This window comes from Mesorhizobium sp. P2_F8, from assembly GCF_056403655.1.
The window spans coordinates 54235-282320 of sequence record NZ_JBFUFB010000006.1 but is presented as its reverse complement, the minus strand read 5'-3'; the positions used below and the strand labels follow the sequence as shown (position 1 = coordinate 282320).

Annotated in this window: 212 protein-coding genes, 2 tRNA genes, 4 pseudogenes and 1 riboswitch (2 of these 219 only partly in view); of the genes and pseudogenes, 132 read left to right on the top strand and 86 right to left on the bottom strand. The window is 62.6% G+C overall.

All coding sequences use genetic code 11. The features are described 5' to 3' along the window. The 4 genes and pseudogenes from AC1DZP_RS16915 to AC1DZP_RS16900 all read left to right on the top strand — a co-directional run. Positions 1–119 carry the final stretch of a GDYXXLXY domain-containing protein gene (locus AC1DZP_RS16915; protein WP_477227402.1) on the top strand. 466 nt of this gene lie to the left of the window's left edge, so only the last 119 of its 585 coding nucleotides appear in the window; its start codon lies off the left edge, out of view; its stop codon occupies positions 117–119. A gap of 67 nt (positions 120–186) precedes the next feature. Then, positions 187–1635, top strand: a complete 1449-nt coding sequence (locus AC1DZP_RS16910; RefSeq protein ID WP_477303901.1) for an aromatic amino acid lyase — start codon at positions 187–189, stop codon at positions 1633–1635. A 457-nt stretch (positions 1636–2092) separates the two neighbouring features. Then, a pseudogene (locus tag AC1DZP_RS16905) lies at positions 2093–2182 on the top strand (SEC-C metal-binding domain-containing protein); the annotation flags it as partial. Positions 2183–2221: 39 nt separating this feature from the next. After that, positions 2222–3742 (top strand): hypothetical protein, encoded by a 1521-nt coding sequence (locus AC1DZP_RS16900; protein ID WP_477304195.1) that lies wholly within the window; start codon positions 2222–2224, stop codon positions 3740–3742. A gap of 255 nt (positions 3743–3997) precedes the next feature. On the opposite strand, the gene AC1DZP_RS16895 is transcribed toward AC1DZP_RS16900, so the two are convergent. Continuing rightward, a tRNA-Leu gene (locus tag AC1DZP_RS16895) sits at positions 3998–4080 on the bottom strand. Between the two features lie 375 nt (positions 4081–4455). Here AC1DZP_RS16895 and tig point away from each other — a divergent pair. The 6 genes from tig to AC1DZP_RS16865 all read left to right on the top strand — a co-directional run bounded on the left by tig (position 4456) and on the right by AC1DZP_RS16865 (position 9762). Then, entirely contained in the window at positions 4456–5931 is a 1476-nt protein-coding gene (gene tig / locus AC1DZP_RS16890) for a trigger factor (protein WP_457154085.1), read from the top strand. Between the two features lie 161 nt (positions 5932–6092). Next, positions 6093–6617 carry a hypothetical protein gene (locus AC1DZP_RS16885; RefSeq protein ID WP_457154086.1) on the top strand — a complete coding sequence of 175 codons (525 nt, stop codon included), beginning with the start codon at positions 6093–6095 and terminating at the stop codon, positions 6615–6617. 193 nt (positions 6618–6810) lie between these two features. Next, positions 6811–7191, top strand: a complete 381-nt coding sequence (locus AC1DZP_RS16880; protein ID WP_184873768.1) for a c-type cytochrome — start codon at positions 6811–6813, stop codon at positions 7189–7191. 33 nt (positions 7192–7224) lie between these two features. After that, positions 7225–8202: a heme o synthase gene (locus tag AC1DZP_RS16875; RefSeq protein WP_457154088.1), complete on the top strand. Its 978-nt coding sequence runs from the start codon at positions 7225–7227 to the stop codon at positions 8200–8202. A 294-nt stretch (positions 8203–8496) separates the two neighbouring features. Then, positions 8497–8727, top strand: a complete 231-nt coding sequence (locus AC1DZP_RS16870; protein ID WP_477303899.1) for a GDCCVxC domain-containing (seleno)protein — start codon at positions 8497–8499, stop codon at positions 8725–8727. A 222-nt stretch (positions 8728–8949) separates the two neighbouring features. Continuing rightward, on the top strand, positions 8950–9762 hold the full coding sequence (locus AC1DZP_RS16865; RefSeq protein WP_457155255.1) for a DUF2189 domain-containing protein: 813 nt from the start codon (positions 8950–8952) through the stop codon (positions 9760–9762). 56 nt (positions 9763–9818) lie between these two features. Here AC1DZP_RS16865 and AC1DZP_RS16860 read toward each other — a convergent pair whose 3' ends face one another. The 7 genes from AC1DZP_RS16860 to AC1DZP_RS16830 all read right to left on the bottom strand — a co-directional run bounded on the left by AC1DZP_RS16860 (position 9819) and on the right by AC1DZP_RS16830 (position 16048). Then, the gene (locus AC1DZP_RS16860) at positions 9819–10292 is read right to left on the bottom strand and encodes an aminoacyl-tRNA deacylase (RefSeq protein WP_457155256.1); all 474 of its coding nucleotides are present in this window, start codon (positions 10290–10292) and stop codon (positions 9819–9821) included. Positions 10293–10334: 42 nt separating this feature from the next. Further along, on the bottom strand, positions 10335–10736 hold the full coding sequence (locus AC1DZP_RS16855; protein WP_477227394.1) for a cytochrome C oxidase subunit IV family protein: 402 nt from the start codon (positions 10734–10736) through the stop codon (positions 10335–10337). A 9-nt stretch (positions 10737–10745) separates the two neighbouring features. Further along, positions 10746–11465 (bottom strand): heme-copper oxidase subunit III family protein, encoded by a 720-nt coding sequence (locus AC1DZP_RS16850; RefSeq protein WP_184873772.1) that lies wholly within the window; start codon positions 11463–11465, stop codon positions 10746–10748. 13 nt (positions 11466–11478) lie between these two features. Next, positions 11479–12183, bottom strand: a complete 705-nt coding sequence (locus AC1DZP_RS16845) for a cytochrome c oxidase subunit 3 (RefSeq protein WP_477303898.1) — start codon at positions 12181–12183, stop codon at positions 11479–11481. Next, complete coding sequence (gene ctaD, locus AC1DZP_RS16840; protein ID WP_477303896.1) at positions 12180–13949, bottom strand: cytochrome c oxidase subunit I; 1770 nt, start codon at positions 13947–13949, stop codon at positions 12180–12182. Before ctaD ends, AC1DZP_RS16845 begins: the two co-directional genes overlap by 4 nt. 21 nt (positions 13950–13970) lie before the next feature. Then, on the bottom strand, positions 13971–14855 hold the full coding sequence (locus tag AC1DZP_RS16835) for a cytochrome c oxidase subunit II (RefSeq protein ID WP_477227391.1): 885 nt from the start codon (positions 14853–14855) through the stop codon (positions 13971–13973). A gap of 290 nt (positions 14856–15145) precedes the next feature. Beyond that, positions 15146–16048, bottom strand: a complete 903-nt coding sequence (locus AC1DZP_RS16830; RefSeq protein WP_477303895.1) for a LysR family transcriptional regulator — start codon at positions 16046–16048, stop codon at positions 15146–15148. A gap of 191 nt (positions 16049–16239) precedes the next feature. Between AC1DZP_RS16830 and AC1DZP_RS16825 the strand changes: the two genes are divergently transcribed. Both AC1DZP_RS16825 and AC1DZP_RS16820 read left to right on the top strand, forming a co-directional pair. After that, positions 16240–17526: a serine hydrolase domain-containing protein gene (locus tag AC1DZP_RS16825; protein WP_477303893.1), complete on the top strand. Its 1287-nt coding sequence runs from the start codon at positions 16240–16242 to the stop codon at positions 17524–17526. 38 nt (positions 17527–17564) lie between these two features. Next, positions 17565–18425, top strand: coding sequence for an NmrA family NAD(P)-binding protein (locus AC1DZP_RS16820; protein ID WP_457153539.1), 861 nt, complete (start codon positions 17565–17567; stop codon positions 18423–18425). 94 nt (positions 18426–18519) lie between these two features. Here AC1DZP_RS16820 and AC1DZP_RS16815 read toward each other — a convergent pair whose 3' ends face one another. The 3 genes from AC1DZP_RS16815 to map form a co-directional block, all read right to left on the bottom strand. After that, entirely contained in the window at positions 18520–19242 is a 723-nt protein-coding gene (locus AC1DZP_RS16815; RefSeq protein WP_457153540.1) for a hypothetical protein, read from the bottom strand. A gap of 417 nt (positions 19243–19659) precedes the next feature. Then, positions 19660–20418 (bottom strand): RadC family protein, encoded by a 759-nt coding sequence (radC, locus tag AC1DZP_RS16810; RefSeq protein WP_477303890.1) that lies wholly within the window; start codon positions 20416–20418, stop codon positions 19660–19662. 47 nt (positions 20419–20465) lie between these two features. Then, positions 20466–21293, bottom strand: a complete 828-nt coding sequence (gene map, locus AC1DZP_RS16805; protein ID WP_095087741.1) for a type I methionyl aminopeptidase — start codon at positions 21291–21293, stop codon at positions 20466–20468. Between the two features lie 199 nt (positions 21294–21492). On the opposite strand from map, the gene AC1DZP_RS16800 reads away from it, so the two are divergent. The 8 genes from AC1DZP_RS16800 (at position 21493) to AC1DZP_RS16765 (ending at position 25996) form a co-directional block, all read left to right on the top strand. After that, the gene (locus AC1DZP_RS16800) at positions 21493–21915 is read left to right on the top strand and encodes a hypothetical protein (protein WP_477303888.1); all 423 of its coding nucleotides are present in this window, start codon (positions 21493–21495) and stop codon (positions 21913–21915) included. A 111-nt stretch (positions 21916–22026) separates the two neighbouring features. After that, positions 22027–22266, top strand: a complete 240-nt coding sequence (locus AC1DZP_RS16795) for a hypothetical protein (protein ID WP_477303886.1) — start codon at positions 22027–22029, stop codon at positions 22264–22266. Between the two features lie 133 nt (positions 22267–22399). Further along, on the top strand, positions 22400–22696 hold the full coding sequence (locus tag AC1DZP_RS16790; RefSeq protein ID WP_477303884.1) for a DUF982 domain-containing protein: 297 nt from the start codon (positions 22400–22402) through the stop codon (positions 22694–22696). Positions 22697–22761: 65 nt separating this feature from the next. Beyond that, a complete protein-coding gene (locus AC1DZP_RS16785; RefSeq protein WP_245331165.1) occupies positions 22762–23148 on the top strand; it encodes a DUF6074 family protein in 387 nt (128 codons plus the stop codon). Positions 23149–23373: 225 nt separating this feature from the next. Continuing rightward, a complete protein-coding gene (locus tag AC1DZP_RS16780) occupies positions 23374–24603 on the top strand; it encodes a pilus assembly protein TadG-related protein (protein WP_477303881.1) in 1230 nt (409 codons plus the stop codon). A gap of 5 nt (positions 24604–24608) precedes the next feature. Next, positions 24609–25049 carry a TadE/TadG family type IV pilus assembly protein gene (locus AC1DZP_RS16775; RefSeq protein WP_184873804.1) on the top strand — a complete coding sequence of 147 codons (441 nt, stop codon included), beginning with the start codon at positions 24609–24611 and terminating at the stop codon, positions 25047–25049. Next, positions 25039–25443, top strand: a complete 405-nt coding sequence (locus AC1DZP_RS16770) for a TadE/TadG family type IV pilus assembly protein (protein WP_477303879.1) — start codon at positions 25039–25041, stop codon at positions 25441–25443. The genes AC1DZP_RS16775 and AC1DZP_RS16770 overlap by 11 nt, the downstream gene beginning before the upstream one ends. 307 nt (positions 25444–25750) lie before the next feature. Beyond that, entirely contained in the window at positions 25751–25996 is a 246-nt protein-coding gene (locus tag AC1DZP_RS16765; protein WP_477303878.1) for a hypothetical protein, read from the top strand. Between the two features lie 87 nt (positions 25997–26083). Here AC1DZP_RS16765 and AC1DZP_RS16760 read toward each other — a convergent pair whose 3' ends face one another. The 5 genes from AC1DZP_RS16760 to phaC form a co-directional block, all read right to left on the bottom strand. Next, positions 26084–26515, bottom strand: coding sequence for a pyridoxamine 5'-phosphate oxidase family protein (locus AC1DZP_RS16760; protein WP_477303876.1), 432 nt, complete (start codon positions 26513–26515; stop codon positions 26084–26086). A gap of 97 nt (positions 26516–26612) precedes the next feature. Continuing rightward, on the bottom strand, positions 26613–27131 hold the full coding sequence (locus AC1DZP_RS16755; protein WP_477303874.1) for a hypothetical protein: 519 nt from the start codon (positions 27129–27131) through the stop codon (positions 26613–26615). A 169-nt stretch (positions 27132–27300) separates the two neighbouring features. Further along, positions 27301–27375 (bottom strand) — tRNA-Glu (locus AC1DZP_RS16750). A 295-nt stretch (positions 27376–27670) separates the two neighbouring features. Further along, positions 27671–28921, bottom strand: a complete 1251-nt coding sequence (locus AC1DZP_RS16745; protein WP_477303872.1) for a YcbK family protein — start codon at positions 28919–28921, stop codon at positions 27671–27673. A gap of 213 nt (positions 28922–29134) precedes the next feature. Further along, positions 29135–30970: a class I poly(R)-hydroxyalkanoic acid synthase gene (gene phaC, locus AC1DZP_RS16740; RefSeq protein ID WP_477303870.1), complete on the bottom strand. Its 1836-nt coding sequence runs from the start codon at positions 30968–30970 to the stop codon at positions 29135–29137. Positions 30971–31068: 98 nt separating this feature from the next. Between phaC and AC1DZP_RS16735 the strand changes: the two genes are divergently transcribed. The 8 genes from AC1DZP_RS16735 to recJ all read left to right on the top strand — a co-directional run bounded on the left by AC1DZP_RS16735 (position 31069) and on the right by recJ (position 38254). Next, the gene (locus AC1DZP_RS16735; protein ID WP_477303868.1) at positions 31069–31446 is read left to right on the top strand and encodes a hypothetical protein; all 378 of its coding nucleotides are present in this window, start codon (positions 31069–31071) and stop codon (positions 31444–31446) included. A 59-nt stretch (positions 31447–31505) separates the two neighbouring features. Next, positions 31506–32723, top strand: coding sequence for an LL-diaminopimelate aminotransferase (locus tag AC1DZP_RS16730; protein WP_095087834.1), 1218 nt, complete (start codon positions 31506–31508; stop codon positions 32721–32723). Between the two features lie 46 nt (positions 32724–32769). Continuing rightward, positions 32770–34083 (top strand): homoserine dehydrogenase, encoded by a 1314-nt coding sequence (locus tag AC1DZP_RS16725; protein ID WP_477303866.1) that lies wholly within the window; start codon positions 32770–32772, stop codon positions 34081–34083. A gap of 137 nt (positions 34084–34220) precedes the next feature. Next, positions 34221–34577, top strand: a complete 357-nt coding sequence (locus AC1DZP_RS16720; RefSeq protein WP_477303864.1) for a hypothetical protein — start codon at positions 34221–34223, stop codon at positions 34575–34577. A 63-nt stretch (positions 34578–34640) separates the two neighbouring features. Further along, positions 34641–34808: a Thivi_2564 family membrane protein gene (locus AC1DZP_RS16715; protein ID WP_095087838.1), complete on the top strand. Its 168-nt coding sequence runs from the start codon at positions 34641–34643 to the stop codon at positions 34806–34808. A 203-nt stretch (positions 34809–35011) separates the two neighbouring features. Continuing rightward, positions 35012–35995: a class II fructose-bisphosphatase gene (gene glpX / locus AC1DZP_RS16710; RefSeq protein WP_477303862.1), complete on the top strand. Its 984-nt coding sequence runs from the start codon at positions 35012–35014 to the stop codon at positions 35993–35995. Between the two features lie 96 nt (positions 35996–36091). Next, positions 36092–36316: a DUF6434 domain-containing protein gene (locus tag AC1DZP_RS16705; protein WP_477303860.1), complete on the top strand. Its 225-nt coding sequence runs from the start codon at positions 36092–36094 to the stop codon at positions 36314–36316. Positions 36317–36469: 153 nt separating this feature from the next. Continuing rightward, the gene (gene recJ, locus AC1DZP_RS16700) at positions 36470–38254 is read left to right on the top strand and encodes a single-stranded-DNA-specific exonuclease RecJ (protein ID WP_477303858.1); all 1785 of its coding nucleotides are present in this window, start codon (positions 36470–36472) and stop codon (positions 38252–38254) included. 114 nt (positions 38255–38368) lie between these two features. Here recJ and AC1DZP_RS16695 read toward each other — a convergent pair whose 3' ends face one another. The 3 genes from AC1DZP_RS16695 to folE all read right to left on the bottom strand — a co-directional run bounded on the left by AC1DZP_RS16695 (position 38369) and on the right by folE (position 40556). Then, positions 38369–39340, bottom strand: a complete 972-nt coding sequence (locus AC1DZP_RS16695) for a patatin family protein (protein ID WP_477303856.1) — start codon at positions 39338–39340, stop codon at positions 38369–38371. A gap of 84 nt (positions 39341–39424) precedes the next feature. Continuing rightward, a complete protein-coding gene (gene hisI / locus AC1DZP_RS16690) occupies positions 39425–39886 on the bottom strand; it encodes a phosphoribosyl-AMP cyclohydrolase (RefSeq protein WP_095087844.1) in 462 nt (153 codons plus the stop codon). A 34-nt stretch (positions 39887–39920) separates the two neighbouring features. Beyond that, positions 39921–40556 (bottom strand): GTP cyclohydrolase I FolE, encoded by a 636-nt coding sequence (gene folE / locus AC1DZP_RS16685; protein ID WP_477227371.1) that lies wholly within the window; start codon positions 40554–40556, stop codon positions 39921–39923. A 238-nt stretch (positions 40557–40794) separates the two neighbouring features. Between folE and AC1DZP_RS16680 the strand changes: the two genes are divergently transcribed. After that, positions 40795–41241 (top strand): iron-sulfur cluster assembly scaffold protein, encoded by a 447-nt coding sequence (locus AC1DZP_RS16680; protein ID WP_477303854.1) that lies wholly within the window; start codon positions 40795–40797, stop codon positions 41239–41241. Positions 41242–41247: 6 nt separating this feature from the next. Here the strand turns inward: AC1DZP_RS16680 and AC1DZP_RS16675 are convergent, their stop codons facing one another. After that, on the bottom strand, positions 41248–42144 hold the full coding sequence (locus tag AC1DZP_RS16675; RefSeq protein WP_477303852.1) for a LysR substrate-binding domain-containing protein: 897 nt from the start codon (positions 42142–42144) through the stop codon (positions 41248–41250). Between the two features lie 415 nt (positions 42145–42559). Here AC1DZP_RS16675 and yidD point away from each other — a divergent pair, with 415 nt between their 5' ends. Continuing rightward, complete coding sequence (yidD, locus tag AC1DZP_RS16670) at positions 42560–42928, top strand: membrane protein insertion efficiency factor YidD (RefSeq protein ID WP_477303850.1); 369 nt, start codon at positions 42560–42562, stop codon at positions 42926–42928. A gap of 133 nt (positions 42929–43061) precedes the next feature. After that, positions 43062–43280, top strand: a pseudogene (locus tag AC1DZP_RS16665) (class D beta-lactamase); the annotation flags it as partial. Here AC1DZP_RS16665 and AC1DZP_RS16660 read toward each other — a convergent pair. Further along, positions 43258–44106 carry an SAM-dependent methyltransferase gene (locus AC1DZP_RS16660; protein WP_477303848.1) on the bottom strand — a complete coding sequence of 283 codons (849 nt, stop codon included), beginning with the start codon at positions 44104–44106 and terminating at the stop codon, positions 43258–43260. The pseudogene AC1DZP_RS16665 and the gene AC1DZP_RS16660 sit on opposite strands and share 23 nt — an antisense overlap. Positions 44107–44354: 248 nt before the next feature. On the opposite strand from AC1DZP_RS16660, the gene thrS reads away from it, so the two are divergent. Continuing rightward, entirely contained in the window at positions 44355–46331 is a 1977-nt protein-coding gene (thrS, locus tag AC1DZP_RS16655; protein ID WP_477303846.1) for a threonine--tRNA ligase, read from the top strand. A gap of 84 nt (positions 46332–46415) precedes the next feature. Continuing rightward, positions 46416–47354 (top strand): lysophospholipid acyltransferase family protein, encoded by a 939-nt coding sequence (locus AC1DZP_RS16650; RefSeq protein WP_477303844.1) that lies wholly within the window; start codon positions 46416–46418, stop codon positions 47352–47354. Positions 47355–47378: 24 nt separating this feature from the next. On the opposite strand, the gene AC1DZP_RS16645 is transcribed toward AC1DZP_RS16650, so the two are convergent. After that, complete coding sequence (locus AC1DZP_RS16645) at positions 47379–48344, bottom strand: hypothetical protein (protein WP_457151898.1); 966 nt, start codon at positions 48342–48344, stop codon at positions 47379–47381. Between the two features lie 158 nt (positions 48345–48502). Between AC1DZP_RS16645 and AC1DZP_RS16640 the strand changes: the two genes are divergently transcribed. Continuing rightward, positions 48503–49087 (top strand): nitroreductase family protein, encoded by a 585-nt coding sequence (locus AC1DZP_RS16640; protein ID WP_477227366.1) that lies wholly within the window; start codon positions 48503–48505, stop codon positions 49085–49087. A 1-nt stretch (position 49088) separates the two neighbouring features. After that, a complete protein-coding gene (locus AC1DZP_RS16635) occupies positions 49089–49697 on the top strand; it encodes a flavin reductase family protein (RefSeq protein WP_095087866.1) in 609 nt (202 codons plus the stop codon). Here the strand turns inward: AC1DZP_RS16635 and AC1DZP_RS16630 are convergent. Continuing rightward, positions 49694–50575 carry an HpcH/HpaI aldolase/citrate lyase family protein gene (locus tag AC1DZP_RS16630; protein WP_477303843.1) on the bottom strand — a complete coding sequence of 294 codons (882 nt, stop codon included), beginning with the start codon at positions 50573–50575 and terminating at the stop codon, positions 49694–49696. The two genes, AC1DZP_RS16635 and AC1DZP_RS16630, sit on opposite strands and share 4 nt — an antisense overlap. Further along, a complete protein-coding gene (locus tag AC1DZP_RS16625; RefSeq protein WP_095087868.1) occupies positions 50575–51027 on the bottom strand; it encodes a MaoC family dehydratase in 453 nt (150 codons plus the stop codon). The genes AC1DZP_RS16630 and AC1DZP_RS16625 overlap by 1 nt, the downstream gene beginning before the upstream one ends. Positions 51028–51179: 152 nt before the next feature. Here AC1DZP_RS16625 and AC1DZP_RS16620 point away from each other — a divergent pair, with 152 nt between their 5' ends. Then, on the top strand, positions 51180–52301 hold the full coding sequence (locus AC1DZP_RS16620) for a DUF2336 domain-containing protein (RefSeq protein WP_477303840.1): 1122 nt from the start codon (positions 51180–51182) through the stop codon (positions 52299–52301). On the opposite strand, the gene AC1DZP_RS16615 is transcribed toward AC1DZP_RS16620, so the two are convergent. Both AC1DZP_RS16615 and parE read right to left on the bottom strand, forming a co-directional pair. Beyond that, the gene (locus AC1DZP_RS16615) at positions 52298–54364 is read right to left on the bottom strand and encodes an FUSC family protein (RefSeq protein ID WP_477303839.1); all 2067 of its coding nucleotides are present in this window, start codon (positions 54362–54364) and stop codon (positions 52298–52300) included. The two genes, AC1DZP_RS16620 and AC1DZP_RS16615, sit on opposite strands and share 4 nt — an antisense overlap. Positions 54365–54408: 44 nt before the next feature. Then, positions 54409–56463: a DNA topoisomerase IV subunit B gene (gene parE, locus AC1DZP_RS16610; protein WP_477227360.1), complete on the bottom strand. Its 2055-nt coding sequence runs from the start codon at positions 56461–56463 to the stop codon at positions 54409–54411. A gap of 237 nt (positions 56464–56700) precedes the next feature. Here parE and cpaB point away from each other — a divergent pair, with 237 nt between their 5' ends. The 9 genes from cpaB to AC1DZP_RS16565 all read left to right on the top strand — a co-directional run bounded on the left by cpaB (position 56701) and on the right by AC1DZP_RS16565 (position 66107). Continuing rightward, positions 56701–57627: a Flp pilus assembly protein CpaB gene (gene cpaB, locus AC1DZP_RS16605; RefSeq protein ID WP_477303837.1), complete on the top strand. Its 927-nt coding sequence runs from the start codon at positions 56701–56703 to the stop codon at positions 57625–57627. Positions 57628–57659: 32 nt separating this feature from the next. Continuing rightward, positions 57660–59105 (top strand): type II and III secretion system protein family protein, encoded by a 1446-nt coding sequence (locus AC1DZP_RS16600; protein WP_477303835.1) that lies wholly within the window; start codon positions 57660–57662, stop codon positions 59103–59105. Positions 59106–59109: 4 nt separating this feature from the next. Continuing rightward, positions 59110–59379 carry a hypothetical protein gene (locus tag AC1DZP_RS16595; RefSeq protein WP_477227358.1) on the top strand — a complete coding sequence of 90 codons (270 nt, stop codon included), beginning with the start codon at positions 59110–59112 and terminating at the stop codon, positions 59377–59379. A gap of 32 nt (positions 59380–59411) precedes the next feature. Then, complete coding sequence (locus AC1DZP_RS16590) at positions 59412–60626, top strand: CpaE/TadZ family protein (RefSeq protein ID WP_477303833.1); 1215 nt, start codon at positions 59412–59414, stop codon at positions 60624–60626. Further along, positions 60623–62044 carry a CpaF family protein gene (locus AC1DZP_RS16585; protein ID WP_477303831.1) on the top strand — a complete coding sequence of 474 codons (1422 nt, stop codon included), beginning with the start codon at positions 60623–60625 and terminating at the stop codon, positions 62042–62044. The genes AC1DZP_RS16590 and AC1DZP_RS16585 overlap by 4 nt, the downstream gene beginning before the upstream one ends. Before the next feature lie 4 nt (positions 62045–62048). Then, the gene (locus tag AC1DZP_RS16580) at positions 62049–63014 is read left to right on the top strand and encodes a type II secretion system F family protein (RefSeq protein WP_477227356.1); all 966 of its coding nucleotides are present in this window, start codon (positions 62049–62051) and stop codon (positions 63012–63014) included. Position 63015: 1 nt separating this feature from the next. Next, positions 63016–63981 (top strand): type II secretion system F family protein, encoded by a 966-nt coding sequence (locus AC1DZP_RS16575; RefSeq protein ID WP_477303829.1) that lies wholly within the window; start codon positions 63016–63018, stop codon positions 63979–63981. 200 nt (positions 63982–64181) lie between these two features. Then, positions 64182–64652, top strand: coding sequence for a tetratricopeptide repeat protein (locus tag AC1DZP_RS16570; protein ID WP_095087887.1), 471 nt, complete (start codon positions 64182–64184; stop codon positions 64650–64652). A 279-nt stretch (positions 64653–64931) separates the two neighbouring features. Beyond that, the gene (locus tag AC1DZP_RS16565) at positions 64932–66107 is read left to right on the top strand and encodes a GGDEF domain-containing protein (RefSeq protein ID WP_477303827.1); all 1176 of its coding nucleotides are present in this window, start codon (positions 64932–64934) and stop codon (positions 66105–66107) included. Here AC1DZP_RS16565 and gcvP read toward each other — a convergent pair whose 3' ends face one another. The 3 genes from gcvP to gcvT are packed head-to-tail and all read right to left on the bottom strand — an operon-like array spanning position 66108 to position 70410. Beyond that, entirely contained in the window at positions 66108–68918 is a 2811-nt protein-coding gene (gene gcvP, locus AC1DZP_RS16560; protein ID WP_477303825.1) for an aminomethyl-transferring glycine dehydrogenase, read from the bottom strand. It abuts the gene before it with no gap. Between the two features lie 17 nt (positions 68919–68935). Next, positions 68936–69304, bottom strand: a complete 369-nt coding sequence (gene gcvH / locus AC1DZP_RS16555; RefSeq protein ID WP_477303823.1) for a glycine cleavage system protein GcvH — start codon at positions 69302–69304, stop codon at positions 68936–68938. A 5-nt stretch (positions 69305–69309) separates the two neighbouring features. Next, positions 69310–70410 carry a glycine cleavage system aminomethyltransferase GcvT gene (gene gcvT / locus AC1DZP_RS16550; RefSeq protein WP_477303821.1) on the bottom strand — a complete coding sequence of 367 codons (1101 nt, stop codon included), beginning with the start codon at positions 70408–70410 and terminating at the stop codon, positions 69310–69312. Positions 70411–70559: 149 nt separating this feature from the next. After that, positions 70560–70646: riboswitch (glycine riboswitch) on the bottom strand. Between the two features lie 240 nt (positions 70647–70886). Here gcvT and AC1DZP_RS16545 point away from each other — a divergent pair. Beyond that, positions 70887–71889: pseudogene (locus AC1DZP_RS16545) on the top strand (hypothetical protein). Between the two features lie 57 nt (positions 71890–71946). On the opposite strand, the gene AC1DZP_RS16540 reads toward AC1DZP_RS16545, so the two are convergent. From AC1DZP_RS16540 to AC1DZP_RS16515, 6 genes are all read right to left on the bottom strand, one after another. Next, positions 71947–72738: a molybdopterin-binding protein gene (locus AC1DZP_RS16540; protein ID WP_477303819.1), complete on the bottom strand. Its 792-nt coding sequence runs from the start codon at positions 72736–72738 to the stop codon at positions 71947–71949. A gap of 1 nt (position 72739) precedes the next feature. Next, on the bottom strand, positions 72740–73621 hold the full coding sequence (locus AC1DZP_RS16535) for a cytochrome b/b6 domain-containing protein (RefSeq protein ID WP_477303817.1): 882 nt from the start codon (positions 73619–73621) through the stop codon (positions 72740–72742). Between the two features lie 97 nt (positions 73622–73718). Then, complete coding sequence (locus tag AC1DZP_RS16530) at positions 73719–74396, bottom strand: DUF1345 domain-containing protein (protein WP_477303815.1); 678 nt, start codon at positions 74394–74396, stop codon at positions 73719–73721. A gap of 27 nt (positions 74397–74423) precedes the next feature. After that, the gene (locus AC1DZP_RS16525; protein WP_477303813.1) at positions 74424–74891 is read right to left on the bottom strand and encodes a YaiI/YqxD family protein; all 468 of its coding nucleotides are present in this window, start codon (positions 74889–74891) and stop codon (positions 74424–74426) included. Positions 74892–74958: 67 nt separating this feature from the next. Then, positions 74959–75528: an S-(hydroxymethyl)glutathione synthase gene (gene gfa / locus AC1DZP_RS16520; protein WP_477303811.1), complete on the bottom strand. Its 570-nt coding sequence runs from the start codon at positions 75526–75528 to the stop codon at positions 74959–74961. Between the two features lie 67 nt (positions 75529–75595). Further along, positions 75596–76723: an S-(hydroxymethyl)glutathione dehydrogenase/class III alcohol dehydrogenase gene (locus AC1DZP_RS16515; RefSeq protein WP_477303809.1), complete on the bottom strand. Its 1128-nt coding sequence runs from the start codon at positions 76721–76723 to the stop codon at positions 75596–75598. Between the two features lie 197 nt (positions 76724–76920). On the opposite strand from AC1DZP_RS16515, the gene AC1DZP_RS16510 reads away from it, so the two are divergent. The 3 genes from AC1DZP_RS16510 to AC1DZP_RS16500 all read left to right on the top strand — a co-directional run bounded on the left by AC1DZP_RS16510 (position 76921) and on the right by AC1DZP_RS16500 (position 83441). Beyond that, positions 76921–78933: an acetyl-CoA carboxylase biotin carboxylase subunit gene (locus AC1DZP_RS16510; protein ID WP_477303807.1), complete on the top strand. Its 2013-nt coding sequence runs from the start codon at positions 76921–76923 to the stop codon at positions 78931–78933. Positions 78934–79105: 172 nt separating this feature from the next. Next, entirely contained in the window at positions 79106–82600 is a 3495-nt protein-coding gene (gene dnaE, locus AC1DZP_RS16505; RefSeq protein ID WP_477304185.1) for a DNA polymerase III subunit alpha, read from the top strand. Positions 82601–82652: 52 nt separating this feature from the next. Continuing rightward, complete coding sequence (locus AC1DZP_RS16500; protein ID WP_477303805.1) at positions 82653–83441, top strand: potassium channel family protein; 789 nt, start codon at positions 82653–82655, stop codon at positions 83439–83441. A 42-nt stretch (positions 83442–83483) separates the two neighbouring features. Here AC1DZP_RS16500 and AC1DZP_RS16495 read toward each other — a convergent pair whose 3' ends face one another. After that, entirely contained in the window at positions 83484–83942 is a 459-nt protein-coding gene (locus AC1DZP_RS16495; protein WP_457153417.1) for a hypothetical protein, read from the bottom strand. Between the two features lie 140 nt (positions 83943–84082). Further along, positions 84083–84964 (bottom strand): DMT family transporter, encoded by an 882-nt coding sequence (locus tag AC1DZP_RS16490; RefSeq protein ID WP_095088135.1) that lies wholly within the window; start codon positions 84962–84964, stop codon positions 84083–84085. Positions 84965–85157: 193 nt separating this feature from the next. Here AC1DZP_RS16490 and AC1DZP_RS16485 point away from each other — a divergent pair, with 193 nt between their 5' ends. Further along, positions 85158–85664, top strand: a complete 507-nt coding sequence (locus AC1DZP_RS16485; protein ID WP_477303803.1) for a hypothetical protein — start codon at positions 85158–85160, stop codon at positions 85662–85664. A gap of 154 nt (positions 85665–85818) precedes the next feature. Here AC1DZP_RS16485 and AC1DZP_RS16480 read toward each other — a convergent pair whose 3' ends face one another. Then, entirely contained in the window at positions 85819–87147 is a 1329-nt protein-coding gene (locus AC1DZP_RS16480; protein WP_477303802.1) for a DNA polymerase IV, read from the bottom strand. A 65-nt stretch (positions 87148–87212) separates the two neighbouring features. Here AC1DZP_RS16480 and AC1DZP_RS16475 point away from each other — a divergent pair, with 65 nt between their 5' ends. Together AC1DZP_RS16475 and AC1DZP_RS16470 are read left to right on the top strand one after the other, a co-directional pair. After that, positions 87213–87788: a GNAT family N-acetyltransferase gene (locus AC1DZP_RS16475; RefSeq protein ID WP_477303800.1), complete on the top strand. Its 576-nt coding sequence runs from the start codon at positions 87213–87215 to the stop codon at positions 87786–87788. Between the two features lie 201 nt (positions 87789–87989). Further along, positions 87990–89516, top strand: a complete 1527-nt coding sequence (locus AC1DZP_RS16470) for a hypothetical protein (RefSeq protein ID WP_477303798.1) — start codon at positions 87990–87992, stop codon at positions 89514–89516. A 74-nt stretch (positions 89517–89590) separates the two neighbouring features. Here the strand turns inward: AC1DZP_RS16470 and AC1DZP_RS16465 are convergent, their stop codons facing one another. Together AC1DZP_RS16465 and AC1DZP_RS16460 are read right to left on the bottom strand one after the other, a co-directional pair. After that, a complete protein-coding gene (locus AC1DZP_RS16465; protein WP_477303796.1) occupies positions 89591–90244 on the bottom strand; it encodes a hypothetical protein in 654 nt (217 codons plus the stop codon). Beyond that, positions 90241–90540 (bottom strand): DUF3572 domain-containing protein, encoded by a 300-nt coding sequence (locus AC1DZP_RS16460; protein ID WP_477303794.1) that lies wholly within the window; start codon positions 90538–90540, stop codon positions 90241–90243. The genes AC1DZP_RS16465 and AC1DZP_RS16460 overlap by 4 nt, the downstream gene beginning before the upstream one ends. Before the next feature lie 225 nt (positions 90541–90765). Here AC1DZP_RS16460 and AC1DZP_RS16455 point away from each other — a divergent pair, with 225 nt between their 5' ends. From AC1DZP_RS16455 to AC1DZP_RS16410, 10 genes are all read left to right on the top strand, one after another. Then, positions 90766–91137, top strand: a complete 372-nt coding sequence (locus tag AC1DZP_RS16455) for a response regulator (RefSeq protein ID WP_095088146.1) — start codon at positions 90766–90768, stop codon at positions 91135–91137. Between the two features lie 33 nt (positions 91138–91170). After that, a complete protein-coding gene (locus tag AC1DZP_RS16450) occupies positions 91171–92544 on the top strand; it encodes a PleD family two-component system response regulator (RefSeq protein ID WP_477303792.1) in 1374 nt (457 codons plus the stop codon). A 563-nt stretch (positions 92545–93107) separates the two neighbouring features. Further along, a complete protein-coding gene (locus AC1DZP_RS16445; protein WP_477303791.1) occupies positions 93108–94583 on the top strand; it encodes an FAD-dependent monooxygenase in 1476 nt (491 codons plus the stop codon). 125 nt (positions 94584–94708) lie between these two features. Further along, the gene (locus AC1DZP_RS16440) at positions 94709–95443 is read left to right on the top strand and encodes a FadR/GntR family transcriptional regulator (RefSeq protein ID WP_457153576.1); all 735 of its coding nucleotides are present in this window, start codon (positions 94709–94711) and stop codon (positions 95441–95443) included. After that, entirely contained in the window at positions 95440–96627 is a 1188-nt protein-coding gene (locus AC1DZP_RS16435; RefSeq protein WP_477303789.1) for a PLP-dependent transferase, read from the top strand. Before AC1DZP_RS16440 ends, AC1DZP_RS16435 begins: the two co-directional genes overlap by 4 nt. A gap of 29 nt (positions 96628–96656) precedes the next feature. Beyond that, complete coding sequence (locus AC1DZP_RS16430; RefSeq protein ID WP_477303787.1) at positions 96657–97934, top strand: ABC transporter substrate-binding protein; 1278 nt, start codon at positions 96657–96659, stop codon at positions 97932–97934. A 180-nt stretch (positions 97935–98114) separates the two neighbouring features. Beyond that, the gene (locus tag AC1DZP_RS16425; RefSeq protein ID WP_477303785.1) at positions 98115–99038 is read left to right on the top strand and encodes a carbohydrate ABC transporter permease; all 924 of its coding nucleotides are present in this window, start codon (positions 98115–98117) and stop codon (positions 99036–99038) included. Further along, positions 99038–99886, top strand: a complete 849-nt coding sequence (locus AC1DZP_RS16420) for a carbohydrate ABC transporter permease (protein WP_095085142.1) — start codon at positions 99038–99040, stop codon at positions 99884–99886. Before AC1DZP_RS16425 ends, AC1DZP_RS16420 begins: the two co-directional genes overlap by 1 nt. A gap of 4 nt (positions 99887–99890) precedes the next feature. Next, positions 99891–100958: an ABC transporter ATP-binding protein gene (locus AC1DZP_RS16415; RefSeq protein ID WP_477303783.1), complete on the top strand. Its 1068-nt coding sequence runs from the start codon at positions 99891–99893 to the stop codon at positions 100956–100958. A gap of 52 nt (positions 100959–101010) precedes the next feature. Then, positions 101011–101694 carry a DJ-1/PfpI family protein gene (locus AC1DZP_RS16410; RefSeq protein ID WP_477303781.1) on the top strand — a complete coding sequence of 228 codons (684 nt, stop codon included), beginning with the start codon at positions 101011–101013 and terminating at the stop codon, positions 101692–101694. Between the two features lie 85 nt (positions 101695–101779). Here the strand turns inward: AC1DZP_RS16410 and rpmG are convergent, their stop codons facing one another. The 8 genes from rpmG to AC1DZP_RS16370 all read right to left on the bottom strand — a co-directional run bounded on the left by rpmG (position 101780) and on the right by AC1DZP_RS16370 (position 110846). Beyond that, positions 101780–101947: a 50S ribosomal protein L33 gene (gene rpmG, locus AC1DZP_RS16405; protein WP_006201775.1), complete on the bottom strand. Its 168-nt coding sequence runs from the start codon at positions 101945–101947 to the stop codon at positions 101780–101782. 154 nt (positions 101948–102101) lie between these two features. Continuing rightward, positions 102102–102560: a YqfO family protein gene (locus AC1DZP_RS16400; RefSeq protein ID WP_477303779.1), complete on the bottom strand. Its 459-nt coding sequence runs from the start codon at positions 102558–102560 to the stop codon at positions 102102–102104. A 119-nt stretch (positions 102561–102679) separates the two neighbouring features. Continuing rightward, the gene (locus tag AC1DZP_RS16395) at positions 102680–103858 is read right to left on the bottom strand and encodes an MFS transporter (RefSeq protein WP_457152722.1); all 1179 of its coding nucleotides are present in this window, start codon (positions 103856–103858) and stop codon (positions 102680–102682) included. A gap of 23 nt (positions 103859–103881) precedes the next feature. After that, positions 103882–104622: an NUDIX hydrolase gene (locus AC1DZP_RS16390; RefSeq protein WP_477303777.1), complete on the bottom strand. Its 741-nt coding sequence runs from the start codon at positions 104620–104622 to the stop codon at positions 103882–103884. Between the two features lie 86 nt (positions 104623–104708). Next, complete coding sequence (locus AC1DZP_RS16385; protein ID WP_477304183.1) at positions 104709–105143, bottom strand: DUF983 domain-containing protein; 435 nt, start codon at positions 105141–105143, stop codon at positions 104709–104711. Between the two features lie 11 nt (positions 105144–105154). Continuing rightward, positions 105155–107461 (bottom strand): ribonuclease R, encoded by a 2307-nt coding sequence (gene rnr / locus AC1DZP_RS16380; RefSeq protein WP_477303775.1) that lies wholly within the window; start codon positions 107459–107461, stop codon positions 105155–105157. A gap of 6 nt (positions 107462–107467) precedes the next feature. Next, the gene (gene topA / locus AC1DZP_RS16375; protein WP_477303773.1) at positions 107468–110104 is read right to left on the bottom strand and encodes a type I DNA topoisomerase; all 2637 of its coding nucleotides are present in this window, start codon (positions 110102–110104) and stop codon (positions 107468–107470) included. Between the two features lie 364 nt (positions 110105–110468). Further along, the gene (locus AC1DZP_RS16370; protein WP_477303771.1) at positions 110469–110846 is read right to left on the bottom strand and encodes a COG4315 family predicted lipoprotein; all 378 of its coding nucleotides are present in this window, start codon (positions 110844–110846) and stop codon (positions 110469–110471) included. 180 nt (positions 110847–111026) lie between these two features. Between AC1DZP_RS16370 and AC1DZP_RS16365 the strand changes: the two genes are divergently transcribed. Together AC1DZP_RS16365 and glmU are read left to right on the top strand one after the other, a co-directional pair. After that, a complete protein-coding gene (locus tag AC1DZP_RS16365) occupies positions 111027–111773 on the top strand; it encodes a cytochrome c biogenesis CcdA family protein (protein WP_184873922.1) in 747 nt (248 codons plus the stop codon). Positions 111774–111926: 153 nt separating this feature from the next. Beyond that, positions 111927–113303, top strand: coding sequence for a bifunctional UDP-N-acetylglucosamine diphosphorylase/glucosamine-1-phosphate N-acetyltransferase GlmU (gene glmU / locus AC1DZP_RS16360; RefSeq protein WP_477303769.1), 1377 nt, complete (start codon positions 111927–111929; stop codon positions 113301–113303). Here glmU and AC1DZP_RS16355 read toward each other — a convergent pair whose 3' ends face one another. After that, on the bottom strand, positions 113304–113672 hold the full coding sequence (locus AC1DZP_RS16355) for an ADP-ribosylation/crystallin J1 (protein ID WP_477303767.1): 369 nt from the start codon (positions 113670–113672) through the stop codon (positions 113304–113306). Positions 113673–113881: 209 nt separating this feature from the next. On the opposite strand from AC1DZP_RS16355, the gene glmS reads away from it, so the two are divergent. Continuing rightward, a complete protein-coding gene (gene glmS / locus AC1DZP_RS16350; protein WP_477303765.1) occupies positions 113882–115705 on the top strand; it encodes a glutamine--fructose-6-phosphate transaminase (isomerizing) in 1824 nt (607 codons plus the stop codon). Between the two features lie 180 nt (positions 115706–115885). Further along, entirely contained in the window at positions 115886–116638 is a 753-nt protein-coding gene (locus tag AC1DZP_RS16345) for a DUF502 domain-containing protein (protein ID WP_095085130.1), read from the top strand. Here AC1DZP_RS16345 and recG read toward each other — a convergent pair. Next, positions 116590–118698 (bottom strand): ATP-dependent DNA helicase RecG, encoded by a 2109-nt coding sequence (gene recG / locus AC1DZP_RS16340; protein ID WP_477303764.1) that lies wholly within the window; start codon positions 118696–118698, stop codon positions 116590–116592. The genes AC1DZP_RS16345 and recG overlap by 49 nt on opposite strands. 92 nt (positions 118699–118790) lie before the next feature. Between recG and AC1DZP_RS16335 the strand changes: the two genes are divergently transcribed. The 3 genes from AC1DZP_RS16335 to AC1DZP_RS16325 all read left to right on the top strand — a co-directional run bounded on the left by AC1DZP_RS16335 (position 118791) and on the right by AC1DZP_RS16325 (position 124231). After that, complete coding sequence (locus AC1DZP_RS16335; protein ID WP_457153368.1) at positions 118791–119078, top strand: succinate dehydrogenase assembly factor 2; 288 nt, start codon at positions 118791–118793, stop codon at positions 119076–119078. 71 nt (positions 119079–119149) lie between these two features. Continuing rightward, positions 119150–122641, top strand: coding sequence for a transcription-repair coupling factor (gene mfd, locus AC1DZP_RS16330; protein ID WP_477303762.1), 3492 nt, complete (start codon positions 119150–119152; stop codon positions 122639–122641). Between the two features lie 216 nt (positions 122642–122857). Continuing rightward, positions 122858–124231: a class II 3-deoxy-7-phosphoheptulonate synthase gene (locus AC1DZP_RS16325; RefSeq protein WP_477303760.1), complete on the top strand. Its 1374-nt coding sequence runs from the start codon at positions 122858–122860 to the stop codon at positions 124229–124231. A gap of 119 nt (positions 124232–124350) precedes the next feature. Here the strand turns inward: AC1DZP_RS16325 and AC1DZP_RS16320 are convergent, their stop codons facing one another. After that, positions 124351–125421, bottom strand: a complete 1071-nt coding sequence (locus tag AC1DZP_RS16320; RefSeq protein WP_477227331.1) for a GGDEF domain-containing protein — start codon at positions 125419–125421, stop codon at positions 124351–124353. A gap of 423 nt (positions 125422–125844) precedes the next feature. Here AC1DZP_RS16320 and AC1DZP_RS16315 point away from each other — a divergent pair, with 423 nt between their 5' ends. From AC1DZP_RS16315 to AC1DZP_RS16305, 3 genes are all read left to right on the top strand, one after another. Then, entirely contained in the window at positions 125845–126261 is a 417-nt protein-coding gene (locus tag AC1DZP_RS16315; protein ID WP_477303758.1) for a GFA family protein, read from the top strand. Positions 126262–126342: 81 nt separating this feature from the next. Then, a complete protein-coding gene (locus tag AC1DZP_RS16310) occupies positions 126343–126702 on the top strand; it encodes a diacylglycerol kinase (RefSeq protein WP_095085124.1) in 360 nt (119 codons plus the stop codon). A 102-nt stretch (positions 126703–126804) separates the two neighbouring features. Continuing rightward, positions 126805–127392, top strand: a complete 588-nt coding sequence (locus AC1DZP_RS16305) for a hemerythrin domain-containing protein (protein WP_477303756.1) — start codon at positions 126805–126807, stop codon at positions 127390–127392. A gap of 61 nt (positions 127393–127453) precedes the next feature. Here the strand turns inward: AC1DZP_RS16305 and AC1DZP_RS16300 are convergent, their stop codons facing one another. Both AC1DZP_RS16300 and AC1DZP_RS16295 read right to left on the bottom strand, forming a co-directional pair. After that, a complete protein-coding gene (locus tag AC1DZP_RS16300; protein WP_477227329.1) occupies positions 127454–128041 on the bottom strand; it encodes a DedA family protein in 588 nt (195 codons plus the stop codon). Then, on the bottom strand, positions 128038–128601 hold the full coding sequence (locus tag AC1DZP_RS16295) for a DUF1003 domain-containing protein (RefSeq protein WP_457154852.1): 564 nt from the start codon (positions 128599–128601) through the stop codon (positions 128038–128040). The genes AC1DZP_RS16300 and AC1DZP_RS16295 overlap by 4 nt, the downstream gene beginning before the upstream one ends. A gap of 192 nt (positions 128602–128793) precedes the next feature. Between AC1DZP_RS16295 and AC1DZP_RS16290 the strand changes: the two genes are divergently transcribed. The 6 genes from AC1DZP_RS16290 to gltX all read left to right on the top strand — a co-directional run bounded on the left by AC1DZP_RS16290 (position 128794) and on the right by gltX (position 136946). Continuing rightward, positions 128794–129513 (top strand): DNA-3-methyladenine glycosylase I, encoded by a 720-nt coding sequence (locus tag AC1DZP_RS16290; protein ID WP_477303754.1) that lies wholly within the window; start codon positions 128794–128796, stop codon positions 129511–129513. Positions 129514–129626: 113 nt separating this feature from the next. Continuing rightward, positions 129627–131303 (top strand): NAD+ synthase, encoded by a 1677-nt coding sequence (locus tag AC1DZP_RS16285; protein WP_477303752.1) that lies wholly within the window; start codon positions 129627–129629, stop codon positions 131301–131303. Between the two features lie 52 nt (positions 131304–131355). Further along, positions 131356–131766: a GNAT family N-acetyltransferase gene (locus AC1DZP_RS16280; RefSeq protein ID WP_477304181.1), complete on the top strand. Its 411-nt coding sequence runs from the start codon at positions 131356–131358 to the stop codon at positions 131764–131766. A gap of 391 nt (positions 131767–132157) precedes the next feature. Continuing rightward, entirely contained in the window at positions 132158–133963 is a 1806-nt protein-coding gene (locus AC1DZP_RS16275; protein ID WP_477303750.1) for an ABC transporter ATP-binding protein, read from the top strand. A 265-nt stretch (positions 133964–134228) separates the two neighbouring features. Then, complete coding sequence (locus tag AC1DZP_RS16270; protein WP_477303748.1) at positions 134229–135410, top strand: hypothetical protein; 1182 nt, start codon at positions 134229–134231, stop codon at positions 135408–135410. Positions 135411–135572: 162 nt separating this feature from the next. Continuing rightward, positions 135573–136946: a glutamate--tRNA ligase gene (gene gltX / locus AC1DZP_RS16265; protein WP_477303746.1), complete on the top strand. Its 1374-nt coding sequence runs from the start codon at positions 135573–135575 to the stop codon at positions 136944–136946. Here gltX and AC1DZP_RS16260 read toward each other — a convergent pair. Beyond that, positions 136864–138069 (bottom strand): DUF2865 domain-containing protein, encoded by a 1206-nt coding sequence (locus AC1DZP_RS16260; RefSeq protein ID WP_477303744.1) that lies wholly within the window; start codon positions 138067–138069, stop codon positions 136864–136866. The genes gltX and AC1DZP_RS16260 overlap by 83 nt on opposite strands. A gap of 210 nt (positions 138070–138279) precedes the next feature. On the opposite strand from AC1DZP_RS16260, the gene AC1DZP_RS16255 reads away from it, so the two are divergent. Then, positions 138280–138900, top strand: coding sequence for a DUF1287 domain-containing protein (locus AC1DZP_RS16255; RefSeq protein WP_477303742.1), 621 nt, complete (start codon positions 138280–138282; stop codon positions 138898–138900). Here the strand turns inward: AC1DZP_RS16255 and AC1DZP_RS16250 are convergent, their stop codons facing one another. Then, positions 138901–141225, bottom strand: coding sequence for an NADP-dependent malic enzyme (locus tag AC1DZP_RS16250; RefSeq protein ID WP_095085105.1), 2325 nt, complete (start codon positions 141223–141225; stop codon positions 138901–138903). Positions 141226–141400: 175 nt separating this feature from the next. Beyond that, positions 141401–142180: an SDR family oxidoreductase gene (locus AC1DZP_RS16245; RefSeq protein WP_477303740.1), complete on the bottom strand. Its 780-nt coding sequence runs from the start codon at positions 142178–142180 to the stop codon at positions 141401–141403. Between the two features lie 120 nt (positions 142181–142300). On the opposite strand from AC1DZP_RS16245, the gene AC1DZP_RS16240 reads away from it, so the two are divergent. Together AC1DZP_RS16240 and AC1DZP_RS16235 are read left to right on the top strand one after the other, a co-directional pair. Next, positions 142301–143116, top strand: a complete 816-nt coding sequence (locus AC1DZP_RS16240) for a UDP-2,3-diacylglucosamine diphosphatase (RefSeq protein ID WP_477303738.1) — start codon at positions 142301–142303, stop codon at positions 143114–143116. Positions 143117–143221: 105 nt separating this feature from the next. Then, positions 143222–144436 (top strand): MFS transporter, encoded by a 1215-nt coding sequence (locus tag AC1DZP_RS16235; RefSeq protein ID WP_477303736.1) that lies wholly within the window; start codon positions 143222–143224, stop codon positions 144434–144436. On the opposite strand, the gene dgcA is transcribed toward AC1DZP_RS16235, so the two are convergent. Further along, entirely contained in the window at positions 144407–145390 is a 984-nt protein-coding gene (gene dgcA / locus AC1DZP_RS16230; RefSeq protein WP_477303734.1) for an N-acetyl-D-Glu racemase DgcA, read from the bottom strand. The genes AC1DZP_RS16235 and dgcA overlap by 30 nt on opposite strands. A 78-nt stretch (positions 145391–145468) precedes the next feature. Between dgcA and AC1DZP_RS16225 the strand changes: the two genes are divergently transcribed. The 4 genes from AC1DZP_RS16225 (at position 145469) to AC1DZP_RS16210 (ending at position 149555) form a co-directional block, all read left to right on the top strand. Continuing rightward, the gene (locus AC1DZP_RS16225) at positions 145469–146656 is read left to right on the top strand and encodes an MlaE family ABC transporter permease (RefSeq protein WP_477303732.1); all 1188 of its coding nucleotides are present in this window, start codon (positions 145469–145471) and stop codon (positions 146654–146656) included. A 1-nt stretch (position 146657) separates the two neighbouring features. After that, entirely contained in the window at positions 146658–147479 is an 822-nt protein-coding gene (locus AC1DZP_RS16220) for an ABC transporter ATP-binding protein (protein ID WP_477303730.1), read from the top strand. Positions 147480–147493: 14 nt separating this feature from the next. Further along, on the top strand, positions 147494–148867 hold the full coding sequence (locus AC1DZP_RS16215; protein WP_477303728.1) for an MlaD family protein: 1374 nt from the start codon (positions 147494–147496) through the stop codon (positions 148865–148867). Between the two features lie 79 nt (positions 148868–148946). Beyond that, positions 148947–149555, top strand: a complete 609-nt coding sequence (locus tag AC1DZP_RS16210) for an ABC-type transport auxiliary lipoprotein family protein (protein WP_425352293.1) — start codon at positions 148947–148949, stop codon at positions 149553–149555. A 158-nt stretch (positions 149556–149713) separates the two neighbouring features. On the opposite strand, the gene AC1DZP_RS16205 is transcribed toward AC1DZP_RS16210, so the two are convergent. Beyond that, on the bottom strand, positions 149714–156193 hold the full coding sequence (locus tag AC1DZP_RS16205; RefSeq protein WP_477303726.1) for a kinesin: 6480 nt from the start codon (positions 156191–156193) through the stop codon (positions 149714–149716). Between the two features lie 271 nt (positions 156194–156464). Between AC1DZP_RS16205 and AC1DZP_RS16200 the strand changes: the two genes are divergently transcribed. From AC1DZP_RS16200 to AC1DZP_RS16190, 3 genes are all read left to right on the top strand, one after another. Then, positions 156465–156833 (top strand): Hpt domain-containing protein, encoded by a 369-nt coding sequence (locus tag AC1DZP_RS16200; protein WP_457150771.1) that lies wholly within the window; start codon positions 156465–156467, stop codon positions 156831–156833. A gap of 99 nt (positions 156834–156932) precedes the next feature. Then, positions 156933–157253, top strand: a complete 321-nt coding sequence (locus tag AC1DZP_RS16195) for a 2Fe-2S iron-sulfur cluster-binding protein (protein WP_095085095.1) — start codon at positions 156933–156935, stop codon at positions 157251–157253. A 186-nt stretch (positions 157254–157439) separates the two neighbouring features. Continuing rightward, positions 157440–158468 (top strand): NAD(P)/FAD-dependent oxidoreductase, encoded by a 1029-nt coding sequence (locus AC1DZP_RS16190; protein ID WP_477303724.1) that lies wholly within the window; start codon positions 157440–157442, stop codon positions 158466–158468. Positions 158469–158501: 33 nt separating this feature from the next. Here AC1DZP_RS16190 and AC1DZP_RS16185 read toward each other — a convergent pair whose 3' ends face one another. Continuing rightward, a complete protein-coding gene (locus AC1DZP_RS16185) occupies positions 158502–159980 on the bottom strand; it encodes an MDR family MFS transporter (protein WP_477303722.1) in 1479 nt (492 codons plus the stop codon). 217 nt (positions 159981–160197) lie between these two features. Beyond that, positions 160198–160836 (bottom strand): DUF922 domain-containing Zn-dependent protease, encoded by a 639-nt coding sequence (locus AC1DZP_RS16180; protein WP_457150768.1) that lies wholly within the window; start codon positions 160834–160836, stop codon positions 160198–160200. Between the two features lie 119 nt (positions 160837–160955). Between AC1DZP_RS16180 and folP the strand changes: the two genes are divergently transcribed. Genes folP through folK form a run of 3 tightly spaced genes read left to right on the top strand, consistent with a single transcriptional unit; the run spans position 160956 to position 162666 of the window. After that, positions 160956–161807: a dihydropteroate synthase gene (folP, locus tag AC1DZP_RS16175; protein ID WP_457150774.1), complete on the top strand. Its 852-nt coding sequence runs from the start codon at positions 160956–160958 to the stop codon at positions 161805–161807. Between the two features lie 3 nt (positions 161808–161810). After that, entirely contained in the window at positions 161811–162170 is a 360-nt protein-coding gene (folB, locus tag AC1DZP_RS16170; RefSeq protein ID WP_095085091.1) for a dihydroneopterin aldolase, read from the top strand. Then, positions 162154–162666 (top strand): 2-amino-4-hydroxy-6-hydroxymethyldihydropteridine diphosphokinase, encoded by a 513-nt coding sequence (gene folK, locus AC1DZP_RS16165; protein ID WP_477303720.1) that lies wholly within the window; start codon positions 162154–162156, stop codon positions 162664–162666. The genes folB and folK overlap by 17 nt, the downstream gene beginning before the upstream one ends. A gap of 28 nt (positions 162667–162694) precedes the next feature. Here folK and AC1DZP_RS16160 read toward each other — a convergent pair whose 3' ends face one another. Together AC1DZP_RS16160 and AC1DZP_RS16155 are read right to left on the bottom strand one after the other, a co-directional pair. Beyond that, positions 162695–163240 carry a DUF924 family protein gene (locus AC1DZP_RS16160; protein ID WP_477303718.1) on the bottom strand — a complete coding sequence of 182 codons (546 nt, stop codon included), beginning with the start codon at positions 163238–163240 and terminating at the stop codon, positions 162695–162697. A 14-nt stretch (positions 163241–163254) separates the two neighbouring features. After that, positions 163255–165090, bottom strand: coding sequence for a monovalent cation:proton antiporter-2 (CPA2) family protein (locus tag AC1DZP_RS16155; RefSeq protein ID WP_477303716.1), 1836 nt, complete (start codon positions 165088–165090; stop codon positions 163255–163257). A gap of 247 nt (positions 165091–165337) precedes the next feature. Between AC1DZP_RS16155 and AC1DZP_RS16150 the strand changes: the two genes are divergently transcribed. Beyond that, positions 165338–165604: a hypothetical protein gene (locus AC1DZP_RS16150; RefSeq protein WP_095085087.1), complete on the top strand. Its 267-nt coding sequence runs from the start codon at positions 165338–165340 to the stop codon at positions 165602–165604. Positions 165605–165681: 77 nt separating this feature from the next. On the opposite strand, the gene AC1DZP_RS16145 is transcribed toward AC1DZP_RS16150, so the two are convergent. The 4 genes from AC1DZP_RS16145 to AC1DZP_RS16130 all read right to left on the bottom strand — a co-directional run bounded on the left by AC1DZP_RS16145 (position 165682) and on the right by AC1DZP_RS16130 (position 169511). Continuing rightward, a complete protein-coding gene (locus AC1DZP_RS16145; RefSeq protein WP_477303714.1) occupies positions 165682–166236 on the bottom strand; it encodes a hypothetical protein in 555 nt (184 codons plus the stop codon). 135 nt (positions 166237–166371) lie between these two features. Further along, complete coding sequence (locus AC1DZP_RS16140) at positions 166372–167469, bottom strand: YcjF family protein (RefSeq protein ID WP_477303712.1); 1098 nt, start codon at positions 167467–167469, stop codon at positions 166372–166374. Next, entirely contained in the window at positions 167466–168944 is a 1479-nt protein-coding gene (locus AC1DZP_RS16135; RefSeq protein WP_477303710.1) for a YcjX family GTP-binding protein, read from the bottom strand. The genes AC1DZP_RS16140 and AC1DZP_RS16135 overlap by 4 nt, the downstream gene beginning before the upstream one ends. A gap of 63 nt (positions 168945–169007) precedes the next feature. Beyond that, positions 169008–169511 (bottom strand): SixA phosphatase family protein, encoded by a 504-nt coding sequence (locus tag AC1DZP_RS16130; RefSeq protein ID WP_477303708.1) that lies wholly within the window; start codon positions 169509–169511, stop codon positions 169008–169010. 340 nt (positions 169512–169851) lie between these two features. Here AC1DZP_RS16130 and dksA point away from each other — a divergent pair, with 340 nt between their 5' ends. Next, a complete protein-coding gene (dksA, locus tag AC1DZP_RS16125) occupies positions 169852–170268 on the top strand; it encodes an RNA polymerase-binding protein DksA (RefSeq protein WP_095085082.1) in 417 nt (138 codons plus the stop codon). Positions 170269–170399: 131 nt separating this feature from the next. Here the strand turns inward: dksA and AC1DZP_RS16120 are convergent, their stop codons facing one another. Next, positions 170400–171146, bottom strand: a complete 747-nt coding sequence (locus tag AC1DZP_RS16120) for a hypothetical protein (protein WP_477303706.1) — start codon at positions 171144–171146, stop codon at positions 170400–170402. A 222-nt stretch (positions 171147–171368) separates the two neighbouring features. Here AC1DZP_RS16120 and cckA point away from each other — a divergent pair, with 222 nt between their 5' ends. Further along, positions 171369–173942 carry a cell cycle histidine kinase CckA gene (gene cckA / locus AC1DZP_RS16115; RefSeq protein ID WP_477303705.1) on the top strand — a complete coding sequence of 858 codons (2574 nt, stop codon included), beginning with the start codon at positions 171369–171371 and terminating at the stop codon, positions 173940–173942. 88 nt (positions 173943–174030) lie between these two features. Further along, positions 174031–174741: a purine-nucleoside phosphorylase gene (locus tag AC1DZP_RS16110; protein ID WP_457150759.1), complete on the top strand. Its 711-nt coding sequence runs from the start codon at positions 174031–174033 to the stop codon at positions 174739–174741. Here AC1DZP_RS16110 and AC1DZP_RS16105 read toward each other — a convergent pair. Beyond that, complete coding sequence (locus tag AC1DZP_RS16105) at positions 174738–175043, bottom strand: ribbon-helix-helix domain-containing protein (RefSeq protein ID WP_457150773.1); 306 nt, start codon at positions 175041–175043, stop codon at positions 174738–174740. The two genes, AC1DZP_RS16110 and AC1DZP_RS16105, sit on opposite strands and share 4 nt — an antisense overlap. A gap of 230 nt (positions 175044–175273) precedes the next feature. On the opposite strand from AC1DZP_RS16105, the gene AC1DZP_RS16100 reads away from it, so the two are divergent. The 3 genes from AC1DZP_RS16100 to AC1DZP_RS16090 all read left to right on the top strand — a co-directional run bounded on the left by AC1DZP_RS16100 (position 175274) and on the right by AC1DZP_RS16090 (position 177986). Continuing rightward, positions 175274–175669, top strand: coding sequence for a VOC family protein (locus AC1DZP_RS16100; RefSeq protein WP_095085077.1), 396 nt, complete (start codon positions 175274–175276; stop codon positions 175667–175669). A 169-nt stretch (positions 175670–175838) separates the two neighbouring features. Further along, on the top strand, positions 175839–176369 hold the full coding sequence (locus AC1DZP_RS16095) for a Twin-arginine translocation pathway signal (RefSeq protein WP_095085076.1): 531 nt from the start codon (positions 175839–175841) through the stop codon (positions 176367–176369). 45 nt (positions 176370–176414) lie between these two features. Beyond that, positions 176415–177986 carry a GMC family oxidoreductase gene (locus AC1DZP_RS16090; RefSeq protein WP_477303703.1) on the top strand — a complete coding sequence of 524 codons (1572 nt, stop codon included), beginning with the start codon at positions 176415–176417 and terminating at the stop codon, positions 177984–177986. Positions 177987–178095: 109 nt separating this feature from the next. On the opposite strand, the pseudogene AC1DZP_RS16085 reads toward AC1DZP_RS16090, so the two are convergent. After that, a pseudogene (locus AC1DZP_RS16085) lies at positions 178096–179933 on the bottom strand (PhoX family protein). Positions 179934–180055: 122 nt separating this feature from the next. After that, positions 180056–180463: a hypothetical protein gene (locus AC1DZP_RS16080; protein ID WP_477303701.1), complete on the bottom strand. Its 408-nt coding sequence runs from the start codon at positions 180461–180463 to the stop codon at positions 180056–180058. 300 nt (positions 180464–180763) lie between these two features. Between AC1DZP_RS16080 and urtA the strand changes: the two genes are divergently transcribed. The 6 genes from urtA (at position 180764) to AC1DZP_RS16050 (ending at position 187108) form a co-directional block, all read left to right on the top strand. Further along, complete coding sequence (gene urtA / locus AC1DZP_RS16075; protein WP_477303699.1) at positions 180764–182074, top strand: urea ABC transporter substrate-binding protein; 1311 nt, start codon at positions 180764–180766, stop codon at positions 182072–182074. Between the two features lie 116 nt (positions 182075–182190). Beyond that, the gene (urtB, locus tag AC1DZP_RS16070) at positions 182191–183807 is read left to right on the top strand and encodes an urea ABC transporter permease subunit UrtB (protein ID WP_477304179.1); all 1617 of its coding nucleotides are present in this window, start codon (positions 182191–182193) and stop codon (positions 183805–183807) included. Then, entirely contained in the window at positions 183804–185036 is a 1233-nt protein-coding gene (urtC, locus tag AC1DZP_RS16065) for an urea ABC transporter permease subunit UrtC (protein ID WP_477303697.1), read from the top strand. Before urtB ends, urtC begins: the two co-directional genes overlap by 4 nt. Before the next feature lie 6 nt (positions 185037–185042). Continuing rightward, positions 185043–185789, top strand: a complete 747-nt coding sequence (urtD, locus tag AC1DZP_RS16060; RefSeq protein ID WP_477303695.1) for an urea ABC transporter ATP-binding protein UrtD — start codon at positions 185043–185045, stop codon at positions 185787–185789. A gap of 69 nt (positions 185790–185858) precedes the next feature. Then, positions 185859–186554: an urea ABC transporter ATP-binding subunit UrtE gene (urtE, locus tag AC1DZP_RS16055; RefSeq protein ID WP_352599218.1), complete on the top strand. Its 696-nt coding sequence runs from the start codon at positions 185859–185861 to the stop codon at positions 186552–186554. 377 nt (positions 186555–186931) lie between these two features. Then, entirely contained in the window at positions 186932–187108 is a 177-nt protein-coding gene (locus AC1DZP_RS16050) for a hypothetical protein (protein WP_111546440.1), read from the top strand. A 75-nt stretch (positions 187109–187183) separates the two neighbouring features. On the opposite strand, the gene AC1DZP_RS16045 is transcribed toward AC1DZP_RS16050, so the two are convergent. The 9 genes from AC1DZP_RS16045 to AC1DZP_RS16005 all read right to left on the bottom strand — a co-directional run bounded on the left by AC1DZP_RS16045 (position 187184) and on the right by AC1DZP_RS16005 (position 195766). Then, positions 187184–188332 (bottom strand): GGDEF domain-containing protein, encoded by a 1149-nt coding sequence (locus AC1DZP_RS16045; RefSeq protein WP_477303692.1) that lies wholly within the window; start codon positions 188330–188332, stop codon positions 187184–187186. 176 nt (positions 188333–188508) lie between these two features. Beyond that, positions 188509–189315: a DUF72 domain-containing protein gene (locus tag AC1DZP_RS16040; RefSeq protein WP_477303690.1), complete on the bottom strand. Its 807-nt coding sequence runs from the start codon at positions 189313–189315 to the stop codon at positions 188509–188511. 25 nt (positions 189316–189340) lie between these two features. Then, positions 189341–189811 carry a GNAT family N-acetyltransferase gene (locus AC1DZP_RS16035; RefSeq protein ID WP_477303688.1) on the bottom strand — a complete coding sequence of 157 codons (471 nt, stop codon included), beginning with the start codon at positions 189809–189811 and terminating at the stop codon, positions 189341–189343. A 33-nt stretch (positions 189812–189844) separates the two neighbouring features. Then, the gene (uvrA, locus tag AC1DZP_RS16030) at positions 189845–192766 is read right to left on the bottom strand and encodes an excinuclease ABC subunit UvrA (RefSeq protein ID WP_477227310.1); all 2922 of its coding nucleotides are present in this window, start codon (positions 192764–192766) and stop codon (positions 189845–189847) included. A gap of 720 nt (positions 192767–193486) precedes the next feature. Then, positions 193487–193789: a hypothetical protein gene (locus tag AC1DZP_RS16025; protein WP_477304177.1), complete on the bottom strand. Its 303-nt coding sequence runs from the start codon at positions 193787–193789 to the stop codon at positions 193487–193489. An 80-nt stretch (positions 193790–193869) separates the two neighbouring features. Further along, positions 193870–194475: an ATP-dependent Clp protease proteolytic subunit gene (locus tag AC1DZP_RS16020; protein WP_095085064.1), complete on the bottom strand. Its 606-nt coding sequence runs from the start codon at positions 194473–194475 to the stop codon at positions 193870–193872. A gap of 26 nt (positions 194476–194501) precedes the next feature. Beyond that, positions 194502–195002: an SRPBCC family protein gene (locus AC1DZP_RS16015; RefSeq protein ID WP_477303686.1), complete on the bottom strand. Its 501-nt coding sequence runs from the start codon at positions 195000–195002 to the stop codon at positions 194502–194504. Between the two features lie 14 nt (positions 195003–195016). Beyond that, positions 195017–195331, bottom strand: a complete 315-nt coding sequence (locus AC1DZP_RS16010) for an ArsR/SmtB family transcription factor (RefSeq protein ID WP_095085062.1) — start codon at positions 195329–195331, stop codon at positions 195017–195019. A 45-nt stretch (positions 195332–195376) separates the two neighbouring features. Next, positions 195377–195766, bottom strand: coding sequence for a cupin domain-containing protein (locus AC1DZP_RS16005; RefSeq protein ID WP_477303684.1), 390 nt, complete (start codon positions 195764–195766; stop codon positions 195377–195379). Positions 195767–195977: 211 nt separating this feature from the next. Here AC1DZP_RS16005 and AC1DZP_RS16000 point away from each other — a divergent pair, with 211 nt between their 5' ends. Genes AC1DZP_RS16000 through AC1DZP_RS15990 form a run of 3 tightly spaced genes read left to right on the top strand, consistent with a single transcriptional unit; the run spans position 195978 to position 197411 of the window. Next, a complete protein-coding gene (locus tag AC1DZP_RS16000; RefSeq protein WP_095085060.1) occupies positions 195978–196496 on the top strand; it encodes a single-stranded DNA-binding protein in 519 nt (172 codons plus the stop codon). Positions 196497–196523: 27 nt separating this feature from the next. Next, the gene (locus tag AC1DZP_RS15995) at positions 196524–196937 is read left to right on the top strand and encodes a DUF2306 domain-containing protein (RefSeq protein WP_477303682.1); all 414 of its coding nucleotides are present in this window, start codon (positions 196524–196526) and stop codon (positions 196935–196937) included. Positions 196938–196985: 48 nt separating this feature from the next. Continuing rightward, on the top strand, positions 196986–197411 hold the full coding sequence (locus tag AC1DZP_RS15990; RefSeq protein ID WP_477303680.1) for an OsmC family protein: 426 nt from the start codon (positions 196986–196988) through the stop codon (positions 197409–197411). A 26-nt stretch (positions 197412–197437) separates the two neighbouring features. Here AC1DZP_RS15990 and AC1DZP_RS15985 read toward each other — a convergent pair whose 3' ends face one another. The 3 genes from AC1DZP_RS15985 to AC1DZP_RS15975 form a co-directional block, all read right to left on the bottom strand. Then, positions 197438–198067, bottom strand: coding sequence for a MarC family protein (locus tag AC1DZP_RS15985; protein WP_477303678.1), 630 nt, complete (start codon positions 198065–198067; stop codon positions 197438–197440). 161 nt (positions 198068–198228) lie between these two features. Then, positions 198229–198606, bottom strand: a complete 378-nt coding sequence (locus tag AC1DZP_RS15980) for a VOC family protein (protein WP_477303676.1) — start codon at positions 198604–198606, stop codon at positions 198229–198231. Positions 198607–198638: 32 nt separating this feature from the next. Continuing rightward, entirely contained in the window at positions 198639–199175 is a 537-nt protein-coding gene (locus AC1DZP_RS15975; RefSeq protein WP_477303674.1) for a hypothetical protein, read from the bottom strand. 85 nt (positions 199176–199260) lie between these two features. On the opposite strand from AC1DZP_RS15975, the gene AC1DZP_RS15970 reads away from it, so the two are divergent. Beyond that, positions 199261–200160, top strand: a complete 900-nt coding sequence (locus tag AC1DZP_RS15970; RefSeq protein ID WP_477303672.1) for a helix-turn-helix transcriptional regulator — start codon at positions 199261–199263, stop codon at positions 200158–200160. Here AC1DZP_RS15970 and AC1DZP_RS15965 read toward each other — a convergent pair. Both AC1DZP_RS15965 and AC1DZP_RS15960 read right to left on the bottom strand, forming a co-directional pair. After that, the gene (locus AC1DZP_RS15965) at positions 200124–200744 is read right to left on the bottom strand and encodes a ParB-like protein (RefSeq protein ID WP_477303670.1); all 621 of its coding nucleotides are present in this window, start codon (positions 200742–200744) and stop codon (positions 200124–200126) included. The two genes, AC1DZP_RS15970 and AC1DZP_RS15965, sit on opposite strands and share 37 nt — an antisense overlap. Beyond that, positions 200741–202441 carry a SulP family inorganic anion transporter gene (locus AC1DZP_RS15960; RefSeq protein WP_477303668.1) on the bottom strand — a complete coding sequence of 567 codons (1701 nt, stop codon included), beginning with the start codon at positions 202439–202441 and terminating at the stop codon, positions 200741–200743. Before AC1DZP_RS15960 ends, AC1DZP_RS15965 begins: the two co-directional genes overlap by 4 nt. Before the next feature lie 210 nt (positions 202442–202651). Between AC1DZP_RS15960 and gyrA the strand changes: the two genes are divergently transcribed. Beyond that, a complete protein-coding gene (gyrA, locus tag AC1DZP_RS15955) occupies positions 202652–205450 on the top strand; it encodes a DNA gyrase subunit A (protein WP_477303666.1) in 2799 nt (932 codons plus the stop codon). Positions 205451–205519: 69 nt separating this feature from the next. On the opposite strand, the gene AC1DZP_RS15950 is transcribed toward gyrA, so the two are convergent. Continuing rightward, the gene (locus AC1DZP_RS15950) at positions 205520–205672 is read right to left on the bottom strand and encodes a hypothetical protein (protein ID WP_095085054.1); all 153 of its coding nucleotides are present in this window, start codon (positions 205670–205672) and stop codon (positions 205520–205522) included. 194 nt (positions 205673–205866) lie between these two features. Between AC1DZP_RS15950 and coaD the strand changes: the two genes are divergently transcribed. The 8 genes from coaD (at position 205867) to AC1DZP_RS15910 (ending at position 211246) form a co-directional block, all read left to right on the top strand. Beyond that, a complete protein-coding gene (coaD, locus tag AC1DZP_RS15945) occupies positions 205867–206367 on the top strand; it encodes a pantetheine-phosphate adenylyltransferase (RefSeq protein WP_477288833.1) in 501 nt (166 codons plus the stop codon). Between the two features lie 16 nt (positions 206368–206383). Then, on the top strand, positions 206384–206971 hold the full coding sequence (locus tag AC1DZP_RS15940) for a peptidylprolyl isomerase (protein WP_095085052.1): 588 nt from the start codon (positions 206384–206386) through the stop codon (positions 206969–206971). Positions 206972–207011: 40 nt separating this feature from the next. Further along, positions 207012–207524 carry a peptidylprolyl isomerase gene (locus tag AC1DZP_RS15935; RefSeq protein ID WP_095085051.1) on the top strand — a complete coding sequence of 171 codons (513 nt, stop codon included), beginning with the start codon at positions 207012–207014 and terminating at the stop codon, positions 207522–207524. A 12-nt stretch (positions 207525–207536) separates the two neighbouring features. Continuing rightward, on the top strand, positions 207537–207986 hold the full coding sequence (locus AC1DZP_RS15930; RefSeq protein WP_477303664.1) for a DMT family transporter: 450 nt from the start codon (positions 207537–207539) through the stop codon (positions 207984–207986). Next, positions 207986–209074 carry a tRNA preQ1(34) S-adenosylmethionine ribosyltransferase-isomerase QueA gene (queA, locus tag AC1DZP_RS15925; protein ID WP_477303662.1) on the top strand — a complete coding sequence of 363 codons (1089 nt, stop codon included), beginning with the start codon at positions 207986–207988 and terminating at the stop codon, positions 209072–209074. The genes AC1DZP_RS15930 and queA overlap by 1 nt, the downstream gene beginning before the upstream one ends. Beyond that, positions 209064–209333: a hypothetical protein gene (locus AC1DZP_RS15920; protein ID WP_477303660.1), complete on the top strand. Its 270-nt coding sequence runs from the start codon at positions 209064–209066 to the stop codon at positions 209331–209333. The genes queA and AC1DZP_RS15920 overlap by 11 nt, the downstream gene beginning before the upstream one ends. Next, the gene (gene tgt / locus AC1DZP_RS15915; RefSeq protein ID WP_477303658.1) at positions 209326–210456 is read left to right on the top strand and encodes a tRNA guanosine(34) transglycosylase Tgt; all 1131 of its coding nucleotides are present in this window, start codon (positions 209326–209328) and stop codon (positions 210454–210456) included. Before AC1DZP_RS15920 ends, tgt begins: the two co-directional genes overlap by 8 nt. A 64-nt stretch (positions 210457–210520) precedes the next feature. Then, on the top strand, positions 210521–211246 hold the full coding sequence (locus AC1DZP_RS15910) for an SDR family NAD(P)-dependent oxidoreductase (RefSeq protein WP_477303656.1): 726 nt from the start codon (positions 210521–210523) through the stop codon (positions 211244–211246). 11 nt (positions 211247–211257) lie between these two features. On the opposite strand, the gene AC1DZP_RS15905 is transcribed toward AC1DZP_RS15910, so the two are convergent. Then, positions 211258–211677 (bottom strand): DUF4864 domain-containing protein, encoded by a 420-nt coding sequence (locus AC1DZP_RS15905; RefSeq protein WP_477227299.1) that lies wholly within the window; start codon positions 211675–211677, stop codon positions 211258–211260. Positions 211678–211918: 241 nt separating this feature from the next. Here AC1DZP_RS15905 and AC1DZP_RS15900 point away from each other — a divergent pair, with 241 nt between their 5' ends. The 15 genes from AC1DZP_RS15900 to glpK form a co-directional block, all read left to right on the top strand. Continuing rightward, on the top strand, positions 211919–212155 hold the full coding sequence (locus tag AC1DZP_RS15900) for an Lrp/AsnC family transcriptional regulator (RefSeq protein ID WP_095085044.1): 237 nt from the start codon (positions 211919–211921) through the stop codon (positions 212153–212155). 272 nt (positions 212156–212427) lie between these two features. Next, a complete protein-coding gene (locus AC1DZP_RS15895) occupies positions 212428–213840 on the top strand; it encodes a circularly permuted type 2 ATP-grasp protein (protein WP_167392123.1) in 1413 nt (470 codons plus the stop codon). Between the two features lie 21 nt (positions 213841–213861). After that, positions 213862–214803 carry an alpha-E domain-containing protein gene (locus AC1DZP_RS15890; protein ID WP_095085042.1) on the top strand — a complete coding sequence of 314 codons (942 nt, stop codon included), beginning with the start codon at positions 213862–213864 and terminating at the stop codon, positions 214801–214803. Positions 214804–214855: 52 nt separating this feature from the next. After that, positions 214856–215650, top strand: a complete 795-nt coding sequence (locus tag AC1DZP_RS15885; RefSeq protein ID WP_477227297.1) for a transglutaminase family protein — start codon at positions 214856–214858, stop codon at positions 215648–215650. 156 nt (positions 215651–215806) lie between these two features. Further along, positions 215807–216538, top strand: a complete 732-nt coding sequence (locus tag AC1DZP_RS15880) for a proteasome-type protease (protein WP_095085040.1) — start codon at positions 215807–215809, stop codon at positions 216536–216538. A 109-nt stretch (positions 216539–216647) separates the two neighbouring features. Beyond that, on the top strand, positions 216648–218060 hold the full coding sequence (locus AC1DZP_RS15875) for a pyridoxal phosphate-dependent decarboxylase family protein (RefSeq protein WP_477303654.1): 1413 nt from the start codon (positions 216648–216650) through the stop codon (positions 218058–218060). A 127-nt stretch (positions 218061–218187) separates the two neighbouring features. Next, the gene (locus AC1DZP_RS15870; RefSeq protein ID WP_095085039.1) at positions 218188–218955 is read left to right on the top strand and encodes a DeoR/GlpR family DNA-binding transcription regulator; all 768 of its coding nucleotides are present in this window, start codon (positions 218188–218190) and stop codon (positions 218953–218955) included. Between the two features lie 126 nt (positions 218956–219081). Further along, positions 219082–220602 carry a glycerol-3-phosphate dehydrogenase gene (glpD, locus tag AC1DZP_RS15865; RefSeq protein ID WP_477303652.1) on the top strand — a complete coding sequence of 507 codons (1521 nt, stop codon included), beginning with the start codon at positions 219082–219084 and terminating at the stop codon, positions 220600–220602. A 42-nt stretch (positions 220603–220644) separates the two neighbouring features. Then, positions 220645–221724, top strand: coding sequence for an ABC transporter ATP-binding protein (locus tag AC1DZP_RS15860; protein ID WP_477303650.1), 1080 nt, complete (start codon positions 220645–220647; stop codon positions 221722–221724). 9 nt (positions 221725–221733) lie between these two features. Continuing rightward, the gene (locus AC1DZP_RS15855; protein WP_095085036.1) at positions 221734–222801 is read left to right on the top strand and encodes an ABC transporter ATP-binding protein; all 1068 of its coding nucleotides are present in this window, start codon (positions 221734–221736) and stop codon (positions 222799–222801) included. Beyond that, entirely contained in the window at positions 222802–223668 is an 867-nt protein-coding gene (locus AC1DZP_RS15850) for a carbohydrate ABC transporter permease (protein WP_477227293.1), read from the top strand. A gap of 1 nt (position 223669) precedes the next feature. Continuing rightward, entirely contained in the window at positions 223670–224584 is a 915-nt protein-coding gene (locus tag AC1DZP_RS15845) for a carbohydrate ABC transporter permease (protein WP_477303648.1), read from the top strand. 2 nt (positions 224585–224586) lie between these two features. Further along, positions 224587–224874 (top strand): DUF2160 domain-containing protein, encoded by a 288-nt coding sequence (locus AC1DZP_RS15840; RefSeq protein ID WP_095085033.1) that lies wholly within the window; start codon positions 224587–224589, stop codon positions 224872–224874. 79 nt (positions 224875–224953) lie between these two features. Continuing rightward, complete coding sequence (locus AC1DZP_RS15835) at positions 224954–226681, top strand: ABC transporter substrate-binding protein (RefSeq protein WP_095085032.1); 1728 nt, start codon at positions 224954–224956, stop codon at positions 226679–226681. 93 nt (positions 226682–226774) lie between these two features. After that, positions 226775–228086, top strand: the 5' portion of a protein-coding gene (gene glpK, locus AC1DZP_RS15830; RefSeq protein ID WP_477303646.1) for a glycerol kinase GlpK. The gene runs 182 nt beyond the window's last position; 1312 of the gene's 1494 nt are visible here — the first part of the coding sequence; its start codon is at positions 226775–226777; its stop codon lies beyond the right edge, outside the window.

Below are 228086 nucleotides of genomic sequence, written 5' to 3'. Positions count from 1 at the left end.
AGAACGACATGCGGGTGCGCCCGTTCGGCATCCGCCTCGCGCTGGCCGGCGACGGCACCGCGCAGATCAAGGCGCTGGTGGACGGCGACAAGATACTGTTCGAGGAACCCCTCTACTAAACCAATGATGTCGATCGGGACGGTCGACGGACGCCCTCGGCGGTCTCCTACTTGGACGGTAAGAAGCATGCCAATCACCCTGTCGACGCGTGAAGACATCAACCTCGACACGGTTTTTCGTGTCGCCTGGAAGAAAGAGACGGTGGAGATCGGCGAGAAGGCGTTGCAGCGCATCGCCGAATGCCGAGCCTCGTTCCTCAGGCTTATCGAATCCGATCCGCCGCCGGTCATCTATGGCGTAACCACCGCCATGGGGGAGTTGGCGAGCCGCAAGCTCGAACTTGACGAGCGGGATCGCCATGCGCGCATCAAGGCGTTCGCCGCCGCCACCTCGTTCGGCGATCCTTTGCCCGATCGGGTGGTCAGGGCGATCGCGCTTGCCCGCCTGACCAACTTCATCGAGGGCAACGCAGCCACCACGCCACGCATCGCGCTCGCCGTCGCCGCGATGCTCGACGGTGGCCCGATGCCAACGGTACCGGCCTCCGGCCAGGGCGGCGCCGGCGAGATCCTGGCGCTCTACCCGCTGTTTGCCGAGCTTTCGGCGCGCTTCGACCTCGAGGTCAAGGAGCGGGGCTCGCTGATCAACGGCTCGCCCTGCGCCGCCGCGCTGGTGGCCGATGCGGCGCTCGCCGCTCGCCGCCGCATCCGCATGGCGCACAAGGTGTTCGCACTGTCGATCGAAGCGTTTCGCGCCCCGCTCGAGCACTACGACGCGGCGCTCGATACGCTCTGGGGTGACGACCATGAAGCGGCGGCCCTCCAGGGGTTGCGGGAATTTCTGGTCGGCGCCGGAGACGGCCGGCGCAATTATCAGGCGCCGGTCAGTTATCGCATCGTGCCGCGCGTTCTCGGCCATGCGCATCGCGCTCTGTCGTCCGCCGAGCGGGCGGCTACCGTCTCGCTGGCCGCGATATCCGACAATCCGGTCTACATCCCGCCGGACGACGCACATCCGCTCGGCCGCTGCATCTCGACCGGCGGCTATCACAACGCCATGGCAACGCCGGCGCTGGACGACCTGGCGGCGATATGGGCCGATATCTGCTTGCTCTGCGACCGTCATGCCTCCAAGCTTCTGAACGGCAAGGTGTCGCTGCTGCCTGATCTTCTGATGACCGGGCGGCATTGGGCCGACAGCGATGGCCACGGCAGTGTCGGCTATGTGCCGATGGCGATCACCGGCTATCTCGAGCAGGCCAAGCTTGCCGCTCAACGCACCTTCATTCCGGGAACGGAATCAGCCGGTGCCGGACAGGACGACGTCGCCACCACGGCGTTCTTCGCATGGACCAAGGAGGCGACAGCGGGCCGCTGTGTCGATGCGGCAATGGCGATGCTGGCGATGATGGCCTCGCAGGCGCTGCACGTCACCGAACGCGCGCCGCCGCCGGCGCTGCGGCCGTTCGTCGATGACATCAGGGGCATCGTGCCGCCTGTCGGCGACGATCGCGTGCTGGGGCCTGAACTGGCGAACCTGGCCGCATGGTTCACAGGTAGAGCGTTCGAGGCGTAGGCACCGATGCCGGCAAGGAGTCGTGGCCGGTGAATTGGTGCGGATGAAGGGCTCACAAAATCGGCTAACCATTTGATTTTTATAAAGGTTTGGTGCGGACCTTCGGTGTTTTGTGCCCCAAATTGTGCCACTGTATGTGCCACAATTTTTCGCAACTTTCAGCCTGCGGCACGCGCCCCATGTTATTGATATAGTTTGGTTTTTTGGGTTTCCCTAAGTCGATACCGATCGGGTTCGAGTCCGATGTAATTAGATTTTGCCAATCGGGTTCGAGTCCTCCTGCTAGCGGGTTCGATGCGGAAGAACCACAGCGTCCGCCAGACTGAACAACAGACGACAACTTCCGGAATTAGGTAGCAGATGCACCTAGGGCCACACTCCAGCATTGACGTGACTTTTTCCTTGTCCGTAATGTCTTATGCGATGTGACTACGGTGCGATCTGTTAGACTTTTCGCATGACTGGTGAGTCGTCAAAGTTCATTGGTATTGCAAGAAACGCTCCGTGCCCGTGCAATAGCGGCAAACGCTTCAAAAATTGCCACGGAGCGTTCAAGCCCGCGCGGCCTGTGATCTTGGATGCCGAGGTGGCCGAAGCCATTCGGAAGCGCGAGGCCGAAGAAATGATGAGAGCACGGCATCAAGGCTATGGAAAGCCGCTCATCACCTTCGTGTTGAAGGACACCCGCTTCGTCGCTATCGGCTTGCGGGTCATGTATTCCAACCGCTGGCGTTTCTTTGCCGACTTCCTGCTCGATTACTTAAAGGACGTGCTGGGTCGCGAATGGGGCGCGAGCGCGATGAAGGCGATACCTGACCTGCCGCTGTTTCGATGGCTTCGTCGTTTTCAGCAGGCGAGGAACGAGGTTGGCCCGGGCAAGCCGCTCCCCTACCGAGGCTATCTTGCGGCCCTGAACCGCCTGGGCTACGCGCTTTATCTCATCGAGCATAACGACAAGCCGTCGAAGAGTTTGATCGCTCGGCTCAAGCATCCGAACACTTTCGACGCCGCTGCCTACGAGGCTCTCGTGGCGTCGGCTTGCGCCTTGGCGAGTGCGTCTATCGACGGTGTTGAGGATGAGAAGGGGAACAAGCCCAAGCCAGAGTTCTTCGCCACGTTCAAGTTCGGGAGGCGATATGCTGTCGAGGCGAAGCGAAAGCAGAAGTGGACTGCGCCGTTCGATCTAGAAAGCGAGGAGTTCATTACCGAACTGCGGAAATGGATGCGCGGTAAGCTGCATGCAGCCTCGAGCAAGGAATTGGTGAACCCGGTCTACTGGTTCGAACTCGGCATAGGCGCAACGCTAGATCAGAAATCAGCGCGCCGGCTTGGGGACTTGATCGGCGAGTCGATTGCCCATGCCGAAGATATCACAGTCAACAAACAGCCGGCCAAGCCGGCCTACGTGGTAGTCACGAACAACAGCGACTTCGCCGATGACGACTCGACTGGCGGTGCGATGTTCGCGCTGTTCCAAGGCTTCCGCATGGAAGATTTCCGAGAGGACATCGTCGAGTTGGAAGAAGCTATGGACCGTCACGACAAGCACCGCGACATTCGCCGGGTGCTGGAGCGTCTTGAAGAGGTGCAACAGGTGCCGACCAACTTCGATGGCGTGCCTGACGAACTACTTGACGAGCATGGGCAACCCTTCACCACTTTCAAGATCGGCGACTCTTTGGACTACACGAGAAAGGACGGCACCAAGGCGGTGGGACGTATCACCGAGGTGACAGCCAATGGAAACGAGGCTCTCGCTGCGGTATATGACGATGAAACCAACGAGTCGTTCATAGTCAAAGTGCCGCTCTCCGAACGCGAGGCCAAGGCAGCAGCTAAGCTCGGTGATGTGATCTTCGGCAAGCCCGTTGGGCCTCACCAGGTCATCACAGATCCGATGCGCTTTTATGACCGCATGTTGGAGACCCACGCGAAATACCAGCGACCGTATCTGCTACGGCAGCTTGAGAAGCATCCGGACTTCCAAGCTTACCAAGAGTTGCCGGATGACGAGCTTCGGGTTCGGGTTGCACGGGAGATGACAAGGCGGATCGTTACGGTGGCTGACCGGAATTCTGAAACGGCGAAGGCTGGAAAGGCAGCGTAGTCTGCATCCCATGTCCCTTGCGACAGGGCCGCTCCGCAAGGTCGCGACGATGGAGCCGGTACCGATAGCCAAGCCGATGCGCACAACTCGGACGGTCAGTTCTGGCCCGGGTTCTTTCCCTTGATCCTGTCGAGCGGATGGGCATGGCTCATGTTTCGCCGTTTCAATTCGGTCTTCAAGATGCCCGCGGATGAAGGGACTCGACCCCCCACGCCTTTCGGCACTGGAACCTAAATCCACTACCGGGTGGGACGGTGGTGCGGGTAGAGGGACTCGAACCCCCACGATTGCTCGCCAGAACCTAAATCTGGTGCGTCTACCAGTTCCGCCATACCCGCATGGACCGGCAATCCCATGTAGCCATCATTCTGTCAATGTCGGGAACAAGTGTTGGGGTCAGGAACAAGGTCGGGTCGGGGCCAAAATGTTGGTTGTTCGCCGAAATGCGAAGATGGTTGAAAAATAGCCCCGCCTGTGACAAAAGGCGTGTCGAATGTGACGGGACGCGACGATCCGCTTCTGCAAAATGTGATAAGAAGTAGGAAAAACAAGAACTTATTCACATTTTGGAACGCAGTTTGGAAGAGTTTGAGCCGTATTTTCGGTCAAATCGCCAGGTTCCGTACCAAAAGCCATTCCCGGCAAGATTATACCGGCAGGCTGTGAGCGGCAGAGGCCGTGGCAGTCTCATTGGTGAAAACAAAGGTTTTACGATGCAGGTCACCGAAACACTCAACTCCGGTCTCAAGCGCGAGATCAAGGTCACCGTGCCGGCCGGTGACATGGAAGCCAAGCTGATGGCGCGGCTTTCGGACGCCAGGAACAAGGTCCGCATCAACGGCTTCCGCCCCGGCAAGGTGCCGGTGCAGCACCTGCGCAAGGTCTACGGCAAGTCGTTCATGGCCGAAGTGGTCAACGAAATCCTCAATGATTCGACCCGCACGATCATTACCGGGCGTGGCGAAAAAGCTGCCATGCAGCCCGAAGTCATCATGACCGAGGACGAGAAGGAGGCCGAGAAGATCCTGGCCGGCGGCGCCGACTTCGAGTTCCGCCTCAACTACGAGATCATTCCGGCGATCGAGATCAAGGATTTCTCCGACATCAAGGTGACGCGCCAGGTGTTCGACGTGCCGGACACCGAGATAGACGAGCAGGTCCAGCGCGTTGCCGAATCGGCACGCAGCTACGAGCCGAAGACCGGCAAGGCCGCCAATGGCGACCGCGTCACCATCGACTATGTCGGCAAGATCGACGGCGAGGCCTTCAATGGCGGCGCCGGCACCGATCAGCCGCTGGTGCTGGGCTCGAAGGAGTTCATCCCGGGCTTCGAGGATCAGCTGGTCGGCGCCAAGGCCGGTGACGAAAAGCAGATCACCGTAACCTTCCCGGAGAACTACCAGGCGGCGCATCTTGCCGGCAAGGAAGCGACCTTCGACGTCACCGTCAAGGAAGTGTCCCAGCCCGGCGAACTGGAAATCAACGACGAGACCGCCAAGAACCTTGGCCTGGAATCGCTGGAGCGCCTGCGCGACGTCGTGCGTGGCCAGATCGAAAACCAGTTCGGCGCCATGACGCGCCAGAAGGTCAAGCGCCAGTTGCTCGACCAGCTCGACGCGTCCTATTCGTTCGAGGCGCCGTCGAAGCTCGTCGACGCCGAGTTCAACAACATCTGGGCCCAGGTCAATCGCGACCTGGAAGCGGCCGGCCGCACCTTCGCCGACGAAGAGACGACGGAAGAAGAGGCACGTGCCGAATATCTGCGTCTTGCTGAGCGCCGCGTGCGTCTTGGCCTGGTGCTGGCAGAAATCGGCGAGAAGGCCGGCGTCACGGTATCGGACGAGGAGCTGCAGCGCGGCCTGTTCGAGCAGGTCCGCCGCTATCCGGCCAACCAGCAGCAGGAAGTCTTCGAGTTCTACCGCAGCAACCCGGAAGCGTTGAACACGCTGCGGGCGCCGATGTTCGAGGAGAAGGTGGTCGACCATCTGCTCGGCCAGATCTCGGTCACCGATGTCAAGGTCAGCAAGGAAGAACTGATGGCCGACGACGAGGAGGCCGATACCGCCGTCAAGGCGAAGCCGGCGAAGAAGGCCGCCGCCAAGAAGGCTGACGACAAGAAGGCCGACGACGCGGAAGAGCCCAAGAAGAAGGCCGCGCCGAAGAAGAAGGCCGCCAAGGACGCCGAATAAGCCCGGCGCTCCGTAGAATCGACGAAGGCCGCCCTCTGAGGCGGCCTTTTTCGTTGCTAAACTGCAACAGCCGGAACGCTTCGCGGGTGGTGGCCAGTGGTGATACGAAGCTTTGATGATTATCTTCTATCGCAAGCCGCTTGGGTCGTCGGAGACGCGCGTTGAGACTGTTCGTCGAAGTGGGACACGCCTCGGCAATCGCGCTGGTCCTCGTTTCGGTCTGCGGTATTGCCCGCGCCGATACGGTGCTTGACAATTGGCGGTTCGACACGGCCGAGGACGGTCTCGTCACGGCATCGCTCTATGCCACCAACAAGCTGATCACAGGCGGCGGCGCGTTGAGCTACAGCCCGATCCTGACCATTGGTTGCCGGGCAGACAGCGAACCGCGCTGGACCGAATGGCTGCAACTGAACGACACCGTTTCGGCCAGCCGGAAGATCACCGTGTCGGTCACGCTCGACCAGGGCGGCAAGTTCGATGAAAGCTGGTCGGTCGGGCCGCGCGGCCGCAGGCTGATGCGCGACGGCGCCGACGGCATCAAACGGCTCGGCGCCGCAAACCGACTCCAGCTTTCCTGGCGGTTCGGGTTGCTGTCGGGGCGAGGGGAGGCCGATTTCAACCTCGCGGGGTTCGATGAAGCCGTCAGCCAGGTTGCCGGCAGCTGCAACACGAATGTACCCTGAGCCGCTGCAGACGACCTAAACCTTTGCGCGGCCGACCTCTTCTACCCGCCGGCCAGAATCCGTGGTACATAGGTGCCGTAATTCCATTTGGGGGAGAATCCGATAATCTGTTCTGCCGTGCAAGGCGCGTCGCCGGCGGCCCCGGTATGTGCAGATTATCTCAGGCACATTTGACGATCAGGGAGGAAAAGTCATGCGTTTGGTCGCGTTTTTCGCCGTCGTGTCTGTTGCAACCTTCGTTGCCAATCCATCGCAGGCTCAGGATGCTGCGGCTGGCGAGAAGGTCTTCACCAAATGCAAGGTCTGCCACGTCGCAGACGAGGACAAGAACAAGATCGGTCCATCGCTGCATGGCGTCATCGGCCGCGTCGCCGGCACGCATCCGGATTTCAAATATTCCGATGCCATGATCGCGGCCGGCAAATCCGGCGTCAAATGGGACGAACCAACACTGACCACCTATCTTCACGATCCCAAGGCCATGGTCAAAGGGACCAAGATGGCGTTTCCCGGCCTCAAGAACGATGCAGACGTGGCCAACGTCATTGCCTATCTGAAAACGTTCTCCAAGTGACCTGGCTCGCTCGCGCGCATCCATCGGTCCGAGATGTCGACTAGGGAAAACCGCCTCAAGGATACCGGCATCCGTCTCTCGGAAGCGACGGCGGGTGATTTCTTCGCGCTTTTGAAGCCGCGGGTCATGGCGCTTGCCGTATTCACCGCCTTCGTTGGCCTGATGGCGGCGCCTGGCGCGATGAACCCGGTCATCGCGGTGATTGCAATCGGTGCGATCGCGATTGGAGCAGGAGCGGCCGGGGCCCTTAACATGTGGTACGACGCGGACATCGACGCGCTGATGTCGCGCACATCAAAGCGGCCGGTGCCGTCGGGCCGCGTCACGCCGGGTGAAGCTCTCGGCTTCGGCCTGGTGCTCTCCGCGCTTTCGGTCATGACGCTCGGCGTGCTGGTGGACTGGCTTGCCGCATCGCTGCTGGCCTTCACCATCTTCTTCTACGTCGTCATCTATACGATGTGGCTGAAGCGCTCGACGCCGCAGAACATTGTCATCGGCGGCGCGGCGGGTGCCCTTCCTCCTGTCATTGGCTGGGCGGCTGCAACCGGCGCCGTCAGCGCTGAAAGCGTCATCCTGTTTCTGATCATCTTTCTGTGGACGCCGCCGCATTTCTGGGCGCTCGCGCTGTTCAAGGTCGGCGACTACGCCGCTGCCGGCATCCCGATGATGCCGAACGTGGCCGGTCAGGCCTCGACCAGAAAACAGATGTTTGCCTATTCACTGCTGCTGGCGCCAATTGGCGTGCTGCCCTGGGCGTTCGGATTCGCGAGCGGGTTATATGGAATTGCCTCGGCCGCATTGGGCGCGGGGTTCATCTGGCACGCATGGAAGGTTCTGGTGGTTCCCGACAAGGAGATGAAGCCTGCAAAGGCGCTGTTTGCCTTCTCGATTTTTTATCTTTTCGCGATCTTTGCCATACTGCTTGCCGACACCATCGCAACGCGAGCGTTCATGTCAGCTGAGGTTGACGGCATAAAGGAAACCCGCCGGATCGATATGGCCGAACTGTAATTGCTGCATTGAAGACGTTGCAGACCAGGGCCTGCCCGAACATCACGATGGTATTGCGCAGAATCCCAGGATCAGCAGGGCCACTATGCCAAGGCCGAGTATGAGAAGCGTCCTTCCGTCCATGACCTTCAACCTTTGCGCGGCCAAAAAGGGCGCGCGGCGCTGTATCAGAATAGCGAAAAAGGCCTAACAGAGCTAGTCAGACCGCTCGAGGGTAGTGGCTCAGTTTGAAATTTGACGCCGCGTTTGTCGCATCAGACCCTGACCTGCTTCGTGCAATGCATGGGAGTGGCAATGAAGCTTGAGAGCACCCTTACTTGCCCAGAGTGCGGCCATCAGTCTGTGGAAACGATGCCGACCGACGCTTGCGTTCACTTCTACGAATGCAAAAACTGCGGCGTACTCTTGAAGCCGTTAGCGGGTGATTGCTGCGTTTTCTGCTCATATGCCGATCTGCCATGCCCGCCGCTTCAGGAGAATAGCCAAGCCAACCGCACTAAAAGCCAGAAGCGCCCGCCGATGTGATCGGGCAACGTCGTCCGCGTTATGCGCATCGCCGCCGGCGAGGAGGCCGACGACATCAAACTGAGACGCTACCCGCCGGAGCTCTTCTGACAAAGGGCGACAAGTCCCTGGCAAGAGAGTATGTTGATTCCGGTGCAGGTCGCGGTTTTGCGTGGCCAGTCTCGCAGAACGACAGCACCGCTAAACCGCGACCTTACCGGACCTGGTCTGGAGGGAATGGTCATGGCAAGCTTTCATGTGATCGCAGGCGCCAGCGAAACGCTGGAACATACCAAAATTCGAAAAATCGGTGTTTCCGACCTTTTCGACGCGCTCAAACGGGGCGTCGACGATTTCATGGTCAAACCATCGCACATCGTTTTTCTCTGCCTGATCTATCCGCTCGTGGGTGTCGTGCTCGCCGCCTGGACTTCGGGCGCCAATGCGTTGCCGTTGTTGTTTCCGCTGGTCTCCGGTTTCGCGCTGATTGGCCCCTTCGCGGCGATCGGCCTCTATGAAATCAGCCGCAGGCGGGAAGTCGGTCTCGACACCTCCTGGAGACACGCTTTCGAGGTCAGGAATTCTCCGGCGCTGCCGGCCATCGCAGCGGTCGGAATCATGCTGTTTGCAATCTTCATCGCCTGGCTTTTGACGGCGCAGATGTTCTACCAATATCTTTTCGGCCCGGCGCCGCCGGAATCGATATCCGGCTTCATCAATGAAATATTTGCCACCGGCCGCGGCTGGACGCTGATCATCCTTGGGCACGTCATCGGCTTCGTCTTCGCAGTGGTGGTGTTGTGCACAACGGTCGTCGCCTTCCCATTGTTGCTCGACCGCGACGTCGGCGCCTACGAAGCCATCCACACCTCGGTGCGTGCGGTGCTGGCGAACCCGATCACCATGGCTGTCTGGGGACTGATCGTCGCCGTTGCCCTGATCATCGGCTCGCTGCCGGTGTTCGCCGGACTGGCCGTCGTATTGCCGATCCTCGGTCACGCCACCTGGCATGTCTACCGCAAGGTCGTGGAGTCGCCCGCCAGACCGGCGAGTTGAGGAAGGTTCTGCCGGACTGCACCGGCCGGGGTGCCGGTGCAGTTTGATCGAAGCCGTCAATAAGCCGGGTGGCTGAAGCTGGCCTGGTATGCGCCCATGGTCAAGCTGCGGAAATCCTTGCCGCTGACATGCACCAGCGTTCTATGGTCGCCGCCTTCGAAGTAGATATCGGCAGCATCGCCAAGGCTTTCATCGACAATCACCGGGACATCATAGGCTGCGCCGATCGGCGGGATGGCTCCGGTGTCGCAATCACCGAAGAGCGAAATCACCTCGTCTTCAGAGGCGAGTCCGAGACGTTTGTCCATGACGTCTTGCAACCTGCCAAGTTCGATCCTGTGGGTGCTTGGGACCACGGCCAGCGTGTAGCCAAGCTCGTGGTGAACGACCACGGATTTTGCCATGATGCTACCGGGCACATGCGCGGCTATGGCCGACTGCCGGCTTGTTGACGTGCGATGATGAGCGACGGTGTCGTAGGAAATACCCTTGCCGTCGATGAAGTCTTTCAGCCTGGTTGCGATCGTCATCTTGGCCTCCTTGCCGGAGTTCGCGACGCACGGGTTTGCGCGTCAGTGCCCGGATCCGAAAAACGCCAGCCTGGTGAAAAGGGTGTAGTCGGCTTCGAAGACCATCATTGTCGTGAACACCAGCACCAGTATCGGCGGCAGGATGATCGCGTAGGCCAGCGCCAGCCGCTCCCAGGCCATGTGCATGAAGACGGCCACGATCAGCCCTGCCTTGAGGATCATGAAAATCAGGATCAGCGACCATCTGAGATAGCCCTGCAGGCCGAAATAATCGACCAGGTAGGAGCAGGTGCTGAGGATGAACAGCCATGCCCAGACCACCAGATAGAGCTTGATCGGATGTTCCTGATGCTCGTCGGCGTGGGCGACGGCCGCCGGCGCCTCATGTGCATGACCAGCATGCAGCGCGTGTTGTCCGAGGCCGTTTGCGGTTGCTTCTGCCATGTCTGCCTCTCACCAAAGATAGAAGAATGCGAAGATGAACACCCAGACCAGGTCGACGAAGTGCCAGTACAGCCCCATGATCTCGACGTTCTCGTAGCGGCCCGTGCGGCTGGTGAAGAAGCCGCGCCGTCCGGTGTCGAAATCGCCGCGCCAGACCTTTCGCGCCACGATGATCAGGAAGATCACCCCAATCGTCACATGAGTGCCGTGGAAACCGGTGATCATGAAGAAAGACGAACCGAATTGTGCCGCGCCCCAGGGATTGCCCCAGGGCCGCACCCCTTCAGTGATCAGCTTGGTCCATTCGAAGGCCTGCATGCCGACAAAGGTCGCGCCGAGTGCCGCGGTCAGAAGCATGAGGATTGCCGTCTTGCGGCGGTCGCGGCGATAGCCGAAATTGACAGCCATGGCCATCGTTCCGCTGCTTGAGATCAGCACGAAGGTCATGATGGCAATCAGGATAAGCGGGATATCCGAGCCGCCGATGCGAAGCGCAAAGACTTCGCTCGGATTGGGCCACGGCACGCGTGTCGACATACGCGCGGTCATGTAGGAGAGCAGGAAGCAGCCGAAGATGAAGGTGTCGCTGAGCAGGAAGATCCACATCATGGCCTTGCCCCAGGACACGTTCTTGAACGCACGCTGATCCGAGGACCAGTCGGCGGCAATGCCTTGCCAGCCTGAGGGCCGCGGCTCCGTCTTGCCGATCTGCGTCAGTGTCTCTGCCATCCGCTTGATCCCTTCAGGTCAGCAACTGTCGGCAAATGTCGATGAACGTAGCGGCCCAGCCGGCCAGCAGGGCAAAGATGGCGAGCCAGACGAAGAGCAGGAAATGCCAGTACATGGCGCACAGTTCGACGCCGAGGCGAAGCCGCTCGGGTCGTGCTCCGTTCCATGCGCCGACAGTTGTTCTGCCCAGGCCCACCAGCCCGCCCAGTATGTGCAGGCCATGCATGCCGGTGATCAGGTAGAAAAAGCTGTTGGCCGGATTCGAGCTCAGCAGATAGCCGTCGTCGGTCATCTGCCGCCATGCCATGAGCTGTCCGATCAGGAAGGCAAGCGCCGTGAGCCCGGCCGTCGCAAGGCCGAGCCTGACCATGTCGATCTGACCGTTGCGTGCCGCCACCACGGCGCATTGCAGCGCGATGCTGCTCAGGACCAGCACGCCCGTGTTCAGCCAGAGCAGGCGCGGCAGCGGCAGAGGCCGCCAGTCCGACAGGCCCATGCGCATGAAGTAAGCGCTGGTGAACAGCGAAAACAGGCAGCCGACGACGGCGAGGAAGACGCCGAGGCCGATCTTGGCGGTGGGCAGCGCCGACCGGTCGAGGCCGACAAAATCGCCGGCCAGACCTTGTTCTAGCCATGGCTTGGCGGTCAGCCGCTGGTGCGAAAGCCACCATCCGGCAAACCCGGCAATGACGAGCAGGAAGACCAGGATGACGCTCATGCCGGCTCCCTCGAGGGGCCGAAGGTGCCCGGCATGTTCTGCGGGATGAAATCCTCCTTGGCGCCCGGTACGCTGTAGTCATAGGGCCAGCGATAGACGATCGGCAGGTCCTTGCCGAAATTGCCGTGCGTCGGCGGTGTATGCGGCGTCTGCCATTCGAGGGTCGTGGCCCGCCACGGATTGCCGCCGGCCTCGCGGCCATGGCGGATGCTCCAGATCAGATTGAACAGGAACACCATTTGGGCAAAGCCGACGATGAAGGCCATGATGCTGATGAACGAGTTCAGGTGGTGGGCCGACTCCGTCATGATGGTCATGTCGGTCAGTTCAGCGTAGCGCCGCGGCACGCCGATCAGGCCGAGGTAGTGCATGGGGAAGAAAATCAGGTAGGCGCCGAGGAAGGTGACCCAGAAATGGAACCGGCCCAACGTCTCGTCGAGCATCCGGCCGGTGACCTTCGGGTACCAATGGTAGATCGCGCCAAAAACCACGAGGATCGGGGCGACACCCATGACCATATGGAAATGGGCGACGACGAACATCGTGTCGGACAGCGGAACATCGACGACGACATTGCCGAGAAACAACCCGGTCAGCCCGCCATTTACAAAGGTGACGATGAACGCCAGGGCAAAGAGCATGGGTATGGTGAGATGGATGTCGCCCCTCCATAGGGTCAGCACCCAATTGTAGACCTTGATGGCGGTCGGAACGGCGATGATCAGCGTCGTGGTGGCGAAGAAGAAGCCAAAATAGGGGTCCATGCCGCTGACGTACATGTGGTGCGCCCAGACCACGAAGCTCAGCGCGCCAATGCCGACGATGGCCCAGACCATCATCCGGTAGCCGAAGATGTTCTTGCGTGCATGGGTGCTGATCAGGTCGGATACGATGCCGAACGCCGGCAGCGCCACGATGTAGACCTCGGGATGGCCGAAGAACCAGAACAGGTGCTGGAACAGGATCGGGCTGCCGCCATTGTGCTGCAGTTGCTCGCCCATCTCGGAGATCGCCGGCATGAAGAAGCTGGTGCCGAGGGCGCGGTCGAGCAGCATCATCACGCAGGCGACGAACAGCGCCGGAAAGGCGAGCAGGGCCATGACGGTCGCGGTGAAGATGCCCCAGACGGTCAGCGGCAGGCGCATCATTGTCATGCCGCGCGTACGGCCCTGCAGCACAGTCACCACATAGTTCAGGCCGCCCATCGTGAAGCCGATGATGAACAGGATCAGCGAGGACAGCATCAGGATGATGCCCCAGTCCTGGCCGCCAGGTGTGCCGCTCATGATGGCCTGCGGCGGGTAGAGCGTCCAGCCGGCCCCAGTCGGTCCGCCTGGCGCAAAGAAGCTCGACACCAGAACCAGCACGGCGAGAAGGTAGATCCAGTAGCTCAGCATGTTGACATAGGGAAAGACCATGTCACGCGCGCCGACCATCAATGGGATCAGATAGTTGCCAAAGCCGCCGAGGAAGAGGGCGGTGAGCAGGTAGATCACCATGATCATGCCGTGCATGGTGATGAACTGGTAGTAGGCTTCCGGAGTGATGAAGTCGAACGTACCGGGGAAGCCGAGCTGCAGCCGCATCAGCCAGGACAGCACCAGGGCGACCAGGCCTATCCCCGTCGCTGTCGCCGAATATTGGATGGCGATGACCTTGGCGTCCTGCGAGAAGACGTATTTCGTCCACCAACTGTGCGGATGGTAGAGTTCCACCTCCGCGACTTCGGCCGGCGGGATGCCATCTGCAGGCGTGATGTCGACCATAGGAACACCTCCGTGTCCTTTTCAGCGAGACCCGACCGTTTCGAGCTTTGCTGCAATTTTCAAACCTGACGCCGTCGTCTTGCCCGGCGCCTGGTCTGCCGAGCCCGTTTGCTGGGGTGCCGACAACTGGGCGAAAGTCTGCTGCTGGCCAAGCCATGCCAGATAGTCTTGCTGGGTGTCGACCATGACCACACCATGCATCAAAGGATGGCCTTGGCCGCAAAGTTCGGCGCACAAGACCTGAAAGGTTCCGGTCTTGGTCGGGGTGAACCAGAAATAGGTGACCGAGCCCGGGATCATGTCCATCTTGGCGCGGAATTCCGGCACATAGAAATCGTGCAGCACATCGATCGAGCGGAGCAGCATCTTGACCGGCTTGCCGACCGGCAGATGCAGATCAGCCGCCTCGACCACGACATCGTCCTGACCATTGGGATCGCTGGCGATCACGCCCAGCGGATTGTCAGCGGTGACGTCACGGGTGTCGGATGTGCCAAGCTTGCCGTCCTTGCCCGGCAGGCGGAAACTCCACTGCCACTGCTGGCCGACGACTTCGACGTCGGTTGCGTCGCTCGGGACGTTGACAAACCGGCTCCAGACGAACAGGCCGGGAACCAGCAACGCCGTGACCCCAACCGCGGTGACGATCGTCAGCCACGATTCGAGCCGTTTGTTCTCCGGTTCGTAGGCAGCCCGGTTTCCGTCCCGATGACGGAAGCGGAAGACGCAATAGGCCATGAACAGAACCACCGCGGAGAAGACGACGCCGGTGATCCAGAAGGTGATGATGATGGTGTTGTCGATATAGCTCCAGTTCGAGGCAATCGGCGTCCACCACCATGGGCTCAGGAGGTGAAACAACACCGAGCCCACGACGACCAAAACGAGTACAAGCGCTACGGCCATGTCCCGTCCTCCCGGCATTCGAGGGCGCGCGAAGCTGTCCCGGCGAATGCCAAGGTCATCATGCTTGATTTGCGATCGAAATTCCAGAGCCGACTATCTTGACGGGAAAAATGCGCCCTTTTGCCGCCGCGACCTTTCGAAAAGGCCGTTTCCAGGCCCTCATGCTGGATTGGCCTTTCCGCCTGATGGTTGCCGGCAGTTGCAACACCGATTCGCCCCAGATCCGCAGCGCCCGCGTGAATGGCGCTCAAATCAGTTGCAGCGCCGGCAGCCACAACCGTGCGGATCGGTTACGCGCCGACAGCAATCTCCTGGATGAAATCCAGAAGCGCCCTGACCTTCGCCGGCGGGAGGTGGCGCGAGGGGTGATAGGCATAGAGCGGATAGAGTTCCTCCGACCATTCCGGCAGGATCTGAACAAGCTCACCTCGCGACAGTAGAGGCGCCAAGCCGATCGCGAGGCTCTGGAAAATGCCTTGACCGGCCAGGCAAGCGGCGATCGCGACCGAAGGGTCATCCATCACCAGACGACTGGAGACCTTGACCTCCTTGACCTCCCCGCCGCGCCGGAACTCCCAGGGAAAGGGCAGGCCGGTCTGGGGATCGCGGAAGAGAAGCGCTTCGTGTTGGACGAGATCATCGGGTGATCGCGGCTCGCCGTGCTTTTCGAGATAGGCCGGAGCGGCGACCGTCAGGATACGGGTCTCCAGCAGCTTGCGCACGATGAGGGATGACTCATCGGGAGGCCCGAAGCGCACCGCCACGTCGACGCCAGTCATCATCTCCTGGCGATAGTTGCTGGTCAGGAAATCGACCGAAAGCAGGGGATAGCGAACCAGAAACGCCTGCAGCTTCGATGCAAGCACCATACGCGCGAACCACGGGTCCACCGAGACGCGCAGCCGGCCGCGCACGACCGCCGCCGCGCCGGCGGCTTCGGCGGCCGCCTCATCCAGGCCAGCCAGAAGCGGCAGCACCTGCGTGTGGAAGCGGCGGCCTTCCTCGGTGAGGCTGACCTCGCGTGGATTGCGATCGAAAAGCCGCACACCAACCCGCGCTTCCAGGCGCGCGACGGCCCGGCTCACCGCCGACGGCGTCAGGCCGAGCATCTCCGCGGCGCGGGCGAAATTCCCTGCCTCCGTTACCGCTGCCAGGACACCGACACCGGTCAGAAGCCGTGTATCGAAAGCCATTCGATCTCCCTTCGCCCTGCAGGTCTCCGCCGGAGCCTAACGCGATGAGCAGTGAATCTGAGTCACTTTAACACTGATCCTTATGCGCGTGAATCACGTCATGGCACGACTTACAAGGGTGACGTCCTGGCAACGCCGGGGCGAACGGCCGAGCAGATCGGATTTCCTTCGATCCGGAAAGGAGGTTAGCCATGGACCACCTCACACGCAGGACGATGCTTCAGCGCGGCGGAATGCTGGGAGCCATTCTGGCTCTCGATACGGTCAGCCCCGCTTTGGCCAGAACAACGGCGGCCGGTTCGTCCGTGCGGTTCAAGGCGATCGACGCCGCCTTGCGGGAAGGCGTCTCAAAGAACGACGTGGCCGGCGTCATCGCCGTCGCGGCGACACCGAAAGGCATTATCTACGAGGGTGCCTTCGGCAAGGCGAACGTCGCAACGGGCGCACCGATGACGCTCGACACGGTGTTCTGGCTGCTGTCGATGACCAAGGCCTTCACGGCGACGGCCTGCATGCAGCTGATCGAGCAGGGCCGCCTGCATCTGGATGACGACGCGGCGAAATACCTGCCAGAACTGGCCGCGCCGCAGGTTCTCGACGGCTTTGCCGAGGACGGAACGCCGCGGCTGCGGCCGGCCAGGCGTGCGATCAAGGTGCGTCATCTGCTGACGCATACCTCCGGCTACACCTACTCGATCTGGAGCGAGGCTCTGACCCGCTACGAGAAGGCGACGGGCATGCCCGACATCGCGACCTGCAAGAATGCTGCCTTCGCGGCTCCGCTCGAATTCGAGCCTGGCGAGCGGTGGGAATACGGCATCAGCATGGACTGGGTCGGCAAGCTGGTCGAGGCGGTGTCGGATCAGTCGCTCGAGATCTACTTTCGCGAGAATATCTTCGCGCCGCTCGGCATGAAGGATTCAGGCTTTCTGATCGGGGCCGGGCAGAAGCGGCGCGTCGCTACCTTCCACAATCGCCGCGCCGACGGCGGGCTGGAGCCGGCGCCCTTCGAGATGCCGCAGCGGCCGGAGTTCTTCATGGGCGGTGGCGGTGCTTTCTCGACGCCGCGAGACTACATGGCGTTCCTGCAGGCGCTGCTGAACGGAGGCGCGCTGCATGGCGTCCGAATCCTGCGTCAGGAGACGGTCGCCATGATGATGCAGAACCAGATCGGCGAGCTGAACGTCCAGCAGATGCGCTCGGCGCAGCCGTCCTATTCCCGCAGCTTCGACCAGTTCCCGGGACAGTCGCATAAATGGGGCCTGTCTTTCGATATCAACACGCAGCCGGGACCGAACGGGCGCTCCGCCGGCAGCATCGCCTGGGCAGGCCTGCTCAACTGCTACTTCTGGCTCGACCCGGTGAAGCACATCACCGGCGCGCTGTTCACCCAGGTCCTGCCCTTTTTCGACGAGCGGATCGTCGCGCTCTACGGCGAATTCGAGCGCGGTCTCTACCGCGGGCTCGATCTCGCCTGATCCACTACCCCAGACAAACGAGAGATTGGAAAACGACGATGTATGCCATCACCGGAATCACTGGAAAAGTCGGCGGAGCGCTCGGCCGCGCGCTGCTGGAACAGGGCCGGCCTGTCCGCGCCGTGGTCAGGGACGCCAACAAAGGTGAAGAATGGGCGGCACGCGGCTGCGAGGTCGTACTTGCCGGACTTGAGGACGCCGAGGCGCTGACAGCTGCGTTCACCGGCGCCGAGGGGGTCTTCATCCTGCCCCCATCGGAGTTCGACCCCGAGCCCGGCTACCCCGAGGCTCGCAAGGTCATCGACGCCATCGTCGAAGCGCTGAAGGCCGCGCTGCCGGACAGAGTGCTTTGCCTGTCGACGATTGGAGCCGATGCAGCGCAGGACAACCTCTTGTCGCAGCGCACGATGCTGGAAGAGGCGCTCTCGGCGCTCCCGCTGCCGGTGACCTTCCTGAGACCGGGTTGGTTTCTCGAAAACGCAATGTGGGATGTCGCCTCCGCACGCGACACAGGTGTGATCTCGAGCTTCCTGATGCCTGCCGACAAGCCGTTCGCGATGGTCGCGACGAGCGATGTGGGGCGGATTGCGGCAGACCTGATCCAGGAGCATTGGACGGGCAGGCGCGTGGTCGAACTCGAAGGCCCGCGCCGTGTCTCGCCCAACGACCTGGCGATCGCCTTCACCAAGGCGTTGGGACGGCCGGTGCGGGTCGAAACGGTGCCTCGGGACACTTGGGAGGGCCTGTTCCTCTCCCAAGGCATGAAAAATCCGGGCCCGCGCATGCGCATGCTGGACGGCTTCAACGAGGGCTGGATCGACTTCGCCAATCAAGGCGCAAGTGCTGTCAAGGGACGCATTGGCCCCGAGGAAATTATCGCGACGCTTTGTTCAACGTGAAAGTCGAGACCAGAAACAGCAACGCCGCCAGGCAGGCCCGGCGGCGTCTTCCTAGACTGCTGTTTTGCTAGACTGCTGTTTTGGGTCGCGATACCTACGGTGTCCCCGCCTTCTGGAGCGCGTCGGCCATTTGGTCGATCTTGCCGGCAAGGACGCCCTCGGCCCAATCCGTGACATCGGCGTCGACCGGCTTGTTGGCCATGTCCGTCAGCGCCGCGTCGAGCGATGCCTGATCGGTGCCGACCGTTGCAGCGTCAGCTGCCGCCTGGGCCTGGGCGGCCGTCGCGTTGTCGGCGGCGACAACGGCCTGCTGAGCAGCGATCTGATCGTTCAGGTCCTGGATTTGTTCAGGCGTGGCGGACGGGTCCGCCTGCAGCGTGGTCATCTGCGCATTCAGGGCATTCAGCTTATCCTGGGCGTCGTCCGCCGCCGCGGCCGCCTCGTCAGCCGCGATCTGGGCGTTCTTGGCTATCGCGGACTGCGTCACGAAGGCCTGAATGCCGGCGAACTTCTTGCTCTTGGAGTTCATGTAGGCGTTGATGTTGCGCTGCAGCGAGTTCAGCCTGCCAAGCTTGGCATGGATGTTCTTGTCCTTGTGCACGGACTTCGTATTGACCGTGGTGTCGGTCGTTGTGTCCGTTACCGTCTTGGCCGCCCGCCCCGGGGCCGACGCAGACTTGCCATGCGAAGCCCCGCTCTTGCCGTTGCCGCCGGCGTGGCCGTGCCCGTTGCCGTTGCCTCCACCATTGCCGCCAGCATTGCCACCGCCGTTGCCGTGCCCGTTTCCGGCGAGCGCCGGAGACGCCAGAAGCGCCAATGCGGCGAGCGCCGCGAACAGAGTTTTTCGGTTTGTCATGATATCTCCTCCTTGAGGAACCTCCGCCCAACCGCTAGAGCAGCGTCATATGAGGATTCACTAATCGTGCGCAATAAACTTTAGACAAATACGGTTTCACTGCGCGAGCCTGACAACCAACGAACTCCATAACCATTTGATATTACAATATAAATCAGCGCTATGAGACCGTCGCGGCACTGAAGTCCCATACCGGCCAGACCATGGTCCTAGTCTGCCCACCAGCGGCACGGTAACAGTCGTCGAGTGGTTGTCGGAAAGGCGTTGAAACAAGGGAAGTCGGTGGGTGCGATCCAGTGCGGCGCCACCCGACGCGTCACGCGCGAACGCCTAGCTTCTCGCGGCGTACACGACTTCGCGAGCGTGTAGCTCATCGCACTAGATCAGCAGCAGGCCCTTCATGCTGGAATAGCCTTTGCGCCCGATGATGATGTGGTCATGCACGGCGATGCCCAGCCGCTTGGCCGCGTCGACGATCTCCTTCGTCATCTCGATGTCGGCGCGCGATGGCGTCGGATCGCCTGACGGATGGTTGTGCACCAGAATGATCGCGGTCGCCGAGAGGTCGAGCGCGCGCTTGATCACCTCGCGTGGGTAGACAGGCGTGTGGTCGACGGTGCCGACCTGTTGCACCTCGTCGGCGATCAGCGCGTTCTTCTTGTCGAGGAACAGGATGCGGAACTGCTCGCGCTCCTCGAAGGCCATTGCCGAGCGGCAATAGTCGAGAAGCTGCGTCCATGAGGAGAGGACCTCGCGGCCATGGACCTCGCCGCGCGCCATGCGCTGCGCGGTCGCCGCGACGACCTTCAGGTCGAGCGCCACCGCGGGGCCGATGCCCTTGACCTCCTGCAGCAATGCAAGCGATGCGCCAAGCACTTCGGCCAGCGTGCCGAAGCGCGCCAGAAGCGCCTTGGCGACCGGTTTGGTGTCGGCGCGGGGGATCAGGCGAAAGAGTAGAAGTTCCAACAATTCGTAGTCGGGCAGGGCCTCCGGACCGGCCGTGGCAAAGCGCTCGCGCAAGCGGTCGCGATGGCCGAGATAATGCGGCTTGTCGTTGAGCGCCTTTGCTTTCGCCGCTGGCCGGACCGGCACTTCGGAGAAGAAGCCTCGCTCGTCGTCGTCGCTTCCGGTCCCCACGAGCTGCTCCGCATTTTCCTGGGCCGGAAAGAACCGGCAAAACAAGGCTAGGCCGGCAGGCCGGGGCGGTCGAGCTTGTTGGGCGACAGGGTGAAAATCTCGCAGCCGGTGTCGGTGACGCCGATCGTGTGTTCGTACTGTGCCGACAGCGAGCGGTCGCGTGTCACCGCGGTCCAGCCATCCGACAGCACCTTCACATGCGGCCGGCCGAGATTGATCATCGGCTCGACGGTGAAGATCATGCCTGGACGCATCTCGACGCCCTCATTGGCGCTGCCATAGTGCAGGATGTTGGGTGCGTCGTGGAAAAGCTGGCCGACGCCGTGGCCGCAGAAATCGCGCACCACCGAGCAGCGCTCGGCCTCGGCATAGGTCTGGATGGCGGCGCCGATGGCGCCAGTGCGTGCGCCGGGCCTGATCGCCGCAATGCCGCGCATCAGGCATTCATGGGTGACCTCGAGCAAGCGCTCGGCGGCGCGCTTGATCGTGCCGACCGGGTACATGCGCGAGGAATCCCCGTGCCAGCCGTCGAGGATATAGGTGACGTCGATGTTGACGATGTCGCCATCCTTGAGCGGCTTGTTGTCGGGAATGCCATGGCAGACGACATGGTTTATCGAGGTGCAGGACGATTTCGTGTAGCCGCGATAGTTGAGCGTTGCCGGCAGCGCGCCGTGGTCCATGCCGAATTCAAAGACGAAGCGGTCGATGGCTTCTGTGGTGACGCCAGGCTCGACCATCGGCACCAGTTCGTCGAGGCAGCGCGCGGTGAGATCGCATGCCTTGCGCATGCCGGCAAAGCCTTCCTCGCCATAGAGGCGGATCTGGCCGGTGTTTCTGAGTGGTGCGGTGGCGGCGTCGAGATAGGTGACCATTTTGTCCGTGTAGCCGGGTAGGCCCTGCGAGAGGCCGACGTGAAAATCTCCCCAGATTTGGCACTTGGAGGCAAAAGGTTCAAGGACGAACTGCTTGATGCAGCCGCGCACCTCGGGATATTCGCCCTGTATCAGGTGATGACTTGCCGGTTTTCGCCGGCTTGCTTTCCTTTCCGGCCATCGTGCGTTAGGGCGGGTGATGTTTTCGAGACCGGGTCCCTTCACGGCGGCCAAGCGCACCAGATTGCTCGAAGCGCCGCTGACGACAGTCTGCTCATGCCTGATGGGCATGGTGCTGCTGGCGATGCTGTGCCTCGGCCGCCCGGACGTGCCAGCTTTCGCGGATGCTGCATCGGGCGGCGCCAGCATCGGCCTGGAACGGTCTGGAGAGGCGGCGGCGCTGCTGCGTGTCACCGGCAAGGCGCAAGTGCTGGAGGTTCGCGCCGGGCGGCCGTCCCTGGTCAAGTTCGCCAGCGGCCATCCCGCTTTGCCGGTTCTCGACGCCGTCTTTTCTTGGCTTGAGCGGACTTCGCCGAAGGCGGCTGTTTCGGGATACGAAGCGCCCCCGGGGTCCAGGGCAAATGCCCATCAGCCGCGCGCGCCGCCGACCTTCGCGGCCTGAGCGGTCCACGACCGCAGCTTCACCCCTGATCTATCCCTGTTCGCGTCGTGACGTGCGGCGGCTGTCGGCCGTGCACCGGTCGCGCGGCGCGTCGTTTCCGGAACCATTTCAATGCAACAACGCATCAAGACATTCAAAACCCTGTCGCGCGCTGCCTCGGCTGCCGCGTTTCTCTCCGTCCAGGCGCTCATCTGCATCGGAACCGTCTATTGGGCGGTTGCCGAGACGCTCGGGCTGTCGGAAATGGCGGCACTTGTCCTCGGGGGCCTCTTCGCCGTGCCGACCGTATTTGTGCTGATCGCCACCACCCGCATGGCTTTCGACGCTGAGACGGATCCGGCGAACCAGTAAGCCTGGCGGCCCTTGGCGCGGTCGCGATCACAAAGGGGTCGCGACCGCAGTGACGACACATTTCTGCGCCAAAGGCGGTCGAAGCAATTTTTGACGACGAACAGCGTTGGGACGCCGGTTCGGGAGTAGGGACATGGACAGACTGCAATTCGAGGTTCCGGTGCGCATAGCACCCGCGCCCGGCCTGCCAGTCGAGGAGATCTACAGCGTCGAACAGGCGCTCGATATTCTTCAGGGCTGGCCTGTGCGCCGTCAGGGCCCGATCTATCAGAAGGCATTCAACGCCTGCTTTGGCGCCACGGTGGACGTGGTCAAGACCGAAGATGCCTGCCGGGCGTTCATGGCGTTTTGTCGGGCGAGCGGACTGATAGCCAGGGACATGATGAGGCCGCGCAAGCGTGGCGGCGAGGCGAGAACGCTGCAGGCTTGAAGGCCGCCGCCGTTTTCACCTGCCCCAATTGAAATGCCGACGATCGCGTTTGAACGGACACGGCGATGCCGTGGGCGGATCTGGACGCGTCAATGCCAGCGCCGTTAAGCTTCCGTTTCCACATTCGCGGCTACGCCATTGCTTGTTCAGCAATGGTTGATTCGTTGCGTCAGTTCATGGTTCGGAAGATGTCCCCAGAAAAAGTCCGCGCATTCCCGATTGATCGTCAAACAGTGTTGGTGAGGGAAGTCGCCGCCAAACTCGACAACCTGCATGGCGATACTGCCACTTCGTTCTGGAGGGCCAAGGCGTCGGAGTTGCTCGATCTCGTTGTCGGATCTGGCAGAGACAAAATAGCGGCTAGCGATGAAGTGCGCAGATTCTTCCTTGCCGTACAGCGCGAGATGTCGGCCAGAGCGGCCGCCGGGTCGACACCAATTCTATCCGCTTGAAGTCCGGGCCATCCGGCAAGCAGGGGCACGTGTAACTCGCTGCGCAGTTGCCCTATTAGCAAATGGTAAACTATCTCCGGGCGCGAGCTTTTTGCTCACCGAGCTGTCCTGTGCGCGTTGATTAGCCAACAAACAGCTCGTTTTGGAAGCCAATAGATCACTGCTCAAAAATGAACCGAACTTTTTAGCCCTTCGTTCATATATGCATGTTTTCTAATCTATTTCATGACCCTCAGTTGCTTTACCCGAGTTCGGCTTAGAGCGAACGGCTTTTGCCGGGGTACGAGCGCAAATGTCGCCACCATCTTCGCCCTGACCTTGCCGATCGTCGTCGGTGCTGCAGGCTTAGGGGTGGAAACCTCCTACTGGTACTACAACAGCCTGAGGCTGCAGGCGACCGCCGATGCCGCTGCCTATGCCGGCGCGCTCGAACAGATCTCAGGTTCCGACAAGCCGACGATCGTCGCGGCCGCAACCCAGTCGGCCGCATCAAATGGGCTGGGCTCCGGTACGATCGTCGTCAATACGCCGCCAGCATCCGGGCCGAACACGGCGAAGAAGGCGGTCGAGGTCATCGTCGGCCAGAACCTCGACCGGATGTTCACCTCGCTCTTCACGCAGGGCCAGGTTCCCGAACAGGCGAGGGCGGTGGCCCTCATCACCAATGCTTCGAAGGCCTGCGTGCTCGCGCTCGATCCGTCGGCTTCGCAGGCGGCACTGTTTTCAGGCAACACCAGCGTCAAGCTCATCGGCTGCTCGGTCATGTCCAACTCGATCGCGTCTGACGCCATCAAGCTTCAGGGCTCGGCGGGGCTCCAGGCCGATTGCCTTATAACGGCGGGCGGCGTCTCTCTCAGCAATCCCGTCACGACGGTCTGCGCGGCCCCGATCACCCAGGCATTGCCTGCCGGCGATCCATTTGCCGACCTGCCGGCCCCCGCGGCCTCGAACCCTTGCCAGAACGCCAACAAGTCGACGCTGAAACCCGGTACCTATTGCAGCGGGCTCAGCCTCAGCGGCACTGTTACGCTGCAGCCCGGCGTCTATGTCATCCAGAGTGGCGATTTCAAGGTGAATGCGAACGCCAATGTCTCCGGTGACGGCGTCACCATTTACCTCGCTGGCTCCTCGCGCGTGTCGATGAACGGTAACGCCAACGTCTCCCTGAGCGCACCGACGTCCGGTACCTATTCCGGTGTGCTGATGTATGGTGACAGAACGAGCATAGGCGGACAGAGCACCTTCAACGGCACGGCGACTTCGCTGCTGACGGGCGCGCTTTATTTCCCCAAGCAGCAGGTCAACTATCTCGGCAACTTCTCCGGCCAGAACGGATGCACCCAGGTCGTTGCGGACACGATCCAATGGTCGGGCAACTCAACCATCAATCAGGATTGCACCAGCCTCGGAATGCGCGACATTCCGGCCACGCAGTCCGTGGCGCTGGTCGAGTAGCCTCCATGGAACGCCGATCGATGCCGATGCTGCGCGATAAAGCCGGGGTTGCCGCGGTAGAGTTCGCGATGGTCCTGCCCTTCCTGTGTGTGGCGCTGCTCGGCATCGCCGATGGCTGGTCCTATATGACGAACTCGATGTCGATGCGCGCCGGCGTGAAGACCGCCGCGAACCTGGTCATGGGAGGATCGACCAATGATACGGCGACCCAGGCCGTTGCCATTTCGAGCTGGGAGAAGCGGCCCTCGGATGGCCAGGTCACGCTAAGCCGGATTTACATGTGCGGGACGACCGTGGTCGACGCTTCGGCCTTGTGCAGTGGGCCGAAGGTGCCATCGGTCTATGTTCAGATCCAGGCATCGGCCACCTGGGTGCCGCCCTTCACCTTCGGCGTTTTTTCCGGCTCCAGCGTCATCGGCCACTCGGAGGTTATCCGTGTCCGCTAGGGCAGGCGCATTCAGACGGGATCGATCGGGTGGCGCCGGGTTGGAATTCGCGCTGATCGCGCCCTTTCTCATCATGCTGCTGTTCGGCATCTTCGCCTTCGGCTGGGCGATGAACTCGGTGTCCAGCGTTCGCTATACGTTGGAGACATCATCGCGCTCGCTGCAGCTTCAGAACACATTAACCCAGGCCGACATCCAATCCATCGCCACACAGAAATTGCAGGCCCTGGGTTTGAAGGATGTGAACGTCACGATCGCCATCGATCCGGTGAGCGGCGGCTTCCGCATGGCGCATCTAACCGCCACCTATGCCTTCGTCATCAACTTCCCCTACTTCAGCGATTTCCCGATCAACTACGCGACCACCGTTACCGTGCCGCTGGTCGGCAGTTAGGCGCGTGGCCTGCCTGGCTATGGGCTTTTGGCGTGACGCAAGCCGATACGAATCTCGGGGCTATTGCGTCAAGGCGCACGCGATTGATTGGTGTCACAGCGGCGAGCAGCACGATACCGACTTCAACGAGCAGCAGACGACAAACATACGCCCTGCGCAGCAGATCGTTCGAACGCTGCTGGTGATCTGATCAAAATTCCCGATGAGAATAGGTGAAGCCCGCTGCCTCTGGTGGCGGGCCTTCCGCATGGTAAGTCTCGCAACAGCCATGGCAGATACCATCATATCCTCACCAAAGGAGGGAGCTATGGTTTCGGCTATTGCAAGTCAGCATCGGCAGGTACCTGACACTCAACTGAAAGCGACAAAGCCAGAAACAGGCGAAGGATTCGCGCCAGGCAAGAGCGCCGACAGCGTAGGACATCGCGCTAAGGCAATGGTTGCCGAAACAGGCGACACAGATCCTAACGCGCAGGGTGGCGCTGCATCGAGGATCGCCAGAATGGACATCACCGTGTTGACACCGCCGCCCGAAGAAACGCTTGCGGAGTAAAACTAGGCTGGGGGCGGCCCTCCATCATGCCGGTTGCCTGCCTCATTGTGGCGGGCTTTCTGACTGGGGCCGGATCATTCCCCAAACCTACAAGTCGCCGCCGGTAAGCTCAAACACGATTGGTTCGCCCCGGAAATCAGAGTAGCGGATCCAGCGGGGCAGAATTGTGAATAGTTGTGCCCCTTGCTTCAGAAACTCTGCTTCAAGCGGACAGTTCGCTATGTGAACGTCCCTTAACCGCTGTTCTTCGTCAGCCTTGGCAGGCCGGGCCCGGCCCTCAATTTGAACGGTGACGTTTTCGTCCCAACCGATCACCATGGCGATCCGGCTGTCTCGTTCGATATTTGCCAGCTTCCGACTTCCAGGAAAACTGTCGAACACGATGTTGAGATCCTCGCCCAACGTCACCTGTATGACGGCTGCCTCTGGAGACCCATCCGGATTTACAGTGCTGATAGCCCCGAGTTGATGCCTAGCCAGAAAATCGCGAACAAGTTGCCATCGATCGTCCCTGTGCATTTTGACACGTCCTCCGCGCGAATGGCCGCGACCCTATCATCGGCACCCAAGCCATAATAGCTGTGCGCCCGCTGCCTCACGGTGGCGGGCTTTGGCTTTACAGTTTGAGAGCGACCCTGGTCAGTTCATGTGCCTTCGCGACATAGCCGAGATACATGGCTAAAAACTTCTCCGAGATGTCCACGCTCTTTTTGCCCCAAGCAAACTGCTGATCCTTTCCCGACAGTCCGTAGTGTACCCGTCTTGTCACGTCGCCCTCAGTGATCGACTCGGGCGCATTCCGCTTGGTGCCAAACAAACGGTCATCCAGATGCTCGAAGTGATTGCGAGCGTCTTTGTAGTCTTCGAAATTTATGGTGGCGACAAATTTAGCGACATCTCCGCCGAGCCTCTCAGCCACGATTGTCAGGCCATCGTTCATCCGGTCAAGCGAGATGAGGAAGAAGTGCAGTTGAGCTAGGGCTTGAATGAAATCCTTCGCACGCCATGCAGCGAAGATGAGGCCGTGCTGGCGAGAAAGTGCCTCCCGGTATTTCTCGATGAGGTCTATCCCGTGGTCAAGCTTCCCGGTCGGATCGGCCTTCGATGCAGCGACAAACCATTCACCTGTCAGCATCCGATCCTCCTGGCCTGCTCTTCATGTCACATCCATGTCGCCCGGACCTACCGATAGTCGCAGGAACGTCGGTGGAATCAATCAGGGTGCCGTCCACGCAAATTCGCGGACGTTTATTCGGCGGATATTCGACGGAAGAGGGGGAGAGCCACTAAGTGCTTGAAATGTCTGGTACGCCCAAGGGGAATCGAACCCCTGTTACCGCCGTGAAAGGGCGGTGTCCTAACCGCTAGACGATGGGCGCGCTCAGACGAAGCGGCTTATACTGGCGTTGTGCCCAACCGGCAACCCGTCAGGTGCCGCCTTGGACAACTTTTTTCCAGCCTGCCAAAACAGGGATGTTGTCGCGCCTGGCAGGGCGCCGGTGTGCTGCCAATTATGCCGAGTGGCGGCCCTGCCAAAGTGGGCAAGGGCAAGGGAGGGAAGACTTTGGTCCGCGCAGGGTACATGCCTTGGCGATCGGCGGAGACGCCTATCGCGCTTCGTCATCCACGGGCGGAGCAAGGAGCGAAGCGACGCGGCGCCGCTGCACGGCGCGACTAGCCGTCGCCGCCACCACTGCGCCTACGGCAGCGCCAGTTCCAGTCGCGCTCGGGGCCGACGTCGACGTGGACGGATTCGGTGTGGCAGTAGGTGCCGACGCCGCCGCGGCCCGGCATGCTTCTGATGTAGTTCGCCAGTTCCCATTTCGAAACGCCGGGAACCTGGATGTCGGCGGCGGCGCAGTACATGTGCAGCGAGTTCTTGGCGCCATTGGCGCGGCGGTTGCGGGCCGGATCGCGATAGCCTGATGTCACCATCATCTTGCGGCCGTAGTGGCCTTCGATCGTCTTCAGCACGCGGACCAGCGACGGCTTCAGGCAAGCCACATCGACGCTCTCGTTCTGCTTGAGCAAGCCGTTGGGCGCCAACCGCGCCATCCCGGCGGCGGACGCGACCTGATAGGAGCCGCCGATTGGACCCTCGTCCTCGTTGAGGTCGACGTCGCTCTCGTCATCGAGGCCGGATTTGCGCTTGATTTCGAACAGGGCTGTCTGGCGCACGCCGGGCAGCGCATCGCTACCAGTGATGTGGCCGCTCTCGCCACCGGTCGAGGCCAGTTGCAGCGGCTTTGCCGTGGAATCAGCCGAGGCCAGCGTGATGATCGGTTTTACGGCTGCTGGCGCCGGCTTGGCTTGCGCCGCGGGCTGGTCGCCCGACCTCGTGTTGATGAGCGGCGAAGGCGCGGCCGAGGCGGGCGTGGCGCCAAACATCGAGGCCAGGAAGCCTTTTTTCTTCGGCGCGTCGGCCTGCGGCATCTCGCCTGCCGTCACGTAGACCGCATTGTCCAACACTGGCGCGGCAGACGGTTTCGGCGCGTTTACGCCGGCATCGGCGGCGGCGATCTGCTGGGCAACCGCGTCGTTCTGCTGCGCCGTCTGCGCCGGCTGCTGCAGGGACTGCGGGGTTTGTCCCGCGATCGTCTCGGTGCCAGCCGGCGTGGTCAGCGGAAAGGCGGCCTGCGGCTTGGCCACGGGCACATAGGCGACCTTTTCAGGGAGTGCCGTATCGCGTGCCGTCATCACGGTCGTTTGCTCGGTCGTGGTCTGCGTCGAATCGACGACGGTGGTCGACTTGCCATTCGAGGCAGCGCTTATGTCCGATGCGGTGGCATTGTAGCCGGGCATTCCAACCGACATCGTCGGGTCGCCGGCAGAGGTGCAGGAGGCCAGAAGCAGGGAGCAGAGCGCTGCCACGACGGCGCGGCTTTCTCCCTTTGCGAGGCTCCATCCTGCTGATTTCAAAGTCAAATTCCCCCTCGATGTCCGGTCGGTATATCCTTGGCGCGGCCCTGATATCGGTGCCAAGTGACCGTTGTCTCCGATCCGGAAACGAGACCTGTGTCAAATCCGCAAGCCTGGAAGTATTTTTGCAGTTATTGCCGAATTACGGCCGCGCGGTGGTTGACGACACCATTTCGCCCGCTTTTGCCGGTCCGTCAACTCACCAGACATTACAGTCCGTTACACACGCACTTTCACATAGGTGCCGGGGGCATCGCCCAAGGTTTTCATATGCTTGCCGGGTTTGCGGGCCGGAACGCGGGTGTTGTCCTTGGCCTCTATCCAGCTTTGCCAGTGCGGCCACCACGATCCGGGATGGTCGGTGGCCTTGGCTATCCACTCACCGAAATCGCCCGTCGGCGTCCCTCCGGTCCAGTACTGGTATTTGTTGGATGCCGGCGGATTGACGACCCCGGCGATATGGCCCGACCCCGCCATGACGTATTCGACCTCGCCGCCGAAGTATTTCGAGCCGAGGAACACCGAAAGCGCCGGCGCGATGTGATCTTCCTTGGAGGCGAGGTTGTAGATCGGGATGGTGATATCGCCGAGCGAGACCGTGTGGCCCGCCAGTTCCATCATGCCTTGCGAGAGGTTGTTCTCCAGGTAGCAGTTGCGCAGGTAGAACGAATGATTGGCCGCGCCCATGCGGGTGGAATCGGCATTCCAGTAAAGCAGGTCGAAGGGCAGGGGATCCTTGCCGCGCATGTAGTTGTTGACGACATAGGGCCAGATCAGGTCGCCCGAACGCAGCATGTTGAAGGCGGTCGCCATCTTGGTGCCGTCGAGGTAGCCCTTTTCGCTCATCGACTTTTCCACCGCCGCGACCTGCTCTTCGTCGACGAACACTTTCAGGTCGCCGGCATAGGTGAAGTCGACCTGCGTGGTGAAGAACGTGGCCGACTTGATGCGGTCGTCGCCTTCCCGCGCCATCAGTGCCAGTGCCGCCGCCAAAAGCGTGCCGCCGACGCAATAGCCGATCGCGTTGACGTCCCGCTCGCCGGTGGCCTTCTCGACCATGTCGAGGCCGTATTGCAGGCCTTCGCGAATATAGGCTTCCCAGCCCTTGGCGCCGTGGCGCTCGTCCGGATTGATCCAGGAGATGACGAAGACGGTGTGGCCCTGTTCGATCGCCCAGCGGATGAAGGATTTCTGCGGGTTGAGATCAAGGATGTAGAACTTGTTGATCCATGGCGGGCAGATCAGCAGTGGCCGCTTGAGCACCGTCTCGGTCGCCGGATCGTACTGGATGATCTCGGCGACATCGCTGCGGCCAACCACCTTGCCGGGGGTGGTGGCGATGTTCCTGCCGATCTCGAAGGGCGAGTAGTCGGCCTGGCGCAGCTTCAGGTCGCCCTTGCCGGCGGCGATGTCCTCGGCCAGCATCTTCATACCGCGCACCAGGTTCTCGCCGTTCGAGGCGACGGTTTCGCGAAACAGTTCCGGGTTGGTCAGGATGAAATTCGACGGCGAGATGGCGTTGGCCACCTGCTTGACGTAGAAGCCGGCCTTGTGACGGGTGTGCTCGTCCAGACCGTCGGCGTGCTCGACCAGATCGGCCGCCCAGCGCGAGGTGACGAGATAGGCCTGCTTGAGAAAATCGAAGAAGGCGTTGCGGCCCCACTCGGGATCGAGGAAGCGCTTGTCGCCACGTTCCGGCTTCACGGCATCTTCGGTGGCTTCCGCGGCGTTGCTGGTGCGCTGAATGGCGTTGGCCCAGACGGTCATGTAGCCGGAGAACAGCCGCGTCTGCGCTTCCAGCGCGCGCTGCGGATCGGACAGCCAGTATTCGCTGAGCTTGGAGAAGGTCTTCACCATGTCGACGACAGGCTCGGCGACGTGATCGCGCACATCGCCTTTTTCGCGCGGCTCGGCCCATGCGGAGGCCGCTTTGCCGGCTTGCTCGATCATGCGCGCCATGTTCAGGGCGAAGCGTTCCGGGTCCTTCACCAGATATTGCTCGACGGTCGAAGGCTCGTCATCTTCCGCTTTGCCCGAATCGGGTGTCTTGGACATGGTTCGCGGGGTTCCTCCCGAAGCGTTTTCTTGACATATTAACATGGGACATCCGACGGGGTCCAATCTCGCTCTACCGCGGCTGCCAAGGAAACAATATGACGATTAACATTGGCGAGACTGTTTTTTTCGGTGCTGGACGTTTTTGCCGCATTGGCGCGGCAATCGTCCTCATTGGGATTGCCGGCTGCTCCAGCACCAGCGGCCCTGCGCCTGTGACGGGGGCGAAGGATACCGGCACCTTTCCGAACCTGAACATCAAGCCGCAGGTGGCGGCGCCGCAGTTCACCGACGCCGAGAAGAATGCCAAGCTCGCGCAATTGAAGGCCGATGAGAGCGCGCAGGCGGCAAAGAACGGCAAGCCCGATGTGGCCGACCAGGCGGCGCTCACGGATCTTGCCAAAAAGCATGGCGACGAAACGCTGAAGCAGATCGAAGGCAAATGCGATCCCGCCCTCGACCCTACCTGCAAATAAGTATATAGCGCGCGCCCAAAGCCCTTAGATATCTGGCCCCTTTGCTGTCTGGAACTGCCATGGAAGAATTTCACAAGGTTCGCCGGCTTCCGCCTTACGTCTTCGAGCAGGTCAACCGGCTCAAGGCGAGCGCCCGTTCGCGCGGCGCCGACATCATCGACCTCGGCATGGGCAATCCCGATCTGCCGACACCCAAGGCCATCGTCGACAAACTGTGCGAGGTCGTGCGCGATCCGCGTACGCATCGTTATTCCTCGTCTCGCGGCATTCCGGGCCTGCGCCGCGCCCAGGCCGCGTACTATGCCAGGCGCTTCGGCGTGAAGCTCAACCCCGACACGCAGGTGGTGGCGACGCTCGGCTCGAAAGAGGGCTTCGCCAACATGGCACAGGCGATCACCGCGCCTGGCGACGTGATCCTGTGCCCCAACCCGACCTATCCGATCCACGCCTTCGGCTTCATCATGTCGGGCGGCGTCATCCGCTCGCTGCAGGTCGAGCCGGACGACGGCTTCATCCCGGCGCTCGAGCGCGGCGTGCGTCACTCGATCCCGAAGCCGCTGGCGCTGATCCTCAACTATCCGTCGAACCCGACGGCACTGGTCGCTTCGCTCGATTTCTACAAGGACGTCGTCGCCTTCGCCAAGAAGAACGACATCATCATCCTGTCCGACCTTGCCTATTCGGAGATCTATTTCGACGGCAATCCGCCGCCGTCGGTGCTGCAGGTGCCAGGCGCGATCGACGTCTGTGTCGAATTCACCTCGATGTCCAAGACCTTCTCCATGCCCGGCTGGCGCATGGGCTTTGCGGTCGGCAACGAACGGCTGATCTCGGCGCTGACCCGGGTGAAATCCTATCTCGACTACGGCGCCTTCACGCCGATCCAGGTGGCGGCGGCACACGCGCTCAACGGCGACGGCGCCGACATTGCCGAGGTGCGCGACATCTACCACAAGCGCCGCGACGTGATGGTCGATGCCTTCGGACGCGCCGGCTGGACCATTCCGGCCCCCGCGGCATCGATGTTTGCCTGGGCGCCGATCCCGGAGCCGTTCCGTCATCTCGGCTCGCTCGAATTCTCCAAGCTGCTCATCGAACACGCCGACGTGGCGGTGGCGCCCGGTGTCGGCTTCGGCGAACATGGCGACGATTTCGTGCGCGTGGCGCTGGTCGAGAATGAGCACCGGATCCGGCAAGCGGCGCGCAACATCAAGCGCTTCCTATCGGCCAGCGCCAAGCAACCCAACAATGTGGTGCCGCTTTCCGCTCACCGGTAAGTTTGCCGCAGACAATTTCGATCTGACTTGAGGGACGTCGCCGGCCATGGCTGAAGCATTGCGTGTTGGAATTGCCGGTCTTGGCACGGTTGGCGCGTCCGTGGCGCGCGTGCTGCGCGACAAGGCGGCGGAACTGACCCGGCAATGCGGGCGCGACATCGTCGTCACTGCGGTTTCGGCGCGTGACCAGAAACGCGATCGCGGCGTCGATGTCAGCTCGGCAAAGTGGTTCGACGATCCGGTCAAGATGGCGCAGACAGCCGAAATCGACGTGTTCGTCGAACTGATCGGCGGCGACGAGGGGCCGGCGCGGTCGTCGGTGAAGGCGGCACTCGAAGCCAGCCGTCATGTCGTCACCGCCAACAAGGCGCTGCTCGCCAAGCATGGCGTGGCGCTGGCCGAGATCGCCGAGAAGCGCGGCGTGCTGCTCAACTACGAGGCGGCGGTAGCGGGCGGCATTCCCGTCATCAAGACCATGCGCGAGGCGATGGCCGGCAATTCGGTCAACCGCGTGTTCGGCATCCTCAATGGCACCTGCAACTACATCCTGACCCGCATGGAGGCCGAGGGTATCTCGTTCGACGCCTGCCTGAAGGACGCGCAGCGGCTCGGCTATGCCGAGGCCGATCCGACCTTCGACATCGAGGGCCACGACACCGCGCACAAGCTGTCGATCCTGACCAGCCTTGCCTTCGGCACAAAAATCGCTGCCAACGACATCTACATGGAAGGCATTTCCAACATTACCCAGGCCGACATCCGCGCGGCCGGCGATCTCGGCTACCGGATCAAGCTGCTGGGCGTTGCGCAGCGCACCGACAGCGGCATCGAGCAGCGCGTGCACCCGACCATGGTGCCGACCGCCTCGGTCATCGCGCAGGTGCACGGCGTCACCAATGCAGTGGCGATCGAGACCGACATATTGGGCGAACTGCTGCTCTCCGGCCCCGGCGCCGGCGGAAACGCCACCGCCTCGGCGGTCATCGGCGACATCGCCGACATCGCCAAGAGCCGGCCGGGCTTCCAGCACGGTCCGGTCTTCGGCCGGCCGGCGAAGGAACTGAAACCCTACAAGAAGGCGCAGATGCGCAGCCATGCCGGCGGCTACTTCATCAGGCTGACCGTGCATGACCGCATCGGCGTCTTTGCCGCGATCGCCAAGCGCATGGCCGACAACGACATTTCGCTGGAATCGATCGTCCAGCACGCGGTCAACGGCGAGGCGGCGGCGCAGAAGACAGTGATCCTGGTGACGCACGAGACGACCGAGGCCGCCGTACGCAAAGCCGTCGACGGGATCACCAAGGATGGCCATCTGACCGACAAGCCGCAGGTCATCCGCATCGAGCGGGCAGGGTAGCTTCCCTCTTCAGGGCGCCGCGCGGGACAGGAATTCCGCCGGTATTGCGCGTCCGTCTGGTGGCTAGCCGCCACGACCGACCGGAACGAATTCGCGTGGGCGCCGTTTCCTTGGTAAGCAACCAAAGGAACCGCTTCATGGCCGATACCAACAAGTCCGACAGCCCTCACATCGACGACATCCAGAAGACGCTGGAAAAGCAGATCGCCGAACTGCGCAAGGAGATCACCAAGATCAACAAGAGCATTTCGGCGCGGAGCGCGGAAATGCTCGACGACGCCAGCGAGCAGGCTTCGGATTTGTACGATACAGCCGCGGCCCGCGCGTCGCGAACCGCACATCAGTTGCGCAGCCAGGCGCAGGCGGTGTCGGATGTCGCGCGCGACAATCCCGGTACGACGACGGCTGTGATCGGCGTGATCGGCCTGCTCGGCTTTCTGGCCGGCCTCGCCATTGGCCAGTCGATGAACGACAACTCGCGCCGCTGGTATTGACCGCGGAGTGATGGAGCCGGCCTTGCCGGCTCATTTTCAGCATTTTATTGCCAGGAGGGCACCATGGCTTCATCGATGTTGATCAGCATCCTGATCACGTTCCTCGTCATCATCCTCGTTCTCTATCTGGTTCAGCGCTTGCCGCTGGACGCCCGGATGAGACAGATCGCCCAGATCATCGTCATCATCATCGGCATCATTTCACTGCTCAAATACCTTGCGGTTTTCTAGGCCGCAGCGGCGCGATCTTCCACTTTACAAGCCGGCCCGGTTCTTTGCGACCGGGCCGGCCTCGTTTCAAGAATGCAGTTTAATCGATTGATATTGCTGGCTATTCGATAAAACTCCCGCGAGGTCTTGCCGTTGTCATGCTCGTTTGACAAAAGAGACGCGCCTCCGGCGGGAGGCCGCATATCAACGAGGAAAATTGCCAGATGAATGTGGCCCAGAACATTGTCGCCGGCCTTGACCGGATACTCACCATGGAGCTGGTGCGCGTCACCGAACGCGCCGCAGTCGCGGCCGCCAGGCTGCGCGGGCGTGGCGACGAAAAGGCGGCCGACCAGGTCGCCGTCGATGCCATGCGCCAGGAGCTCAACCGGCTTGCCATCAGGGGCACGGTGGTGATCGGCGAGGGCGAGCGGGACGAGGCGCCGATGCTCTATATCGGCGAGGAAGTCGGGTCGGGCAAAGGCCCGGCGGTCGATATTGCGCTCGATCCGCTCGAAGGCACGACGATCTGCGCCAAGAACCTGCCCAATGCGCTCGCCGTCATTGCGATCGCCGAGAAGGGCAGCCTGCTGTTTGCGCCCGACGTCTACATGGACAAGATCGCCATCGGTCCTGGCTATGGCGACGGTGTCATCGACATCGACGCCTCGCCGGCCGACAACATCGCCAGCCTTGCCCGCGCCAAGGGCGTCGCAGTGTCGGACATCACCGCCTGTATCCTCGACCGGCCACGCCACACCAAGCTGATCGACGCCGTGCGCGCCACGGGTGCAGCGATCCGGCTGATCGGCGATGGCGATGTCGCCGGCGTCATCCACACCACCGATCCCGATGAAACCGGCATCGACATCTATCTTGGCACCGGTGGCGCACCGGAGGGCGTGCTGGCAGCGGCGGCGTTGCGTTGCACCGGCGGCCAGATGCAGGGCCGGCTGATCCTCGACACGCCGGAAAAGGTCGAACGCGCCGCCAAGATGGGTATTTCCGATCCGAAGCGGGTCTATCGGACGGAAGACATGGCGCGCGGCGACGTGCTGTTTGCGGCCACCGGTGTCACCGACGGCAATATGCTGGCCGGCGTCAAGTTCGGCCGCAACACCATCACCACCCACACGATCGTGCTGCGCTCGTCGTCGCGGACGGTGCGCGAGATCAAGGCCAGGCACCAGGATCTGGATAAGTTCTAGCTTTCTTCCCGTTGTTGGCTTGGGCGCTTGCGGACCAGCATCGCAGTTGTTAGCCCTGTGGCTGCGTCGGATGACGCTGGCCGCAAGGATTTGAGGATGAAACCGTTCGACTGGCATGCGGATGCGATTTCGCGTGCCACCGCTGTCACGAAGGCCTATCGCAACACACAGAACGTACGTCGCTTTTTCACCCGCGAATGTGGCGATGCGTTCAGGTTCGACCGGCCGTTCATGGCCTGGCTCAAGGACGGTGTGGACAAGACCATGGGCGATGTGGCCGACGAATGGCTTCGGCGCCAGGCTGAAAAGCGGAAAGCGTAGTTTTCTTGGCATCTCCCGCGACGGCGCATCACCGCGAACCGCTTGGCTTTGCCTGCTTTGGGCTGTTGCCTGTGCATGTCGTTGTCCCAAAACCGCTGCGCACTTTTGGGCGACATGCACTATCCTGCGGCCAACCATGAGTTGGCAAACCGCATGACCGGCGACAAACGCCTCTTCCTCGATGTCAGGCAGTCGGCCACCGGGGTTTCCTGGGAGCACCGGCTGACCGAGCGACAGGACATGGTCGCGCTCGCCATCGCGCAAGGCCACGGCGTGCCCGACATCGTCGCGCGGGTGCTTGCCGGTCGCGGCGTCACCGCCGAGCAAACCGAGCGGTTTCTTGACCCGACGATCCGCGACCTGCTGCCGGATCCGGCGTCGCTGACCGACATGGACAAGGCGGCGGCCCGTATCGCCGCTGCGGTGATGGCCAGGGAAAAGGTGGCGATCTTCGGCGACTATGATGTCGAYGGCGCTGCCTCGTCGGCSCTGCTGAAACGSTTCCTGGCGCATTTCTCGGTGCCGTCKGAAATYTACATYCCKGACCGYATTTTCGAGGGCTATGGTCCCAATCCGGAKGCSATGCGCGAACTTGTTTCGCGCGGCGCGACGCTGATCGTCACCGTCGATTGCGGCACCAACAGCGCCGTTTCCATCGACGCCGCCAATGCAGCCGGCGCCGATGTCGTCGTGCTCGACCACCATCAGGTCGGCGGTGCCTTGCCGGCGGCAGTTGCCGTCGTCAATCCCAATCGCGACGACGACCTTTCGGGACAGGGCCATCTTTGCGCCGCAGGCGTGGTCTTCCTCGCCCTTGTGCAGACGGCCAAGATCCTGCGCGGCCGGATAGCCGATGCCACGCCGCCGGACCTGCTTTCCCTGCTCGATCTAGCCGCACTTGCGACCATCTGTGACGTGGTGCCGCTGACCGGCGTCAACCGTGCGTTCGTGGTCAAGGGGCTGCAGATGGCGCGCCAGCAGAAGAACGAAGGCCTAGCTGCACTTGCACGGGTGTCGCGCATCGGCGAGCCGATCAGCACCTTCCATCTCGCCTATCTGATCGGCCCGCGCATCAATGCGGGCGGGCGCATCGGCGATGCCGCACTTGGCAGTCGCCTGCTTGCCACCGACGATCCGGTCGAGGCCCGCACCATTGCCGAGACGCTCGACCGGCTGAACCAGGAACGGCAATTGATGGAGCAGGAGATGCTGGCGGCGGCACGCGCCGAGGCCGATGCCGAGCTTGCCGGCGGCAACGGCCCGGCCATCGTCGTCACCGCCAGCAACAACTGGCACCCGGGCATTGTCGGCCTGCTCGCTTCACGGCTGAAGGACCATGCGCGCCGGCCGGCCTTCGCCATCGCCTTCAATGCCAGCGGCACAGGCACCGGCTCGGGTCGCTCCGTATCGGGCTTCGACCTCGGCCGGCTGGTGCGCGAGGCGGCCGATGCCGGGCTGATTATCAAGGGCGGCGGCCACGGCATGGCGGCCGGCATAACGGTGGAGCGGGCGAAGCTTGGCGAGCTCAGGGCGTTTTTCGAAGAGCGAGCGGCGGCCGATGTGTTCCGCCTGCAAGGCGAGGAAAGCCTGGCGATCGATGGGGCGCTTGCCGCCGAAGGCGCGACACTCGGCCTTCTCGACGCGCTGGAGAAAGCCGGCCCATTCGGCGCGGGGCATGCAGCGCCGGTCTTCGTGCTGCCGCGTCACCGGCTTGCTGATGCGCGGCCGGTTGGCACTAACCACATACGCGTCGAGCTGCAGTCGGAAAGCGGCGGCCGTATCCAGGCGATCGCCTTTCGCGCCGTCGATACCGCACTTGGAGAATTCCTGTTCAAGAACCGGGGCAAGACCGTGCATGTCGCCGGCTCGCTGTCGGGCAATTACTGGAACGGCAACCGCACGGTGCAGTTTCGCATCATCGACGCGGCGCGTGCGTAAGGTCACCGTGGGGCGGCCTAGCTAGGATCGAATTTGCTTCCGAAATTCGCCTGGCGCCATTCGCGTTGGTCGGCGCGCGTCAAGAGCCTGTTTCCTTGCCTTGGAAGACATGAATCAGGCGAGAACGGACTGCAGCCGTGTCAGTTCGCCGATCTGCGCCATCGTCGCTTGATAGCCGAGGCTGATCGCCTCGTCGGCGCGGTGGAATTCGGTCAGGCCGATATGGCTGAGCTTCGGCTGCAGCGACATGTCGGGCGGATCGCCGGCAAGCCTGGCGCGCGAGATGCGGTCCTGGATGATGTTGAAGGCCTCGACCATGACGCCGGTGATGCCGAGCCGCGTCTGATGCGAATGGTGCTCGGGATCGACCCGGCCCGGCCGCTGCGCATCCTTTTCGATGACCAGCTCGCCGGCGCTGTGCTTGATGACGGCGGCGCGGCCGAACAGATCGTAGTGGAGGTTGACCGCCACCACGAGCGGCTGCTCATAGGCGCGGCAGACCGAAACCGGCACCGGGTTGACCAGCGCACCGTCGACCAGCACGCGGCCGTTGCAATTCACCGGCTCGAACACGCCGGGCAGCGCATAGGAGGCGCGCATCGCGGTGATCAATGAGCCGCTCGAGAGCCAGATCTCGTGACCGGTGCGGATTTCGGAGGTGACTGCGACGAACGGTTTGGCCAGGTCCTCGAAACGAATGCCGGCCATGTGCTCGCGCAGCCGGGCGTCGAGCTTCATGCCGCCGAACAGGCCGCTGCCGCGCAGGTTGAGATCGAGCAAGCCAAAAATGCGTCGCTTGGTCAGGCTGCGGGCGAATTCTTCCAGTTCGTCCAGTTTGCCTGAGAGGTAGCAGCCGCCGACCAGCGCGCCGATCGAGGTGCCGGCTATCATCGAGACTTCGATGCCGGCTTCATCGAGCGCGCGCAGCACGCCGATATGCGCCCAGCCTCTGGCGCAACCGCCGCCCAGGGCGAGCGAAATGCCTGTCTTCCTTGGTGGTTTTGTTTCGGATGCGCCGCCCGACGAGGACAGGCCATTGGCCTCCCTGACATCTGGTTTGTTACGCAATGACGCCCACTCGAGCATCATGATCTCCCTTGTCCCACGGCTAATATAAGGGCGGGCCGTATCGAAATGGTGAATCTATGTGACTTGGGTCAGGCAGAAGGTTCAAGCTGATGGTTTCCGATACGTGGTTTCCGCATCGAACAACGGCTTGCTGCCGTCGTCAACAAGCGTCCCCTTGCCGTCGACCAGCCCCACCGTCCGATAAAAGCATGAACGTCGACCCGTGTGACAGGTTGCGTCGTGGCCCAACACTTTGACGCGCAGCCACAATGCATCCTGATCGCAATCGGTGCGCATCTCGACGACATGCTGAAAATTGCCTGACGTTTCGCCCTTTTTCCACAACGCGTTGCGCGAGCGGGACCAGTAGTGGGCGATGCCTGTCTCCAGCGTCAGCGCCAGCGCTTGCGCATTCATGTGCGCAACCATCAGCAGAACGCCGTCTTCGGCGTCGGTGACGACCACCGTGACGAGACCGGTCGCGTCGAAGCGCGGTGAAAACACCGCGCCTTCCTCCAACGCTTTCTTGTCCGAGGGAGCTTTCGGAAATTCCAGTGCCGACATCGCCGGTCCTTATCTGGCGATATTGGCTAGGGGTTTACACCCCGCCACCGCGCACCATGGTGACGAAACGAACCTGCTCTTCGGGCGTGTCCTTGAAGACGCCGGTGAAGGTCGAGGTGAGGGTGGTTGAGCCCTGCTTGCGGATGCCGCGCATGGCCATGCACATGTGCTCGGCCTCGATCATCACGGCGACGCCGCGCGGATTGAGCACATCCTGGATGACGCCGGCGATCTGCGCCGTCAGCGCCTCCTGGGTCTGCAGGCGATGGGCAAAGATATCGACCACACGCGCGATCTTGGACAGGCCGACGACCTTGCCGTCCGGCAAGTAGCCGACATGCGCCTTGCCGATGATCGGCACCATGTGGTGTTCGCAATGCGAGTGGAATTGGATGTCCTTGACGATGACCAAGTCGTCATAGCCGGCGACCTCCTCGAAGGTGCGACCGAGCTCTTCCGACGGGCACATGTCGTAGCCGCCGAACATTTCGCGGAAGGCCTTGGCTACCCGCTTCGGCGTATCGACGAGCCCTTCGCGGTCCGGATTGTCGCCGGTCCAGCGCAAAAGCGTGTGCACGGCGGCCTCGACTTCGGCTTCGCTCGGCCGGTCGGTAACCGGCTTCTCCATATAGGCTGACTGGGGCATGAGCTTCTTGATGACGGCATCCATAAAGGCGTCTCCCGTAGTCCCTCTCGGCGGAGGAACGAGTTGAACGGACCACGACCTTTCGGTGTCGGAAACTTGCCCGGTTTCCAGCCCGTAAGTGGCGTGAACTCCCCGGCAAGGACACTGGCTTTCGTTGTCTTGTCGATACCGGACTGCCAGCATTATATAAGGTCATGGCGCGCGAAAGGAAGACACGACAGCGGCAATCGCTGTTCGCTTGGCGGCGACGGATTGGAAAATAATGATCAACGATGTCTACAATGCGAAAATTCTCGGTTTTGCCGGAAACATCGCCCGCATCGGCCGCCTCGACCATCCTGACGCGACGGCAAAGGCGCATTCCAAGCTGTGCGGCTCGACCGTCACCGTCGACCTCACGATGGAGGACGGCGTGGTCACCGACTTCGCCCACGACGTAAAGGCCTGTGCGCTCGGCCAGGCGTCATCCTCGATCATGGCGCAGCATGTCGTCGGCGCGAGTGCCGAGGAATTGCGCGCGGTGCGCGACGCCATGCTGAAGATGCTGAAGGAAAATGGTGCCCCGCCTGACGGCCGCTTCGCGGACCTGAAATATCTGGAACCGGTGCGCGACTACAAGGCGCGGCATGCCTCGACCATGCTGACCTTCGACGCCGTGGTCGACGCGATCGGCCAGATCGAGAAGAAGCGCTCCGAAGAAGCGGCCTAGACTTCGCTATCCCTCGGTCCCGCGAAGCTCTTCGACGAGCCAGTCTGCAAAAATCTCCGCCTGTCGGCTGAGGCGCTGGAAATCGGGCGCGACAAGCCAATACGCGCCATAAGGGATTTCCATCTCAAATGGACGAACCAAGAGACCGGCCCGAAGGTCTGCGCCGTTCAGGATGCGGTCGCCCAAAGCGACGCCGTGCCCGAGTTTCGCAGCCTGCATGGCAAGCGCTGCGTCGGTATAAAGTGGTCCTCTCTGCTGGGCGAGATCTGGAAGGCCCAGTGCCTGAAACCATGTCGCCCAGCCATCGCGATTGTAGTCATGGAGCAAGGTATAGTGCCGCAGGTCGGCCGGCGATGTCAGAGGCACGCCCGACGAGAGCAACTCCTGTGCAAGGACCGGGGTGACCAGAACGTCGACCAGATGCCGCGCTTGAGTGCGCGGCCAAGACCGGGCATTGGCTCCGTATCGAATCGCGATTTCTGCTTCGTGTCCGCGAAACTCTATGAGCCGAGAGTCCGCGTCGACTGAAATGTCGATCTCCGGGTGGCGCTGCTGAAACGAATTCAGTCGCTGTATCAGAAATTCGCCAGCAAAGGACGGTTCGACGCTGACCCGCAAAGGGCTCTGGGCCGGCTTGCTGAGGACCTGTGATAGCCGGCGATCGATGTCGTCAAAGCTGGTGGTTAACTGAGTCAGGAGAGTTTGTCCTGTTTCCGTCAGTTCAACCCTGCGATGAAGCCGCTCGAACAGCGGCCTGCCGATCAGAACCTCTAGTTCTCTTATCTGCCGGCTTATCGCCGCCTGCGAGACGAAAAGCTCCTCGGCGGCCTTGCTGAAGCTCAGATGCCGGCCCGCCGCCTCGAAGCTCCTCAGTGCCGTCAGCGGCAGGCGTCCGCGCTTCATTCGCATAACCTTAGATTATCCGAAGTGGAAATTATACTCGTTTGAAGGCGAAGGCCAGCGGCGGTCTAATCCGAGTCAAAGGAGACACGGTCATGATCCAGATCCTGAGCATCTTCGGCGATGTCATGCGGATCGTAACGTTTCAATGGCGTGACGACAGACGGCATGCAAAGCGCTGCGAGGAGCCGGTCAGTCCTGATCGGTGGGCGCCTTCGGCCGGCCGGCAGCCGTTTCGTCGTTCCCGACCCTGATGGCATGGCGAGTGGGCAGAAGGGATTGCGTTCTCCAGCCGAAGCCCACATCTATCGCGTGGGAAACGTGATTATATCGAGCATGGTCCCTGGACAAACGGTTTCCGTTTGTCCGAGGAAACCAGTTCCCACTTTCGGGACTATGCTCTGGAGCGGAGACTGCGGTGGGGCACCAGCATGGGCGTATCGCCGGAGCGCCAAAGCGCGGTCGCAACTGGCCCGGTCCGTGGCGCAAGACGCCCGGCCGGGTCCTGGGAACGTCGCTTGTGCGCCTGTACCAGCTGACGCTGTCGGGCTTTATCGGCAATTCCTGCCGGCACCTGCCGACCTGTTCCGAATATGCGCATGAGGCGATCGCCCGCCATGGCCTGTGGGCCGGCGGCTGGATGGGATTTTTCCGGGTGTTGCGCTGTGGGCCATTCGGGACGCATGGCATCGACCTTGTGCCGGAGGTGCTGGTGGATCGCTACGTCTGGTTCGCACCCTGGCGGTATTGGCGGATCGGCAGCAAGCGCGGCCGGGCGCAGGGCTGATCGAGCTGCCAAGCTTTCTGTTTACGATCCGGTAGGGTTAACGCGAAGCTGCACAAACACTGCGCATTTGAGACAAAATCGAGACAAGAGACCTCGCTAAGCCGCTTGCGAACCCCTCTGGAGCGAGCATCAAATGCGTAATTTCGACCGTCTTCCCTTCATCCTTGCCGGAATCCTGTTCCTGCTTGCCTGGCTGCTGGGATTTCCGCTGCGCGCGCAATCGGCGCCGCTTGGGGATGTGCAGTGTACGCTGATCCTCGACGCCGCGAGCGGCAAGACGCTTCACCAGGATGGTGTGTGCGACCCGAGGTTCAACCCGGCTTCAACGTTCAGGGGGCCGCTGTCGCTGATCGACGCGCGCGGATGATGTGGCCGCCGGAGTCGGTTGGCGCTCGCCTTGGTGTCCTGGAAAAACGGACGGCGATATCGCTGCTTTCGAGATCTTCGATTTCATCGAATCCGAGATCGGAGAGTGATTTCGCCAGTTCGCCAGGGACGAAGAAGCTGATCCACGGCTCGCCGACAGAAGCGACGCGTGCCGCGTAGAAAGCCAGGGCGGCCTGTCCGGCCGCATCGCGATTCTGATACGGTTCGCTGTAGTCGAACACCACCTCCGAACCCGGGGTGGTGGCGATGTAGGACAGCGTGCTGAAGATCGCGCCTTTCGTCAGGTATGGCACGACCCCCAGCCAAATGAAGAAGCTTGGTTCATTCGATTTCAGTCCGGCCGATGCCAGTTCCTCGGGCAGACGCTGCCGCTCGAAATTGACCGGTACGAATGTGGTGGTGGGCGGTTCGGCAAGGCCGGCATCGGCGATGCACCTGCGCTTCCAGGCTTGGGTTGCCGGATGATCGACCTCGAATACCAAGAGATCCGGGTACGGATTGCGCAGCGAAAACGTGTCGAGGCCGGCACCGAGCACGACGAGCTGGCGGATGCCACGACGCACCGCCGCCGCCAGCCAATCCTCGGCTATGCGGGCGCGCGCCGCCACGAACAGGCGCATACGCTGGCTGTGGGTGTCCTCTTGCGCAAGCTGTTGCTCGGCGGGAGCACCTTCACCGAGAATCGCAATGGCGTATGGGTCGCGAAACAGTGCCGCCTCTGGTGAAATCTGATGGAGAGCCCTCAAGCGCGCGACGCGCAGGGCGGTTCGGCTGGGGGATGCGTCTTCCATGTCGGGGATTCCAAGCCATGCCGGCGATATTCGCAAGCCTTGACGACCGGCTGCGACGTCTCTGGCGACATTTCCTGACGGCCAGGCCAATCAGCGCTCTTTACCTGGCGCGACGCTGCCTCTAAAACCCGCCCACCGCCGGACGCATCCGGCTTTACCCCCATGCATGTCGCCCAAAGCGTTGCACACTCTGAACGACATGCAGTTGACCACCCGCGCTCGTTTGCGGGACTGGATAGGAGAACCACATGCTGAATTCCGTTTCCCTGACATTTCCTGATGGCTCCGTCCGCGAATATGACGCGGCGATGACCGGTGCCGGGCTTGCCGAGTCGATCTCGAAATCGCTGGCCAAGAAGGCGGTCGCCTACAGCATCGACGGCGTCGTGCGCGACCTCAGTGATCCGCTGGGCAAGTCCGGCAAGGTCGAGATCGTCACCCGCGACGATCCGCGCGCCCTGGAGCTCATCCGCCATGACACCGCACATGTGCTGGCGGAAGCCGTGCAGGAATTGTGGCCGGGGACGCAGGTGACCATCGGCCCGGTGATCGAGAACGGCTTCTATTATGATTTCGCCCGCAACGAGCCTTTCACGCCCGACGATTTCCCGGTGATCGAGAAGAAGATGCGCGAGATCATTTCGCGCAACAAGCCGTTCACCAAGGAAGTCTGGTCGCGCGACAAGGCGAAAAAAGTGTTTGCCGACAAGGGCGAGCGCTACAAGCTGGAACTGATCGACGCCATTCCCGAGGATCAGGACCTCAAGATCTATGCGCAAGGCGATTGGTTCGACCTCTGCCGTGGGCCGCACATGGCCTCGACGGGGCAGATCGGCAATGCCTTCAAGCTGATGAAGGTGGCCGGCGCCTATTGGCGCGGAGACAGCAACAATCCGATGCTGACGCGCATCTACGGCACGGCCTGGGCCGACCAGGCGCAGCTCGAGGCCTACCAGACAATGCTGGAGGAGGCCGAGAAGCGCGACCACCGGAAACTCGGCCGCGAGATGGACCTGTTCCATTTCCAGGAAGAGGGGCCCGGCGTCGTCTTCTGGCACGCCAAGGGCTGGAAGATGTTCCAGAACCTGGTCAACTACATGCGCCGCCGGCTCGACGAACAGGGCTATCAGGAGGTCAACGCGCCGCAGGTGCTCGACAAGAGCCTGTGGGAGACCTCTGGCCACTGGGGCTGGTACCGCGACGCCATGTTCAAGGTGACGGTTGCCGGTGACGATACCGACGACGACCGCGTCTTCGCACTGAAGCCAATGAACTGTCCGGGCCATGTGCAGATTTTCAAGCATGGGTTGAAGTCTTATCGCGATCTTCCCGTAAAGCTTGCGGAATTCGGCAATGTGCATCGCTACGAACCATCCGGCGCGCTGCATGGGCTGATGCGTGTGCGCGGCTTCACGCAGGATGATGCGCATATCTTCTGCACCGAGGAGCAGCTTGCGTCGGAGTGCCTTCGCATCAACGATTTGATCCTGTCGACCTATGCCGATTTCGGTTTCGACGAGATCAGCGTCAAGCTGTCGACGCGGCCCGACAAACGCGTCGGCACCGACGAGGCGTGGGACCACGCCGAGGCGATCATGGGCAGCGTGCTGGAGACGATCAGGACGCGGTCCAGCAATCGCATCAAGACCTCGATCAACCCGGGCGAGGGCGCCTTCTACGGGCCGAAATTCGAGTATGTGCTGAAGGATGCCATCGGCCGCGAATGGCAGTGCGGCACGACGCAGGTCGACTTCAACCTGCCGGAACGGTTTGGCGCCTTCTACATCGGCTCGGATTCGGAGAAGAAGCAACCTGTCATGGTGCATCGCGCCATCTGCGGTTCGATGGAGCGATTTCTCGGCATCCTGATCGAGAACTATTCCGGTCATTTCCCGCTGTGGTTTGCACCGCTGCAGGTGGTGGTGGCGACCATCACGTCGGACGCCGACGATTATGCGACCGAGGTGGTGGCTAAGCTCAAGGCCGCCGGACTGTTGGCGGAAGCGGATCTGCGCAATGAGAAGATCAACTACAAGGTCCGCGAACACTCGCTGGCCAAGGTTCCGGTGATCCTCGTCTGCGGCAAGCGCGAGGCGGAGGAGCAGACGGTCAACATGCGCCGGTTGGGCTCGCGCGACCAGGAATCGCTCGGCCTTGCCCAGGCGATCGCGCAATTGACCGAAGAAGCGATCACGCCGGACCGCAGGCGCAAGCGCGCTGCCTGATCTGCATGGTCCGGACGACATGGCGGTGGAGCGATCCACCGCCATTTTCATATCCCTGTCACGCCAACCTTGTAACGAGCCCTTATGCTCAAGCTGAAATTGCGCGAACGGTCCTTTCCCGAGCTTTCCTATGCCAATCCGCGCCAGCCGGCGCTGACGCGCTGGTTCATTCATTCGGTCGAAGGCCTGTCGGGCCGCGACCGCTACACCGCGCTTTATGATTTCTGGCGCCGCCAGGTCGTGCCGACCGGCGAGCGCGTTTTCAGCCGCATGCTCGACCTGATCGACGTCCGGGTGCGGACAGCGGATCAATGGCCGCCCGCGCAATTGCCGGATACACCGCTGGTGATCGTCGCCAACCATCCGTTCGGCATCGGCGACGGCATCGCCGTGCTGTCGCTGGCAGAGCAGCTGGGGCGGCCGTTCCGGGTGATGATCCACAAGGATCTGCTCAAGATCCGCGAGATGGAGCCCTATTCGCTGCCGATCGACTTTTCAGAGACCAAGGACGCGCTGAAGAACAACATGGCCGTGCGCCACGAGGCGGTGCGGCTTTTGAAAGAGGGCGTCACCATCGTGGTGTTTCCGGCCGGCGGCGTCGCCACCGCGCCGAAGGGCTTTGGCCGGGCGCGCGACCTGCCGTGGAAGATGTTTCCGGCCCGTCTCGTCCAGGACGCCAAGGCGTCTGTGATTCCCATGCATTTTTCCGGGCAGAACGGCCGGCTGTTCCATCTGGTCAGCGGCCCGATGAACATGGCCGAGAGCGATGGCCGCCTGGCGAAATTTGTCGGCAAGGCGTCGCTGACGCTGCGCACCTCGCTGCTCATCCGCGAATTCGCGCGATTGTCCGGCAAGGCGATCGAGGTGCGCGTCGGTGATGTGCTGAGCTGGAGCGAGGTGGAGCCACTGCGCGACCGCAAGGCATTGCTCGACCGCCTTTATCGCGGCGTGTTCGACCTGGCGCCAATCGTGGCGCGTCGCCGGCTTCCGTTCCTGCCGGCACGGACCAAGCTGGCGGCCTGAAGTCGGCAAGCCCGCGGCGGAAGGTTAATCAGCACCTTCTTCAGGATCAATCGCCGCGGCCTCGGTGGCCAGAACCTCGATTTCCTGGTTCTGTCCGGCAACGACCGTAAAATCCTTCTGGTAGATGCGGTCGCGGTTCTTGGCGATGATGGTGTAGTCGCCCTCGGCGAGCACCATCGAGGCGAAGGCGCCGACGGATTCCTTGATCGGATCGCCGGATTCGTTGAGCAGCGACCAGGACGTGTCGGCGATCGCCTCGCCACCGGTTTCGCGCACCAGCTTCATCGTGATCTCGGCGGCATGATGCTCGACGGTGGCTTCGGTCAGCTTGCCGGCCTCGACGCGGATGTCGGAGCGGATGACCGCGTTGACCGCGCCATAGGTCGAGACGACATGGTAGGTGCCGGCGTTGAGCCGCACGACGCTGTTGGGTTCGACATCGGGTATGATCAGCGCGCGCTCGCCATTCGGCGCAGCGGTGCCTTCGTAGATCGAGAAGCGCAGGTTCTTCGGTGGAATGCGCACCCCACCGGACAGAACAGCGTCGAGCTTGAGGCCGCCGGCGTCGAGCACGAGGCTTTCGCGCTTGGCGTCCTTGCCGACAACGGTGATGCGTTTGGTGGCGCCGGCCCGGCCATAGGAGGCATGAACCAGGTAACTGCCGGGTTCGAGCTGGAAGACAGCGGTGCCGCCATGCGCGGAGGCGACCATCGGCAATTTGCCGTTGACGGCCTCGGGCTTGAAGACGCGCCAGACGATGCCGCGGGTGATGTCGGCGCCCTTGTCTGTCAATTGGGCGGACAGGGTAATGGCGCCGCCGCTGCCGAGCGCCAGCGACCTCTCGCCTTTCGGCGTCGCGTAGCTCGAAATTCCGGGAAGCTTGAGATTGCTAACGCCATCCGCGGTCTGTGCCATGGCGAGCGAAACCGGCGCCATGAACAGCAAGGCGACCAACCAGACCAGGAAAAGACGCAGTGTCCCCTCAAACATGCCTTGCGTTGAAGCCCATGGCGGTGGCAATTTCAAGGCTTAAGAGTCCAACCGATACGACTCTTCCGTCCGGCGCGCCCCGCGCTATTGCCCGAGCCGCCCGAATTCCCGATGGTGCGCTCCAGCTCAAAACAGAATGTTTTAGGAGACTTGCGCCCATGGCGTCGCCGATCATCGACTTCCTGCTGACCCGAAACTCTGCACCGATCCCCGATTTGAAGGAGCCGGCGCCGAGCGATGCGGAGATCGCGACGATGATCACTGCTGCCTCGCGGGTACCCGACCATGGCAGGCTGGAACCCTGGCGCTTCATCCTCTATCGCGGTGACGCCCGCGTCGAGATCGGCAGGCAACTGGCAGCACTTGCCGAGCAGCGGGAGGGGCCGTTGCCGGAAGGCCGCCGCAACCAGGAACTGGCGCGGTTCTCGCGTGCGCCTTTGGTAATCGGCGTGGTGTCGATCCCCAGGGAGAATCCAAAGATCCCGCAATGGGAGATGTTCCTGTCGGGCGGCATGGCGGCGATGAACCTGATGATGTCAGCCAATGCTTTGGGCTATGGTACCAATATGATCAGCAACTGGTATTCGGATGTGCCCGAGGGTAGGGCGCTGCTGGGGCTGGCGCCGCAGGAGCGTGTCATTGGCTTCGTCCATATCGGCTCCTATTCCGGCCCGGCGCCGGAGCGGCCCCGGCCCGATCCGGCGAAGCTCTATGCCGATTATTCGGGGCCGTGGGCGGGCTGAAATGTTCTACGAACCTTCAAAGGGCCACGGGCTGCCGCACGATCCTTCCAAGGCGATCGTGGCGCCGCGTCCGATCGGCTGGATATCGACGCTGAACGGGGCCGGCGAGATCAATCTCGCGCCATACTCGTTCTTCAATGCCGTTTCGACGCGGCCCTTCATCGTCTGGTTTTCCTCCGAAGGTGAAAAGGACAGCGCCACCTTCGCGCAGGAAACCGGCGAGTTTGTCGCCAATCTGGTCAGCCGCGATCTCGCGGAAAAGATGAACCGCACGTCCGTCGACGCGCCGCGCGGCGTCAATGAGTTCGCCTATGCAGAGCTTGCCATGGCGCCGTCACGCCTCGTCGCGCCGCCGCGCGTGGCGGCAGCACCGGCCGCGCTCGAATGCCGGGTGACGGAAGTCTTTCGCCCAAAGGCGCTGGACGGATCGGCGACGAGCGCTGTCGTCGTCGCCGGCGAAGTGGTCGGCGTGTACATCGACGATGCCTTCCTGACGGATGGCCTGTTCGATATCACCAAGGCCGGCAATGTCGCTCGTCTCGGCTACATGGACTATGCGAGCGTTAACGAGGTGTTTCCGATGCGTCGGCCGCGCTGGAACAAGGACTAGGCTGAAATCCCGGCCGCCTTGGCCCGCGCCAGAAGCCTTTCGGCCAGTCGCAGATGCGGGCGGTCGACCATCTTGCCGTCGATGCCGACGACGCCGGGATTTCCCGCAGCCGCGAAAGCCGCGACGATTGCCGCCGATTGTCTCAAGGCTTCGGCCGAAGGCGTGAAAGCTGCGTTGATGACGGGCACCTGATCGGGGTGGATCGCCATCTTGCCGGTGAAGCCGTCGCGTTCGGCCTCGGCGCATTCCGCTTCGAAGGCCGCCATGTCGCGAAAATTCGGGAAGACGGTGTCGATCGCCGCAACCTCCGCCGCACCCGCGGCAAGGATGGTCATGGTGCGGGCCAGGCGGAACACGTCGGTGTAGCCGCCGCGCTCGTCGCGGGCCGTGCGCGCGCCAATCGCCGCCGACAGATCCTCGGCGCCCCAGGTGAGACCGACAAGCCGTGCGCTTGTCCCGGCATAGGTGGCCGCCGCCAGCACGCCTGCCGGGGTTTCGGTAATGATCGGAAGGATTTTGATTGCGCCGTCGGCAAGGCCACTTTCGGCCTCGTGAACCCTGAGCTTTGCCGAGAGATGCTGCACATCCTGGCCGCTGTTCGATTTTGGCAGCATGATGCCGTCGGGCCCGGCTGAAACAACAGCAGCCAGATCGTCATCCGTCATGCCGGTCGACAGATCGTTGACGCGCACATAGATCACTGAGCCGGTTTGCGCCCTGCGTTCGGCGATGAAGCGCGCCGCGATTTCGCGCGCCAGCGCCTTGTTGTGCGGCGCCACGGAATCCTCAAGATCGACGATGACCACGTCGGCGCCGGCGCCAAAACCCTTTTGCAGCTTCCGCTCGGAATCACCGGGGACGAACAGCAGCGAACGCATCAGCCCGCCTTCTTCAGCATCATCGCTTGCCTCGTGCATTTGGCGACGAGATCGCCGTTCTGATTGTAGGCCCGATGCTCGAATTCAACGATGCCGCGGTCGGGCTTCGACTTGGATTCGCGCACCGAAATCACCGTCGTTTCGACACGGATGGTATCGCCATGGAAGACCGGGTGCGGAAACACCGTTTCCTTCATGCCGAGATTGGCGACCGTGGTGCCGACGGTGATGTCGTTGACCGAGATGCCGATCATCAGGCCGAGCGTGAACAGCGAGTTTACGAGCGGCTTGCCCCATTCGCTCTTGGCGGCAAAATCGAAGTCGATATGCAGCGGCTGTGGGTTCAGCGTCATCACCGAAAACAGCATGTTGTCGCTCTCGGTGACGGTCTTGCGCAGCGTGTGCTGGAAGACATGGCCGACGACGAACTCTTCCAAATAAAGCCCGGCCATATCCCGCTCCTCTACTGCCTGTGGGGTTGATAGGCGCTGCATTCAGGGCTCGCAAGCCAGTTAATGAACATGGTGAACCGTTCGTAAACCTTTTCTGCCTACCGTCTGCATGGGGCCAGGAGCGTTCTGGCAGGGGGCGTAAGCAGGCGGCAATGGTTGTTTCGCATTTTTTGAGATGGATTTGCACCGCCAGGGTCTCGGAGCGCGCCGCCGCGGCCAATGCGCTGGCTCGGGCCTACGTCAATTCCGACCTGCCTTTCGAGGACCGCTGCGCCGCCGAGGCGGCGCTGACGCTGCTGCTTGACGACGCTTCGTCGAAAGTGCGGCTGGCGATGGCCGAAGCGCTGTCGATGAGCCAGCACGCGCCGTTGCAGATCATCAGCGCGCTGGCCTGCGACCAGCCGGAAGTCGCCGGCGTGGTGCTGGCACGTTCGCCGCTGCTTACCGACGCCGATCTGATCAACCGTGTGGCCAGCAGTCCGAAGGTGACGCAAAAATTGATCGCCGACCGGTCGTTCGTTTCGATGGCGCTGTCGGCGGCCATCGCCGAGATCGGCGAGGCGGAAGCCTGCGCCGTGTTGCTCGCCAACAGCGGCGCCGACATCGCCTTGCTCAGCTTCCGCCGCATGGCCGAACGCCACGGCCATCTGCCCTTGGTGCGCGAAGCCCTGATATCGGATGCCCGCCTGCCTGCCGACTGCCGGCACATGCTGCTCGTCAAACTCGGCGAGATGCTGAAAACGTCGCCGCTGGTCATGGCCTTGATGGGCGCGGCGCGAGCCGATCGCGTCATGCGCGACGCCTGCGTCAAGGCTTCGGTGACGCTGATCGAAGGCACGCGCCAGGAAGAACATCCTGCGCTGATCGAGCATCTCAGGCTGCGCGGCGATCTCACCGCAAGCTTCCTCATCCGCACCATCACGCATGGCAAGGTCGATTTCTTCGGCTCGGCGCTGGTCGCGCTCAGCCAGCAATCCGAACAAAGGGTGAGGGCGCTGCTGGCCGGCGGGCACGATGTGGCCTTGCAGGCGCTGTTTCGCAGCGCCGGCCTTGCCGCCGTCACGCATGCCATCATCCTGCGCGCGCTGAAAATCTGGCGCGAGGTGGCCAACGGCAAGCGTGTCGCCGGCGTTCAGGAGGTCAGCTGGCTGATGCTGAAGGAATTGGGCGGACAGTCAGCACAAAGCGATCTCGCCACGCTGGTCAAGTCGATCCATCTCGATGCGCTGCGTGAGAATGCGCGTGGTCACGCGCTGGCGATCGCCGCGGCCTAGCCTTTATCCCCCGCGAAGAAATCGGGAAAATCTTCCATCGCCGCGGCAATGATGCGCAGCGATGCCGCGATCTGCAGCATCTCGCTGGTGGCGTTGCGCTGCGCGATGCTCGTCGCATATTGCCGGGCGACGGCGATGGTCGACGTTTGCGGATCGCCGGGTGCGTGGAAGAGCAGTTCCCGCGCCAGCCCCCTCAGAAAGTTGGCGATCGAAAGCGCGGTCTCGGATGGGATGGCATGGCCCTGGCTTGCGTCGCGCAGCCGCAGGACTTCCAAGCCGACGGTGACGGCGGCGACGCCGCCGCCCAGAACCGCATCGCCTTTCCTGCCGGCATTCTGCACCAGGGGCATCAACTGGTTGATGCGGTCATAGGCGAGGCTCTCGAAGGCTGAACGCCTCGGCACGCGCTCATGTAGGCAAAGTCGCGCCAGATCTTCGCGCATGGCGCGCACGATGCGGTTGGCCGCAAGCCACGGATCGGCGGGCAGCACGAGGATGAAGACACCGATAGCCAGCAGGATGCCGACCAGGACCGACGCCGAACCTGCGAAGAACGGTGCGGGATCGTAGGCCATCGCCTGGTGCGGACTGAGGAAGGCGAGGAAGTTGATGGCGAAGGCCGTCGCCACGCCGACATGGCGCGGATTGGCCATGGCGAGCGCCGTCGGCACCAGGATCGGCACGACAAGCAGCATGAACCAGCCGAAGCCGGGCAAAGCGGGCAACGCGACCTGACCGACGAGAAAGGCAAAGGGAAGCGCCAGCAGCGTTCCCTTGAAGAAGCCCCAGGACACTTGCACGGGGTCGGGGCGAGCGGCAAACAGGCTCGACACGACGGCAACGAGAATGACCGTGCCTGCGGTTTCCGACCATTTCGTCGTTAGCCAGAAGGCCGTGACCAGCAAGGTGGCAAGAGCAGCGCGCACGGCATTGCGCGATGCGCCGGCGTAGTCACGGTGCACCACCAGCGCGGGTTGCCTGCTGCCCCGGACAGGACGGGTAACAGGCGCGCGCAAGGCGTCGAGGCCGCGCAGCACCTGCTTGAGCGCCTCGGCGAAATCGGCGGCGATGGTGAGGCGGGTGATGGTGCCGACCCTGTCGTCGCCCTGATCGGTCGAGGCATCGGGCATTTGCCGGGCCTTGACCGAGATCGCGTCGAGCCGGGCCACCCAGGGTGCGGTGTCGTCCAGCGCGCCGGGTTTGGCGGCCAGTTCGCTGACAAGGGCCTGCAACTCCGAGCGCACCGGAATGAGCGCTGCGTTCTTCGGGGCGGCGTGCGAATGCAGCGCGCGCGCCGCCGACAGGGCCGAGAGCAGTTGCCCAATAGTGCGCCGGACCGGATGGGCGCGCGGCGCGAAGCTCGCCGTTTCGAGCCTGGCGTAGGCGCGCATCTCGCCAAGCGTCTGGGTGTCGGCGACCAGCTTTCGGTGCATGCCCGACAGGATCGCCGGATCGCCGCCGGAGAATGCGCCGCCGGCATAGGTGGCAAGATCGAGGATGCAGCGTTTCAACCGCGAGATGATGGCGTCGCTGGCCAGTTTCGGCAGGATCAGCCGGCTGGTCAGGCCGGCGCAGACAATGCCGAGCACGATTTCGGCACAGCGCGCGACCGCGAGGTCGACGACGACGTGCGGCTGTCCGAAGGCAGGCAGGCCGATGATCATCGCGGTGTAGCCGGCAAGGGCGGCACCATAGGCTTCGGGATTGCGCAGCAGCGACGAGACGAAGGTGCAGATGCCGATCCAGACGGCAAGCACCGTCACCAGCACCCAGGGGCTGGTGCCGAAGATCGTGGTGATGCCGATCGCCGCTATGCCGCCGGCAAGCGTGCCGAGCAGCCGGTAGAAGCCTTTCGCCAGCACCATGCCAGCGACGGGCTGGGCGACGATGAACACCGTCATCATGGCCCACTGCGGGTGGTCGAGCTCAAGGGCGTAGGCGACCAGAAGCGCGATCAGGCCGGCCGAAACCGTGCGCAGCGAGAAAATCCAGTCCGAACGCGTCGGTTGCGTCAGCCCGGCCAAACTGGTTTCGAAATAGCCTTTCAGCCGCGCCCAGGTCACATGCCGGTCTCCGCAAGTCGAGCCTGTTATGGACCGGCTGGCGGCTAGATATCCAGCACTTCCGTCTCGGCGAATTCGGCGCGTTCCTGGATGAAGCGGAAGCGGGCTTCAGGCTTGGTGCCCATCAGCGCGTCGACCGCGTCCTTGGTCGCGGCCTCGGCGTCGATGACATCGATGCGAAGCAGCGTGCGCTTTTTCGGATCCATGGTGGTTTCCTTGAGCTGCGCGGCCATCATCTCGCCCAGACCCTTGAAGCGCCCAAGTTCGACCTTGCCGCGCCCGGTGAACTCGGTGCGCAGAAGCTCGTCCTTGTGTGCGTCGTCGCGGGCATAGGCGACCTTGCCGCCTTGCCGGATCGAGTATAGCGGCGGCACCGCCAGAAAGAGATGGCCGCCCCGCACCAGCGCCGGCATCTCCTGGTAGAAGAAGGTGATCAGCAGCGAAGCGATGTGGGCGCCGTCGACGTCGGCGTCGGTCATGATGATGACGCGGTCGTAGCGCAAATCCTCGTCGCGGTATTTCGACCGCGTGCCGCAGCCGAGCGCCTGGATCAGGTCTGAAATCTGCTGGTTGCCGGCAAGCTTGTCATTGCCGGCGCTGGCGACGTTGAGGATCTTTCCGCGCAGCGGCAACACGGCCTGGCTGGCACGGTCGCGTGCCTGCTTGGCCGAGCCGCCGGCCGAGTCGCCTTCGACGATGAACAGTTCGGCGCCGGCCGCGGCATTCTGCGTGCAGTCGGCGAGCTTGCCCGGCAGCCGCAATTTGCGCACCGCGCTCTTGCGCGACACCTCTTTTTCCTGTCGCCGGCGCACCCGCTCGTCGGCGCGCGCGATCACCCATTCGAGCAGCTTAGAGGCTTCCTGCGGATTGTCGGCCAGCCAATGGTCGAACGGATCGCGGATCGCGGTCTCGACAATGCGGATTGCCTCGATCGTCGCCAGCCTGTCCTTGGTCTGGCCAACGAATTCGGGCTCGCGGATGAACACCGACAGCATGCCCGCCGCCGAGATCATGACGTCTTCCGAGGTGACAATCGAGGCGCGCTTGTTGCCGACGAGATCGGCATAGGCGCGCAGGCCGCGCGTCAACACGTTGCGGAAGCCGGCCTCGTGGGTGCCGCCTTCGCCGGTCGGGATGGTGTTGCAGTAGGAATTAATGAAGCCGTCGCCGCCGAACCAGGTCACCGCCCATTCGAGCGAGCCATGGCCGCCTTGCCTGTCGCTCTTGCCGGCGAAGATTTCGCGCGTCACCTGGAATTCGTCGCCGAGCGATGCCTTGAGATAATCCTTGAGGCCGCCGGGAAAATGGAACTCGGCCTTGGCCGGCGTCTGGTCCTTTTCCTTGATCAGCGACGGGTCGCAGGTCCAGCGGATTTCGACGCCGCCGAACAGATAGGCTTTCGACCGCGTCATGCGGTAGAGCCGCGCCGGCTCGAACGCAGCGCCCTTGCCGAAAATCTGCTCGTCGGGGTGGAAGCGGATTTTTGTGCCGCGCCGGTTGTGAACCTCGCCCAACTGTTCCAGGCCAGTTACCGGGACGCCGCGCGAAAAGCGCTGGCGATAAAGCTGGCGGCCGCGCGCGACCTCGACCTCAAGATGGTCCGACAGCGCGTTGACCACCGAGACGCCGACGCCATGCAGGCCGCCTGATGTCTCGTAGACCTTCGAGTCGAACTTGCCGCCCGAATGCAGCGTCGTCATGATCACTTCGAGCGCCGGCTTCTTGAATTTCGGATGCGGATCGACCGGAATGCCGCGGCCGTTGTCGGTAACGGCGAGATAGCCGTCGGCAGAGAGCTCGACATCGATGAAGGTGGCATGGCCGGCAACCGCCTCGTCCATCGAATTGTCGATGACCTCGGCGAACAGGTGGTGCATCGCCTTGTCGTCGGTGCCGCCGATATACATGCCTGGCCGGCGCCGCACCGGCTCCAGCCCTTCCAGAACCTCGATGTCGGCGGCGCTATAGCCCTCACTGCCATCCTTGGTCGCGGCGGGACGCCTGGTCGCCTGCACCAGCGGATCCGCCGGGCGCGCCGGTGTGCGGACCGGTTGCGGCTGCTTGTCCAGATTGCCGAAAAGATCGTTGTTGTCGTCCATGCCTGCCATAGAGTCCGATGCTGCGAATCACCTCGCGATACTGGCACGCTTTTCAGCGCCAAGCGACCGAGGTTCCTGTTCCGTTCGGGGAATTGCCCGTCCTAGCCCAGAACCATTCGATAACCAATCCGGCGGAAATAGGTCAAATGCCACCGCGATGCATTCCTGATTCTTTAACAATGCCGCCTAGCATGAGCCCAACAAAACAAGAAACTGCGGGCATCAGGGGTTTCGGGCGTGAGGGGCAAGGCCATATCGATGATCGGCATCGCCGCCGTTTTTGGCGCGATATCGATCTTTGCCGCGGATTTCTGGGTCAAGAGCCAGGCCAGGGCAGATAGCGAAGCGAAGACGGCGTCGATCCCCGCGCCAGTTGCACCCAAGATCGAGTTCAAGACCATCGTGGTGGCCAATGCTCCGTTGCGCTATGGTATGGAGCTCGACCGCACGAAGCTCAGCGAAATTCCCTGGCCGCAGGATTCCCTGCCGCAGGGCGCCTTCCCGACCATTGATGGATTGCTTGGCGACGGCAATCGCGTGGTGCTGACGCCGATCGAGGTCAACGAGCCGGTGCTGCTCACCAAGCTGTCGGGGCCAAATGGCCGCGCGACGCTCTCCAACATGCTGACGCCCGGAATGCGGGCGGTGACCATCCGCACCGACGAGATTGCAGGTGTCGGCGGCTTCGTCACACCCGGCGACCGGGTTGACGTCGTGCTGACCCGCGATGCCGGCGAAATCCAGGAGGTGGCCAAGAACGCGCAAGGCGCCGCCGGTTCGACCATCACCTCCGAAATCGTCGTCTCCGACGCCAAGGTGCTGAGCGTCGGGCAGGGCGCCGACGAGCGCCAGACCACGCCGCAGATTGCCAATTCCGTGACCATCGAGGTGACCACCGAAGGCGCGAAGAAAGTGGCGCTTGCCCGCACCGTCGGCTCGCTGTCGCTGTCGCTTCGCTCCGCCAGCGAAGGCGATGACGGCAAGAACGGCGTCACCACCATCTCTTCGTTCGGCGGATCGGTCGCCTCCAACGTGCAGGCCGCGGCCAGTTCGTTGTTCAATGCCGTGGCGAAAGAGCCGGAGAAGCCGAAATTCAAGACGGTCATCGTGACGCGCGGCACGAAGGCAGAGGAATACCAGGTTCCTTCGCCGGACCAGAAATAGAAGCCAGTGGGGACTGGGTGAGGGACGGGACAATGTTCGGGCTGATCACATATCGGGTCATGGGGCGGTTGCGCGTTTTGCGCACCGTGGCTGTCGCGGCTTCGCTGGCTGCCGCAGGGATGCTGGCTTTCGGCACCTCGGCAAGGGCCGACAACGACATCGTCTATGTGTCGTCGACCAAGAATGCGTCGATCAAGGTGGCCAAGGGCAAGCCGAAGACGATCATGACCAGCGCCGCCTTCTACCAGATCGTCATCGGCGATCCGGAGATCGCCAACGTCAATCCGCTGACCGACAAATCCTTCTACGTGCTCGGTAACAACCTCGGCACCACCGGCATCGCGCTGTTCGATGAGAAGAAGCAGCTTGTAGGCACCGTCGATATCGAGGTGACGCTCGACACCGACCAACTGGCCAGCACCATCCGCGCCAGCGTGCCGGACGCCAGGATCAAGGTCGGCTCGGCCAATGGCCGTGTCGTGCTGTCGGGCGAGGCCGATGACGCGGTCGCCGCCGAAAAGGCAAACAAGATCGCGACGCGTTTTTCCGGCGCCGAGGAGGTGATCAACTCGGTCAACATCTCGTCGTCGCAGCAAGTCCAGCTCAACGTCCGCTTTGTCGAGATCAACCGCCAGGCGGGTCAGGACCTCGGCGCCAAATACAGCGCAAATTTCGCCTACGGCCTCGGCGGGCGCGACGTCACCATCGATCCGGGTGCCTTGCCGGGGGCCGGGACCGGCGAGATCATCGGCCGGTTGCTGTCGGACGGTGTGTCGATCGATATCGCCATCAAGGCGCTGGAAGAGCGCGGCCTGGCCCGCCGGTTGGCCGAACCGAACCTGATCGCCCGTTCCGGCCAAACGGCAAGCTTTCTCGCCGGCGGCGAATTTCCGATCCCGGTCTCCGAGGACAACGGCAAGATCTCGGTCAGCTACAAGAAATATGGCGTCAGCCTGGATTTCACGCCGACGGTGCTGAAGGACGGGTTGGTCAGCCTGGACATCGCGCCGGAAGTCTCTTCGATCGACGCGTCGGCCTCCTACAATATCGGCAACATATCGGTGCCCGGCTTCATCGTGCGCCGCGCCAGGACGTCGGTCGACCTGAAGAACGGCCAGAGTTTCATGATCGCCGGATTGCTGCAGTCGCAAAACGACATCACCACGTCGCGCATTCCCGGCCTTGGCAAAATGCCGGTGCTTGGGGCGCTGTTTTCGTCGAAATCCTATCAGCGGCGCGAGACCGACCTGGTCATGATCGTGACCCCCTATCTGGTCAAGCCGGTCGATCCGTCGAAGAAACTCATCGTGCCGACCGACGGTACGCAGGCGGCCAGCAACGCCGACTACTTTCTCAACAACACCGACGAAGTGAAGACGTCCGACGCCAATCGCGCGCTGGCGATGGCCGGCGGCACTGTCGCGCAGCCGGCTACCGTTACCACGGTCGGGCATTTCCTCGACCTACCGAAGGACTGAAACCATGCGTCTGGTCTTGAGATCGAGCATCGCCTTGCTGCTGGCCGGCTTCGCCGCCGGCTGCACCAGCGACGACTATGTGCGCACCGAAGGGGTGACGCCGGCCGCTGGCAATGCGCAAGCCGCCGACACCGTCATGCAGATGGTCGATCCCTGGAAATACGGTGTCCAGAACACAAAACTTCTCGTCCCAGCCCAGCGCGGCGACGCGGTGGCCATCACTCCCGATCAGGCGGCCGGCGCGAAAGCGTCGCAATCCACGACAGGCAACTGATCCAACAGGCGGCGACCGGACAGGCTGACAGAATGGCAAACGGCATCAAGACCAGGAAGATCCTGCTCGTTTCGACCGACAGGACCTTTGTGCAGGACACGCGGACCGCATTCGCCGCCTCCGAGGTCATCCAGCTGTCGACAGTGGAAAAGAATATCGCGGAGCTGCGCGGCGAGATCCAGGAGGCCGATTTCGGCGCCATCATCGTCGACATGGATGCGGCAAGGCTGGAGGAGGTCGAGTCGCTGCAGCGCATCATGCGCCGGCTGGAGGACAAGGTGCCGGTCGTCGTCGTCACCCAGGAGTTCAATGCCGCCGCAGTGCGCATACTGGTGCAGCTGAAGGTCGCGGATTTCCTGGTCAAGCCGATCACCACCGCCGACCTGGTGCGCTCCGTGGTGCGGGCGCTGCAAGGGCCCGGGCGCGAGGAAAACACCGAGTCGCAGATCTACACCTTCATGCCGGCCGCCGGCGGCGTCGGCACCACGACGCTGGCGCTGCAGACCGCCTTCCAGCTGCATCACTCGGTGACGCGCGGCGCGTCGACTTGCGTGGTCGACCTCAATTTCCAGCAGGGCGCCTGTGCCGAATATCTCGACCTCGAACCACGTTTCGACATCACCGAGATCGAGAACCAGCCCGAACGCCTCGACCGGCAACTGCTCGACGTGATGCTGTCGAAGCATGCCAGCGGGCTTTGCGTGCTGGCGGCGCCGACGCATCCGGCGGAAATGCGCTCGTTCAAGACCGATGTCGTGGTGCGCATGCTGGACCTCGTTTCGGCCTATTTCGACAATGTCGTCATCGACATGCCGCGCACCTGGTTCCCGTGGACGGAAACGGTGCTGCTCGGTTCCAACAAACTCTACATCGTCGCCGAAATGACTGTGCCGTGCCTGCGCCACACGCAGCGTCTGATCCAGGCGGTCTACGAGACTGCCGGCAAGGAAGTGAAGCCCAACGTCATCGTCAACCGTTTCGAGCAGAAGATGTTCGACAACGGTATCAAGCAGGCGGATGTCCAGGAGATCCTCGGCGAGCATTTCGTCGGCGGCATTGCCAACAACTACCGGCTGGTGCGCGAGGCGGTCGATCGGGGCGTGCCGCTGCACGAGATCGACCCGAACGCCAATGTCRTCAACGATCTGAAGAAGATCATCCTGCCGGAGGAAGCAGTCCAACCCCGGGCGAAATCGCGCTCGCTGTTTGGCATGGGCCGGGGATTGCTGAAGAGGAAGGCCGGATGACCAGCCGCTTTTCCACCCTGCAGAACCGCGATGCGCGTCCGCAGCGCGCCGCCGAGCCGGTGCCGGTCGCGCATCATGCCGTCGTCATTCCGACGAACCGAAAGGCTTTGACGGCAAAGCCGGAAGCCGCACCGGCAAAGAATGCCAACAAGGTGCTCGATGCGCGCGTGCGTATCCACCGGCTGCTGCTCGARGAGATCAACCTKGTCGCGCTGGAGCGYYTGCCCAAGGAWGARATGCGCCGGCARGTRYWKGAWTTCGTGTCGGAAAAGACCMRSCARGAGCGGATGGCGATCAACACCGTCGAGCTTGACGCGCTGGTTGACGACATCGTCGACGAGATGGTCGGTCTCGGGCCGCTGGAGCCGTTGCTCAAGGATCCCGACATCAACGACATCCTGATCAACGGCCACCAGAACTGCTTTGTCGAAAAGAAGGGCAAGCTGCAGCCGGTCCATATTCCGTTCAAGGACGAGGCGCATCTGCTGCGCATCGTCAACAAGATCGTCGCCGCGGTCGGCCGTCGTGTCGACGAATCGCAGCCAATGGTCGACGCACGCATGCTGGACGGCTCGCGTTTCAATGCGGCCATCCGCCCGGTTGCGGTCGACGGGCCGCTGGTGTCGATCCGCAAATTCTCCAAGAACAAGCTCGGCCTGCACAAGCTGGTCGAGTTCGGCGCCATCACCCAGAACATGGCCGAAGTGCTGGCGGCGGCCGTGCATGCCCGCAAGACGACGATCATTTCGGGCGGCACCGGCACCGGCAAGACGACCATGCTCAACGCGCTGTCGGCTTTCATTCCCGAAGATGAGCGGCTGATCACCATCGAGGACGCGGCCGAACTCCAGCTGCAGCAGCCGCATGTGGCGCGCATGGAGACGCGTCCCGCCAACATCGAGGGCCATGGCGAACTGAAGCAGCGCGATCTGGTCAAGAACGCGCTGCGCATGCGCCCAGACCGCGTCATCCTCGGCGAGTGCCGCGGCGAGGAGGCCTTCGACATGCTGCAGGCGATGAACACCGGCCACGAAGGATCGATGGCGACCATCCATGCCAACACGCCCCGCGACGCCATTTCGCGCCTGGAGCAGATGCTTGGCATGACCGGCATGCCGATGACGGTGCAGTCCATCCGCAGCCAGATCGCCAGCGCGCTCGACCTTATCGTGCAGCTGACGCGCCTGTCCGACGGCAAGCGCAAGGTGACCAGCGTCGCCGAGGTGACCGGCATGGAAGGTGATGTCATCCAGATGCAGGAGATATTCCGCTTCGTGCGCACCGGCATGGACGCCGACGGCAAGATCCTCGGCCACTACGAGGCGACCGGCATCCGGCCGCGCTTCCTCGAGGATTTGCGCGCCATGGGCATCGAGTTCCCCGGGCGATACTTCGAACCCGGCCGGCCGCAGGAGTAGTCAGGTGTTCGACGGGCTCAGCGCTATCTATGTCGTCTATGCCGCGGCGGCACTTACCGGCATCCTGATCGCCGAGGCCTGCTACCTGCTCTATGCCGGCCGCAGCGACAAGCGCACCGCCATCAACCGGCGCATGAAACTGCAGGAAAACACGATCAGCCAGGAGCAGGTGCTTGTGCAGCTGCGCAAGGAGCGCGGCCTTGACGCGGGTACGTCGCTGTTCTCGCCGGAACGGTTCCGCGCCTTGCGAACCCAGTCTGGCATGGTCATGCCGCTGCCGAAATTCCTGATGACCACCTGCGGCGCGGCATTCGCCGCGGCTCTGGCCGCCATGTGGTACGGCTTGCCGCCGCTGCTCGGGCTCGTCCTGTTTGTCATGCTTGTGCCGATCCTGCCGGTGATGACGCTGCGCTTCAAACGCGGCCGCCGGCTGAAGCGGTTCGGCACGCAACTGCCGGAGGCACTGGAACTGATCACGCGCGGCCTGAAGGCCGGCCATCCGGTGCCGGTAGCGGTCGCCATGGTGGCGCGCGAGATGCCCGACCCGATCGGCAGTGAATTCGGCGTCATCGCCGACGAGGTGACCTATGGATCGGACCTGGTTTCGGCCTTGAACTCGCTGTTCGACCGGGTCGGCCATGAGGACCTGCCGCTGTTCGTCACCGCCGTCTCGATCCAGAGCAGTTCGGGCGGCAATCTGCGCGAGATCCTCGACGGCCTGGCCTTGACGATCCGCGAGCGTGGCAAGCTGCGCCGCAAGGTGCGGGCCATTTCGACCGAAGGCCGCATGTCGGCCTACATTCTGACGGCGATACCAGCACTGCTGTTTGCCGCCATCATGGCGCTGATGCCAGCCTTCTACCGCAACGTCTGGGGTGAGCCGCTGACCTGGTACCTGATTGGCGGCTCTGTCGCCTGGCTAATGCTGGGCAATCTGATGATGTTCAAGATGTCGAATTTCAGGTTCTGACATGCAAGCCTTCATCGAATTCCTCGCCTCGCTTGCGCCGACCTCGTTGATGCCCGTGGCCATCCTGTTGCTGGCCGTGGGCGCCGCCGCGGTTGCCTGGCCGATGGTTGCGGCGAAGGGCGACCGCAACGACGTCATGCGCCGGCTCAAGGTGGATCACGGTCCGGTGGCCGCGAAGCCCGAGCCGGTGCCGAAGAAGAATACCAGCATCGTGCGCGAGAAGGCGGTGAAGAGGGCGCAGGAATTCTATGCCAAGAGCGATCCGGAAAATGTCGCCCGGCTGCGCATGACGCTCATCCAGGCGGGCTACATGGAGCCGCGCGCCGTCGGCATGTTTTTCCTCGTCCGGTTCATTGCGATGATCGGCACGGCCATCGGTGTCTTTGTGCTCAACCAATGGATGGCCAGTCCAGACGCGACGATGGCCAGCCGATGGACGTTCGTCATCCTGTCGGGAGCGGCCGGTTACTTCCTGCCTGGGCTGGTGCTGAGCCAGAAGGTGCGGGAAAAGCGGCGCGAATACCGCAACGGCTTTCCCGATTTCATGGACCTGATGATCGTCTGCTCGGATGCCGGCATGAGCATGGAGGCCGGCATCGAGCGCGTTTCCAAGGAACTCGCCAAGACCTATCCCGCGCTCAGCCAGAACCTGCAGCTTGTGTCGCTGGAGCTGAGGGCAGGGCGCAGCCTCGACGATGCGCTGAAGGCGCTTGCCGACCGCCTCAGCCTGGACGAGGTGCGTTCCTTCGCCACGCTTCTACAGCAGTCGAAGGAACTCGGCACCAGCCTGTCGGGCGCGCTGCGCGTCTTTTCCGATGAAATGCGCCACAAGCGCATGTCGCTGGCCGAGGAAAAGGCGCACGCCCTGCCGGCCAAGATGTCGGTGCCGGTAACGGTGTGCATCCTGCCGGTGGTGCTGATGATCGCCATCATCCCGATCATCGTCAAAATGATGACGGAGCGCTAGGAAGCGCGTCCCTCGAACGCCCAGTCCAAGCCGTGTCTTGCACGCGGCCCGGTCAAGATCCTCTGGCCTGCACCGGGTGGTTAATGGCTGGTGTGCCCAAAGCTTAATTTTGAGCGTGTTTCGGCACCGAAGTTTAATCGCCTTTCCTGTAATGTGTTTCCTGAAGAACGACCCGGCAAATCGGGCGATGAGGCAGGGGCATGCGTCACAGTAATTTCACGGCAATGGCTGCGGTGGCGGCCGTCTTAATGATGTCTGGTTGTACGACGAGTGGCGTCGACACCACCAAGACCACGGCCATCCAACCGGTGGCAAAGGACATCGATACTTCCGATCTGGCGCAAGGCAAGGCGCAGTTTCGCGACGCCAATTACGGCCTCGCCGAACAGCACTTCCGCAAGGCCGTCGAGTTGAAGGCCGACAATGCCGAAGCCTGGATGGGGCTCGCCGCTTCCTATGACGAACTTGGCCGCTTCGACTTCGCCGACCGAGCCTACGACCAGCTTCTGAAAGTCGCCGGCCGCAAGCCGCAGATCGTCAACAACATGGGGTATTCGCAACTGTTGCGTGGCAATCGCAAGAAGGCCAAGGCGCTGCTGCTCGAAGCGAGGGCCGGCATGGCCGATCCGACGGTCGTCAACGCCAATCTCGCGCTCTTGAACAAGGGTTGATCTGGTCGTGGCGTTCTGGAGCCGGATGATTTCAGGTCGAATCGACCTGAAATCTGAATCCGCTTCTAAATCAAAGGGATAGAGCAAGATGTCGTCCGAAAATCGCTCACACTTTTCGGCATCATGCTCCAGGGTGCTGTTTCGGGACACAGGGCATGGACGCTTTGTAAACCCTATGCGCAGGTTGCGTCGGAAGACCGGCTGAAAACCCGTATCCGAGGGCTGCCGCTGACCTAGAATGCAGTGCAACCGCCGACTCTCGAGAGGCCCTCGCCCAACATGTTGGACTTCAGTTCGCTCCTGCTCGCGGCCGCGCTGTCGGGCACATGCCTCAGCGCTACCATGTTTGCGATCTGGTTCACCGCGCCCAAGGCACGCTTTGTGCTGACTGTGGCGTGCGGCATTCTGGTGCTCGTCGCGCATGTGATCCTGTTTTGGCGATACACCAAGGAGCCCGATCCGGTGCTCTGCCAGATCGTGCTTGCGCTGCTCAGCCTGGGGTTCCTGATCCTCTGCCTGTCGGCCATGCAGTATCTCGGCGTGCCCAGCCACAGACGTGCCGTTGCACCGACGCTCGCCGCCATGACTATTTGCGCGGCCGTGACCTCCATCGGCCTCGACGGTGTCGGCTTCATCATCACCTACGCGACGGTGACGGCGCTGCTCTCGGCGATCGGCGCCATGTTCTGGATCAACGGCAGCCATGATCGCCGGATCCTGCTGGTGGTTTCGTTTCTGAGCGGCACCTGTGCGGTGTCGTTCGCGCTCTGTGGCATGGTTTTGCTGGGCAGGGGGCAGTGGGCGCTCGCGATCGCGCCCGACAATTGGGCCGAAAGGCTGAACTCCGTCGTGGCGGTGGCCTGCATGACCGGGCTCGGCGCCTTGACGCTCTCCCTCCACCATCTGCAAGCACAGATCGAACTGAAGGCCGAGACCATGACCGACCCGCTGACCGGGTTGATGAACCGCCGGGGATTGATGTCGCTCTATGGCGAGCGGAGTTTCGGTCCATTCATGTCCGTCGTCATGTTCGACCTCGACCACTTCAAGCGGACGAACGACGTCTACGGTCACCCGGTCGGCGACCAGGTGCTGTGCCGCTTCGCCGCCGTCATCAAGAAATATGCCCGGACCGGCGTCGACGCCTTTCGCCTGGGCGGCGAGGAATTTGCCGTCGTCATGTCGCGGATGACGGAGGAAAGGGCCTACGACCTCGCCAGCAAGATCGGCGTTGCCTTCGGCACCGAAATCGTTGCCACCCCGCTCGGCCCGTTGCGCAGCACGGTCAGCGGCGGCATCGGCTTTGGCGAGGCCGATGGCCGCAGCCTCGACGAGGTGCTGGCCGAGGCGGACATAGCGCTCTATGCCGCCAAGCGCGCCGGGCGAAATTGCGTCATCAGCCGCAAAGGAATGAGCAAGGCCGAACCGGTCAAGCCGGCCTTGCGCTCAGCGTAGTTACTCGGCCGCACCCAGATAATCCGACAAAGGCGGGCAGGAGCAGACCAGGTTGCGGTCGCCTGCAACATTGTCGATGCGCGACACCGGCGGCCAGTATTTTGCTGCCGTGTCGGCGTCACCGGCGGGATACGCCGCCTCCAGGCGCGAATAGGGATGGGTCCACTGGCCGGCCAGCGCCTCGGCGGCGGTGTGCGGTGCGTTGACCAGCGGATTGTCGGCCAAAGGCCATTCGCCCTTGGCGACTTTCGCTGCCTCTCCGGCGATGGCGATCATCGCCTCGCAGAAGCGGTCGAGTTCCCGCTTGGGCTCGGACTCGGTCGGCTCGACCATCAGCGTGCCGGCGACCGGGAACGACATGGTCGGCGCATGGAAACCATAGTCGATCAGGCGTTTGGCGACATCGTCGACACTGATGCCTGCGCTCTCCTTGAGCACGCGCGTGTCCAGGATGCACTCGTGGGCAATGCGATCGTGCCTGCCCTTGTAGAGGAGCGGGAAGTGCGGTGCGAGCCGCGTCGCCACGTAGTTTGCCGAAACGATCGCCGTCTCGGTCGCCTGCTTCAGGCCGGAACCGCCCATCATGCGGATGTACATCCAGGTGATCGGCAGGATGGAAGCACTGCCGAAGGGGGCGGCCGACACGGCATGCGCCGAGCCTTCGGTGACATGACCCGGCAGATAGGGTTCTAGGTGCGCCCTTACGCCGATCGGGCCGACACCTGGGCCGCCGCCGCCATGCGGAATGCAGAAGGTCTTGTGCAGGTTCATGTGGCAGACATCGGCGCCGATGTCGCCGGGGCGAGCGAGGCCGACGAGGGCGTTGAGGTTGGCGCCGTCGAAATAGACCTGTCCACCATGCTCATGGATGAGGGCGCAGAGATGGCGCGCGCCTTCCTCATACACGCCATGCGTCGAGGGATAGGTGAACATCAGCGCCGCGAGGTTCTTGGAATGCTCATTGGCCTTGGCCCTCATATCGTCCATGTCGATATTGCCATCCTCCAGGCAGCGCACGACGACGACGCTCATGCCCGCCATCGCCGCGCTCGCCGGATTGGTGCCATGTGCGGAAGATGGGATAAGGCAGATGGTGCGATGGCCTTCGCCGCGCGAGCGGTGATAGGCGCGGATGGCAAGCAATCCGGCATACTCGCCCTGGCTGCCGGCATTGGGCTGCAGGCTGACCGCGTCGAAACCGGTGATCTCCGACAGCCAGCCTTCCAGTTCGCCGGCCATGGCGCGGTAGCCGGCCGAATGGCTGGCCGGCGCGAACGGATGCAGGTTGGCGACGCTTGGCCAACTCACCGGCATCATCTCGGCGGCGGCGTTGAGCTTCATGGTGCAGGAGCCCAGCGGGATCATGGTGCGGTCGAGCGCCAGATCCTTGTCGGCCAGCCGGCGCAGGAAGCGCATCATCTCGGTTTCCGACTTGTTCTCGTGGAACACGGGTTGGGTCAGAAACTCCTTGCCGCGCGGCTTTCCCGGCACCGTGCTGTCGGCCGCGGGACCAGCCTTGGCGCCGAAAAATGCCGCGATTGCGTCGAGATCGGCATCGGTCGAGGTCTCGTCGAAGCTGATGCCGACATGGTCGGCATCGATGACGCGCAGCAGCCGGCCGGTCTTTTCGGCCGCAGCGGCGATCTGCGCCGCCTTGCCCTTCGTCTCCACCGTCACCATGTCGAAGCGGCTGGCGCCGATCACCGACACGCCTGCCGCCTCGAGGCCGCCTGCCAGGCGGTTGGCCAGCGCGTGGATGCGCCCGGCAATCGCCTGCAGCCCGGCGGGGCCGTGCCAGATGGCATAGGCGGTCGCCATGTTGGCGAGCAACGCCTGCGCGGTGCAGATGTTGGAGGTCGCCTTGTCGCGGCGGATATGCTGTTCCCGTGTCTGCAAGGCAAGCCGGTAGCCTGGCCGGCCCTTGCTGTCGGTCGACTGKCCGACCAGGCGGCCGGGCATCAAGCGCGTCAGTCTGTCGGCGACGGCGCAATAGGCGGCGTGCGGGCCACCAAAACCCATCGGCACGCCAAAACGCTGCATCGGGCCGACGGCGATGTCGGCGCCGAGCTTTGCCGGCGCGTCGGTCAGCGTCAGGCCGAGCGGGTCGGCGATGAACACGACCAGTGTGCCGGTGGCGCGCGCCTTGTCGATCGCTGCCTTGTGGTCGCCATAGACGCCGAACGTGTCTGGCCAGGAGACAAGCAGGGCGGCGGTGTTGTCGTCGATCGCCTCGCCGTCGATCTCGATGCCGAGCGGTTCGGCGCGGGTGCGCACCACGTCCAGCGTCTGCGGATGTGGCGTACCGGCTAGCGCCACCTTGGTGCGCTTGTCGCGGTGATGCCGCAAGGCGATGCCGACCGCTTCGGCGACCGCCGTTGCTTCATCGAGCAGCGAGGCCGACGCCACAGGCAGGCCAGTCAATTCGGCGACCAGCGTCTGGAAATTGAACAGCATTTCGAGCCGGCCCTGGCTGATCTCGGCCTGGTAGGGCGTGTAGGCCGTGTACCAGGCTGGGTTCTCGAACAGGTTGCGCTGGATGACCGGTGGCACGTGGACGCCGTGGTAGCCGGCGCCGATGAAGCTCTTCAACACCGTATTTTTCGCCATGATCGCCGACAGTTCGGCGAGCGCCTCCGCTTCGCTGGCCGGAGCTGGCAAGGCGAGCGGCTGGTCGAGGCGGATCGATCTCGGCACGGCCTGGCTGATCAGCGTCTCGATCGAGGGAACGCCGATGACGGCGAGCATTGCTCTGGTGTCGTTGACGCCCGGGCCGATGTGGCGAGCCATGAAGGGGTAGGGTGCTGCGGTCATGTGTCGAGATCCTGATGTCAACCGATATGGGCTTTGTAGGCGGCCTCATTCATGAGGCCGGCGAGCTGGCTTTCGTCGGCGAGTTTCATCTTCCACAGCCAGCCGGCGCCGGTTGCCGCCGAATTGACCAGCGACGGGTCCGACGACAGCGTGCCGTTGGCCTCGGTGATTTCGCCGTCGACGGGCGCATAGACGTCGGAGGCCGCCTTGACGGATTCGACCACCACGGCGGTATCGCCCTTGGCCAGCTTCTTTCCCGTCTCGGGCAGTTCGACGAAGACGAGGTCACCGAGTTGCTCCTGGGCGTAGTCGGTGATGCCGACGGTGGCGATGCCGCCCTCGACACGGAGCCATTCGTGATCTTCGGTGAAATAGGTTGTTGCCATCGGATTCATCCTTTGCGGTAGCGATGTGGTGTGAAGGGCAGGGAATTGATATCGACTGGGATCTTCGTGCCGCGCACATCGGCGAAAACCCGGGTGCCGGGCTTTGCCAGCGGCGTTGCGACATAACCCATGGCGACCGGATGGCCGGCCGAGGGGCCGAAGCCGCCTGATGTGACATGGCCGGCGGGATTGCCGTCGGCATCAAAGAGCGCGACGCCGGCGCGCACCGGCTGGCGGCCGTCGGGCTTCAGCCCGACCCGCTTTTGCGCCGGTCCCCGCTCCACGGCGGCGCGCAGGGCGTCGGCGCCGATGAAAGCGCCGGTTGCGCGGATTTCTTTCGGGATCGCCCACATCAATCCGGCGCTGGCCGGGTCGGTCTCCGGCGTGATGTCCTGGCCGTGCAGGCAGAGCCCGGCCTCCAGCCGCAGGCTGTCGCGCGCGGCAAGGCCGATCCACAGTACGCGTTCATCGCCGAGCAATTTTGCGACGAGGTCGCGCGCATCGGCCTCCGGCAGGCCGATCTCGAAACCGTCCTCGCCGGTATAACCGGAGCGGCTCATGAACCAGTTCTGCCGCGGTTCGACACCATGCATGAACAGCAGCGAGCCGGTCTCGATGCCGGCGCGGGAAAGGGCGGCCCAGGCTTCAGGGCCCTGGATGGCCAGGAAGACACGGTCGAGCGGCTCGACCTTGACGTCAAAATCCGCGGCAAGCGCACGCAAATGCTTTTCGTCGGCCACGGCGTTACCGGCGTTGGCGACCACCATAAAGCGGATATCGCCCAGCCTGGTGACGATCAGGTCGTCCAGGATGCCGCCAGCCTCGTTGAGGAAGAAGGACAGTTTGGACTGCGAGATTTCGAGTGCGGCGGCATCCAGAGGACAAGCGCGGTTGAGTAGCGCAACCGCCTCCCGCCCACTGACCTCGAACAGCTTCATATGCGAGATGTCGAAGAGGCCGGCATGCTCGCGGGTGTGAAGATGCTCCTTCATGACGCCGGCCGGATAGGTCAACGGCATCGACCAGCCGGCAAAGGCGCCAAAGCGCGCAGCAGCGGCCACATGGATATCTTCGAGGGGAAGGTGTTTGGTGTCGTCGCCCGTCATGTCATCTCCAGAGTCGCACGCAATCGGTCGCGAATGGCGACCAGTCCGTGCCCCTCTGTCTGAAGCCTGAGAGACTCGCGCAACCGGAACTCTGTCAGCGGCGCTTACACCTTCGGCGCGGGGGCAAGCCCCGACTTTCCAGAGTGTCTTTCCCGTCTACGGTTCTTTTGCCTGAGAGATTTCGGGCGATTTCCCCTTCGGCGACAGCTTTCGCTGTTCTCTCCCGCAAACAGGTAGGACTCGCAAGAGCCCTCGACTCGTCATCCATAGCCTGTCGACGACACATTGTCACCTGTCAGCGACGTCTTTGATGCATGTCGTTTTCCCAAAACCGCAGCACACTTTTGGGTGACATGCATTTGGCTGACAAGTCTTCGCTAACCACGCCGTTTGCCGGTTTTTCAAGACACTGCTGATATCGTGGCGGCGGTGAGGCTTTTGGGCAGGCGCTTGCCGGCAGCGGACGGGGACGACAAATGGGCGAATTGATCATGAGCGCGCCGGTGGCGGGGCTGGCCTCGAAAAGCCGCATCACCAGGGAAGACGTGGCCATGTTGCGCCATGAAGTGTTCGGCGACGGCGTGGTGACGCGCGGCGAGGCCCGAGGCGCTGTTCGCGCTGGACGCCACGGCCAAGGACAAGTGCCAGGAATGGCCGCCGTTCTTTGTCGAAGTGGTCACCGACTACATCGTCCACCAGGAGAAGCCGTCGGGCTACATCTCGCAGGACAATGCCGACTGGCTGATCCGCACGATCTCGCGTGACGGCATGGTCGACAGCCGGACCGAACTCGAATTGCTGGTCCATGTGCTGGAAGAAGCAAGATCATCGCCGAGCCAGCTTTGCGTCTATGCGCTGGAGCAGGTCGCCCACGCCGTCATCGACGGTAAGGGGCCGTTGATGCTCGGTGGTGCGCTGGTTCCCGGACTGATCGCCAAGGCGGAGGTCGAGCTTCTGCGCCGGATCCTCCACGCCCATGGCGGCGAAGGCAACATCGCCATCACCCGCGCAGAGGCCGAGGTGCTGTTCAAGATCAACGAGCGCACTGCTCAAGGACAAAACGATCCGTCCTGGAACGATCTGTTCGTCAAGGCGATCGCCAATTTCGTCATGTGCTCGGCCGGCTATGAGGCGCCGACACGCGATGTGGCGCTGCGCCGTGATGCCTTCCTCGAGCACGCCGATCCGGAAATCGGCGGCTTCTTCAGCCGCATGGTCTCCGGTGGCCTCGCCGGCATCATGGAGGCCTATCGCTCCCCCAGCGACATCGAAGCCGAGTGGGAAGCCAAGAACAGGGCGGCCGAGGCCCTGGCCCGCCGCGCCGAGACGATCGATGCCGGCGAAGCCGGCTGGCTGATCGAGCACATCGGGGTAGGCAGGCCTTTGTACGAGAACGAACGTGCGCTGCTGACGCTGATCAAGCACGCGTCACCGGAGATTCACCCGGCGCTTAAGCCGCTGCTCGACAAGGTTGCCTGAACCGGCGGGCAGCGCTCGCTACGCCCCCGGGCCGATCATTATTTTGCGGTGTGCGAATCAGATTCCACCGTACCAGTCGTAGCCATTGTCTTCCCAATAGCCGCCCCTGCCGCCGCCGACATTGGCGAAGCCGTCGACCAGCTCGATCTTGTAGAGATATTTCGGCATCTTGTAGCCGAGCTGACGCTCGACGCGGGCCCGCAGCGGCGCGCCGTTCTCGACCGGCAGCGGCTTGCCGTTCAGGCCATAGGCAAGGATCGTCTGCGGATGGCGGGCATCGATCAGGTCGATGGTGCCGTAATATTTGATGTCGCCGGAGAGGCTGCGGTCGATAGTGTCGAGGCAATGGAACATGACGTAGCGCGCTTGCGGCTTGACCACTGCCTGGTCGAGCACCAGCGACAGCGGCGTGCCGGTCCATTTGGCGATGCAGCTCCAGCCTTCGACGCAGTCATGGCGGGTGATCTGGGTGCGGCTCGGCATGTTCATCAATTGCTCGCGGCTGAGCTTCAGTGGCTTTTCGACAAGGCCCGAAACCTCGAGCCGCCAGTCGGCGAAATTGTTGGCAAGCAAGCCCTTGTAGACGTCGTCATCGGGGGCCGTGACGCCGTTCGGCCGCTGCGGCTGGCGGATGTCGGCCTCGGTGAACTCGGGCGCCAGCGCGTCGCGTCCGGCGAGCAGGCGTTGCGCCCGGTAGGTCAGGCCATTGGCGTTTTCGAGGAAGCTGCGCAGGCCGCTGCCAATACTCAGCTGGCTGTCGAAGGCGTCGCAGCCCGACAGCATGATGCCGGAGGCGCCAAGGCTGGCGCCCGTCAGGAATTTCCGGCGGCTGATCTCGAACTTCGCCATGTCAAGCACTCCTCTCGGTGGAATTGTCGTCGCGTGCAGGAGGATCGGTGCGGTACCAGCCGGTGATGATCGAGCGCAGTTCGTTGATCGGGCCGGCAGCCAGGATCATCAGGATGTGGACGATGAAGAAAGCGACCAGCAGCACCATGACGGTGAAATGGATGGTGCGCGCCGTCTGCCGGCCACCGAGCAGATCGTTGAGGAACGGCAGCACCGAGTCCATGCTGGGCGACATCGCCAGGCCGGTGATGATCATCAGCGGCAGCAGCACGAACAGCACGCCGCCATAGGCCATCTTCTGCAGCGTGTTGTATTCCCGCGTGTGGTGAAATTTGAGCTTGGCGTGGTCGACGATGTCTTGCGGCAGTCGCTTGAGATCGTTGAGGCGCGGCGCGAGATCGCGGCGCAGATGGCCGTTCACGGTGCTGGCGACCAGCCAGACAATCAAGGTCGTGGTCAGTATCCAGGCAAAGAAGAAATGGATGACGCGAGCGGTGCCCAGCTCGTAGTAGGACGGGATGGTCGCCCAGGACGGGAAGCCGCGCGCAGTTTCGTTGCCGGCCGGACCCGACCAGCCGAGCACGCCTGTGGTGTCGAAACGATGCCCGAAGATTTCGGTGTAGCCACGCGCTCCGGCGTCGGTGTTCTCGGCGCCAATGGCGAAGATGGTGTTGTTGTAGTCGAAGCCCGACTGCTTGCCGATATAGAGCTGCGGGCGGGCGTTGAAGATCTGCAAGCCGGAAAGCAGCATGAAGAACAGCGAGATGGCCCAGATCCAGTGCGTCAGCCGCGTCCAGCGCGACTGGCGGTAGATCAGCGTTTCATCCTTCCGCGCGGCGGGGTCCGCTCCGGCGGTGGGTTGGCTTCTGGCAACCGATTCCATCTTGTCTCGTCTCCCGGCCTCGCGGCGTGACCTACACGCTCATTGTCCTCCTGATACGTCGCTAACCAAACCGATGTTTCATCCGATCACGGAATTATTACGGGCTGCCCAGGCTGACGGCGAGATTGACGGCCGCGGCGACGATGACCGTGTTGAAGAAAAACGACAGGATCGAATGGACAAGCACGACACAACGCATATGCGTTGTCGAGATGTTGGTGTCGGCAGTCTGCGCGGTCATGCCAATGACAGCCGAGAAGTAGAGGAAATCCCAGCCTTCCGGCCGCTTGTCGCCCGGGAACAGCAGCCCGCCGACCGGGATCCTCTTTTTGGTCTCAGCGTCGACCGCATCGCCGTCCATCCAGTAGACATGGGCATAGTGGAGCGCTGCCATGGCATGCATGGTGAACCAGCCGAGCGGGATCGACAACAGCGCGAAGCCAAGCTCGACGGGATGGCCTCTGTCCTTCTGATTGATCAGCAGGAACAGTGAAACAATGGCGACGACGACCACGACCAGCGTTACAGCGAAGATAACCAGCACCGGCTGGTCGGTGGCACGCGCGTTCTTGCTGAGGTAGCGACCGGTAAGCCTTGGCATCTGAGCGACGACCAAAATGACATAGACGGCGAAGAACGCATTGGTGCCGATCGAATAAGGGAGTGGCGCGCGCAACAGCAGCGCAACTGCTAATGCGACGGCCCCTATGCCGGCCGCCACGATGAATTGCCTGTGCCGGCGCATTGGTGAATTGATCGAAGTGTCGGTGACCATGGCCCAGCTTTCAGAAAAGCGCCCGGATCAGTCCGGTGTGGCGGATTTGAGCGCCCGCCGCAAGATGCGGTCAAGTTCACCGAGAAACCGCGAACGGTCCTGCGGCGCGAAGCTGGCATTGTAGCCCTTGCTTTCGCCGGTCTCGCGCAGATGCTGCTTGAGATCGCGCATCGCCACTGCCATGCCGATCGTTTCGGGTGTGAACGGGCGCCCGGTGGGCCCGAGCACATGGGCGCCGAGCGCCACCGCGCGAGCAGCCAGCGGAATGTCCGATGTGATCACGATGTCGTTGGTCCGCGCATTATCGACGATCCAGTCATCGGCGGCGTCGGCGCCCTTGGACACCACGACGTTGCGGATCATCGGATCGCGCGATGGCCGCAGGCCGCCATTGGAGACGTAGGTAACGACGACGCCATAGCGCTCGGCGACCTTTTCCACCTCGGCCTTGACTGGGCAGGCATCGGCGTCGACGAAGATGGCTGGTGCAGGCATTTACTGTTCCAAAAGGCATGGGGCCGGGCGATTTCGGCCGGCCCCATGGAGATAATCTGATCGGTTGTTACGCCGGCAAGGCCCCGGACTTCTTGGCAGTCCAGGTCGCCATATAATCCATCAGGCCGGGATTGAGGCAGTCATAGGGTTCCAGCCCGATTGACCTCAGCTGCGCGCGGATGCCGTCCATGCGCTTCGGGTCGACACCGGATTCGATGATCGACGAGACGAAGGCAGTGAAGCCCGGCGGCGACCAGCCGGCCTCCTCAAAGCGCTCGGGATGAATGAACGACAGGCCCTTGAACGGATGATCGCGCTCGACCGGCCCGTGCATGTGGACGCCGCAGCCGGTGCAGGCATGGCGCTGGATCAGCGCACTGGGATCGACCACCTTGAGCTTGTCGCCGTTCTCGGTGACGGTGACGTCGCCGGTGCCGGCCACGGCGACGACCGAGAACAGCGCACCCTCCGGCTTCCAGCATTTGGTGCAGCCACAAGCATGGTTGTGGGCGATCTGGCCCTTGACCTTCACCTTGACCGGCTTGCTGGTGCAGGCGCAGACCAGCGTGCCGCCGGCAAAGCTTGCACTCTCCTTGGGCAGACCATTGTCGATTTTCGGATGCAGTTTTTCCGGCATTCTTTTCTCCTCCCAGTTGTGAACCACAAGGGTCGCAGGCCGGTTGGTCGGCGGCTTGTGGCCTTCTTCAGTAAACGACGACGCTTCGGATCGATTTGCCCTCATGCATGAGGTCGAACCCCTTGTTGATGTCCTCGAGCTTCAGTGTGTGGGTGATCATCGGATCGATCTGGATCTTGCCGTCCATGTACCAGTCGACGATCCTGGGCACGTCGGTGCGCCCGCGCGCGCCGCCAAAGGCGGTGCCCATCCAGGTGCGCCCGGTGACCAGCTGGAACGGTCGCGTGGAAATCTCCTGGCCGGCACCGGCGACGCCGATGACGACCGACTTGCCCCAGCCGCGATGCGAGGCTTCCAGCGCCTGGCGCATCACCTTGGTGTTGCCGGTGCAGTCGAACGTGTAGTCGGCGCCACCGATCTGGTCGGCGCCGCGCTTGGTCATGTTGACCAGATGGGGAACGATGTCGCCGTCGATCTCCTTCGGATTGACGAAATGCGTCATGCCGAACTTCTCGCCCCAGGCCTTCTTGTCGTTGTTCAAGTCGACGCCGATGATCATGTCGGCGCCGGCAAGTTTCAGCCCTTGGATGACGTTGAGGCCGATGCCGCCGAGGCCGAAGACAACGGCAGTGGCGCCTTGCTCTACCTTGGCGGTGTTGATCACAGCACCGATGCCGGTGGTGACGCCGCAGCCGATGTAGCAGATCTTGTCGAAGGGCGCTTCGGGATTGACCTTGGCCAGCGCGATCTCGGGCAACACGGTGAAGTTGGAGAAGGTCGAGCAGCCCATATAGTGAAAAATCTTGTCCTTGCCGATCGAGAAGCGCGACGAGCCGTCGGGCATCAGGCCTTGCCCCTGCGTGGCGCGGATGGCGGTGCAGAGGTTGGTCTTGCGCGACAGGCAGGACGGGCACTGGCGGCATTCGGGCGTATAGAGCGGTATGACGTGGTCGCCCTTCTTGACCGAGGTGACGCCCTTGCCGACGTCGACGACGATGCCGGCGCCCTCATGGCCGAGGATGGCCGGAAACAGGCCTTCCGGATCGGCGCCCGATAGCGTGAATTCGTCGGTGTGGCAGATGCCGGTCGCCTTGATCTCGACCAGCACCTCGCCGTCGCGCGGACCGTCGAGGTCGACCTCCATGATCTCCAGCGGCTTTCCGGCGGCGACAGCGACAGCGGCGCGCGTTTTCATCAGACAGTTCCCTCCATAGGCGATTTCAGCCCAAGCTTTCAGGTTTTAATGATGCGATCAACTGGAAGCTGGTTCCAGGCTTGGGCCAGTGCGGAGAATTTTATCCCAAATCGATTGAAAGACCGCGATTGACCCGGCCGGCTTGACCGCGCCGACACAGGCCATAAAAGGAACGGCCGACCCGAGGGATATTTCGCATGTTCACCAAGATCCTCATCGCCAACCGCGGCGAGATTGCCTGCCGTGTGATCAGGACGGCGCGCAAGATGGGCATCGCCACCGTCGCGGTCTATTCCGATGCCGATCGTGATGCCGTGCATGTCGAGATGGCCGATGAGGCGGTGCATATCGGGCTTTCGCCGGCCGCGCAGAGCTACCTCGTACCGGAGAAGATCATCGCCGCCTGCAAGGAGACGGGAGCGCAGGCCGTGCATCCCGGTTACGGCTTCCTGTCCGAGCGGGCGGCGTTCTGCGAGGCGCTGGAAGCGGAAGGCATCATCTTCATCGGCCCGAAGCCCAAGGCGATCAAGGCGATGGGCGACAAGATCGAATCGAAGAAATTCGCCAACGCCGCCAAGGTTTCCACTGTGCCCGGCTGGCTCGGTGTCATCGAGAATGCCGACCATGCCGAAAAGATCGCCGGCGAGATCGGCTATCCCGTGATGATCAAGGCCTCGGCCGGCGGCGGCGGCAAGGGCATGCGAATCGCCTGGAGCCAGTCGGAGGTGCGCGACGGCTTCGACCGCGCTCGCTCGGAAGCCAAGAGCTCGTTCGGCGACGACCGCGTCTTCATCGAGAAATTCGTCGTCGATCCGCGGCATATCGAAATCCAGGTGCTGGCCGACGCCCATGGCAACGCCCTCTATCTCGGCGAGCGCGAATGCTCGATCCAGCGCCGCAACCAGAAGGTCGCCGAAGAGGCGCCATCGCCGTTCCTCGACGCCAAGACACGCAAGGCCATGGGCGAGCAGTCGGTGGCGCTGGCCAGGGCCGTCGACTATCAGAGCGCCGGCACGGTGGAGTTCATCGTCGACAAGGACAAGAACTTCTATTTCCTTGAAATGAATACACGTTTGCAGGTCGAGCACCCGGTGACGGAGCTCGTCACCGGCATCGACCTGGTTGAGCAGATGATCCGCGTCGCCGCCGGCGAAGAGCTGGCCTTGAAGCAAAGCGATATCCAGCTGAACGGTTGGGCGGTGGAAAGCCGGCTCTATGCCGAGGACCCGTACCGCAATTTCCTGCCCTCGATCGGCCGGCTGACGCGCTACCGGCCGCCGGAGGAAGGACAGTTCGGCGATATCGTCATCCGCAACGACACCGGCGTCACCGAAGGCTCCGAGATCTCGATGTTTTACGACCCGATGCTCGCCAAGCTGTGCACCTGGGCACCGACGCGCATCCAGGCCATCGATGCCATGTCGGAAGCGCTCGACAGCTTTGTCGTCGACGGCATCGAGCACAACATTCCGTTCCTCGCCGCCCTGATGCAGCATCCGCGCTGGCGGGAAGGGCTGATATCGACCGGTTTCATCGCCGAGGAATATCCCGACGGCTTTGCGCCAATCGTGCCGAACAACGATGAGAAAGCCGTGCTGGCGTCGATTGCGACCGCGGTGGAACTGCTGCGCCGCGACCGGCTCGACCGGCTCGGCGGGCGCCTGGCGCCGCATTCGGGAGCGCTGAAGCGCGACTGGGTGGTGAAGATTGGTGAAGACTATCTGTCGGCGTCCATCCTCGAAGGCATGATCTCCATTCCAATGGAAATCGATCTGTCGATCGAGGGCGGCAAGGCGCTGACCGTCGCCTCAGACTGGCGTCCGGGCGACCTGATCTGGCGCGGCACGGTCGGCACGCACAAGATCGTCGCTCAGATCAGGCCGGTTGCCAATGGCTTGCGCATCGCCTGGAAAGGCATGTCGGTGACCGCGCGGACCATGTTGCCACGCATCGCGGAACTGGAAAGGCTGATGCCGGAGAAGGTGGCGCCGGATACTTCTAAACTGCTGCTTTGCCCGATGCCCGGCCTTGTCGTGTCGATTGCCGTTGCCGAAGGCCAGGAGGTCAAGGCCGGCGAGACGCTGGCCGTCGTCGAAGCGATGAAGATGGAAAACGTACTGCGCGCCGAACGCGATCTTGTCGTGGCGAGACTCAACGCCAAGCCAGGCGACAGCCTGGCGGTCGACGCAGTGATCATGGAATTCGCCTGAGATTGTTTGGAAACTTTAAGGCGAGCCGGGCAGGCCGCTGCAAGCCTGTGGTCAGCGGCGGTTTGTGCTGGACTGGTATCGCCCGGTCCCGGACAATACATCTCCATCGACTCAAGTCCTTCGGGCAGCGCGAAAAACCATGGCAGATGACAGACTTCCCCGCGATCCCCTGATGCGCGAAGCCGCGATAGCGGCTGCGCGGCCGGAGGCGCCTGCGCGGCCGTTCGTCCATCTGCGCGTGCATTCGGCCTATTCGCTGCTGGAAGGCGCCTTGCAGATCGGCAAGGTGGTGGCCCACGCGGTCAAGGACGAAGCCCCGGCGATTGCCGTCACCGACACCAACAATCTGTTCGGCGCGCTCGAATTCGCGCAGAAGGCGGTGAAGGACGGGATCCAGCCGATTATCGGCTGCCAGATCGCGGTCGCCTTTTCCGGCGAGAACAGCGATGGCCAGCGCGACCGCAGGCGGCAAGGTCCGGATATGCGGCCGGTCGTCCTGATCGCGGCGACCGAGGCCGGCTACGCCAATCTGGTGAGGTTGGTCAGCCGCGTCTATCTCGAGACGCCGCCAGGCGAGGCGGTGCACCTGACCACCGAAATGATGGAGGGCTATTGCGACGGGCTGATCTGCCTCAGCGGCGGGCCGCGCGGCCCGGTCGGTTTTGCGCTCAAGGAAGACCGCCGCGATCTTGCCGAGGCACGGCTCTTGACCCTCAAGTCGATGTTCGACGACCGGCTCTATGTCGAACTGGACCGGGTTTCCGGTTATGACCGCGTGATCGAGAAATCCTCGATCGATCTCGCCTATGCCCATGAATTGCCGCTGGTCGCCACCAACGAGGCCTTCTTCTCGGCGCGCGACGATTATGACGCGCATGACGCGCTGATCGCCATCGCCGAGGGCTCGGTCGTCGCCGCCGACAATCGCCGGCGGCTGTCGCCGGACAATTTCCTGCGCAGCCAGGCCGACATGGCCAGGCTGTTCGCCGACCTGCCGGAGGCGATCGACAACACGGTCGAGATCGCGCTGCGCTGTTCCTACTATCCCAAGAACCGCAACCCGATCCTGCCACGCTTCACGGGCGGCGATGTCGCCGACAATGACGCAGCCGTGCAGGCGGAAGCCGACGAACTGGCCCGCCAGGCGCATGAGGGGCTCGACGCGCGGCTGGCCGCGCACGGGCCGACACCAGGCTACACGGTCGAACAATATCGCGAGCGGTTGAATTTCGAGCTTGGCATCATCACCAAGATGAAGTTCCCGGGTTACTTCCTGATCGTTGCCGACTTCATCAAGTGGGCCAAGGCGCAAGGCATCCCGGTCGGGCCGGGCCGCGGATCGGGAGCCGGGTCGCTGGTCGCCTATTCGACGACCATCACCGACATCGATCCCCTGCGCTTCTCCCTGCTGTTCGAGCGCTTCCTCAACCCCGACCGCGTATCGATGCCCGACTTCGACATCGACTTCTGCCAGGATCGCCGCGAGGAGGTGATCCGCTATGTCCAGCAGAAATACGGTCGCGACCAGGTCGGCCAGATCATCACCTTCGGTACGCTGCAGGCCCGCGCCGTGCTGCGCGACGTCGGCCGCGTGCTGCAGATGCCCTACGGCCAGGTCGACAAGCTTTCCAAGATGGTGCCGCAGAACCCGGCCAATCCAGTCAAGCTCGCCGACGCCATCGCCAACGAGCCGCGCTTTGCCGAAGAGGCAGAGAGGGAGCCGATCGTCCAGACGCTGCTCGACATGGCGCAGAAGCTGGAGGGCCTCTACCGCCACGCCTCGACGCACGCCGCCGGCATCGTCATCGGCGACCGGCCGCTGTCGGAACTGGTGCCGATGTACCGCGATCCGCGCTCGGACATGCCTGTCACCCAGTTCAACATGAAATATGTCGAGCAGGCCGGGCTGGTGAAGTTCGACTTCCTCGGCCTGAAGACGCTGACGGTGCTCGAAACGGCGGTCAAGCTGATCCGCCGGCGCGGCATCGAGATCGACCTGGCGACGATCCCGCTCGACGATCCCGAGACCTATGCCATGCTGTCGCGCGGCGAGGTGGTCGGCGTGTTCCAGGTGGAAAGTGCCGGCATGCGCAAGGCGCTGATCGGCATGCGGCCGGACTGCATCGAGGACATCATCGCCCTGGTCGCGCTGTATCGGCCGGGACCGATGGAGAACATCCCGACCTACAACGCCAGAAAGCATGGCGAGGAGGAGATGGCGTCGATCCATCCCAAGATCGACCACCTGGTGAAGGAGACCCAAGGCGTCATCGTCTACCAGGAACAGGTGATGCAGATCGCGCAGGAGCTTGCCGGCTATTCGCTCGGCGAAGCCGATCTGCTGCGCCGCGCCATGGGTAAGAAGATCCGCGCCGAGATGGACAAGCAGCGCGAGCGCTTCGTCTCGGGCGCGGTCGAACGCGGCGTCGGCAAGCCGCAAGCCGACTTCATTTTCGACCTGCTGGCCAAGTTCGCCGACTATGGTTTCAACAAGTCGCACGCTGCCGCCTACGCGGTGGTTTCGTACCAGACCGCCTATCTCAAGGCGCACTATCCGGTCGAGTTCCTCGCGGCATCGATGACGCTCGATATGGGCAACACCGACAAGCTCGCCGATTTCCGCCAGGACGCGCTGCGCCTTGGCATCGAGGTATTGGCTCCGTCGGTGATATCAAGCTTCCGCGCTTTCGAAGTCGGCGAGAACCGTATCTATTATTCGCTGGCCGCGCTGAAAGGTGTCGGCGACGCGGCGGTAGAGCATATCGTTGCCCAGCGCGGCGAAAAGCCATTCAAGAACCTCGCCGATTTCTGCGAAAGGGTCGATCCCAAGATTGTCGGCAAGCGCGTCTTCGAAAGCCTGATCATGGCCGGCGCGCTCGATTGCTTCGGCCACGACCGCGCTGCGATGATGGCGGGCGTCGAGCGCATGATGGGGCTGGCATCGCTGGCGCAGCAGAACGCGGTCTCCGGCCAGCACGATATCTTCGGCGCCTCGCTCGGCGCCCAGTCGCAGGCGCTCAATCTGCCGGCGACCGACCCATGGCTTGCGGCCGATCGGTTGCACCGCGAATTCCAGGTGGTCGGCTTCTATCTCTCCGCCCATCCGCTCGACGAGTACAAGGCGGCCTTGCAGAAGATGCGGGTGCAAAACTGGGCCGAGTTTTCGGCGGCCGTCAAGCGCGGGGCGGCCGCCGGACGGCTGGCCGGCACGGTCACCTCCAAGCAGGAGCGCAAGACGCGCACCGGCAACAAGATGGGCGTCGTCGCCTTTTCCGATACGTCCGGCCAGTATGAGGCCGTGCTGTTTTCCGAAGGACTGGCGCAATATCGCGACCTGCTTGAGCCCGGCCGTTCCGTCGTCATCACCGTTGCGGCCGAGGACAGGCCGGAAGGCGTCAATTTGCGCATCAACTCGGTGCAATCGCTGGAGGACGAAGCAAGCCGAATCCAGAAGGCGTTGCGCATTTTCGTACGCAATGCGGCGCCGATCGGCACGCTGGCCGGCCAGCTTTCAGTGAGGGGCGAAGGCCAGGTCAGCTTCGTGCTGATCAAGGAAGATGGCGAGGGGGAAATCGAGATCGAGCTGCCCAATCGCTACCGGATCTCGCCGCAGATCGCCTCGGCGATGCGCGCCGTGCCCGGCGTGGTCGAAGTGGAACTGGTGTGACGCCCGCTCTTGCGGGCTGGCGGCAGGTGTCGCGAACGCCGGCGCGATCGTCATGAAAGCGGCGGAAGACAGCTCAACAATCGCGCAGCTGCGCGACAAGCTGCGCAGGCTCTATCACGGACGCACCCCGGCGGCTTTCCGCTTCCAGGTGGTGGCTGTCGTCATCGACCTCGCTATCATTGCCTTCTTCATCGCGACGCCGGTTCTTCAGGACAAGCCGTCATTCCTCTGGCTCGACTATGCGGTGGCCGCGCTGGTTGCTGCCGACATGGCCGCCCGCCTACTGGCGTCCAACGACATGTTTCGGCTGATGAAGCAGCCGACATCATGGGTCGATGGCTTCATCCTCTTGACGTTGCTGATGCCGACGGCGTTCGCCAATCTCGGCTTCCTGCGCATTCTGCGGTTGTGGTCACTGTCGCGCAACGGGTCGTTGTGGCGGCATTTCGAGATGCGCGGACTGCGGCCCTGGCGCGAGGCTAGCCAGGCGGTCATCAACCTATTGACCTTCCTGTTCGTCATCACCGGCTTCGTCTACACGTTCTTCTTCCGCACCGGGACGGGGCTCGAAAACTATATCGATGCCCTTTATTTCACTGTCGCCACAGTGACCACGACAGGCTTCGGCGACATCGTCCTGCCGGGCATGGCCGGCAAGCTGACCGCGATCGCCACCATGATCATCGGCATTTCGCTGTTCGTGAGGTTGGCGCAGGCGCTGTTCCGTCCCAGCAAGGTCTTCTTTCCCTGTCCGCAGTGCGGGCTGCAGCGGCACGAGCCCGACGCCGTCCACTGCAAGGCCTGCGGCCATCTCCTCAACATACCCGACGACGGCAATTGACGGGCTGGAGGCCCATCCCGCCGGAGTAAGGATGCTATCCGCTCAAAACTGCGGGCCACCTATCTGGCTGTAGTTGACGCCGCCGAAGCTGATGCCGGTCAGGCCGGGAGCCGCCATCTTGCGCTTGTGACCATCGCGGCAGTCGAACACGGGCCACTCCGTCTGTTTGCAAGGTATCTCGCGGCACATTCGGCTCAGGCAATCGCCCTCGGTGAGCAAGAACAGGCTGTTGCCCAGACGCCGAACCGTGCTTCCGTCGTCGGAACGCCAAGTCCAGGGAATGCGCAGCGAGGAAACGAAATCGCCGACAAGGCCACCGGTCCCGGAATGCGCGCGCAGGCTTGTTCGATAATGCGCCATGGACGCGGAATAGTCGGCCACGATCGTCGGGCCATAGGAGGAAGCCATAGGGCCACCCGACTCGAGAAGGTGCGTTCCCGCTTCGGCTTCCGCCTTGCCGGTGGCTACCAGTGTCGACATCAGTAAAACAGCGACGATCACAAGAGGCATCGTTGCACCATCTCACGCTTGCTCTCTGTTTCCAGGAGCGTCTCATCCCGCCGCCCCAGCTACAAGGCGGCAACGTCGGATCAGGGCACGAAATTCTCGTAGACTCAATCTCCCCCGGACTGGATCAGGGTCTAGGACGCGGCGATCTTCACCGGTTGTGGCGCTTTTCGCTGCAGATTGAGCAGATTGCCCATCAGAATCAGCAGTGCGCCACCGGCGGTGAAGGCGTCGATCTGCTCCTGATAGAGCAGCCAGCCGATCAGCGCCGATAGCGGCACGCGCAGGAAATCCATCGGCGAAATGACGGTGGCGTCGGCATAGGCAAGCGCACGGGCCATGCAGAAATGCGATGACATGCCAGTGAAGGCGATCAGCAGGATCCAGGGCCACAGCTCCAGCGGCGGGTTGCGCCATTCATAGAGCGCCGGCACGAGGCCGAGTGCCGACTGAATGATCAGCATCCAGAAGATGATGCGCACGACGCTATCCGTGCGCGTCAGCGACTTGACCAGCACCAGCGATATGCCGAAACAGACGGCGGCACCGAGCACGACAAGATGACCGGGATCGACGGCGCCGACGCCGGGGCGGACGATGATCACCACGCCGATCAGCCCCAGCACAATCGCTGCAAGCCTGGGTCGGGAGAGCCTTTCGCCAAGAAAAGTCACCGCCAGGATTGCCGTCCAGATCGGTGTGGTGAATTCGATCGAGATCAACACCGCCAGCGGGATCAGCGTCAGCGCGTAGAGCCAGGCCGCCTGGCCGGTATAATGGATGACGTTGCGGGCGATATGGGCGACGGGGCGCTGCGTGCGCATGGCTGCAAAGCCGCCGCTCATCATCACTAGCGGCAGAAGGATGAAAAAGCCGATCACCGAGCGCAGTTCCAACACCTGGAAGACGTTGAGCTCGGCCGTCGTGGCGCGCCCGGCGACCGACATCGCCAGGAACGAGGCGATCGACAGCGCCATCCAGAATGCGGCCTTGGGGATGGAGGGGGTAGGGACCATGCCGCTATCTCGCAGGCCGGGGCCTTTGCCGCAATCGCTAGAAGCTGCATTCTTCTGGGCCAGTCGCAATGGCTGGACATTCCAAAACAGCCATCCTGCGGGCGGAACCCGATACGTCAAGGGGCGTTGAGTCTCGATATTGCCGTGCCTTGCGAGCCGTCCTGCCTTTTCGAAATCGATAGGGAGAGCCTCGATGAGATCATTCGCGCAATTCGTGCTTGCTGGCTGTCTGTTGGCTGCGGCTGGCGAGGCACATGCCGACGAAGGGAAATTTCTTCAGTCGTTCCAGGGCAATTTCGCCGGCAAGGGCATCGTCAAGGTCACCACCGAGGCACCGACGGTGAACGTGTCCTGCACGTTCAAGTCCAACGCCACGTCGACCTCGCTGTCGCTGGACGGCAATTGCCGCGGGCTGGTTGTGGTGACGCGCGCCATCAGCGCGGACCTGAAATCCAGCGGTACGAACTACAGCGGTACCTATGTCGGTTCTCGTACTGGGCCGGCACAGCTCAACGGCAGCCGCTCTGGCAATGCGATCAATCTCGGCATCCGCTGGGCCAAGGCGGTCAACGGTGACCGAAAGGCGCAAATGAAGGTCGAGAAACGAGGCGAGAACGGCATGCGGCTGACCGTCACCGACACCGACCCGAAAACCGGCAAGAGCGTGGTGACGAGCAGGATCGATCTGCAGCGCACCTGACGAGCGTGCCGATGTTCAGGTGAGGCCGGCCTGCCAACGGTGATTTCCTGCGCTTACGGCGCTCAGGTGCTTTAAGTACGCACCGCTCCGGTTTTCGGAAGCCAACATTCTCGGCTCGGCCTGACGTGAATCTCAACAAACCCAACAAGCAGGGTCAGTCCTCGATCGGCTCGGGCGGGTGGGCGTCGCGGCCCTTGCCGAACGTATAGCCGGTTTCCACCGCCCTGCGGCCGAACTTGTCGCGCAGGGCATCGATGGCGCTTTCAGCCATGGCGCGTTTGCGAGATTGGACGTCTACCAGGTCGGGCGGGTCGGCCTTGTCGTCGTCCGAGAGGTCGCTGACGCCGATACCGAGCAGCCGATATTTCGTGCCGTCGGTTTCCTTGCGCAGAAGTTCCACCCCGGTCTGAAAGATGCGATCGGCGAGCCGGGTCGGGTCGCCGAGCTGGCGGTTGCGCGTGCGCAGCTTGAAATCCTGGGTCTTCAGCTTCAGCACCACGGTGCGCCCGGCGATGCCGGATTTCTTCAGCCGTGCCGAGACCTTTTCCGAAAGCCCCCTCAGCACCGCGACAAGCTCGTCTAGCGAAGCGATGTCGGTGTCGAAGGTGGTTTCGGCCGATACGCTCTTGGCGTCCTGGTCCGGATCGACGCGGCGGACGTCCTCGCCGCGCGAAAGGCGGTAGAGCCGGTCGCCCATCGTGCCGTAGCGGCGCATCAGGTCGCCACGATCCATCTGCTGCAGCTGACCAATGGTGCGGATGCCATCGCGTTCCAGCGTGGCGTTGAACGCCTTGCCGACACCCCAGATCATCGTTACCGGCTGGGCTGCCAGGAAGCCGACAGCCTCGGCATCGCCGATGACCGAGAAGCCGCGCGGCTTGCGGAAATCGGACGCTATCTTGGCGAGGAACTTGCAGTAGGACAGGCCAGCCGAAACGGTGATGCCGATCTCCTTCTCGACCGCAAGCGCGAAGCGCGCCAGCACCACTGCCGGCGGCAGGCCATGCAGCCGCTCGGTGCCGGCGAGGTCGAGAAATGCCTCGTCGATCGAGAGAGGCTCGACCAGCGGCGTCAGCGCCTGCATCATGGCGCGCACGTCGCGGCCGACGCGCACATATTTTTCCATGTTGGGGCTGATGACGACCGCCTCGGGACAAGCTTCGAGCGCCTTGAACATCGGCATTGCCGAGCGCACGCCCTGGATGCGGGCGATGTAGCAAGCGGTGGATACGACGCCACGTTTGCCGCCGCCGATGATCAGCGGCTTGTCCTTGAGTGCCGGATTGTCGCGCTTTTCGATCGCAGCATAGAATGCGTCGCAATCGATATGGGCCAGATGCAGCCGGTAAAGCTCGGGATGGCGGGCCAGCCGTGGGCTGCCGCAGCGCTCGCAGCGGCGCGTCTGGCTGCGCTGAAACGTCAGGCAGTCGCGGCAAAAACCGTGATCGGGATTGTTGACAGGGGCCGCCATCGCTGCGAACATAAAGAGAACAGAAGCAATGGTACGACAGTGCAAGGCCTGCGACAAGGCTGGCCTGGGGAGAACGCATGAGCACGACCATAGCGCCGCTGGCGCCCGAACTCTGGGCGGATTTCGAAGACCTCTTCGGCAAGCAGGGCGCCTGCTACGGCTGCTGGTGCACGCATTTCCGGCTCGCGCCGGCGATACGGCGTGAGAGCAGCCGCGAACGCAACAAGGACCACATCAAGGCGCGCATCGAAGCCGGTCCGCCTCCAGGCCTGCTGGCATTCGAAGACGGCAAGGCGGTCGGCTGGATGCAGATCGGGCCACGCGCCGACGTGCCCGAATGGAACAATCAGGGCAGGGGGTCGGCACCAGTCGATGCCGCCGACGCCATGGATCCGGCCGTATGGGCGATCTCGTGCTTCTTCATCCGCACCAAGGCGCGCGGCAGGGGCATCACGCATCGCCTGGTCGAAGGCGGTATCGATTTCGCCCGCAGCAACGGCGCCCGGCTTGTCGAGGCCTGCCCGATAGACCTGTCCCGGGATTCTCGTTCGATCGGCCTGTTCGTCGGCTCGTCGCGGGTGTTCGAGAAGGCCGGTTTCGAGCGGCTCGTCGAGCGCAAGGCCGGCCGGCCGTTGATGCGGCTTGTGCTATAATCAGTTTTGCGCCTTGGCGGCGTTGTATCTCACCTTGCGGTTGTGGTGGTAATTTCATACCAGACGAACGAGGCGTTCCTTCCAAGACGCGTTGCACGGAAACGGATTCAGTCGACGCGCTTTGGGCTTTTGTTTTATGCATGTCGTTGTCCCAAACCGCTGCGCGTTTTTGGGCACTATTAGGTCAAACGGAGAATTCGCGTGAACCGTGCCCTGCCATTCGTTTTTCTTCTTGCGTTGAGCGCGCCTGCTTTCGGCCAGACCGTCGACAGTCAGGGTGCGAAGCAATTGTCCGAAGACCTGGCCCGCTATGTCGGCAAACAGGCGCTCGACAAAGGCATTCTGAAGGTGTCGCTGGAAGGCGATGCCTACAAGATCTTGTTTGATATCAAGGYGCTTGCCGGATCACTGCCCGATCAAAAGCTGCTGAAAGTCGACGTTGCGCCCTATGCCCTGATGGTCAAGCCGCGCAGCGACGGATCCTGGGATGTCTCGATGGATTTTTCGCAGAGCGCCTCTTTCGAGTTCAACGGGCCCGAGGGTCTGCAAAGCACGCAGTTTTCGATCAAGGACGGCAAGGGTTCCGGGGTCTACGACCCCAATCTGGCGGCCTTCACCAGCGGCAGCAGCTCGATGACCGGCATGACGATGGCGTCGAAGGATGCCAAGCAGCATATGGAAGCGAGCACCGGCGCCGGCACAGCAACGATCACCGCGACCAAGTCCGCGACCGGCGGTGTCGATTTCACAACCTCGCAAAAGGTGTCTGATTTCGTCGAGACGATCAATTTCGACGATCCTGAAAGCGGAGTAAAATTCCCCGTCAACGTCAAGTCGCCGGAGCTGTCGGTCGAGGCCAGCGGCAAGGGGGTGCGGACAAAGCCGCTGCTCGATCTCCTGGCGTTTGCCGTGGCCAATGAAGACGAGGCGACGCTGAAGGCAAACCAGGCGCAACTCAAATCGCTTCTGCTCGCCGCCTTACCGGTTTGGGAGCATGTCGAGGGAACCTACGGTTTCAGGGATTTCACGGTGGAAAGCCCGGTCGGCAATTTCGGCGCGACGCAGCTCAGCACTGCGTTCGGGTCCGACGGCGTCGCCCAGAACGGCAAGATCAACTATGCCATCAAGGCGTCGGGGCTGACCGTGCCGCAACAGCTTCTACCGAGCTGGAGCGTGGCGCTGTTGCCCACCGATCTCGAACTGAACTTCGGCGGCGCCAATATCGATCTCGACAGTATGGCGAAGAAGGCGATTGAAGCCTTTGATCTCAATAAGAATCCGCCGCTGTCGGCTGATTTCGGCGACCAGCTCAAAGCCGACTTCATGGCCAAGACGCCGAAGGTCGTGATCGGCCACAGCACCGTGAAGAACAAGGATACGGAGATCGCCCTGGAAGGTGAAATGACCTTCCCCGACGAGAAGCCGGAGGCAAGCATGACGGTCGACGTCACCGGCTTCGACAAGCTCGTCGAGGGCCTGCAGACGGCGGCAAAGTCGGAGCCGGAGGTGGCGCAATACGTACCTGCCGCTCTCATGGTGAAGGGTTTTGGCAAGACGCTGCCCGATGGACGCATCGAATGGGTCGTCAACGCCAAGGCCGACGGTTCGGTCATGGTCAACGGCGTCATGGTCAAGCCGGCTGATCCGGCTGTGGATGACAGTGTCGATGACAGCGGCGACGACAGTGGGGACGACAGCGGCGGGGCGGGAGCGAAGCTGAACCCCTGAGGGCTGGCCTCTATCTCTCTGTTCTGGCGCAATTCCGGGCGGAAAACCGTTCCAAAGTTTTTCCTGGAATTGCGTTAGAGCCCCAGCGCGTTCGCGATCTTTGGCGCGGCTTCGTGCCAGTCCTGGACGACGACGATGTCGTCCGGCACCGGCGGCAGGAATGCGCGCAGCGAATTGTCGGCCATCAGATGGAACAGGCCGGCATCGGCGACGGATGCCCGCACCGACGTCAGATTGTGCGGCTGATCGTCGACGAAAACCACTGGCCGGCCGGTCTTGCCGCGAAGCCTGGCCACTGCCGGTCCCTTGGCCATTTCAGTGGTCAGGAGCGGGTAGCTCAGCCCGAGTGCATCGAGATGGGCGCGACGCACGGCACGGTGCTTGTGCGGCATGGCCGTCAGCAGAATGATCTCGGCGCGATCGCCCAATCCCGTCAGGGCATCCGCGGCACCGTCGGTGATGCTCTGCCAGTCGGCTTGGGCGTCAAAGAAATCGCCCAGAAGTGCTGTGACTTCTGGCTGTTCGATCAGGCGGCCGCTCGCCGTCTCGGCGATGTTGCCGGTCAGCCGGAACGAGGCCAGCGTCAGGCCGAAACCACGCGCCTTGAGGAAATGCGGGAAAGGGCGGATGAATTCGAGCACCACGTCGTCGACGTCAAGCACCAGCAGCGGACGGTTGTCGGCCGCCAGTTCCTCGATCTGGCGCGCTGTTTCGGGATCATCGCTCATATGGAATGCTCATGGTTGTCGTCGCCCAGCGGCAGCGCCCGCAAGGCCTTGCCGACAGCTGCCGGCGGCGTGCCGGTTTCCTCGGCAAACCGCATCAGCGTCGGCTCGTGGGCGAGAATGAACTGCRGGACGCCAGCCAGGAATCCTGGTTCGCCGGCAGCCTTGCGGATCGAATGCGCCTCGATGCCGGTGATTGCCAGAAAGCGCGGCAACAGTTCAGGATCGGAGGCGACGAAGCCCAGAGCCTTCACTGCAATCGATTCCGCTTCCTCGCGCATTGACGCTGCGTTTGCCATCACTACCTTCGGTGTGTGGAATGAGTCTCTCCCGCAGTAATGGCAAGAGATGCTTGCGGCAAGCCATTAGAGCGGCGCCCGAGGTGGAATCCAGACAGCTTTTGGCGCCACGGATTTCCGTTTCGTCAATGATATTGCCGTAGAGTGACGCAGGGTTTGGTGCGTCTTTCAGATGGACGCATGACGGCTGCCTTCGAGCGGAAGGACGGCCGGGACGGGATATCGATGCCGAAGAAGGTCATGATCGTCGAGGACAATGAGCTCAATATGAAGCTCTTTCGGGACCTCATCGAAGCAAGCGGCTACGAGACCGTGCGCACCCGCAATGGCCTGGAAGCGCTCGATCTGGCGCGCAAGCACCGGCCGGATCTCATCCTGATGGACATCCAGTTGCCTGAAGTGTCGGGGCTGGAGGTGACCAAATGGCTGAAGGAGGATGACGAGCTGCACGTCATCCCGGTCATCGCGGTGACCGCCTTCGCAATGAAAGGCGACGAGGAACGCATCCGCCAGGGTGGCTGCGAAGCCTATATCTCCAAGCCGATCTCGGTGCCGCGTTTCATCGAAACCATCAAATCCTATCTGGGCGATGCGTGATGCGCCCTTCCAGCCAAGCCGGAGCCTTGTGACATGACTGCACGGATCCTCGTCGTCGACGACATCCCTGCCAATGTGCGGCTGCTGGAGGTCCGGCTGCTGGCCGAATATTTCGAGGTGTTGACCGCCACCAACGGGCCGGACGCCATCGAGACCTGCGAGAATGGCAAGGTCGATGTCGTGCTGCTCGACGTGATGATGCCCGACATGGACGGGTTCGAAGTCTGCCGACGGCTGAAGAGCGACCCGGCGACGTCGCACATTCCGGTGGTGATGATCACCGCGCTCGACCAGGTTTCCGACCGCGTGCGCGGGCTCGAAGCTGGCGCCGATGATTTCCTGACCAAACCGGTCAACGACCTGCAACTGATGACGCGCGTCAAGAGCCTGGTCCGGCTGAAGTCGCTGACCGACGAGTTGCGGCTGCGCGCCTCGACGACGCGCAACATTGGTATCGAAGAATTGCTGAGCCGCAATTTCGCCTCCGAGGACACGACGCCGAAAGTGCTTTTGATCGACGAGCGCAAATCCTCGGTCGAGCGCATCCAGAAGATGCTGCGCGACCGTGCCGACCTCGACGTCACCAGCGATCCGCATGCCGGCTTCTTCCAGGCCGCCGAGACGCCCTACGAATGCGTGATGATCTCTACGGCCTTTGCGGATTTCGATCCGCTCCGGCTCTGTTCGCAGTTGCGCTCGCTCGACCGCACCCGTTTCGTTCCGATCATCCTACTGGCGGAGGCGGGCGAGGACGAGCGCATCATTCGTGGCCTGGAGCTCGGCATCAACGACTATCTGATACGGCCGATCGACCAGCAAGAACTGACAGCGCGGCTGCGCACCCAGGTCCGCCGCAAGCGCTACAACGACCAGCTGCGCGCCAGCGTCACCCAAACCATCGAAATGGCGGTGACCGACGGGCTGACCGGACTGCACAACCGCCGCTACCTCGACAGCCATCTGCAGACGCTGTTCGATCGCGCCGTGGCGCGGCGGCGGCCGCTGTCGGTGATGATCACCGACCTCGATCGTTTCAAGTCGATCAACGACGCGCACGGCCATGACGGCGGCGACGATGTGTTGCGGGAATTCGCGCGACGGCTGCGCAAGAATGTCCGGGGTATCGACCTTGCCTGCCGCTTTGGTGGCGAGGAGTTCGTCGTGGTCATGCCGGACACTGACGGCACGGTGGCCGAAAGGGTGGCCGAACGCRTTCGCGCCGAAATTGCTCAGGCGCCTTTTGCCATCGGCCCGGATGGCAAGACGACCGAAGTCACCGTCAGTGTCGGCGTGTCGTCGGTGCTGAAGGGGGTGGACACGGTGGCGGCGCTGATGAAACGTGCCGACCTCGCTCTCTACGAAGCCAAGAGCGGCGGCCGCAACCGCGTCGTCGCCAAGGCGGCGTAACCCGCAAAGGCCCGATTTTCCAGTCAAGCCGATAGGGTTACCCGTTTACCTTAATCCAAGCGATTCGCGAGCCTTGGTTAAGAAATGGTTGATTTTCATAAGCTCTTGCGCAAGTGTGCAGGCCAAGACGAAGCCGGCACGAGGATAGTCAGCCGGCTCGATCCCTAGAAATACCCCATGATGCTCAGGTCCGCCGCATCTCCTGGGTCCGTGGGGTCGGCCGGCCGGCGCTGGCGCATAGTGGCCTCCTCGTACCGCTGCCAAACGCCGACCGGCCCCCTTCTCCAAACAGAACATCGGAGTTCCGTGCCAAGGCACGGATGACTCTGCTTTTTGCGTGTGAAAAATCCGGACCCCGTTCTCTTGGATCAGCGGCGATAGCCATATGGCGCGCACTCTCATTGCGCGAGAAGCTTTGTTCGTCGCTGGCGACCTGCAGGGAAGAGTACCCTCTCCAGTTCGTACATATGGCGCACAAGGGGCTTGCGGCAAGACCCGGCTCCTCCCGTAAAACCGTCGGCCTAACCCGAGGGTACGGAACGGAGAGTGCGACAATGGCCGTAATGACCGATCATGCGGTGGTGGTTGCCGGAGGTGGCCCGACAGGGTTGATGCTGGCAGCTGAACTCGCGCTGGCGGGTGTCGACGTTGCCATTGTCGAACGGCGTCCCAACCAGGAGCTTGTTGGCTTGCGTGCGGGCGGCCTGCATGCACGCACGATCGAAGTTCTGGATCAGCGTGGGATCGCCGACCGGTTTTTGTCGCGAGGACAACGCTTTCAGGTCGTGGGCTTCCACATGATCCGGCTGGACATCAGCGACTTTCCAACGCGGCACAACTGCCTGCTCGGGCTGCGTCAAAACCACATTGAACGCATATTGGCCGGTTGGGTCGACGAGTTGAAAGTGCCGATCTATCGCGGGCAGGAGGTCGCGGCGTTGGCGCAAGACGACAGCGGGGTCATCATCGAGTTGGCCGATAGCCAACGTATGAAGACACATTATCTGGTGGGCTGCGACGGAGGGCGAAGCCTCATCCGAAAAGCAGCCGGCATCGAATTCGCCGGATGGGATCCGACGATGAGCTGGATGATCGCCGAAGTCGAGATGTCTGAGGAGCCGCCATTCGGCTTCCGGAACACGGACTCCGGTATCCACGCTTTGGGCAAAACCGGAGAGGGTGGGACAGTCGGCGTCGTGCTGACAGAACCGCGACTGGAGACTGGTGGAGAACCCACGCTTCGCGATCTCAGCGAGGCGCTGGTTGCCATCTATGGGACCGACTATGGAGTCCACAGTCCGACTTGGCTCTCACGATTTACCGACATGACGCGGCAAGCCGCGACCTATCGTGACAGACGCGTCCTGCTGGCGGGCGATGCCGCGCACATCCATCCCCCGATGGGCGGGCAGGGTCTCAACATCGGCGTACAGGATGCGGTGAACCTCGGCTGGAAGCTGGCGCAGGTGGTCAAGCGGATCTCACCGGAGAGCCTCCTCGATACCTACCAGGCTGAGCGCCACCCGGTCGCCGCCCGTGTCTTGCAGAACACGATGGCACAGGTTGCGCTACGGCGAACGGACGACCGTGGCAAGGCCATGGGCGACATCGTTGCCGAACTGCTCGGGATGGACGAACCGCGCAGACGAATGGCCGGCGAGATGTCCGGTCTGGGCGTTCACTACAATCTCGGCGAGGGGCATCCTCTTCTCGGCCGGCGGATGCCCGACCTCGACCTGCTCACTGCCAACGGCCCGCTAAGAGTCTTTGCCCTGCTGCACGATGCCCGGCCGGTCATGCTGAACTTCGGTCAGCCAGGCGGCTTCGACATGACACCGTGGGCAGATCGGGTCCAGCAGATCGACGCCACATATTCCGGACCATGGGAGCTTCCGGTCCTTGGTCCCGTTGCCGCTCCGACCGCGGTGTTGATCCGGCCCGACGGCTATGTGGCCTGGGTAGGGGACGGAACCCGTCTTGGGCTTGCCGAGGCGCTGACAGCCTGGTTCGGCCCGCCTGCCGTGGCGCCACGGCTATGAAGTAGACGTAACCTCTTGAAACGCATCGCGTCGCCGCTTGTGGCGGCGCGGTCTGCTGACAACCGATTGACAGGAGCTTTTATCCATGCAGAATTGGTTGGACCATTGGACCACTTGGAGAGAGCGTGGACCAGAACAGCCTGCCACCCATTCAGACGACGGCGCGCGATGACGCCGTGCTGAAGGCGTTGGTTGGGTTTGTTCGCGCCGAAGCCTTGCAGCCCGGCGAGCGACTTCCGACAGAGCGTATTCTTGCAGAACGGTTGAAGGTCAGCCGCAACACTGTGCGTGAGGCGCTGACGCGCTGGGAAGGGCTCGGTCTGGTCGAGCGCCGGCAGGGCAGCGGAACCTACCTCAAGGCGGCCGTTTCACCCGGCATGCTGCATATGCCGCTGACGCTGGCGGGCGGCAATGATTTCACCAGCCTGATGCAGACGCTGGAAATCCGCCGCGCGCTGGAAGCGGAGGCCGCCGCACTCTGTGCCGAGCGTGCAAGCCAGACCGACATTGCCGAGATCGCGCGCAAGCTCGACATCATGGAGCAGGCGTTTCGCACGCGCGACGGCATGTCGTCGGAAGAGGACTGGGAGTTCCACCAGGCGATCTACCGGGTCTCCGGCAATCCGCTGTTCGAGCAGATCATCGCCGCCATGCACGAGTTGTTCCATCGCTTTTGGGAGCATCCGCTCGGCGTGCGCGACTTTGGCCATGCCAGCTTTCCCTATCACCGCACCATCTACGAATGCATCGCCGCGCGTGACCCGCAAGGCGCCCGCGCCGAGGCGCTCAAGCTGATCGCCACCGTCGAGGACGATCTGAAGCGCGGTGCGGCCAAACTCAAACTTTCGAGCCAGACATGAACGAGCAGCCATCCGGTTTCGACCACGATTATCTCGCCGAGGCGGCAACGCTGCTGGCGCATGACGAGCCATTCCCGGGCGGCGCGGTGGTGCCGCCGATCTACCAGACCTCGCTGTTCACCTTTGCCAACTATGCCGAGATGGCCGACACTTTCGCCGGCAAACGAAAGCAGCCGATCTATTCGCGCGGCGACAATCCGACGGTGATGGAGTTCGAGGCGCGTGTGGCCGCGCTCGAGGGCGCTGAGGCCGCGCGCGGCTTTTCCAGCGGCATGGCCGCGATCAGCGCCACCGTGCTTGCTTTCGTCGGTGCCGGCGAGCGCATCGTGGCGGTGCGCAATTGCTACGGCGATGCCTACCGGCTGTTCGAGCGGCTCTTGCCGCGTCTCAACATCAAGGTCGACTACGTCGATGGCTCCGACCCTGACGCGGTCGCGGCGGCACTTCCCGGCGCCAAGCTTCTCTACCTGGAAAGCCCGACCTCGATGATGTTCGAGTTGCAGGACATCGCGCATCTGACGCGGTTGGCGAAGGAGCAGGGCATCATCACCAGCATCGACAATTCCTGGGCAACGCCGGTGTTCCAGAAGCCGATCACCCATGGCGTCGACCTGGTGCTGCACTCGGCCTCGAAATATCTCGGTGGCCACAGCGACACCGTGGCCGGCGTTGTGGCCGGATCTGCTGCCCATATCAAGCATATCAACGAGCAGACCTATTCCTATCTCGGCGGCAAGCTGTCGCCGTTCGAGGCCTGGCTGCTCCTGCGCGGCTTGCGCACACTGCCGCTGCGCCTGCCGCACCACATGAAGAGCGGCCTGACCCTCGCCGAGCGGCTGAAGGCGCATGCCAATGTCGAGCGCGTCAACCATCCCGCCTATTCGAACCATCCCGGCAAGGCGACGCTGGCCGGCTATGCCGGGCTGTTCTCCTTCGAGGTGACGGACGATATCGACATTCCCGTCTTCGTCGACGCGCTCAACTATTTCCGCATCGGCGTCAGCTGGGGTGGGCATGAGAGCCTGGTCGTGCCTGCCAAGGCGTCGCTCGAGCAGACGCCGGGCCTGAATTCGATGGCGCGCTTCGGCGTCAGCCCCCGAACCATCCGCTTCAATGTCGGATTGGAAAGTGTCGAAGACCTGTGGGCGGACGTCGCCCAGGCCTTCGAAAAAGCCAGAAAATAACAAGCGGGTTCAAAATGGGAGTCTTGAACATGAAAAAACTGACCGTTATGCTTGCCACCGTTGCGGGGCTGGCGATTTCCGCCGGAAGTGCTGTGGCCGATTCGACCCTCAAGATGGTCGAAGTCATCACCAGCCCGCCGCGCACCGAATTCCTCAAGAAACAGATCGCCGAATTCGAAACCGCCAATCCCGGCGTCAAGGTCGAGCTGATCTCGCTGCCCTGGGGCCAGGCCTTCGAAAAATTCCTGACCATGGTGCAGGCCGGCGATACGCCCGATGTGGTCGAGATGCCGGAACGCTGGATGGGCCTCTATGCCAACAATGCCCAGCTCGAGGATCTCGGCCCCTACATGGCCAAGTGGGACGACGCCAAGACGCTCGGCGAGCGCGCCAAGCAGTTCGGCTCGACCGTCAACAACACGCAGTTCATGATCCCGTACGGCTACTACGTGAACGCGCTGTTCTGGAACAAGAAGCTGTTCAAGGAAGCCGGCCTAGACGGCCCGCCGGCGACGCTCGACGATTTCATCGCCGACTCCAAGAAGATCTCGGCAATACCGGGCAAATATGGCTACTGCCTGCGCGGCGGTCCGGGCGCCTTCAACGGCATGCACATGTTCATGAATATCGCAGCTGGCAAGGGCGGCTATTTCAACGAGGATGGCACCTCGACCATCAACGACGAAGGCTCGGTCAAGGGTCTGCAGATGCTGGCCGACATGTACAAGAACGGGCTGGCGCCGAAGGATGCTGTGAGCTGGGGCTTCAACGAGACGGTCACCGGCTTCTATTCCGGTACCTGCGCCATGCTCAACCAGGATCCGGACGCACTGCTCGGTATCGCCGACAAGATGAGTGCCGAAGACTTCGCGGTGGCGCCATTGCCGGTCGGGCCGAGCGGCAAGTCTTATCCGACGCTCGGCTATGCCGGCTGGGCGATGTTCGCCAACTCGCAGCACAAGGACGACGCCTGGAAGCTGATGGCGACGCTGCTGTCGCCCAAGGACAATCTGGAATGGGCCAAGGAGGTTGGCGTCGTCCCGATCCACAACGGGGCCGACCAGGATCCCCATTTCAAGACCGAGCAGTTCAAGGGCTGGTTCACGGAGCTGAGCGACACCTCCAAGTATGAAATGGTTACGCCGCCGACGCATCTGGAGAACCTTGGCAATTTCGTCGACCAGGTGGCGATCAAGAATTTCCAGGAAGTGCTGCTTGGCCAGAAGACGGCCAAGGACGTCGCCGACCAATGGGCTGCCTTCCTGACCAAGGAACAGCAGGACTGGCTGGCGAAGAACAAGAAGTAGTTTTGTTCCCTTCTCCCCGTTCACGGGGAGAAGGTGTCACGAAGTGACGGATTAGGGGCGGCGCCATCGTTTGAAGGTTTGCGCAGCCCCTCATCTGCCTGCCGGCATCTTCTCCCCGTGAAACGGGGAGAAGGACGCTGTCGCCGACGCCGGCATCCACCTTTCACCGTAGAGCCCCCAATGACCTATGCCGTGTCCGAAATACGATCCGCCGGCAAGCCGCGTCGCAAGTGGCGATCGCACGCCGCCATCGAGCCCTGGCTCTATCTCAGCCCGGCGATCATCCTTCTGGTCGTGGTGCTTCTGGTGCCGCTGGTCATCGGCATCAGCTACTCCTTCCGCAAATTCTCGGCTTTCAAGTCGGAATATGTCGGGCTCGCACAGTATCGGGCGATGCTGTCGGACCCGGTGCTCGGGCAGGCGCTGGTCAACACGCTGTGGTGGACCGTCGCCAGCCTGTTCTTCCAGTTCTTCCTCGGTCTCGGCCTGGCGCTGCTGCTCGACAAGCCATTCCCGGGCCGCAAGGTGGTGCAGGCCCTGGTGTTCCTGCCCTGGGCGGTGCCGTCCTTCCTGTCAGGCCTGACCTGGGCATGGCTGTTCAATCCGATCATCGGCCCATTGCCGCACTGGCTGTATGCATTGGGGCTGAAGGCCGAACCGACCAATGTTCTGTCCGATCCCTCGACCGCCATGTGGGGACCGATCGTCGCCAATATCTGGTTCGGCATTCCATTCTTCGCCATCACGCTGCTGGCGGCGCTGAAATCCATTCCATCGGAATTGCATGAGGCGGCGGCGATCGACGGCGCTTCGCCCTGGCAGCGCTTCACCAAAGTGACGCTGCCGTTCCTGGCGCCGACCATTGCCATCACGGTGATGCTGCGCACCATCTGGATCGCCACCTTCGCCGACCTCATCTTCGTCATGACCGAGGGCGGACCGGCAGGCTCGACCAACACGGTGCCGGTCTACATCTATGTCAGCGCCTTCAAGTCGCTGGACAAGGGCTATGCCTCGGCGGTGGCCGTGCTGCTGCTCGTCCTGCTCATTGCCTATGCGATCGCACTGATAGGCATCCGCCGCTCCCTGGTGAGGCACGTCTGATGATCGCAGGACGCTCAGCCTCGCAGCGCTTCTTCGGCGGCATCGGCCTCTACGCCGCCGTCGCGGCTTACGTGATCTTTGCGCTGTTCCCGATCTACTGGACGCTGAAGATCTCGGTCACTCCGGAGCGGCTTCTCTATTCCGAAGGCATCACCTTCTGGCCCTCGCAGATGACATTGCAGAATTTCGTCACCGTGCTAGAGGCCACCGATTTCCCACGCTATTTCCTCAACAGCGTCATCGTCTCGGTGTCGACGGCGGCACTGGTGACGGTCGTCGCCACGCTCGCCGGCTACGCCATGTCGCGCTTCACCTTTCGCGGCAAGGCAGCACTGGCTCTGATGCTATTGTTGACCCAGACGTTTCCGCTGGTGATGGTCATTCCGCCGATCTACCGCGTCATGGGGCAGATCGGGCTGATCAACAGCCTGACCGGGCTGATCATCATTTACACCGCCTTCAACACCGCCTTTGCCACCTTTCTGATGCAATCCTTCTTCGACGGCATCCCGAAGGACCTGGAAGAAGCGGCGATGATCGACGGGTGCACACGCGCGCAGGCGATGCGCAAGGTGATCGTCCCGCTGACGCTGCCGGGCATGGGCGCGACGCTCGGCTTCGTCTTCACCGCGGCCTGGAGCGAGCTACTGTTCGCGCTGATGCTGATTTCCAGTGACGACCAGAAGACCTTCGCGGTCGGCCTGCTCACCTTCATCGGCAAATTCGCCGTCGACTGGGGGCAGATGATGGCGGCGTCGATCCTGGCGCTGATCCCGGTCTGCATCTTCTTCGCTTTTCTGCAACGCTATCTCGTCACCGGCCTGACCGCCGGCGCCGTAAAAGGATAGATCGATGGCCTCTGTTACGCTCGATAAGGTCCGCAAGGATTATGGCACTGTCCGTGTCCTGCACGCGGTCGACCTTGAGATCGCCGATGGCGAGTTCGTCGTCCTGGTTGGTCCGTCAGGCTGCGGCAAGTCCACGCTTTTGCGCATGATCGCCGGGTTGGAGGAGGCTTCCGGCGGCGAGATCCGCATCGGCGAGCGGCTGGTCAACGACGTCGCACCGAAGGACCGCGACATCGCCATGGTGTTCCAGTCCTACGCGCTCTACCCGCATATGGACGTATCGAAGAACATGGGATTCAGCCTGATGCTGCGCAAGGCCGAGAAGCCGGCGATCGACGCGCGGGTGGACGGTGCGGCCAAGCGGCTCGGGCTCGACACTTTCCTGCAGCGCCTGCCGCGGCAGTTGTCCGGCGGTCAGCGCCAGCGCGTCGCCATGGGCCGCGCCATCGTGCGCGATCCCAAGGTGTTTCTGTTTGATGAGCCGTTGTCGAACCTCGACGCCAAACTGCGCGTCCATATGCGTGCCGAGATCAAGGCGCTGCACCAGCAGTTGAAGACCACTTCGGTCTACGTCACCCACGACCAGATTGAGGCCATGACCATGGCCGACAGGATCGTCGTCATGCATGACGGGCTGATCCAGCAGGTCGGCGCGCCGCTGGATCTCTATGACCGGCCGGCAAACATGTTCGTCGCCGGCTTTATCGGCTCACCGGGTATGAATTTCCTGCCGGCGACGGTGCGAAAGGGGGGCACGTCGGAAGCCATGCTGGCCGACGGCCAGGCGTTGCGCCTGCCGGATGGCCTGGCGCTGAAGGACGGTGACGTCATCACCGTCGGCCTGCGGCCCGAGCACATCAGGCTGGCCGCTGACGGAGAATTGCAGGGCGAGGTGGGGGTGGTGGAGCCGCTCGGGCTTTCGACGCAGTTCTACGTCAAGCTGGCTGGCCAGCAGCTTTGCGTCTTCGCCATGGGCCGCGCCGGCGTGAAGCCCGGCGATGTGGTACGGCTGTCGGCCGACCCGGCACTACTGCATCTGTTCGATCCGAAAAGCGGCGATCGCATTGGCTAGACCGGTGCCGGCTGCTGCATAGTGATTTGCGGAAGCAGGAGGAGGGGAGGCCATGAAACTCGGGATTCCAGTCTATGACGGCGTGGACTTGCTCGACGTGGCCGGGCCCTACGAGATGTTCAAATGGGTCGACCCGGCGAAGGGTCTCGATTGCCAGATCCTCTCCGCCGATGGTGGCCCGGTCACGACCGTGAACGGGTTGCGTTTCGAAGCCCATGCCAGCTTTGCCGAAACGCCAACGCTCGATGTCCTCTGGGTCCCGGGCGGTGCGCCGGAAGCGTTGAGCGCAATCATGTCGAATGCCAATTCGCCTTTTCTCGCCTACCTACGACAGGTAGCGGCGGATGCGCTCTGGGTTTGCTCCGTATGCGAGGGTGCATTGTTGCTGGCACGCGCCGGGCTGCTCGACGGTCACAAAGCCACGACGCATTGGGCGTTCGTCAAATGCCTGCAGAGTTTCCCCAAGATCGAGGTCGATACGGCGCATGCGCGCTTCGTCAAATCCGGCAACCGGTTGACCGGTGGAGGCATTTCATCAGGCCTCGACGAGGCCTTGAAACTGATCGAGCTGTTGTTCGATGAGGCGACAGCCGGGGCGGTTCAGGTCACCACGCAGTATTTTCCGCGTCCGCCGGTGGCTGGCAAAATTCCAGCCACGCCAGCCTGCCCGGTGAAATGGCGACCCAGGCGACCGCACCATCACGGCGACTCCGAGGAAATTCCGGGAAAAACGTAACGCCTCAACGGGCTGCCGTCCGATGGTCCTGCAAACGAAAACGCCGCCCAATGGGCGGCGTTTCGGCATTTTAGGAGAAACCAGATTACTTGATCTTGGTTTCCTTGAACTCGACGTGCTTCTTGGCGACCGGGTCGTACTTGCGGAACGACAGCTTGTCGGTCTTGGTGCGGCTGTTCTTGCTGGTCACGTAGAAGAAACCGGTGTCGGCGGTCGACAGAAGCTTGATCTTGATGTTTGCGGCTTTGGCCATGATTTCAGTCCGTTATGTTCGTGGGGTTTTGGCCGCTGGAGCACGGGGAAACACCCGGACGCGGGAAACTTGGCGCGACACATAAAGAACGTGCCTGGAAAGTCAAGCCCGGCGAAGCTCGTACCACCCGCCAGAGCAGGCCAGTAGCCTCAAATCATGCGCTTTCTCTCGCGGGCGCCGCAACCTTCTTCCAGTCTCCGGTGGTGTTCCACCAGCGATTCGGATTGGCGCGGTCGTCCAGCCCCTTGGAGCGGCTGGCCAGGATCGGCTGGATGCGGATCACCGGCTCCTGGTAGGAGTGCGCCTGGAAAATCGCCTCGACGACGCGCGCGGCCAGCATCTGGTCGTCGGGCAGTTCGAACGAAACCTCGACTGTGCCGGGGCGACGCCGCAACTCGGTCTCGGCGCCGGCGGCCGCCCCGTCGAGCGGCCTGTAGCGTTCGATGCCATGTGCCGACTGGTAGGCGTTGCGGTCATATTTGCCCATCGCCAGCGGCGCTATCGCCACCACCGCATCCATGATGCGGTCGACATCGGCGGCCGGCGCCTGAAAGGTCACCAGCAGGAGCAATGTCATTCGCAACGAAGTGGTTTCAAAGCCGCTGTCGATCATGGGAGGATCCTCAACTTCAGATATTTTGAGGGAACCTTATAACCGGAGGCTGCTGACACGGTTCTGTCAGCAGCCTGTCGTGTCGCCGCGTGAAATGCAGGCTGGAAGCAGCGTTCGCGCTACAGGAGGATCTTGCGGACCAGCCTGACGCTGACCAGGCCGATGTAGGCGGCGAAGAACAGGCCGAGCGACCAGCCGAAGCCGGACGGACCGAACGCATCCATGCCGATGCCGATCGCTTGCGGACCGAGCACCATGCCGACGCCGTAGCAGAGCACGAAGGCGGCGTTGGCCGACGCCAGTTCGTGGCCGGAGAGCTGCGAGCCGAGATGGGCAAGGCCGATCGTGTACATGGCTGCAACGACGCCGCCCCAGACGAACAGAAGGGCCGCCATCAGGTGCCAGTTCTGCGCGAAGAAGGGCATGAAGACCGTGCCGGCAAGGCCGACGGTGGCGCAGGCAATCAGCAGATAGCGGCGGTCGCTGACGCGGTCGCTGATCATGCCGATAGGGATCTGCAGCAGCACATTGCCGAGGCCGATCATGGTCAGGAGAAGGGCTGCGTCGGCCTCGGAGTAGCCGATGCGGTTGCCATAGACCGGGAACAACGCAAAGCCGCCGGTTTCGACCGCGCCGAATACCAGCACGGCGGCAGTTGCCGACGGCACCAGCCAGATGTAGCGCAGGAAATTGCTGGTTTCGCCATCGGAAGCGATGGTCGGGCTCTCATTGCGCGCCGCCAGCACCGGAATGGCGGCCAGCGTCACCAATGCGATGATGACGCCGAATGGCCTGAAGCCCGAACTGCCGAGATGGGCAAACAGCCACGGCCCCGCAGCAAAGCCGAGCGACAGGACAGTGGCGTAGATGCCGAGCACAAGGCCACGCCGATGTGGCGGCGCCGAGGTGCTGATCCAGAACTCCGACAGGATGAACAGCACCGTCAGCGCGATGTGCAGCACGATACGAAGCGGAAACCACATCCAGAAATCCGGCGCGAAGTGGAAGCCGACGAAGGCCAGGGCGCCGGTGGCAATCATGGCAATCATCGTCCAGGCCACGCCGAAGCGCATGGCGAGTGGCGTCGCCAGCGGGGCACCGGCGATCGAGGCCAGGCCGGCGACGGCCGTGTTGAGGCCGATCATCGAAGCCGAATGGCCGCGCGTTTCGAGAATGACGCTGAGCAGCGGCATACCGAGGCCGATGGCGATGCCGACGACGCTGATCGACGAGATCGCCGCCACCATCGGCAGCCAGTGTACGCGTTCGTCGCCCTGTGGTTGGGTATCGACCGTCATGGGATGTCTGAATACTCGATGTTCTACAGAATTTCGCGGGTGAAGCGGTTGCGGACTAGCCGGTAGAAGGGCACAGGACCGCCCGGACGCAACTGCGGATCATGGGCGAGGCGCTTTTCGAGCTCGTCCAGGATCGTTCGGGTGATGTCGGGTATGTCGGCTTCCCTGGCCTTGGCCAGCGGCAGCCAGACCAGTTCTTCGAGTTCATTGGTCGGGCCGCCACCCGGCAGTTCGACGGCGACGTCATCGCGCCAGGCGCTGAAGAAACGTGTGTCGAAGCGGCGCACCCGGTTGGGTGGCGTGATGGCGCGCGCGACGAAGCGCAGCATGTCGAGAGAGGGTTGCACGCCGTGTTCGGCAAAGCCCTGCCAATCGGGTCTGGCGGTGGCGAAAGTACCTTTGCGGCCGATCAGCAGCCCGGCTTCCTCATAGGTCTCGCGAATGGCCGACAAGGCAATGGCGCGGGCCCGCGCAGCGCTTGTACGGCCCGGCCCGGCGATCAACTTTGCCTCCTGCTCCGGATGCAAAGCGGCGGCGACCGCGATGCGGCTGTCGGCCGGATCGGTGCGGCCGCCGGGAAAGACGAACTTGCCTGGCATGAAGGCGTGGCCGGCATGACGACGGCCCATCAGGACCACCACCTCGTCGCCCTCGCGGTCGAGCAGGATCAGGGTCGCCGCGTCGCGCGGGCGAATTGGCTGGTCGCTGTGTGCGATCATGCTCCGCTCGATCCTGTCGACTTCCGCCTTGGTCATACCGTCCATGCGCAGGACCTAGCGGAAACTTCTGGCAAGCGAAAGTGGCCTTTCACGGTCGGTATGTTGCACCAGCGAGCGCAGCCAACTTTGACCTAGACCCCGTTATGGGGGTCGATCACGTCATGCTCGCCGCCAAATCCGTGCATATAGAAGGCCCATTGCAGTCCGATGACGGCACCCTTGACCGGCTGTAGCAGCCCCACCGCCAGAATGATGGTCAGCGGTACCCAGATGGCGATGTGTTGCCAGGTGGACAGTGTCGATGTCGCCTCGACAGCCATGAAGGCGCCAAGCACGATGTGGCCGACGATGACGATGACGAGATAGGCTGGAAGGTCGTCGGCGCGGTGGTGGTACAATTCCTCGCCGCAGACGCTGCATTTATCGACGGTCTTGGTGAAGGCGCGAAACAACTTGCCTTCGCCGCAATGCGGGCAGCGGCCGAGCATGCCGCGTTTCATCGCCGTCCACAGCGGGCGGGCGGCCCGACCCGAGTGATGTTCGCCGCCGAAAACCTGGTCTTCCATGGCTGTTGCCATCATCTTCTCCTGCCGCGCGGACCGGGTCGCGATTGCGACGCGCGGGCGCGGCCCTTGGCCTTGTGAAACGACCGCTTGGAACCTGGCAAAGGCTTCGGGTCGGTCAACATCTCGAAGCGCATCGCGCCGGCCATTGGTGCCACCTCGACGAGCCGGACCTCAACGCGATCCGCGAGCTGGTAGCCTTTGCCCGAACGTTCTCCGAACAGGGAGCGGGCCGCTTCGTCGTATATATAGTAATCGCCATTCAAAGTTGACACCGGGATGAAACCATCCGCGCCATACTGCGGCAATTGGACAAATAGTCCCGATTTGGTGACGCCGGAGATGCGGGCGTCGAACCGGTCGTCGACGCGCTCGGCGAGATAGGCGGCGATCAGCCGGTCGACTGTATCGCGCTCGGCCGCCATCGCGCGCCGTTCCGTGGCTGAGATCAGCACGCCAATGTCTTCGAGCCGCGCCTCCTCGTCCTGCGTCAGCCCGCCCGGACCGAGGCCGAGTGCGGCGATAAGTCCGCGATGCACGATCAGGTCGGCGTAGCGGCGGATCGGCGAGGTGAAATGCGCGTAGCGCCTGAGGTTCAGGCCGAAATGGCCGATGTTCTTGGGCGAATATTCAGCCTGGCTCTGCGAGCGCAGCACCACCTCGTTGACCAGGCCTTCATTGTCGGCGCCGCGCACGCCCTCCAGAATGCCGTTGAACTGGCTTGGCCGCATCTGCGCGCCGCGCGCCAGCGACAGCCCGAGCGTCTGAAGGAATTCGCGCAGCGATTCCTGCTTGGCCAACGAAGGCGCGTCATGGACGCGGTAGACCAGTGCCTGCTTCTTCGCCTCCAGCGTCTCGGCCGCGGCAACATTGGCCTGGATCATGAATTCTTCGATCAGCTTGTGAGCATCGAGCCGCTCCGGGACGATGACGCGATCGACTGTGCCATCGGGCTTGAGCAGGATCTTGCGCTCGGGCAGGTCGAGCTCGAGCGGCTGGCGGCCGTCGCGGCCACGCTTCAGGATCGCATAGGCGTCCCACAGCGGCTTCAGCACGGTGTCGAGGATCGGACCGGTCTTGTCGTCCGGCACGCCGTCGATCGCCGCCTGGGCTTGTTGGTAGGCAAGTTTTGCCGCCGACTTCATCATCACGCGATGGAAGGAGTGCCGGAGCTTGCGGCCGTCGGCCGAAAAAACCATGCGCACCGCCAGCGCCGGGCGGTCCTGACCTTCGCGCAGCGAGCAGAGATCGTTGGAGATGCGCTCGGGCAGCATCGGCACGACGCGATCCGGGAAATAGACCGAATTGCCGCGTTTCAGCGCTTCGCGGTCGAGTGCCGTGCCATAGCGGATGTAGGCGGCGACATCGGCGATCGCCACTGTGGCGACCACGCCGCCCGGGTTCTTCTCGTCGAGATCGGGGGTGGCGAAGACGGCGTCGTCATGGTCCTTGGCGTCGGCCGGATCGATGGTAACCAGCGGCAGGTCGCGCCAGTCCTCGCGTTGATCCATCGTTGCGGGCTTGACCGCTTCGGACTCGGCGATGACGTCGGCAGGAAAAATATGCGGAATGTCATGCGCGTGGATGGCGATCATCGAGACCGCCTTTTCGCTGGTCAGCGAACCCAGCACGTTGAGCACCTTGGCCCTCGGCAGCCCATAGCGGGAGGCGCGCGCGGGCTCGACCTCGACGAGGTCGCCGTTCCTGGCGCCGTTCTGGAATTCCTTGTCGACGATCAGTTCGGGCTGGCGCCGCTCGACCGGCTCGATGCGGAAGGTGCCGTCTTGCAAGATGCGAAAGACACCGAGAACCGCATCGCTGCGCTTCTCGAAGATCTTCATCACCCGCCCGGTATAGGCGGGGCCTGTCGCTTCGTTGGTCGGAAAGGTCTTGGCCAGCACGCGGTCGCCGATGCCGGGCACCGGGCCGTTGCCGCTGCGCGAGATCCGGATGGAGACAACGGGTGGCTCACTAGTGCCGACGGCTTCCGCTGGATGCGCCAGCAAAATGCCGTCGCCGTCACGGCCAAAGATATCGAGCACGGCGACGTGGGGCAGGGCGCCAACGCGGGCGAGTTTTTTGCGCTCCTTGGTCAGGACGCCTTCGTCCTGCAGGTCGCGCAAAATATCCTTCAGCCAGATGCGGTCGTCGCCGCGCAACGCGAACGCCTTGGCGATGTCGCGTTTGCCGGCGCGATCGGGATTTTCGGCGATGTAGCGCAGGATTTCGTCACGCGAGGGCCGATAGTCGTCCTTGACCTTGGCCCTCGTGTCGGCGGTGCGCGGATCGCCGTGGCTTCTACCGGTGATCCTGCGCGCCACGCCGTCCTACCCTTTTTTCTTCGCGGCCGGCTTTTTGGCCGCCGTTTTCTTGGCCGTCGTCTTTCCGGTTGCCGGCACCTTGGCCGCTGCAGCCTTGCGGAACGGCTTCTTGCCGCCGCCGCCCTTGGCTTCCTTCTCGGCTATCAGCGCCAGCGCGTCCTCAACCGTCACCGATTGCGGATCCTTGCCTTTGGGCAGGGTGGCATTCACCTTGCCGAAATTCACGTAGGGCCCGTATTTGCCGTCACGCACGACGATCTTGCCGCCGCCATCGGGATGGTCGCCAAGCTCCTTCAAGGCGGCGGCTGTGCCGCCATTGCGCCCGCCCTTGCCCTTCAACTGCTTCTCGGCGATCACCGACACGGCGCGATTGAGGCCGATCGAGAACACGTCCTCGATGCTGTCGAGATTGGCGTATGTGCCGTCATGCAGCACGAACGGACCATAGCGGCCGAGCCCGGCCGAGATCATCTTGCCGGATTCCGGGTGCTGGCCGACATCGCGTGGCAGCGACAGCAGGGCGAGCGCCTTCTCGTGGTCGATGGTCTCAGCCGTCCAGCCCTTGGGCAGGCTGGATCGCTTGGCCTCCTTGCCGTCGCCGCGCTGCAGATAGGGGCCGAAGCGGCCGCTGCGCAGCGTGATTTCCTCTGACGTATAGGGATCCTTGCCGATGACCTTGGTGCCGTCCTCGCCATTGCCGTTCTCGCCATTGGGGTTGGCGGCATCGCCGAGCTGGCGGGTGAAGGAGCATTCGGGATAGTTCGAGCAGCCGACAAAGGCGCCGAATTTGCCAAGCTTCAGCGACAGATTGCCGGTGCCGCATTTCGGGCAGATGCGGGGGTTCGAGCCGTCCTCACGCGTCGGAAATACCAGCGGGGCCAGTTCTTCGTTGAGTGCGTCGAGCACGTCGGTGACGCGCAATTCCTTGATGTCGGCAACGGCGCCTGAAAAATCCTTCCAGAAATCGCGCAGCACGTCCTTCCAGGCGAGCTTGCCGTCGGAGATCTCGTCGAGCTTCTCCTCAAGCGAGGCGGTGAAGTCGTATTCGACATAGCGTTCGAAGAAGCTTTCGAGGAAGGCCGACAGCAACCGGCCCTTGGCCTGCGGCACCAGCCGGCGTTTGTCGATGGTGACGTAGTCGCGGTCCTCGAGCGTCTTCAGGATCGCCGTGTAGGTCGACGGCCGGCCTATGCCGAGCTCTTCCAGCTTCTTGATCAGCGAGGCTTCGGAGTAACGCGGCGGCGGCTCGGTGGTGTGCTGGGTGGCGTTGATCGCCTGACGGGCAAGCTGCTCGCCGGCGCGGATTTCCGGCAGGCGGCGATTTTCCTCGTCTTCCGAATCGTCGTCCTTCTGGTCGGTGTAGGCAGCGATGAAGCCGTCGAAGCGAACGACCGAACCGATGGCGCGAAGCTCGGCGGTGCGGGCGCCGTTGACGGCCTCGATCTCGGCCGTGGTGCGTTCGATCTCGGCCGGCTGCATCTGGCTGGCGATGGCGCGTTTCCAGATCAACTCATAAAGCCGCATCTGGTCGGAATCGAGATATTGCCTGACTGAAGCCGGGGTGCGCATGAAATCCGTCGGGCGGATCGCTTCGTGCGCTTCCTGGGCGTTCTTGGCCTTGGTGGTATAAAGGCGCGGCTTCTCCGGAAGGTATTTGGGTCCGAATTCCTTGGCGATGGCGTCACGGGCGGCCGAGATCGCCTCCGGCGCCATCTGCACGCCGTCGGTTCGCATATAGGTGATCAGGCCGGTCGTCTCGCCGCCGATTTCCATGCCTTCGTAGAGGCGCTGCGCCACCTGCATGGTGCGGCTGGCCGAGAAGCCGAGGCCCGATGAGGCGGCCTGCTGCAGCGTCGAGGTGGTGAAGGGCGGGCCGGGATTGCGCTTGGTCGGCTTGGCTTCGACCGACACTGCCTTGAAGGTCGCGCCTTCGAGCATCGACTTGATGTCGTCGGCGTGCGCCTTGTTGGAAATGTCAAGCTTTTGCAGCTTCTTGCGATCGAAGGCGGTCAGCCGCGCTTCGAAGTTCTCGTTGCGCGGCGTGCCGAGGAGGGCAGCGATCTGCCAGTATTCCTCGCGGATGAAGCGCTCGATCTCGGATTCGCGGTCGCAGACCAGACGCAACGCGACAGACTGGACGCGGCCGGCGGAACGGGCGCCCGGCAGTTTGCGCCACAGAACCGGCGACAGCGTGAAGCCGACGAGATAGTCGAGAGCCCGGCGCGCCAGATAGGCATCGACCAGCGGCGCATCGATCTGGCGCGGATTGGCCATCGCCTCCAGCACCGACGACTTGGTAATGGCGTTGAAAACGACGCGGCTGACCGGCTTGTCCTTCAGCGCACGCTTCTGCTTCAGCACTTCCAGCACGTGCCAGGAAATGGCTTCACCCTCACGATCAGGGTCGGTGGCGAGGATCAGGCCATCGGCATCCTTGACCGCCTTGGCTATGTCGGCAAGCCGCTTGCCCGAGGCGGTGTCGACCGCCCAGGACATGGCGAAATCTTCGTCCGGACGTACCGAGCCATCCTTGGCCGGCAAATCGCGGACATGGCCGAACGAGGCCAGAACCTTGTAGTTCTTGCCGAGGTATTTGTTGATTGTCTTTGCCTTGGCCGGCGATTCGACGACGACGACGTCCATGAGGTCTCATATCAGCTGTGATGCGGCAGAAGAATTCCGCTGCGCGCGACGAAATCTCGTTCTATTTGCCGCTCACATGGCCGCGCTTTTGCATCTGGTCAAGGGGAAGTGCCCAAATTGCAGGGCTGTCCGCAGCAATACACTCTTAGAGTGTATGGAGAAAATCACAGTATTCCGGGAAAGGGAGATGGCAGTCCGAGGCAGCGGAAACGAGCCGATTCATTTTACTGCCGAGTCGAGGAAAGCCGGCCGGGTATCGCAGGGGTAGACGCTATGAGAGCTTGTTTGGTGCCAGCCGCCGGGTTTGGAGGGATACCCGGCAGCCAGCCGAAGTCCCGCCAGCGGCAGGACCCGGATTGAGAACTCAGTCGGCCTTGACGATGTGCCAGACCTCGCCGACACCGTCGCCGGTCACATCGCCGGCCTTCTTGTCCTTGATGAAGGTATAGACCGGCTTGCCATCATAGGCCCACATCTTGGTGCCGTCGGTGCGGTCGACGACGCTCCATTCGTCATCCGCCTTGGCGCCGGCCTCGGCCTTCAGCGGCGGCCAGTTGGTGGCGCACTTGTCGTAGCAATTGGTCTTGCCCTTCTCATCCTTGTCATAGGTATAAAGCGTCATGCCGTTGGCGTCGGTGTAGATCTTGGTGCCATTGACCTCAGCTTCCTTCCACGCCTCGGCGGCGAAGGATGCGGCGGTGCTCAGCAAAAGCGCGGCCAGCCCTACGGTTATGGTTTTCATGGAAATCTCCCTGGCTGATATCTGGAGGCGCGCGGGAAATCGCGGCCTCGCTGTATCAACGCTTGCGAGCCGGCGTTTCTTCCCCGACCTGCACATGCCGCGACGACTTGCCACAAAATGGTGATTGGTGGAGAAGCAAGGTCGAGCCTATATCGGCGCCGGAACGGTCGGAGCTTTGGAATGGCATTGGACATCGGCTATGTCAGCGCGGTCGGGGCGGGAGCGATCTCGTTCCTGTCACCCTGCGTGCTGCCGCTGGTGCCGCCCTATCTCTGCTATATGGCCGGCGTCTCGGTCGACGATTTTCGTGGCAATGCGGGCGTGACGGCTCGTGAGGGCGCGCGCGGCGCGCTGCTCTATGCCTCGATCGCCTTCGTGCTCGGCTTCTCGACCGTGTTCGTCGCGCTCGGCGCCGGCGCCTCGACCATCGGCCACTGGCTGCGGGTCTGGCAGGAGCCGCTGGCGATGGCCGCTGGCGTGCTGATCATCCTGATGGGCCTGAATTTCCTCGGCATCTTGCGCATTCCGCTGTTGTCGCGCGAGGCGCGCTTCCAGTCGCAGGGCAAGCCGGCAAGTGCGATCGCCGCCTATGTCATGGGACTGGCCTTCGCGTTCGGCTGGACGCCCTGCATCGGCCCGGTGCTGGGGCCGATCCTGACGCTGGCCGGCGGCCGCGAGACGGTGGGCGAGGGCGCGCTGCTGCTCGCCGCCTATTCGCTTGGCCTCGGCATCCCGTTCCTCATCGCGGCGCTGTTTTCCGGCGCCTTCATGCGCTTCCTCGGCAAATTCCGCGTCCATCTCGGCCGCGTCGAGAAGGCCATTGGCGCGCTGCTGGTCGTCGCCGGGGTGTTTTTCCTCACTGGCGGCGTACAGACCGTATCCTACTGGCTGCTCGAGAATTTCCCGGTGCTCGGACGACTGGGGTGATCCCCTTGCCTAAGATGCGAAAGGCGCGGCGTGGGCTCGCTGATTAAGAGTCAGCTGCTCTACCATCTCACCGGAATTTAACCGCATTGGTGCAGCAAGGCGCCACTGCTATCCTGTCTTGATTCCCAACCCTTTTCATATGGTTGTTCACCCATGAGCCAGAGATCCTGCCTGTCCGTCATCCTCGCCGCCGGCGAAGGCACGCGCATGAAGAGCACGCTGCCGAAGGTGCTGCACCAGATCGCCGGGCTGCCGATGGTCGCCCATGTGGTGAAGGCGGCCGAGGCCGCCGGTGCTGGCAGCCAGGCGCTGGTGATCGGTCATGGCGCCGACGAGATGCGCAAGGCAGCCGCGAAATTCGCGCCGAAGGCCGAGACCTTCGTGCAGGAAAAGCGGCTTGGCACCGCGCATGCGGTGCTTGCCGCGCGTGAAGCGATATCAAAGGGTTACAACGATATCCTGGTGATGTTCGGCGACACACCGTTGATCGACGCCGACGCGCTCACCGTGGCGCGGCTGAAACTGGCGGAAGGTGCTGCCGTCGTGGTCATCGGTTTCCGCCCGCCCAATCCGACCGGCTATGGCAGGCTGATCGAAAAAGGCGGCAAGCTGATTGCCGTCCGCGAGGAGAAGGACTGCAGCGCGGAGGAAAGGAAGATCGGCTTTTGCAATGCCGGCATGATGGCGGTGGCCGGCAGCCAGGCGCTGACGCTGCTCGATGCGGTCGGCAACAAGAACACCAAGGGCGAGTACTATCTCACTGACATCGTCGAGATTGCCACCGCGAAAGGCCTCGATGTCGTGGCCACCGAGACCAGCTTCGAAAGCGCGCTCGGCATCAACAACCGCGCCGAACTGGCGCAGGCCGAAGGTATCTGGCAGGCGCGCCGCCGCCACGAGGCGATGCTGTCGGGCGTGACGCTGATCGCGCCGGAGACCGTGTATTTCTCGCATGATACCGAAATCGGCGCCGACACGATCGTCGAGCCCAATGTCTGGTTCGGTCCGGGTGTGAAGATCGCCACCGGCGCCAAGATCCATGCCTTCAGCCATTTCGAGGGTGCCACCATCGCCTCGAATTGCGAAGTTGGGCCATTCGCTCGGCTGCGACCGGGAGCCGATCTCAGGAACAAGGCCAAGGTCGGCAATTTCTGCGAAGTCAAGCAGGCGACCATCGAGGACGGCGCCAAGGTCAATCACCTGACCTATATCGGCGATGCCCGCGTCGGCGCGGGCGCCAACATCGGGGCCGGCGCCATCACCTGCAATTACGACGGCTACTCGAAATTCTTCACCGACATCGGCGAGGGCGCCTTTATCGGATCGAACTCCTCTCTGGTGGCGCCTGTCACCATCGGCAGGCGCGGCTACATCGCGTCGGGCAGCGTCATCACCGAAAGCGTGCCGGACGATGCGCTGGCCTTCGGTCGCGCCCGCCAGAAGACAATCCCCGGCAAAGCCAAGGAATTGCGCGAGCGGTTTGCTTCGGCCGCGGCCGCGAAGAAAAAGGCTGCCGGCGCCGACCACTAGCTAGCCGGTCATGTCCTTGTCGAAGGCGGCGGTCACCTCGATCTTGCCGACGATGGCTTTGTTGAAATCATCGAGGTCCTCGGCGGGTATCCAGTATTCGAGATGCGCCTTGCTGCCGGCGTGCTCGACCCGGTAGCGGTCGAGAAAGCTTTTCAGCACGTCAAACCGCGTCACGAAGCCTGCTCCGCTTGCCGGCACGTTCCAGTCGCGCGCGATCTGCACGGCATAGGCTTCCGACAGGACCGGATAGAAGATCGGCTGTTCGGGCAGGCGCGGCGGAAACGCCCGCATGTCCGAAGCCTCGATGAGTTTCAGCTCGTCAGGTCCGACCGGGCGCCAGAGTGTAATGGTTGATATGGTTTCGTTCATGGTAGGAGCTTAGCCAAACATTTCCCGACCGGGAACCGAATGGCTGAAAAACCGAATGATTGCAGTAACCGGATTGCAAGAGCGGTCTGTCATGGTGCATGCGTACAGAAGCGTTCCGTTACACGGGGCGAAATGCAATGTGACTTTCGCGGCAGGCCGGCCATCCCTAAATAGTGCTGGTTTTCCATGGGGAATTGGGGGCTGTCTGCATGTGCGGTATCGTTGGAATCGTCGGCCACTCGCAGGTTGCGCCGCTCATCGTCGACGCGCTGAAACGGCTCGAATATCGCGGCTATGACTCGGCCGGCGTCGCCACCATCGAACATGGTCAGCTTGCACGCAGGCGCGCCGAAGGCAAGCTGATCAACCTCGAACGTCGGCTCAAGGACGATCCGCTCGATGGCACGATCGGTATCGGCCACACGCGCTGGGCAACGCACGGTGTGCCCAACGAGACCAATGCGCATCCGCATTTTTCCGACGGCGTCGCCATCGTCCACAACGGCATCATCGAGAACTTCGCGGAATTGCGCGACGAGTTGAAGCGTGACGGCTACAGCTTTTCTTCGCAGACCGACACCGAGGTCGTCGCCCATCTGGTGGCGCGCGAACTGGCCAGGGGGCTGAAGCCTGTCGAGGCCGCGCACCAGGCGCTGAAGCGGCTGGAAGGCGCCTTCGCGCTGGCCATCATGTTCAAAGGCGACGAGGACCTGATCGTCGGCGCCCGCAATGGCCCGCCGCTGGCTGTCGGCCATGGCGACGGCGAGATGTTCCTGGGTTCCGACGCCATCGCGCTCGCCCCGTTCACCAATTCGATCACCTATCTCGAAGATGGCGATTGGGCGGTGGTGCGCCGCGACGGCGTCACGATCTTCGACATCGACGGCAACAAGGTCGACCGCAAGCGGCAGCAGTCGCTCTCGACCAGCTTCATGGTCGACAAGGGCAACCGGCGCCATTTCATGGAGAAGGAAATCCATGAACAGCCCGAAGTGATCTCGCACACGCTGGCGAATTATCTCGACTTCGTTGGTGGCGTGTCCAAGCCGCTCGACCTGCCGTTCGATTTTGCCAAGATCGACCGGCTGGCGATTTCGGCCTGCGGCACCGCGTATCTCGCCGGCCTGATCGGCAAGTACTGGTTCGAACGCTACGCGCGGCTGCCGGTCGACATCGATGTCGCCTCCGAATTCCGCTATCGCGAAATGCCGCTGTCAGCGAATGATGCCGCCTTCTTCATCTCGCAATCGGGCGAGACCGCCGACACGCTGGCCTCGCTGCGCTATTGTCGCAAGGCGGGGATGAAGATCGGCGCGCTCGTCAATGTCCGCGAATCGACCATGGCGCGCGAATCCGACGTCGTGCTGCCGACGCTCGCCGGCCCGGAGATCGGCGTTGCCTCGACCAAGGCCTTCACGTGCCAGCTTTCGGTGCTGGCATCGCTTGCCGTGCGTGCCGGCGTGGCGCGCGGCACGATCTCGCGTCAGCAGGAAAACACCTTTGTGCGCGAGTTGTCGGAGGCGCCGCGTTACGCCAACCAGGTGCTGAAGCTCGACCATCAGATCGAAAAGATCGCGCGCGACCTCGCACACTACAAGAACGTGCTCTATCTCGGCCGCGACACCAATTTTCCGCTGGCCATGGAAGGCGCCCTAAAACTCAAGGAAATCTCCTATATCCACGCCGAGGGCTATGCCGCGGGCGAGCTGAAGCATGGGCCGATCGCGCTGATCGACGAGAACATGCCTGTCATCGTCATCGCACCGCACGACCGCATCTTCGAAAAGACCGTGTCGAACATGCAGGAAGTGGCGGCGCGCGGCGGCAAGATCATCCTGATCACCGACAGCAAGGGCGCGGCACTTACCAGCGTCAAGACAATGGAGACGATCGTGCTGCCGGACGTGCCGGAAATCATCTCGCCGATCATCTACGCGCTGCCGATCCAGATGCTCGCCTATTTCACCGCCGTGTTCATGGGCACCGATGTCGACCAGCCGCGCAATCTGGCGAAATCGGTGACGGTGGAGTAAGCGCCCCCTTCCAAAAACCTCGCAGTCCAAACCGCCTTCCGGTTCACAAAAGCAGCTGTGATGGTATTTGCATCACAGCTGCTCTTTTTCTTTTTTTGCAGGATCTTTTTCCGAAAACCGGTTCCCACTTTTCGGGATCATGCTCTAATGTTGCGCTGCAACCCGTGTCCCCGGTGACCCATGTCCGATGCGCCCAAGACCTCTGGCATGACCCGGCTGAGGAACTATTTCCTCACGGGCTTCGTCGTCTGCGCGCCGCTGGCGATCACCGCCTATATCGCCTGGTCGTTCATCGGCTGGGTCGATTCATGGGTAAAGCCCTATATTCCGGCACGCTATAGCCCCGACAGCTACCTGCCGTTTCCGGTCCCGGGGTTTGGACTGATCGTCGCGCTGATCCTGATCACGCTGATCGGTTTTCTGACGGCCAACATTGTCGGCCGCGCCATCGTCAATTTCGGCGAGCGCCTGCTTGGCCGCATGCCGCTGGTGCGCGGCATCTATGGCTCGCTGAAGCAGATTTTCGAGACCGTGCTGTCGAACAAGGGCGACATGTTCCGCCAGGTCGGGTTGGTCGAATATCCGCGCAAGGGCGTCTGGTCGCTGGTGTTCGTCGCCAGCGAGAAGGAGACCGAGATCAACCAGAAACTCGACCAGGAGGGCGATCCGCTGATCGCCGTGTTCATGCCTTGCACGCCGAACCCGACCACCGGGTTCCTGATGTATGTGCCGAAGTCCGACATCGTGCTGCTCGACATGACGATCGAGGACGGCGCCAAGCTGATCGTCTCCGCCGGGCTGGTGGCACCCGAAGTCAAGCCGATGGTCGTCGTGAACGGCGAGCCGATCGATGTGCTTGCCAACCCGTCGGTTGCCGCCTTGGCTCAGCCGGCGCGCAGGAGCCGGACGGCTTCGTCGCGGCCGAACAAGTAAAGCAACAGGCGCAACGCTTCGCCACGCTCGGATTGCAGCTCCGGGTCACGTGACAGGATCAGCCTGGCATCGTCGCGAGCGGCCTCCAATAGATCGGCATGGGCCTCGATGCGCGCCACCTGGAAACCCGGCGTGCCGGACTGGCGGGTGCCCAGAAGCTCGCCTTCGCCGCGCAGCTTCAGGTCTTCTTCGGCGATCAGGAAACCATCCTCGGTCTCGCGCATCACCGACAGCCGGCGTTTTGCGGTCTCGCCGAGCGGGTCCTTGTAGAGCAACACGCAGGATGACTTGATGTCACCGCGCCCGACGCGACCGCGCAACTGGTGCAACTGGGCAAGGCCAAAGCGCTCGGCATGTTCGATGACCATGACGGTGGCGTCCGGCACGTCGACGCCGACCTCGATGACCGTGGTAGCGATCAGGATGCGTGTCTCGCCCTGCTTGAAGGCGCGCATCGCTTCGTCCTTGTCGGCACCCTTCATGCGGCCGTGGACGAGGCCGATGCGATCGCCGAACAGCGGTTTTAGGGACGCAAAACGGTCCTCGGCCGACATCAGCTTGATCTCTTCGGATTCCTCGACCAGCGGACAGATCCAGTAGATCTTCTGGCCGCCGGCGACAGCGTCGACCATGCGGCCGACCAGCTCGTCGAGCCGCTCGAGCGGCAGCGTGACGGTGCGGATCGGCTGGCGGCCGGCCGGTTTTTCCGTCAGCTTCGACACGTCCATGTCGCCGAAGGCGGTCAGCACCAGCGTGCGCGGGATGGGCGTGGCCGTCATCACCAGCATGTCGGGCGCGTCGCCCTTGGCGGTGATGGCAAGCCGCTGGTGGACGCCAAAGCGATGCTGCTCGTCGATGACGGCGAAGACCAGATCGTGGAAGGTGACCGTCTCCTGGAACAGCGCGTGGGTGCCGACGACGATGTCGATCTCGCCGCTCGCCAGGCCGGCCAGTGTGTCGGTGCGCTCGCGGCCTTTCTCGCGGCCGGTGAGGATTGCGATTCTCAAACCGACCTTGGCGGCAAGTGGAGCGATCGTCGCCAGATGCTGGCGCGCCAGGATTTCGGTCGGCGCCATCAGTGCTGCCTGGCCGCCGGCCTCGACCGCACGCGCCATGGCCAGCAGCGCGACAACCGTCTTGCCGGAGCCGACGTCACCTTGCAGGAGGCGCAGCATGCGCTCGGGATCGGCGAGGTCGGCATTGATTTCGGCGAGCGCGAATTCCTGGCTCGCGGTCAGCGAGTAGGGGAGTGCAGCGCGCAGTTTCTCGACGATGCTGCCGTCGCCGACCAGAGGACGGCCGGACAGGCGGCGGATTTTTGCCCTCACCAGCGCCAACGAAACCTGGCCTGCCAGCAACTCGTCGTATGCGAGGCGCCGCCACGCGGCACCATCGATGGAGACATCGATCGGGTCGGCCGGATTGTGGATGCGGGCGAGCGCATCGCCAAAGGTGGGAAAGGTGTGCCGGCGCATGAAGGCGCCGTCCTGCCATTCGGCGAAAGTGGGCAAGCGCGCCAGCGCCTGGCCGATCGCCCGGCGCAGCACCTTGCCCGAGAGCCCGGCGGTGAGCGGATAGACCGGCTCGACCAGCGGCAGGTTTTCCGCTTCGCTGGCCAGCGCGATGTGGTCGGGGTGGACCATGGTCGGGCGGCCGTTGAACCGTTCCATGCGACCCGAGACCACGACATGCTCGCCCTCGGGCATCGCCTTTTCGAGATAGGAGGCATGGGCATGGAAGAAGGTCAGCGCGATCTCGCCGGTATCGTCATGGGCGTAGACCCGGTAGGGCACCGACCTGTTGCCGCGCGGCGGCGGCTGGTGGCGGTCGATGCGCACCTCAAGCGTGACGATCGCGCCTTCGGCGGCGAGCGCGATGCCTGGGCGGTTGCGACGGTCGATGACGGTGTGCGGCAACACGAACAGAAGGTCGCCGGCGCGCGCGGCGCGATCACCGAGATCGGCCGTGACCACTTTCTCGATCAGCGCGCCAACCTTCGGTCCGACGCCGGCAAGAGAAGTGATCGGGACGAACAACGGATCGAGGATGGAAGGACGCATGATGTCAGCTTATGTCGCGAGGGCCGCAGCGCAAGGCTGACAGCCCCTTCTATCCACGCTATATGCGCCGCAGCAAGTGAGGATGCGGCACAATGACCGGGACGACGAGATCAAGCGTGGGGCTGGACGCCCGCCGCCGCAAGCTTCTGTTTCGCTCCTGGCATCGCGGCATGCGCGAGATGGACCTGATCCTCGGCACCTTCGCCGACGCCGAGATCGGCGCCTTGACCGGCGAGGAAATCGACCAATATGAGAGGCTCCTCGACATTCCCGACACCGAATTCCTGCCCATGGTCACCGGCGAACGCCCGGTTCCCCGGGACATAGACTGTGCCGTCCTGCAGAAGATCCTGGCTTTCCGCCATTCCATGACATTCTGAACATCAGCAATTCCAGGAAAAGTGCGAAGCGGTTTTTCGCCCTGAGTTGCGACAAACAAGACCGTGATTTCATGAGCCTCATTCCCACCATCGGTCTGCCGAAAGGCCGCGCCGGCCAGTTCATCGTCGATGGCGTCGCCGACGGCTATGAAGCCTTTGCGCTGGTGCAGGCGGCACTGGAGATCGCGCCGGACAAGCCGGTTCTGTTCGTGGCGCGCGACGGCCAGCGCCTGCCGGCGATCATCGAGGCGCTGTCCTTCGCGGCGCCCGGCCTTCCTGTGCTGGAACTGCCGGCCTGGGATTGCCTGCCCTATGACCGGGTCTCGCCCGGCTCGGACGCCGCCGCCAAGCGGCTCGATGCGTTGACCGCCATGATCGCGCTGGCGAAGAAGCCGCACCGCGCCGTCATACTGACCACCGCCAATGCGTTGCTGCAGCGCATCCCGCCGGCCGACCTGGTCGAGGCACAAACCTTCCATGCCAGGCCCGGCAACCAGATCGACATGAATGCGCTGGTGTCGCGGCTGGAGACGTCCGGGTTCGAACGCGTACCGACCGTGCGCGGCATCGGTGAATTCGCCGTGCGCGGCGGCATTCTCGACCTGTTCGCGCCCGGCTGGACAGAAGCGCTCAGGCTCGATTTCTTCGGCGACACGCTGGAATCGATCCGTGTGTTCGATGCCGCCACGCAGCGTACCACCGGCCAGCGCAAGTCGATGGCGTTGCAGGCGATGAGCGAAGTGGCGCTGACGCCGGAAACGATCAGCCGTTTCCGCCGCTCCTATATCGAAGCCTTTGGCGCGCCCCAGCGCGACGACGGGCTCTATGCGGCGGTCAGCGAAGGGCGACGCTTCGCCGGCATGGAGCACTGGCTGCCGTTCTTCTACGAACGGCTGGAGACCGTGTTCGACTATCTGCCGGACACGCCTGTTGTGTTCGATCATCTGGCGCATGAGGCGCTGGCCGAGCGTCACACGCTGATCCTCGACCACTACGAGGCGCGCAAGAAACAGGCCGACGGCGCATTGAAGGATGCGGTGCCCTACAAGCCGGTGCCGCCGGACCTGCTCTATCTCTCGCCGGAAAACCTGATTGCTTCGCTCGGGCCGCGCGAAGCGATCGATTTTACGCCCTTCGACGCGCCCGATGCCGGCGCCAAGAAAGTGTTCCATGCCGGCTCGCGCCACGGCCGCAGTTTTGCTGGCGAACGCGCCGACCCCAGCATCAATGTCTTCGATATCGTCGTCAAGCATATCGCCGACGAGCGTGCTGCGCGCCGCCGTATCGTCATTGCCGGCTGGACAGAAGGTTCGCTCGACCGGCTCGGCCAGATCCTCAGCGAGCACCATCTCGGCAATCTCAAGCAGGTCGCCACGCTGGCGGAAGCGGAGCAACTCGAGCCGGGGCAGGCGGCATTGGCTGTGCTGCCGCTGGAATCCGGTTTCGAGACCGAAAGACTAGTCGTCGTCGCCGAACAGGACATTCTCGGCGATCGGCTGATCCGACGCTCGAAGCGCAAGAAGCGCGCCTCGGACTTCATCGCCGAAGCCTCGGCGCTGTCGGCCGGCGACATCGTCGTCCATGCCGACCATGGCATCGGCCGCTTCATCGGCCTGCGCACCATCGAAGCGGTTGGCGCCCCGCATGACTGCCTGGAAATCCACTACGCCGGCGACGACCGGTTGTTCCTGCCGGTCGAGAACATCGAGCTTCTGTCGCGCTACGGTTCGGATTCGGCCGAGGCGACCTTGGACAAACTCGGCGGCGGCGCCTGGCAGTCGCGCAAGGCGCGGCTGAAGAAACGCCTGCTCGACATGGCCGGGCAACTGATCCGCATCGCCGCCGAACGGCAGATGCGCGCCGCACCGGCATTGGTTCCAGCCGAGGGCCTCTATGGCGAGTTCGCTGCCCGCTTCCCCTATGAGGAGACCGACGACCAGCAGACGGCGATCGATTCGGTTCGGGACGATCTGGGCGCCGGCAAGCCGATGGACCGGCTGATCTGCGGCGATGTCGGCTTCGGCAAGACCGAAGTGGCGCTGCGCGCCGCGTTCATCGCGGCGATGGAAGGATTTCAGGTCGCCGTCGTGGTGCCGACGACGCTGTTGTCGCGCCAGCATTTCAAGACGTTTTCGCAGCGCTTTTCCGGCCTGCCGATTCGCGTCGCCCAGGCGTCGCGGCTGGTCGGCGCCAAGGAGCTGGCCGAGACCAAGAAAGGCATCGCCGAGGGCCAGGTCGACATCGTCATCGGTACCCACGCGCTGCTCGGTTCCGCGATCTCGTTCAAGAACCTTGGCCTGTTGATCATCGACGAGGAGCAGCACTTTGGTGTCAAGCACAAGGAGCGGCTGAAGGACCTGAAGACCGATGTGCATGTGCTGACGCTGTCAGCGACACCGATTCCGCGCACGCTGCAACTGGCGCTGACCGGGGTGCGCGAGTTGTCGCTGATCGCCACGCCGCCGGTCGACCGCATGGCGGTGCGCACGTTTATCTCGCCCTTCGATCCGCTGGTCATCCGCGAGACGCTGCTGCGCGAGCGCTATCGCGGCGGCCACTCCTTCTATGTCGTTCCGCGCATCAGCGATTTGGCGGAGATCCATGATTTCCTAAGAGAATCCGTTCCGGAGCTAAAAGTGGCGGTGGCCCACGGCCAGATGCCGCCGGGCGAACTCGACGACATCATGAATGCCTTCTACGACGGCCAGTACGATGTGCTGTTGTCGACGACCATCGTCGAATCCGGTCTCGACATCCCGACCGCCAACACGCTGATCATCCATCGCGCCGACATGTTCGGCCTGTCGCAGCTCTATCAGCTGCGCGGCCGCGTCGGCCGCTCGAAGGTGCGCGCCTATGCGCTGTTCACGCTGCCGGCCAACCGCAAGCTGACCGACACGGCCGAGCGCCGGCTGAAGGTGCTGCAGTCGCTCGACACGCTGGGCGCCGGCTTCCAACTGGCCAGCCACGATCTCGATATCAGAGGCGCCGGCAATCTTCTCGGCGAAGAGCAGTCCGGCCACATCAAGGAGGTCGGCTTCGAGCTCTACCAGCAGATGCTGGAGGAGGCCGTCGCCGAGGTGAAGGATTCCGGCGAAGTGCAGGATGGCGGCTGGTCGCCGCAGATCGCAGTCGGTACGGCGGTGATGATCCCGGAAAGCTATGTGCCGGACCTGCAGCTCAGGCTGGCGCTCTACCGCCGCCTCGGCGACCTCGAAAACACCGAGGAGATCGACGCCTTCGGCGCGGAGCTGATCGACCGGTTCGGCCCGCTGCCGGAAGAGGTGAAGCATCTCTTGAAGATCGTCTTCATCAAGGCGCTCTGCCGCAAGGCCAATGTCGAAAAGCTCGACGCCGGGCCGAAGGGTGTCGTCATCCATTTCCGCAAACGCGAATTCTCCAACCCGGTCGGCCTGGTCCAGTTCATTGGCGAGCAGGGTTCGCTGGCCAAGATCCGGCCCGACCACAGCGTCGTGTTCGTGCGCGACTGGCCGACGGCCGAGAAGCGGCTGGCAGGCTCGGCCGTCGTCATGACGCAGTTGGCGCGGCTGGTGGCGGCGTAGCGGGCAGGGATAGGGGCACCGGCTGGGCAGCCGGTGCATTCGCCAGCCGGACAAATCCGGTCTAGAATAGGAAATCGGCTTCGTGTATGGAGCCGCGATCCCCACATGGGGTGGATCGGCGGGCGACGGCGCTCGCTTTGTTGTTTGACGCAATTCCGGACGGAAACCGTTTCACGCTTTTCCTGGAATTGCTCGGAAAGAGCTTTGGGTGCAGCGATGACGAAATGGTCGCCGAATTCGTGGAGAGCGATGCCGATCAAGCAGGTTCCTGCCTATCCGGACCTTGCCGCGCTGAAGAACACGGAAGCCCAGCTCGCCACCTTTCCGCCGCTGGTTTTTGCAGGTGAGGCGCGCAAGCTGAAGAAGCAGTTGGCGGCTGTTGCTGCCGGTGATGCATTCCTTCTCCAGGGCGGCGATTGCGCCGAGAGTTTTGCCGAACATGGCGCGGACAATATCCGCGACTTCTTCCGCGTCTTCCTGCAGATGTCGGTGGTGTTGACCTTCGCCGGCGCGCAGCCGGTGGTCAAGGTCGGCCGGGTTGCCGGCCAGTTCGCCAAGCCGCGCTCGTCCGACAACGAGACCAAGGGCGATGTGACGCTGCCTAGCTATCGCGGCGACATCATCAACGGCATCGAGTTCGACGCCAAGTCGCGCATTCCAGATCCTGCCCGCCAGGAGATGGCATACCGCCAGTCGGCGGCGACGCTCAACCTTCTGCGCGCCTTCGCGCAGGGTGGCTATGCCAGCCTGGAGAACGTGCATAGCTGGATGCTCGGCTTCGTGTCCGACAGCCCGCAAGGCGAGAAGTACGGTGAACTCGCCAACCGCATCACCGAGACGATGGACTTCATGAAGGCCGTCGGCATCACCTCGGAAACCAACTATGCATTGCGCGAGACGGATTTCTACACCAGCCACGAGGCGCTTCTGCTCGGCTATGAGGAGGCGCTGACCCGCGTCGATTCGACCTCCGGCGACTGGTACGCCACGTCGGGTCACATGATCTGGATCGGTGATCGGACGCGCCAGCCCGACCATGCGCATGTCGAATATTGCCGCGGCATCAAGAACCCGCTTGGCCTGAAGTGCGGCCCCTCGCTGACGCCGGATGGGTTGCTGGAACTGATCGACCTGCTCAACCCCGAAAACGAACCCGGCCGGCTGACGCTGATCGCGCGCTTCGGCTCGGACAAGGCCGCCGACCATCTGCCGAAGCTGGTGCGTGCGGTGCAGAAGGAAGGCCGCAGCGTGGTGTGGTCGTCGGACCCGATGCATGGCAACACGATCGAGGCCGCCGGCTACAAGACGCGGCCGTTCGACCGCATCCTGAAGGAGGTGCAAACCTTCTTCGAGGTGCATCGCGCCGAAGGCACGCATCCTGGCGGCATCCACGTCGAAATGACCGGCAAGAACGTCACCGAATGCACCGGTGGCGCCCGCGCCATCACCGCCGATGAATTGCAGGATCGCTACCACACGCATTGCGATCCACGTCTCAACGCCGACCAGGCGATCGAACTGGCCTTCCTGGTCTCTGACCTGTTGAAGAAGAGCCACCCGGTGCAGCACAAGCAGGCCGTTAACGGCTGAGCTTGATTTCGGCCTGAACGTTGACGGAAAAAAGCGCTGGAGAAATCCGGCGCTTTCTTTTTCAGCGTCCGCGTTCCCAGCGCAGGCCGGCGAGTCCGGGGCCGAGGCGGATGGGGCGCTCAGTCCTTCTTGTAGAGCAGCCAGCTCTTGCCGGCGCGGCCGGCCATCGTCGAATGCCTGGTGACGCGGTTGCGGCCGCTGACCTTGGAGCGATACAGCGCCCGGTCGGCCTTGGTGTAGAGATCCTCCGGCCCCTCGGCTTCGGATGCCATGCAAATGCCCATCGAGACGGTGACGGTGCCGTAGTTCGTGCCGGTCTGGCTGCTGGTGAACGGCGTCTGCTCGATCAGGGCGCGGATGCGCTCCGCGATCTCGTAGGTTGCGTCCTCGCTGGCGCCCTCGATGATCAGCGCGAACTCCTCGCCGCCGGTTCGGGCGACGAACATGTCACCGCGGATGCTGGTCTGGAAGATGTCGGCGATGATCTGGATGATCTTGTCGCCGACCGGGTGGCCGTAGCGATCGTTGATGTCCTTGAAGCGATCGATGTCGGCAAGGATCAGGGCGTTGAACAGGATACCCTTGTTGCTGTTGTAGATCCTGGTGATTTCCTTGTCGAATGCGCGGCGATTCCAGATATGGGTCAACGGATCGGTGTCGGCCAGCCGCTTGTATTCCTCGAGCTTCGACTTGACGCTCTCGAGTTCGGCCGTCTTGTCGCTGAGCGTCGAGGCCACCTGCCGGCCGTGGTCGATCGTCGAATTGGTGGCAATCGTCATGGCGTTGGCGATCTTCTGCAAAAGATCCTGGGAGAGAAGGCTGCGGTTGCTCAGTCCGCTCGATGTCTCGTCGAGGATCCTGCCGTATTTCTCGATATGGCTGCGCTCGCTCCTCAACAGCGAAGCGACCTCCTCGAGCTCCCTGGCAATGACTTCCCTGGCATGCTCGACGATGCCGGGGCCATGGTTGTGGGCAAAGAAGGCGCGGCCGATCTGGTCCAGTTCATCCTGTGTCGGCCGGTTGCTCAGCGAAACGACGGCGAGGCTGAGTTCGCGATTGGTGCCGCTCAGTGCCTCGTAGAAAATTTCGTAGTTGCGGGGAAGGCCGAGCACGCCCAACTGGCGCATTGTGGCGACGACAGTGGCCGCGATATCGGTGCTTCGTTCGGTTGGGACAGCTGCCGCCTGCATGTTCTGATCACTCTTCCCCTTGGATCCCGCCGCAGAACTTTGGGGGTTCCATTTGTCGCCAACCGGGGAAGACTACCCGATAGTCCAGAACAACTTGCGAACAGACGCGTCCCCACCTGCGACATTCGCTCGCCATGAGCATAAATGCGGGAGCGCTAAAGTTTCCTTAATTCGCTGAGGTTCCACGGTTTTTCTCTCTCTTGTGTGCTGTGGAGGCTGCAATTTGCGCACCAACAATCCGGGATGAACGCCAGTTGGGTGGGTTTGAATGCGAAATTCGCGCATAACGCGCTGCAATAAGTGAAACTGGATTTCGGCTTCGCCACACCAGCAAATGTCGCATTTGCTTGCGTATGGCTGCCACAAAGCTGGAATCCTGACGACGAAGCTGATGCCAGGCAGAGGTTCTTCAAGGAGGGCGAAATGAGTGACAGTCACTGCGGATCGTGTCTGTGCGGAGCGGTGCGCTTCAGAACCCGCGGAGCGCTGCGCGGCGTCGTCTATTGCCACTGCTCGCAATGCAGGAAGCAGAGCGGACATTTCTACGCCGCGACCAATGTTGCAGACGCCGACATTGTGATCGAGGGCGGCGAAAGCATCACCTGGTACGAAGCGTCTTCCTTCGCCAGGCGCGGTTTTTGCAAGGCATGCGGGTCTCTGCTGTTTTGGAAGCCGCAGGACCAGGGCTACGTTTCTGTCATGGCGGGATCGTTCGACGCGCCGACGGGCCTTGAGGGCGAATGCCACATCTTCGTCGGCGACAAGGGCGACTATTATTCGATCGACGACGGGCTGCCGCAGTTTGAAAAGTCGACGCCGTCCATACCGGTCGCTGAATGAATCTTGGACAAATCGCCTTATTCCATTGATCTGGCCAGCCATTGCATTATCCCGTGCCGGTGATTCGCAAAGGGGTTTGGCATGCAGCGGCTGATCGACGCTTTTTTCAATTCAGTGCGGGCGTTTCGCAAGCTGGCCGTCAGCGAGAAGGCTTTCCAGCAGGAACTGATGCTGCTCGCGCTCGCCTTGCCGCTCGGCTGGTTCGTTTCGATCTCGTGGCGCGGCTATGCCTTGCTGATCGGCGCGGTGTTGCTGCTGATCATGGTCGAAGTGCTGAACACCGGCATCGAAGCGGCCTGCGACGCCTTCAGCCGCGAATTCAATGTCGATATCCAGCTGGCCAAGGACTGCGGTTCGCTGGCGGTTCTGATTTCGGTGATCATCGTCGCCGGCGTCTGGGGCATCGCCATCATCGAACGCATCACCGGGCTACCGATCTGACGTTACAGCTCCTAAATGACGGTAACCACTACCTGATCCCGACCATGATCCATTCCGAAAACCGGTATCCACTTTTCGGGATCATGGTCCGAGGAAACCGTCATGTCTGACGCCGTAAAATTTCTGCTTCTGGAGCGCCAAGGCCTGCCGGACGATCTGCGCTGGCTGGCCGAGAAATACCCGCGCGAAAACTGGCAGGGCCACGCCAACATCCACGGCGTCGCCAATATGTGGCTGCAGCGTCACGACATGTTCCGCGAACTCGGCGGCATGCTGACCAACGGCATTGGCGACTACCGCGAGGGCAGGCTGACAGCGCCCGACTTCGCGCGCTGGTTCGCGCCACGCCTCAACCATTTTCTCGGCAATCTCGATGGCCACCACAATGTCGAGGATCATCATTATTTCCCGGTCTTCGCCAAGGCGGAGACGCGGCTGAAGCGCGGCTTCGAGATCCTCGATGCCGACCATCACACCATCCATGAAGGTCTGGAGCGCAATGCCGAGGCCGCCGACGCCTTCATCAAGACGCTTCAGAAGAGCGAAGACAGACAGCGCTTTGCCGCCGACGCCTATGCCGACGAAAACAGCCGGCTGATCGCCATGCTGACCAGGCACCTTGCCGACGAGGAAGACCTGATCATCCCACTGATCCTCGATCGGGGTGATGTCGCGCTTGGTATTGACTAATGCATGTCGCTCAAAGTGCTTGGCGGCTTTGGGGCAACGACATGCATGGAAACCAAAGGTCTCAGCTTTCCCTGGTCCGTTCCTTTTTCGCGACGTGGCGGGCGATCAGCCAGGCAAACACGGCCACCGTCAAACCAATGCCAAGCCCGACCAGCAACCGCTCGTGATGCATCAATGCCTGACCGACGAAGTGTTCGGCCCCCAAACCAAAGACATAGCCGACCGTGCTGAACAGCACCGCCCAGATCACCGATGACATGGCGTTGAGGATAATGAAACGCGGCGCCGCGATGTTGGAAAGGCCGGCCGCGATGCCGCCGACAAGGCGCATGCCGTAGATGTAGCGGTTCGACAGCACGAAGATGTCGGGATGGGTGTTGAGCAGGCGAAAGGCCCGGCGGAAGCCAGGCCGCCTGCGCAATCTGACGACATAGGGATGGTCGGCAAAGCTTCGTCCAAGAATGAAGAAGAAGGTGTCGCCGACGAAGGCGCCAAGGGCGGCCGCCAGGACGGTATGCCAGAGCACGAAGACTTGTTGGTGCGCGAAGAAGCCACCGAGGATGGCCGCACTTTCACCCTCCGCGACACAGCCGAGGAAGACGGCGAGCAGTCCGTATTGTTCGATGAGGTGATGGATCGTTTCGGTCATGAAGACGGCTGCTGCTGCGACAGCCTTTCGTCGATCCGCTTGACGAGGTCGGCCAGCCGCGCCATCTCGTCGCGCATGCCGAGAATCTGGCCGTGGCGGAGTTCGTCCAGCTTTTCATGCAGCGCCATGATCTCGATCTCGGCTTTCAAATTGACCTCGTAATCGTGGGCGGCGTCGATGCGGTCGCGTTCGGTCTGGCGGTTCTGCGCCATCATGATCACCGGAGCTTGCAAGGCGGCGATCATCGACAGCACCAAGTTGAGGAAGATGAACGGGTAGGGGTCGAAGGCGTCGCGCGACAGGAGCCAGACATTGCCGGCGGTCCACAGGACCAGGAACGCGATGAAGGTCAGGATGAAGGACCACGAGCCGCCGATGCGGGCAATCGTATCGGCGAGGCGGTCGCCAAAGGTCTGATGAAAGGCGACGGCCTTGTTGGTGTCCCGCGAAATGGTGGTGCGTTCGAGCGTCGATTGCAGCACTCGGCTTTCGAGCTGGCTGAGGCCGTCCGGCCGTCGCTTGAGCCAGCGGTTCGCCAGGTCGTCGATCGTCTTGTTCATGGCCGTCTCCAAGGTCTTGGCTTGCCCAAAGCGCGTCGCGTTGAAACGGATTCAAGCGACGCGCTGTAGGTCTTTGTTCTCATGCATGTCGTTGTCTCAAAACCGGGGCCACTTTTGAGCGACATGCACTAAGAGGTAGAGGCTGCCGGCCCTCACGGGAAGTGTTACATTGTCGCGAACAGCGAGGGATCGATGGCCGATTTTCAGAAAATTCGCCTGCGTGCGGCAAAACGCAAGGGCGGTGAGGCGGAGCTTTCGTCACTTTTGGGGCCGGTGCCCGACAATGCCGCCGTGGCTGACATCGCGGACGATCGCATTCTGTCTGTTATGGCCGAGCGCGTCTTTGCCGCCGGTTTCGTCTGGCGCGTCATCGAACAGAAATGGCCGGGCTTCGAAGAAGCCTTCCTTCACTTCGAGCCGAAGCGGCTGTTGTTCCAGCCCGATGATTTCTGGCATGATCTGACCGCCGACCAGCGCATCGTGCGCAATCCGCAGAAGATCAAATCGGTGCGCGACAATGCAGCCTTCGTCGAGCGGGTGTCGAAGGAATATGGCGGTTTCGGCAAATTCCTTGCCGACTGGCCTGCGGACGATCAGGTCGGCCTGATGGCCTATCTCGGCAAGCATGGCAGCCGGCTCGGCGGCAACACCGGCCAGTATTTCCTGCGCTGGCTGGGCTGGGATGCCTTCGTCATTTCGGGTGATATGGCGGCGGCACTGCGCGATGCCGGCCTCGACATCGCCGAAAGCCCGACCTCGAAGAAGGATCTCGACAAGATCCAAAACCAGATCAATCAATGGGCGGCGCAGACGGGCCTGCCGCGCCGGCATATTTCGCGCATCCTGGCGATGTCGATCGGCGACAACCATTCGCCGGAAGCGCTGCGCGAATATATGGGCGGCGACGACTGATCCCAGCCACGATCTGACATTCGGTCTGGACACGAACGACATATGTCATTCGGTCTGGATTGGTCCAAACGAACGCCATTGCTCGGGCAAATTTGCCGCGCTAAGTCATCAGCATGACCAAGAAGCTCGACATCCTGCGCATCGCCGTGGCCCAGCTCAATCCGACTGTTGGCGACATACCAGGCAATCTCGCCAAGGCGCGCGAGGCGAGGGCGGATGCAGCCCGCCAGGGCGCCGATGTCGTGCTCTACACCGAGCTCTTCCTCGCCGGCTATCCGCCGGAGGATCTGGTGCTGAAGCCGGCTTTCCTGAAGGCCTGCGAAAAGGCGGCGCAGGACTTTGCTGCCGATACCGCCGATGGCGGTCCGGGCGTCATCATCGGCACGCCGCTGAAGCGCAAGAGCGGCACGCACAATTCGATCATCTTCGCCGATGGCGGCAAGATCATCGCCGAGCGCTACAAGCTCGATTTGCCGAACTACGGCGAATTCGACGAAAAGCGCGTCTTCCAGGCTGGACCCGAGATCCAGGGGCCGGTCAATTTTCGCGGTGTGCGGATCGGGATTCCGATCTGCGAGGACATCTGGGGAGATGTAGGCATCTGCGAGACGCTGGCCGAAAGCGGGGCCGAGATCCTGCTGGTGCCGAACGGCTCGCCCTACTATCGCGCCAAGATCGATGTCCGCCACCAGGTCGTCATCCGCCAGGTCATCGAATGCGGGCTGCCGATGATCTATGCCAACCAGCTTGGCGGCCAGGACGAGCTGATCTTCGACGGTGCGTCGTTTGCCATCGGTTCCGACAAGACGCTGGCCTTCCAGATGAGTCAGTTCGAGGAAGCGGTCGACGTGACCACCTGGAAACGAACGGATGGCGGCTGGATCTGCTCTGAAGGGCCGATGTCGAAGATTCCGGACAGGGAGGAGGCCGACTACCGCGCCTGCATGCTCGGCCTGCGCGACTACGTCAACAAGAACGGTTTCAAGAACGTCGTGCTCGGCCTGTCGGGCGGTATCGATTCGGCGATCTGCGCCGCCCTTGCCGTCGATGCGCTTGGCGAAGAACGCCTGCGCGCGGTGATGATGCCCTATCGCTACACCTCGAAGGACTCGCTGAAAGACGCCGAGGATTGCGCCCGGGCGCTCGGGTGCCGCTATGATATCGTGCCGATCTTCGAGCCGGTCGAGGGCTTTCTGCACACGCTGACACAGCTTTTCGAGGGCACCAAGGAAGGCATTACCGAGGAGAATTTGCAGAGCCGTGCGCGCGGCACCATCCTGATGGCGATCTCCAACAAGTTCGGCTCGATGGTCGTCACCACCGGCAACAAGAGCGAGATGTCGGTCGGCTACGCCACGCTCTACGGCGATATGAACGGCGGCTTCAATCCGATCAAGGACCTCTACAAGATGCAGGTCTACGCGCTGTCGCGCTGGCGCAACAGCCACGTGCCGCCGGGCGCGCTCGGGCCTTCGGGCGAGGTCATTCCGAAGAACATCATCGACAAGGCGCCGTCGGCGGAATTGCGCGAGAACCAGACCGACCAGGATTCGCTGCCGCCCTATCCGGTGCTGGACGATGTCCTCGAATGCCTGGTCGAGAACGAGATGGGGGTCGACGACATCGTCGCACGCGGTCACGACCGGTCGACAGTTACACGCATCGAGCACCTGCTCTACATCGCCGAATACAAGCGCCGGCAGGCGGCACCGGGCGTGAAGATCACCCGGAAGAATTTTGGCCGTGACCGCCGCTATCCCATCACCAACCGTTTCAGGGACCGCAGCTAGATGGCGGTCGTGGACCGAAAGCTCGCGCCATCTCGCGGGCAAGGGTGCAGCCGTGCCCGAGTGTGAGATCAGCTTCGACATATCACGGATCGATTTCCGAACGACATCCGACCTGTTGATGGCCAGCTATTGGGGTGCTGGACGCAACGATGAGTTCCATCGGCGAGCCTTTGCCAATTCGCTTTGTGTGGGCGCCTATCTAGATGGAAAACAAGTGGGTTTCGGCCGGGCGATCACCGACCGCATGGTGTTTGCCTATCTTGCCGACATCATCATCTGGCCGGAGCATCGCGGGCAGGGCATAGGGTCGCGACTGGTCCAGGCACTCATCGACCACCCCGAACTCAGCACGGTTTCGCACTGGAGCCTGTCGACCAGCGACGCACACGGGGTCTATGAGAAACTGGGCTTCAAGGCATCGACGGATGGTCGATACATGCGCCTCGATCGCATTCCGCAATGACGAGCGTGCGACCATGGCGACATCCGCCGTTGTTGCAAAATAACCTCAGTGCTTGGACCAGATAGACTTTCGACATGAGCCGATCTTGGCGATGCATCGGGGCGTCTTTATAAGGACCGTTCCGCGATTCATTTGCGGGAGGTCCGAATGGCAGTATTTCAAATGGTAATGCGAGGCCGCGAAGCCTAGGTCTCATCTGGCATTCCGCGAGGGTTTTGTCCTCGCGCTGATGCCGGATTGGCTACAGGCTTGTGCCGATGCCGGTCGCCGCCCGACTACGGGCGAGACGCCAAATATGCCACTCCGCATTCTGGGCAATCATTAGCCCTTGCGCGGCTTCTTCAATTTTCGACCTTACTGGGATCGGGCTCGATTGCGCCCGAATGACATCATGGCTCGTTTTAGAATCGATTTGCGCGCGAGCGCCTTTCGCAGCGTTCTTGGTTTCACGCTCACCCATTGGCGGCGTCAGCCGTGGCGGCTTTCGCTCATCATGGGCGGCTTTCTGCTGTCGACGCTGGCCGACGTTTTGACGCCGCTCTATTCAGGCCGGCTGGTCGACGCCGTCGCCAGCAGCGCCGGCGCTGACGCCATTGCCTGGAATGCCGCGATGGCGGCGTTTTCGATATTGATGGCGTTGGCGCTGAGCGGCGTCGTGCTGCGCAACCTTGCCTTCATGGCGATCGTCGAGCTGACGCTGAAGATGATGGCCGATATCGCCGCTGACGCCTTCCATCGCGTCCAGCGCTTTTCCACCGACTGGCATGCCAACAGCTTTGCCGGCTCGACCGTGCGCAAGGTGACGCGCGGCATGTGGGCGCTCGACCTGCTCAACGACACGATCCTCATCGCGCTGCTGCCGTCCGTCGCCATGCTGGTTGGCTCGACGCTGCTGCTCGGCTGGTTTTGGCCGCTGATGGGCGTGGTCGTTGCCGCCGGATCGGTGCTGTTCATCGCGGTGACGGCGATGCTGTCGCTCGGCTATGTCGCACCGGCGGCACGGCTCGCCAACACCTGGGACACGCGCCTCGGCGGCTCGCTTGCCGACGCGGTGAGCTGCAATGCCGTGGTCAAGGGCTTCGGCGCCGAGGAACGCGAAGAGCGACGCCTCGCCAGGGTCGTCGCCAAATGGCGTGCGCGCACGCGGCGGACCTGGGTGCGCGGCACCATAAACGGCACCACTCAAGGAGCGCTGTTGCTGGTTATGAGAGCCGCGGTGATCGGCCTTGCGTTGATGCTATGGTCGTGGGGGCAAGCGAGCGCTGGTGAAGTCGCCTTTGTGCTGACGTCGTTCTTCGTGCTGCAGGGATATCTCAGAGATATCGGCACCCATATCCGCAACCTGCAACGCTCGATCAACGACATGGAGGAACTGGTCGATTTCCAGTCCGAACCGCTCGGCATCGAGGACCGGCACGGCGCCAAACCGATCCGGATCACGCAGGGGGCTATCCGCTTCGACAACGTCACCTTTCACTACGGCAACCACCGATCGCCGCTTTATCGCGACTTTTCGGTCGATATCGCGCCGGGTGAACGTGTCGGCCTCGTCGRCCATTCGGGTTCGGGCAAGACGACTTTCGTCAAGCTGATCCAGCGGCTCTATGACGTCAATGCGGGAAGAATCCTGGTCGACGGCCAGGACATCGCGCAGGTGGCGCAAGCGTCGCTGCGCGGGCAGATCGCCATCGTCCAGCAGGAGCCGATCCTGTTCCACCGGTCGCTGGCCGAGAACATTGCCTATGCCCGGCCGACGGCGACGCAGGATGAGATCGAGCACGCGGCGCGGCTGGCGAGTGCGCATGACTTCATCGCCAACCTGCCGAAGGGCTACGGCACGCTGGTCGGCGAACGCGGTGTGAAACTGTCGGGCGGCGAGCGTCAGCGCGTGGCAATCGCGCGAGCTTTCCTTGCCGATGCGCGCATCCTGATCCTGGACGAGGCGACATCGAGCCTCGATTCGGAATCGGAGGTCCTGATCCAGCAGGCGATGGAACGGCTGATGGTCGGGCGCACGACGCTGGTCATCGCGCACCGGCTTTCGACGGTGCGGGCGCTGGACAGGCTGCTGGTCTTCGATCGCGGCAAGATCGTCGAGGAAGGCTCGCATGACGGGTTGATCCGGCTGAAGGGCGGCATCTATCGCCGGCTGTTCGAACGTCAGGCGCTCGAACTTACCAAGGGACTAGTCATCTGACCCGAGATGGCCTCCGGCTTCGGCCTGAGGCCATCTCAATCAGGCTCCCTCGCGGTTGCAACAGAGCGCGCTTCGTCAGTCGGTTGGAGTGACGCGAAGCGGTATCCAGTACTTTTCCAGATCCTGAGTTTTGAGACGTCGTGTTTACGTTGTTTCTACCACTGGTTGGTATACATCTGCTTTAGGCAACCCAGAGACGGTCCGTGCATATCCTGGAATCCGACTAACCTGCGCAGGATTTCGCCTGCGACAGACAGGCTTCACGATGCATCTTGTTTCCGCAAATACGGGTTCGGAAAAAGTGGCTGCACCGTCGGTGCTGGAAACTCAGCACGGCTCGGTTCGGCCGCTCGCTGCCGAAGATCTCGAGAGCGTCGCCGCACTCTTCTTGGCGAAGTTTCGCCAGCGGCGGCGTCACCTCCTCGATCGCGCGATCGCGGAGACGGCCGAGTATATGAGAGAGATTTATCTTGGGCCTGCCGGCCAGCCCGGTGAGAGCAACGCTCTGGTCCAGATCAACCCGCAAGGTCGCCTGGGTGGGTTCCTCGGCGTCCTGAAAGCCCGCTACGAGCTCAACGGAACGGCATTGAATGCGGCGATCATCGGCCCGCTCATGGCCGACCCCGGCACCGATCACGGCTCTGCCGGACCGCAATTGCTGCGTGCCTTGAATCAAGGAAAATTCGATCTGCAGCTGACCGATTCGGCCAACCGGACATCCTTGGCCTTCGCGCGCCCGATGAAGTATCAGCTGCTGCCGGTTCATTGTCTGGGATGGACCTGTGTTTTCCGGCCGGCCGCTATGGCCGCCGCCGCACTGCACCGCAAATGGCCTGGCCTGCCTCGCTTGGCGACCGATCCCTGCGCGAGAGCATTCGATGTTCTCGCTAAAGGAAGGTTCGAGCACCCGGTCCCGCTTTCGTCGTCGCATCGTGTCCACTGCGAGCCGATCGATGCAGCGCAATTTGCCGAGCGGCTGCCGACCCTCCTGTCCGATTACTCGCTTCGGCCGAGTTGGAAGGATCGCGAGCTGACACGGCTGCTCGCGCTGGCGGCCGAGAAGCGGGCCGACGGGCCACTTCATTTCGGCGGGACTTACGACGAAACGGGCAAGATGCTCGGTTGCTACGCCTTCTACGGTCAAGCCGGCGGCATCGCGAACCTGCTGCAAATCCAGGCTTCAGGATCCCACTGGGGCGCGACGCTGGATGGCCTTATCGCGGCCGCGTGGGATATGGGCTGCGCGGGCATCACCGGGCAGACGCAGGGCAGATTCATGCCCCAACTCTTCGGCTACAAGAATGTCTTCTTCCGCTATGCCGGGGGGACGATGGTTCGCTCGCGGATCGCTGAGGTCACGGAAGCGGTCCGCTCCGGCGACATCTTTATCGGTGGGTTGATGGGCGACCGCTGGACCCGCCTCAGTTCCGATGACTTCGGCCGCTGATCGCCTTCGACGACTTGTTCGTCGGCGCCAGCACGCATGTCTATACGCCGCCTGAGGCGCACGCCGCCCCGGTCTTTTCATTGCGCGCGTCCTGTTCTATGTCTGCCGCACCGCGCGGGGGCGCGTCTTGTCAATCACAAAAGCATCCGGTACGCCCCGCTCATGACAGTTACCGTTCGTTTCGCCCCGTCGCCAACCGGCCGCATTCATATCGGCAATGCGCGCACCGCCCTGTTCAACTGGCTGTTTGCCATGAACAACAAGGGCCGCTTTATCCAGCGTTTCGACGACACCGACATTGCCCGGTCGAAGCAGGAGTTCTCCGACGCCATCCTCTACGATTTGCATTGGCTCGGCATTTTCCCGGATGCCACCGAATACCAATCGCGGCGTTTCGAGGTCTATGACGCGGCGGTCGAAAGGCTGAAGGCGGCCGGCGTTCTATACGCCTGCTACGAGACGCCGGAGGAGCTCGACCTCAGGCGCAAGGTGCGCCGCACGCGCGGCCTGCCGCCAGTCTATGGCCGCGAGGCGCTGGCGCTTTCGCCGGAGCAGATAGCCGAATACCGGGCCGATGGGCGCCGCCCGCACTGGCGCTTCCTGTTGCCCAATTTCTCAGGCGATCCACTGCAACCCGAACGTACCGAAATTCACTGGAACGATCTGCTGCGCGGCGAGGAAACCGTCGACCTTGCCTCACTTTCCGACCCGGTTTTGGTGCGCGAGGACGGCACCTATCTCTATACGCTGCCTTCGGTGGTCGACGACATCGAGATGGGCGTCAGCCATGTCATCCGCGGCGACGACCACGTCACCAACACCGGCGTGCAGATCGCCCTGTTCCAGGCGCTGGCTGCCGAGCCGCCAGTGTTCGGCCACCACAACCTTTTGACCACGGCATCGGGCGAGGGGTTGTCGAAACGCACCGGCGCGCTCTCCATCGAAAGCCTGCGCGAGGACGGCATCGAGCCGATGGCCGTCGCTTCGCTCGCCGTGCTGGTCGGCACCTCGGAGAATGTCGCGGCTGTGCCAACGATGGCCGAACTCGCCGAACGCTTCGATCCGGCGGCGACATCGAAATCCGCGGCCAAGTTCGATCCTGACGAACTCTTCGTGCTCAACCGGGCGCTGTTGCACCATATGCCGTTCTCCGAGGCGCAAGACCGGCTGATCGTGCTCGGCGTCTCGGGTGGCCAGGCCGAGCCGTTCTGGCTTGCGGTGCGCGGCAATCTCGACAGGCTGGCCGATGCGACAAGCTGGTGGCGCACCTTGCGCGAGGGCCCGCAGGAGAGGCCGGAATTTTCCGATGACGACCGCGATTTCCTGGGTCAAGCGTTCGACCTGCTGCCGGAGGAACCCTGGAACGGGACAGTCTGGAAAGAGTGGACGGGCAAGATCAGGGAAGCAACCGGCCGCAAGGGCAAGGCGCTGTTCATGCCGCTCAGGCTCGCGCTTACCGGACTGCCTTCGGGGCCGGAGCTTGCAGATCTATTGCCGCTGATGGGTCGGGAAGGAACGTTGGCCCGACGACCCTGACCTTGCGTTGGTCCGGTGGCAAGGCGGACACCGGCGACGTCACCGGCTTGGCGGAAAGCCGCTTGATCGCCTCGCGGTCGAGTCCGCCCTCCACATTGGCCAGGGTTTCCGGATCGGTACCCGGATCGGGCTTGGTAGCCGGAACCGGAATGGACGGTGTCGCGTCCGTTTCGGGCTGGGACTGCTCAGGATTCGGCGGGTTGCCGGCGATGACCTGGAAATTCCGCGCGGCGTTGCAGCCGCAAGCCGGCGGCCGTGGCATGTTGGACTGCTTATAGAGATAGGCGGTCGGCAATTCGCTGTAGGGCCGGCCGGTGACCGATGACGTCATCTCAGCCGAAGCGTCATCCATGCCGCGCGAATAGAAAACCTGCATCTCGGTGCCAGGGCAGCTTGATTCGCAATTCTTCTGGTCGCGCTCGAAATCGCTCGTCGAAGCCGAATTCGACATCGGGAAGAAATAGCCGTCGCAGGTGCGCACGCATGTGGTGTGGAACTCGCCGCCGCCGACGCTCGAAAAATCCGGTACGCCGGGCCGGTTGAGCACCCTGCTGACATCGGGCTCCTCGCCCAGATCGTCAGGCTCATCGAGCGCATCGAGCTGCTGGCTGTTGCCGCCGAAAAGCTGTTCGAACAGGTTTGCGTTGCCGTCTTCACGGTTCGCTTCCTGCAGCGGCGCTCGCTGCGGTGCAACGGTGTCGTCGCGGCAACCCTTGGCCTCGAGCGCCGCCAGGATGCGGCTGCGGTCGCGACGCGAGCCGCCGCTGGAGAGCCGGGCGCGCTTCGCCTGCAGGCTATCGAGATTGGCATTCATGCGATCGATGGTGGCGTTGAGCCCGGCGCATTCTCTGACATTACGGCTGAACAGCGAAAAGCCGCAACCGGCGCTGCTGGATCGGCTGCGGGCCCTGGAGATCTGTTCGCGCTGGCTTTCGATTGCCGCGTCGTATTTGCGGATCAAAGCCGCGCCACCAGCGCCGCCGCGCGAGGCAGCGGCAAGATCGGCTTCCAACTGGCGGCAGACACGTGAGGCGGCCTGCGGCTCGGTGACCGCGATGGCTGAAAGCACGAGCGCGCCAAGCAGCGCAGCAACATGCGTCAGCTTCCACCTTTCGCCCGTCATAGTCCGAAAACCCCGCCTGCTTGCCTGTGCGATGCTACCGGATTCGCGGTTAATCGTTCCCTCAATCTACAACCAAAGATGGTCTTAGCCCAGAGACGCGCCGTCGCGGATGTTCGGGTTCAGTCTCTGCCGTGAGATTCCGACGCTGCATGAAAAAGGCGTATTCGCCCAGAAAAAATGCCCGAGTCCAGCGCGAGCCGGAGGCTTGGCATGACCGCGATTACCCGTCGAACCGCGCTACAACTCGCTCTCTTGTGCCTGGCGCCGCCCGCTGCCATGGCGCAGGAGCAGCCCGATGCGCCGGACTGGCGCAGTCGATTGGTCGACGCCGCGCGTGAGCAGATCGGTGTCACCATCCTCTACGACCCAACCTATATGCGCTTGACCTATCCGGGTGGCGATGTCGCGCCGGAGCGGGGTGTGTGTACCGATGTCGTGGTCCGCGCCTATCGCCGCGCCTTCGAGCTCGATCTGCAAAGGCTGGTGCATGAGGATATGTTGGCTGATTTCGCGGCCTATCCGAAGATTTGGGGTCTGAAAGCGCCCGACCGCAACATCGACCATCGCCGGGTGCAGAACCTTGCCGTCTTTTTTGGACGGCGTGGTGTTTCCATGCCGATCAGCCAGGATCCCGTCGACTTTCAACCGGGTGACCTCGTTACTCAGATGCTGCCCGGCAACCTGCCGCATATCGCCATCGTCTCATCAAATCGTTCAACGGAAGTGCCGGAAAGGGCGCTGGTCATCCACAATATCGGCCAGGGCGCCCACGAGGACGACACGTTGTTCGCCTTTAAGCAGACCGGGCATTTCCGCTTCGCGCCTGCCTGATCAGCCCAGATTGACGACCGCCTGTGCCTTGTGAGCGGCTTCGACCACGGCAAGCGCTGTCATGTTGACGACGCCGCGCGAGGTGACCGACGGCGTCAATATATGCGCCGGCATGTCGGTGCCGAGCAGGATCGGCCCGACATGCAGCGCGTCCATCATGGTCCTGAGCGCGGACAGCGTGATGTTGGCCGAATCGAGGTTGGGGAACACCAGCAGATTGGCTTCGCCCTTCAGCCTAGAGTGAGGATAAACGCGCTGGCGCAGGTGCTCGGACAAAGCCGTGTCCGCGTGCATCTCGCCGTCGCACTCCAGTTCGGGCGCGATGCGCGCCAGGATCGCCGCCGCTTGCCGCATCTTGAGCGCGCTCGGCGAATCGCGCGAGCCGAAATCCGAATGCGACAGGAGCGCCGCCTTCGGCTCGATGCCGAAGCGCTGGATTTCTTCGGCCGCCAGCACCGTCATCTCGGCGATTTCCTCGGCGGTCGGGTCGACCGAGACGTGCGTGTCGGTCAAGAAGATGATGCCGCGTTGCGAGATCAGCATCGAAAGCGTCGACAGGTCGTGGTCCTTGATGCCTAGGCGGGGGCCGATGATCAGGGTGACGTTGCGCAGGTGCCGCTCGAATCGTCCTTCGAGGCCGCAGACCATGGCATCGGCATCGCCACGCTTCAGAGCCAGTGCGGCGATCACCGTGTTGTCGGTACGCACCATCGTACGGGCGGCTTCCGTCGTCACGCCGCGCCGGCCGGCGAGCTCGATCAAGAGGTCGACATAGTTGCGATAGCGCGGATCGTCCTCCGGATTGATCAGGCCGAAGTCGACACCGGGCTTGATGCGCAGGCCATAGCGTTTCAGGCGCACTTCGATGACGTGCGGGCGGCCGATCAGGATCGGTTCGGCGATGCCTTCCTCGAGCACCACCTGGGCGGCGCGCAGCACGCGCTCGTCCTCGCCATCGGCATAGATGACGCGCTTGGCGGTCGATGCCTTGGCGGATGAGAACACCGGCTTCATCACCAGTCCGGAGCGGAAGACGAAGCGGTTGAGCTTGTCGATATAGGCTGCGAAATCGGTGATCGGCCTTGTCGCGACGCCAGTGTCGCAGGCTGCCTTGGCGACGGCCGGGGCTATGCGCAGGATCAGGCGCGGATCGAAGGGCGAGGGGATCAGGAAGTCTGGCCCGAAGATTGGCGTCTCACCGGAATAGGCGCGGGCCGCGACATCGGACGGTTCCTCGCGGGCAAGCGCCGCAATCGCCCGGACCGCCGCCATCTTCATCTCCTCGTTGATGGCGCTGGCGCCGCAGTCGAGCGCACCGCGAAAAATGTAAGGAAAACACAGGACGTTGTTGACCTGATTGGGAAAATCCGACCTGCCGGTGCAGATCATCGCATCGGGACGGGCGGCGCGCGCCGCCTCCGGCATGATCTCCGGATTGGGGTTGGCCAGCGCCAGGATCAGCGGTTTCGGCGCCATGTGCTGCAGCAGTTCCGGCTTCAGCACACCTGCCGCCGACAGACCGAGGAAGACGTCGGCGCCGGGGATCACGTCAGCCAGCGTGCGCGCGTCGGTGTCCTTCACATAGGGGTCTTTCCAGCGGTCCATCTCATCGACGCGGCCCTTGTAGGCGACGCCGAAACGGTCAGTGACCCAGATGTTTTCCACCCGCGCGCCAAGCGAGACCAGCAGATTGAGGCAGGCAAGGGCGGCCGCGCCGGCACCCGACGTGACGATCTTGATATCCGAAATGGTCTTGCCGGCGAATTCCAGCCCGTTGAGCACGGCGGCGGCGACGATGATGGCTGTGCCGTGCTGGTCGTCATGGAAGACCGGAATGCCCATGCGGGCCTTCAGCTGCTCTTCCACTTCGAAGCATTCCGGCGCCTTGATGTCCTCGAGGTTGATGCCGCCGAAGGTCGGTTCCAGCGCCGAGATTGTCTCGACCATGCGCTCAATGCCCGGCGCGTCGATCTCGATGTCGAAGACGTCGATGCCGGCGAATTTCTTGAACAGGACAGCCTTGCCTTCCATCACCGGCTTGGAGGCGAGCGGGCCGATATTGCCGAGGCCGAGCACGGCCGATCCGTTGGAGACGACGCCGACCAGATTGGCCCGCGCCGTATAGTCGGCGGCGGTCGCCGGATCGTCGCGGATTTCCAGGCAAGGGGCGGCGACGCCTGGCGAATAGGCGAGCGCAAGGTCGCGCTGGTTGCCGAGCGGCTTGGTCGCCTGGATTTCGAGCTTTCCCGGCCTTGGGTGCTTGTGGAAGTAGAGGGCGGCTTCGTCGAGGTCCGAACGTGCCGTCTTCTTGGTCTCGCCTTCCATGCGGCCGCTCCCTCGAAATCTGCCTGGAGAGTCCTTTTAGCATGCGGCCAAGGTTTGTCGCGACGCTAAATGACGCGCCGGCATCTTTACCCGGCGGCGCGTCTAAAACACCATTATATCAGATGTTTACGCCGATTTCATCGCATATGAGTTTTGCTGCGTACAGGCGCGTCGATCAAAAGGCGCTGACATAGAGGCCGCCGTCGACCGGTATGTTCTGACCGGTCAGATAACCGGCATGGACCGAGCACAGGAAGGCGCAGATCTGGCCGAATTCCTCCGGCGTGCCGAGCCGCTTGGCCGGAACATCGGCGCTGATGCGGGTCTTGCGCGCGGCGGCCGCCGCTGGATCCTCTGGTGTGCCGGCGTCATGCGGGCCACGCAGCCGGTCGGTGTCGAGTTTGCCCGGCAGCATGTTGTTGATGGTCACGTTGCGGGCGATCACCGTTCGCGCCACGCCGGCGAGGAACGAGGTCAGGCCGGCGCGCGCGCCCGACGACAGGTCGAGGCCGGGAATGGGGACGTAGACCGACAGCGAGGTGATGTTGACGATGCGGCCAAAGCCGCGCGCTGCCATGCCGTCGATGACGGCCTGCACCAGCTCGACCGGCGTCACCATGTTCTGGGTGACGCCTTCAAGGATCTTCGCCCGATCGAGTTCACGGAAATCCCGCAATGGCGGGCCGCCATTGTTGTTGACGAGGATGTCCGGTTCGGGGCACGCGGCGAGCAATGCCTTCTGCACCTCCGGCTTCGAGACGTCGCCGACGACTTCGGTCACCGTCACGCCATAGCGCGCGCRCAGCTCGGCTGCGGTCTTGGCCACCAGCTCCGCATTGCGGCCGTTGACGACGATGTCGCAGCCGGCTTCTGCCAGCGCCATGGCGCAGCCACGCCCAAGCCCCTTGCTGGAAGCGCAGACAATGGCTTTCTTTCCGCGAATGCCGAGATCCATGATGATTTTCTCCTTGTGAGCCGGCGGCAAGCTAGTCCTTCGGCTGGACCAATCGCAACCGTCATACGGTTGTTGCATGAATCGGGGCATAGCCTGCGCGAAAGCAAGGGTGAAATCGCGATGTCAGGCCAAGAGCCCCGCACTTTCCGCAGCATGTTCATTTCCGACGTTCATCTCGGCTCGAAGGCGGCCAAGGCCGAATTCCTGATCGATTTCCTTAGATATCACGACGCCGACATCATCTATCTGGTTGGCGATATCGTCGATGGCTGGCGGCTGCGGCGGAGCTGGCACTGGCCGCAAAGCCACAATGATGTCGTGCAGAAATTGCTGCGCAAGGCGCGCAAGGGCGCCAACATCACCTACATCGCCGGCAATCACGACGAGTTCGCGCGCCAGTTCCAGGGCGTGCATTTCGGCGGCATCGTGGTCGCCGACCGCGCCATCCACGAGACCGCCGACGGCAAGCGGCTGCTCGTGATCCATGGCGACCAGTTCGACACCGTCGTCCACAATGCGCGCTGGCTGGCCTATCTTGGCGACCACGCCTATGACGCGGCCATGCTGGTCAACCGCGTGGTGACGCGGCTGCGCCAACTGCTTGGCCTGCCGTATTGGTCGTTTTCGTCCTGGGCCAAGGTCAACGTCAAGAAGGCGGTGAATTTCATCGGCTCGTTCCAGACCATGCTTGCGGAAGAGGCGCGCCGCTCGCATGTCGACGGCATCATCTGCGGCCATATCCATCACGCCGCCATCGAGAATTTTGGCGACATCCAATACATCAACACCGGCGACTGGGTGGAAAGCTGCACGGCGGTGGTCGAGCATTTCGACGGCCGGATGGAAATCCTGACCTGGGCGCAGGTGCTGCCCGAGGCGCCGGACGAACCGTTTATCCCGTTGCTCCTCGAAGACCGGGTCGGGCAGGCGGCCTGACGCGGATCAATCGATTAGGCCAACCGGTTTCGCCCGGTTTTCGCCCATGTTAAGGGATCGATACACGTTGCCATCCAGTCGAGTGCAGCGTTATTGGATCGATTCATGTCGCTGCCGCCGCTTTCGCGTGAACAACTCGTCAAGCCGCGCCATTTCGAACTGCGCATGAGCCTGATCTTCGCGACGCTGTTCGTGCCGCTCGGAACGCATGTGCCCTATTTCCCGCTGTGGCTGCAGGCCGAGGGTTTTCATCCCGAGCAGATCGCCGCCATTCTGGCGGCGCCGATGTTCCTGCGCGTGCTGACGACGCCGTTGCTGACCGCACTTGCCGACAGGGCCAGGGACCGCGCCGATATCTATGTCGCGCTGGTGGCGGCGTCACTGCTGCTGTCGGCCGGTTATTTCCTGACCCCGAGCTACGCCATGGTGCTGGCGGTGTCGCTGGCGCTGACCATCGTCTGGACGCCGCATTCGCCGATCGCCGACTCGCTGGCACTTTCGGGTGTGCGGCGGTTTGGCTCGAACTATACGAGCATGCGAAAATGGGGCTCGATCTCCTACCTGTTCGCCAATGTCGCCGGTGGCTTCATCCTGTCGGCAACCGGCTCCGGGGCCGTTCCGGTGATCATCTTCGTTTCACTTGCCGCGGCCCTTGCTGCCGGCTTGCTGGCGCCGCGTCTCGGCCGTCCGCGACGCGCCTCGCCGCTGTCGGCGACCGACATCCAGCACGTGGCGCCAAAGCTTCTCAACCCATATTTCCTGTATTTTTCGATCGGTGTCGGCGTCATCACCGCCAGCCACGCATTCCTGTACGGCTTCGTCTCCATCTACTGGAAATCGATCGGCCTCAGCGATTCGGTTGTCGGCCTTTTGTGGGCCTGGGGCGTGGTGGCGGAGGTCTGCATGTTCATGATGTTCACCCGCTATTTCAGCTCGTTCTCCGTTGTCTCGATCATGGTAATGGCGGGTATCGGGGCGATCGTGCGCTGGATCGCCTTTCCGCTTGTGTGGCCGCTCGGCCTCGGCGTTGCCGGATTTTTCGGCGTTCAGACGCTGCATTCGGTCTCAGTGGCGCTGGTGCTGATCGGCCTGCAGAAGATGATCGGCGAAACGGTTTCCGAAGAGCGGACAGGTGCTGCGCAAGGCATCGCCTATTTCTCCAACGGCTTCTTTATGGCGGTGGTGACGCTGGCGTCCGGCCCGCTTTACCACCGCTTCGGCGTCGACGGCTTTTTTGCCATGATCCCGATCGCCTTGATCGGTCTGGTGCTGATCGGACTTGCGGCGCGCTCAGCCCCACAGCGCCGTATCAGGCGGTGACACCAGCGATCCCTGGTAGACAAGGCCGGGCACACGGTCGCGGGCAAGCAGGAGCGGACCGTCGAGGTCGACGAAATCGGCATCCTGGGCGAGCAATACCGCCGGCGCCATCGCCAGCGACGTGCCGACCATGCAGCCGACCATGACGCCGAAACCGAGTTCGCGGGCGCGATCGCGCAGCACCAACGCCGCCGTCAGTCCGCCCGATTTATCGAGCTTGATGTTGACGGCATCGTAGAGGCCGACCAGCGCTTCGAGATTCTCAGCCTCATGCACGCTTTCATCGGCGCAGATCGGTACAGGATGCGCGATATGGCGCAGGATCTCGTCTTTGCCGGCCGGCAGCGGCTGTTCAATCAGCGCGATGCCTTGCTCGGCGGCAAAGGCGAGGTTCGCGGCGATGTTGTCGTCGGTCCAGCCCTCGTTGGCGTCGAGGATGATACGGCTGTCGGGTGCGGCCTGCCTGACGGCGCGGATACGGGCGACGTCGTTGTCGCCGCCGATCTTGACCTTGAGCAGCGGCCGCGCCGCATTGGCACGCGCCTGCGCCGCCATCGCATCCGGTTCACCCAACGACAGCGTGTAGGCCGTTTCAAGTGACCTTAACGATACAGCGCCAATGGCAGCAGCCACCGGGATTCCGCCGATCTTTGCTTCCAGATCCCACAAAGCGCAGTCGATAGCGTTGCGGGCAGCTCCGGCCGGCATGGCGTCGAGCAGGGCGCTCCGGCTGATGCCAGCGGCGATCCGCTCTCGCATGGATTCGATCGCCTCATGGACACCATCCATGGTCTCGCCATAGCGCCTGTAGGGAACGCATTCGCCACGGCCAACGTGGCCGTCTTCGCTGATCGTGCAAGTGATGACCTCGGCTTCGGTCTTGGAACCGCGTGAAATGGTGAAGGTTCCGGCGATCGGGAAACGTTCTGCCTCAACCGAAATGACACGCGCCATATTTTTCTGCTCCGGCTATGCAACAACGGGCGAGTCGGCAAATCGACAGCTTGGTTCCGTCAGGCTAAACAGGACGCCATGTTGACCATCGGCAAGCGCGACGCAAGCGGCACGACCGCGGGGGAGGCTGACCACGAACCGCGCGTGGCGATCGGCGAGGAGGACGGCGTTCTCGGCTGCGTCTTCTCGGGAATCTGGACGACACGGACCGTCGCGCTTATCGACGCCGACATGCGCAAGATCGAGAAGCGAAGTGGTTTCAAGACCTTGGCGCTCGATCTTTCCAACATCGAGAAGATGGATACCGCCGGCGCCTGGCTGATCGACCGGCTGGTCTGTGCCTTCGAGAAGAAGGGCGTCAAGATCAGCATGCAAGGCCAGAGCGAGATTGCCAACATCCTGCTCGATGCGGTGGGCGAGGCCGTCCGGCGCGAACCCGAATCCGGTCCGGCACGGCCACCCAACATCATCATTCGCGCGCTGGAGGCGGTCGGCCGGCGCGTCTACGAGATGCGCGACGACTTCCTCGCCTCGATGAACATCCTCGGCGCCACCATCCGCGGCGCGCAGATGAAGCTCGGCCGTGGCCATGCCGTCAACCCGGCGGCGATCTTCAACCAGATCGACCGCATGGGCGTCGGCGCCATTCCGGTGGTGGTGCTGATGTCGGCGATCGTCGGCGCCATCGTTGCCCAGCAGGGTGCCTATCAGCTCAGCTATTTCGGCGCCGATATCTTCGTCGTCGACCTGGTCGGCGTGCTGATCCTTCGCGAGCTTGGAGTGCTGATGACGGCGATCATGATCGCAGGCCGCTCCGGCAGCGCGATCACTGCCGAGATCGGCTCGATGAAGATGCGCGAGGAAGTCGACGCGCTGAAGGTCATCGGCCTCAACCCGATCGGCGTGCTGGTCTTTCCGCGCCTCGTGGCACTGGTCATCGCCTTGCCGTGCCTCACCATCATTGCCAATTTCGCGGCACTCGGCGGCGGCATCGTCGCAGCTTGGCTGTACTCCGATATCGCACCTGCTGCCTTCATCGACCGGCTGCGCGTCGCCATCGATCTCAGCACCATTTTCGCCGGCCTGATCAAGGCGCCGTTCATGGCCATGATCATCGGCACGATTGCCTCGGTCGAAGGCATGAAGGTCGGCGGCAGCGCTGAATCGCTCGGCCAGCACGTGACCGCCTCGGTGGTTAAGTCGATCTTCGTCGTCATCATCCTCGACGGGCTTTTCGCCATCTTCTACGCAGCGATCGAGTTCTGAGATGGCGCTGCTGAGCAGAAAAAAAGCGGTCGCGATCGCGGACGAAACGGGCGAGGGCGACATTGTGCTCTCGGCGCACAACATCACCGTCTCGTTCGCCGACAAGCTCATACTCGACAAGCTGTCGCTCGATATCCGGCGCGGCGAGATCCTTGGCTTTGTCGGTGCCTCGGGCGCCGGCAAATCCGTTCTGCTGCGCACCATTCTCGGCCTGACGCGCAAGCAATCGGGCACGATCAAGCTGTTCGGCGTCGATGTCGAGAAGGCGAGCGACGTGGAGCGTCTGCGCGTCGACATGCGGCTTGGCGTGCTGTTTCAGCACGGCGCCCTTTTTTCGGCGCTGACAGTGCTGGAAAACGTCCAGGTGCCGATGCGCGAATATCTCGACCTGCCGCGAAAGCTGATGGACGAACTGGCGATGCTCAAGATCGAGCTGGTCGGGCTGCCGCCGGACGCCGCGCAGAAGTTTCCGTCCGAACTTTCCGGAGGCATGATCAAACGGGCGGCGTTGGCACGGGCGCTGGCGCTCGACCCCGACATCGTCTTCCTCGACGAGCCGACATCCGGCCTCGATCCGATCAGCGCGGCGGAGTTCGACGAACTGGTCGTCAAGCTGCGCGATACGATGGATCTGACCGTTTATATGGTGACGCACGATCTCGACACGCTTTTCACCGCTTGCGATCGGGTGGCCGTGCTCGGCAAGAAGAGAGTGCTGGTCGAAGGCACCATTGACGACATGCTGAAGAGCGAGGAGCCGTGGGTAAAATCCTATTTCCGCGGAAAACGCGCCAGGCAACTTGATCTTGCGGCGCGCGCATAGCCATAAGTGGGACAATGGAAACCAGAGCCAACTACGTTATTGTCGGCATTTTCACGCTGGCCGCGATCCTGGCGGCGTTTGCCTTCGTCTACTGGACGGCGGCGATCGGCGACAAGGGCGAGACCACGTTGCTGCGCGTGCGTATTCCGGGCTCGGCTTCCGGGCTTGGCCGCGGCAGCTTCGTGCTGTTCAACGGCGTCAAGGTCGGTGACGTCAGGCGCGTCTATATCGATGTCGACAATCCGACCGTCGCCATTGCCGACACCGAGATCGATCGCCTGACGCCGATCACCAAGTCGACGCAGGCCGATATCGGCCTCGCCGGCCTCACCGGACAGGCCAATATCGAACTCAAGGGCGCTGACCCCAAGGAAGTAAAGCTCCTCGACCAGGCCGAGAAGGAAGGCAAGGTCGCCGAGATCGTCGCCAACCCATCGGCGGTGACCAACCTGCTGCAGACGGCACAGAACATCTTCTCCCGCGCCGACAAGGTGCTTTCTGAGCTTGAAGGCTTCACCAAGGATGTGCGCGGGCCGCTGACGCAAACCGTCAAGAACGCGCAGACCTTCTCAGATGCGCTGGCCAAGAATTCGGACGGCATCGACAAGTTCCTCTCCAGCGTCAGTGCGCTCTCCGACGAGCTGAAAGGCGTTTCTGGCAAGCTCGACGGCACGCTGAAAGCAGCCGAAGGCCTGCTCAATGCCGTCGACAAGGACAAGGTCAAGAGCATCGTCGCCAACGTCGATACGGCAACTGCGAATCTCAAGCAGACGTCGACGCAGCTCGACGGCGTCATCAAGAATGTCGACACCGCTGTCGGGTCCGTCAACGATTTCGCCAAGCAGACGCAAGGCACGCTGGCCAAGGTCGATGGTGTGCTCGACGGGATCGATCCGGCGCAAGTGCGCTCCGCACTGGCCAACATCCAGAAAGCCAGCGAAAACGCCAACAAGGCCGCCGCCGACATCGCTGAGGTGACCGACAAATTCGCCAACCGGGCCGACGACATCGACCAGACGATCAAGGATGCCAAACAACTCGCGCAGCGGCTCAACGATGCCTCGGTGCGTGTCGACGGCATCCTCGCCAAGGTCGACACCTTGCTCGGATCGGGGCAGGCCGACGGCGTGATGGCCGACGCCAGGGATACTCTGAAGTCGTTCAAGCAGGTTGCCGACACGTTGAATGCCCGCCTGGGCGTCATCACGGACAATCTGGCACGCTTCTCCGGCCAGGGGCTTTCGAATGTCGAGGCGCTGGTGCAGGACAGCCGCCGTTCGATCAGCCGCATCGAGGAGGCCGTAACGGATCTCAGCCGCAATCCGCAGCGCATCCTTTCGGGTGGCGATGGCGAGGTTCGGCAGTTCGATGGCAGGGCGCGGCGTTGACTTCGGCTCCGGCACGCCTCAAGAACATGAGCTGCGAAAGCGGGTTGATCTTACGATCCGGGGACAACGGGGATCGCGCGTGAAGTCTGTGTGGGTGAGAACGGGCGGGTTGACATCGGCTGCGGCACTGCTTGCCCTGACACTAGCGGGTTGCGCGGTGTTGGGCGGCAAGCCTGCGCCGCTCGACACGTTCGAGCTGTCGGCGCCTTCGGTCGACGCGCATGGCCACAGCCGCCGACAAATCCTGATCGCGCAGCCGTCGGCACTCAAGGCGTTGGACAGCCAGAACATCGTCATCAAGCCCTCGGATCGCTCGATCCAGTATCTCAAGGGCGCGCAATGGGCCGACCGGCTGCCGCTGATCGTGCAGGCGCGGCTGGCCGAGACGTTCCAGCGCTCAGGCAGCTTTGCCGGCGTCGGCAAGCCGGGTGAGGGCCTGGCTATCGACTACCAGGTAATTGTCGAGGTCCGGTCTTTCGAAGTCCGCGTCGACGGCGGCGAGCACGCTGAGGTCGACCTGTTCGTGCGGATATTGAACGACCGCAATGGCGAGGTGCGCGCCTCCAAGAGCTTCACCGCATCGGCGCCCGTTTCAGGCAGCGGCAATCCTGCCTATGTCAGGGCGCTCGACAGCGCGTTTGGAGATACCGCCAAGCAGATCGTGCGTTGGACGGATTCGGTCATCTGATCGCCGTAAACGCTTGATCACCCAACGTTTTTCATAATGCGGGCGGCTGAAGCCGTGCAAGGGACGCGGCGTTTGCGGACGTACCGAAGAGCACAAAATCGGCTGAAATGAAAAAGGCGGGAAATTTCCCGCCTTTTTTCTTTTGCCCTATCGCCCAATCAGTGCAGGCGGCCGCTTGCATGGGCCAGCATGGTGTAGACCTTGCCGGTGTCCGACGTCAGATAGGTCTGCGCCATGATGTTGTCGCGGTCGTTGCGCGAGACATCCTTGAGCAGCTTCTCGAAATCGTCGCAGTAGCGGTCGACGGCAGTGCGGAACTCGGCCTCCGCCTGATACTTGCGACGGATCTCGTCGAACGTCTGCTGGCCCTTCAGCGTGTAGAGCCGCCGCGTGAACACGTCACGCTCGCCACGCCGGTAGCGGTTCCACAGTTCGATCGAAGCATCGTGGTCGATGGCCCGCGCGATGTCGACGGAGAGCGAGTTCAGCGATTCCACGACATGCAGTGGTGAGCGCTGGGCAGGAGCCGCACGCGGTGCTTCCGCGGGCGTTGCCGGCCTGGCGTCCTCTTCGCGCGATGCCCCGGTCAGGAGATCGCGCACCCAGCCGCCCTGTGGTGTACGGGCGCCGGCTTCAACACGCGGGCGCGGTGCCGCCTCGGCCGGACGCTCCAGGTCGAGCGTGCCGCGCAATGGAGCGCCGCCCAACGGCGCCTGGGGTGTGCGCAGCTCCGGCTGCTGTGCCGGTGGTGCACGCCGTGGTGGCTCGGCAGGGCGTGCGGCCGGCGCTTGCGGTGCCGGGCGAAGATTGCGTTGCTCGGCGGCATCGCCGCCGCGACCGGACTTCGCAACGATCTCCGAAAGCTCTTTCAGAGCGTTGATCTGCTCGGAAACGGCGCGGCGGATGGCCGAGGTCGATTCCTTTGCCTCTTCCGGCATCTCGATGACGCCCTTCTTGAGCTCGGCGCGGGTAAGGTCGAGCTCGCTCTTGATCGAGCCCGCGGTGCGCCGCATCTCTTCGGTCGCATCGGCGAAACGCTTGGTCGCCGAATCGACGACGTCGGTGATGGCGTTGCGGATCTTGTCGGCCGACTCCATCGTCTTGCCCTCGGCGTTCTGCAGCGTCTGGCCGACGAGATTCTCGAACGAGCGCATGACCCTTTCGAGGTCTTCCGATTTCTTGACCAGGCCGACGGCGAGATCCTCGAGCGACGACTGCCTTTCGAGCGTGTGCTCGAGGTTGCTCTGGGCCGAGCTCAGCAGGTCCGAGGCGCTGGCCAGCAGGCGGCTGTGCTCGTCGAACTTGGTGGCGATCGAAGCGACCTCGCGCAAGGTGGACGACGACAGTTCCGTCAGCCTTGTCGTGTTCGAATCGACCAGCCGTGCCGAGCTGGCGAAGGTTTGCGCGGCCTTCTCGGTGGTGGCGGCGAAGCTTTGCGTGCTGCCGCTCAGACGTTCGTCGACCTGGCCGAGATTGACCGCGGCCTGCTCGATCAACTGACCGAGCTGCGAGCTGGACGTGGTCATGCGGCCAATGAGATCGGCGACGCTGTCGGACAGCGAAGAACGGGCGCCTTCGACCGCCGACAAGGTCTCGGCGGTGCGGTTGGCGAGCGCGTTGACAAGTGCGGCATTCTCGCTGCGCAGCTTCTCGGTGGCGCGTTCGGTGACCTCTTCCATGCTCTTTTGCAGTTCCGAACCGCCTTGGGCGAAGCGCTCGACCAGCGGCCGCGCGGTTTCGTCTAGGATCTTCGACATTTCGGCCGAACGCGCCGCGAGCATGGTGTTGAGCTCGCGGGTGTTGGCGCCGATCGTCTTGGCGGCGTCGTTGGTGCTCTGGCCAATATGCTGGCCAACCGCGGTGAAGGTCTCCGCGATAACATTGGCGCGCGAGACGAGTTGCGCCTCGGCATTCGCCACCTGTTCGTTGATCCTTTGGCCCATCGTCTCGGCCGTGTAGGCGAGGCGGTTCTCGACGCCTGAGACCTGCTCTTCGACACGGGCGGCCGCAGCCGCCGCGCTCGATGCGAGCCGCTCGTCGGCGCCGGTAAGCGCCTGTTCGATTTCGCGGGCATGCACGGCCATTTCCTGACCGGTCCGCCTTGCACGTTCGGCGACCCTCTGCTCGGTGTCGGCAAAGGCGCCGACGATGGTCTCGGCGTGCTCGCCGATCGTCGACGAGCTGCTGGCGATGCGCGACACCAGACGCTGATCGGCTTCGTCGAAGATGCGACCGATTTCCGACGCACGGCTCGACAGCGCTTCCGAACCTTCGGCGATGCGCGAGACCAATTGCTGGTCCGCGGCATCGAAGATACGGCCGAGATCCGATGCACGCGCGGCAAGCGCCTCGGCCGATTCGCCGATGCGCATACCGAGCCGCTGATCGGCGCCTTCGAAATTGCGCAGGATGTCGCCGGCGCGGGCGGCCAGCGACTGTGCGGTTTCGACAGCGCGCGCGACCAATTTCTGGTCTGCCGCATCGAATGCGCCGGCGATCTCGCTGGCACGGGCAGCCATATGGTCGGCGGTGTCCTGAGCCCGGGCGGTAAGCTGATCGGCGGTTTCCTGGGCGCGGGCGGCGATCTTCCGGTCTGCCACGTCGAAGGTACCGGCGATCTCGCCTGCACGAGCGGCCAGCTGGTCAGCGGTTTCATGGGCGCGGGCCAGCAAAGAGCTGGAGGTGTCATCCGCGCGGGCAAGCAAGGCGTTCGACGTATCTTCCGCACGGGTGTGGAGGCGGCGATCGGCTTCCTCGAAGGTGCGGGCGATGTCTTCGGCCCTCGCCAGCAGGGCGGCGGAGGTCTGCTCGGCGCGCTCGGCGATCCTGCGGTCGGCGTCACTGAACGCAGCACCGGCCTGCTCATGCAGCGTGCTGGTGATTTCCAGGACCTTTTCGCGCAACGCGCCGGCAACGAAGACCGCACTTTTCTCGAGCACGGCTCGGACGTTGTCGACGCCTGTCGAGAGCGCACGCTCCATGGTGCCGGCGCGCTCCTCGATGACGCCGGTCTGGCGGCTGAACGCCTGCTCGATCTTCTCGACATCGGCAGCGATCGCCGCAGAGATATCGGTGCTCCTGGCGGCGATCTGGTCGATATGGCCCGACAGCGAGCGGTCGACGTCCTGGCGGGTCTCGGCGAGCTTGCCGAGATCGTCTTCCAGCGCGCGGGCCAGCATGTTGCGCCCTTCCGACAGCTTGCCGACATGTCCTGCGATGATGTCGTCGATGTCGCTGCGGCTTGCGGAAAGCTTCTGCAGGTCGGCTTCCAGCGCACGCTTGAGGATATCGCGGCCTTCGGCGAGTTTCTCGACTTGGCCGGCGACCAGTCCGTCGATGCTGGAGCGACTTTCCGCCAGCTTGGCGAGATCGTCTTCGAGCGCCTTCGAGAGGGTCGAGCGCTCCCCGACAAGTCTTTCCGAATGGCTGTTCACCAGGCCGCTGACGTTTTGGAGATCAGCCTCGAGTGCCTGGGCGAACTGCGCCCGGTCATCGACCAGTTTCTGCGACTGGTCGGCAACGGCGCCCGTGATCGCATTGAGGTCGGCTTCCAGCGCGCGCCGCAGGATGTCGCGGCCTTGCGACAGCTTCTCGACTTGACCGGCAACCAGCCCGTCGATGCTGGAGCGGCTTTCGGCCAGCTTGGCAAGATCGTCTTCGAGCGCCTTCGACAGGGTCGAGCGCTCTCCGACAAGCCGTTCCGCATGGCTGCCGACCAGGCCACTGACGTTTTCGAGATCAGCCTCGAGTGCCTTCGACAGCGTCGAACGATCCTGGGCGAGCCGTTCGGAGTGGCTGTTGACAAGGCTGTTGACGCTTTCGAGATCGGCCTCGAGCGCACGGGCGAACTGCGCCCGGTCATCGACCAGTTTCTGCGACTGGTCGGCAACGGTGCTCTGGATCGCATTGAGGTCGGCTTCCAGCGCACGCCGCAGGATGTTGCGGCCTTCCGACAACTTCTCGACCTGACCGGCGACCAGCCCGTCGATGCTGGAGCGGCTCTCCGCTAGCTTGGCGAGGTCATCTTCAAGCGCCTTCGACAAGGTCGAACGATCCTGAACGAGCTTGTTCATGTGGTCGGCGATGACGCTGTTCACATTCTGCAGGTCGGCTTCCAGCACCCGCGAAAGCTGCCCGCGATCCTCGGCGAGCCTTTCCGACTGGCTGGCAATGACGCCCTTGATCGTGTTCAGATCGGATTCCAGCGCCCGCTTGAGAATGTCGCGGCCTTCGGCGAGCTTCTCGACCTGGCCGGCAACCAGGCCATCGATGCTCGATCGGCTTTCGGCCAACTTGGCAAGGTCGGCCTCGAGCGTCTGCGACAGCAGGCTGCGATCTTCGACCAGCCGTCCCGCATGGCTGTCGATCAGGCCGCGTATGCTGGACAGATCGTTGTCGAGCGACTGGGAAAGCTGCGTGCGGTCGTCCGCCAGCTTGGCGGAATGGGCTTCGATCAGGCTCTTGATGCCGCTGATGTCGTTTTCCAGTGCCTTGGCGAGCACGGCGCGACCCTCGGCGATCTTCTCGACCTGGCCGGCGACGAGACCGTCGATGCTGGCACGGCTGTCGGACAATTTGCCGAGATCGGCTTCCAAAGCGCGCGACAGGATGCTGCGGCCCTCGGCCAGCTTGCCGACGTGTCCAGCAACCATTTCATCAATGATTGTACGAGCTTGTACCAGTTTTCCCGAGTCTTCGTTCAAGGCAGCGGAGAGCCTGTTGCGGCCTTCTTCCAGCCTTTCAAGATGGCCGCCGAGCGACGCATCGATGGCCGCCCGCGATTCGTTGACCTTGCGCAGATCCTCCTCGAGGGCGCGCGCGATCAGGCTGCGGCCTTCGGCCAGCTTCTGCACCTGGTTGGTCACCGCGGCATCGATGCCGGCGCGGCCTTCGTCGAACTTCGCCAGGTCGGCCTGCATGGCCTCGGTCATGCGATCGCGGCTTTCCGAAAGCTTGCGGCTGTGGTTTTCGACGGCTTCCTCGATTCCTGCGCGGGCGTCGGCAAGCCGCTGAATGTCGCTATCGAACGAACGCGATACGACATGACGCGCGGCTTCCATACGGCCGGCGAAGTCGCTGGCGCGGGCTTCGAGCATGGAGGAGGTCGAGGTGACGATGTCGGCCATATCGGCGCCGATCTGGGTCTTGCCCTGATCGATCATCGCCGACAGAGTGTCCTTGCTCTCGGCAAAGGTGTGCGCGATTTCGCGGGCACGCTCGACCAGCGTCTCATTGATCTGGCGGGCGCGGGCCTCGAGCGCTGCGTTGAGCTTCTGCGTTCCGGTGTCCAGCGCCTCGGCGCGGGTCTGGAATTCGCTGATCAGCGCCTGGCCGCGTTCTGCGAGCGTCCGCTCGATGCCGTTGAGGCTGGCCTCGAATTCGGAATTGAGGGTGCGCGCGGCACCGCCGAGCAGAGACACCATGCCGGTGGTGCGATCGTCGAGGAGATCGGTCAACGACCGTGTCAGGCCGTCGGTGGTGTCGGTCAGTTTGGCTATGCGGGTGTCGAGCAGGCTGGCGAAGGCCTCGCCCGAGGTCGACAGCTTGTCGGTGATCGTATCGAGCCGGCCTTCCACCGAATCGAAGATCGACAACGAGCTTTCATTGATGCGGTCGATGAGCGTGTCGCCGGAATTGGTGATCGTCATCGACAGCTTGGTCGACGCATTGAGGATGCTGTCGCGGATGATGTCGGAGGCGGCGCCGATCTCGTCCTTCAGCGTCTCATGCGCGCCGGTGATCGAGGCGCGGACGCGCTCGGCATGGCTGACGACGGCTTCACGCTCGCTGCCGAGCCCGTCGACCAGCGAACGGATGCGGGACTCATTCTCCGAATAGGAGCGCTCGATCTGGTTGACCTCGCTGTGGACCAGCGTTTCCAGTTCGACGGCGCGGGCAAGCGTGCGCTCGATGCCTTCGCCCATGGCGGCGACCTCGCGACGAACGGCCTGGCCGATCATCATGACGCGATCCTGGGCAAGGTTTTCCGGCTCGGTCAGTCGGAAGGCCACTTCGGTCATCGACTGGGCGGCAATGCGCATTTCCTGGGCGCGGCGGATCATCGCCGCGAAGGCCCAGAACAGGATGACGGGCACAATCGCCGCGACCGCCAGACCGATCAGTTCGGGACGGGCAAGAAACTGGTCGAGCGTGCGGATTCTCCAGATGCTCGGTCCGAAGAGGAGGTTGGCCAGACCGCCTGCACCGGCGAACCAGGCGAGTGAGACGAAGGCAACGACCCAGTAAATGGTGTTCGAGGCACGCCTGTTGAGGCTGTGCAAGAGCGTCTTGTAGTCCTTCTGGCGATCGTCATTGGCTGGCGCGAAACCGGCGGGCTGGGCACCATTGCGTGTTTCGACGGGGCGCAACTCGGCGGGCTTGGGCTGGGGCGCGGGTTTCGTGGCCTCACTACGCGCGGCCTGGCTCTGATTGACTGCTGGCGCCGGCTTGTCGTTGCGTCCCTCGCGCGCCAGTTCGTCGGCGGCCTGAGATATCTGCGCTTCCAGATCTTCCATCGAAGCCGCGATGTCGAGGTCGCCGTCGCCGGCATCGCTGCTGAGGTCTAGATCAAGCGCCTTTTCCAGTTCCCTGGCCACATCGTTGTCGAGAGTTCTCGTCGTCGTTGTTTTCTTTGCCATGCCTTCTACCCTGTACTAGCTGCTGCGGGCTTATAATTGTGTTTTTATCGTACCCCGCGCAGGAGGCTGAAAATGGACCCCTCGTATCGTAATGACACAGGGGGGTAAAGAAAACATGCATTCCGCGAGATACGTAAAACTTTAAATATAAGGTTAACGGAAGCGTGATTTCGGCGCCGCTTTCGCAACATTATTCCCCGCCACTCATTAACCCGTTGTCCACTGGAATCGCCTAGTTTTCCGGGCGATCGAAGAAACGGAGTTCGAGTTCATGCGTGGCGAAAGCGGCATTGCCTTCTCAATGCCCGGGGGCGACGTATCCGGACCTAGGCGGTCACGGCCGGTCGATTTGGCACACCTTGCCCGCCAGACCATGGGCGACCGCAGCCTCGAGCAAGAGGTGCTGGCGCTGTTTGTACAACAGGCCCTGTCGGTGCGCGAGAAAATAGTCGATGCCGACATCAAGGACCGGCTTCTGCTTGCGCATGGGCTGAAGGGTTCGGCACGCGGTGTCGGTGCCTTTGCCATCGCCGATTGCGCCACCGAGATCGAGCACCGGCCGGAAGACAACCAGACGCTCGGGCGGCTTGGCGCGCTGATCGACGAAGTGCGCGATTTCATCGCCGCCATCAGTCGCTGAACCCGGTTTGCGGAAAAACGTCACCGAGCGGCGCTTTCGCGCGCAGTTGACTTGTCAGCCGGAGTGATTATCTCGGCTGAGACTCCCTTCAGGTGACAAATGACAAAGCTGACTTTCATCGCCCATGACGGCACACAATTCGACATGGACGCCGAGAACGGCTCGACGGTCATGGAGAACGCGATCCGCAACGCGGTGCCGGGGATCGAGGCGGAATGCGGGGGCGCCTGCGCTTGCGCGACCTGCCATGTCTATGTCGACGAGGCATGGACGGCTCAAGTCGGCGAGCCGGAAGCGATGGAAGAGGACATGCTGGACTTCGCCTACGACGTTCAGCCGAACTCGCGGCTGTCGTGCCAGATCAAGGTGCGCGACGCGCTAGACGGTCTGGTCGTGCGGGTGCCGGCCCGCCAGGGCTGAGACACTGATTTTTGCCGGCTGCTGCTTGGCAGCGGCGGATTGCTCATGCAGTGTCACTCGGGTTCCGCTACAGCGCCGCGCGTCGTCTTGGACGCGCAAAGGACGCTGTAGCACTTTTATTTGGCGCATGATCCTTTCCGAAAATCGATTGCGATTTTCGGGGTCATGCGCAGCGAGGCACACCGCATGACCGACATCACCAAGACAGACGTCCTCATTGTCGGGGCAGGGCCGGTCGGCCTGTTTGCCGTGTTCGAACTCGGTCTGTTCGACATGAAGTGCCACCTGATCGACATCCTCGACCGGCCGGGCGGCCAATGCGCGGAACTCTATCCGGAAAAGCCGATCTACGACATTCCAGGCTGGCCTTCGATCTCGGCGCAGGGACTGGTCGACAAACTGCTCGAGCAGATCGCGCCGTTCAAGCCTGACTTCACCTACAACCGCATGGTTTCCAGCCTGGAAAAGCTGGAGGACGGCAGCTTTCGCGTCACCACCGACGAGAATGAGGTGTTCGAAGCCAAGGTCGTGGTGATTGCCGCCGGCGGCGGTTCCTTCCAGCCCAAGCGGCCGCCGATCCCGGGCATCGAACCCTATGAAGGCAAGAGCGTCTTCTACTCGGTACGCAGGATGGAAGATTTTCGCGGCCACGACCTTGTCATTGTCGGCGGCGGCGATTCGGCGCTCGACTGGACGCTCAACCTGCAACCGGTGGCCAAGAGCGTGACGCTGGTGCACCGGCGGCCCGAATTCCGCGCCGCACCCGACAGCGTCAACAAGATGTATGCCATGCAGGAGATGAAGCAGCTGGATTTCCAGGTCGGGCAAGTGACCGGACTGACCGGCGCCGACGGCCAGCTCTCATCGGCTGTCATCAAGGGACCGGACGGCGATGTCGAAGTGCCTTGCACGCGCATGTTGCCGTTCTTCGGCCTGACCATGAAGCTCGGGCCGATCGCGGAATGGGGGCTCAATCTTCACGAGAACCTCATTCCGGTCGATACCGAGAAGTTCCAGACATCGGTGCCCGGCATCTTCGCGGTCGGCGACATCAACTGGTATCCCGGCAAGTTGAAGCTGATCCTGTCGGGCTTCCACGAGGTGGCGCTGATGGCGCAGGCGGCCAAGCGCATTATTAGCCCCGGCGAAAGCATCGTGTTCCAGTACACGACCTCGTCGACCAGCCTGCAGAAGAAGCTCGGCGTCGTCGACTGAGCCGCTGGATCGGATCAGTTTCGCCGACCGCTTCTATTCCGCCATCACCGGAGCATGGTCGGCCTGGCCACGAAGTGGCTTTTCCGGCATCAGGCCGAGCGTGATCAGCGCCAGGAGCAGCGTTACCGCAGCGACAAGGAAGATCATTACGAAGGGCACCACGGAAATAGCCTGTCCGACGGCAAGCGTGCCCTCACCGGCAAGCGGCAGGCCGTAGCCAAGCGCGACAGCGCCGAGCATGGCGACACCGAGCGCGCTGCCCAGCGAGCGCAGGAAGGTCAGAACGCCGGTTGCGACACCAAGGTGCGCGCGATCGACAGCATTCTGAACCGATACGGTGGCGACCGGGAAGGTGGTTCCGCTGCCCAGGCCGATGCAGATCGTAAGGACCTCGACGACCAGCAGCGAGGCGTGCCCGGCAACCAGGGCAAGCAGTCCGAGACATAGGATGGAGAAGAACACGCCGACCATCGCGATCCGCTTGTAGTGGACGAAGCGCGGTATTGTCCGTCCGCTGAACGTGGCGCCGGCCACGGTGCCGAGGAGAAGGCCCAGCATCGCCAGACCCGACTCGCTGACCGAGAGGCCGACAATCGACTGCAGATAGACAGGCAGATAGACCGCCAGACCTATGTTGGCGGCCTGCAAGAGGAACATCGACGATGTGCCGGCGAGAACGATCGGGTTGCCCAGCACTTCAAGCGAGATGAGTGGTTCGGCCGCGCGCAGCAGCCGCAAGGCAAATGCCACCCAGAAAACCACCGAGACGGCGAGCAGCCCAAGAATTTCGCGCGACAGCCATGGATATTCGCTGCCGCCCCAGTTCAGCGCCAACAGCAGCAATGCCGTGGCCACGACAAGCAGCAGCGCGCCGAGGGCGTCGATGCGATGCTGCTTTGCGGCAATAGGCAGCTTCTTGAGCGGGTTGTTGATGATCGCCATGGCCAGCAGGCCGAGCGGAATGTTGATCCAGAAAATCAGCGACCAGTGCAGATGTTCGGCGAAAGTGCCGCCGAGCAGTGGCCCGGCGATGCTGGCGACAGCCCAGGTGCCGGAGATCCAGGCAGCGTAGCGCGCCCGTTCGCGTGGCGGAACGAGGTCGCCGATGACAGTCTGCGTCAAGGTGAAAAGGCCGCCACCACCGGCGCCCTGGATCGCCCGCCCGACAACCAGCACGAACATGTTGGGCGCCATGGCGCTGACCAGCGAACCCAGGAGAAAGATCAGGATCGCCGCATAAACGGTGGGCCGGCGGCCATAGACGTCGGAAATCTTGCCGTAGAGCGGTGCCATGGCGGTCGCGGTCAAGAGGTAACCGGTGACGACCCACGGCAGGTATTGCGCATGGCCGAGCGCATGCCCGATGGTCGGCATGGCAGGCGCCACGATGGTCTGATCGAGTGCCGCCAGCAGCATTGACAGGAGCACACCGGCGATGATGGCGTTCTTTTCGGCTTCGCTCAGTGGCACGCCGGCTTCCACCATCGTTGGCTTGTCGACAGCCTGATCCATGATCGTTCATCCGTAAGCTTGCGATTGACCGGCACTGTCCGGCCGTTCCGGTCCCTTTGACCGTTTTGATCGCATTGGCGTTTTGAAGCCCTTGCCTGGCGAGCCCTGCTATATGTCGTTCCGTAATAGGCCGATTTCGACAGGCGCCCGAAAGTTTTTCGAGGCTGGCACTACGCTTCGGTGGATTTGGCTTTCGCCGGCGCCGCTGGTTTCCGAGTCAAGCCGGTGGCAGCTGACCCCTCTCGATGCGTTCGATGCGATAGCGCAGCAGCCTCAGGATGCGGCTTTCGAAATTGACGCTTTCGACACGGTCGAACTGCAGTTGCGCACGGTCATGCCTGGCCAGAACTGCCGCGGTGATTTCGGCGGCCTTGGCCTTGGCAGCGTCGCAATTCCTTTGTGGGTAGGTGGCTTTCAGGTCCTCTTCGAGTTCCCGGCCATGGTTCTTGGCAATTTCGACATGGCGCTCTTCATGGCGTCTGATGTCGGCGGCCAGCGTGTCCCAGAACAGCCTGACATCGGCATCGGCCTTGCGCGGGCGGCGCCATTCGGGAAGGATCACCTTCACCTTGACGGTCACAACCGCGTCGGCGATCCGGCAGGAGTTCGAAGTCTTGGCATAGCTGATGCGGGTGGTGAAGGCCATCTGGGTGGCGCCCGGGTGCCGCGTGCCCGTGCTTTTGACCTCCGGCCCGCGTTTGGAGAGTTGTGCCTCGATGTCGTCGAGGGTGCTGCCGCCAATGGCGAAATAGCTGTACGTCTTGACGAGATTGGCCGCACCAGCCGGGACGGCAGTGGCGGCAAGCAGCAGCGCACAGAGCAGGGATGGTTTCACGCCAAGCATGGATCGGTTCATCATGTTGCCTCTTCGACCACCTTGCTTTACGGCCGTTGCCAGCGCAACGGAATTGATCCGCAGCGGATCACACATCGTTGATGAGCCTCTTGATTGATGAGCCCATGATTGCTGAGCAAATGACGGCTAGGCGATGGCAGTTGGCGCATGGACGCCATCTCGACCTTGGCGGCAAAGCCGTGGTCGTCGGCATCCTCAACGTCACCCCCGACAGTTTTTCCGACGGCGGACTGTTCGACGCCCCCGAAAAGGCGTTGGCCCAGGCACGGCGCATGATGGGGGAAGGAGCACTGGTCGTCGATGTCGGCGGGGAATCGACCCGCCCGGGCGCCGCCGCGATATCGGCGAGCGACGAACAGGCCCGCATCCTGCCGGTGATCGAAGCGCTGGCGAGCGCCGGCGGGGTGCTGATTTCGGTCGATACCTACCGCGCCGACACCGCCCGGCTCGCGGTGGCCGCCGGCGCACACATCGTCAACGATGTCTGGGGGTTGCAGCGCGAGCCCGACATTGCCCGCGTCGCCGCCGACACCGGCGCCGGGCTTGTCATCATGCATACCGGGCGGGGCCGCGAGAAGCTGCCGGACGTGATTGCCGATCAGTTGGCGTTCCTGCGAAAATCGCTGGAAATCGCCCGCCAGCATGGCATCGCCGACGACCATATCGTGCTCGATCCCGGATTCGGCTTCGCCAAGGAGACGGCGGAGGAAAATCTCGATCTGATGGCGCGCTTTTCCGAGCTCAGTGCACTTGGCTTGCCGCTGATGGCCGGTACCTCGCGCAAGCGCTTCATCGGCACCGTAACCGGCCGCGACGCGGCTGGCAGGGGTGTCGGAACGGCGGCGACCAGCGTCATCCTGCGGCTCAAGGGCGCCGATCTGTTTCGCGTCCATGATGTCGCATTCAACGTGGACGCGCTGGCGCTCGCAGATGCTATGCTGGCGCGTCAAAGCGACCAGGCGAGAAACTGAGCGATGTATGTCATCCGCATGAAGAATTGCGCATTTTTTGCCCGGCACGGCGTGCTGGACGAGGAGGAAAGGCTCGGCCAGCGCTTCTATGTCGATGCCGCTCTCACCGTCGATCCCGGCCGGGCGCTTGTCGATGATTCCATCGAGGACACGGTCAACTACGGTATCGCTTTCACGGAGATCGAAAAGATCATCACAGGACAGCGCCGCTTTCTGATCGAATCCCTGGCACTCGAGGTCGCCCGTGCACTGACAGCGCGTTTTCCGCAGATCAAAAAAGCCGAGATCACGGTGCGCAAGCCAAACGCTCCGGTCCCCGGTGTGATCGATTACGTCGAGGTGACCGTTGTCTGGCCCGAATAGCACGGTCTATCTCAGCCTTGGCGGCAATCTTGGCGACCCGGCGAAATCGATGGGCGCGGCGCTGCGCATGCTGGATGCCGACGCAGATATGCGCGTCACCGGCGTCTCTTCGCTCTATCGCACACCGCCCTGGGGCAAGCTCGATCAGCCGGATTTTCTCAATGCGGCTGCCGAAATTTCCACCGGACTGGTGCCGCGCGCCTTGCTCGACCTCTGTCTGGATGCCGAGCGCAGACTGAAGCGGGTGCGCGAGGAGCGCTGGGGACCGCGGCTGATCGACATCGACATTCTGGTGTTCGGCGACCGCGTCATTCACGAGACCGGACTGGAAGTGCCGCATCCGCGCATGCTGGAACGCGCCTTCGTGCTGGCACCGCTGGCGGAGATCGCGCCGGGCCTGGTTGTCGGTGGCCGCAGCGTCGCGGACCGGCTGGTCGCGGTCGACACTTCCGGTATCGAGCGATTGCCGTCCGGCCGGGATTGGTGGCTGGTCTGATGCCCGGGCGGGGCGACAGCAGGAGCTTCTAACCGGAGAAGCCGCCGCCATCCAGGAACGCCTGCTCCTGGGGTGTGGTCTCGCGGCCAAGCATCCTGTTTCGGTGCGGAAAACGGCCAAAATTCCGGATGATGTCGCGGTGCTCGAGCGCATATTTCAGGTTGAACTCGGCTTTGGCCTTGTGCAGCTCGACCGATACCTCCTGGTCGGCAAGGTTTTCCGAATGCTCGAACGGCAAATACAGGAACACGCGGACTTCAGGTTCCAGTGCCAGATCATGGCCGGCCGCGACGGCCTTTTGAGCAAAATACTTCGCCAGCGGATCGGTCGCGCACATATGGCCGGTGCCGCGAAAGCAGTTTCGCGGAAACTGGTCGAGCAGGATCATCAACGCCAGCGAGCCTTCGGCATGTGCCGACCAGTCGTCGCATTCACGCCGCGCGGCGGCATAGTGGAGATCGAGAAAGCGGTTGCGGAAGTCGGCATCGAAAGCCTCGTTCTTCTCGAACCATGCATCCTCGCCTGCGTCGCGCCAGAATTTGGTGACCGACAGGGCCCTGCTGTCCAATTCCATGCATAATTCCTTGTTCAATCCGCGGGTTCTGATTTGTGCAAAACACCGGCCGTCTCTTCATTGAGTGCCTGGCCGGTACGGCGCGGCTGGGTGAGGGGCGTGGGAATGGGCGTGCCGATATTGCCCCTCAGGAAGCGTTGTCCGGCACGAACACCTTCGGCGAGCTGGGTTTCGAAACGGGCGGTATCGCGGCGCCGCACATCTTCGATCACCTCTGCCACGTCTTCGGGATCGACGCCGAGCGATTCCAGCGCCGAGCCGCCGAAAACCAACGCCGATTCGAAAGTTTCGCGCAGCTGGAAGTCCACGCCGGCACGAATGAGCTGCAGCGCCGTGCCGCGGTCGAAAGCCCGGGCGAGCACAGTGAGCAGTGGAAATTCGGCCTTGATCAGCTGGGCGATGCGAACGGCCACATCCGGCTTGTCGACGCAGATCAGCACGGCGCGCGCGCGGCCAGCCCCGGCCGCATGCAGGATGTCCAGCCGCGTGCCATCGCCATAATAGACCTTGAAGCCGAAATCGGCCGCCGCCTGGATCATTTCGACATCGTTGTCGATGATCGAGACATCGATGCCGCGCAGGAGCAGCGGCTGACTGGCGATCTGGCCGAAGCGGCCGAAGCCGATGATCAGCACGCTGCCGGTCAGGCCATCGGCAATCTCGACCCCGTCGAGCGACTGCTCGTCGCGCGGTGTGAGATACCGCAAGGCGATGATCGCCAGCGGCGTCAGCACCATCGAGATGATGACGATCGCCGTCAGCGTCGCGTTGGCCCGGTTGTCGATGATGCCGACCGCGGCGGCGGCCGAATAAAGGACGAAGGCGAATTCGCCGCCTTGCGCCATGAAGACCGCACGCTCCAACGCTTCGCGATGGCGGGTTTTCAGGACCCGCGCGACGATGTAGATGCCGAGCGCCTTCATCACCATGTAGGCGATGACATAGATGGCAACCAGCCGCCAGTTCGCGACCACCACATGCAGGTCGAGCGACATGCCGACGGCAAGGAAGAACAGGCCGAGCAGGATGCCGCGAAAGGGTTCGATGTCGGCTTCGAGCTGATGCCGGAAGGTCGATTCCGACAGCAGCACGCCGGCCAGGAATGCACCCATCGCCATCGACAGGCCGCTGAGCTGCATGGCGAGCGCCGATCCGAGGACGACCAGAAGGGCGGCAGCCGTCATCACCTCGCGGGCACGGGCATCCGCCAGGATGCGGAAGAACGGATTGAGCAGATAGCGTCCAGCCAGCACCAGTCCGACAATCGCGGCAAGGCCGATGCCTATCTCGGTGAAGCGCTCCGCCAGGCTGGTGTCGGCGCCGCCGGGCGCCAGGAATGCGATCAGGGCCAGCAGCGGCACGATGGCGAGGTCCTCGAGCAGCAGCACAGAGACGATGCGCTGGCCTTTCGGCTCGGCGATTTCGCCGCGTTCCTCCAGAAGCTGCATGACGATCGCCGTCGAGGTCAGCACGAAGCCGGCGCCGGCGACGAAGGATTGCGAGATCGGAAACCCTCCCGCCACGCCAACAGCGGTCAGCAAGACCGCGCAGACGCCGACCTGCAGTGCACCGAGGCCGAAGATCTCGCGGCGCAAGCCCCATAGCCGCGACGGCTGCATTTCCAGTCCGATGATGAACAGGAACATCACCACGCCGAGCTCAGCGACATGAAGGATGGCTTCCGATTCGGAAAAGACGCGCAGGCCAAACGGGCCGATCACCACACCGGCGGCCAGATAGCCGAGAATCGAGCCGAGGCCCATGCGCTTGAAGATGGGAACGGCGACAACGCCGGCTGCAAGCAGCGCCACCACCTGAACCAGATCGTTGCTCGATGCCTCTACCGCCATTCCGCCATTCCGCTCGTTTGAGGATCGATTCCGATTTCGAAGTCTCTTTGACAAGGGGCGAAGATAGGGGCTTCGGTGGGGATCGAACAGCCCGAATCCGGATCACCGGCGATGTTGCGGGTGCGTTACACAAGTTGACGTTGGGAACGCGTTGCATCTTGCCACAATCGAAGGCTAAGGACGCTCGGCTTCGGCCATTGGAGGGTGAGCGACGATCAAGTCGAGCCCTTTTGAGGAGATGACTGACATGAAGAAGTTTTTGTTTGTTGCCGTCGGCCTGGCGGTGCTGGCCGGTTCGGCGTGCTCGAAGGCGCCCGAGTGCACGGCCGAGATCGCAACCAAGAAAGCGCAGGACATGGCTGCCGCGCTGCAGGAAGCGATCACCAAGGACCCGTCCAAGGCGGCTGACCTGACGGCCAAGGTGCAGGCCGTGACAACCAAATATCAGGGCACCACGACATTGGCCGACGCCTGCAAGGCGTATGACGAGGTGACGGCCGCGATCAAGGGCTAATCGCAGGATCGAAGCGGTTTGAACGAGGCGGCGACCGTTGGGTCGCCGCCTTTTTGCTTTTAGAGATCTATGATTGTTCAGTTTGGCGCGATGGAGCCGACTTCGATGTCATCGACACGCTTCAGGCTCATGCCGATCACCGGCACCAACTGGTCGTCGACACGCACCGCAATGGTCACCGTCATCGAATTGTCGTCAGGGATGCGGGCCTGCATCACGCCGCGCAGCTGGTTGCGGTTGATGGTGAAGACCACCTTGCGGGCATCGACGACATTGCCGCCGATGATGTCGAGGCCGGAACCGGTAGCGCCGCCCATGAAGCTGCCCTTGTAGCCCTCGCGGCCCTTGCGCTCGATCGTGGCCGACATTTGCTGGGTGAACATGCCGACCCGGCAACCGCCGTCGAGTGTCATGCCGACCTTGCCGTCCGGCGTCGAGCCGGTGAAGCTGCAGTTGAATTTGGTGCCCTTGTACTTGCCGGCGACGATTTCGCCGGGTCCGATCCATTTGCCTTCGGCCGACTGGAAGAACTGCTTGTCCGGCTCCGAGGCGGAAGCCGCTCCGCCAATGCCGACGAGTGCTGTTATCACGGTTGCCAGGGGCAAGACGCTGGACAGAATTACACTTTTCATCGACGACACCCGGCAACAAAGAGGCTGTTTGGAACCCGTCTGACCATGAACAAGATTGGTTAATGCTTCGTCACTACGGGACCACTGGGAAGCAGTCCGGCAACAATTCCGAAGGTCCAAAAGCTGCAGCCCGGTTCACTTGCCGGATGGGGTCGTTTCGGCATCTTTCCTGGTTGCAAACGATGTCAGCGCCGAGAGGAAATCGCCCAGTCCCGGACGCTTCGCGGCGCTGAAGGGTAGGGGACGCGTGGTCTCCATCGCCGCGATGCCGATGCGCGCCGTCATCATGCCATTGACGACGCCCTCGCCGAGCTTGGCCGAAAGGCGCGCCGCCAGGCCGTGGCCGACGATCTGCTGGACGAAACTGTCGCCGACGGCGATCGAACCGGTGACCGCCAGATGCGCCAGCACGCTGTGCGCGAGGCGGAAGAAGCCGAGCGTTCCCGGCCGCCCACCATAAAGCTCCGACAGGCGGCGAATGAGGCGTCCGGCCTCGAACACGACATAGGCGACATCGACCAGCGCGCGCGGGCTGACCGCCGTCACCAGCGAGACGCGTTTGGCCGCCTCGAGAATCATCACCTTGGCCCTGGCATCGAGGGGGCCGAGAATTTCGGCTTCGGCCAACCGCACCAGATTGCCGCCATCGATGATTTCGCCGCGCAGTTCGGCCAGCGCGCGGCGGCCGGCCGCGGTCTCGGGCTTGGCCGCGACGAAGGCCGACAACTCGTCGACCACCGATCGTGCCGCCTTGGGATCATCGCGTGCAATCGCATCGAGCGCCCGCTTCTGCAGCTTTTCCACCTCGGCGAGGCGGGCGATGGCCAGGAACTCGCGGATCAGGATGACCAGAAGCGCCAGCACGGCAATGGCCGCCATGCCGGCGGCCAGCCAGCCCAGCCATTCGGCACGCGCAAAGAGGTCACGTATGAGCTGATCGGTCCACAGGCCGACAGCCAGCGAAATCAGCACACCAAAGGCGCCGAAGAAGATGCTGCCGAGCAGCGACCGCTTTCTTGGAGCGATCGCCGGCGGCGGTTCGGCGGCGACGATGTCAGGCGCGTCGAAGACATCGACTTCCGCCGGGATGACCATCGCGACATCGGTCTTCATCGCGCGGGGCTTCCGCTGGGAGTCAACCTGGGCCTGGACACGGCGTGCCTCTGGCGCCTCTTGTTTCGATTTGGCTTCCGGCTCGATACGAAATGCGGCCGGCTTGCGGGGCGCGGTCATGCCAGATGATCTCCAATCAGGAACTGCAAGGCACGGTCGAGCCGGATATGCGGCAGCGACAGCGTGACGCCTTCGGCGGTGCGCTCGAGCTTTGGTGGACGGAAACGGACGAAGCGGATTGCCGGGTCCACGGTATCCTGCTTGTGATCGGACCCGGAAATATCGAAAACCGCATCATTATTCTCCGGTAAATCACCGGGAAATATGGCAGTTTCCGTTTTGCCGTCAAAGGTTTCGCCGTTGATCTTCTCGCCGGCAATCGGTGTGCCGATGATGACAGGAAGCGTCTCCCGGCCCTGCTTGACGGTGCCTTCGCGCGTCGCGCGCACCGCCGCCATGGCGACCACATCGACATCGGCGCCGGTGAAATTCGCGCGGGCCACGGCACGGTCGGCAAGCCGCCGCACGATAGCCTGCAAGCGGTCATGGCTTTCGTGGTGCAGATGGTCGGCCTTGGTCGCGGCAACCAGGATGCGGTCGATGCGCCGTGAAAACAGGTCGGTGAGGAAGCTGCCGCGGCCGGGACGGAAACAACTGAGGATCTCGGTCACCGCGCGCTCCAGGTCGGCCATGGCGCCGGGGCCGGCGTTCAGCGCCTGCATGGCGTCGATCAGCACGATCTGGCGATCGAGGCGCGTGATGTGTTCTCGGAAGAACGGTTTGACGACATGCGTCTTGTAGGCCTCGTAACGCCGGTCCATCATGGCGTGCAGCGACCCTGGGCGTGGACGCCTGTCGCCCAGCCCAGGCAGGGGCGCGAAGGTCAGTGCGGGCGAGCCTTCGAGATCGCCAGGCATCAGGAAGCGGCCGGGCGGCAAGGTCGAAAGCGCCCGCTCGTCGAGCTTGCAGGCCTTCAGATAGGCGGCGAAGCTTTCGGCCAGGCGGCGCGCTGTCATCTCGTCGGCATCGGCGTTCGGGTCAATCTCCGCCGACAGCGCCCGCCAGGCCTGCGACAGGTCCTCGCGCACCGGCAAAACGGCCATTTCGAAGGCTTCGCCGGAAAAATCGGCGAAGGATTTGCCAAGCAGCGGCAGGTCTAGCAGCCATTCGCCGGGATAGTCGACGATATCGACCGACAGCTTGCCGGAGGAAAACATGCGGCTCCAGCCGGAGGCCGATTCATATTCGATGGTCAGCCGCAATTCGGAAATGGCGCGCGTCGAATCGGGCCAGGCGCGATCGTTGACCAGTGCGGCGATGTGATCCTCGTACTGGAAGCGCGGCACGGCGTCGTCAGGCTGCTGTTCGAGGAAGGCACGAGCGATGCGCCCGGATTTCTGGGCCTCGAACAGCGGCAGGCGCCCGCCATGGATCAGATTGTGGACAAAGGCCGATATGAACACCGTCTTGCCGGCTCGGGACAGGCCCGTGACACCCAATCGCAGCGATGGAGAGAAAAGCCCGGTGGCGCGGCCCGACAGGGTGTCGAGGGCAATCCTCGCCTCGTCGGTGAAAGTGGTCAGCGATGATGCCAAAATATGATCTCTCGGGCTTCGGTCCGCCCGATATAGGCTGTGGAACCCGGCTTTGAAATGGCGTCAGAGATCGGCCGGCGTCAGGAACGCTTCGAGATGGCCGGCGCCCTGGGCGGCTTTTGCCAGATCGCCGTCGAAGCGGACGACCGCCAGACCGGTGGTCGGGAAACCGTGGTTGAGCGTGGCCCGCGCCCTCTCGTCGCCGCTGCCCGAAACCGCCATGGCGAGATCCTCCGTCATCGGATTGTGGCCGATGACCAGCATCGAACCCGATCCGCCATTTTCGCGGATGAGGCGGAGGTAACCGGCAGCGTCTTCGCTGTAGAGCGTGTCGAAGAACAGCACCCGTCCGGTGTCGGTCTGACCGGCCAGGCCTTCCAGCGTCTCCTTGGCGCGTTTGGCGTTGGAGCAGATGGTCAGGTCCGGAACATAGCAGCGGGACCGCATGGCGGCGCCCATCATTTCGGCATCGGCGCGGCCGGATGCGTCGAGCGGGCGATCAAAATCGCGCATGCCGGGCAGTGCCCAGCCGGCCTTGGCATGTCGCAACAGATAAAGCGTGCCCACCCAACCTCCGCTGACGCCGAATGCCGAACTTCCTGGATTAGCCACGAGAAAGCCGCTGCGCACAATGGCCCGTGTTCTTCAAACACAGCGAATCATCGATGTGCAGTGCCGCAAAGGGCGCTTGTGCTTCGGCGCGAAGATCATGCCGGTCTTCGAAAAGGATGTTGCACGGGATCCAAAGTGTCGAAGCGTAGTTTGGTATCAAAACGACCATTCGCTGCTGCAAAGGCGCCCGCCACCGAACATTAACAATTGCGTGAGACAGCGGCCGATTGCGCTTGTGCAGGCGTCGGACCGCGAATATATAGGCGCCAAAATTGGGGCAGTTTGGGTGAGTCGAATGAACGACATCGTTACCGCCGATTACATACCCTCCGAAGACGAGCCGTTCATGAATGAACGGCAGAAATCCTACTTCCGCCAAAAGCTCGTCACCTGGAAGAATGACATATTGCGCGAAGCGCGCGAAACTCTCGAAATCCTGCAACAGGAAAACGCCAACCACCCCGATCTCGCCGACCGCGCCTCTTCGGAAACCGACCGCGCAATCGAGCTCAGGGCCCGCGACCGCCAGCGAAAGCTCATCGCAAAGATCGATTCAGCCCTGCAGCGCATCGACGAAGGTACTTACGGCTATTGCGAGGAGACCGGCGAGCCGATCGCGTTGAAGCGCCTCGATGCACGTCCGATCGCGACGTTGTCGATCGAAGCGCAGGAGCGGCATGAGCGCCGCGAAAAGGTCTATCGCGACGACTGACGCATAGCCCATGGGCTGTGCTCATGACGGTTTGCGGCGATGTTGACATAAGAATGGCCGGTTTTCCGGCCATTTTTGTTGGCGCGCCCGACCGGCTCAATTCCCCGGCCGCTGTGCAGGTCAGATTCTGATCATCTCTTCTGGCTGGAGAGTTCGCCCAGAAGCTTGGTCATTTCGTCGTCGAGCGACTGCGGTGCCTTCGCCGCCGGTTTGCTCACCGGGCTGCTCGAACGCGGCTGGTCGAGCGACACTTCGAGTTCCTTCATCAGCTTATCGTCGATGCTGTCCTGCGTTGGCGGCGCTGGCGCCTGCCTGACGGCATTGGCGTTCGCGGATCCATAGGCGGGCAGCGGAGTGACATTGGTCAGCTGCGGCTTCGGTAGCGGTGCCGGTGCCGGCACCGGTGTTGGCGCTGCCTGGCGCGGGCGTGCGGGCGGCGCCGCGTTCACCGGCTGCGGAGCAGGTGCCTGCCTAGCCGGCGGCGGAGGAGCGGGTTGAGGTGCACGCGGTTTCGCCGCTGGGGCCGCGGCGCCCGGGACCGGCTGCAAGCCGCCATCTCCGGTCAGCGCCGGACGGCGTGGCGCCGAAAGCCGGATGTCACGTTCGACGACAACGTCGGTCGGACCGCCGATCAGCAGCAGATGTTCGATATCATCGCGGCGTATCAGCACCAGCCGGCGATGGCTGTCGACGGCGGTGGCGTCCATGACGGCCAGCCGCGTCTTGCGGTTCCTGCCGCCGGCAACGAAGGTTCCGAACGTCAGGTTGCGCACAAGCTTGATGATAACGAGAACGATGACCAGCAGGACAAGCGCTGCAAACGTCCACAACAGTGCTGCGGCATAACCGGGGCCCGCCACGCTATCCAGCCATTGCATTGGTTTTCCCTGATTGCCCTGAGGAGGTGATGCGACACTAGACCGTTGCGGCGGGCTACCGCAATGCGTTTCCGCTCTTGATGAACAGCTTGAAAACTCCGAAGGCCGGAAGATATCATTTTTATCCGACATTTGCCGCCCAGGCCTTTTCCGGACCAGGAGAATATGATTCAACCGGTCAAGGGCGGGTGTCGGAACACCGGATTCACGAGCAGGGGGCACATGGCCAAGGAAGCGCGCGGCGATTTCTATCCGGTACCGATCGTCGACCAGAATACGCGACCGGGCGCGGTTACCCGGCTCATCATTTTCATCGTCGTTCTGACCGGGGCCGCTATTGTCTTCGGCCTTTTCCGCGAGCGCCTCGGCGACCCTTTCCTGCTCGGCATGCTCGGTGTGCTGGCGATGATCGGCGTCGGCTTCCTGTTCGCCACGGCGATCGGCTTCGTGCAGATCACGCCACGCTCGACCGGTGACGAACTCTCGAAGGCATTCGTTGATTCTATGTCACAGGGCCTTCTCGTCACCGACACCAAGGGCCGCGTCGTCTACGCCAATCGGGCCTATGCCGACATGACCGGAGCGACGTCGGCGGCCGACCTGAAGACGGTCGAGGGGTTGCTCTCGGATGTCCCCGAAGCCTCGGTGACGATCTATCGGCTGGCGTCCGGCCTGCGCGACGGGCAGTCGGGCGACGGCGAGTTTCGTCTCGCGCAGTCCATTCGGCCGGGCGCCGAGCCCGGCGCCCGCTGGTATCGGGCGCGTGCCCGCGCCTTCAGAGTTCCGGGCCAGCGGCTGCCGATGCTGGCCTGGCAGCTTGCCGACATCTCGCAAGAGCGGGCCGAGCAGGAGCGTTTCTTCCTCGACCTGCAGAAGGCGATCGATCACCTCGACCATGCGCCAGCCGGCTTCTTTTCAGCCGACCAGGACGGCCGTGTCACTTACATCAACGCCACGCTTGCCGAGTGGCTGGGCATCGACCTTACCAGTTTCACGCCCGGCTCCGTCACCCTGCCGGAGATCGTGGCCGGAGACGGCATGGCGCTGGTCCGCTCGGTCAAGGCCGACCCTGGAACGACACGCAACGCGGTCATCGATCTCGACCTGACGACGATGACGGGCGAAGCGCTGCCGGTGCGCTTCATGCACCGCGTTTCGGCCAGCCGCGAAGGCCTCAACGGGCCGACGCGCACGATCGTGCTCAACCGCACGCAGGGCGAGGACGCCTCAGCCGACCTGCGTGCTTCGGAAGTGCGCTTCACCCGCTTCTTCAACTCGACACCGATGGCGATCGCCGGCGTCGACCACAGCGGGCGCATTCTGCGCACCAATGCGCCGTTCCTGTCGCTGTTTTCGTCCGTCGTCGACCGGGACGCGGTCGATCGCCGTGTGCGGCTCGACACGGTGATCCATGAGCGCGACCGGCCGGCCTTCGCCGCGGCCTTCGAGAAGGCGCAGCAGCGGCAGGCCGACATCGAGCCGATCGATACCTTGCTGCCCGGCAACGACGACCGGCACATCCGTTTCTACGTCAACGCGGTCGCCGACGGCACCGGCGGCGAGGGTGCCGAGGAGTCGGCGATCGTCTACGCCGTCGAGACGACGGAGCAGAAGGCGCTCGAAGGGCAGATGGCGCAAAGCCAGAAGATGCAGGCGGTCGGGCAGCTTGCCGGCGGTATCGCGCACGACTTCAACAATGTGCTCACCGCCATCATCATGGCGTCCGACCTTTTGTTGACCAACCACCGCCCGTCGGACCCGTCCTTCCCCGACATCATGAACATCAAGCAGAATGCCAACCGGGCGGCCTCGCTGGTGCGGCAATTGCTTGCCTTCTCGCGCAAGCAGACGCTGCGGCCGGAAGTGCTCAACCTGACCGACGTGCTGGCCGATCTCAGGATGCTGCTGGCGCGCCTGGTCGGCAACGACATCAAGCTGAAGGTCGACCATGGCCGCGACCTGTGGCCGGTCAAGGTCGATATCGGTCAGTTCGAACAGGTGGTGGTCAACCTTGCGGTCAACGCGCGCGATGCCATGCCGGCCGGCGGCGATCTCACCGTGCGCACACGCAATGTGACCGCCGAGGAATGCAAGGCCTTCTCCTACCGCGAACTCACCCCGGCCGACTATGTCGTGGTCGAAGTCGAGGATACCGGCAGCGGCATCGCGCCAGACGTACTGAAGAAGATTTTCGAACCCTTCTTCACCACCAAGGAAGTCGGCAAGGGCACCGGGCTTGGATTGTCGATGGTCTACGGCATCATCAAGCAGACCGGCGGCTTCATCTTCTGCGATTCCGAGGTCGGCAAGGGCTCGACTTTCCGCATTTTCCTGCCGCGTCATATCGCCGAAGCGAAAAAAGCAGGCCAGCCCGACGATCTGCCGGCGGCACCGGCGAAGGTTGCCGATGCGGCCAAGGATCTGTCCGGCTCGGCCACGGTGCTGCTCGTCGAGGACGAGGACGCCGTGCGCATGGGCGGCATGCGGGCGCTGGTGTCGCGCGGCTATACCGTGCACGAGGCCTCCTCGGGCGTCGAGGCGCTGGAAGTGTTCGAGGCGCTGGGCGGCAAGGTCGACATCGTCGTCTCGGACGTGGTGATGCCTGAAATGGATGGGCCGACGCTGCTTGGTGAATTGCGCAAGCGCCAGCCGGACATCAAATTCGTCTTCGTGTCCGGCTATGCCGAGGACGCATTCGCCAGAAACCTGCCGGCAGATGCGCATTTCGGCTTCCTGCCAAAGCCGTTTTCGCTCAAGCAACTGGCGACGATCGTCAAGGATGTGTTGGAGAATTAGAATCTCCTGATGTTCTTTTCCTTGCAAGACGCCGTGACAACGCCATGATTGAGGGCTGAAACGGCAGGCGGGCTTGGGGGAGCAGCGGTTGACGCCACACAACGAAGCAGACAAGGGTGCCTACGCCGACACGGTGTTGTTGCCGGGTGACCCGCAGCGCGCCGAATGGATGGCGCAAACTTTTCTGGAAGCGCCGCGCTGCATCAATCGCCGACGCGGCGCCCTTGGCTTTACCGGACTGTTTCGCGGCAGACCCATCAGCATTCAAGCGACCGGCATCGGCGTCTCGTCGTTTCTGATCTATGTGCATGAATTACTTGACTATTATGGCGCTCGGACGTTGATCCGCACGGGCACCTGCGGCAGCCTGACGGCCAAGGCCAAGCTGCGCAGCCTGGTCATCTCGCAATCGGCACAGGCGGAAAGCGCTCAAAGCGGCCAGGTTTTCGGCCTCTACAAGGCTGTCGCCGGTCCGGATCCAGCACTTCTCAGCTGCGCGCTGACCAAGGCAGCCGAACTTGGCATCGACCATTGTGCCGGCCTGACGGTTTGCAGCGACATCTTCTATCATCCTGAAGGACGCGGCCGCTTTGCCGATGCGCAGGCAGCCGGTGCGCTGGCCGTGGATATGGAAACCAGCGCGCTTTATCGCATCGCGGCCCATTTCGGGGCTCGGGCACTGTCGATGTGCACGGTGGTCGACAACATCGAGACCGATGAACTGACCGACTACTCCGAGCGCCAGGAGCTGTTCAGCGATATGAGCCGGCTGGCTCTTGCTGTCGCGGTCGACAGCTAGGCAGCTTGCCGCTTCGGCATCGCCTGTTCATCCATGCCTGGCCGATGGCCGCGCAAATAGAGCGCGCAGGTGGTGCGCAGCATGGAGGCAAAGTTTGGAATGGCGCCGTTGATCTCGATGGCTTCGTCGTAAAGCTTGGAGATGAATTTCGGCGTCGTCAGGCCTTGGTTTTCGGCGATTTCATCGAGCAACGCCCAGAAGGTCGCCTCAAGCTGGATGCTCGTGGAGTGGCCGTCAATGCGAATCGACCGATTGATCTGGCGATAGCCTTCGGGGTCCTGGCCCGCAAATACCCTGCACATCCGACAAACCTCCCATGCTTGTTGGTCTTGGGCGGGCAGGCGTACGGTCTGATACTGCTCGACCTGTCCCCATGCGCATTCTCGGGCAAAATTGCCGGAACGGCAATCGGACTTTCGTCCCTGTCCCCTAAAGCGCGTCGCCAGTTCACGGTTTTGGGCGTGGTAACCGGCTGCCACCACCTTTTCCCCGCTCTGCCCATAATTGGCTCCACACAAGGGCGGAGACTGATTTGGCCAAAGCAATTCATTCCATGATCCGGGTTCTCGACGAGGCCCGATCCGTCGATTTCTACAGGAATGCCTTCGGGCTCGATGTTGCCGACAGGCTGGACTTCGAGACGTTCACGCTCATTTACCTCAGCAACGCCGAAACCGGGTTCGAGCTCGAACTGACCGTGAACAAGGGTAGGGTCGAGCCCTACGTGCTCGGCGATGGTTACGGCCACCTCGCGGTCTCGATCGCCGACCTCGACAGCGAACATGATCGCCTCGGCGCGCTCGGCCTCAACCCGAAGAAGATCGTCGAGTTCAACCATGACGGTTCGCCGATCGCCCGCTTCTTTTTCATCGAGGATCCGGACGGCTACAAGATCGAGGTTCTGCAACGAGGAGGCCGCTTCCAATAGGAGACAATGCGGCCGCACCGGCGCGTGCGGCGCCAGCAACGGCGCGCTCAAGCATTTCGCCCAAAAGTGCGCAGCGGTTTTGGGACAACGAGATGCACAAACAAGGTCTTGAAGCACGTCGATTGTGGCGCGCTTCAAGGGGCGCAAATAGCAAGCAGGGAGGAATATTATGGTCACGATCTATGACGGGAAGCCTGGACTTTCACGTCGTGAGCTTCTCAAACGCGGTGGCATTGGTGCGCTGCTCGTCATTTCCGGCAGCGCGGTCATCAGCCCCGAACATGCCTGGGGGCTCGAGACATCCGCGCTCAAGCCCGAAACCATGGCGACGCTGATCCAGATGGCGCGCGACATCTATCCGCATGATCAGGTTCCCGACAAATATTACGCCATCGCCGTGAAAGGCCATGACGAGCAGGCCGGCAAGGACGCCGCCTACAAGACGATGATCGAAGACGGTATCGCCGACCTTGACAAGAAGTCTGGGGACGGAGGCTACCGGGGCCTTGGCTGGGAGGAGCAGCGCGTCGCGGTGCTGAAGCAGATCGAGGCGACGCCGTTCTTCCAGGCCATCCGTGGCGGCCTCGTCGTCAGCCTCTACAACCAGAAAGAGGTCTGGCCGATCTTCGGCTACGAGGGCGAGTCCTTTTCCAAGGGCGGCTACATCGCGCGCGGTTTCAACGACATCGAGTGGCTCTGAGCCCCGTCGTTTTGAACCCGCAAACAGAAATCATGGGAGGAAACCATGGCAACAGCATTTGACCTGAACAACGACGGCGTGGTCGTCATCATCGGCTCGGGCGCCGGCGGCGGTACGCTCGGGAACGAACTTGCCCAGAAGGGTGTCGACGTCGTCATCCTGGAGGCCGGCGCGCGCCACGAATATGAGGAGTTTGTCAACGACGAGTGGGATTCGTTCACCCAGCTCGCCTGGAAGGACAAGCGCACCACCTCCGGTGACTGGCGTGTGGCCAAGGATTTTCCGAACCTGCCGGCCTGGATCGTCAAGTCGGTCGGGGGTTCGACGACCCACTGGGCCGGAGCGTCGCTGCGTTTCCAGGAGCATGAGTTCAAGACGCTGTCGACGTATGGCAAAGTGGAAGGTGCCACCCTGCTCGACTGGCCGATCACGTTGGCCGAGATGGAGCCCTACTATGCCAAGGCCGAAGCCAAGATGGGCGTCACCGGGACCAATGACTGGCCGAGATTGCCGGGCAACAACAATTTCAAGGTGTTGAAGGCTGGCGCCGACAAGCTTGGCTATAAGGAATGCCACACCGGCAACATGGCCATCAACTCGGTCGAGCGCGACGACCGCTTGTCCTGCCAGCAAACCGGATTTTGCTTCCAGGGCTGCAAATGGGGCGCCAAATGGTCGACGCTCTACACCGAGATCCCCAAGGGCGAGGCAACAGGCCATCTCGAGGTCAGGCCGAACGCCATGGCGATCAAGATCAACCATGACGCCTCGGGCAAGGTGACCGGCGTGGTCTACGCCGACAAGGATGGCAAGCTGCAAGAGCAGAAAGCCCGTATCGTCGCAGTCGCCGGCAACTCAATCGAAAGCCCGCGGCTGCTGCTCAATTCGTCGTCGGGCAAATTCCCCGACGGCCTTGCCAACTCATCGGGGCAGGTGGGCAAGAACTACATGCGCCACACCACGGGCTCGGTCTATGCCATCTTCGACAAACCGGTGCACATGTATCGCGGCACCACCATGGCCGGCATCATCCGCGACGAGGCGCGCCATGATCCGTCACGCGGCTTCGTCGGCGGCTACGAGTTCGAGACGCTGTCGCTCGGCCTGCCGTTCATGGCGGCCTTCCTCGATCCAGGGGCCTGGGGCCGCTCGTTCACCACGGCGCTCGACCACTACGACCACATGGCCGGGCTGTGGATCGTCGGCGAGGACATGCCACGCGCGGAGAACCGCATCACGCTGCATGCCGACATGAAGGACGAGCACGGCATGCCGATCGCCGACGTGCATTTCGACGATCACCCGAACGATACCGCGATGCGCAACCATGCCTACAAGCAGGCCTTGGCGCTTTATGCCGCGGTCGGCGCCACGCGCACCTTCCCGACGCCGCCCTATCCGTCGACCCACAATCTCGGCACCAACCGGATGAGCGAGAAGGCGGCAGACGGCGTCGTCAACAAGCATGGCCAGACGCACGACATCAAGAACCTGTTCGTGTCGGACGGCAGCCAGTTCACGACGGGTGCCGCCGAAAACCCGACCTTGACGATCGTGTCGCTGGCGATCCGCCAGGCCGATTACATCGCCGCGCAGATGTCGGCCAAGACGATCTGAGCCGGCAAGACATCGCCCCGTAACCGGGGCGGTGCCAATTTCAGTGTCCTCCCGGGCCGCAAGGCGGAACGCGCAACGCGCGTTCCGCCTTTTTGTGTGACCAGACTGATTAGGCGCCGACCGGCTGCCCGTCCTTGCGGCGGATGGCGACCACGGACGGGCGGGGCAACTGGCCGTCCTTGAAGTCGGGCCACAGTGTCTGCACTTTGTCGAGCGTCTCGGCGTCCTCGGCCGGGTGCTGGACCGACAGGAACAAGGTCGTGCCGTCGGGGGTAAAGCAAGGGCCGGTCGCTTCGGCGCCATGCGGGCAAGTGAACAGCAGCTTCGGCAGGCCGCGCGCCGGGCCTTCGGTGTCGACGCCGTAGACGCCGTCCGGCAGGTCGAAATCATTGGCACCATCGGTCGCTACCCAGAGCCGGCCGGCCGGATCGAAGGTGATGTTGTCGGGGCAAACGAACCAGCCATTGTCCGATGTGTCCGGGTGGAAGGTGGCGCCGACCGCGGCGTCCTTCGGGTTGCCGCACAGCACGAACAGATCCCAGGCATATTTGTCGGCGGTATGGTCGGCGTCCACGCCGCGACCGCTTGGCGGGATCAGTTCGACGATGTGGCCCCAGAGGTTTTCCGGACGCGTGTTGGCCGGATTGACCTTCGACTGGTCGCGCTTCTTGTTCTTGGTCATCACCGCATAGACGCGGCCAGTCACCGGATTGGTCTCGATGTCCTCGGGGCGGTCCATCGGCGTGGCACCCAGCGCGTCCGCCGCCAGCCGTGTTTTCAGCAGCACTTCGGCCTGATCGGCAAAGCCGTTTTCAGCCGTAAGCTTGCCCTGGCCGTGAATCAGCGGCAGCCAGGTCATGGAGCCATCGGCGTCGTAGCGCGCAACCGGTACATGTATTCGAAATAATCGTCGTCGCCCATGTAGACGACGACGCGGCCGTCCTTGTTGAGGACAACCGTCGACGCCTCATGCGACATGCGGCCAAGCGCGGTGCGCTTCACCGGCTTGGACTGGGGATCATAGGGGTCGATCTCGACCACCCAGTCGAAACGGTTGGCCTCGTTCGGCTCCTTGTCGATGTTGAAGCGGTCGTGGAAGCGGCCGCGGCCATAGATGTCGGAACCGTCGAAGCCATAGCGGTCGAGCATGTCCGCGGTCGGTGCCTTCTTCGGATCGCCGCCGAACAGGTCGGAAACACCTTCCTCGCAGGTCAGCACGGTGCCCCACGGGGTGAAGCCGCCGCTGCAATTGTAGCTGGTGCCGAGCACTTTCGTGCCGGTGGCATCGGCCGAGGTCTGCATCAAGGCGTGGCCCGCAACCGGGCCGGAGACGATCATTTCGGTGTTGACGGTGATGCGGCGATTGAGCGGGCTGTCCTCGACCAGCGACCACTTGCCGTCCTTCAACAGCACTTCGACGATTGAGTGACCCATGGCGGCCATGCCGAGATCGACCTGTTCCTTGCTCATCGTCTTGCCGGCGTCATCCTCGGTCATGCCGGGAAACATGACATTGGGCGAGATGTATTCGTTGTTGACGCAGAGCAGGCCGTGGTCGGAATTGACGGTGCCTTTCGGCAGCGGCAGGAAGGCAATGTAGTCGCAATTGTAACCAAAGCGCTTCTCCTGCTCGTCAGCGGCGACCTTGTTTCCGTCGAAATCCGGCAGGCCGGCCACGAGCGGGTCGCCCCAGCGTGCCACGATCGTGGTCTCGTAACCCTCTGCGGCGGCGTGGGTCTTGTCGTAGACGCGCTTCAACTCGGGAAAGCCAAGTGTGGAAAGCGCCGCCGCGGCATGTGTTTCTCCGGCAAACAACGAACCGACGAAGCTGCCGCCGGCGATCAAAGCACCAGATGCGAGGCTGCCTTTCAGGAGAGTACGGCGCGAGACGCGCTCGGCTATGACGTCGCGAATGACAGGGGAGGATGAAGACGGGGAATTGGCCATTGTGTCTGCCTCTCAAGGTGGATGGTGACGGCGCACCGCTGCCTATCCAGTTTCGGCAACATCCAGATGACATGAGACACAAGGCAGGCCCGCCGAGGCGGCGGCGATTACCAGGGAATAATCTACTGACCGCTTCCTTTGGTGCAGGTCGAGGCGGTGAAGGCGCCGTCGGGCTGCCTCATGATGATGTCGAAGGAGGGTGCACTTTGGCCGTCGAGCGTGGCCTGGGTCAGCGACAGCGAGTTGCCGCCAGCCGTATAGCCGCCGAGCGGTCCCAGCCAGGAGATCACGCCGTTTGCATCCATCTGGTAATTGTAGCCCTGCTGGGCGGTCCCGAAGGTGACTGGGCCGCTGTAGACGTTGCCCTTGATGGTGATGTTACCGAGGTCGAGGAACATGCCAAGCAGGTACACTTCGCAGTGGTAGATGCCGTCGGGCATCTTACCGTCGCTGAAGTCGGCTCGGGCAGTGCCGGTCGCTGCCGCCAGAAGCAATATGCCGATAAAAATGCGTGAAATGCCGGATGCCATGACGTCGCTCGGTTGATGGGGCGAGCTTGCCCTACTTCTGCGCCGAGCCGCAACATCCGCCGGCGAAGTCCAAAAACTAGGCACATTGCCAATTTGGGCGAAAATTAGGCAGACACCTTGTGCGCTGCGCAAATTTCTCTCAATCAATTTTTAACCGATCCTCTTTGTTTTCATAAAACTAATATACCAAGCACCTGATAATGTTGAACTATCACCTATTATTCGGCATCTCCTGAGCGATTGGCACGGGGGTTGCATTGCATTGTTGCGGTGCAATCAACCAGCCTGGGAGTGTTAGGCATGAGGGGTAATTTCTCGACAATAACGAAAATGTTTTCGGCGAGCGTCGTTGCCGCCGGCCTGTTGATGTCCGCGCCTGCCAAGGCGGCCGACGACACGATCAAGGTCGGCATTCTCCATTCACTGTCGGGGACCATGGCGATCTCGGAGACGACGCTGAAGGACGCCATGCTCATGCTCATCGATGAGCAGAACGCCAAGGGTGGCCTGCTCGGCAAGAAGCTCGAAGCCGTGGTCGTCGATCCGGCCTCCAACTGGCCGCTGTTCGCCGAAAAGGCGCGCGAGCTGATCTCCAAGGACAAGGTCGCCGCGGTGTTCGGCTGCTGGACCTCGGTGTCGCGCAAATCAGTGCTGCCGGTGTTCAGCGAGCTCGACAACATCCTGTTCTATCCCGTCCAGTATGAGGGCGAGGAAAGCGAGCGCAACGTGTTCTACACAGGTGCGGCGCCGAACCAGCAGGCCATTCCGGCCGTCGACTATCTGATGAGCGAGGACGGCGGTTCGGTGAAGCGCTGGGTGCTCGAAGGTACCGATTACGTTTATCCGCGCACCACCAACAAGATCCTCGAGGCCTATCTGAAGGCCAAGGGCGTTGCTCCAGAAGACATCATGGTCAACTACACGCCGTTCGGCTTCTCCGACTGGCAGACCGAAGTTTCCGCGATCAAGAAATTCGGTTCGGCCGGCAAGAAGACCGCCGTCGTCTCGACGGTCAATGGCGACGCCAATGTGCCGTTCTACAAGGAACTCGGCAACCAAGGCATCAAGGCCGAGGATATTCCGGTCATGGCCTTCTCGGTCGGTGAAGAAGAGCTTGCCGGTCTCGACACGGCGCCGCTGGTTGGTCATCTCGCCGCCTGGAACTACTTTGAAAGCGTCGACACGCCCGAGAACAAGAAGTTCATCGCCGACTGGCACAAGTTCATCAAGAACGACAAGCGCACCACCAACGACCCGATGGAAGCCCATTACATCGGCTTCAACATGTGGGTGAAGGCGGTCGAGAAGGCCGGCACCACAGATCCAGACAAGGTCATCGACGCCATGATCGGCGTTTCGGTGCCCAACCTGACCGGCGGCTATTCGACCATGATGCCGAACCACCACATCACCAAGCCGGTGCTGATCGGTGAAATCCAGGCCGACGGCCAGTTCGAGACGGTTTCGCGCACGCCGGGCCTGGTGATGGGCGATGAATGGTCGGACTACCTGCCTGACTCCAAGGACCTGATCTCCGATTGGCGCGCGCCTCTGTCTTGCGGCAACTTCAACGTCGCCACCGGCAAGTGCGGCGGCAAGGGTACGAACTGATCCTCCCGGGCTGACCAGGTCTGGACCGCAGGTCCATGACCTCAGACCGCAGCGTCCGGATGGTTTCCTCCGCCGTCCGGACGCCCAATTCAACATTCAAGGGTCGCCTGAAGCCGATGAACCTGTTGCGCGCGATTGGCCTGACGCTTTTGTTCCTGCTGGCGACGCTGTCGTCGTCGGGTGCTGGCGAAGCCGATCTGCGTGGCATCATCGCCAAATTCGCGACGGCCAAGGGTTTTTCCGAGACAGGCGCTGTCGTCCACGACCTGGCGGCCACAGGTGATCCGGCTGTCGAACGACCGCTCGCGGCACTTGCCGACGGCAACCTCTACATCCGCAAGGCCGATTCACTGGTCTTCGTCGGCAAGGAAGCGGGCGACAGCGTCGAGCTGTTCGACCCGCTGAGCGGCGAGAAATCGGCGGATGCCGCCAAGGACGGCATCACCAAGATCAAGGTCAACAACACGCTGCGCCGCGTCATACGCGATGCGCTGGGCACGCTGACGCTCGGCGCCAAGGATCCGGCCGTGCGCATCGCCGCTGCCGACACCATGTTCAAGACACCCGATGCCGCAAACATCGGGCCGCTCGACACCGCGATCGCCAGCGAGACGGTGGCCAGCGTCAAGGCCCTGCTCGAACAGGCCCGTGCCGCCTCTGTCCTGGTTTCTGACCGGCCGGATGCCGACAAGCTCGCCGCCATCGCGCTGATCGGCGCACGGGGCGACCGTGATGCGGTTTCGCTGCTCACCTCGGTCGAGGAGAACGCCTCGGCTGCGGTCAAGGAGGCGACGACGGCCGCAATCGCCGACATCAATTCGACGCTGGCCTTCTGGGATGCCGGCCAGAACATCTGGTACGGGATTTCGCTGGGCTCGGTGCTGCTGCTGGCGGCAATCGGGCTTGCCATCACCTTCGGCGTCATGGGCGTCATCAACATGGCGCATGGCGAGATGGTCATGCTCGGCGCCTACACGACCTTTGTCGTCCAGCAGGTGATCCGCACATCCTTTCCCGACCTGTTCGACTGGTCGCTCGTCATCGCGCTGCCGCTCGCCTTCCTCGTCGCGGCGCTTGTCGGCTTGGCCATCGAACGTGGCGTTATCCGCTTTCTCTACGGGCGGCCGCTGGAGACACTGCTGGCGACATGGGGCGTGTCGCTGATCCTGCAGCAGGCCGTGCGCAGCATTTTCGGGCCGACCAACCAGGAAGTAGGCAATCCCTCCTGGATGTCGGGCTCGTTCAATGTCGGCCAGCTCGCGATCACCTGGAACCGCCTCTGGATCCTGGTTTTCGCGCTCTCCGTCTTTGCCGTGCTGCTCTATGTGATGAAGCGCACGCCCTGGGGGTTGCAGATGCGCGCCGTCACCGCCAACCGGCGCATGGCCGCCTCGATGGGCATCAGGACGCCATGGGTCGACGCGCTGACCTTCGCGCTGGGTTCCGGTATTGCCGGCATCGCCGGTGTTGCGCTCAGCCAGATCGACAATGTCTCGCCCAATCTCGGCCGAGGCTACATCATCGACAGTTTCATGGTCGTCGTCTTCGGCGGCGTCGGCAATCTGTGGGGCACGCTGGTCGGCGCCTTCTCGCTCGGCATCGTCAACAAGTTCCTCGAGCCCTATGCCGGCGCGGTGCTCGGCAAGATCGTCGTGCTGGTGCTGATCATCCTGTTCATCCAGAAGCGCCCGCGCGGCCTGTTCGCGCTCAAGGGCAGGGCGGTGGAAGCATGATCACCGGACGCTTCTTCGCCGCGGGGGCGGACCGCCGCATCGCGATCACGATTCTCATCCTGCTGGCGGTGGCCGTCATCGTGCCGCTGCTAAACCTGGCTGTGTCGCCGACCAGCGGCTTCTACGTGCCGTCCTACATTGTCGCGCTGACCGGCAAATATCTCTGCTATGCGCTGCTCGCTTTGGCGCTCGACCTTGTCTGGGGCTATTGCGGCATTCTCTCGCTCGGCCACGGTGCGTTCTTCGCGCTCGGCGGCTATGCGATGGGCATGTACCTGATGCGCCAGATCGGCGCGCGCGGCGTCTACGGCAACCCCATCCTGCCGGACTTCATGGTGTTCCTGAACTACAGGGAATTGCCCTGGTTCTGGACGGGTTTCGACCATTTTTGGTTCGCCGGGCTCATGGTGCTGGCGATACCTGGCCTGCTCGCCTTCGTCTTCGGCTGGTTCGCCTTCCGCAGCCGTGTCACCGGTGTCTACCTCTCCATCATCACCCAAGCGATGACCTATGCGCTGCTGCTCGCCTTCTTCCGCAACGACATGGGTTTCGGTGGCAACAACGGACTGACCGATTTCAAGGATATTCTCGGCTTCAACGTGCAGGCCGACGCGACGCGTTCGGCGCTGTTCGCGGCCAGCGCGGTGACGCTGGCGCTCGCCGTCTTCGTCACCTGGGCGATCGTCGGTTCCAAATATGGCAAGCTCCTGATGGCGGTGCGCGACGCCGAGAGCCGCACCCGCTTCCTCGGCTGGCGGGCGGAGAATGTGAAGCTGTTCGCCTTCACCGTCTCGGCGGTCATGGCCGGCATTGCCGGCGCGCTCTATGTGCCGCAAGTCGGCATCATCAATCCCGGCGAGTTCGAACCGTCCAATTCGATCGAGGTGGTGATCTGGGCGGCCGTCGGCGGGCGCGGCACCATTGTCGGGCCGATCATCGGCGCGCTGCTGGTCAATGCCGGCAAATCCTGGTTCACCGGCGTGTTGCCGGAATTCTGGCTGTTTGCGCTCGGCGGCCTGTTTGTCGCAGTCACGCTTTTGCTGCCCAAAGGCATCGTCGGCATGTGGGATTCCTGGCGCGGCAACGCCAAAGCGCTGCGGGCGGCCTCGCTGGCCGAGGAGGCCGGCATCGACCCCGTCGTCCCGCCGCCGCAGAAGATCGTTCGCAGCGCGGCGACAAGGCCTGGCGACTGGTCCTCATCCAGCCCCGAACCACAGCCGGCGGAGTGAGCGATCATGAGCAAGTCGCACACGATCCTCTATCTCGACGGCGTCTCGGTTTCCTTCGACGGCTTTCGCGCCATCAACAATTTGTCGCTGGTGCTCGACAAGGGCGAGATGCGCGCCATCATCGGCCCCAACGGGGCCGGCAAGACGACGATGATGGACATTGTCACCGGCAAGACGCGGCCCGACGAGGGCGAGGTTTTCTTCGACGGCCAGATCGATCTGACCCGGCATGATGAAGCCGAGATCGCCATGATGGGCATCGGCCGCAAATTCCAGAAGCCGACAGTCTTCGAAAGCCACACGATCGAGGAGAATCTGATGCTGGCGTTGAAGGGGCCGCGCTCGATCTTCCCGGCGCTGTTCCATCGCCGCTCGGCCGCCGAAGCGCGGCAGATCGACGACATTCTCGGCATTATCCGACTTGGTGACAAACGCGACCAACTGGCGGCAAATCTGAGCCATGGACAAAAGCAGTGGCTGGAGATCGGCATGCTGCTCGCGCAGGACCCGAAGCTGCTGCTGGTCGACGAGCCGGTCGCCGGCATGACCGATGCAGAGACGGAGGAAACCGCGCGGCTGCTCAAGGAGATCGCGAGCGACCATTCGGTCATCGTCGTCGAGCACGACATGCATTTCGTGCGCGAGCTGGGCGTCAAGGTCACCTGCCTGCACGAAGGCTCGGTGCTGTCCGAGGGCACGCTCGATTTCGTGTCTGCCGACGAGCGCGTCGTCGAAGTCTATCTGGGGAGATGAGTATGGTCTGGCGGGTTCAATTCCATCGCTTCGATCTGTCCTTCCTGCGGTTCTGGAGAAGGCGCTGACATGCTCGAAGTTTCCGATGCCACGCTGCACTACGGCGCTGCCCAGGCGCTGCGTGGCGTGTCGCTGAAGGCCGGCGCCGGCAAGATCACCTGCGTGCTCGGCCGCAACGGCGTCGGCAAGACCAGTTTGATGAGATCGATCGTCGGCCACCATCGGCTGACGAGCGGAAGCGTTGCCTTCGAGGGGAAGGCGCTCGACCGGAGCGCGGCGTATGACCGCGCCCGGTCGGGCATCGCATTCGTACCGCAGGGCAGGGAGATCTTTCCGCTGCTCACGGTGCGGGAGAACCTGGAATCGGGCTTTGCGCCGCTGAAGCGTGTCGACCGCAACGTGCCCGCCCATGTCTTCGAGTTGTTCCCGGTGCTGAAGCAGATGCTGGGTCGCCGTGGCGGCGACCTTTCCGGTGGCCAGCAGCAGCAGCTCGCCATCGGCAGGGCGCTGGTGATGCGGCCGAAGCTGCTTGTGCTCGACGAACCGACGGAAGGCATCCAGCCGTCGATCATCAAGGATATCGGCCGCGCCATCCGCTATCTGCGCGACCAGGCGGGCATCGCCGTGCTTTTGGTCGAACAATATCTCGATTTCTGCCGTGAGCTTGCCGACGAGGTCAACATCATGGACCGCGGCCTGATCGTCCACACCGGCCCGGCGGAAGATCTCGACAGGGCGGATGTCCGCAAGTTCCTGACCGTCTAAAGCGCGTCGCATCCAGGCGGATTCAAACGACGCGCTTTAGATCTGTGGTTTTGTCCATGTCGTTGTCCCAAAACCGCTGCGCACTTTTGGGCGACATGGACTAGAATCAGCAATGGACTTCAAGTGACGGTCCGAAGTCTTTCGCAAGTCCAATATTTCTTCGATCCAGTTATCCGTGTCTCTGGCGCGCCGGCGGCTGCGTGCTAGTCTTTTCTTGGCTTTTGTGAGTCGGCCGTTTCCGTATCAGTCTGGTGTTATCGCAGATCGAGGGGCGCGGCGAAGGCCGGGCAAGTTCCACGCAAGCATGCATTCCTAGCTTCCCTCCTGCGATCTGATTGTCGTTCAACGCGTTTGGGCACACAGGCTAAGGGACTGCCATGGAACGTTACGTCGAGGACTATCAGAAGCGGCGGTTAACCGAACGCGTCGATATCATCACCGCGATCAACATATTGAGGTCCCAGGGGTACGATCGCGACGAACTGATCGAGGAAATCACCAAGGTCTTCTATGTCGATCTCGATGCTTTCAACGAAATCGTCATGGCGGCATAGGGCTGGCTTCTCTCACGATCGACTTGCCGAAACAGGCAAGGCTGTCCCGACACGGTCGACATCTCAGGATCGCGGTTAACCCACGCGCCGGAGTGGCGAGGCGGTGACGCGGTTGCGGCCGCCGCGCTTGGCGGCGTAGAGCGCCTTGTCAGCGGCGCTGAGTACCTTGTCGAAACTGAGGCCCTCCTTGGTGCCGAAAGCAAATCCGGCACTGACCGTGCATGTCAGCGAACCCGTCTCGGTTTCGATGCGGCACGCGGCGAACGCGGACCGTATGGCTTCGGCCGTGGCCTCCGCCGTTTCGGGCAAGGTCCGCTTCAGCACCAGAGCGAATTCCTCGCCGCCCATGCGCGCGGCGACGTCGGTCGGGCGAAGATTGCCGGCGAGTTCCCTGGCGAACACCCTCAGCACCTCGTCGCCAGCGGCGTGACCGAATTCGTCGTTGATGGCCTTGAAGCCGTCGAGGTCGAACACAACCACAGCGGTGAAGGCGCCGACCGGGGCACTGCCATGCAGGTCGAACAGCGCGCGCCGGTTGAGCAGGCCCGTCAGCGGGTCGGTCAGGGCATTGTGGCGGTGATGCCTGGCCAGACGCCCTTGATTGAGCGCCAGCGACAGCGCGCCAATGCCGGTCATGCTGGCGATGACGATGATGAGGCTCAACTCCTCGGCCCAATTGCTTGGTGCATGCCCAAGGATCAGCTTTCCGTCCCAGGCGAGAACCATGGCGCAGAGGGCGAAGGACGTGGCCGTGGCCGAATAGAGCGCGGTGATGCCGATTGTCAGGGCAGGAGCTTCGTTGCGACCCTTCCAGTATTCGAGCGCCGTTGCGAACAGAAGCAAGGCAGCAAACATGTTCTCCAGCATGAAGCCGAGACCGTCATAGCCGAGAGCCATGGCAGGCAGCACGACGGCCAGCGAAATGCTGCCAACCACCGTTCGCGGGATCGGCGAGCCGCCGCTTCGGAACTGGTAGGCCGCGCCCAGCATGGCTGAAAAACCAAGCAGGAGCAGGGCAACGGTCGCGATGCCGAGCAGGCGCCCGGGCATGTCGATATAGGCGTCATAGGCAAAAATGTCTGCCACCACCAACAGCAGGCTGACCGCCCATGTCAGCAGGAATTTCTCCGAGCGAGCAGTCAACCACATACCAAACAGTGTCAGGCTCAGGCAGGTGGCGGAAAAACCAACAGCCAGCAGAAGTGAAGTGTAGTCGAGCGACATGCCCTCGTTCCTTGCCGGCGGCGATCCCAGCTCTGCGGCTTGGCCAGGCTGGATTCATGCAGCAAGGAGGTATCGATAAGGTTACGAATGTGCCGAAATTGCCTCGATTGGACGGCTTGCTGCGCCAAAAACGCATAGGAAAGGCGCTTGGCGTGAAAGTCCTTATGCCGATGTCCTTAGTCGGCCACCCGCTTCAACAGCGCCATGGCGCCGAACGGCGCGCGCACCTTGCCCTCGGTGATGAAGTAGACGAACACGTCGCGCGGTTTGACGGGTGCTTCGGTCGAGGGATCGGTGCGCGGCAGGTCGGCCGGCACCTTGCCTTCCGCCCAGGTCCTGGCGCGCGCGGCCCATTCATCCAGGCCTGCCGGCGTGTAGCAATCGGGATTGTCGTCGCTGCCGGTCTGCAGCCGGGCATAGATGAAATCGCCGGTGACGTCGGCGATGGCCGGATATTTAGCGTGGTCGGCATAGACGATCGCCGCCTTGTATTTGCGCACCAGCGCCGCGAATTCCGGCACCATGAAACTGTCGTTGCGCACCTCGACCGCGTGGCGCAGCCCAACGCCGTCCTGCTTTTCCGGGAGCAGCTTGAGGAAGGCTTCGAAATCGTCCGGGTCGAACTTTTTCGTCGGCGCGAACTGCCACAGGATCGGTCCGAGCTTTTCACCGAGCGCCGCCACGCCCGAACCGAGGAAGCGCATCATCGATTCACCGGCCTCGCCGAGCACGCGCCGGTTGGTGACGAAGCGGTTGCCCTTGAGCGAATAGACGAAACCGTCTGGCGCTTCGCTCGCCCATTTGACGAAGGTCGGTTCCTTGAAGCTGGAATAATAGGTGCCGTTGACCTCGATGCTCGACACCTGCCTGCTGGCAAATTGCAGTTGCTTGGCCTTGGAGAGCTTTTCGGGATAAAAGGACGTATCCCAGGGTTCGAACGTCCAGCCGCCCATGCCGGAGCGGATTGTTCCCGATTTGCTCATTGCCATCCTCCCGAATTCAGAAAAATCAGGCCGTCGTGATCTTGTCGACCGGCTTCGCCATGTCGACGAGCACCCATCCTGGCCGGTATGGATTGGGCCGGCGACCCGTTTCGTGGAAACCATAGGCCAGATAGAGCGCGATGTTCCGCTCCATTTTGGCGTTGGTGTAGAGCCGCACCTCGGGCAGGCCCCACGCCAGCGTCTGGTCGTCCGCGTGTTTGAGCAGGGCGATGCCAAAGCCCTTGCCCTGAAATCCTGGCGCGACGGCGACTGAGAAGATCATCGCGTGGTCGTCATGACGCTCCAAAGTGAGCAGACCGGCAAGTTCGCCGTCACGCTCCAGAAGCCAGACCTCGCCACGCGCGATACGCGGTGCATAATCCTCAGTGACGGGGATCGGTGGCGCGCCGAACAGCGCGGAATAGGGCGCGTAGGCGGCTTCCGTCAGCGAGACGACAGTTTCGAGATCACCGGGAAGCGCTCTTCGGATTGTCATTCAAATGCTCTCCAAGCGCCGACTGGTTCGCCATCACTCCGCCGCTTCGCGCTTGCCTCCGGGGCGCCGCTCCAGCAACTCCTTGAGGAACTGGCCGGTGTAGCTGCGCTTTTCGCGCACGATCGCTTCCGGCGTGCCGGAGGCGACCAGTTCGCCGCCGCCGTCGCCGCCTTCAGGGCCGAGGTCGAGCACCCAGTCGGCGGTTTTTATCACCTCGAGATTATGCTCGATGACCACCACCGTGTTGCCCTGGTCGACCAGTTCGTGCAGCACTTCCAGGAGCTTGGCGACATCGTGGAAATGCAGGCCGGTGGTCGGCTCGTCCAGGATGTAGAGTGTCTTGCCGGTCGCCTTGCGCGACAGTTCCTTGGCCAGCTTGATGCGCTGCGCCTCGCCGCCCGACAGCGTCGTCGCCTGCTGGCCGATATGGATGTAGCCGAGGCCGACCTGCTTCAGCGTGTCGAGCTTGTCGCGCACGCCGGGCACGGCGGCGAAGAAATCGACACCTTCCTCGACCGTCATGTCGAGCACGTCGGCGATCGACTTGCCCTTGAACAGCACGTCGAGCGTCTCGCGGTTGTAGCGCTTGCCGTGGCAGACGTCGCAAGTGACGTAGACGTCGGGCAAAAAGTGCATCTCGATCTTGATGACGCCGTCGCCCTGGCAGGCCTCGCAGCGGCCGCCCTTGACGTTGAAGGAGAAGCGGCCGGGCTGGTAGCCGCGCGCCTTGGCTTCCGGCAGGCCCGCGAACCAGTCGCGGATCGGAGTGAAGGCGCCGGTGTAGGTGGCGGGGTTGGAACGCGGGGTGCGCCCAATCGGCGACTGGTCGATGTCGATGACCTTGTCGAGGAATTCGAGGCCCTCGATGCGGTCATGGTCGGCCGGATGCTCGCGCGAACCCATGATGCGGCGCGACGCCGCCTTGAACAGCGTCTCGATCAGGAAGGTCGACTTGCCGCCGCCCGACACGCCGGTGACGGCAGTGAAGGTGCCGAGCGGGATTTCGGCGGTGACGTTCTTCAGATTGTTGCCGCGCGCGCCGACGATCTTCAGCCGCCGGTTCTTCTTCGCCTCGCGCCGCACGCCGGGCGTCGCCACTTCGAGCGCGCCCGACAAATATTTGCCGGTGATCGAATTCGGATTGGCCATCACCTGCTGCGGCGTGCCCTGGGCGATGATCTCGCCGCCATGGATGCCGGCGGCCGGGCCCATGTCGACGACATAGTCAGCATGCAGGATGGCGTCCTCGTCATGCTCGACGACAATCACCGTGTTGCCGATGTCGCGCAGGTGCTTCAGCGTGTCGAGCAGGCGTGCGTTGTCGCGCTGGTGCAGGCCGATCGACGGCTCGTCCAGAACATAGAGCACGCCGGTGAGACCGGAGCCGATCTGCGAAGCCAGGCGAATGCGCTGGCTCTCGCCGCCCGACAGAGTGCCGGAATTGCGCGACAGCGTCAGGTAGTCGAGCCCGACATCATTGAGGAAGCGCAGCCGCTCGCGGATCTCCTTCAAGACGCGCACGGCGATCTCGTTCTGCTTGTCGTTGAGCGAAGCTGGCAGGTCGGTGAACCACTTGTCGGCGTTGCGGATCGACTGTTCGGTGACTTCGCCGATGTGCTTGCCGGCGATCTTCACGGCCAGTGACTCGGGCTTGAGCCGATAGCCCTTGCAGACCGGGCAAGGCGTCGCCGACATGAAGCGCTCGATCTCCTCGCGCATCCAGGCGGATTCGGTTTCTTTCCAGCGGCGCTCGAGATTGGGGATGACGCCTTCAAAGGTCTTGGTGGTCTTGTAGGAGCGCAGGCCGTCATCATACTGGAAGGTTATTTCGCGCTCGCCGGTGCCGCGCAGGATGGCCTCCTGGGCTTCCGCGCTCAAATCCCTGAACTTGTCGCCGAGCTTGAAATTGTAGGCCTTGCCCAGCGCTTCCAGCGTCTGCGCGTAGTAGGGCGAGGTCGATTTCGCCCACGGGCTGACCGCACCGTCGCGCAGCGAAACGTTCTCGTCGGGCACGACGAGGTTGGGGTCGATGGCGCGCTGGCTCCCGAGACCGTCGCAGGTCGGGCAGGCGCCAAACGGATTGTTGAAGGAGAAAAGACGTGGCTCGATTTCCGGAATGGTGAAGCCGGAGACCGGACAGGCGAACTTTTCCGAGAACAGGATGCGCTCGTGCGTCTCGTTCTTGGACTTGTTGACCGAATCCTCGCCGGTCTGGCTGGCGTCGAGCGGCTTGTCGGCGAATTCGGCGACCGCCAGCCCATCGGCGAGCCTCAGTGCCGTCTCGATGGAATCGGCTAGCCGGGTGGCGAGATCCCCACGCACGACGATGCGGTCGACGACGACGTCGAGGTCATGCTTGTACTTCTTGTCCAGCGCCGGCACGTCGGCGATTTCATAGAAGACGCCGTCGACCTTGACGCGCTGAAAGCCCTTCTTCTGCAGTTCCAGCAATTCCTTGCGGTACTCGCCTTTGCGGCCGCGCACCATCGGCGCCAGAATGAACAGGCGGGTGCCCTCCTCGACCGCCAGCACACGGTCGACCATCTGTGACACTGTCTGGCTTTCGATCGGCAGGCCGGTGGCCGGCGAATAGGGGACGCCGACGCGCGCGAAAAGAAGCCGCATATAGTCGTAGATTTCGGTGACGGTACCGACGGTCGAACGCGGGTTCTTCGAGGTCGTCTTCTGCTCGATCGAAATGGCCGGCGACAGGCCGTCGATCTGGTCGACGTCCGGCTTCTGCATCATTTCGAGGAATTGCCGCGCATAGGCCGACAGGCTCTCGACATAGCGGCGCTGGCCTTCGGCGTAGATGGTGTCGAAGGCGAGCGACGATTTGCCAGACCCGGACAGGCCGGTCATGACGATCAGGCTGTCACGCGGCAAGTCGAGATCGACATTCTTCAAATTGTGTTCGCGCGCCCCGCGAATGGAAAGATATTTATGGTCGGCCATTGCCGGTCGCCGCCTCAGAAGCTGGAATTTCCTGGAATGGCGGGTTTTCCCGGCCATCCCCTATGTAGGTAATTTTGCCGCCACGTCGAGAGACGCCACAATTCCCGACAAAAGCGTTTAACCGTCTTTCGCGTGAACGGGCAAGCGGAAAGAACAAAGGCCGAACACGCTCCTGACAAAGCTGTGCAAAACTGACTTGTACGTAACCTCCCGGTGATCACGTTTTTCGGTAACCGGCTATTGATGGTTGACGTCCCCGACTCAGGGGAGCAGTGTCCAGAAGTCAACTGAAGCCGGCCGTCTTTCGATGGCCTCGCCGCCAGAGGCGGCCTGCGAGACGCCGCAGGCATCTGCGATTTGTGCTTCGGGACGACACGTCGCAACGGACAAGGGAGTGGAGCCATGACGCCACCGGATCGTCCCCTAGGGTTCCAGTTGTCACTGGAGCCGCGGCAGGCATAAGTGCCAGGGTTTAGCGTTTGCGCCACCCGACAAACCGTGACCTGCCATATCCCACAAAAATCAGAGACTGCTAGTCGGATCGTCGGCTGAATGCCGCGGAGCATCCGAAATCAAACGCCGGCAGTACACTCCCGGCAAAATTGGATTTGAGATCCAAAAAGGCCCCGTCCGTTTGCGCAAAGCACGGCGGGGCCATTTTCATGCGCGGCTTGTTTTGTCGACCATGGCGCGGCGCACGACGCTGGACAGATCATGCAGTCAGTGGCGCGGCAGCCCGGTGGCGCCAGCGCCGACATCAACTGTGATGCTGCCTGAAATCCTGACATCCGTGTTGCCGATCTTGAACTGGCCGTTCCCATTGCTGGGGGATGCGTCGTCGGGTTCGGGCTGCGGAGCCGGCTTGGCGATGCGATAGTCGCTGGTCACGCCGGGCAGGGCGCCTTTCCGCACTGCTGGCGAGCTGTCGTCGGCAAGGGCGGTGCCGCTCATGGAGCCGGCAAGAGCGATCACGACCACGGCGATGACGCGATGCAATGTTCTGGACGGATGAGTGTCGGTCATCGCCCAGTTATAGGGGCGTGTCGACGAGGCGACCAGACCGGCGTCGTCAAATCTTCGACAGCCGGCGACGCGCTTCAGCCTCACGCGGCCTGTTTGCGCGTGTCGAAAACATGGTCGACTAGACCCCAGGCCTGAGCCTCGCGGGCCGTCATGAAGTGGTCGCGGTCCAGCGTGCGCTCGACCTCTTCATATGTGCGGCCGCAATGCTGCGCATAGAGTTCGGCCATATGCCGCTTTGTCTGGCCGATGCGCTCGGCATGGCGCTGGATGTCGGAGGCCTGACCCTGGAATCCACCCAGCGGCTGATGCAGCAGGATGGTGGCGTTCGGCAGCGAGATGCGACGCCCGGCCGTGCCCGCCATCAACAGGAACGAGGCCATCGACGCGGCAAAGCCCATGCACACCGTCGACACCGGGCAGCTGATGTATTGCATGGTATCGTAGATGGCGAAGCCGCTGGTCACCACGCCGCCAGGCGAGTTGATGTAGAGCGATATCTCCTTGTCGGGATTGTCCGATTCCAGCGACAGCAGCTGCGCGCAGACCAGCGCCGAAATGTCGTCGTTGATTTCACCGTTGATGAAGATGATGCGCTCGCGCAGCAGGCGCGAGAAAATGTCGAAGGCGCGTTCGCCGCGGCTCGATTGCTCGATCACCATCGGAACCAGATTGGCAAGGCCGCTCATTGTTTCGTCTCCGTCCGTTTCATTGTTCAGGCCGCGCGCAGCAACAGCAAAGGCGTGTTCGCGGCGGCCGGCCATCTTGGATTGCGCGACCCCAGCGAAAGCCTGCAGCCTGCGCCGGCCATGGCAACAGCGGGCATTGCCGTTCGGGCAAAACCGTCATGGACGATGCGCAGATGCGTGCCGCCGGAGACGGTGCGGGCGAGTGTGAAGGTGACAATGCTGTCGAGCGGGCTGTCGAGCCGAGCCTGCCGCCCGGCATCGCCTGGCTGCGGCCGCTCGCGCCAGGAATAGCGCAGCAGCCGTTCGGGCTCGGCGTCGATGATCTCGCATTCGATCGCCGCCTCTGGCCCGGCGAAGGCAAAACGGCTGCCGGTCTCAGGGCTGATGTCGTTCGGCATCATCCATGCGGCGAGCAGCTCGGGCACGGTCAGTGCGCGCCACACCTTTTCCGGCGGCTCCGGCAGGTCGCACTCAAACTCGATCGCGTCAGGCGCGGTGTTGGTGTCCGCGTGGCTTTGGTCTGTCATTGATCCCATGCTCTTCATTGATCCATGTCCTTCAAAACCGCCTTCAGCCTTTCGATGCGCTCCGGCCAGAAGGTCCGGTAGCGTTCGATCCAGGAGAGCAAGGGGGCAAGCCCTTGCGGGTCGGCGCGATAGTAGGCGTTGCGGCCCGCTCGCCGCTCGACCACCAAGCCAGCGCCGCGCAACACCGCCAGATGCTGGGAGACGGCGGGTTGCGACACCGTCATGCCGCTGCGCAATTCCGAGACGCTCATTTCGCCAGCGGCAAGCTGCTCAAAGACGGCGCGGCGCGTCGGGTCGGCAAGGGCGCGGAAAATCTCTGCTTCGATCATGACGAAAGCATAAGTCGATACTTATTGATTTGGCAAGCGCTGTTTTTACGAGTTTGCCGGAAGCCAGCGCCTCACCAGCCCGGCAGGTCCATCAAACGTCGCCTCGAAGATTGGCGACGCAAGCACGGCGTGGATGTGAAGCGTACCGGTGCCGACGTTCTTGAACCCGTGTTTCCTGTTCGCGGGAACAACGAGAGACTGGCCAGAGGTCAGGACGTTGTGCTCATCGTCGATCCACATCTCGGCCCTGCCGGCGATAACGGTCAGCACTTCCTCGACGGGATGCCAATGCGTTGGGGCACCTACCGTGGGCTCGACCCATTGCTCGAATATGCAAAGTTGCGATGCACCGTTGCTTGCCGACACATGCATACGCGTTCCCACACCTGCTCGCCATTGCTCGCGCGGCTGGTCCTCATGTGTGACGGAGTTCATTGATTGCCCCCGACCCATTCCCGATTTCATGGAAATTTCGGACCGGAACACTACATCTTGCTGACAAACATTGACAGAACGCCACGGGCGTCATAGAACGAAAAGGGAACAAAAACCTTGTGGGAAAAGCCAGCCATAGCAGGCGGCGATGGTCTGCAGCCTGTAAGGTGCTGCGACAAAAATTTGTTTCGGATGAGCGCGGAGAAATATCATGGCGGGTAGCGTCAACAAGGTCATTCTGGTCGGCAACCTCGGTGCAGATCCGGAAATCCGTCGCCTGAACTCGGGCGAGCCGGTCGTCAACATCCGCATTGCGACGTCGGAAAGCTGGCGCGACAAGAATTCCGGCGAGCGCAAGGAAAAGACCGAGTGGCACAACGTCGTCATCTTCAACGATCAGCTTGCCAAGGTGGCCGAGCAGTATCTGAAGAAGGGCATGAAGGTCTATGTCGAGGGCCAGTTGCAGACGCGCAAATGGCAGGACCAGACCGGCAACGACAAGTACACGACGGAAGTCGTGCTGCAGAAATTCCGCGGCGAGCTACAGATGCTCGACGCACGCGGTCAGGGTGAGGGCGGTCAGGTCGGCGGCTATGCCGGTGGCGGCAGCAGCCGTGGTTCCGATTTCGGCCAGTCCAGCCCGAGCGAAAGCTTCAATCGTGGTGGCGGCGCCAAGAGCGGCGGTGGCGGCGGTTCGTCGCGCGAACTGGACGACGAAATCCCGTTCTGAGGACAATCAGCCACCGGAGAGGCGGCAATGTCGCTGCAACCGCTGCTTGCCGCCCCTTCTCCGGTTCCCTGGCATGCCTTTGCGGCTTTCGCCGCGCTGGTGATAGGGGCCACGCAGCTGGCGCTGCCGAAGGGAACGCGGCGCCATCGCATCGCGGGCTATGTCTGGGCCGCGCTGATGCTGGTCATCGCCGTCTCGAGTTTCTGGATTCATCAGATCCGCCTCGTCGGCCCTTTCAGTCCGATCCATCTCCTGTCGATCCTGGTGCTGGTCACCGTACCGCTGGCGGTGTGGCACGCGCACAGTCATCGGGTCGCCAAGCATCGCAAGTCGATGATTGCGCTGTATGTCTTTGCGCAGGTCGGGGCCGGCATCTTCACGCTGTTGCCGGGCAGGGTCATGCACGATGTCGTCTTTGGCGTCGCGCGAGCCGGACCATGATCCTATTTAATCCTTGAGGCGGATGACCCCAAGTGGAAGGAATATCAGATGAAAGCACGTGTAAAGTGGGTGGAGGAGCGCACCTTCGTCGGCGAATCCGGCAGCGGCCACAAAGTAGTGCTGGGAACCGCGCTCGGACCGGAAGGCAAGACGCCAGGACCTAGCCCGATGGAACTGGTGCTGATCGGCACCGGCGGCTGTTCGGCCTATGATGTCGTGCATATCCTCGAAAAGGGGCGCGAGGCGATCGAGGATTGCGTGGTCGAGCTCGACGCCGACCGGGCCGAAACCGAGCCCAGGGTGTTCACCCGCATCCACATGCATTTCGTGGTCAAGGGCCGGTCGCTCTCCAGCGACAAAGTCAAACGGGCGATCCATCTTTCGATCGAAAAATACTGCTCAGCCTCCGCGATGCTGGCCAAGACCGCCACGATCACCCACGATTTCGAAGTCATCGATACAACGGCGAAGTAGGGCCGGCTTCGGCGGCTCGTCGCGAGCTATCCCGCCATCAGCGCCTTGATGCCGTCGGCGACGAACTGCACGGCAAGTGCGGCCAGGATGACGCCGAGCAGCCGGGTCAGGATCGAACGCCCGGTCTGGCCGAGGATGCGGTCGATACGTTCCGACAGCACGAACACCAAATAGGTGATGGCAAGGCAGACGAAGATGATGCCGACCAGCGCCGCCTGCGCGGCGAAGCCCTGGAATGAACTGGACAAAAGCACCGTCGCCGAAATGGCGCCGGGGCCGGCGATCAGCGGGATCGCCAGCGGGAAGGCGGCGATGTTGTGGATCATGTCCTTGGTGATGGCGACGTCGCCGATCTTCTCCTTGCGGTCCTGCCGTCGCTCGAACACCATTTCGAAAGCGATGAAGAACAACAGGAAGCCACCGGCGACGCGGAAGGCCGGCAGCGTGATGCCGAAGACCGACAGGATCGAGGCGCCGGCAACCGCAAACAGCGCCATCACCAGAAAACCGATGGTCGAGGCGCGGACGGAAACCTGCTGGCGCTCCTCGCGGTTCATGCCGCGTGTCACGGCAAGGAACAGCGGCGCCAGACCAGGCGGATCGATGGTCACGAGAATGGTGACGAAGGCGTTGAACAGGCTGTCGAAGCTCGGCATCTCTGACCCCTCCCGCCGGGCCGCGCCCGCACCATGACATTGGTAGAGCAAAGCCCGGTCGGTGGGAACTGTCAGCGGGACGAAACCGAAACTTCGACACCCCTTTCATCTTGACGCAATTCCGGACAGGAAGCCGTTTCACATTTTATTCTGGAGTTGTTTTAGCCGGCAGCGCCGCAATAGGCCTCGATGCGATAACCGTCCGGATCGACGACGAAGGCGGCATAGTAGTTTTCGCCATAGTCGGCGCGCAGGCCCGGTGCGCCATTGTCGCTGCCGCCTTCGCGCAAGCCGCCGGCATGGAAGGCGTCGACGCTGCTCCGCGTCGGTGCCGCGAAGCAGAAATGCAGGCCGGATTTTGCGTCTGGTGGCACCGGCCGCGCGGCCTCGTTGACCCACAGCACGACGCCTTGCGCGCCATAACCCAAGGAGCCCGGCGACTGGCTGAGACAGCTATAGCCGAGAGGCTTCAGCGCAGCATCGTAGAAGCGCTTGGAAGCGGCGGCGTCGCGAACGCCGATCGAGATATGATCGAACATATTTTTCTCCATTGTTACAATGCCTTGTAGCGTCAGGTTGTTGCCGTTCGGCGCGCCAGGAATTCGACTTCCAGCCGCCATGTCGCGCCATTGTCGTGTGAGCGCTCGCCGAGCCAGCGGAAGGAATTCTCGGTGATGCGCGAAAAGCTCCAGCGCACCGAGGAGCCGGTGCCATCGGCGCCCAGTTGCGCGATCGTATCGCCTTCGGCACGGCCGAGCTGGCGACTGTAATACTGGTTGCGCGGGTCGCTCCAGAAGATGTGCCAGGCGTCGGCGGCGGGGTCGTAGACGCGCAATGTCGTGCCATAGAACGTCCATATGCCGAGCAAAGGCGAGGGGCCGGCGTCCCGCGCGGGCAGGATCCACACGTCCTGGATTGCGCGGCCTTCCAGCACCCAGCCGAAATGCACCTCGCCACGCCCGGTAAGCACCGTGCCGTCCTCGAGATGGCGGGAGGCGTTAAAAGTCCAGGCGCCGACGAAACGGCCATAGAGGTTCAGTTTTTCAGCAAGTCCGTCGATTGGTCCGGCACTGTGCAAGGCTTCGGCAAAGGAGGATTGGTCGTACATGGTTCCGGTCTCTTCTTGTCAGGAGACCGGGAGGAGTAGGCCGCGATGGGGTTCTGGGCTTGGGAAAAATTGCTATATTTCGGTCATGACAGCGACCACGCGTACCCTCGCATCAGGGGCCGGCTGGCACGTGGCGGATGTGATCTGCACGGTCGGCGCCGGTGAGCGGCCGTTCGAGGAGGCCCATCGGGATTTCTGCGTCGCCGCGGTCTCCAGCGGCACGTTCCGCTATCGCGCGCAACAAGGCACGGCGATGCTGGCGCCCGGCGCGCTCCTGCTCGGCAATCCCGGCACATGCTACGAATGCGGGCATGAACATGGCAGCGGCGACCGTTGCCTCTCGTTCCATTTCGGGCCGGCCTATATGGAACGGATCGTGGCTGGCGTGCCCGGCGCGAAAAGGCTGGCCTTCGAGGCGCCGCGCTTGCCACCGTTGCCGGCCCTGGCATCCTTGCTCGCCGAAGCGGAAACCGCTCGCGAGATGGCCGACGTCGACGCCTTCGAGGAACTCGGGCTGCGCATTGCGGGTGCCGCGGTGGCAGCAGTCTCCAGCCCCGCGTATGTCAGGCGTGCGCCAAGCCGCCGCGATCAAAAACGGGTCGCCGAAGCGGTGCGGCGGATCGAACTGGATGCCGACAGGCCGGTTTCGCTTTCAGCGCTTGCCGATGAGACCGCGACCAGCCCCTATCATTTCCTGCGCATCTTCCGGCAGGTCGCGGGCATGACGCCCTACCAGTTCCTGCTTAAGACCCGGCTGCATCGCGCGGCGGTGCGGCTGCGCCTGTCCGACGATGCGGTTTCGGTGATCGCCTTCGACGCAGGCTTCAACGATTTGTCGACGTTCAATCGCCGGTTTCGACGCGTCATGGGCGAGACGCCGGGCCAGTATCGCATGCGCCGGGCGAGCGGCGTTGTGCCGCCTTTATCCGTCGCTGCGGCCTTGCGGCGTCAGTCCGATGTCGGCCCGCACCAGCCGGGCAGGTAGTCGGCGTCCTTGGCCTTGGCCAGGTTCAGGGCCTCCTTCATCGCCTTGTCGAAATTCTTCGCCACCGCATCCCGGCCGATGCGCCGGCGCAAAAAATCCGCCCACAGGAATTCACTGAACGGGGTGGTGTCCTTGGCGAAACCACCTTGCCGGCGCAGTTCACCGGCCATGCTCCGGTAGGGGTCGTCGACGAGTTCGGCCATGGTTTTGGGAATAGCGTTGTAGCCCCGGCGCCTGCCGTTCTCGTCGAACGGATGCATCCAGCCGCGATTGTCGAGCACGAAGAGGAAGGCGTCCTTGTCTAGGTCCGACAGGTCGCTGATCACCGTAACCAGAACATCCCCGATGCCTTCCTCGAGCAGGGCACGGGCGAGATGGTGGTGATCGGTGACATAGTTGCGCTTCTTCGGCCCCAGCACGACGGGGACCATATGGGTGCCGAGAAAAGTGCCGGTCTTCCTGGCGCTCTGTAAGCGGAGCATCTGGCGCTTCAAGGCGACTTCCCGCATGCCGACGGTGATCTGCGTCGGCCGTAGATCTCTGACTGCGACCGGGGTCAACAAGGGTTCCCGCGTGGTGGTCATTTGGCTTTGTCCTGTTGTTGCGGCTGCTGGTCTGGAGCGAGCGTCCTGATGGCGGCATCGACACTGCGAAAAATCCGCTGCGGGCCGATCAGGTCGGCGATGCCAAATCGTGCCAGCGCCGCCTGGGCGCGCAGCGATTCCATCCGCGCGATGGCAAAGATCGCGCCCGCATTGCGGCAATGGGTGATGGTGTCGATCAGGGCTTGCGCGGCAGTGTAGTCGATCTCGACGATGTTGCTGGCCTCCAGCACGACCAGCTTCACGCTCCCACCCCTGGCATCGACAAGATCGACAAAGCCGCGCTTGAAGCCGTCGGCATTGACAAAGGACAGCGGCGCCTGGAATGCCGCGACGAGCACGCCGGGGAGCTGTTCGCCGGCAACTGGTTCGCTGGGCGGCCACCACACCGAAGTCCCCGGCACCTGTTCCAGTTCGATCAGATGCGTGCGCGTTGCGGTCCAGAGTCCATGCAGGAGCGACAGGCCGATGCCGATCGCAACGCCGGTCTCGATGGGTAGCACGACGATGGCTGCCATGGTGATGAGGATCAATGCGAATTCGACCGGCGCCTGCCGGTAGACATTGGCGAACACCTTCCAGCGCAGAATGTGCTGGGCGACGAACAGCAGAACACCGGCAAGGGCGGCCTGTGGAACATCGGCGAGCAGGCCGCCACCGAAAGCACCCAGCGCCAGCACGATGGCCGCGGCAATGATACCCGCGACCTGTGAGCGGCCACCCGACTGGGAGACGATTGCCGTGCGCGGCGGGCTGGCATTGACCGCAAAGGCGCCGAACAGGCCCGATGCGATGCTGCCGGCACCGACGCCGACGAAATCGCGATTGACGTCGGGAGCGTCACCCTGTTGCGGCGCGAAGGAGCGGGAGGTGGCCGCTGTCTGCACCATGACGACGATGGCGATCAGCAATGCCAGCGGGACCAGCGCCTGCACATCGCCAAGGCTGGCAAGCGGCAGGCTGGCCCGTGGCAGGCCATTGGGCAAGGCGCCGAGCACCTCGACGCCGCGATCCTCGAGGCCGAAGACGGCAACCGCAGAGGTGGCGAGCACCATGCCGATCAATGCGCCGGGGATGCGGGCGCTGATGCGTTCGGCGCAGAATACGGTTCCGAACACGCCGAGGCCGACGCCGAGGCTCCAGGGATTGGTGAGGTGCAGGCTGCCGGCGATCTCACCGATGCGTCGCAAGGTTTGACCGTTCTGGGCGGGCAGGCCGAGCAGTCCGGGCAATTGCGAAACGATGATATGGATGGCGATGCCGGCCAGAAAACCCGTCGTGACCGGCAACGACAAGAGGTCGGCGACCCAGCCAAGGCGAAAGACACCGCTCAGAATCACGATCAGCCCGACCATCAGCGCCAGCATGGAAGCCAGCGCCAGATAGTGCGGCGACCCGGCTGCGGCGAGCACGGCGAGACTGCCGGCAAACAGAGGCGTGATGGTCGAATCCGCACCGGCCGACAGGTGCCGGTTGGCTCCGAACAGCGCGAACGCCACCGAACCGGCAACAAAAGCGAAGAAGCCGACCTCGGGAGCAAAGCCGCCGAGCCGGGCGGTCGCCATCTGTTCGGGAATGGCGATCGCGGCCAGTGTGAGGCCCGCGACCAGATCGCCGTTCAGATCCCTCGGCGTCCAACCACTCAGGGCTCGCAACGGCAGCCAAGAGGTCCAATTCATCGCGCTCGTGGCTTTCGCTGGGGGAAAACGGTCCATCGCAGGCTTTTGCCTTGGTGGCGGCGAAACCGCCTTGGCCATATCGTCGCAATCAGTGGTATCCTTTTGAAATTACCACCAAAATTGACACTGGAAAAGTGCCGCGGATATTGGAGTTTCGGGCTTGCTTCCTATATAAGCAGCAAGTGATTCCTGATTAGATTGTGATCCGATTTGACCGACCAAAAGACACCGCGCGGCGCCGACGGCGGCCCCACCGGCATTGAGCCGATATCCATCGTCGAGGAGATGCAGCGCTCCTATCTCGATTACGCCATGAGCGTGATCGTCAGCCGTGCGCTGCCGGACGTGCGCGACGGCCTGAAGCCGGTGCATCGCCGCATTCTCTTCGCCTCGCATGAGAGCGGTTACCACTGGAACCGCAAATATGTGAAGTCGGCGCGCCCGGTCGCCGACGTGATGGGTAAATACCATCCGCATGGCGACGCCTCGATCTACGACGCTTTGGTGCGTATGGCGCAGGACTGGTCGCTGCGCGTGCCGCTGATCGACGGACAGGGCAATTTCGGCTCCATTGACGGCGATCCGCCGGCGGCGATGCGCTATACCGAATCGCGGCTGACCAAGGTCGCGCATGAGCTGCTGGAGGATATCGACAAGGACACCGTCGATTTCCAGGATACCTATGATGCGTCCGGCAGCGAGCCCAAGGTTCTGCCGGCACGGTTCCCCAATCTGCTGGTCAACGGCTCCGGCGGCATTGCCGTCGGCATGGCGACCAACATCCCGCCGCACAATCTCAGCGAAGTCTGCAATGGCGCCATCGCCATCATCGACAATCCGGCGATCGACCTGCCGGCGCTGATGGAGATCATCCCGGGCCCGGATTTCCCGACCGGCGGCATCGTGCTTGGCCGTTCCGGCATCTACAGCGCCTATTCGACCGGCCGCGGCTCCATCGTCATGCGCGGCAAGGTCAACATCGAACAACGCGGCAACGACCGCGAGTCGATCATCATCACCGAGGTTCCCTACCAGGTGAACAAGTCGTCGATGATCGAGAAGATGGCCGAACTGGTGCGCGACAAGCGCATTGAGGGCATTTCCGACATCCGCGACGAAAGCGACCGCCAAGGCTACCGCGTCGTCATCGAACTGAAGCGCGACGCCGTCGCCGACGTCATCCTCAACCAGCTTTACCGCTTCACGCCGCTGCAGACCTCCTTCGGCGCCAATATGGTTGCGCTCAACGGCGGCAAGCCGGAACTGCTGACGTTGACCGACATGCTGAGGGCGTTCGTCGCCTTCCGCGAGGAAGTGATCACCCGGCGCACGAAATTCCTGCTGCGCAAGGCGCGCGACCGCGCCCATGTGCTGGTCGGTCTCGCCATCGCCGTCGCCAACATCGACGAAGTGATCAAGCTCATCCGCACCGCGCCGGATCCGCAGACGGCGCGTGAGCAGTTGATGGAGCGGCGGTGGCCGTCTGGCGACGTCGAATCGCTGATCCTGTTGATCGACGATCCGCGCCATCGCATCAATGAGGATGGCACCTACAACCTGTCCGAGGAGCAGGCGCGCGCCATCCTCGAACTGCGCCTGCAGCGCCTGACCGCGCTCGGCCGCGACGAGATCGCCGACGAGTTGAACACGATCGGCGCCGAAATCATTGATTACCTGGACATTTTGTCTTCCCGCGCGCGGGTCCAGCAGATCGTCAAGGATGAGCTTGCCGCCGTTCGCGACGAGTTTGGCACGCCACGCCGCACCGAGCTCACCGATGGTGGCGCGGACATGGAAGACGAGGACCTGATCCAGCGCGAGGACATGGTCGTGACGGTGAGCCATTCGGGCTACATCAAGCGCGTGCCGCTGTCGCTCTACCGGGCGCAGCGCCGCGGCGGCAAGGGCCGCTCCGGCATGTCGACCAAGGAAGAGGATTTCGTCACAAGGCTGTTCGTTGCCAACACGCACACGCCGGTGCTGTTCTTCTCCTCGCGCGGCATCGTCTACAAGGAGAAGGTCTGGCGGCTGCCGATCGGCAACCCGCAATCGCGCGGCAAGGCGCTGATCAACATGCTGCCGCTGGAGCAGGGTGAGCGCATCACCACCATCATGCCGCTGCCCGAGGACGAGACCAGCTGGGGCGAGCTCGATGTGATGTTCGCCACCACGCGTGGCACCGTGCGACGCAACAAGCTTTCCGACTTCGTCCAGGTCAACCGGAACGGCAAGATCGCCATGAAGCTGGAGGAGGAGGGCGACGAGATCCTTGGCGTCGAGACCTGCACCGACAATGACGACGTGCTGCTCACCGCCAGCTCCGGCCAGTGCATCCGCTTCTCGGTCGGCGACGTCCGGGTCTTCCAGAGCCGCAATTCGGTCGGCGTGCGCGGCATAACCATGGCCGAGACCGACCGCATCATCTCGATGTCGGTGATCGAGAATGTCGATGCGCCGCCGGCCGAACGTGCCGCCTATCTCAAGCGGGCAGCGGCCGAACGGCGCCTTGCCGCTGGCATCGCGGCTGGCGAAGAGGAAGAGATCGCGCTGACCAATGAAGAGGTCGGCGAGGAGACTGAGCTTTCCGACGAGCGCTACGAGTTCCTCAAGCAACACGAGCAGTACGTGCTGACGGTGACCGAATATGGTTACGGCAAGCGCTCGTCGTCCTATGATTTCCGGCTGACCGGACGCGGCGGCAAGGGCATTCGTGCCACCGACGTTTCGAAGGTAGCCGAGATCGGCAGGCTGGTGGCGACCTTCCCGGTCGGCAATGACGACCAGATCATGCTGGTGTCGGACGGCGGTACCGTCATTCGGGTGCCGGTGAACGGCATCCGTTTCGCCAGCCGCGCCACCAAGGGCGTGACCATCTTCAACACTGCTGAAGGTGAAAAGGTGGTTTCGGTCGAGCGGATATCCGAACCGCAGGCGGACGAGGAAATCGAAGAAAGCGCCGGCTCTGAGATTGATCCAACGGCGGACGCCGGCCCGGACAGCGCTGAATAAGTCCAGCGCCAGGTTTTGACATAGCAACGCCGGCCCATTGGCCGGCGTGGTGGCACGTTCAGGCGAAACTTAGTAGTGGCGATATGGCTTGCGGGGGCCAAAACCTTCGAAGCGCTTGGTGTTGGCCTTGATGCGGATGCGCTGAGCCTCCTGATGCAAGCCGAAAACGGTGGCGATCAGCATGGCGACGGTCATTGCGGTGGCGAGCATGTAGATCAGCATGTGTGTGTTCTCCTGCGCCTAACAACGAAGATATGGGATTTTGGTTTCATCTTATTAAGGTGCAACCTAGTGAACGCTGCGTGAAGGCTTCGTGATCAGCGTGTTCATCTGTCGTTCACGTGGCGGAAAAGGTTCACGACCGGCTCGCCAATCGGATTTGCCTTTGCGAGAGAGGCTCGTTAGAAGCACCAGCCATGACTGAACGCATCGCCCTCTATGCCGGCTCCTTCGACCCGTTGACCAACGGCCATCTCGACGTGCTGAAAGCGTCGCTGGCGGTGGCCGACGTCGTCTATGCGGCCATCGGCATCCACCCGGGCAAGCAGCCGCTGTTTTCCTTCGAGGAACGGGTGGCGCTGATCGAGAGTGCGACGAAGACTTTATTTGGCCGCGACGGTGCGCGCATCAAGGTTGTCGCCTTCGACGGGCTGGTCATCGACGCGGCCAGGAAGCAGGGCGCCTCGATCATGATCCGCGGCCTGCGCGACGGCACCGACCTCGACTACGAGATGCAGATGGCCGGCATGAACGAGACCATGGCGCCTGAACTGCAGACGGTTTTTCTGCCCGCCAGCCCGTCCGTGCGCACCATTACCGCCACACTTGTCCGCCAGATTGCCTCGATGGGAGGCGACATCCGCCCCTTCGTGCCGGCGGCGGTTGCCGGTGCGCTCACCGCCAAATTCGCGAAATAAGATCCCGGAGATTGATATGCAGCTGAAAAAGCTTGCCTCGTTCCTCATTGTGCTTGCCGGTCTTGTGACTTCGTCTGTCTCGGCCTTCGCCGCCGACCCGGAAAACACCATGATCATCACGCTGAAGGACGGCGACGTCACCATCGCGCTTCGGCCCGATCTGGCACCCAAGAACGTCGCGCAGATCAAGAAGCTGGTGCGCCAGGGCGCCTATGACAACGTCGCCTTCCACCGCGTCATCGACGGCTTCATGGCGCAGACCGGCGACGTCAAGTTCGGTAACATGAAGAAGGGTTTTAGCGCCGAGGCCGTCGGCACCGGCGGTTCCGATCAACCCGACCTGCCGGCCGAATTCTCGCAGACCGAACACTACAAGCGCGGCGTGGTCGGCATGGCCCGCTCGCAGGACCCCAACTCCGCCAATTCGCAGTTCTTCATCATGTTCGCGCCGGCGCCGCCCCTCGATGGCCAATACACCATCGTCGGCACCGTCGTCAGCGGCATGGAGCTGGTGGACCACATCAAGAAGGGCGACGAAGCTGACAATGGCACGGTCACCGACCCTGACCGGATGCTCAAGGTGCGCATCGCCGCAGACAAGTAAAGTTGTCGAATAACTCTGTTTTCTGAAAAGGATATCTGACATGGCCGAGATCAAGGACCGCGAAAACGCGCTCATCATGGAGACGACCAAGGGCAACGTCGTCATCGAACTTTTCCCCGACCTGGCGCCTGGCCATGTCGCCCGTATCAAGGAACTGGCACGCGAAGGCGCCTATGACGGCGTGGTCTTCCACCGCGTCATCGACGGCTTCATGGCGCAGACCGGCGACGTCAAGTTCGGCAATTCCAGCAAGCCCTCCTTTGCTCCGTCGCGTGCGGGCATGGGCGGCTCCGACAAGCCCGACCTCAAGGCTGAATTCTCCAATGCCAACCATGGGCGCGGCACCTGTTCGATGGCCCGTTCGCAAAACCCGAACTCGGCCAATTCGCAGTTCTTCATCTGCTTCGACGATGCCGCCTTCCTCAACCGCCAGTACACGGTCTGGGGCCAGGTCATCGAAGGCATGGACAATGTCGACAAGATCAAGCGCGGCGAGCCGGTGCCGGATCCCGACAAGATCGTGTCGCTGAAGGTCGCGGCCGACGTCAAGTAAGGCAAAACATCAATGATGGGCGTCGTCTGGTCGCTTCTCGGCATCCTGTCCGGCGCCTTCATTGCCATTCAGGCGCCGATCAATTCGCAGTTGGCGCGCGGCCTGGGGCTCCCGGTCGCGGCGGCTGCGTTTTCGTTCCTGTCGGGCGCGGTGGTGCTCGGCATCATCTCCGTCACGGTGGTGAAGCTGCAAGGCATCACGCTCGACTGGAAGGCGCCGGCACCGTGGCTGTTCATCGCCGGCGGCATGCTTGGCGGCTTCTATGTGACGCTGTCGACCATCCTGACGCCGCGCATCGGCGCCGCCGCCCTGATGGCCTTTCTGGTGGCGGGACAGTTGCTGGCCGGCATGCTCATCGACCGCGTTGGCTTCCTCGGCGTCGCGGTGCGTGAAATCTCGCTCGGCCGCGTCGCCGGTGCGGTGCTGCTGCTGGCCGGAGCGCTGCTCGTCCGGCTCTACTGATGCGCGTCGATCTGTTTGACTTCCACCTGCCTGAGGAGCGTGTCGCGCTTCGCCCGGCAGAGCCGCGCGACAGCGCCAAAATGCTGGTGATCAAGCCCGGTGAAGGGCTCGAAGACCGGGCGGTTGGCGACCTTCCGTCCCTGCTCAGGGCCGGCGACGTGCTGGTCTTCAACGACACCAAGGTCATTCCGGCGCAACTGAAGGGCATCCGACTGCGCGGCGAGGCACAGGCTCAGGTCGAAGCCACGCTGCATATGCGCATGGCGCCGGACCGCTGGCTGGCCTTCATGCGACCGGGCAAGCGCATTGCCGCCGGTGACCGTATCCATTTCGGCCATGATGGCAATTCCTGTTTCCTCGGCCAGCTCGACGCCACCGTGATCGAGAAAGGCGAGGGCGGCGAGGCGCTACTTGGCTTCGACCTGTCGGGGCCCTTCCTGGACGAAGCGCTGCATGCGGTCGGCCATATTCCGCTGCCGCCCTATATCGCCTCGAAGCGCGACGACGACGAACGCGACCGGGCCGACTACCAGACCATCTATGCCCGGGAAGAAGGCGCCGTTGCCGCACCCACGGCAGGCCTGCATTTCACGCCGGAGCTTTTTGCGGCGCTCGACGCCAAGGGTGTCGAGCGCCGCTTCGTCACCTTGCATGTCGGCGCCGGCACGTTCCTGCCGGTGAAGGCAGACGACACCGCCGACCACAAAATGCATGCCGAGACCGGTTCGGTCAGCGAGGCAACCGCCGTCGCGCTCAATGCGGCCAGGGCGAAAGGCGGGCGCATCGTCGCCGTCGGCACGACCTCGCTGCGCCTGCTGGAAAGCGCGGCGCGCGCGGACGGGACCGTGGTTGCATGGTCCGGTCCGACCGACATCTTCATCACGCCCGGCTACCGCTTTCGTACCGCCGACATGCTCATGACCAATTTCCACCTGCCGCGCTCGACCCTGTTCATGCTGGTCTCGGCCTTCAGCGGCCTCGACACGATGCGTGCGGCCTATGCGCATGCCATCGAGAACCGGTACAGATTCTACTCCTATGGAGACGCAAGTCTGCTTTATCGAGCGGAGATGAGCGATGGACGATGATCTCGGGAGCCTGGACCGCGACGCACTGATCGCGGAAGTGAAAAAATTGCGCTCTGGCATTCGCCAGCATCGCGACGCCACCGGCCATGATTTGTGCTGGCATCACCCGGATCTGTGGGATCTGCTGCCGGAGAAGACCGAGCCGTCGATCGCCGTACCGCCCTGGCCCAGATTCATGCGTGGCTGCATCCAATACCGCCAGTCGCTCGACAAGCAGGCACCTGGCGCCCCGGTTCATGACAAGGAATTCAATGGCTAAGCCGTTCAGCTTCAAGGTTCTGGCGACGGGCGGCAAGGCGCGACGCGGCGTGATCGACATGCCGCGCGGCGAAATCCGCACGCCTGCCTTCATGCCGGTCGGCACCGGCGGCACCGTCAAGACGATGTATATGGACCAGGTGCGCGGCCTTGGCGCCGACATCATCCTGGGCAACACCTACCATTTGATGCTGCGGCCCGGCGCCGAGCGCGTGGCGCGTCTGGGGGGCTTGCACGAATTCGCCCGCTGGCCGCATCCGATCCTGACCGATAGCGGCGGTTTCCAGGTGATGTCGCTGTCGAAGTTGAGAAAGCTGACTGAAAAGGGTGTCACCTTCCGTTCGCATATCGATGGCGCGGCCTACGAAATGTCGCCGGAACGCTCGATCGAGATCCAGGGTTTGCTCGATTCCGATATCCAGATGCAGCTCGACGAGTGCACGGCGCTGCCGGCCGAGATCAAGGAGATCGAGCGCGCCATGGAACTGTCGCTGCGCTGGGCCGAGCGCTGCAAGACGGCGTTCGGCGACCAGCCGGGCAAGGCGATGTTCGGCATCGTGCAAGGCGGTGACAACGCGGCTCTCAGGGTGCGTTCGGCTCAGGCACTGAGCGCGATGGAGTTGAAGGGTTATGCGGTCGGCGGTCTGGCCGTCGGGGAGCCGCAAGCGGTGATGCTCGAGATGCTCGAGATCATCTGTCCGGAACTGCCCGAAAACAAGCCGCGCTATCTGATGGGCGTCGGCACCCCCGACGATATCCTGAAATCGGTGGCGCGCGGCATCGACATGTTCGATTGCGTGATGCCTACGCGGGCCGGCCGGCACGGTCTTGCCTACACCAGGCGCGGCAAGGTCAATCTGCGTAACGCCCGCCATGCCGACGATCCGCGTCCGCTCGACGAGGAAAGCGACTGCCCGGCGGCGAGGGACTACTCACGCGCCTATCTGCACCATCTGGTGCGCTCGCAGGAAGCGCTTGGTGCGATGCTGCTCACCTGGAACAATCTCTCGTATTATCAGAAGCTGATGCAGGACATCCGTGCGGCAATCGAGGCACATGCCTTCGAAGGACGCGCGGCGGAGATTTCGGAAGGTTGGGCTCGGGGCGATATCCCAGCCATTTAGTCCAGCGTTTCCAGCGATTGACGGATCGGCTGCCCAAGAGCAGATTTGCAATCGAGGGATGGCTATGGCCGTGACATACGACTTTGCCGGCAGGACGGCGATCGTAACCGGGGGCTCCAGGGGCATCGGCAGAGCCGTGGCCACGCAGTTGTCAGGGTCTGGCGCCGACGTCTGGGTCTGGGACGCCGATCCGGTGCCGGCTGACGGCATCCGCAGCCTGACTGTCGACGCCACCAAGGCCGGCGACATAAGGGAAGCCTTGGCTGACGTTATCGCCGGAGCGGGCCGGGTCGACATCCTCGTCAACAACGCTGGCTATCTCGGTCCCTACCTCGGCTTTGAGGCCTTCGAGCCGGTTGAATGGCAGCGCATCATCGGTGTCAATCTCCTCGGAACGTTCGAGGTCACGCATCAGGTTCTGCCGATCATGCGCAAGGCCGGCAACGGCCGCATCGTCAACATGGGATCGCTTGCAGGCAAGGAGGGCTTGCCGAACCTTGCCGCCTATTCGGCGGCAAGCGCAGGCATTATCGCTTTCACCAAGGCATTGTCGCGGGAGGTTTGCGACACCGGCATTCGGGTGAATTGCGTAGCGCCCGGTCCGATCGATACCGACCTTATCAGGCGCCTTGGCAATGAAGTTGTCAGCGACATGATCGGCGCCAGCCCGCTGAAACGGCTCGGCTCCGCCGACGAAGTCGCTGCGTTGGTGCTCTGGCTGTGTTCCGATTCGAGCAGCTTCAACACTGGTGCAGTATTCGATATGTCGGGCGGCAGGGCGCGCTACTGATATCGGCTGTCTCAGGTGCTTAGCGAATTCGACGCGCGCAGGCTGCAGCCGGTGATCTGGAACGTGCCGTCGGGCTGTTGCTGCAGCGTGTAGACAGCCTCATAATCCTTGCCGTCGGGGCCGACGATCAGCACCTGCTGGACGATCGATGTCGGGCTCGTTTCCTCGACCTTGCCAAAAGAATAGGTCTGTGGGTTGCGCACCGGCGCATAGCCGTTGGTCACCATGTTCATGAAGGTGTCGACGGTCGGGAAGATCTGCTTCACGTTGGGTGCGGCGAAGCTATAGGCGGTGGCGCCGTCATTGGCGATGAAGGCTTTCAACTGGCCGTCGATGGCGGCTTGCGCCGCCTTGACCTCGGCATCGCCGGCAAGCGCAGACGATGCCAGGACGAGTGGAACGAACGCGAATGCGAAAAACATACGGCGCATGGCCTGTCTCCGTTGCCCCTTGCTAAAGCTGCCTCTCCCCAAAACTGTTCCAAGGGGCATCTTAACATACGCACGACGGCGCTTCACGGTTTCATCGGTGGCGAACATTCGTGTCGCCCCGCGCGCGCTGCGGGAAGTCTTAGCCCAGGCCCGAGCCGGCTGAGCATTCATCCGGCGCTTGAAAGCCCGCCTCCAGTCTGTCAGAAGGGCCGCTTGGACTTGGACGTTTAGGGACGAAGCCATGAGGGCGTTTTTCGTGCAGATCAAATGCGAGCTTGGCAAATCCTATGAGGTTGCCAGCGCGCTTGCCGATGCCGAGATCGCCTCGGAAATCTACTCGACTGCCGGCAACTACGATCTGCTCGCCAAATTCTACGTCGACGACGAGGAAGATGTGGGCCATTTCGTCAACGAGAAGGTGCAGATTCTCCCCGGGATCAAGGACACTTTCACCGTCGTCACGTTCCGCGCCTTCTAGAGCCCGTTCCATTCCCTATAGAATCGGGATGGGGTTCTATCTCAGTGTTTGAGCATGACCTTCTCCTAAGCCGGCTTCGACTTTTTGGGATCATGCTTCAGCTCCTGAACGCACCTGCCCGGCCACGAGGCAAAGCCTGACCAAGGGCATATTTCAGCTGCCTTAATTTTGGGCAGCCGCCACATACTGGTCGTCTGTATCCCTCAAATCACCGATTGCGCTTGATTTTCTCCGGCGACGCCAGTGAAATGGCGTCACAGGGGAGTATGCGATTGGCAGCGTTCGATGAAATGCTTCCGGAAGTCTCCGGATTGAGAAGACCGTATTCGGCTTATGATCGCTGGCTGAAGGAGCAGGATCCGGCCAGGCTTACCGAGAAGATGCAGGACGCCGAACGCGTCTTCCGCAAGACCGGCATCACCTTCGCCGTCTATGGCGAGCAGGAAGCTTCCGAGCGGCTGATCCCGTTCGACATCGTTCCCCGCATTATCTCGGGCAATGAATGGCGGCGCCTGACGCAAGGCATCGAACAGCGCGTGCAGGCGCTGAATGCCTTCCTCGACGATATCTACCATCGCCAGGAGATCCTGCGGGCGGGGCGCGTTCCCAGGGAATTGATCGCCAAGAACGAAGCGTTCTTGCCGGAAATGATCGGGGTCAGGCCACCTGCCGGCGTCTACACCCACATCATCGGCGTCGATATCGTCCGCATCAGCGAGGACGAATTCTACGTGCTGGAGGACAATGCGCGCACGCCGTCGGGTGTCTCCTACATGCTGGAGAACCGCGAGACGATGATGCAGCTGTTCCCCGAGCTGTTCCAGAAGATCAAGGTGCGGCCGGTGGAAAACTATCCGCAGCTCCTGCGGCAGTCGCTGGCGGCGGTGCGGCCGCAGAGCACCAAGGGCACGCCGACGATCGCCGTGCTGACGCCCGGGAGCTTCAACTCCGCCTATTTCGAACACGCCTTCCTTGCCGACCAGATGGGTGTGCAGCTTGTCGAAGGTCAGGATCTGCGCGTTGTAGACGGCCATGTCGCGATGCGCACCACCGAAGGCTACAAGCAGATCGATGTGCTTTACCGCCGCGTCGACGATTCTTTCCTCGATCCGCTGACCTTCCGGCCGGACTCCGCACTTGGCATACCCGGCATCATGGACGTCTACCGTGCCGGAAACATCACCATTGCCAATGCGCCGGGAACCGGCATTGCCGACGACAAGGCGATCTACTCCTACATGCCCGAGATCGTCGAATTCTACACCGGCCGCAAGGCGATACTCGGCAACATTCCGACCTGGCGGTGCTCGGAGCCGGACAGCCTGAAATACGTGCTCGAGCACATCGATGAGCTGGTGATCAAGGAGGTCCACGGTTCCGGCGGCTACGGCATGCTGGTCGGACCGGCGGCGACCAAGAAGGAGTGCGAGGACTTTTCCAAAAAACTCGCGGCAAAACCGTCGAACTACATCGCCCAGCCGACGCTGGCGCTGTCGACTTGCCCGATCCTGACCGACAAGGGCCTGGCGCCGCGCCACGTCGATCTCAGACCCTATGTGCTGGTTTCCGACCGCATCCAGATCGTGCCCGGCGGGCTGACGCGCGTCGCGCTGAAGGAAGGGTCTCTGGTCGTCAATTCCTCGCAAGGCGGCGGCACCAAGGATACGTGGGTGCTGGATGATTGATTTTCACTTGAAGGGTTTTTGATGCTTTTAGGCCGCACCGCCAACGGGCTCTATTGGATGAACCGCTATATCGAGCGGGCCGAAAACATGGCGCGCCTTGTCGATGCCGGGCTGCGCATGGCGCTGACCCGGACCCAGAGCGCCTCGGAGGAATGGAATTCGGTGCTGCTCAGCGCCGGCTCCGACGTCGCTTTCACGCAGAAGTACCAGGATTATACAGCCGCCAATGTCGCCGACTTCCTGTTGCGCGACACGTCGAACCCGTCGAGCACGATGGCGGCGATCGAGACGGCCCGCAACAATGCCCGCATGGTGCGCACCGCGCTGACGCGCGAGACGTGGGAAAGTATCAACGAAGCCTGGATGTCGCTGAAGCGGATGCTGGCGAGGCCGATCGACGAGCGCGACCTGCCGAGCGTGCTCGATGCGATCAAGCGCGAGACGGCGCTGATCCGCGGCTCGTTCTACGGCACCATGCTGCGCAACGAGATCTTCGATTTCTCGCAGCTCGGCACCTATGTCGAGCGTGCCGACAACACGGCGCGCATCCTCGACGTGAAATACTATGTGCTGTTGCCCTCGATCTCCTGGGTCGGCTCGACACTCGACAACTACCAATGGGAATCGATCCTGCGCTCGGTGTCGGCGCACCGCTCCTACCGCTGGGTCTATGACGCAGACTACAAGCCGACCAACATTGCCGACTATCTGATCCTCAATGTCCGCATGCCGCGTTCGCTGACCTTCTGCTACCGCTTCCTGGCCGAACATCTGAAATTCCTCGGCGACGACTACGGCGAGCGTCATGCCTGCCATGCGACGGCCGACAAGACGCAGGCCATGCTGAGAGCCGGGTCGATCAAGGACATATTCGACGCCGGCCTGCATGAATTCCTGGCCAATTTCATTCGCGACAACACCAGGCTCGGCGACGAGATCGCGCAGGACTACCGGTTCAATTGAGCATGATCGCGAAAAATGGGACAAGAGCATGCTCACAAGCGGGACATAGTGCATGCGGCTAAAGATCACCCACAGGACCGAATACCGCTACGATGCACCGGTGCACTATCTGCTGCAGCGGCTGCGACTGCTTCCGGTCAGCGGATCGACGCAGACCGTTTTGTCCTGGGCACTGGCCATCGAGGGCGCGCGCGAGGAGGTTCGCTTTGTCGACCATTTCGGCAACGACACCAGGCTGTTGAGCGTCGAGGGCGAGCGCGACTTCATCACCGTGGAAGCGGCCGGCGAAGTGGTGACGCGCGACACTGCGGGCGTCTCCGGACCACACCAGGGTTTTACGCCGCTCTGGCTGTACAGCCATGAAACGCCCTTGACGGCGATCGGCAGCGGTGTTCGCGAGCTCGCCGCATCCGTCGGTAAGGGCACCGACATCGAAAGGCTGCACCGGCTGATGGCTGTCATCGGCGATCGCGTCGCCTACACGCCCGGCACCACCAATGCGGCGACGCCGGCAGAAGAAGCCTTGGCGCTGAAGACCGGTGTCTGTCAGGATCACACCCATATCTTTGCCGCCGCGGCGCGCGCCATGGGCTTTCCTGCCCGCTATATCAGCGGGTATCTGATGCTGGATGCCGCCGTCGAGCAGGCCGCAAGCCATGCCTGGGCCGAAGCGCATGTTGCGGGTCTGGGCTGGGTCGCCTTCGATGCCGCAAACGGCATCTCTCCAGACGAGCGCTATGTAAAAGTGGCAACCGGCCGCGACTATCGCGACGCCACGCCGGTGTCGGGAATTCGGCTGGGACAGGCGGAAGAACAGCTTGCGGTCACCGTCACGGTGGAGCAGTAATCCGCCAGGATTGCCGCCGGAGCAATTCCAGGAAAAGCGTGAAACGGTTTTCCCGGGAAAAGCGGATAGCGCTTTCCCTTGGGAATTGCGTCGAAACAAGGAGATAGAGCGGTTCTGCGTTTCCGTGAAACGATGAATCGCTCTAGAAGAGATTCCATGACCTATTGCGTCGGCCTGAAGATTGATCGCGGGCTCGTGTTCATGTCGGACACGCGCACCAATGCCGGTATGGATTCGATTTCCACCTTCCGCAAGATGCATGTCTGGGAGCAGCCGGGCGAGCGCGTCATCGTGCTGATGTCAGCCGGCAATCTGGCGACGACGCAGGCAGTGGTCAGCCTGCTCGACGAACGCACCAAGGCAATTGCCGATCGCCACGCAACGCTGCTGGAGACACCGTCGATGTATCAGACGGTGCGGCTGGTCGGCGATACGGTGAAGGAGGTCATCGCCAGCTCGTCACCTGCGGGCGAGAAGGCGGATTCCTACTTTAATGCCTCTTTCATCCTCGGCGGCCAGATCAAGGGCAGCGAGCCCCGCCTGTTCATGATCTATCCCGAAGGCAATTTCATCGAATCGACCGACGACACGCCGTTTTTCCAGATCGGCGAGACCAAATATGGCAAGCCGATCATCATCCGCGCCTACGAAAAGACGATGAGCCTTGCAGAGACGGTGAAGCTGCTTCTGGTGTCGTTCGATTCGACACTGAAGTCGAATCTGTCGGTCGGCTTGCCGCTCGACCTGCTCTTCCTGGAGAAGGACACTTTCAAGGTGGGGCTGAAGAAACGGATCGGTCAGGACGACCAGTATTACCGCACGATCTCGGATGGCTGGTCGAATGCGCTGAAGACAGCTTTTGCCAGCCTGCCCGATTTCCCGGGGTAGGCGCGCGACGCCAGATGGCGGTTGCGTATATTTCACATGTTAAATAATATCGAGCCTTGAGGAGCCAGCCGTGACGGGCGGCGGCGAGGAATCCTGTCGGGAGGATACGATGAACAACGATGATTTCCGGCAATGGTCGCGGCGCGCCGCCGACTGGGGCGCCGACTACCGCAACACGCTGCGCGAGCAGCCGGTGCGGCCGCTGGTCGAGCCGGGCGATATTTTCAGGAGCATAGAGGCTTCGCCGCCCGAAGACGCCGAACCGATGGACAGGATTTTCTCAGACTTCGAAGAGAAGATCCTGCCGGGGATGACGCATTGGCAGCATCCGCGCTTCTTCGCCTATTTCCCGGCCAATGCGGCGCCGGTCTCGGTGGTGGCGGAATATCTGGTCTCGGCGATGGCCGCGCAGTGCATGCTGTGGCAGACCTCTCCGGCGGCGACCGAGCTCGAAATGCGCACCGTCGACTGGATGCGCCAGGCGCTTGGCCTGCCGGAAGGTTTCTCGGGCGTGATCCAGGATTCGGCCTCCTCGGCAACACTGGCCGCAGTGCTGACCATGCGCGAGCGCGCGCTCGACTGGCAAGGCAACAAAAAGGGACTGGCGGGGCAGGCGCGGTTGCGCATCTATTCCTCCGACCAGGTGCACACCTCGATCGACCGGGCGATCTGGGTGTCTGGTATCGGCGAGGACAATCTCGTGCGCATTCCCGTCGGTGGCCGCTTTCGTGCCATGAATTCGGCTGCGCTCGAGGCGGCAATCATTGCCGACCGGGAAGCCGGCATGCTGCCGGCCGGCATCATCGCTTGCGTTGGTGGCACAAGCACAGGTGGCACCGACGACATCGCGGCGGTTGCGGAGGTGGCGCGGCGCCATGGCCTTTACCTTCATGTCGACGCGGCCTGGGCCGGCTCGGCAATGATCTGCCCGGAATACCGGCATTTCTGGAGCGGTGTCGAAGCGGCGGATTCCGTTGTCTTCAATCCCCACAAATGGCTCGGTGCGCAGTTCGATTGCTCGATCCAGTTCCTGCGCGATCCCGAAAGCCATGTGCGGACGCTGGCCATCAAGCCGGATTACCTGAAGACCCATGGCCATGACGGCATCATCAATTATTCCGAGTGGTCGGTGCCTCTCGGCCGGCGGTTCCGCGCACTGAAATTGTGGTTCCTGCTGCGCGCGCATGGGCTGGAAAGCCTGCGAACGATGATCCGCAACCATGTCGCCTGGAGCGAAGGCCTTGCCGCGCGGCTGGCAAAGGAGCCGGATTTCGCGATCGTCAGCGAACCGATGCTGTCGCTGTTTTCGTTCCGGCACAAGGCTGCCACCGGCGCCGACGCGGACGAGCACAATCTGCGGCTGGTCAATGCGATCAACGATGATGGCCGCATCTACCTGACGCAGACGAGAGTCGACGGACGAGTGGCGATCCGGTTCCAGGTCGGACAGTTCGAGGCGACTGCCGGCGATGTCGATGCCGCCTTCGTCGTCATCGCCGAAATCGCGCGCGGCATGGGCTGAAGCTGCCTTGATCAGGTTGCGTACAGCTTTGGCTTTGCGATCAGGTAAATTCTATTAGCCGGCTTATGCCTTTTCATTGCTTTCGTTTTCGACTATAGACAAGAAAAACGAAAACGGGAGGTTGCCCATGTATCTGTCGCCGCGCCATGCCGAAATCATCCAGATGGCCAAGGATCATGGTCGCGTGCTGGTCGACGATCTGGCCACCCACTTCAATGTGACGCCGCAGACCATACGCAAGGATCTCAACGACCTGTGCGATCAGCGGCTGCTTTCGCGCATCCATGGTGGCGCGTTGTTCCCCTCCGGCATCGAGAACATGGAGTATGAGGCCAGGCGCAAGATCGCCGCCGACGAGAAGGAAGCGATCGGCCGCGCTGCGGCCAGGCTGATCCCCGACAATGCCTCGCTGTTCATCAATATCGGCACCACGACGGAGTCGGTCAGCAAGGCGCTGCTTGATCACAACGGGCTGATGGTCATCACCAATAACATCAATGTTGCCAACAGGATGCGCATATATCCCTCGATCGAGGTGGTGATCGCCGGTGGGGTTGTGCGCGGTTCCGATGGCGGCGTGGTCGGCGAAGCTGCTGTCGATTTCATCCGGCAGTTCAAGGTCGATTATGCGGTGATCGGCGCTTCGGCCATCGACCATGACGGCGCCTTGCTCGACTTCGATTTCCGTGAGGTCAAGGTGGCGCAGGCGATCATCGCCAATGCGCGTCATGTCATCCTGGTTTCCGACCAGACCAAATTCGAGCGCACCGCGCCGGTGCGGATCGGCCATCTGTCGCAAGTCAACACCTTCATCACCGACCGTTGCGACATTCCGTCGGTGCGCAAGATTTGCCAGGAGGCCGAGGTTCAACTGATAGAGACGTCGCTCGGCTAAGCCGCAGCGGCTTATCATCACGCGCCTGTGATATTTCGTTTGACATTCGTTCTTATTTCGAAATAATCCCGATACGGTTTCGTAAAAACCTAAAAATGCTGCAATGCGAAATCGCGGGAGGGCTTTTTGGACGCAATCCGGGACATCTTCGTCATCGGTGGCGGCATCAATGGTTGCGGCATTGCCCGCGATGCCGTCGGGCGTGGCTTTTCCGTGTTTCTCGCCGAGATGAGCGACCTCGCCAGCGGCACCTCCTCAGGCTCGACCAAGTTGATCCATGGCGGCCTGCGCTACCTCGAATTCTATGAATTCCGCCTGGTGCGCGAGGCGCTGATGGAGCGCGAGGTTCTTTGGAAGAACGCGCCGCATATCATCTGGCCGATGCGCTTCGTGCTGCCCTATGCCAAGGGCCTGCGGCCGGCCTGGCTGATAAGGCTCGGCCTCTTTCTCTACGATCACATTGGCGGGCGCAAATTGCTGCCTGCGACCAGGACGCTGGACATGACCAGGGATCCGGCCGGCAAACCTCTGAAGCCGCTGTTCAAAAGGGCCTTCGAATATTCGGATGGCTGGGTCAACGACGCGCGGCTGGTGGCGCTGAACGCGCGTGATGCCGCCGATCGCGGCGCAACCATCCGCACCCGTACGAAAGTGGTCGAAGCGCGCCGCGAAAATGGGTTGTGGACGATCAAGATCGAGAACCTGCAAACCGGCGAGACCGAGGAGATCAAGGCAAGGCTGCTGGTCAATGCCGCCGGACCCTGGGTCGATCATGTGCTGTCCGGCGTGGTCGGCCTCAACGATGTGCACAATGTCCGCCTCGTGCAGGGCAGCCACATCGTCATCGCCAAGAAATTCGACGATCCGCGCGCCTATTTCTTCCAGAACAAGGATGGCCGCATCATCTTCGCCATTCCCTACGAGGAAGAGTTCACCTTGATCGGCACCACCGACCAGGACTATCCCGGCGACCCGCATGACGTGAAAATCAGCGACACCGAGATCGACTACCTCTGTGCCGCGGCAAGCGAATATTTCGCGCAACCGGTCAAGCGCCAGGACATCGTCTGGACCTATTCGGCCGTCCGTCCTCTCTACGATGACGGCGCTTCGAAGGCGCAGGAGGCGACGCGCGACTATGTAATCAAGGCCGATGGTGGCGAGGGCGCTGCGCCGGTCGTCAATGCGTTCGGCGGCAAGATCACCACCTATCGCCGGTTGTCGGAATCGATGCTGGAAAAGATCGAGGGCTTCCTCGGCAAGCGCGGCAAGCCATGGACGGCAGACGCGCCGTTGCCGGGCGGAGATTTTCCGGCCACCGGCTTCGACGCGCAAGTGGCGAAGCTGAAGTCGGCCTATCCCTTCCTCGACGCACGCCTGGCCCGCAGGCTGACCCGGCTTTACGGGACGCGGGCGCAGGTTCTGCTGGGCCTGGCCAAATCGAATGCCGATCTCGGCCGCAATTTCGGTGCCGATCTCTACGAGGCCGAGATACGCTACCTCGTTGAGAACGAATGGGCGGTCACCGCCGAGGATGTGCTATGGCGCAGGACCAAGCGCGGCCTGCACCTTAGCCGCGAGCAGGTGGCATCGCTCGATGAATTCATGCGCGGCATAAGCCGGCGGCATGTCGCAGCTGCCGAATGAAGAGGGGTTTAAGCTGATGCGGAAAGCCTGGGAGGAGGCGTCATGCTGGAACTGAGAAACGTCACCAAGACGGTCGGTGCGGCCGAGCATATCCGCGACGTGTCGCTGACGCTTCAGCATGGCTCGCTCAACGTCCTGCTTGGGCCCACGCTTTCGGGCAAGACCAGCCTGATGCGGCTGATGGCGGGTCTCGATGTGCCGACCTCCGGCTCGGTCTGGTTCGACGGCCAGAACGTCACCGGCGTGCCGGTGCAAAAGCGCAAGATTGCCATGGTCTACCAGCAGTTCATCAACTATCCGGCGATGACCGTCTATGAGAACATCGCCTCGCCGCTGCGGGTGGCCGGGACCGAGCAAGCCAAGATCGACAAGGAAGTTCGCAATGCCGCGGCCCTGCTCAAGCTGACGCCCTATCTCGACCGCACGCCGCTCAGCCTGTCGGGCGGGCAGCAGCAGCGCACCGCGCTGGCGCGCGCCATCGTCAAGAATGCCAGCCTGGTGCTGCTCGATGAGCCGCTTGCCAATCTCGACTACAAATTGCGCGAGGAATTGCGCGCTGAACTGCCGAAGATCTTCGCCGCCGCCGGCACCATCTTCGTCTATGCCACGACCGAGCCGCATGAAGCGCTGCTGCTCGGCGGCAATACGGCGACCCTTTCCGAAGGACGCATCACCCAGTTTGGCCCGACCATCGAGGTGTTCCGCAAGCCGGCCGATCTGGTGACGGCAAGGACCTTCGCCGATCCGCCGCTCAACACCATCGTGCTCGCCAAGAAGGGCCCGGATTTCCTGCTCGACGGCGGCGTGAAGCTGCCGGTGYCGGCCGAGCTCTCGGGCATTGCCGATGCCAACTATACGATCGGCTTCCAGCCGCATCATCTGTCGCTCGAACGGCCCAATGCCTTGGCTGTGCCGGTGCGTGCAAAGGTCACGATCACTGAAATCACCGGGTCGGAGAGCTTCATCCATCTCGATTTCGCCGATGTGCGTTGGGTGATGCTGACCCACGGCATCCGCCATTTCGAGCCCGACGAGGTGGTCGAGGTGTTCATCGATCCGCGCCACATCATGGTTTTCGACGAGCACGGCCGCGCCGTCAGCGCGCCGAAGCTGGCGGCATAGGAGAGCGATATGGCGCGCATCGACGTCAATCATGTCAGGCATTCCTATCTGCCGAACCCGCGGACGGATGCCGATTTCGCACTGCGCGAAGTGCATCACACGTTTGAGGATGGCGGCGCCTATGCGCTGCTCGGTCCTTCCGGTTGCGGCAAGACCACGCTGCTCAACATCATTTCAGGCCTGCTTCATCCCTCGCATGGCCAGTTGCTGTTCAACGGCAAGGACGTGACCAACCTGTCGACACAGGAGCGCAACATCGCGCAGGTGTTCCAGTTTCCGGTCATCTACGACACCATGACGGTCTACGACAATCTGGCCTTCCCGCTGCGCAATCGCGGCGTGCCGGAAGCCGATGTCGACCGCAAGGTGCGCGAGACGCTGGAGATGATCGATCTGGCGTCCTGGGCAAAGAAGAAGGCGAGGGGCCTGACCGCCGACCAGAAGCAGAAGATTTCGCTTGGCCGTGGACTGGTGCGCTCCGACGTCAACGCCATCCTGTTCGACGAGCCGCTGACCGTCATCGACCCGCACATGAAATGGGTGCTGCGCTCACAGCTGAAGCAGCTGCACCGCCGCTTCGGCTACACCATGGTCTACGTCACCCACGACCAGACCGAGGCGCTGACTTTCGCCGATCAGGTTGTGGTGATGTATGACGGCGGCATCGTGCAGATCGGCACGCCGGCGGAACTGTTCGAGCGGCCGCGCCACACTTTTGTCGGTTATTTTATCGGCTCGCCCGGCATGAACGTTATGCCGGTGGCAATCGACGGCAAGACGGCAACGCTCGGCTCGCAGCGGATCGAACTGCCGGGCGCGCCGAAGGCAGGCAGCGGCGCCATCGAGCTTGGCATCCGTCCCGAATATGTGCGGCTCGGCCGCGACGGCATGGCCGTCTCGATCAGCAAGGTCGAGGATGTCGGACGCCACAAGGTGGTTCGCGCCAAGCTGGAAGGCCGCGACATCGCGGCGGTCATCGGCGAGGACGAGAGCGTACCCGCCGAACCGAAAGTCCGGTTCGATCCGGCCGGCATCAACATCTATGCCGATTCCTGGCGCGTCGAGATGGGGGCATAGATGGAAAAGACCTGGAACAACAAGGCCTGGTTCCTGGTGCTGCCGGTGCTGGTGCTGGTGGCGTTCTCGGCCGTCATTCCGCTGATGACAGTCGTCAACTATTCGGTGCAGGACACGTTCGGCAACAATGTCTTCTTCTGGGCCGGCACCGAATGGTTCGAGGAATTGCTGTCCTCCAGCCGCTTCTGGGAAGCGATGGTCCGCAATCTGATCTTCTCCTTCATCATTCTGACCATCCAAGTGCCGCTCGGCATCTTCATCGCGCTCAACATGCCGAAAAAGGGCTGGGGCGTGCCGGTCTGCCTGGTGCTGATGGCGCTGCCGCTGCTGATCCCGTGGAACGTCGTCGGCACCATCTGGCAGGTCTTCGGCCGCAACGACATCGGCCTGCTCGGCTACTACGTCAACGCGCTCGGCATCGACTACAACTACGTCCAGGATCCGTTCGACGCCTGGGTCACCATCATCATCATGGATGTCTGGCACTGGACGAGCCTGGTCGTGCTGCTCTGCTATGCCGGCCTGGTCTCGATTCCCGATGCCTTCTACCAGGCGGCCAAGATCGACGGCGCTTCGCGCTGGGCGGTGTTCCGCTACATCCAGCTGCCCAAGATGCAGCGTGTGCTTTTGATCGCCGTGCTGCTGCGGTTCATGGACAGTTTCATGATCTACACCGAGCCTTTTGTCGTCACCGGCGGCGGTCCCGGCAATTCGACGACGTTCCTGTCGATCGACCTCGTCAAGACCGCGCTCGGCCAGTTCGACCTTGGTCCGGCTGCCGCCATGTCGCTCGTCTACTTCCTTATCATCCTGTTGTTGTCGTGGGTGTTCTACACCGTGATGACCAATTACGACGCGGAGCGCTGAGATGAGCGGCGCCAACGAAAGAGCGAACAGAGTGGGCGAGACGACAGCTTCGGGAGAACTGGCCAGCACGCTGTCGCAGGATGAGGTCGCCCGGCTGATGCGGCGTCGCGGCGAGGAATCGCGCTGGTGGTGGCTCGTGCCGACGATCTACATCATCGTTCTCCTGCTGCCGATCTACTGGCTCATCAACATGAGCTTCAAGACCAATGCCGAGATCGTCTCCTCGCTGACGCTCTATCCACACGCGCCGACAATCGCCAACTACGTCACCATCTTCACCGATGCATCCTGGTATTCGGGCTACATCAATTCGATCACCTATGTGGTGATGAACATGGTGATTTCGGTGACCGCGGCCTTGCCGGCGGCCTACGCGTTCTCTCGCTACCGCTTCCTCGGCGACAAGCATCTGTTCTTCTGGCTTTTGACCAACCGCATGGCGCCGCCGGCGGTGTTCGCGCTGCCGTTCTTCCAGCTCTACTCGGCCTTCGGCCTGATCGACACCCATATCGCGGTGGCGCTTGCACACTGCCTGTTCAACGTGCCTTTGGCGGTGTGGATCCTCGAAGGCTTCATGTCGGGCGTGCCGAAGGAAATCGACGAGACCGCCTATATCGACGGCTATTCGTTCCCGCGTTTCTTCATCAAGATATTCATGCCGCTGATCGCCAGCGGCATCGGTGTGGCCTGCTTCTTCTGCTTCATGTTCTCATGGGTGGAACTGCTGATCGCCCGCACCCTGACGACCACCTATGCCAAGCCGATCGCCGCCACCATGACCCGCACGGTTTCGGCCGCCGGCATGGATTGGGGTCTGCTCGCCGCAGCCGGCGTGCTGACGTTGATCCCCGGAGCGCTCGTCATCTGGTTCGTGCGCAACTATATCGCCAAGGGCTTCGCCCTGGGGAGGGTATGACAATGAACTTCGACCTCTCCTGGATGGCGTGGACGTGGCCGACGGCGGCCTTCTTCGCAACCATTCTGCTGCTGCTGTGCGGCATGGCGGTGTGGGAATACGCTTCGCCGGGTGGCAATCCGCGCGTTGGCATCCTGCGCTTCGAGACGACGCGCGGCGACCGTCTCTTTCTATCGCTGCTTGGCAGCGCCTTTATCCATCTCGCTTGGCTGGGTCTTGTCGGACCCAGCCTCTGGTGGGCTCTCGCTCTCTCCGTGGTCTACGCCATCGGCGTGTTCCGCTACGTATAGAGGGGGAAACTGTTGGAGCGACCGCGTGCCGGCGGCCGCTCCAGATCGCACTTGAAACCTGAAACAGTGGAGGAAACTTATGCGACGGCAATTTTTAACATCAACGACTGCCCTTGTCCTATTGCTCGGCGTGGGCAACGCCTACGCCGGGATGGACGAGGCAAAAGCTTTTCTGGACAAGGAGATAGGTCCGCTCTCGACGCTTTCGCGCGCCGACCAGGAAGCCGAAATGCAGTGGTTTATTGACGCAGCCAAGCCATTCGCCGGCATGGACATCAAGGTCGTCTCCGAAACCATCGCCACGCACCAGTATGAATCGCAGGTGCTGGCGCCGGCCTTTACCGCCATCACCGGCATCAAGATCACGCATGACGTCATCCAGGAAGGCGACGTCGTCGAGAAGATCCAGACCCAGATGCAGACTGGCCAGAACCTCTATGACGGCTGGGTCAATGATTCCGATCTGATCGGCACCCATTGGCGCTACCAGCAGGTGCGCAACCTGACCGACTGGATGGCGGGCGACGGCAAGGATGTCACCAACCCGAACCTCGACCTGAAGGACTTCATCGGCACCTCGTTCACGACGGCGCCCGACAAGAAGCTCTACCAGCTTCCCGACCAGCAGTTCGCCAACCTCTACTGGTTCCGTTACGACTGGTTCAACGACGAGAAGAACAAGGCCGACTTCAAGGCCAAGTACGGCTACGACCTCGGCGTGCCGGTCAACTGGTCGGCCTATGAGGACATCGCCGAATTCTTCACCGGCCGCGAGATCGACGGCAAGAAGGTCTATGGCCACATGGACTACGGCAAGAAGGACCCGTCGCTCGGCTGGCGGTTCACCGACGCCTGGCTGTCGATGGCCGGCAATGGCGACAAGGGCATTCCGAACGGTCTGCCGGTCGACGAATGGGGCATCAAGGTCGACGCGAATTCGCGGCCCGTCGGCTCCTGCACGGCACGCGGTGGTGACACCAACGGCCCGGCCGCTGTCTACTCGATTCAGAAATACCTCGACTGGCTGAAGGCCTACGCCCCGGCGGAAGCCCAGGGCATGACCTTCTCTGAATCCGGACCGGTGCCGGCACAAGGTGCGGTTGCCCAGCAGATCTTCTGGTACACCGCCTTCACCGCGTCGATGGTCGACGCCAGCGCCAAGGCGGTGCTGAACGACGACGGCACGCCGAAATGGCGCATGGCACCGTCGCCGCACGGCGTCTACTGGAAGGACGGCATGAAGCTCGGCTATCAGGACGTCGGTTCCTGGACGTTGATGAAGTCGACGCCGACCGACCGCGCCAAGGCCGCCTGGCTCTATGCGCAGTTCGTCACCTCGAAGACCGTGGACGTGAAGAAGAGCCATGTCGGCCTGACCTTCATCCGCGAGAGCACGATCCACGACAAGAGCTTCACCGAGCGTGCGCCGAAACTCGGCGGCTTGATCGAGTTCTATCGCTCGCCGGCCCGCGTCCAGTGGTCGCCGACCGGCACCAACGTGCCTGACTATCCGAAGCTGGCACAGCTCTGGTGGCAGGCGATCGGCGATGCGTCGTCGGGTGCCAAGACCGCGCAGGAAGCGATGGACTCGCTGTGCGGCGAGCAGGAAAAGGTCATGAGCCGCATCGAGAAGTCGGGCGTCCAGGGCGATATCGGCCCGAAGATGGCCGAAGAGCACGACCTCGCCTACTGGAACGCCGACGCGGTCAAGAACGGCAATCTCGCGCCTCAACTCAAGATCGAGAACGAGAAGGAAAAGCCGATCACCATCAACTACGACGAACTGGTGAAGAGCTGGCAGAAGTAGGACTGTCCTATGCGGGCGCTCGCGCCCGTGTGACATTGGGGGAGGCGGCATGTTGCCGTCTCCCCTGTTTGTATCAAGGCGGAGGACATCTGAATGAGCGGTTTTGTGCTGGCAATCGACCAGGGAACGACATCGACCCGGGCGATCCTGTTCGATGGTCAGATGAAAGTCGTCGGCAGCGGGCAGAAGGAATTCGCCCAGCATTATCCCGCGTCCGGCTGGGTCGAGCACGATCCCGAGGAAATCTGGGCGAGCGTCGTGACGACGGTAAAGGCTGCTTTGAAGAAAGCCGGCCTGGCCGCTTCGGATGTCGCTGCCATCGGCATCACCAATCAGCGCGAGACCGTCGTCATCTGGGACAGGGCGACCGGCAAGCCGATCCACAATGCCATCGTCTGGCAGGACCGGCGCACCGCGCCGCTCTGCCAGAAGCTCAAGAAGCAGGGGCTTGAGAAGAAATTCACCAGGAAGACCGGCCTGCTGCTCGATCCCTATTTCTCAGGCACCAAGATCGCCTGGATGCTCGACAAGGTGAAAGGTGCGAGAAAACGCGCCGAGAAGGGCGAATTGTTGGCCGGCACCATCGACAGCTTCCTGATCTGGCGGCTGACCGGCGGCAAGGTTCATGCCACGGACGCCACCAACGCCTCGCGCACGCTGGTTTACAACATCGAGAAAAACGCCTGGGACGACGAGCTGCTGTCGGTTCTCAACATTCCGGCAAAAATGCTTCCCGAGGTAAAAGACTGCGCCGATGACTATGGAATCACGGAGAAAAATCTCTTCGGTGCCGAGATAAGAATCCTCGGCGTTGCCGGCGACCAGCATGCCGCGACCATCGGCCAGGCCTGCTTCGAGCCGGGGATGATGAAATCAACCTATGGCACCGGCTGTTTTGCGCTGCTCAACACCGGCAGCGATCTGGTGCGTTCGAAGAACCGGCTGCTAACCACCATTGCCTACCGGCTGAACGGCAAGACGACCTATGCGCTGGAAGGTTCGATCTTCATTGCCGGGGCTGCCGTGCAATGGCTGCGCGATGGCATCAAGGTGATCGGCAAGGCCGAGCACAGCGGCAAGCTGGCGGCCGAGGCTGACCCGACCCAGAACGTCTATCTGGTGCCGGCCTTTGTCGGGCTCGGCGCACCGCATTGGGATGCCGAGGCTCGAGGCGCCATTTTCGGGCTCACGCGCAATTCCGGTCCGGCGGAGTTTGCACGTGCTGCCCTGGAATCCGTCGCCTACCAGACGCGGGACCTGCTCGATGCCATGCACAAGGACTGGAAAGGTGCGTCGGTCGAGACAGTGCTTCGCGTCGACGGCGGCATGGTGGCGTCGGACTGGACCATGCAGCGCCTGGCCGATATCCTCGATGCGCCGGTCGATCGCCCGACCATTCTGGAGA

What these genes read in the sequence shown, in the direction of transcription:
- AC1DZP_RS16910 (WP_477303901.1), top strand. Translation starts at nt 187, where the DNA reads ATGCCAATCACCCTGTCGACGCGTGAAGACATCAACCTCGACACGGTT.
- tig (WP_457154085.1), top strand. Translation starts at nt 4,456, where the DNA reads ATGCAGGTCACCGAAACACTCAACTCCGGTCTCAAGCGCGAGATCAAG.
- AC1DZP_RS16880 (WP_184873768.1), top strand. Translation starts at nt 6,811, where the DNA reads ATGCGTTTGGTCGCGTTTTTCGCCGTCGTGTCTGTTGCAACCTTCGTT.
- AC1DZP_RS16875 (WP_457154088.1), top strand. Translation starts at nt 7,225, where the DNA reads ATGTCGACTAGGGAAAACCGCCTCAAGGATACCGGCATCCGTCTCTCG.
- AC1DZP_RS16870 (WP_477303899.1), top strand. Translation starts at nt 8,497, where the DNA reads ATGAAGCTTGAGAGCACCCTTACTTGCCCAGAGTGCGGCCATCAGTCT.
- AC1DZP_RS16865 (WP_457155255.1), top strand. Translation starts at nt 8,950, where the DNA reads ATGGCAAGCTTTCATGTGATCGCAGGCGCCAGCGAAACGCTGGAACAT.
- AC1DZP_RS16860 (WP_457155256.1), bottom strand. Translation starts at nt 10,292, where the DNA reads ATGACGATCGCAACCAGGCTGAAAGACTTCATCGACGGCAAGGGTATT.
- AC1DZP_RS16855 (WP_477227394.1), bottom strand. Translation starts at nt 10,736, where the DNA reads ATGGCAGAAGCAACCGCAAACGGCCTCGGACAACACGCGCTGCATGCT.
- AC1DZP_RS16850 (WP_184873772.1), bottom strand. Translation starts at nt 11,465, where the DNA reads ATGGCAGAGACACTGACGCAGATCGGCAAGACGGAGCCGCGGCCCTCA.
- AC1DZP_RS16845 (WP_477303898.1), bottom strand. Translation starts at nt 12,183, where the DNA reads ATGAGCGTCATCCTGGTCTTCCTGCTCGTCATTGCCGGGTTTGCCGGA.
- ctaD (WP_477303896.1), bottom strand. Translation starts at nt 13,949, where the DNA reads ATGGTCGACATCACGCCTGCAGATGGCATCCCGCCGGCCGAAGTCGCG.
- AC1DZP_RS16835 (WP_477227391.1), bottom strand. Translation starts at nt 14,855, where the DNA reads ATGGCCGTAGCGCTTGTACTCGTTTTGGTCGTCGTGGGCTCGGTGTTG.
- AC1DZP_RS16830 (WP_477303895.1), bottom strand. Translation starts at nt 16,048, where the DNA reads ATGGCTTTCGATACACGGCTTCTGACCGGTGTCGGTGTCCTGGCAGCG.
- AC1DZP_RS16825 (WP_477303893.1), top strand. Translation starts at nt 16,240, where the DNA reads ATGGACCACCTCACACGCAGGACGATGCTTCAGCGCGGCGGAATGCTG.
- AC1DZP_RS16820 (WP_457153539.1), top strand. Translation starts at nt 17,565, where the DNA reads ATGTATGCCATCACCGGAATCACTGGAAAAGTCGGCGGAGCGCTCGGC.
- map (WP_095087741.1), bottom strand. Translation starts at nt 21,293, where the DNA reads ATGGTCACCTATCTCGACGCCGCCACCGCACCACTCAGAAACACCGGC.
- AC1DZP_RS16800 (WP_477303888.1), top strand. Translation starts at nt 21,493, where the DNA reads ATGTTTTCGAGACCGGGTCCCTTCACGGCGGCCAAGCGCACCAGATTG.
- AC1DZP_RS16795 (WP_477303886.1), top strand. Translation starts at nt 22,027, where the DNA reads ATGCAACAACGCATCAAGACATTCAAAACCCTGTCGCGCGCTGCCTCG.
- AC1DZP_RS16790 (WP_477303884.1), top strand. Translation starts at nt 22,400, where the DNA reads ATGGACAGACTGCAATTCGAGGTTCCGGTGCGCATAGCACCCGCGCCC.
- AC1DZP_RS16785 (WP_245331165.1), top strand. Translation starts at nt 22,762, where the DNA reads ATGCCGTGGGCGGATCTGGACGCGTCAATGCCAGCGCCGTTAAGCTTC.
- AC1DZP_RS16780 (WP_477303881.1), top strand. Translation starts at nt 23,374, where the DNA reads ATGACCCTCAGTTGCTTTACCCGAGTTCGGCTTAGAGCGAACGGCTTT.
- AC1DZP_RS16775 (WP_184873804.1), top strand. Translation starts at nt 24,609, where the DNA reads ATGGAACGCCGATCGATGCCGATGCTGCGCGATAAAGCCGGGGTTGCC.
- AC1DZP_RS16765 (WP_477303878.1), top strand. Translation starts at nt 25,751, where the DNA reads ATGGTTTCGGCTATTGCAAGTCAGCATCGGCAGGTACCTGACACTCAA.
- AC1DZP_RS16760 (WP_477303876.1), bottom strand. Translation starts at nt 26,515, where the DNA reads ATGCACAGGGACGATCGATGGCAACTTGTTCGCGATTTTCTGGCTAGG.
- AC1DZP_RS16755 (WP_477303874.1), bottom strand. Translation starts at nt 27,131, where the DNA reads ATGCTGACAGGTGAATGGTTTGTCGCTGCATCGAAGGCCGATCCGACC.
- phaC (WP_477303870.1), bottom strand. Translation starts at nt 30,970, where the DNA reads ATGTCCAAGACACCCGATTCGGGCAAAGCGGAAGATGACGAGCCTTCG.
- AC1DZP_RS16735 (WP_477303868.1), top strand. Translation starts at nt 31,069, where the DNA reads ATGACGATTAACATTGGCGAGACTGTTTTTTTCGGTGCTGGACGTTTT.
- AC1DZP_RS16730 (WP_095087834.1), top strand. Translation starts at nt 31,506, where the DNA reads ATGGAAGAATTTCACAAGGTTCGCCGGCTTCCGCCTTACGTCTTCGAG.
- AC1DZP_RS16725 (WP_477303866.1), top strand. Translation starts at nt 32,770, where the DNA reads ATGGCTGAAGCATTGCGTGTTGGAATTGCCGGTCTTGGCACGGTTGGC.
- AC1DZP_RS16720 (WP_477303864.1), top strand. Translation starts at nt 34,221, where the DNA reads ATGGCCGATACCAACAAGTCCGACAGCCCTCACATCGACGACATCCAG.
- AC1DZP_RS16715 (WP_095087838.1), top strand. Translation starts at nt 34,641, where the DNA reads ATGGCTTCATCGATGTTGATCAGCATCCTGATCACGTTCCTCGTCATC.
- glpX (WP_477303862.1), top strand. Translation starts at nt 35,012, where the DNA reads ATGAATGTGGCCCAGAACATTGTCGCCGGCCTTGACCGGATACTCACC.
- AC1DZP_RS16705 (WP_477303860.1), top strand. Translation starts at nt 36,092, where the DNA reads ATGAAACCGTTCGACTGGCATGCGGATGCGATTTCGCGTGCCACCGCT.
- AC1DZP_RS16695 (WP_477303856.1), bottom strand. Translation starts at nt 39,340, where the DNA reads ATGCTCGAGTGGGCGTCATTGCGTAACAAACCAGATGTCAGGGAGGCC.
- hisI (WP_095087844.1), bottom strand. Translation starts at nt 39,886, where the DNA reads ATGTCGGCACTGGAATTTCCGAAAGCTCCCTCGGACAAGAAAGCGTTG.
- folE (WP_477227371.1), bottom strand. Translation starts at nt 40,556, where the DNA reads ATGGATGCCGTCATCAAGAAGCTCATGCCCCAGTCAGCCTATATGGAG.
- AC1DZP_RS16680 (WP_477303854.1), top strand. Translation starts at nt 40,795, where the DNA reads ATGATCAACGATGTCTACAATGCGAAAATTCTCGGTTTTGCCGGAAAC.
- AC1DZP_RS16675 (WP_477303852.1), bottom strand. Translation starts at nt 42,144, where the DNA reads ATGAAGCGCGGACGCCTGCCGCTGACGGCACTGAGGAGCTTCGAGGCG.
- AC1DZP_RS16660 (WP_477303848.1), bottom strand. Translation starts at nt 44,106, where the DNA reads ATGGAAGACGCATCCCCCAGCCGAACCGCCCTGCGCGTCGCGCGCTTG.
- thrS (WP_477303846.1), top strand. Translation starts at nt 44,355, where the DNA reads ATGCTGAATTCCGTTTCCCTGACATTTCCTGATGGCTCCGTCCGCGAA.
- AC1DZP_RS16650 (WP_477303844.1), top strand. Translation starts at nt 46,416, where the DNA reads ATGCTCAAGCTGAAATTGCGCGAACGGTCCTTTCCCGAGCTTTCCTAT.
- AC1DZP_RS16645 (WP_457151898.1), bottom strand. Translation starts at nt 48,344, where the DNA reads ATGTTTGAGGGGACACTGCGTCTTTTCCTGGTCTGGTTGGTCGCCTTG.
- AC1DZP_RS16640 (WP_477227366.1), top strand. Translation starts at nt 48,503, where the DNA reads ATGGCGTCGCCGATCATCGACTTCCTGCTGACCCGAAACTCTGCACCG.
- AC1DZP_RS16635 (WP_095087866.1), top strand. Translation starts at nt 49,089, where the DNA reads ATGTTCTACGAACCTTCAAAGGGCCACGGGCTGCCGCACGATCCTTCC.
- AC1DZP_RS16630 (WP_477303843.1), bottom strand. Translation starts at nt 50,575, where the DNA reads ATGCGTTCGCTGCTGTTCGTCCCCGGTGATTCCGAGCGGAAGCTGCAA.
- AC1DZP_RS16625 (WP_095087868.1), bottom strand. Translation starts at nt 51,027, where the DNA reads ATGGCCGGGCTTTATTTGGAAGAGTTCGTCGTCGGCCATGTCTTCCAG.
- AC1DZP_RS16620 (WP_477303840.1), top strand. Translation starts at nt 51,180, where the DNA reads ATGGTTGTTTCGCATTTTTTGAGATGGATTTGCACCGCCAGGGTCTCG.
- parE (WP_477227360.1), bottom strand. Translation starts at nt 56,463, where the DNA reads ATGGACGACAACAACGATCTTTTCGGCAATCTGGACAAGCAGCCGCAA.
- AC1DZP_RS16600 (WP_477303835.1), top strand. Translation starts at nt 57,660, where the DNA reads ATGTTCGGGCTGATCACATATCGGGTCATGGGGCGGTTGCGCGTTTTG.
- AC1DZP_RS16595 (WP_477227358.1), top strand. Translation starts at nt 59,110, where the DNA reads ATGCGTCTGGTCTTGAGATCGAGCATCGCCTTGCTGCTGGCCGGCTTC.
- AC1DZP_RS16575 (WP_477303829.1), top strand. Translation starts at nt 63,016, where the DNA reads ATGCAAGCCTTCATCGAATTCCTCGCCTCGCTTGCGCCGACCTCGTTG.
- AC1DZP_RS16570 (WP_095087887.1), top strand. Translation starts at nt 64,182, where the DNA reads ATGCGTCACAGTAATTTCACGGCAATGGCTGCGGTGGCGGCCGTCTTA.
- AC1DZP_RS16565 (WP_477303827.1), top strand. Translation starts at nt 64,932, where the DNA reads ATGTTGGACTTCAGTTCGCTCCTGCTCGCGGCCGCGCTGTCGGGCACA.
- gcvH (WP_477303823.1), bottom strand. Translation starts at nt 69,304, where the DNA reads ATGGCAACAACCTATTTCACCGAAGATCACGAATGGCTCCGTGTCGAG.
- gcvT (WP_477303821.1), bottom strand. Translation starts at nt 70,410, where the DNA reads ATGACGGGCGACGACACCAAACACCTTCCCCTCGAAGATATCCATGTG.
- AC1DZP_RS16540 (WP_477303819.1), bottom strand. Translation starts at nt 72,738, where the DNA reads ATGGCGAAGTTCGAGATCAGCCGCCGGAAATTCCTGACGGGCGCCAGC.
- AC1DZP_RS16535 (WP_477303817.1), bottom strand. Translation starts at nt 73,621, where the DNA reads ATGGAATCGGTTGCCAGAAGCCAACCCACCGCCGGAGCGGACCCCGCC.
- AC1DZP_RS16530 (WP_477303815.1), bottom strand. Translation starts at nt 74,396, where the DNA reads ATGGTCACCGACACTTCGATCAATTCACCAATGCGCCGGCACAGGCAA.
- AC1DZP_RS16525 (WP_477303813.1), bottom strand. Translation starts at nt 74,891, where the DNA reads ATGCCTGCACCAGCCATCTTCGTCGACGCCGATGCCTGCCCAGTCAAG.
- gfa (WP_477303811.1), bottom strand. Translation starts at nt 75,528, where the DNA reads ATGCCGGAAAAACTGCATCCGAAAATCGACAATGGTCTGCCCAAGGAG.
- AC1DZP_RS16515 (WP_477303809.1), bottom strand. Translation starts at nt 76,723, where the DNA reads ATGAAAACGCGCGCCGCTGTCGCTGTCGCCGCCGGAAAGCCGCTGGAG.
- AC1DZP_RS16510 (WP_477303807.1), top strand. Translation starts at nt 76,921, where the DNA reads ATGTTCACCAAGATCCTCATCGCCAACCGCGGCGAGATTGCCTGCCGT.
- dnaE (WP_477304185.1), top strand. Translation starts at nt 79,106, where the DNA reads ATGCGCGAAGCCGCGATAGCGGCTGCGCGGCCGGAGGCGCCTGCGCGG.
- AC1DZP_RS16500 (WP_477303805.1), top strand. Translation starts at nt 82,653, where the DNA reads ATGAAAGCGGCGGAAGACAGCTCAACAATCGCGCAGCTGCGCGACAAG.
- AC1DZP_RS16490 (WP_095088135.1), bottom strand. Translation starts at nt 84,964, where the DNA reads ATGGTCCCTACCCCCTCCATCCCCAAGGCCGCATTCTGGATGGCGCTG.
- AC1DZP_RS16485 (WP_477303803.1), top strand. Translation starts at nt 85,158, where the DNA reads ATGAGATCATTCGCGCAATTCGTGCTTGCTGGCTGTCTGTTGGCTGCG.
- AC1DZP_RS16480 (WP_477303802.1), bottom strand. Translation starts at nt 87,147, where the DNA reads ATGTTCGCAGCGATGGCGGCCCCTGTCAACAATCCCGATCACGGTTTT.
- AC1DZP_RS16475 (WP_477303800.1), top strand. Translation starts at nt 87,213, where the DNA reads ATGAGCACGACCATAGCGCCGCTGGCGCCCGAACTCTGGGCGGATTTC.
- AC1DZP_RS16465 (WP_477303796.1), bottom strand. Translation starts at nt 90,244, where the DNA reads ATGAGCGATGATCCCGAAACAGCGCGCCAGATCGAGGAACTGGCGGCC.
- AC1DZP_RS16455 (WP_095088146.1), top strand. Translation starts at nt 90,766, where the DNA reads ATGCCGAAGAAGGTCATGATCGTCGAGGACAATGAGCTCAATATGAAG.
- AC1DZP_RS16445 (WP_477303791.1), top strand. Translation starts at nt 93,108, where the DNA reads ATGACCGATCATGCGGTGGTGGTTGCCGGAGGTGGCCCGACAGGGTTG.
- AC1DZP_RS16435 (WP_477303789.1), top strand. Translation starts at nt 95,440, where the DNA reads ATGAACGAGCAGCCATCCGGTTTCGACCACGATTATCTCGCCGAGGCG.
- AC1DZP_RS16430 (WP_477303787.1), top strand. Translation starts at nt 96,657, where the DNA reads ATGAAAAAACTGACCGTTATGCTTGCCACCGTTGCGGGGCTGGCGATT.
- AC1DZP_RS16425 (WP_477303785.1), top strand. Translation starts at nt 98,115, where the DNA reads ATGACCTATGCCGTGTCCGAAATACGATCCGCCGGCAAGCCGCGTCGC.
- AC1DZP_RS16420 (WP_095085142.1), top strand. Translation starts at nt 99,038, where the DNA reads ATGATCGCAGGACGCTCAGCCTCGCAGCGCTTCTTCGGCGGCATCGGC.
- AC1DZP_RS16415 (WP_477303783.1), top strand. Translation starts at nt 99,891, where the DNA reads ATGGCCTCTGTTACGCTCGATAAGGTCCGCAAGGATTATGGCACTGTC.
- AC1DZP_RS16410 (WP_477303781.1), top strand. Translation starts at nt 101,011, where the DNA reads ATGAAACTCGGGATTCCAGTCTATGACGGCGTGGACTTGCTCGACGTG.
- rpmG (WP_006201775.1), bottom strand. Translation starts at nt 101,947, where the DNA reads ATGGCCAAAGCCGCAAACATCAAGATCAAGCTTCTGTCGACCGCCGAC.
- AC1DZP_RS16400 (WP_477303779.1), bottom strand. Translation starts at nt 102,560, where the DNA reads ATGATCGACAGCGGCTTTGAAACCACTTCGTTGCGAATGACATTGCTC.
- AC1DZP_RS16395 (WP_457152722.1), bottom strand. Translation starts at nt 103,858, where the DNA reads ATGACGGTCGATACCCAACCACAGGGCGACGAACGCGTACACTGGCTG.
- AC1DZP_RS16390 (WP_477303777.1), bottom strand. Translation starts at nt 104,622, where the DNA reads ATGGACGGTATGACCAAGGCGGAAGTCGACAGGATCGAGCGGAGCATG.
- AC1DZP_RS16385 (WP_477304183.1), bottom strand. Translation starts at nt 105,143, where the DNA reads ATGGAAGACCAGGTTTTCGGCGGCGAACATCACTCGGGTCGGGCCGCC.
- topA (WP_477303773.1), bottom strand. Translation starts at nt 110,104, where the DNA reads ATGGACGTCGTCGTCGTCGAATCGCCGGCCAAGGCAAAGACAATCAAC.
- AC1DZP_RS16370 (WP_477303771.1), bottom strand. Translation starts at nt 110,846, where the DNA reads ATGAAAACCATAACCGTAGGGCTGGCCGCGCTTTTGCTGAGCACCGCC.
- AC1DZP_RS16365 (WP_184873922.1), top strand. Translation starts at nt 111,027, where the DNA reads ATGGCATTGGACATCGGCTATGTCAGCGCGGTCGGGGCGGGAGCGATC.
- glmU (WP_477303769.1), top strand. Translation starts at nt 111,927, where the DNA reads ATGAGCCAGAGATCCTGCCTGTCCGTCATCCTCGCCGCCGGCGAAGGC.
- AC1DZP_RS16355 (WP_477303767.1), bottom strand. Translation starts at nt 113,672, where the DNA reads ATGAACGAAACCATATCAACCATTACACTCTGGCGCCCGGTCGGACCT.
- glmS (WP_477303765.1), top strand. Translation starts at nt 113,882, where the DNA reads ATGTGCGGTATCGTTGGAATCGTCGGCCACTCGCAGGTTGCGCCGCTC.
- AC1DZP_RS16345 (WP_095085130.1), top strand. Translation starts at nt 115,886, where the DNA reads ATGTCCGATGCGCCCAAGACCTCTGGCATGACCCGGCTGAGGAACTAT.
- recG (WP_477303764.1), bottom strand. Translation starts at nt 118,698, where the DNA reads ATGCGTCCTTCCATCCTCGATCCGTTGTTCGTCCCGATCACTTCTCTT.
- AC1DZP_RS16335 (WP_457153368.1), top strand. Translation starts at nt 118,791, where the DNA reads ATGACCGGGACGACGAGATCAAGCGTGGGGCTGGACGCCCGCCGCCGC.
- mfd (WP_477303762.1), top strand. Translation starts at nt 119,150, where the DNA reads ATGAGCCTCATTCCCACCATCGGTCTGCCGAAAGGCCGCGCCGGCCAG.
- AC1DZP_RS16325 (WP_477303760.1), top strand. Translation starts at nt 122,858, where the DNA reads ATGACGAAATGGTCGCCGAATTCGTGGAGAGCGATGCCGATCAAGCAG.
- AC1DZP_RS16320 (WP_477227331.1), bottom strand. Translation starts at nt 125,421, where the DNA reads ATGCAGGCGGCAGCTGTCCCAACCGAACGAAGCACCGATATCGCGGCC.
- AC1DZP_RS16315 (WP_477303758.1), top strand. Translation starts at nt 125,845, where the DNA reads ATGAGTGACAGTCACTGCGGATCGTGTCTGTGCGGAGCGGTGCGCTTC.
- AC1DZP_RS16310 (WP_095085124.1), top strand. Translation starts at nt 126,343, where the DNA reads ATGCAGCGGCTGATCGACGCTTTTTTCAATTCAGTGCGGGCGTTTCGC.
- AC1DZP_RS16305 (WP_477303756.1), top strand. Translation starts at nt 126,805, where the DNA reads ATGTCTGACGCCGTAAAATTTCTGCTTCTGGAGCGCCAAGGCCTGCCG.
- AC1DZP_RS16300 (WP_477227329.1), bottom strand. Translation starts at nt 128,041, where the DNA reads ATGACCGAAACGATCCATCACCTCATCGAACAATACGGACTGCTCGCC.
- AC1DZP_RS16295 (WP_457154852.1), bottom strand. Translation starts at nt 128,601, where the DNA reads ATGAACAAGACGATCGACGACCTGGCGAACCGCTGGCTCAAGCGACGG.
- AC1DZP_RS16290 (WP_477303754.1), top strand. Translation starts at nt 128,794, where the DNA reads ATGGCCGATTTTCAGAAAATTCGCCTGCGTGCGGCAAAACGCAAGGGC.
- AC1DZP_RS16285 (WP_477303752.1), top strand. Translation starts at nt 129,627, where the DNA reads ATGACCAAGAAGCTCGACATCCTGCGCATCGCCGTGGCCCAGCTCAAT.
- AC1DZP_RS16270 (WP_477303748.1), top strand. Translation starts at nt 134,229, where the DNA reads ATGCATCTTGTTTCCGCAAATACGGGTTCGGAAAAAGTGGCTGCACCG.
- gltX (WP_477303746.1), top strand. Translation starts at nt 135,573, where the DNA reads ATGACAGTTACCGTTCGTTTCGCCCCGTCGCCAACCGGCCGCATTCAT.
- AC1DZP_RS16260 (WP_477303744.1), bottom strand. Translation starts at nt 138,069, where the DNA reads ATGACGGGCGAAAGGTGGAAGCTGACGCATGTTGCTGCGCTGCTTGGC.
- AC1DZP_RS16255 (WP_477303742.1), top strand. Translation starts at nt 138,280, where the DNA reads ATGACCGCGATTACCCGTCGAACCGCGCTACAACTCGCTCTCTTGTGC.
- AC1DZP_RS16250 (WP_095085105.1), bottom strand. Translation starts at nt 141,225, where the DNA reads ATGGAAGGCGAGACCAAGAAGACGGCACGTTCGGACCTCGACGAAGCC.
- AC1DZP_RS16240 (WP_477303738.1), top strand. Translation starts at nt 142,301, where the DNA reads ATGTCAGGCCAAGAGCCCCGCACTTTCCGCAGCATGTTCATTTCCGAC.
- AC1DZP_RS16235 (WP_477303736.1), top strand. Translation starts at nt 143,222, where the DNA reads ATGTCGCTGCCGCCGCTTTCGCGTGAACAACTCGTCAAGCCGCGCCAT.
- dgcA (WP_477303734.1), bottom strand. Translation starts at nt 145,390, where the DNA reads ATGGCGCGTGTCATTTCGGTTGAGGCAGAACGTTTCCCGATCGCCGGA.
- AC1DZP_RS16225 (WP_477303732.1), top strand. Translation starts at nt 145,469, where the DNA reads ATGTTGACCATCGGCAAGCGCGACGCAAGCGGCACGACCGCGGGGGAG.
- AC1DZP_RS16220 (WP_477303730.1), top strand. Translation starts at nt 146,658, where the DNA reads ATGGCGCTGCTGAGCAGAAAAAAAGCGGTCGCGATCGCGGACGAAACG.
- AC1DZP_RS16215 (WP_477303728.1), top strand. Translation starts at nt 147,494, where the DNA reads ATGGAAACCAGAGCCAACTACGTTATTGTCGGCATTTTCACGCTGGCC.
- AC1DZP_RS16205 (WP_477303726.1), bottom strand. Translation starts at nt 156,193, where the DNA reads ATGGCAAAGAAAACAACGACGACGAGAACTCTCGACAACGATGTGGCC.
- AC1DZP_RS16200 (WP_457150771.1), top strand. Translation starts at nt 156,465, where the DNA reads ATGCGTGGCGAAAGCGGCATTGCCTTCTCAATGCCCGGGGGCGACGTA.
- AC1DZP_RS16195 (WP_095085095.1), top strand. Translation starts at nt 156,933, where the DNA reads ATGACAAAGCTGACTTTCATCGCCCATGACGGCACACAATTCGACATG.
- AC1DZP_RS16190 (WP_477303724.1), top strand. Translation starts at nt 157,440, where the DNA reads ATGACCGACATCACCAAGACAGACGTCCTCATTGTCGGGGCAGGGCCG.
- AC1DZP_RS16185 (WP_477303722.1), bottom strand. Translation starts at nt 159,980, where the DNA reads ATGGATCAGGCTGTCGACAAGCCAACGATGGTGGAAGCCGGCGTGCCA.
- AC1DZP_RS16180 (WP_457150768.1), bottom strand. Translation starts at nt 160,836, where the DNA reads ATGAACCGATCCATGCTTGGCGTGAAACCATCCCTGCTCTGTGCGCTG.
- folP (WP_457150774.1), top strand. Translation starts at nt 160,956, where the DNA reads ATGACGGCTAGGCGATGGCAGTTGGCGCATGGACGCCATCTCGACCTT.
- folB (WP_095085091.1), top strand. Translation starts at nt 161,811, where the DNA reads ATGTATGTCATCCGCATGAAGAATTGCGCATTTTTTGCCCGGCACGGC.
- AC1DZP_RS16160 (WP_477303718.1), bottom strand. Translation starts at nt 163,240, where the DNA reads ATGGAATTGGACAGCAGGGCCCTGTCGGTCACCAAATTCTGGCGCGAC.
- AC1DZP_RS16155 (WP_477303716.1), bottom strand. Translation starts at nt 165,090, where the DNA reads ATGGCGGTAGAGGCATCGAGCAACGATCTGGTTCAGGTGGTGGCGCTG.
- AC1DZP_RS16150 (WP_095085087.1), top strand. Translation starts at nt 165,338, where the DNA reads ATGAAGAAGTTTTTGTTTGTTGCCGTCGGCCTGGCGGTGCTGGCCGGT.
- AC1DZP_RS16145 (WP_477303714.1), bottom strand. Translation starts at nt 166,236, where the DNA reads ATGAAAAGTGTAATTCTGTCCAGCGTCTTGCCCCTGGCAACCGTGATA.
- AC1DZP_RS16140 (WP_477303712.1), bottom strand. Translation starts at nt 167,469, where the DNA reads ATGACCGCGCCCCGCAAGCCGGCCGCATTTCGTATCGAGCCGGAAGCC.
- dksA (WP_095085082.1), top strand. Translation starts at nt 169,852, where the DNA reads ATGAACGACATCGTTACCGCCGATTACATACCCTCCGAAGACGAGCCG.
- AC1DZP_RS16120 (WP_477303706.1), bottom strand. Translation starts at nt 171,146, where the DNA reads ATGCAATGGCTGGATAGCGTGGCGGGCCCCGGTTATGCCGCAGCACTG.
- cckA (WP_477303705.1), top strand. Translation starts at nt 171,369, where the DNA reads ATGGCCAAGGAAGCGCGCGGCGATTTCTATCCGGTACCGATCGTCGAC.
- AC1DZP_RS16105 (WP_457150773.1), bottom strand. Translation starts at nt 175,043, where the DNA reads ATGTGCAGGGTATTTGCGGGCCAGGACCCCGAAGGCTATCGCCAGATC.
- AC1DZP_RS16095 (WP_095085076.1), top strand. Translation starts at nt 175,839, where the DNA reads ATGGTCACGATCTATGACGGGAAGCCTGGACTTTCACGTCGTGAGCTT.
- AC1DZP_RS16090 (WP_477303703.1), top strand. Translation starts at nt 176,415, where the DNA reads ATGGCAACAGCATTTGACCTGAACAACGACGGCGTGGTCGTCATCATC.
- AC1DZP_RS16080 (WP_477303701.1), bottom strand. Translation starts at nt 180,463, where the DNA reads ATGGCATCCGGCATTTCACGCATTTTTATCGGCATATTGCTTCTGGCG.
- urtA (WP_477303699.1), top strand. Translation starts at nt 180,764, where the DNA reads ATGAGGGGTAATTTCTCGACAATAACGAAAATGTTTTCGGCGAGCGTC.
- urtB (WP_477304179.1), top strand. Translation starts at nt 182,191, where the DNA reads ATGAACCTGTTGCGCGCGATTGGCCTGACGCTTTTGTTCCTGCTGGCG.
- urtC (WP_477303697.1), top strand. Translation starts at nt 183,804, where the DNA reads ATGATCACCGGACGCTTCTTCGCCGCGGGGGCGGACCGCCGCATCGCG.
- urtD (WP_477303695.1), top strand. Translation starts at nt 185,043, where the DNA reads ATGAGCAAGTCGCACACGATCCTCTATCTCGACGGCGTCTCGGTTTCC.
- urtE (WP_352599218.1), top strand. Translation starts at nt 185,859, where the DNA reads ATGCTCGAAGTTTCCGATGCCACGCTGCACTACGGCGCTGCCCAGGCG.
- AC1DZP_RS16050 (WP_111546440.1), top strand. Translation starts at nt 186,932, where the DNA reads ATGGAACGTTACGTCGAGGACTATCAGAAGCGGCGGTTAACCGAACGC.
- AC1DZP_RS16045 (WP_477303692.1), bottom strand. Translation starts at nt 188,332, where the DNA reads ATGTCGCTCGACTACACTTCACTTCTGCTGGCTGTTGGTTTTTCCGCC.
- AC1DZP_RS16040 (WP_477303690.1), bottom strand. Translation starts at nt 189,315, where the DNA reads ATGAGCAAATCGGGAACAATCCGCTCCGGCATGGGCGGCTGGACGTTC.
- AC1DZP_RS16035 (WP_477303688.1), bottom strand. Translation starts at nt 189,811, where the DNA reads ATGACAATCCGAAGAGCGCTTCCCGGTGATCTCGAAACTGTCGTCTCG.
- uvrA (WP_477227310.1), bottom strand. Translation starts at nt 192,766, where the DNA reads ATGGCCGACCATAAATATCTTTCCATTCGCGGGGCGCGCGAACACAAT.
- AC1DZP_RS16025 (WP_477304177.1), bottom strand. Translation starts at nt 193,789, where the DNA reads ATGACCGACACTCATCCGTCCAGAACATTGCATCGCGTCATCGCCGTG.
- AC1DZP_RS16020 (WP_095085064.1), bottom strand. Translation starts at nt 194,475, where the DNA reads ATGAGCGGCCTTGCCAATCTGGTTCCGATGGTGATCGAGCAATCGAGC.
- AC1DZP_RS16015 (WP_477303686.1), bottom strand. Translation starts at nt 195,002, where the DNA reads ATGACAGACCAAAGCCACGCGGACACCAACACCGCGCCTGACGCGATC.
- AC1DZP_RS16010 (WP_095085062.1), bottom strand. Translation starts at nt 195,331, where the DNA reads ATGATCGAAGCAGAGATTTTCCGCGCCCTTGCCGACCCGACGCGCCGC.
- AC1DZP_RS16005 (WP_477303684.1), bottom strand. Translation starts at nt 195,766, where the DNA reads ATGAACTCCGTCACACATGAGGACCAGCCGCGCGAGCAATGGCGAGCA.
- AC1DZP_RS16000 (WP_095085060.1), top strand. Translation starts at nt 195,978, where the DNA reads ATGGCGGGTAGCGTCAACAAGGTCATTCTGGTCGGCAACCTCGGTGCA.
- AC1DZP_RS15995 (WP_477303682.1), top strand. Translation starts at nt 196,524, where the DNA reads ATGTCGCTGCAACCGCTGCTTGCCGCCCCTTCTCCGGTTCCCTGGCAT.
- AC1DZP_RS15990 (WP_477303680.1), top strand. Translation starts at nt 196,986, where the DNA reads ATGAAAGCACGTGTAAAGTGGGTGGAGGAGCGCACCTTCGTCGGCGAA.
- AC1DZP_RS15985 (WP_477303678.1), bottom strand. Translation starts at nt 198,067, where the DNA reads ATGCCGAGCTTCGACAGCCTGTTCAACGCCTTCGTCACCATTCTCGTG.
- AC1DZP_RS15980 (WP_477303676.1), bottom strand. Translation starts at nt 198,606, where the DNA reads ATGTTCGATCATATCTCGATCGGCGTTCGCGACGCCGCCGCTTCCAAG.
- AC1DZP_RS15975 (WP_477303674.1), bottom strand. Translation starts at nt 199,175, where the DNA reads ATGTACGACCAATCCTCCTTTGCCGAAGCCTTGCACAGTGCCGGACCA.
- AC1DZP_RS15970 (WP_477303672.1), top strand. Translation starts at nt 199,261, where the DNA reads ATGACAGCGACCACGCGTACCCTCGCATCAGGGGCCGGCTGGCACGTG.
- AC1DZP_RS15965 (WP_477303670.1), bottom strand. Translation starts at nt 200,744, where the DNA reads ATGACCACCACGCGGGAACCCTTGTTGACCCCGGTCGCAGTCAGAGAT.
- AC1DZP_RS15960 (WP_477303668.1), bottom strand. Translation starts at nt 202,441, where the DNA reads ATGAATTGGACCTCTTGGCTGCCGTTGCGAGCCCTGAGTGGTTGGACG.
- AC1DZP_RS15950 (WP_095085054.1), bottom strand. Translation starts at nt 205,672, where the DNA reads ATGCTGATCTACATGCTCGCCACCGCAATGACCGTCGCCATGCTGATC.
- coaD (WP_477288833.1), top strand. Translation starts at nt 205,867, where the DNA reads ATGACTGAACGCATCGCCCTCTATGCCGGCTCCTTCGACCCGTTGACC.
- AC1DZP_RS15940 (WP_095085052.1), top strand. Translation starts at nt 206,384, where the DNA reads ATGCAGCTGAAAAAGCTTGCCTCGTTCCTCATTGTGCTTGCCGGTCTT.
- AC1DZP_RS15935 (WP_095085051.1), top strand. Translation starts at nt 207,012, where the DNA reads ATGGCCGAGATCAAGGACCGCGAAAACGCGCTCATCATGGAGACGACC.
- AC1DZP_RS15930 (WP_477303664.1), top strand. Translation starts at nt 207,537, where the DNA reads ATGATGGGCGTCGTCTGGTCGCTTCTCGGCATCCTGTCCGGCGCCTTC.
- queA (WP_477303662.1), top strand. Translation starts at nt 207,986, where the DNA reads ATGCGCGTCGATCTGTTTGACTTCCACCTGCCTGAGGAGCGTGTCGCG.
- AC1DZP_RS15920 (WP_477303660.1), top strand. Translation starts at nt 209,064, where the DNA reads ATGGACGATGATCTCGGGAGCCTGGACCGCGACGCACTGATCGCGGAA.
- tgt (WP_477303658.1), top strand. Translation starts at nt 209,326, where the DNA reads ATGGCTAAGCCGTTCAGCTTCAAGGTTCTGGCGACGGGCGGCAAGGCG.
- AC1DZP_RS15910 (WP_477303656.1), top strand. Translation starts at nt 210,521, where the DNA reads ATGGCCGTGACATACGACTTTGCCGGCAGGACGGCGATCGTAACCGGG.
- AC1DZP_RS15905 (WP_477227299.1), bottom strand. Translation starts at nt 211,677, where the DNA reads ATGCGCCGTATGTTTTTCGCATTCGCGTTCGTTCCACTCGTCCTGGCA.
- AC1DZP_RS15900 (WP_095085044.1), top strand. Translation starts at nt 211,919, where the DNA reads ATGAGGGCGTTTTTCGTGCAGATCAAATGCGAGCTTGGCAAATCCTAT.
- AC1DZP_RS15890 (WP_095085042.1), top strand. Translation starts at nt 213,862, where the DNA reads ATGCTTTTAGGCCGCACCGCCAACGGGCTCTATTGGATGAACCGCTAT.
- AC1DZP_RS15885 (WP_477227297.1), top strand. Translation starts at nt 214,856, where the DNA reads ATGCGGCTAAAGATCACCCACAGGACCGAATACCGCTACGATGCACCG.
- AC1DZP_RS15880 (WP_095085040.1), top strand. Translation starts at nt 215,807, where the DNA reads ATGACCTATTGCGTCGGCCTGAAGATTGATCGCGGGCTCGTGTTCATG.
- AC1DZP_RS15875 (WP_477303654.1), top strand. Translation starts at nt 216,648, where the DNA reads ATGAACAACGATGATTTCCGGCAATGGTCGCGGCGCGCCGCCGACTGG.
- AC1DZP_RS15870 (WP_095085039.1), top strand. Translation starts at nt 218,188, where the DNA reads ATGTATCTGTCGCCGCGCCATGCCGAAATCATCCAGATGGCCAAGGAT.
- AC1DZP_RS15855 (WP_095085036.1), top strand. Translation starts at nt 221,734, where the DNA reads ATGGCGCGCATCGACGTCAATCATGTCAGGCATTCCTATCTGCCGAAC.
- AC1DZP_RS15850 (WP_477227293.1), top strand. Translation starts at nt 222,802, where the DNA reads ATGGAAAAGACCTGGAACAACAAGGCCTGGTTCCTGGTGCTGCCGGTG.
- AC1DZP_RS15845 (WP_477303648.1), top strand. Translation starts at nt 223,670, where the DNA reads ATGAGCGGCGCCAACGAAAGAGCGAACAGAGTGGGCGAGACGACAGCT.
- AC1DZP_RS15840 (WP_095085033.1), top strand. Translation starts at nt 224,587, where the DNA reads ATGAACTTCGACCTCTCCTGGATGGCGTGGACGTGGCCGACGGCGGCC.
- AC1DZP_RS15835 (WP_095085032.1), top strand. Translation starts at nt 224,954, where the DNA reads ATGCGACGGCAATTTTTAACATCAACGACTGCCCTTGTCCTATTGCTC.